Source organism: Desulfosoma sp. (assembly GCF_052743555.1).
The window spans coordinates 1-184,455 of record NZ_JBRAHS010000004.1; the positions used below are offsets into that span (position 1 = coordinate 1).

150 protein-coding genes, 5 tRNA genes, 1 other RNA gene, 8 pseudogenes and 1 riboswitch are annotated in these 184,455 nt (G+C 57.0%); of the genes and pseudogenes, 84 read left to right on the plus strand and 80 right to left on the minus strand.

Features of this window, described 5'->3' with window-relative positions:
• Window positions 1-169: 169 nt before the first annotated feature.
• From tyrS to ACUVSA_RS03410, 16 genes are all read right to left on the minus strand, one after another.
• Complete coding sequence (gene tyrS, locus ACUVSA_RS03335; RefSeq protein ID WP_445893787.1) at window positions 170-1,456, minus strand: tyrosine--tRNA ligase; 1,287 nt, start codon at window positions 1,454-1,456, stop codon at window positions 170-172.
• A gap of 37 nt (window positions 1,457-1,493) precedes the next feature.
• The gene (rny, locus tag ACUVSA_RS03340) at window positions 1,494-3,056 is read right to left on the minus strand and encodes a ribonuclease Y (protein ID WP_445893788.1); all 1,563 of its coding nucleotides are present in this window, start codon (window positions 3,054-3,056) and stop codon (window positions 1,494-1,496) included.
• Window positions 3,057-3,286: 230 nt separating this feature from the next.
• Window positions 3,287-3,465: non-coding RNA, 6S RNA (ssrS, locus tag ACUVSA_RS03345), on the minus strand.
• Between the two features lie 407 nt (window positions 3,466-3,872).
• A complete protein-coding gene (glmS, locus tag ACUVSA_RS03350) occupies window positions 3,873-5,705 on the minus strand; it encodes a glutamine--fructose-6-phosphate transaminase (isomerizing) (protein ID WP_445893789.1) in 1,833 nt (610 codons plus the stop codon).
• 134 nt (window positions 5,706-5,839) lie between these two features.
• Window positions 5,840-6,244: a F0F1 ATP synthase subunit epsilon gene (locus ACUVSA_RS03355; protein WP_445893790.1), complete on the minus strand. Its 405-nt coding sequence runs from the start codon at window positions 6,242-6,244 to the stop codon at window positions 5,840-5,842.
• Between the two features lie 25 nt (window positions 6,245-6,269).
• Window positions 6,270-7,679, minus strand: coding sequence for a F0F1 ATP synthase subunit beta (atpD, locus tag ACUVSA_RS03360; RefSeq protein ID WP_445892892.1), 1,410 nt, complete (start codon window positions 7,677-7,679; stop codon window positions 6,270-6,272).
• A 39-nt stretch (window positions 7,680-7,718) separates the two neighbouring features.
• The gene (gene atpG, locus ACUVSA_RS03365) at window positions 7,719-8,588 is read right to left on the minus strand and encodes an ATP synthase F1 subunit gamma (protein WP_445892891.1); all 870 of its coding nucleotides are present in this window, start codon (window positions 8,586-8,588) and stop codon (window positions 7,719-7,721) included.
• A 34-nt stretch (window positions 8,589-8,622) separates the two neighbouring features.
• Complete coding sequence (atpA, locus tag ACUVSA_RS03370; RefSeq protein ID WP_445893791.1) at window positions 8,623-10,140, minus strand: F0F1 ATP synthase subunit alpha; 1,518 nt, start codon at window positions 10,138-10,140, stop codon at window positions 8,623-8,625.
• Window positions 10,140-10,691 (minus strand): ATP synthase F1 subunit delta, encoded by a 552-nt coding sequence (gene atpH / locus ACUVSA_RS03375; RefSeq protein WP_445892889.1) that lies wholly within the window; start codon window positions 10,689-10,691, stop codon window positions 10,140-10,142. The genes atpA and atpH overlap by 1 nt, the downstream gene beginning before the upstream one ends.
• Window positions 10,688-11,266, minus strand: a complete 579-nt coding sequence (atpF, locus tag ACUVSA_RS03380; RefSeq protein ID WP_445893792.1) for a F0F1 ATP synthase subunit B — start codon at window positions 11,264-11,266, stop codon at window positions 10,688-10,690. Before atpF ends, atpH begins: the two co-directional genes overlap by 4 nt.
• A gap of 44 nt (window positions 11,267-11,310) precedes the next feature.
• Entirely contained in the window at window positions 11,311-11,736 is a 426-nt protein-coding gene (locus ACUVSA_RS03385) for an ATP synthase F0 subunit B (protein ID WP_445892887.1), read from the minus strand.
• Window positions 11,737-11,975: 239 nt separating this feature from the next.
• Complete coding sequence (gene rodA, locus ACUVSA_RS03390) at window positions 11,976-13,091, minus strand: rod shape-determining protein RodA (protein ID WP_445892886.1); 1,116 nt, start codon at window positions 13,089-13,091, stop codon at window positions 11,976-11,978.
• A gap of 4 nt (window positions 13,092-13,095) precedes the next feature.
• On the minus strand, window positions 13,096-15,063 hold the full coding sequence (gene mrdA, locus ACUVSA_RS03395) for a penicillin-binding protein 2 (RefSeq protein WP_445893793.1): 1,968 nt from the start codon (window positions 15,061-15,063) through the stop codon (window positions 13,096-13,098).
• Window positions 15,064-15,088: 25 nt separating this feature from the next.
• Window positions 15,089-15,529, minus strand: a complete 441-nt coding sequence (locus ACUVSA_RS03400) for a hypothetical protein (RefSeq protein WP_445893794.1) — start codon at window positions 15,527-15,529, stop codon at window positions 15,089-15,091.
• A gap of 81 nt (window positions 15,530-15,610) precedes the next feature.
• On the minus strand, window positions 15,611-16,468 hold the full coding sequence (mreC, locus tag ACUVSA_RS03405; RefSeq protein ID WP_445893795.1) for a rod shape-determining protein MreC: 858 nt from the start codon (window positions 16,466-16,468) through the stop codon (window positions 15,611-15,613).
• A gap of 96 nt (window positions 16,469-16,564) precedes the next feature.
• Window positions 16,565-17,596 carry a rod shape-determining protein gene (locus ACUVSA_RS03410; RefSeq protein WP_445892882.1) on the minus strand — a complete coding sequence of 344 codons (1,032 nt, stop codon included), beginning with the start codon at window positions 17,594-17,596 and terminating at the stop codon, window positions 16,565-16,567.
• Window positions 17,597-17,696: 100 nt separating this feature from the next.
• Here ACUVSA_RS03410 and ACUVSA_RS03415 point away from each other — a divergent pair, with 100 nt between their 5' ends.
• A complete protein-coding gene (locus tag ACUVSA_RS03415) occupies window positions 17,697-19,601 on the plus strand; it encodes a B12-binding domain-containing radical SAM protein (RefSeq protein ID WP_445893796.1) in 1,905 nt (634 codons plus the stop codon).
• Window positions 19,602-19,774: 173 nt separating this feature from the next.
• Here ACUVSA_RS03415 and ACUVSA_RS03420 read toward each other — a convergent pair whose 3' ends face one another.
• The 6 genes from ACUVSA_RS03420 to ACUVSA_RS03445 all read right to left on the minus strand — a co-directional run bounded on the left by ACUVSA_RS03420 (window position 19,775) and on the right by ACUVSA_RS03445 (window position 26,042).
• Complete coding sequence (locus tag ACUVSA_RS03420) at window positions 19,775-20,572, minus strand: sulfide-dependent adenosine diphosphate thiazole synthase (protein ID WP_445892880.1); 798 nt, start codon at window positions 20,570-20,572, stop codon at window positions 19,775-19,777.
• A gap of 26 nt (window positions 20,573-20,598) precedes the next feature.
• Window positions 20,599-21,876 carry a phosphomethylpyrimidine synthase ThiC gene (gene thiC, locus ACUVSA_RS03425; RefSeq protein ID WP_445893797.1) on the minus strand — a complete coding sequence of 426 codons (1,278 nt, stop codon included), beginning with the start codon at window positions 21,874-21,876 and terminating at the stop codon, window positions 20,599-20,601.
• Window positions 21,877-21,985: 109 nt separating this feature from the next.
• Window positions 21,986-22,087, minus strand: a riboswitch (TPP riboswitch).
• 30 nt (window positions 22,088-22,117) lie between these two features.
• Entirely contained in the window at window positions 22,118-22,810 is a 693-nt protein-coding gene (gene dfsP, locus ACUVSA_RS03430) for a DUF166 family (seleno)protein DfsP (protein WP_445893798.1), read from the minus strand.
• The gene (locus ACUVSA_RS03435; protein WP_445893799.1) at window positions 22,807-24,528 is read right to left on the minus strand and encodes a glutamine--tRNA ligase/YqeY domain fusion protein; all 1,722 of its coding nucleotides are present in this window, start codon (window positions 24,526-24,528) and stop codon (window positions 22,807-22,809) included. Before ACUVSA_RS03435 ends, dfsP begins: the two co-directional genes overlap by 4 nt.
• A gap of 9 nt (window positions 24,529-24,537) precedes the next feature.
• Entirely contained in the window at window positions 24,538-25,110 is a 573-nt protein-coding gene (locus ACUVSA_RS03440; protein WP_445893800.1) for an NUDIX hydrolase, read from the minus strand.
• 287 nt (window positions 25,111-25,397) lie between these two features.
• Window positions 25,398-26,042 (minus strand): DnaJ domain-containing protein, encoded by a 645-nt coding sequence (locus ACUVSA_RS03445; RefSeq protein ID WP_445892875.1) that lies wholly within the window; start codon window positions 26,040-26,042, stop codon window positions 25,398-25,400.
• 138 nt (window positions 26,043-26,180) lie between these two features.
• On the opposite strand from ACUVSA_RS03445, the gene ACUVSA_RS03450 reads away from it, so the two are divergent.
• From ACUVSA_RS03450 to ACUVSA_RS03485, 8 genes and pseudogenes are all read left to right on the plus strand, one after another.
• Window positions 26,181-27,710, plus strand: coding sequence for a YifB family Mg chelatase-like AAA ATPase (locus ACUVSA_RS03450; RefSeq protein ID WP_445892874.1), 1,530 nt, complete (start codon window positions 26,181-26,183; stop codon window positions 27,708-27,710).
• Window positions 27,711-27,810: 100 nt separating this feature from the next.
• Window positions 27,811-30,219: a penicillin-binding protein 1A gene (locus ACUVSA_RS03455; RefSeq protein WP_445893801.1), complete on the plus strand. Its 2,409-nt coding sequence runs from the start codon at window positions 27,811-27,813 to the stop codon at window positions 30,217-30,219.
• Window positions 30,220-30,320: 101 nt separating this feature from the next.
• Window positions 30,321-32,210: an ATP-dependent DNA helicase gene (locus ACUVSA_RS03460; protein WP_445893802.1), complete on the plus strand. Its 1,890-nt coding sequence runs from the start codon at window positions 30,321-30,323 to the stop codon at window positions 32,208-32,210.
• Between the two features lie 155 nt (window positions 32,211-32,365).
• Entirely contained in the window at window positions 32,366-33,337 is a 972-nt protein-coding gene (locus ACUVSA_RS03465) for a universal stress protein (protein WP_445893803.1), read from the plus strand.
• 90 nt (window positions 33,338-33,427) lie between these two features.
• Window positions 33,428-33,887: pseudogene (locus ACUVSA_RS03470) on the plus strand (DUF4442 domain-containing protein); the annotation flags it as partial.
• 157 nt (window positions 33,888-34,044) lie between these two features.
• Window positions 34,045-35,022 (plus strand): annotated as a pseudogene (locus tag ACUVSA_RS03475) (CoA transferase subunit A).
• Window positions 35,023-35,035: 13 nt separating this feature from the next.
• A pseudogene (locus tag ACUVSA_RS03480) lies at window positions 35,036-35,862 on the plus strand (CoA-transferase subunit beta).
• 446 nt (window positions 35,863-36,308) lie between these two features.
• Window positions 36,309-37,277 carry a beta-1,6-N-acetylglucosaminyltransferase gene (locus ACUVSA_RS03485; RefSeq protein WP_445893804.1) on the plus strand — a complete coding sequence of 323 codons (969 nt, stop codon included), beginning with the start codon at window positions 36,309-36,311 and terminating at the stop codon, window positions 37,275-37,277.
• A 310-nt stretch (window positions 37,278-37,587) separates the two neighbouring features.
• Here the strand turns inward: ACUVSA_RS03485 and ACUVSA_RS03490 are convergent, their stop codons facing one another.
• A complete protein-coding gene (locus tag ACUVSA_RS03490) occupies window positions 37,588-38,082 on the minus strand; it encodes a rubrerythrin family protein (protein ID WP_445891982.1) in 495 nt (164 codons plus the stop codon).
• A gap of 777 nt (window positions 38,083-38,859) precedes the next feature.
• On the opposite strand from ACUVSA_RS03490, the gene ACUVSA_RS03495 reads away from it, so the two are divergent.
• Both ACUVSA_RS03495 and ACUVSA_RS03500 read left to right on the plus strand, forming a co-directional pair.
• Window positions 38,860-39,270 carry a thioesterase family protein gene (locus ACUVSA_RS03495; RefSeq protein WP_445893805.1) on the plus strand — a complete coding sequence of 137 codons (411 nt, stop codon included), beginning with the start codon at window positions 38,860-38,862 and terminating at the stop codon, window positions 39,268-39,270.
• Between the two features lie 16 nt (window positions 39,271-39,286).
• Window positions 39,287-41,302 (plus strand): acetate--CoA ligase family protein, encoded by a 2,016-nt coding sequence (locus ACUVSA_RS03500; RefSeq protein ID WP_445893806.1) that lies wholly within the window; start codon window positions 39,287-39,289, stop codon window positions 41,300-41,302.
• Here ACUVSA_RS03500 and ACUVSA_RS03505 read toward each other — a convergent pair.
• Window positions 41,297-41,935, minus strand: a complete 639-nt coding sequence (locus ACUVSA_RS03505) for a class II aldolase/adducin family protein (protein WP_445893807.1) — start codon at window positions 41,933-41,935, stop codon at window positions 41,297-41,299. The genes ACUVSA_RS03500 and ACUVSA_RS03505 overlap by 6 nt on opposite strands.
• A 161-nt stretch (window positions 41,936-42,096) precedes the next feature.
• Here ACUVSA_RS03505 and ftsY point away from each other — a divergent pair, with 161 nt between their 5' ends.
• Window positions 42,097-43,134, plus strand: a complete 1,038-nt coding sequence (ftsY, locus tag ACUVSA_RS03510; RefSeq protein ID WP_445893808.1) for a signal recognition particle-docking protein FtsY — start codon at window positions 42,097-42,099, stop codon at window positions 43,132-43,134.
• 284 nt (window positions 43,135-43,418) lie between these two features.
• A complete protein-coding gene (locus ACUVSA_RS03515; RefSeq protein WP_445891977.1) occupies window positions 43,419-44,597 on the plus strand; it encodes a CaiB/BaiF CoA transferase family protein in 1,179 nt (392 codons plus the stop codon).
• A gap of 46 nt (window positions 44,598-44,643) precedes the next feature.
• Here ACUVSA_RS03515 and ACUVSA_RS03520 read toward each other — a convergent pair whose 3' ends face one another.
• On the minus strand, window positions 44,644-44,895 hold the full coding sequence (locus tag ACUVSA_RS03520) for an FmdB family zinc ribbon protein (RefSeq protein ID WP_445891976.1): 252 nt from the start codon (window positions 44,893-44,895) through the stop codon (window positions 44,644-44,646).
• 235 nt (window positions 44,896-45,130) lie between these two features.
• Here ACUVSA_RS03520 and ACUVSA_RS03525 point away from each other — a divergent pair, with 235 nt between their 5' ends.
• Window positions 45,131-45,898 (plus strand): hypothetical protein, encoded by a 768-nt coding sequence (locus tag ACUVSA_RS03525; RefSeq protein ID WP_445891975.1) that lies wholly within the window; start codon window positions 45,131-45,133, stop codon window positions 45,896-45,898.
• Window positions 45,899-46,001: 103 nt separating this feature from the next.
• On the opposite strand, the gene ACUVSA_RS03530 is transcribed toward ACUVSA_RS03525, so the two are convergent.
• Entirely contained in the window at window positions 46,002-46,892 is an 891-nt protein-coding gene (locus ACUVSA_RS03530; RefSeq protein ID WP_445893809.1) for a DUF3786 domain-containing protein, read from the minus strand.
• Between the two features lie 254 nt (window positions 46,893-47,146).
• On the opposite strand from ACUVSA_RS03530, the gene ACUVSA_RS03535 reads away from it, so the two are divergent.
• The 13 genes and pseudogenes from ACUVSA_RS03535 to ACUVSA_RS03595 all read left to right on the plus strand — a co-directional run bounded on the left by ACUVSA_RS03535 (window position 47,147) and on the right by ACUVSA_RS03595 (window position 60,261).
• The gene (locus ACUVSA_RS03535) at window positions 47,147-47,596 is read left to right on the plus strand and encodes an Hsp20/alpha crystallin family protein (protein ID WP_445891973.1); all 450 of its coding nucleotides are present in this window, start codon (window positions 47,147-47,149) and stop codon (window positions 47,594-47,596) included.
• A gap of 25 nt (window positions 47,597-47,621) precedes the next feature.
• A complete protein-coding gene (gene htpX / locus ACUVSA_RS03540) occupies window positions 47,622-48,479 on the plus strand; it encodes a zinc metalloprotease HtpX (RefSeq protein WP_445893810.1) in 858 nt (285 codons plus the stop codon).
• A 194-nt stretch (window positions 48,480-48,673) separates the two neighbouring features.
• On the plus strand, window positions 48,674-49,993 hold the full coding sequence (locus tag ACUVSA_RS03545) for an adenylosuccinate synthase (RefSeq protein ID WP_445893811.1): 1,320 nt from the start codon (window positions 48,674-48,676) through the stop codon (window positions 49,991-49,993).
• 581 nt (window positions 49,994-50,574) lie between these two features.
• Window positions 50,575-53,658 (plus strand): annotated as a pseudogene (fdnG, locus tag ACUVSA_RS03550) (formate dehydrogenase-N subunit alpha).
• Window positions 53,659-53,661: 3 nt separating this feature from the next.
• On the plus strand, window positions 53,662-54,393 hold the full coding sequence (locus ACUVSA_RS03555; RefSeq protein WP_445893812.1) for a 4Fe-4S dicluster domain-containing protein: 732 nt from the start codon (window positions 53,662-53,664) through the stop codon (window positions 54,391-54,393).
• Between the two features lie 98 nt (window positions 54,394-54,491).
• The gene (locus ACUVSA_RS03560; RefSeq protein ID WP_445893813.1) at window positions 54,492-54,698 is read left to right on the plus strand and encodes a hypothetical protein; all 207 of its coding nucleotides are present in this window, start codon (window positions 54,492-54,494) and stop codon (window positions 54,696-54,698) included.
• Window positions 54,699-54,746: 48 nt separating this feature from the next.
• Entirely contained in the window at window positions 54,747-55,397 is a 651-nt protein-coding gene (locus tag ACUVSA_RS03565; protein WP_445893814.1) for a formate dehydrogenase accessory protein FdhE, read from the plus strand.
• A 94-nt stretch (window positions 55,398-55,491) separates the two neighbouring features.
• Window positions 55,492-57,423, plus strand: a complete 1,932-nt coding sequence (locus ACUVSA_RS03570) for a GNAT family N-acetyltransferase (RefSeq protein WP_445893815.1) — start codon at window positions 55,492-55,494, stop codon at window positions 57,421-57,423.
• Window positions 57,420-58,115, plus strand: coding sequence for a 5' nucleotidase, NT5C type (locus tag ACUVSA_RS03575; protein ID WP_445891966.1), 696 nt, complete (start codon window positions 57,420-57,422; stop codon window positions 58,113-58,115). Before ACUVSA_RS03570 ends, ACUVSA_RS03575 begins: the two co-directional genes overlap by 4 nt.
• Window positions 58,116-58,120: 5 nt before the next feature.
• On the plus strand, window positions 58,121-58,843 hold the full coding sequence (minC, locus tag ACUVSA_RS03580; RefSeq protein ID WP_445893816.1) for a septum site-determining protein MinC: 723 nt from the start codon (window positions 58,121-58,123) through the stop codon (window positions 58,841-58,843).
• 34 nt (window positions 58,844-58,877) lie between these two features.
• Complete coding sequence (gene minD / locus ACUVSA_RS03585) at window positions 58,878-59,669, plus strand: septum site-determining protein MinD (protein ID WP_445891964.1); 792 nt, start codon at window positions 58,878-58,880, stop codon at window positions 59,667-59,669.
• 14 nt (window positions 59,670-59,683) lie between these two features.
• A complete protein-coding gene (gene minE, locus ACUVSA_RS03590) occupies window positions 59,684-59,953 on the plus strand; it encodes a cell division topological specificity factor MinE (RefSeq protein ID WP_445893817.1) in 270 nt (89 codons plus the stop codon).
• Between the two features lie 68 nt (window positions 59,954-60,021).
• Window positions 60,022-60,261, plus strand: a complete 240-nt coding sequence (locus ACUVSA_RS03595; RefSeq protein ID WP_445891962.1) for a MoaD/ThiS family protein — start codon at window positions 60,022-60,024, stop codon at window positions 60,259-60,261.
• Here ACUVSA_RS03595 and ACUVSA_RS03600 read toward each other — a convergent pair.
• The 3 genes from ACUVSA_RS03600 to ACUVSA_RS03610 are packed head-to-tail and all read right to left on the minus strand — an operon-like array spanning window position 60,213 to window position 67,919.
• On the minus strand, window positions 60,213-61,115 hold the full coding sequence (locus ACUVSA_RS03600; protein ID WP_445893818.1) for an ATP-grasp domain-containing protein: 903 nt from the start codon (window positions 61,113-61,115) through the stop codon (window positions 60,213-60,215). The genes ACUVSA_RS03595 and ACUVSA_RS03600 overlap by 49 nt on opposite strands.
• A complete protein-coding gene (gene uvrA, locus ACUVSA_RS03605) occupies window positions 61,108-66,468 on the minus strand; it encodes an excinuclease ABC subunit UvrA (RefSeq protein WP_445893819.1) in 5,361 nt (1,786 codons plus the stop codon). The genes ACUVSA_RS03600 and uvrA overlap by 8 nt, the downstream gene beginning before the upstream one ends.
• A gap of 26 nt (window positions 66,469-66,494) precedes the next feature.
• On the minus strand, window positions 66,495-67,919 hold the full coding sequence (locus ACUVSA_RS03610; RefSeq protein ID WP_445893820.1) for a CDP-archaeol synthase: 1,425 nt from the start codon (window positions 67,917-67,919) through the stop codon (window positions 66,495-66,497).
• A gap of 14 nt (window positions 67,920-67,933) precedes the next feature.
• Here ACUVSA_RS03610 and ACUVSA_RS03615 point away from each other — a divergent pair, with 14 nt between their 5' ends.
• The 5 genes and pseudogenes from ACUVSA_RS03615 (at window position 67,934) to ACUVSA_RS03635 (ending at window position 73,038) form a co-directional block, all read left to right on the plus strand.
• Window positions 67,934-69,289 (plus strand): TIGR04013 family B12-binding domain/radical SAM domain-containing protein, encoded by a 1,356-nt coding sequence (locus ACUVSA_RS03615; RefSeq protein WP_445893821.1) that lies wholly within the window; start codon window positions 67,934-67,936, stop codon window positions 69,287-69,289.
• Between the two features lie 395 nt (window positions 69,290-69,684).
• The gene (locus ACUVSA_RS03620) at window positions 69,685-70,434 is read left to right on the plus strand and encodes a PAS domain-containing protein (protein WP_445893822.1); all 750 of its coding nucleotides are present in this window, start codon (window positions 69,685-69,687) and stop codon (window positions 70,432-70,434) included.
• A gap of 194 nt (window positions 70,435-70,628) precedes the next feature.
• Window positions 70,629-71,660, plus strand: a complete 1,032-nt coding sequence (locus ACUVSA_RS03625; protein WP_445893823.1) for a peptidoglycan-binding protein — start codon at window positions 70,629-70,631, stop codon at window positions 71,658-71,660.
• 149 nt (window positions 71,661-71,809) lie between these two features.
• A pseudogene (locus ACUVSA_RS03630) lies at window positions 71,810-72,526 on the plus strand (phosphorylase family protein).
• A 23-nt stretch (window positions 72,527-72,549) separates the two neighbouring features.
• Window positions 72,550-73,038, plus strand: coding sequence for a flavodoxin family protein (locus ACUVSA_RS03635; protein ID WP_445891954.1), 489 nt, complete (start codon window positions 72,550-72,552; stop codon window positions 73,036-73,038).
• Between the two features lie 26 nt (window positions 73,039-73,064).
• On the opposite strand, the gene yhbY is transcribed toward ACUVSA_RS03635, so the two are convergent.
• The 9 genes from yhbY to lon all read right to left on the minus strand — a co-directional run bounded on the left by yhbY (window position 73,065) and on the right by lon (window position 85,878).
• Window positions 73,065-73,502, minus strand: coding sequence for a ribosome assembly RNA-binding protein YhbY (gene yhbY, locus ACUVSA_RS03640; RefSeq protein WP_445891953.1), 438 nt, complete (start codon window positions 73,500-73,502; stop codon window positions 73,065-73,067).
• Between the two features lie 77 nt (window positions 73,503-73,579).
• On the minus strand, window positions 73,580-74,905 hold the full coding sequence (locus tag ACUVSA_RS03645) for a sigma-70 family RNA polymerase sigma factor (protein WP_445893824.1): 1,326 nt from the start codon (window positions 74,903-74,905) through the stop codon (window positions 73,580-73,582).
• 451 nt (window positions 74,906-75,356) lie between these two features.
• Window positions 75,357-76,343 carry a GTPase gene (locus ACUVSA_RS03650; protein WP_445891951.1) on the minus strand — a complete coding sequence of 329 codons (987 nt, stop codon included), beginning with the start codon at window positions 76,341-76,343 and terminating at the stop codon, window positions 75,357-75,359.
• Window positions 76,344-76,722: 379 nt separating this feature from the next.
• Window positions 76,723-79,389, minus strand: a complete 2,667-nt coding sequence (gene alaS, locus ACUVSA_RS03655) for an alanine--tRNA ligase (protein WP_445893825.1) — start codon at window positions 79,387-79,389, stop codon at window positions 76,723-76,725.
• Between the two features lie 42 nt (window positions 79,390-79,431).
• On the minus strand, window positions 79,432-80,466 hold the full coding sequence (gene recA, locus ACUVSA_RS03660) for a recombinase RecA (protein WP_445893826.1): 1,035 nt from the start codon (window positions 80,464-80,466) through the stop codon (window positions 79,432-79,434).
• Window positions 80,467-80,496: 30 nt separating this feature from the next.
• Complete coding sequence (thpR, locus tag ACUVSA_RS03665) at window positions 80,497-81,078, minus strand: RNA 2',3'-cyclic phosphodiesterase (RefSeq protein ID WP_445891910.1); 582 nt, start codon at window positions 81,076-81,078, stop codon at window positions 80,497-80,499.
• A complete protein-coding gene (locus tag ACUVSA_RS03670) occupies window positions 81,075-82,337 on the minus strand; it encodes a CinA family nicotinamide mononucleotide deamidase-related protein (RefSeq protein ID WP_445891911.1) in 1,263 nt (420 codons plus the stop codon). The genes thpR and ACUVSA_RS03670 overlap by 4 nt, the downstream gene beginning before the upstream one ends.
• Window positions 82,337-83,533: a nickel pincer cofactor biosynthesis protein LarC gene (gene larC, locus ACUVSA_RS03675; RefSeq protein WP_445891912.1), complete on the minus strand. Its 1,197-nt coding sequence runs from the start codon at window positions 83,531-83,533 to the stop codon at window positions 82,337-82,339. Before larC ends, ACUVSA_RS03670 begins: the two co-directional genes overlap by 1 nt.
• Window positions 83,524-85,878 carry an endopeptidase La gene (lon, locus tag ACUVSA_RS03680; RefSeq protein ID WP_445893827.1) on the minus strand — a complete coding sequence of 785 codons (2,355 nt, stop codon included), beginning with the start codon at window positions 85,876-85,878 and terminating at the stop codon, window positions 83,524-83,526. Before lon ends, larC begins: the two co-directional genes overlap by 10 nt.
• 163 nt (window positions 85,879-86,041) lie before the next feature.
• On the opposite strand from lon, the gene ACUVSA_RS03685 reads away from it, so the two are divergent.
• The 4 genes from ACUVSA_RS03685 to dksA all read left to right on the plus strand — a co-directional run bounded on the left by ACUVSA_RS03685 (window position 86,042) and on the right by dksA (window position 87,719).
• Window positions 86,042-86,134, plus strand: a tRNA-Ser gene (locus tag ACUVSA_RS03685).
• A 15-nt stretch (window positions 86,135-86,149) separates the two neighbouring features.
• Window positions 86,150-86,243 (plus strand) — tRNA-Ser (locus ACUVSA_RS03690).
• 362 nt (window positions 86,244-86,605) lie between these two features.
• Window positions 86,606-87,115 (plus strand): cyclic pyranopterin monophosphate synthase MoaC, encoded by a 510-nt coding sequence (gene moaC, locus ACUVSA_RS03695; protein ID WP_445893828.1) that lies wholly within the window; start codon window positions 86,606-86,608, stop codon window positions 87,113-87,115.
• Between the two features lie 241 nt (window positions 87,116-87,356).
• Entirely contained in the window at window positions 87,357-87,719 is a 363-nt protein-coding gene (gene dksA, locus ACUVSA_RS03700; protein ID WP_445893829.1) for an RNA polymerase-binding protein DksA, read from the plus strand.
• Here dksA and ACUVSA_RS03705 read toward each other — a convergent pair.
• From ACUVSA_RS03705 to ACUVSA_RS03730, 6 genes are read right to left on the minus strand one after another with little or no spacing between them, the layout of a single operon-like run.
• Window positions 87,716-88,771 (minus strand): biotin--[acetyl-CoA-carboxylase] ligase, encoded by a 1,056-nt coding sequence (locus tag ACUVSA_RS03705; RefSeq protein ID WP_445893830.1) that lies wholly within the window; start codon window positions 88,769-88,771, stop codon window positions 87,716-87,718. The genes dksA and ACUVSA_RS03705 overlap by 4 nt on opposite strands.
• Window positions 88,771-89,532, minus strand: coding sequence for an adenosylcobinamide-GDP ribazoletransferase (cobS, locus tag ACUVSA_RS03710; protein WP_445893831.1), 762 nt, complete (start codon window positions 89,530-89,532; stop codon window positions 88,771-88,773). The genes ACUVSA_RS03705 and cobS overlap by 1 nt, the downstream gene beginning before the upstream one ends.
• A 12-nt stretch (window positions 89,533-89,544) precedes the next feature.
• Entirely contained in the window at window positions 89,545-90,075 is a 531-nt protein-coding gene (gene cobU / locus ACUVSA_RS03715; protein ID WP_445893832.1) for a bifunctional adenosylcobinamide kinase/adenosylcobinamide-phosphate guanylyltransferase, read from the minus strand.
• Window positions 90,072-90,959 (minus strand): ParB/RepB/Spo0J family partition protein, encoded by an 888-nt coding sequence (locus ACUVSA_RS03720; RefSeq protein WP_445893833.1) that lies wholly within the window; start codon window positions 90,957-90,959, stop codon window positions 90,072-90,074. Before ACUVSA_RS03720 ends, cobU begins: the two co-directional genes overlap by 4 nt.
• Window positions 90,952-91,722, minus strand: a complete 771-nt coding sequence (locus tag ACUVSA_RS03725; RefSeq protein ID WP_445893834.1) for a ParA family protein — start codon at window positions 91,720-91,722, stop codon at window positions 90,952-90,954. The genes ACUVSA_RS03720 and ACUVSA_RS03725 overlap by 8 nt, the downstream gene beginning before the upstream one ends.
• Window positions 91,719-91,982, minus strand: a complete 264-nt coding sequence (locus tag ACUVSA_RS03730; protein ID WP_445893835.1) for a hypothetical protein — start codon at window positions 91,980-91,982, stop codon at window positions 91,719-91,721. The genes ACUVSA_RS03725 and ACUVSA_RS03730 overlap by 4 nt, the downstream gene beginning before the upstream one ends.
• Before the next feature lie 95 nt (window positions 91,983-92,077).
• Between ACUVSA_RS03730 and ACUVSA_RS03735 the strand changes: the two genes are divergently transcribed.
• Window positions 92,078-92,599, plus strand: coding sequence for a cysteine hydrolase family protein (locus tag ACUVSA_RS03735; protein ID WP_445891922.1), 522 nt, complete (start codon window positions 92,078-92,080; stop codon window positions 92,597-92,599).
• 33 nt (window positions 92,600-92,632) lie between these two features.
• Window positions 92,633-94,000: a nicotinate phosphoribosyltransferase gene (locus ACUVSA_RS03740; RefSeq protein ID WP_445893836.1), complete on the plus strand. Its 1,368-nt coding sequence runs from the start codon at window positions 92,633-92,635 to the stop codon at window positions 93,998-94,000.
• Here the strand turns inward: ACUVSA_RS03740 and ACUVSA_RS03745 are convergent.
• The 8 genes from ACUVSA_RS03745 to ACUVSA_RS03780 form a co-directional block, all read right to left on the minus strand.
• Window positions 93,995-94,816, minus strand: coding sequence for a 16S rRNA (guanine(527)-N(7))-methyltransferase RsmG (locus tag ACUVSA_RS03745; protein ID WP_445893837.1), 822 nt, complete (start codon window positions 94,814-94,816; stop codon window positions 93,995-93,997). The two genes, ACUVSA_RS03740 and ACUVSA_RS03745, sit on opposite strands and share 6 nt — an antisense overlap.
• Before the next feature lie 21 nt (window positions 94,817-94,837).
• A complete protein-coding gene (gene mnmE / locus ACUVSA_RS03750) occupies window positions 94,838-96,241 on the minus strand; it encodes a tRNA uridine-5-carboxymethylaminomethyl(34) synthesis GTPase MnmE (RefSeq protein WP_445893838.1) in 1,404 nt (467 codons plus the stop codon).
• Between the two features lie 22 nt (window positions 96,242-96,263).
• Window positions 96,264-96,947: an RNA-binding cell elongation regulator Jag/EloR gene (gene jag / locus ACUVSA_RS03755; RefSeq protein WP_445891926.1), complete on the minus strand. Its 684-nt coding sequence runs from the start codon at window positions 96,945-96,947 to the stop codon at window positions 96,264-96,266.
• A gap of 66 nt (window positions 96,948-97,013) precedes the next feature.
• Window positions 97,014-98,693: a membrane protein insertase YidC gene (yidC, locus tag ACUVSA_RS03760; RefSeq protein ID WP_445893839.1), complete on the minus strand. Its 1,680-nt coding sequence runs from the start codon at window positions 98,691-98,693 to the stop codon at window positions 97,014-97,016.
• Between the two features lie 5 nt (window positions 98,694-98,698).
• Window positions 98,699-98,935 carry a membrane protein insertion efficiency factor YidD gene (yidD, locus tag ACUVSA_RS03765; RefSeq protein ID WP_445891928.1) on the minus strand — a complete coding sequence of 79 codons (237 nt, stop codon included), beginning with the start codon at window positions 98,933-98,935 and terminating at the stop codon, window positions 98,699-98,701.
• Window positions 98,932-99,330, minus strand: a complete 399-nt coding sequence (gene rnpA, locus ACUVSA_RS03770; protein ID WP_445891949.1) for a ribonuclease P protein component — start codon at window positions 99,328-99,330, stop codon at window positions 98,932-98,934. Before rnpA ends, yidD begins: the two co-directional genes overlap by 4 nt.
• On the minus strand, window positions 99,330-99,464 hold the full coding sequence (gene rpmH, locus ACUVSA_RS03775) for a 50S ribosomal protein L34 (protein ID WP_445891929.1): 135 nt from the start codon (window positions 99,462-99,464) through the stop codon (window positions 99,330-99,332). The genes rnpA and rpmH overlap by 1 nt, the downstream gene beginning before the upstream one ends.
• Before the next feature lie 190 nt (window positions 99,465-99,654).
• On the minus strand, window positions 99,655-100,506 hold the full coding sequence (locus ACUVSA_RS03780) for an SDR family NAD(P)-dependent oxidoreductase (protein ID WP_445893840.1): 852 nt from the start codon (window positions 100,504-100,506) through the stop codon (window positions 99,655-99,657).
• A 308-nt stretch (window positions 100,507-100,814) separates the two neighbouring features.
• Between ACUVSA_RS03780 and ACUVSA_RS03785 the strand changes: the two are divergent.
• A pseudogene (locus ACUVSA_RS03785) lies at window positions 100,815-101,206 on the plus strand (secondary thiamine-phosphate synthase enzyme YjbQ).
• 72 nt (window positions 101,207-101,278) lie between these two features.
• Here ACUVSA_RS03785 and ACUVSA_RS03790 read toward each other — a convergent pair.
• The 9 genes from ACUVSA_RS03790 to ACUVSA_RS03830 all read right to left on the minus strand — a co-directional run bounded on the left by ACUVSA_RS03790 (window position 101,279) and on the right by ACUVSA_RS03830 (window position 111,622).
• On the minus strand, window positions 101,279-102,052 hold the full coding sequence (locus ACUVSA_RS03790) for a hypothetical protein (protein WP_445893841.1): 774 nt from the start codon (window positions 102,050-102,052) through the stop codon (window positions 101,279-101,281).
• A gap of 42 nt (window positions 102,053-102,094) precedes the next feature.
• Window positions 102,095-103,198: an AAA family ATPase gene (locus tag ACUVSA_RS03795; RefSeq protein WP_445893842.1), complete on the minus strand. Its 1,104-nt coding sequence runs from the start codon at window positions 103,196-103,198 to the stop codon at window positions 102,095-102,097.
• Window positions 103,176-103,436, minus strand: a complete 261-nt coding sequence (locus tag ACUVSA_RS03800; protein WP_445893843.1) for a hypothetical protein — start codon at window positions 103,434-103,436, stop codon at window positions 103,176-103,178. The genes ACUVSA_RS03795 and ACUVSA_RS03800 overlap by 23 nt, the downstream gene beginning before the upstream one ends.
• A 200-nt stretch (window positions 103,437-103,636) precedes the next feature.
• The gene (locus ACUVSA_RS03805; protein WP_445893844.1) at window positions 103,637-104,500 is read right to left on the minus strand and encodes a hypothetical protein; all 864 of its coding nucleotides are present in this window, start codon (window positions 104,498-104,500) and stop codon (window positions 103,637-103,639) included.
• Window positions 104,501-104,633: 133 nt separating this feature from the next.
• Window positions 104,634-105,215: a hypothetical protein gene (locus ACUVSA_RS03810; RefSeq protein ID WP_445893845.1), complete on the minus strand. Its 582-nt coding sequence runs from the start codon at window positions 105,213-105,215 to the stop codon at window positions 104,634-104,636.
• Window positions 105,216-105,515: 300 nt separating this feature from the next.
• Window positions 105,516-107,702: a 4-alpha-glucanotransferase gene (gene malQ / locus ACUVSA_RS03815; protein ID WP_445893889.1), complete on the minus strand. Its 2,187-nt coding sequence runs from the start codon at window positions 107,700-107,702 to the stop codon at window positions 105,516-105,518.
• Between the two features lie 100 nt (window positions 107,703-107,802).
• Window positions 107,803-109,461 (minus strand): 2,3-bisphosphoglycerate-independent phosphoglycerate mutase, encoded by a 1,659-nt coding sequence (gene gpmI, locus ACUVSA_RS03820; protein WP_445893846.1) that lies wholly within the window; start codon window positions 109,459-109,461, stop codon window positions 107,803-107,805.
• A gap of 168 nt (window positions 109,462-109,629) precedes the next feature.
• On the minus strand, window positions 109,630-110,409 hold the full coding sequence (locus ACUVSA_RS03825) for an enoyl-CoA hydratase/isomerase family protein (RefSeq protein WP_445893847.1): 780 nt from the start codon (window positions 110,407-110,409) through the stop codon (window positions 109,630-109,632).
• Window positions 110,410-110,536: 127 nt separating this feature from the next.
• Entirely contained in the window at window positions 110,537-111,622 is a 1,086-nt protein-coding gene (locus ACUVSA_RS03830) for a S1C family serine protease (RefSeq protein WP_445893848.1), read from the minus strand.
• Between the two features lie 403 nt (window positions 111,623-112,025).
• Here ACUVSA_RS03830 and ACUVSA_RS03835 point away from each other — a divergent pair, with 403 nt between their 5' ends.
• Complete coding sequence (locus tag ACUVSA_RS03835) at window positions 112,026-112,505, plus strand: hypothetical protein (RefSeq protein WP_445893890.1); 480 nt, start codon at window positions 112,026-112,028, stop codon at window positions 112,503-112,505.
• Window positions 112,387-112,695, plus strand: coding sequence for a VanZ family protein (locus ACUVSA_RS03840; protein ID WP_445893849.1), 309 nt, complete (start codon window positions 112,387-112,389; stop codon window positions 112,693-112,695). Before ACUVSA_RS03835 ends, ACUVSA_RS03840 begins: the two co-directional genes overlap by 119 nt.
• On the opposite strand, the gene ACUVSA_RS03845 is transcribed toward ACUVSA_RS03840, so the two are convergent.
• Window positions 112,653-113,081, minus strand: coding sequence for a phosphatidylglycerophosphatase A family protein (locus ACUVSA_RS03845; protein ID WP_445893850.1), 429 nt, complete (start codon window positions 113,079-113,081; stop codon window positions 112,653-112,655). The two genes, ACUVSA_RS03840 and ACUVSA_RS03845, sit on opposite strands and share 43 nt — an antisense overlap.
• A 163-nt stretch (window positions 113,082-113,244) precedes the next feature.
• Between ACUVSA_RS03845 and ACUVSA_RS03850 the strand changes: the two genes are divergently transcribed.
• The 5 genes from ACUVSA_RS03850 (at window position 113,245) to ACUVSA_RS03870 (ending at window position 117,949) form a co-directional block, all read left to right on the plus strand.
• Window positions 113,245-114,501: a hypothetical protein gene (locus tag ACUVSA_RS03850; RefSeq protein ID WP_445893851.1), complete on the plus strand. Its 1,257-nt coding sequence runs from the start codon at window positions 113,245-113,247 to the stop codon at window positions 114,499-114,501.
• Window positions 114,498-115,430 (plus strand): hypothetical protein, encoded by a 933-nt coding sequence (locus tag ACUVSA_RS03855; RefSeq protein WP_445893852.1) that lies wholly within the window; start codon window positions 114,498-114,500, stop codon window positions 115,428-115,430. Before ACUVSA_RS03850 ends, ACUVSA_RS03855 begins: the two co-directional genes overlap by 4 nt.
• An 11-nt stretch (window positions 115,431-115,441) precedes the next feature.
• Complete coding sequence (locus tag ACUVSA_RS03860; RefSeq protein ID WP_445893853.1) at window positions 115,442-116,305, plus strand: hypothetical protein; 864 nt, start codon at window positions 115,442-115,444, stop codon at window positions 116,303-116,305.
• Complete coding sequence (locus ACUVSA_RS03865; RefSeq protein WP_445893854.1) at window positions 116,203-116,991, plus strand: hypothetical protein; 789 nt, start codon at window positions 116,203-116,205, stop codon at window positions 116,989-116,991. Before ACUVSA_RS03860 ends, ACUVSA_RS03865 begins: the two co-directional genes overlap by 103 nt.
• 115 nt (window positions 116,992-117,106) lie before the next feature.
• Entirely contained in the window at window positions 117,107-117,949 is an 843-nt protein-coding gene (locus ACUVSA_RS03870) for a hypothetical protein (RefSeq protein ID WP_445893855.1), read from the plus strand.
• A gap of 131 nt (window positions 117,950-118,080) precedes the next feature.
• On the opposite strand, the gene ACUVSA_RS03875 is transcribed toward ACUVSA_RS03870, so the two are convergent.
• The 5 genes from ACUVSA_RS03875 to dnaN all read right to left on the minus strand — a co-directional run bounded on the left by ACUVSA_RS03875 (window position 118,081) and on the right by dnaN (window position 127,085).
• A complete protein-coding gene (locus ACUVSA_RS03875; protein ID WP_445893856.1) occupies window positions 118,081-119,478 on the minus strand; it encodes a sensor histidine kinase in 1,398 nt (465 codons plus the stop codon).
• A gap of 37 nt (window positions 119,479-119,515) precedes the next feature.
• Complete coding sequence (locus tag ACUVSA_RS03880) at window positions 119,516-120,544, minus strand: NAD(P)H-dependent glycerol-3-phosphate dehydrogenase (protein WP_445893857.1); 1,029 nt, start codon at window positions 120,542-120,544, stop codon at window positions 119,516-119,518.
• A complete protein-coding gene (gene gyrA / locus ACUVSA_RS03885) occupies window positions 120,541-122,964 on the minus strand; it encodes a DNA gyrase subunit A (RefSeq protein ID WP_445893858.1) in 2,424 nt (807 codons plus the stop codon). The genes ACUVSA_RS03880 and gyrA overlap by 4 nt, the downstream gene beginning before the upstream one ends.
• Window positions 122,965-123,220: 256 nt before the next feature.
• On the minus strand, window positions 123,221-125,665 hold the full coding sequence (gene gyrB, locus ACUVSA_RS03890; RefSeq protein ID WP_445893859.1) for a DNA topoisomerase (ATP-hydrolyzing) subunit B: 2,445 nt from the start codon (window positions 125,663-125,665) through the stop codon (window positions 123,221-123,223).
• Between the two features lie 307 nt (window positions 125,666-125,972).
• Window positions 125,973-127,085 (minus strand): DNA polymerase III subunit beta, encoded by a 1,113-nt coding sequence (dnaN, locus tag ACUVSA_RS03895; protein ID WP_445893860.1) that lies wholly within the window; start codon window positions 127,083-127,085, stop codon window positions 125,973-125,975.
• A 560-nt stretch (window positions 127,086-127,645) separates the two neighbouring features.
• On the opposite strand from dnaN, the gene ACUVSA_RS03900 reads away from it, so the two are divergent.
• Window positions 127,646-129,409 carry a formate--tetrahydrofolate ligase gene (locus ACUVSA_RS03900; RefSeq protein WP_445893861.1) on the plus strand — a complete coding sequence of 588 codons (1,764 nt, stop codon included), beginning with the start codon at window positions 127,646-127,648 and terminating at the stop codon, window positions 129,407-129,409.
• Between the two features lie 73 nt (window positions 129,410-129,482).
• Window positions 129,483-130,373, plus strand: coding sequence for a bifunctional 5,10-methylenetetrahydrofolate dehydrogenase/5,10-methenyltetrahydrofolate cyclohydrolase (locus tag ACUVSA_RS03905; protein WP_445892544.1), 891 nt, complete (start codon window positions 129,483-129,485; stop codon window positions 130,371-130,373).
• Window positions 130,374-130,696: 323 nt separating this feature from the next.
• Here ACUVSA_RS03905 and ACUVSA_RS03910 read toward each other — a convergent pair whose 3' ends face one another.
• From ACUVSA_RS03910 to ACUVSA_RS03935, 6 genes are all read right to left on the minus strand, one after another.
• The gene (locus tag ACUVSA_RS03910) at window positions 130,697-131,107 is read right to left on the minus strand and encodes a hydrogenase iron-sulfur subunit (RefSeq protein ID WP_445893862.1); all 411 of its coding nucleotides are present in this window, start codon (window positions 131,105-131,107) and stop codon (window positions 130,697-130,699) included.
• Between the two features lie 45 nt (window positions 131,108-131,152).
• Window positions 131,153-133,852, minus strand: coding sequence for an FAD-dependent oxidoreductase (locus ACUVSA_RS03915; protein WP_445893863.1), 2,700 nt, complete (start codon window positions 133,850-133,852; stop codon window positions 131,153-131,155).
• 322 nt (window positions 133,853-134,174) lie between these two features.
• Window positions 134,175-138,677 carry an NAD(P)-binding protein gene (locus ACUVSA_RS03920; protein WP_445893864.1) on the minus strand — a complete coding sequence of 1,501 codons (4,503 nt, stop codon included), beginning with the start codon at window positions 138,675-138,677 and terminating at the stop codon, window positions 134,175-134,177.
• A gap of 62 nt (window positions 138,678-138,739) precedes the next feature.
• Complete coding sequence (locus ACUVSA_RS03925; RefSeq protein WP_445892540.1) at window positions 138,740-139,594, minus strand: CoB--CoM heterodisulfide reductase iron-sulfur subunit B family protein; 855 nt, start codon at window positions 139,592-139,594, stop codon at window positions 138,740-138,742.
• A gap of 2 nt (window positions 139,595-139,596) precedes the next feature.
• Window positions 139,597-140,235 (minus strand): 4Fe-4S dicluster domain-containing protein, encoded by a 639-nt coding sequence (locus ACUVSA_RS03930; protein ID WP_445893865.1) that lies wholly within the window; start codon window positions 140,233-140,235, stop codon window positions 139,597-139,599.
• A 105-nt stretch (window positions 140,236-140,340) separates the two neighbouring features.
• Window positions 140,341-141,249 carry a glycine cleavage system protein H gene (locus ACUVSA_RS03935; RefSeq protein WP_445893866.1) on the minus strand — a complete coding sequence of 303 codons (909 nt, stop codon included), beginning with the start codon at window positions 141,247-141,249 and terminating at the stop codon, window positions 140,341-140,343.
• A 227-nt stretch (window positions 141,250-141,476) separates the two neighbouring features.
• Between ACUVSA_RS03935 and ACUVSA_RS03940 the strand changes: the two genes are divergently transcribed.
• From ACUVSA_RS03940 to mraY, 13 genes and pseudogenes are all read left to right on the plus strand, one after another.
• Complete coding sequence (locus ACUVSA_RS03940) at window positions 141,477-143,012, plus strand: ATP-binding protein (RefSeq protein ID WP_445893867.1); 1,536 nt, start codon at window positions 141,477-141,479, stop codon at window positions 143,010-143,012.
• Window positions 143,012-144,361, plus strand: coding sequence for a sigma-54-dependent transcriptional regulator (locus ACUVSA_RS03945; protein WP_445892536.1), 1,350 nt, complete (start codon window positions 143,012-143,014; stop codon window positions 144,359-144,361). The genes ACUVSA_RS03940 and ACUVSA_RS03945 overlap by 1 nt, the downstream gene beginning before the upstream one ends.
• Window positions 144,358-144,993: an archaemetzincin family Zn-dependent metalloprotease gene (locus ACUVSA_RS03950; RefSeq protein ID WP_445892535.1), complete on the plus strand. Its 636-nt coding sequence runs from the start codon at window positions 144,358-144,360 to the stop codon at window positions 144,991-144,993. Before ACUVSA_RS03945 ends, ACUVSA_RS03950 begins: the two co-directional genes overlap by 4 nt.
• 123 nt (window positions 144,994-145,116) lie before the next feature.
• Entirely contained in the window at window positions 145,117-145,527 is a 411-nt protein-coding gene (locus ACUVSA_RS03955) for a hydrogenase iron-sulfur subunit (RefSeq protein WP_445893868.1), read from the plus strand.
• Between the two features lie 163 nt (window positions 145,528-145,690).
• Window positions 145,691-146,362, plus strand: a complete 672-nt coding sequence (locus tag ACUVSA_RS03960; protein ID WP_445892533.1) for a methylenetetrahydrofolate reductase C-terminal domain-containing protein — start codon at window positions 145,691-145,693, stop codon at window positions 146,360-146,362.
• Window positions 146,359-147,285 carry a methylenetetrahydrofolate reductase gene (locus tag ACUVSA_RS03965; RefSeq protein WP_445892532.1) on the plus strand — a complete coding sequence of 309 codons (927 nt, stop codon included), beginning with the start codon at window positions 146,359-146,361 and terminating at the stop codon, window positions 147,283-147,285. Before ACUVSA_RS03960 ends, ACUVSA_RS03965 begins: the two co-directional genes overlap by 4 nt.
• A gap of 203 nt (window positions 147,286-147,488) precedes the next feature.
• Window positions 147,489-148,247: an ATP-binding protein gene (locus ACUVSA_RS03970; protein WP_445892531.1), complete on the plus strand. Its 759-nt coding sequence runs from the start codon at window positions 147,489-147,491 to the stop codon at window positions 148,245-148,247.
• A gap of 87 nt (window positions 148,248-148,334) precedes the next feature.
• Window positions 148,335-148,922, plus strand: a pseudogene (locus tag ACUVSA_RS03975) (IMP cyclohydrolase); the annotation flags it as partial.
• A 92-nt stretch (window positions 148,923-149,014) separates the two neighbouring features.
• The gene (purD, locus tag ACUVSA_RS03980; RefSeq protein ID WP_445893869.1) at window positions 149,015-150,310 is read left to right on the plus strand and encodes a phosphoribosylamine--glycine ligase; all 1,296 of its coding nucleotides are present in this window, start codon (window positions 149,015-149,017) and stop codon (window positions 150,308-150,310) included.
• A 153-nt stretch (window positions 150,311-150,463) separates the two neighbouring features.
• Entirely contained in the window at window positions 150,464-150,985 is a 522-nt protein-coding gene (gene purE, locus ACUVSA_RS03985; RefSeq protein WP_445892529.1) for a 5-(carboxyamino)imidazole ribonucleotide mutase, read from the plus strand.
• Between the two features lie 38 nt (window positions 150,986-151,023).
• Window positions 151,024-151,656: an L-threonylcarbamoyladenylate synthase gene (locus ACUVSA_RS03990; RefSeq protein WP_445893870.1), complete on the plus strand. Its 633-nt coding sequence runs from the start codon at window positions 151,024-151,026 to the stop codon at window positions 151,654-151,656.
• Window positions 151,653-153,773, plus strand: a complete 2,121-nt coding sequence (locus ACUVSA_RS03995) for a glycosyltransferase (protein WP_445893871.1) — start codon at window positions 151,653-151,655, stop codon at window positions 153,771-153,773. Before ACUVSA_RS03990 ends, ACUVSA_RS03995 begins: the two co-directional genes overlap by 4 nt.
• 42 nt (window positions 153,774-153,815) lie before the next feature.
• Window positions 153,816-154,922, plus strand: a complete 1,107-nt coding sequence (gene mraY, locus ACUVSA_RS04000) for a phospho-N-acetylmuramoyl-pentapeptide-transferase (RefSeq protein WP_445892526.1) — start codon at window positions 153,816-153,818, stop codon at window positions 154,920-154,922.
• 26 nt (window positions 154,923-154,948) lie between these two features.
• Here the strand turns inward: mraY and ACUVSA_RS04005 are convergent, their stop codons facing one another.
• Window positions 154,949-156,280, minus strand: a complete 1,332-nt coding sequence (locus ACUVSA_RS04005) for a UDP-glucose dehydrogenase family protein (protein WP_445892525.1) — start codon at window positions 156,278-156,280, stop codon at window positions 154,949-154,951.
• Between the two features lie 117 nt (window positions 156,281-156,397).
• Between ACUVSA_RS04005 and ACUVSA_RS04010 the strand changes: the two genes are divergently transcribed.
• From ACUVSA_RS04010 to ACUVSA_RS04065, 12 genes and pseudogenes are all read left to right on the plus strand, one after another.
• Window positions 156,398-158,977: a PAS domain S-box protein gene (locus ACUVSA_RS04010; protein ID WP_445893872.1), complete on the plus strand. Its 2,580-nt coding sequence runs from the start codon at window positions 156,398-156,400 to the stop codon at window positions 158,975-158,977.
• A 123-nt stretch (window positions 158,978-159,100) separates the two neighbouring features.
• On the plus strand, window positions 159,101-159,619 hold the full coding sequence (locus ACUVSA_RS04015; RefSeq protein ID WP_445893873.1) for a cob(I)yrinic acid a,c-diamide adenosyltransferase: 519 nt from the start codon (window positions 159,101-159,103) through the stop codon (window positions 159,617-159,619).
• A gap of 522 nt (window positions 159,620-160,141) precedes the next feature.
• Window positions 160,142-160,429, plus strand: coding sequence for a co-chaperone GroES (gene groES, locus ACUVSA_RS04020; protein WP_445892678.1), 288 nt, complete (start codon window positions 160,142-160,144; stop codon window positions 160,427-160,429).
• Window positions 160,430-160,453: 24 nt separating this feature from the next.
• On the plus strand, window positions 160,454-162,073 hold the full coding sequence (gene groL, locus ACUVSA_RS04025) for a chaperonin GroEL (protein WP_445893874.1): 1,620 nt from the start codon (window positions 160,454-160,456) through the stop codon (window positions 162,071-162,073).
• A 139-nt stretch (window positions 162,074-162,212) separates the two neighbouring features.
• Window positions 162,213-162,401: pseudogene (rpoZ, locus tag ACUVSA_RS04030) on the plus strand (DNA-directed RNA polymerase subunit omega); the annotation flags it as partial.
• Between the two features lie 233 nt (window positions 162,402-162,634).
• Window positions 162,635-162,952 (plus strand): hypothetical protein, encoded by a 318-nt coding sequence (locus tag ACUVSA_RS04035; protein WP_445893875.1) that lies wholly within the window; start codon window positions 162,635-162,637, stop codon window positions 162,950-162,952.
• A gap of 93 nt (window positions 162,953-163,045) precedes the next feature.
• Window positions 163,046-164,191, plus strand: a complete 1,146-nt coding sequence (gene dnaJ, locus ACUVSA_RS04040) for a molecular chaperone DnaJ (protein ID WP_445893876.1) — start codon at window positions 163,046-163,048, stop codon at window positions 164,189-164,191.
• A gap of 148 nt (window positions 164,192-164,339) precedes the next feature.
• A complete protein-coding gene (locus ACUVSA_RS04045) occupies window positions 164,340-164,555 on the plus strand; it encodes a cytoplasmic protein (RefSeq protein ID WP_445892682.1) in 216 nt (71 codons plus the stop codon).
• A 61-nt stretch (window positions 164,556-164,616) separates the two neighbouring features.
• On the plus strand, window positions 164,617-165,570 hold the full coding sequence (locus ACUVSA_RS04050; RefSeq protein ID WP_445893877.1) for an ABC transporter ATP-binding protein: 954 nt from the start codon (window positions 164,617-164,619) through the stop codon (window positions 165,568-165,570).
• Complete coding sequence (locus ACUVSA_RS04055; RefSeq protein WP_445893878.1) at window positions 165,567-166,337, plus strand: ABC transporter permease; 771 nt, start codon at window positions 165,567-165,569, stop codon at window positions 166,335-166,337. Before ACUVSA_RS04050 ends, ACUVSA_RS04055 begins: the two co-directional genes overlap by 4 nt.
• Window positions 166,338-166,368: 31 nt before the next feature.
• Complete coding sequence (locus ACUVSA_RS04060) at window positions 166,369-167,829, plus strand: GldG family protein (protein WP_445892685.1); 1,461 nt, start codon at window positions 166,369-166,371, stop codon at window positions 167,827-167,829.
• Window positions 167,826-169,184, plus strand: coding sequence for a DUF4340 domain-containing protein (locus ACUVSA_RS04065; RefSeq protein WP_445893879.1), 1,359 nt, complete (start codon window positions 167,826-167,828; stop codon window positions 169,182-169,184). Before ACUVSA_RS04060 ends, ACUVSA_RS04065 begins: the two co-directional genes overlap by 4 nt.
• A gap of 82 nt (window positions 169,185-169,266) precedes the next feature.
• Here ACUVSA_RS04065 and queF read toward each other — a convergent pair whose 3' ends face one another.
• The 6 genes from queF to ACUVSA_RS04095 form a co-directional block, all read right to left on the minus strand.
• A complete protein-coding gene (gene queF / locus ACUVSA_RS04070; RefSeq protein ID WP_445893880.1) occupies window positions 169,267-169,734 on the minus strand; it encodes a preQ(1) synthase in 468 nt (155 codons plus the stop codon).
• Window positions 169,735-169,916: 182 nt separating this feature from the next.
• Window positions 169,917-170,630, minus strand: coding sequence for a hypothetical protein (locus tag ACUVSA_RS04075; protein WP_445893881.1), 714 nt, complete (start codon window positions 170,628-170,630; stop codon window positions 169,917-169,919).
• A 99-nt stretch (window positions 170,631-170,729) separates the two neighbouring features.
• Complete coding sequence (locus ACUVSA_RS04080) at window positions 170,730-171,467, minus strand: hypothetical protein (RefSeq protein WP_445893882.1); 738 nt, start codon at window positions 171,465-171,467, stop codon at window positions 170,730-170,732.
• A gap of 115 nt (window positions 171,468-171,582) precedes the next feature.
• Window positions 171,583-173,664 (minus strand): elongation factor G, encoded by a 2,082-nt coding sequence (fusA, locus tag ACUVSA_RS04085; protein WP_445893883.1) that lies wholly within the window; start codon window positions 173,662-173,664, stop codon window positions 171,583-171,585.
• A 136-nt stretch (window positions 173,665-173,800) separates the two neighbouring features.
• A complete protein-coding gene (locus ACUVSA_RS04090; protein WP_445893884.1) occupies window positions 173,801-175,543 on the minus strand; it encodes a penicillin-insensitive murein endopeptidase in 1,743 nt (580 codons plus the stop codon).
• A gap of 365 nt (window positions 175,544-175,908) precedes the next feature.
• A complete protein-coding gene (locus ACUVSA_RS04095) occupies window positions 175,909-176,166 on the minus strand; it encodes a hypothetical protein (protein ID WP_445893885.1) in 258 nt (85 codons plus the stop codon).
• Between the two features lie 268 nt (window positions 176,167-176,434).
• Between ACUVSA_RS04095 and tadA the strand changes: the two genes are divergently transcribed.
• From tadA to ACUVSA_RS04150, 11 genes are all read left to right on the plus strand, one after another.
• Window positions 176,435-176,938, plus strand: a complete 504-nt coding sequence (tadA, locus tag ACUVSA_RS04100; protein ID WP_445892692.1) for a tRNA adenosine(34) deaminase TadA — start codon at window positions 176,435-176,437, stop codon at window positions 176,936-176,938.
• A tRNA-Ser gene (locus ACUVSA_RS04105) sits at window positions 176,915-177,010 on the plus strand. Before tadA ends, ACUVSA_RS04105 begins: the two co-directional genes overlap by 24 nt.
• A 243-nt stretch (window positions 177,011-177,253) precedes the next feature.
• A tRNA-Ser gene (locus ACUVSA_RS04110) sits at window positions 177,254-177,347 on the plus strand.
• 37 nt (window positions 177,348-177,384) lie between these two features.
• Window positions 177,385-179,169, plus strand: a complete 1,785-nt coding sequence (gene dnaX / locus ACUVSA_RS04115) for a DNA polymerase III subunit gamma/tau (RefSeq protein ID WP_445893886.1) — start codon at window positions 177,385-177,387, stop codon at window positions 179,167-179,169.
• Between the two features lie 16 nt (window positions 179,170-179,185).
• Complete coding sequence (locus ACUVSA_RS04120; RefSeq protein ID WP_445892694.1) at window positions 179,186-179,512, plus strand: YbaB/EbfC family nucleoid-associated protein; 327 nt, start codon at window positions 179,186-179,188, stop codon at window positions 179,510-179,512.
• Between the two features lie 31 nt (window positions 179,513-179,543).
• Window positions 179,544-180,152 (plus strand): recombination mediator RecR, encoded by a 609-nt coding sequence (recR, locus tag ACUVSA_RS04125; RefSeq protein WP_445892695.1) that lies wholly within the window; start codon window positions 179,544-179,546, stop codon window positions 180,150-180,152.
• Window positions 180,153-180,317: 165 nt separating this feature from the next.
• Window positions 180,318-180,866 (plus strand): 2-oxoacid:acceptor oxidoreductase family protein, encoded by a 549-nt coding sequence (locus tag ACUVSA_RS04130; RefSeq protein ID WP_445893887.1) that lies wholly within the window; start codon window positions 180,318-180,320, stop codon window positions 180,864-180,866.
• Between the two features lie 3 nt (window positions 180,867-180,869).
• Window positions 180,870-181,163 carry a 4Fe-4S binding protein gene (locus ACUVSA_RS04135; protein WP_445893888.1) on the plus strand — a complete coding sequence of 98 codons (294 nt, stop codon included), beginning with the start codon at window positions 180,870-180,872 and terminating at the stop codon, window positions 181,161-181,163.
• Between the two features lies 1 nt (window position 181,164).
• A complete protein-coding gene (locus tag ACUVSA_RS04140; protein WP_445892698.1) occupies window positions 181,165-182,340 on the plus strand; it encodes a transketolase C-terminal domain-containing protein in 1,176 nt (391 codons plus the stop codon).
• Window positions 182,341-183,330 carry a pyruvate synthase subunit PorB gene (gene porB / locus ACUVSA_RS04145; protein WP_445892699.1) on the plus strand — a complete coding sequence of 330 codons (990 nt, stop codon included), beginning with the start codon at window positions 182,341-182,343 and terminating at the stop codon, window positions 183,328-183,330. It begins immediately after the preceding gene.
• Between the two features lie 591 nt (window positions 183,331-183,921).
• Window positions 183,922-183,997: transfer RNA gene (locus ACUVSA_RS04150), tRNA-Asn, on the plus strand.
• Window positions 183,998-184,455 lie beyond the last annotated feature (458 nt).

Here is a 184,455-nt window from a genome sequence, read left to right on the forward strand (position 1 = left end):
GCGCGGTCCCTTTCTTCAAGGCCCAGCACGCTACTCACTATTTAGTTTTCAAAGAGCAGAGTTTTTTTCTTTTATATCCTCTTGCCTTTGGAGAGTCAAGGACTTTTTTGCTCCCCCCGAAAGGCTCGGCCTATGTAGCAAAAGCCTGATGGCGGGTCAAGGGAAAAAATCACGGGCCCACACAAACGCGGCTCATTTTTTTCTTCCCCGCCCGCAACAGCATCGCTCCGTTCTCAAACCAGTCCATGGAAATGAGCGCATCAAAGCGATCCACGCGCCGACCATTGATGTAAGCGCCCCCTTGCTGAATGAGCCGCCGCGCAGCGCTTCGGCTTTCGCTGAGACCCGCATCGGCAAACAGCTCATAGGCTGGCACACCCGCTTCGAGCCGTGAACGCTCCACATAAAAGGTCGGCACCGTCCCTTCCTCGCGATGTCTGTCTCTGGAAACCGCGCTGGACGGCAAAAGATCCTTAGAAATGCGGCGCCGTCCGAAAAGCTGAGATGCCGCTCGATGGGCGTCCTCAGCCGCCTGCCGGCCATGCACAAGGCCCGTAACCTCATAGGCCAGCACCGATTTGGCCGCGTTCAGCTCTTGTCCTTCAAGGCGCGAAACGTCCTCGATTTCTTCCACGGGCAACAGGGTATAGAGCTTGAGAAACCGCACCACATCCCGATCGTCCACATTGACCCAGTATTGATAAAAGTCGTAAGGGGACGTTCGCTGAGCACTCAACCACACGGCGCCCGCCGCCGTTTTTCCCATTTTGGCGCCGGTGGCTGTGGTCAAGAGGGGAAAGGTGAGGCCAAAGGCTTCCTGGTGCAGTTTCTTGCGAATGAGATCGATCCCCGCCAGAATGTTGCCCCACTGGTCGTTGCCGCCCATCTGCAGAATACACCCATAGGCCTTGGACAGATGATAGAAATCGTACGCCTGCAAAAGCATATAGTTGAATTCGATGAAATTGAGCCCGGTTTCCAGTCGAACACGGTAGCTTTCCGCGGCAAGCATTCGATTGACACTGAAATGCCGACCGATGTCTCGAAGGAACTCGATGTATTTCAAATCTAAAAGCCAGTCGGCGTTGTTTAAAATGAGTGCCTTGCCTTCACTGAAGTCCAGGAATCGAGACAGCTGGGTCTTGAGAGCCTGCACATTGTGCTCGATTTCTTCCCTGGTGAGCATCTGGCGCATTTCCGTTCGGCCGCTGGGATCTCCCACCATGCCCGTGCCTCCCCCCACCAGCACAATAGGACGGTGGCCCGCCCTCTGCATGTGGACCAAGGCCATAATGGGTACAAGACTTCCCACGTGCAGACTGTCCGCCGTCGGATCAAACCCGATATAGCACGTGACGGGCTGGCCAAGCCGTTGCCGCAAAGCCTCCGGGTCGGTGACCTGTTCCACAAAACCCCGTTCCGTCAGCACATCCAGTGCATTGTTTGCCCCTGTCACGGTCTTTCCCCTTCCTTATGCCCGGCTGTTGTCACCCCTACTTGGCGTACTCTACCGCGCGGGTCTCTCGAATGACCGTCACCTTGATCTGACCCGGATACGTCAGTTCGCTTTCAATGCGCTTGGCAATATCCTTACTCAAGAGCACCGTATCCGCATCCCCCACAGATTCGTTTTCCACTATGATCCGCAATTCTCGGCCGGCTTGAATGGCATAGGCCTTGGAGACGCCTTTGAAGGACATGGCAATCTTTTCTAAATTTTCCAGCCGGCGCACATAGGACTCCAAAAGTTCCTTTCGGGCTCCCGGGCGGGCTCCGGAAAGCGCATCCGCAGCCTGGACCAGAATGGCCAAGACACTCTCCGCCGGCACATCCTCGTGGTGCGCGGCAATGGCATTGACAATCTCTGCCGATTCGCCGTACTTTTTGGCCAGATCCGCTCCAATCAGAGCGTGAGGCCCTTCCACTTCATGATCCACGGCCTTGCCGATGTCATGCAAAAGACCTGCTCGCTTGGCCTGCTTTTCGTTCAGTCCAAGTTCCGCCGCCATGACGCCGCACAAAAAGGCCACCTCTCGGGAATGCTGCAGCACGTTTTGCGCATAGCTGGTGCGATACTTCAGTTTGCCCACCAGCTTGATGAGTTCCGCATCGATGCCGTGAACGCCCACGTCAAAGGCCGCCTGTTCTCCGGCATCCCGGATGGCCATGTCGATCTCCTGGCCCACCTTTTCCACGATTTCCTCAATGCGGGCCGGATGGATGCGCCCATCGGAAATGAGCCGCTCCAAGGAAAGGCGTGCCACTTCCCGCCGAATGGGGTTAAATCCAGACAAGATCACCGCCTCCGGCGTGTCGTCGATGATGAGATCAATCCCCGTGGTAGCCTCCAACGCTCGAATGTTGCGCCCTTCACGGCCGATGATGCGCCCCTTCATTTCGTCGTTGGGCAGATTGACCACAGAGACCGTCTTCTCCACCACATAATCCCCGGCGTACCTCTGAATGGCCAGCGCGATGATTTCCTTGGCCTTCTTGTCCGCCTGTTCCCGGGCCTCCGCCTCCAAGCGCTTGACCGTCAAGGCCGCCTCATGTCGCGCCTCCTCCTCGATGCTCTTGATGAGCATCTCCTTGGCTTCCTGCACGGAAATTCCCGACAAGGACTCTAGCTTGGCCCTCTGCGCGTCAATAAGATCCTCAAGCTCTCTGGATCGATGCTCCAGATCCTTTTCCTTGTCCTGAAGCTGCTTTTCCTTCTTGGCAATAGCACTTTCGCGCTTGTCCAAAGCCTCGGATTTCTTGTCCAGGTTTTCCTCTTTTTGCAGCAACCGCTTTTCGAGGCTTTGCAGCTCCTTTCGCGTCTCCTTGGTTTCTTTCTCGAAATCTGCCTTTAGCCGAAAAATATTGTCCTTGGCTTGTAGGATCGCCTCCTTTTTGAGGGTTTCGGCCTCCTTGCGAGCCTCCTCCAGCAGGAGTTCGCTCTCCCGCCTCTCCTTTTGGGTCTTGCGTTGGAGCAGCAAACGCCAGCCCAGGACGCCTGCGCCCATACCGACCAAGAGAGCCACAAAGGCCACGATCACGGTTCCCAACTGTCCCATAGGGCTCCTTTCTCTTTACATGCTTCAAGGCCTCAGCGCCTTGGAGCTTTCAAGACATGAACAACTCCGTTAGCGCCGCGCGCAGAGGTGCACACCACACGGACACGGACGGTGAAATGCGCACGTCATAGGGGATTTTGACTGAGGGAAGACCCGCGGGCTTGAACGAAACCCCCAGGCACTCGTGGGCAGGCAGTCGGCAGGCTGGCCTTTGAGGATCAAATGAAGAGGATGCCCCCGCTTTGTGCCGTGTCGGCAGTCGGTCTTGAACCGATTCAGCGAAGTGGGTGTTCCTTCATTCCTTTAGGCGCGTCGACCAAGCGACGCGCACACCGGAAAGAGAGGGAACTCCCTGTTTGTTGGTGTTGGCTCAGAAACGCTCTACCAATCACGCGCACCGCAGGGGCTCATGGAAAACTATCTCCCGGGCTGGATCCTTCGAAGCCCCGCATCATGATGTTTGGAACTCCAACTCGTTTGGCTCCGCACGGTCCCTCCGCTGTCTTTTGTACCCGGACACCGGACCCTACCCTTGTTCCTCATATCTTGATTTGCCCATACAGTGCCTTTCGCAAAGTCTCGTGCGAAGGCTCGGCATGGCAAAAACATCGAAAAAATCTCGGCTTTGCCGCCCGTCGGTCCGCTCTTCTGCCCTCTTGGGGCCGCCTTGGGTCACACCCTCAGATCCATCGATGCTCCGGCGCAACGCCTTCTTTTTTAAGCCGCTCACATTCCACTACATTTCCCGCTTCTGAAAAATTTTATGCGTAGGACCCGGCGAAAGTCAAGTTTAAACTCGAGAAAGCTTCCGCCTCGCTATTCAACAGTGACACTCTTGGCAAGATTCCTCGGCTGGTCCACGTCGGTACCGCGAAGGTCGGCCATATGATAAGCCAGCAGTTGCAAAGGTACGGTGAAGACAATGGGAGCCAGCCATGGTGTAGTCTGGGGCACGGGAAACTGAAGAACATCGTGGCCCAGTCTCGCATCGCAACCACCTTCCACAAAAGCCAAAATCCTGCCTGCTCGAGCCTTCACCTCCTGCACATTGGAAAGCATCTTCTCGTAGAGGGGTCCCTTTTGCACGAGAACCACCACAGGCATCTTTTCATCAATGAGCGCGATGGGTCCGTGTTTCATCTCGCCGGCGGCATAGCCTTCCGCGTGAATGTACGAGATTTCTTTCATTTTGAGCGCCCCTTCCAGGGCAATGGGGTAAAGGGGACCTCGACCCAAGTAGAGAAAATGTTCTCGGTCCATGAACAGCCGTGCCCATTCCCGCAGTGTCTGTTCACCGCTCAGGACCTCCTCCAGTTTCCCCGGAAGCTCGCGAAGCCCTTGAATGTGCTCAGAGAGTTCTCCCGGGCGAAGCTTGCCCGACAAATTGGCCCAATGCAGTGCAAAAAGGTATAAGGCCACAAGTTGGGTTGTAAAGGCCTTGGTGGACGCCACGCCAATCTCAGGCCCGGCGTGCGTGTAGAGGACGCCTTGGGCCATGCGCGCCAGGCTGCTTCCCACGACATTGACCAACGCCCGGCAATGGGCTCCTCTTTCAAGACCTTCTTTCAAAGCCGCTCGAGTGTCCGCCGTCTCTCCCGACTGGCTCACCACCATGAGTAGGCTTGATCCATTGAGCAGGGGGCCGCGGTAATGGAATTCCGAGCCCAGATCCACATCCACGGGCAAGCGGCACATTTGCTCCAGCAGATACTTGGCCACAAGGCATGCATGAAAGGATGTGCCGCAGGCGACCAAATGGATCCGCGTGACCGTCTTCACTAAGGATTCGGAAATATTGAGGTCCGCAAATCGAAGGCGTTCCCGGTTCAGATCGACGACGCTGCGTAAAGTGTCGATGATGGCCCGAGGCTGTTCAAAAATTTCTTTGTGCATGAAGTGCTTGTATCCGGCCTTTTCCGCAGCCACTGGATTCCAGTCCACGGTCTGGACTGTATAAGGGCGGCGCTTTCCCTCCAGCGTCTCGATGTGAAAGCCATCTCGGCGAAGCACCACAAGATCGTCGTCTTCTAAAAGAATGATAGATCGGGTTTGATGCAAAATAGCCGGAATATCCGAGGCAAAATAGTAGGCGCCTTCGCCCAGGCCAAGAATGAGGGGGCTCTCCCGCCGTGCCCCCACGAGAAGGTCGGGAGCCTCTTCGTTGAGAAAAACCACCGCGAAACTCCCCCGCAATTGCCGAAGTGTGGCCCGCACACTCTCCACATAGTCCCCGCGGCGGCGCCATTCATCCTCCAAAAGTTTCACGATCACCTCTGTGTCCGTCTCCGAGGTGAACTCGTACCCTTTGGCCAACAGACGGTCCTTAAGCTCACCATGGTTTTCAATGATCCCGTTATGCACCACGGCGAAAGGACCGGAGCGATGGGGATGCGCATTTTCATCGCTTGGTGCGCCGTGCGTCGCCCACCTGGTGTGGCCGATGCCAACCGTTCCACGTACAGGATTTTCGGCCAACCGCTTCTCCAACCGCCTGATTTTTCCCACGCATCGGACGGTTTGGATTTTGCCGCCTTCATCCACAACGGCGATGCCGGCGCTGTCGTATCCTCGGTACTCCAAACGTCTCAACCCCTCGACAATCATCTCCACGCCGTCTTCTTGGCCGATATATCCGATGATCCCACACATCCTCCATCTCCTTTGTGTTCGATCCCACAGATTGCGGCGCTACTATATAATCGGCATCGCCATATGTCAGCCTCAACGCAAAAACCCCGTCGCTGGGCGACGGGGTTTTTGCCTCCATACGGTACCTATGGAATCTAGCGGCGCTCCGCAACCTTCAGTCGGGCCAGAGCTCGCTGCAGCGCCGCCTGAGCCCTGGCAAACTCCACTCGGTCCTTGGCCTCGCGCAACCGCCGTTCCGCTCGCTCCTTGGCCGCCTGAGCGCGAATGACATCAATGTCGTTGGCCTCTTCCGCCGCCGTCGCCAAAATGGTCACCTTATCGGGCAAGACCTCAGCGTAGCCGCCCATGATGGCCACATACCGGGTGCTGGCTCCCACCTTGAACCGCAGCTCGCCGATCTTCAACTTGCTCAAGAAGGGGATATGGTTCACCAAAACGCCGAATTCGCCCAATTCCCCAGGAGCCACCACCATGTCCACTTCTTCGCTCAATACCTTGCGGACCGGCGTGACGATCTCCAACAACAGTTTTCCCGCCATGATTGCCCACCGTTCCCTCAGAAGGTTACACTGCAGCCATCTGTTTGGCTTTTTCGATGGCCTCTTCGATCGTCCCGACCATGTAGAACGCCTGTTCCGGGAGATCGTCGTGCTTGCCTTCCACGATTTCCTTGAAGCCTCGAATGGTGTCTTCCAGCTTCACGTATTTGCCTTCTACACCGGTAAATTGCGCCGCCACGTGGAACGGCTGGGACAAGAACCGCTGGATCTTTCGAGCGCGCCCCACGATAATCTTGTCCTCGTCGGACAATTCGTCCATACCCAGAATGGCAATGATGTCCTGCAGGTCTTTATATTTTTGCAGTATTTGTTGAACGTTTCGGGCCGTCTGGTAGTGCTCTTGCCCAAGCACGTTGGGGTCCAGAATGCGCGACGTAGAATCCAAAGGGTCCACAGCCGGGTAGATGCCCAGCTCGGCGATCTGCCGGGAAAGCACCACCGTCCCATCCAAGTGCGCAAAGGTCGTGGCTGGCGCCGGGTCGGTCAAGTCGTCTGCGGGCACGTACACGCACTGCACCGAGGTGATGGAACCCTTGGTCGTCGAGGTGATCCGTTCCTGCAGCTCGCCCAGGTCCGTGCCCAGAGTTGGTTGGTAACCCACGGCGGACGGCATGCGGCCAAGCAGTGCCGAAACCTCGGCACCAGCCTGCGTGAATCGGAAAATATTATCGATGAAAAGCAGCACGTCCTGGCCTTCCACATCACGGAAGTACTCTGCCACAGTAAGGGCCGACAAGGCCACGCGCGCCCGAGCTCCCGGAGGCTCCGTCATCTGCCCGTACACCAGGCCTGCACGCGGAAGAACGCCGGATTCCTTCATTTCCAGGTACAGGTCGTTGCCTTCACGGGTCCGCTCGCCCACACCAGCAAACACGGAAATACCGCCGTGCTGCATGGCGATGTTGTGAATCATTTCCATCATGACGACGGTCTTACCCACGCCTGCACCGCCAAACATCCCCATCTTTCCACCACGAGGAAACGGCACCAGGAGGTCGATGACCTTGACGCCCGTTTCCAGCACGTTCACAGACGTGTCCTGTTCCGTGAAGGTAGGTGCCGGACGGTGAATGGGCATGAATTCATCTGCGTCCACAGGTCCTAGACCGTCCACGGGACGTCCCACCACATTGAGCACTCGACCCAAAACCTTCTTGCCCACCGGCATCTGAATAGGTTTGCCCGTGTCTTTCACAGGCATGCCGCGGACGAGCCCGTCCGTCAGGTCCATGGCAATGGTGCGCACCACATTGTCACCGAGATGCTGGGCGACTTCCAAGACCAAGTTGTCCTCTTCGTCGCTGAGTCCGGGGTTGCTTACCAAAAGCGCGGTCAGGATCGCCGGCAGCTTCCCTTCTTCGAACTCAACGTCGACCACGTTCCCAATGACTTGGACAATCTTTCCAATATTCATGTGGGCCGATACCTCCTTTTTGATTTTTAGAACCATCGGCTACTTCTTGAGAGCTTCCGCGCCACCGACGATGTCCATAAGTTCCTTGGTGATGGATGCCTGGCGTGCCTTGTTATACGTCAAGGTCAGGCTGCGAACCATTTCCTTACAGTTGTTGGTGGCGTTTTCCATCGCCGTCATCCGGGCCGCATGTTCACTGACCGCTGTCAGGTAAAAGCAGTCCAGGAGTTGGTTGTAAACATAATTTGGCAGTAAGTCGTTCAGAAGCTCTTGGTGCGACGGTTCAAAAAGATACTCCCGCACTTCCCCTTCGGCTTGGGTTTCGGGAACGATGGGTAAAAGCCGAATAAGACGAGGCTCCTGTTTCACCATGCTACGGAAATGGCTGTAGATGATGTACACTTCGTCGGCCTCGCCGTCCAAAAAAAGCTCGATGATGTCCCGCCCCAATCGAAAGGCGTCGTCGTAGTTAGGCTTGTTCAGCAAGCCGGTCAGTTCGGCGCGCATGGCATAGCGGCGACGGCGAAAGTAATCGCGTCCCTTGCGTCCGGCGGCCGTCAAGGACACTTCAACGCCTTCAGCGCGCTTCTTGGTGATGAACCGCTCGCCTGTCGCGATCAAGTTGTTGTTGAAACTTCCGCACAGCCCGCGGTCTGCAGTCAGAAGCACCAATTCGATCTTTTTAACCTCTTCCCGAGGGGTCATGAGCTGAAAGGTTCCATCTGGCTCCACCCCTGCCGCGAGCCTGCCGATGACCTCCCGAAACTTTTCCGCATAGTTTCGGAAGCGCTCCATGTTTTCCTGAGCCCCTCGCAGTTTGGCCGCCGCCACCATGTTCATGGCTTTGGTGATCTGCGAGGTTTTTTTGACTGCATCAATCTTACGCTTGATATCCCGAAGGGTCGCCATACCCGCCTCTTTTCAGCAAGGCCTCGGCCTCGAATTATCCCTGAAAGACTCCAGCAAATTCTTCGAGCGCGCTAGCCATTTTCTTGTCCAGTTCCTCGCTGATGACCTTCTTTTCCTTAATCTCTTGAAGGATCTCCGGGTATTTTCTTTCTACGAAGGCGAGCATCTGGCTTTCGTAGGCTCCTACCTTCTCCACCGGGATTTTATCCAAGTAGCCTCTGGTGCCCGCGTACAAGGCCATAACCTGCCGTTCCGCCGGCATCGGTTGATACTGGGGTTGTTTCAGCAGCTCCACCAGGCGCATGCCGCGGTTCAGTTGTTGTTGCGTGGCCTTGTCCAAATCGCTTCCAAACTTGGCAAAGGCCTCCAGTTCCCGGTATTGGGCCAGATCCAGACGCAGACGCCCGGCCACCTGTTTCATAGCTTTCGTCTGTGCAGCGCCGCCCACGCGGGATACGGAAAGACCGACGTTGATGGCCGGGCGCACACCCGCGAAGAAGAGGCCCGGTTCCAGGTAGATCTGCCCGTCGGTAATAGAGATCACGTTGGTGGGGATGTAGGCGGACACGTCGCCGGCCTGCGTTTCGATAATCGGCAAGGCCGTGAGGGATCCTCCACCTAGCTTATCGTTGAGCTTGGCCGCACGTTCCAGTAGTCGCGAGTGGTTGTAGAAGATGTCGCCGGGATACGCCTCGCGTGCCGGGGGCCGCCTGAGCAGCAGGGACACCTGGCGATAGGCGGCCGCCTGCTTGGACAAGTCATCGTAGATAATCAGCGCGTGACGTCCCGTATCGCGGTAGTATTCGCCCATGGCACATCCGGCGTAGGGGGCGATGTATTGAAGCGGTGCCGGGTCGCTGGCGCACGCCGCCACCACAACGGTGTATTCCATGGCCCCATGGCGGCGCAGCGTCTCGACCACCTGGGCCACCGTGGACTTTTTCTGCCCGATGGCCACGTAAATACAAATGATGCCGCTGTCCTTTTGGTTGATGATGGCATCCACTGCGATGGCCGTCTTGCCGATCTGGCGGTCACCGATGATCAATTCGCGCTGGCCGCGGCCGACGGGCGTCATGGCGTCAATGGCCTTGAGCCCGGTGTACATGGGCTCATTCACCGGCTGACGTGCGATAACACCCGGAGCAATGCGTTCAATACGCGAGAATTCCTTCGCCTCGATGGGGCCCTTGCCGTCCAAAGGGTTCCCCACAGGGTCGACAATGCGCCCGATGACCGCATCGCCCACCGGCACTTCAGCAATGCGCCCGGTGCGACGCACTTCAGCGCCCTCTTTGATGTGAATGTCTTCGCCCAAGATGGCGACACCCACGTTGTCTTCTTCCAGGTTCAAGGCCAGCCCGTAGATGGGTCCGTGATCGGTAGGGAACTCAAGCAATTCCATGGACATGCACTTCTCGACGCCGTAGACGCGCGCGATACCGTCGCCGACGGAGAGGACACGCCCGGTTTCGCTGAGCTCAACCTTCTTCTCGTAGTCCTTGATCTGCTCGCGAATAATTTGGCTGATTTCTTCGGCTCTGATTTCCATTAACCCAGCTCACCCCTTTTCAAAGATTCTTTGATTGCCTGCAACTGCGTTCGCACGCTGCCATCTATGACCAGATCGCCGATACGAGCCACAGCCCCCCCAATCAGATCCGGGTCCTGCTGGAACTCCACGACGATCTTTTTACCTGTCAGCCGGCTCAGGGTTTCTGCAATCTTGTTTATGGCTGCCTCGTCCAGCTTTACGGCAGCACTGAGCTTAGCGCGGGCAACGTTGAAATGCTCATCCATCAACCGCTGAAAGTACTGAGCGATTTCCGGCAAATGCCGTATCCTTCGTTTCTCCACCAACAGGGTGCCGAAGCTGCGCAGCACGGGACTCATCTCAGCCTTTTGCGCCAGGGTGCGAAAGACGGATTTCTTCACATCCTCTGGGTAGAGCGGGTTCGCCAGAGCATCCATGATCTGCGGCTGCTGGTCGAGGAGCTGCACCAGCCCTTGCAGCTCTTGTCCATACTCGCTCAGCTTCCCGTCCTCTAAGGCGAGATTGAACAGGGCCTTGGCGTATCGTTTGGCGACAATTAGGTTTTTCACTTTGCCTCCACCGCCTTTGTGATGAATTCATCAATCAAGCGATCCTGATCCTCGGGCCTAATATGCTTTTTGAGAAGATCCTCCGCTGCGCTCACCGAAAGCTCAGCGATCTCCTCTTGCAGGCTTTCCTTGGCCGCTTTGATCTCCTGCTGAATGGCCAACCGGGCCTGTTCCTTGATATATTGGGCTTGCTTTTCCGCCGCCTGAATGATCTTTTGCTTCTCGGTCTCGCCTTCCTGAATATACTCGGCCAAAATCTGTTCGGTTTCTTTATCCAGGGCCGCCAACTTCGCTTGGTACTCGGCCGCCTTGGCCTCCACTTCCTTCTTCTTTTCTTCCAAATCCGTCAGAAGCTGCTGAATGTTTTCCCGCCGCGAGGAGAAGAAATTGGCCACGGGTTTTTTGAGCAGCTTGATGAGAATGGCCAACATGATGGCGAAATTCATCAATCGCAAAAAGAAATCTTTCCAGGGCAACCCCGCCTCATGCCCTCCACCCGCCGAAGCGAAGGCTGCGGTCGCCACACCAAGACTCACTGCTACCAGTGCCGCCGACGTTGTTTTCCATCCCTTCATCGATCGCCCCTTACCTTGAAGATGCCCCGGCTCGTTTCACTACATCAGAGACTGCGGCCAAGAATCCGTTGGGCCATGTCCTTGGAAAAAACCTGAATCTGGGCCTGAAGCTGAGCCCGAACCTGGCCGATTTCCTTCTGAATCCGCTCGCGCACCACCTGCACCTCCCGGGCCGCCTCTTCTGCGGCTTGACTCAGGAGGTCTTTTTCCACACGGTACGCGGCTTCCTTCATCTCCTGAACCTTCTCGCGGCCTGCGGCACGCGCCGCCTTGAGGCGCTCTTCAAATTGTCGAATCGCCCTCTGCGCTTCGCTCTCCGCCTTGTCGATGCCCGCCCTCTGCTTGCTGACCAATTCGTTTCTCTGGGCCACCAGCCGCCGAATCGGTCTGTAGAGCACCAGATTCATGAGCACCAGCAGCAAAAGGAAGTTGGCCATTTGAATAAACAGTGTCACATCGACGTTGATCATGATCTGCCCACCCTCACTCTTAGTGTTCCTTTGCCGACGGCCGCGTGAAGCTCTCCCCTCGGCCGCCACGACCTTGCTGTCACAAACGCTTCGCAGTGGGTTTTGCCATTTATTCCGACCGGATCTAAGTCCGGAGCCTTCTCATGGCGCAGTGCATAGCACACCTGGACGGCGATGGCAAGCGAAAAAGTAAAAAAAATCACAATGCCTCCGACAGGGGCTTGTCATCGTGGAACGGCTCACTTGGGTCGATAGGCATAGCGGCGCATGGCCACGTTTTCAATGAGCCCCACAGCGGCACACAGGCTCAACAGCGACGAGCCCCCGTAGCTGACAAAGGGCAGGGGAATGCCCACCACGGGAAGCAGACCGATGACCATGCCGATGTTGAATAATGCCTGCCACATGATCAGGGCGGTCAGGCCCACGACGACAATCATTCCAAACCGGTCCCTGGCGCGAACGGCCACCCGAAACGCAGCGCAGATAAGCAGAAAAACCAAGCCGATCATGACACAGCATCCCCAGAACCCCCATTCTTCGGCCCACACGGAAAAAATAAAATCCGTGTGCTTTTCCGGAAGGAATCCAAGCTTATTTTGTGTCCCCTTGAGAAAGCCTTTACCCCAGAGCATTCCGGAGCCCACGGCCACCTTGGATTGAATGGTATGGTACCCGGTGCCCATGGGGTCCCTTTCCGGCGCCAGCACGGTGCGAATGCGATCCTTTTGATATTCTTTCAGGCCGTAATGCCACAGAGGATACACGCTGAGCACGCCGGCCAGGGCCACCGCAATGAGGTATCTCCAGCGAATCCCGAGCACAAACACCATAGTGAAGGCGACGGCGAGCAGGCACAAGGTGGTCCCTAGGTCCGGTTCCACCACGATGAGAAGAGCGGGGGGAAGCACCAAGCCCACGGCCCGCAGCAATTGTTTGAGTGACGGGTAGGGTTCGATGTCCTGGGCGGAGAAGGTTCGAGCCAATTGGAGCACCAGGGCCAACTTCATGAATTCTGACGGCTGCAGATTGAACCCGGCGATGGTCAGCCACCTTCTGGATCCTTTAATGCCCTCTCCCACCAGAAGCACCACGGCCAGGGCCGCCAAGGTGCCGAGGTAAAGCCAAGGAGTCAATTTTTTGAGTTTTTGATAATCCACTAAAAGAGCGCTTATAAAAACAAGGCATCCCAACCCAAACCAAATCAGCTGCTTGACGAAGAGGTTTCGTGAAGGATTCACTTGAATTTGCGTGTACAGGGCACTGTACAGGGAAGCCAGCCCCAAGCAGGAAATGGCAAAAAACAAGAACACAACACTCCAATCGAAATATTCCACCAACCTTCGATCCATCATGGCTTCAGTCTCCGTCGTCCTCGACGGTCGACACTCCTGCGTCCTCACGGCCTCGAAGCTCGGGATGGGTCTTTTCCAAATATTTGCGCATGACCTTTTGGGCCAACGGAGCGGCTCCCGAAGATCCATGGCCACCGTGTTCCACAATGACCGCGACCACAATTTCCGGCTTCTGCGCCGGGCCGTAGCCCACAAACCATGCGTGGTCTTTTTGGTGTTCGGGCAGGGCCCGCTGGTGAGCCTTTCGGTTGACATTTTCACCCATCTTCACAACCTGCGCCGTACCCGTCTTCCCGCCCAAGGCCACTTCTTTGAGGGCAATGCCGTGGGCGGTGCCACGGGCTTCGTTGACGACACCCACGAGCCCCCCCTTGACAATTTCCAAGGTCTCCTTGCGCACAGGAAGCCTTCGACGCACCTTGGCTTTAACCACGTCTTGCTCCCCGTCATCCGCCGCTTCAAGGCGGTGGACGAGTTTTGGCGTCCACAGGGTCCCTCCGTTGACCAGTGCCGCATAGGCCATGGCCGCCTGCAAGGGCGTGACTTGATTAAAGCCTTGCCCGATGGAAATAGATAAGGTCTCCCCCTTTTGCCAGGGAATGCCCGTGGCCTTGAGTTTCCAGTCTCTTGTGGGAATAATCCCCGGCCGCTCCGACGGAAGTTCAATGCCACTCAGCTCCCCAAGCCCAAACATCTTGGCATAGGTAGCAATGGTATCTACTCCTAGCTTCATCCCCACGGTGTAGAAATAGACATCACACGATTCCACGATGGCCCGATGCACATCGACCGACCCGTGCCCCGTATCCTTCCAGCATCGATACCGGCGTCCTGCGTAGAGATAGTATCCTGGGCAGGAGATGACACTCGTCGGGCTCACCACGCCTTCCTCCAAAGCCGCCACCGCCACAAAGGGTTTATATATGGATCCGGGAGGATAGGCTGAAGACACGGCGCGATTGAGCAGCGGATGGCTGGGATCAGCAATGATCCTTTTCCATTCCTCGGACGTCATGCCACGAACGAAACGCTCTTGGTCAAAGGTGGGGCTGCTAGCCATGGCCAGAATCTCACCCGAATTGGGATCCACCGCCACAATGCTTCCCATTTTGCCTTTCAAGCATTCTTCGGCGGTTCTTTGCACGTCCAAGTCAATGGTCAACCATAGGTCCCTTCCAGGGATCGGCAGCCTTTCCTGGAGGGAGCGAATGTGACGGCCCAAAGCGTCCACTTCCACCTGCCGCCAGCCACTTTCTCCTCGAAGAAACGCCTCAAGAGATTTCTCAACGCCTCCCTTTCCGATAAATTCCCCCGGCTGATACCCTTGATAAGCCGCCTTCTTCAGCTCTTCTTCTGAAATCTCTCCCAGGTAGCCCACCAAGTGCGCGGCCGTTCCGCTGAACTTGTAGCCACGGCGCGGCACCACTTCCACGTAAACGCCGGGCAGGCGCAAACGTCTCGCTTCAACCTTTGCCAGGGTATCTCGGTCAATATCGGCAATGAGCCGAATGGGCTCAAAACGCCTCTTGCTCTTGTTGGCCTCCAGGACCATTTCCAATTCTTCCAAGCTTTTGCCGCTCAAGGCACTGACAGTTTGGAGAACACTGTGCAGGGTCTCAGTGTCTTTAACATCTTCGCGCACCAGCATCAGATGAAAAGCCGGGCGGTTTTCCACGAGAGGAACGCCGTGGCGGTCAAAGACGATGCCGCGAGGCGACTGAATGGTTTCGGTACGAATGCGGTTGTTTTCGGAACGGTTTCGGTAGTAGGGCCCTTTGGCTACCTGCAGATACCAGAGCTGAAAAATGTACACAACGAAGACGGCCAAGGCAAAAAGCACCACAAGGCGGATTTGGCGTTCAAAGACGGCGCCTTCGTTAACTTCCCACGGGATGAGTTGAAGGTTATGGGTATCGGGTTGAACCATGGGCTGAGTCTTGCCCGAATTGTTTCGGCTTTTGGCTTGGTTCATTTAAAGGGACCCATCTACGCTGTCTCTAGCGATCTCTCTCCGTCATGATCCATTGGACGGGAAGCATGATCAGAGGAGCGGCCATCATGGAAAAGACGGTCTGAGCCGCCGCGGCCGTCAAGCCGCTCGCCGCCTTGGACACGCCGCCCACAATCAAGGCGGAAAAAAGGCTCTGCACCAGGACACCCACACTCACCAACAGCACTCGGTAGACCATAGAGCCCGTGTCCATTTGCGTGCTCCACAAGCGATGCAAAAAAAGCACGAGCAGATACGATGCTGTGTGGACGCCCCACAGGCGCCCTTGAAAGACCTCGCTCACATAGCCCCAGAGAAAACTCCAGCCGACGGCCCCCCACAAAGGGAATCGCCCTGCAATCTCAACGCACACGGCTACCATGAGATCCGCCCGTGTCCCCGTCCACGGCAAGCTGGTTATGAAAACCGACTCCACCACAAAAATCATCAGGGAATATCCAAAAAAAACGAGGACCATCGCCCCCCACGGCCCTGGCTCCCGTTGATGAAATCCCCCCATCCCCATCTTTTATTCTTTCGCCGTCCCTTCCAGCCATGGCGCCGGAAAATTCGCCAAGGACTTAAGAATCAGGACTTCCTGAAGCATACCGAATTGCACCGTCGGAACCACGAGGATTTGTTGAAAGAGCGCTGAGGGGTCCTTTTTCACCTGCTTGACTATCCCTAGACGCACTCCAGCCGGAAAGAGCCCGTCCTTTCCAGAGGTGACCAAAAGATCTCCAGGCCGCACCTCCTGATTGCTTCGAACGTAGCGCAGTTCGCACGTCTCGATGTCCAAGCCTCCGAGAACGCCTCGAACCCTGTTGCGTTGTACTAAGGCGTCCACCGCGCTGTCTCGATCGATCAGCAAAAGCACTCGAGCGTAGTGATCCGAAACATCCAGCACATAGCCCACCACCCCTTCATCGCTCACCACGGGCATGTCGGTGCGCACGCCCTCCCGCAGTCCCTTATTGACGATGAGGGTTCTCGACCATCCCGTGCTGTTTTGGACCACCACCTGGGCCGCCACAGATTCCACCTGAAGGCTGTCGCGAAAGTCCAGAAGGCGTCGCAACCTTTGGTTTTCCACAAAGGCTTCCTGGTATCGCACCAGCTCGTTTTCCAGGAAGGCGCGTTGCTTTTTCAGCACCTCATTTTCTTCCTGCACATGGCGTAGGGCCACATAGCGGTGCACCCATGCTTCGACGGTTTGTCTGCCTTTTCGAGCGGCGAGCAGGAGTGGGGCAAGGGTTTCCACAACCGCTCTTTGCACCATGTCCATTGGGGCCGGGGGCCGAAAATTAAGCGACAGGACATAGAGCATTGCTCCTCCCGTCACCACAAACACGGCCAGCCACCGCATTCGGCGCAGCCATTCCGGCATAAATCATTCACTCACAGGCCAAGAACGCATGGATTGGTGAATCGCGCAAAATCTCCGCCATGGGCCGCTTCAGCCCTACGGCGATTCAGATGCCCTTCAACTGAGAACTTCTTTGAGGATTTCGATATCTTCCAAAGCCTTTCCGGATCCCAACACAACGGTCGCCAAGGGATCCTCGGTCAGCACCACAGGCAGGCCGGTTTCCAGCCGAATCAGATGATCCAAGTTGCGCAAGAGAGCGCCTCCCCCTGTCAGCACGATCCCTCGGTCCACAATGTCCGCCGCCAGTTCGGGTGGCGTTTGTTCCAGGGCTGTTTTGACCGTCTCCACGATAGTGTCGATCTGTTCCTGAATCGATTCCCTGACCTCGTCCGAGTTGATCTCGATGGTTTTGGGAATACCGCTCACCAAGTCTCGGCCCTTGATGGCCATGGTTTCTATTTGCCCCGTGGGGTACGCATTGCCCAGGGTGGTTTTGATGAGCTCGGCCGTTCGCTCCCCGATAAGCAGGTTATATTTGCGTTTGATGTGTTGCAGAATGGCCAAATCCATCTTGTCTCCGCCTACGCGCACCGAACGGCTGTAAACGATTCCGGCAAGGGAAATCACGGCCACTTCGGTGGTTCCACCACCGATATCCACAATCATGTTGCACACGGGCTCCGTGATGGGTAACCCGGCTCCGATGGCCGCCGCCATGGGTTCTTCGATGAGATACACCTCCCGCGCTCCCGCCGATTCGGCGGACTCCCGCACCGCACGCCGTTCCACCTGCGTCACGCCGGAAGGCACGGCCACGATGATTCTCGGGCGCACCAGGCTGCGCCGATTATGGACCTTGCGAATAAAATAGCGCAGCATAGCTTCGGCCACTTCGAAATCGGCAATGACGCCGTCTTTCATCGGCCGAATGGCTTCAATGGTCCACGGTGTTTTTCCCAACATGAGCTTGGCGTCTTTGCCCACAGCCACCACCTGCGTGCTCTGGCCCGCGCTGCGCTTGACGGCCACGACGGAAGGTTCACAGAGCACGATCCCTTTGCCTTTCACGTAAACGAGGGTGTTGGCCGTGCCCAAATCGATGGCCAAGTCGTTGGAAAACCATCCCAAAATACGATTTAAGAACATGCAATCGCCCTCTCTGTGTTAGGATCCGCTTGAACCGCCGACCTGTATCACTTTGGCGATTTTTCCGCAATCACTTCCTGCAGGAGGTCTCGACCGGTCCGTGAACGTCGTTTTACTGCAACTGCCCGTCCAATCCCACGATTATGCCTATCCCATGGAGAACATGACCTTGGGCGCCGGATACCTGAAAGCCTACGCGGAATCCGTGGTCTCCGACGTACGCATTGTGCTCGGCCCCAAAGACCTTGTCAATTACGGCGGTGACGCAGCGCTAGAAGCCTGGATCGTGGCGCAGCAGCCGGACCTGGTTGGGTTCAGTTGCTACGTATGGAACGTGGAACGATCCCTGGCCTTGGCACAACGCCTTCGAGCCCGGTGTCCCCATGTCCGCATCCTCGTTGGAGGTCCGGAAGTCACTCCGGAGAATGACTTTTTGATGGCATTCGGCGGCTTTGACGTGGGCATCATCGGCGAAGGAGAACAGACCTTTGCCACCCTGCTTTCGGCGCTGTCCAAGGGCTTTTCCACCCTGAAAAGTATTCCTGGACTTCTGGTTCCCTCTTCCACCGGATGGCACGTCACTCAACCCCGCCCTCCCATCCATTCACTGGACGCCGTGCCCTCGCCGTACTTGTCCGGCGCCCTGTTCCCTTCAGATGCCGGAACCATGCTCCTGGAAACCGTGCGAGGCTGCCCCAATCGCTGCACTTACTGTTACTACCACAAGCGGTTTCCACGAGTACGGCATTTTTCCTTAAACCGTCTTCGACAGGAGCTTCTCTGGGCGGCACATCATGGCGTTTCGGAAATTTATTTTGTGGATCCTTGCTTCACACGCAGAAAGGACCTTGCCGCCCTCTTAAAAGCCATTGAAGAGGCCCGCCGCCTTCACGATTTCACGTTCCAGTGCGAAGCCACCGCCGAAGACGTCTCTCCAGCTCTTGCTCAGGCCCTGGCTCGTGCCGGTCTGAGCCAGGTCGAAGTCGGCTTGCAGACCATCAACCCAAAGGCTTTGGCAAGAATTCGCCGCCCGTTTGATCGAAACCGGTTCGTGGCTGGGATTCGGGCGCTTCGGGATGTCGGAATCCGCGTCATGGTGGACATCATGGTCGCCCTTCCCGAAGATTCCTTCGACGATGTCAAAAGAAGCCTGGATTTTGTCGTTGATCAGGCTCTGTACGACGAACTGAGTGTTTACACTTTGAGCCTTCTTCCCGGCACAGAACTGCGCCGACAAGCCGCGTCTCTTGGTCTGCTTTACGACGCGAAACCTCCCTACCACGTGATTCGAACGCCCCACATGCGTCCCGATGATATTCGGCGCGCCTATGAATATGCACAAGCCGCAAGCGGAGTGGATTTTTTCCCACCGGAACCGCCTTTGTTCTTGGATCCACCCCAGGTGCGGCACCACGGATCTCTTGTCGTGGCGTTTCCTGTGGAAAAAACTCTCGATCTTTTTTCCGGGCATTGCGCTGCAACCGAGGACTCCACCCGCAACGGGGATGCTTCGGTGGGTCAAGCCCTTACGGTCTATGTGTCCCAGGACACGGTCCACCACTTGGAAAACCCCGCAGTCATGAGTGTCTTATTGAAAATCTTTGAAAAAAACCCGTGGAGTCTTCTGAGCCTTGTCATCACGTTAAGAGACCGCCATTTCCCGTGGCCCGCAGTGTTTAAAGCGGCTCAGCGGGTGTTGGCCGCCCGCGATCACGTGATGGATCGTGAGGTCTTTTCCACCTTAGACCCGGTAAGGTCTGTCCAGATCCTCGCGCTCTTGCCCGTCCGTGGTTCTCAGAGGCTCCTTGCACGCTTTCCGGTGATTGATGCCGCAAAGCTTGAGGAGCCGCCGGCTCTTTCACCGTCGACGGCTCATCAGGCGTGGGTAGGCCTTCCCATGCAGGCCTCTCTCCACGAGGAAGCTTTGTGGATGGAAGCCCTATGGGCGTTGTTCCCCCCGCACATTGTGCACGTGCGCCTGGGTGACGGAGAAATCTTTTCCTGAGCCGAGCGTTCCACAATCGGCTTCAAAGGATTCTGGGGCCGAGAGTGAAGAAGCTGGACGGACGCACCGTTGAAAGCACGGCCTTTTGGCCGCCTTCCAAGGTGCAGACCGAAAGAGCGCTGTCCCTTCAAGGGGACACCTGCAGATCGTTGGGGTAAAAATTCGTGGAGCCTTCACGCATTTTCTTTGGGCAGGGATTCAAGAAAGGCAAAAACCAGTTCCGCCACCTTCTTTCCCGAAAGCAGCATCCCCCCAAAGATCGGCCCCATGCGAGGTCCCCCGAAGGTGGCGTTGGCGGCCATGCCCGCAACAAAAAGACCGGGAAACACCTCACGCGTGTTTTCCAGGGTGAGCCGTTCCGCCTCATCGGACCACATGGACTTTTCCCCCTCCAGCGATCCGCTGGGCGTTTTCAGCCTTCCCGGCACCTTTTTTTGCACAACTCTGACCACTTCCGCGTCATGCCCAGTAGCGTCGATCACGGCGCGCGCACGTATGGCTAGGGGGTCCACGTGCAAGCCGGCCATGTCCACCGCCGTCCAATTGACCACGAGCCCCACGATCCCGTCTGGCCGCATCACCACGTCTTCCACACTGACCGCGTTGAAGATGGGGGCGCCGGCTTTCACGCACCGTGACGTGAGGGTGGAGGCCGTTTCCACGGCATCCGCCGTGTAATAGCCTTCCTGATAAAGCCGCTTGCTTACCCCGAGTTCCTCCAACACGTGGCAAGCTTCCTCCTGCACCACGATTTCATTAAACAGCATCCCGCCTCCCCACATGCCACCTCCGACACTGAGCTTTCTCTCAAAGACCGCCACCTTCTTTCCGGCGGACGCCAAACAATAGCCAGCCACAAGTCCCGCAGGGCCCGCGCCCACAATGGCGGCGTCCAGGTTCAAAATGCCGTTGATCTTTTCGAAATACCGATCGATGATGGCTTTGGTGATGATTCTCTCTTCCAAAGGCATGGCGCATTCCTCCTCGTACGTGAGTGTCACTCTGCTGCTGAAACAGACAATTTGACGGCGCACAGTTTGCCGCACATGGTGCACCCTTGACGATCCTCTGTCACCTGCAGCCGACGCCGGACCAGCTCGGGGTCCAACGCTGCCGTGACCACGCCCTCCCAATCCAGGGTTCGGCGACACTGAGACATGGTTTTATCCCGCTCCAGCGCTAGGGGAATGCCCTTAGCGAGGTCGGCCACATGCGCGGCGATGCGGGCCGCCATCACCCCTTGATACACATCGTCTTCATCGGGAAGCCCCAAATGCTCCGCCGGCGTGACATAGCACAGAAAGTCGGCCCCCGCCGCTCCGGCCAAGGCGCCGCCGATCGCCGCCGTGATATGATCGTAGCCTGCGGCAATGTCCGTCGGAAGTGGCCCAAGGACATAAAAGGGTGCGCCGTCACATAGCTTTTTTTCCAAATACACGTGGGACTGAATGTGTTCCAGGGGAACGTGGCCCGGTCCTTCAATCATGACCTGCACGCCTTTGTCTCGAGCCCTTCGGGCCAGCTCGGCCAGAATGAGAAGCTCTTCAATTTGCGGCCCATCGATGGCATCCGCGATGGCTCCCGGGCGGAACCCATCGCCCAGGCTCAGGGTCACATCGTGCGCATGGGCAATGTCCAGCAGGGTATCAAAATCCTCATAGAGCGGGTTTTCCTTGTGGTTGGCACGCATCCACGACAACAGTATGGACCCTCCACGACTCACACAGGGCATGATCCTTTGAAAGGACTCTAACTTTTTTGCGGATGCCCGCGTCACGCCGCAATGCACCGTGATGTAGTCCACCCCCTGACGGCATTGGGTTTCTATGCCGGAAAAGAGATCGTCGGGATCCATTCTTTCCAGCGGAACACCCCGCCGAACCATGTCTGTAGCCACCGCATAAATGGGCACGGTGCCGACCATAGTGCCTGCCTCGTGCAGATACATGGCGCGAAGCGCCTCCAAATCCCCCCCTGTAGAAAGGTCCATGACGGAATCCGCCCCGGCCCGAATGGCCGCCGCCAACTTGCGCCGCTCCAAGGCCATGTCGGCACATTCGCCGCTGGCACCAAGGTTCGCGTTGACCTTTGTGCGCAGCCCTCGGCCGATGGCCCGCAACGCCGCGAATTCGTGGTGCCTGTTTTTGGGCAAGACAGCGTGCCCCTTCGCGATCAGGTCCCGCAGTTGTTCCGCCGTCACGGGCTCACCGTCCGCGGCACGGCGCATGGCATCCGTCACGATGCCGGCTTTCGCCTCATCGAGTTGTGTGCGCATATTCTCCTCCTGTGGAATGTGGAGGAGGGGAGGCAGCACTTCGGAGACCCTTAAGGTGTGCCACAGGATGAAAAAGGCCGCCTGGAAGGCGGCCGGCGGGATTCCGATCAGGAGCTCCGTTCGCCAATCCCTCCGCCAGCATGACCTGGATCAGGTTCAAGGGGTACCTTCTCAGCCCTCACCTTTCTAGAGGGCGCCCCCTGGCGATTGTTTGTCTATGTATCACACAATGGGCTGGGAATCAAACACAATCCTGCCCGACCAACTGGACCTCGTCCGGATTCTCGTGAACCGAAGGGGTCACGCCCACAGCTTTTAAAGCTCGAAGCATGGCCTTTTTATGCACGTGTCCCGCAAAATGTACGGGGCTTTTTCCATACAAAGGATCCCATCCTGAAGGGTCGGCTACGCAAAAATACTGGACCTCCAAGCCATACCGTACCGCCGCCTCCTTCACAGGCCACCCTTCCATTTTTTCGGCAGCCTTCCAGGTGGCGCCGCACGGCGCGCCTCGCCGCACCATCACCTTTTGGATGTGCCCGTTTTCCACTTGGACCTCAATTTCCGGAGCCCCGAAAAGCTCCTCGTACAGCCCCAGGCGCCCCGGCCGAGACAGGCCGCAACAGGTGGGAGGTGTATAGACGCCGGATACCTTGACCTTTTTACCCGAGGCCACCACGGGAATCTTCAATGCCGCGCATCTTCTGGCCAAATCCTCGGAAAGATCAGGGTGTCTCAGATAATCCAACACCAGATCCGCGCTGATGACCTTGGGCAAATGGGGTTGCGTGTCATCCAAAACCGCAGGCAGCGGCTCGTCGATGTGGACAATCTCGATGGCATACAACCCATGGCCATACTTTCGAACACCAGCGATCTTCGGCTCTCCACTACCTCTTTGTTGAAAGACCAATATTTTTTGCGGGCGCGTCATTTCAATTCCCCGGTATGTCCTTGGTTCAAGGATTTTTGGATCTTGGCCCAGGTATCTTTGAGGGACACGATGCGATTGAAAACCAACCGGTCTGGCGAACTGTTCCTAGAGTCCACGCAAAAATATCCAAGGCGCTCGAACTGGTACTGACGCCCCAAAGGAGCGTCACGCAGGCTGGGTTCCACGCGACATTCGTCCAGGACCTGAAGGGACTTAGGATTCAGGTAGTCCAAAAAGGTTTTTCCTGGCTCCGTGTCATTGGGGTTTTCCTTGATGAAAAGACGGTCGTAAAGGCGCACTTGAGCCTTCAACGCGTGGCGTGCGGAAACCCAGTGAATCGTTCCCTTGACCTTGCGACCGTCGGGAGACCATCCGCCACGGGTGGCCGGGTCGTAAGTGCAGTGAATCTCCTGAATTTCACCCGTGTGCGGATCTTTGACCACGTCCACGCACGTCACATAGTACCCATAGCGCAAACGCACCTCTCGACCGGGAGCCAAGCGGAAATACTGTTTCGGAGGATCTTCCAGAAAATCGTCACGTTCGATGTACAATTCCCGGCTGAAAGGCACGGTTCGAACGCCCATGGACGGGTCTTCCGGGTTGTTGATGGCTTCCAACTCCTCTGTTTGATCTTCCGGGTAATTCACGAGAACCATCTTGACAGGGCGCAGCACAGCCATGACGCGAGGAGCTCTCTTGTTGAGATCCTCACGCACACAATGTTCCAAAAGAGCCATGTCGACCACGCTGTCCTTTTTCGCCACGCCGATGAGTTCGCAAAACCTTCGAATGGCTTCGGGTGTGTAGCCTCGACGGCGCAGGCCCGAAATGGTCGGCATGCGGGGATCATTCCAACCGTCCACCACGCCTTCCTGCACCAATTGGATCAGTTTGCGTTTACTCAACACCGTGTAGCTCAGGTTCAATCGCGCAAACTCTATCTGCTGAGGATGGTAAACGCCCAAAACGTCCAGGAACCAATCGTAGAGGGGACGATGATCCTCAAATTCCAAGGTACAGATGGAATGGGTGATGCCTTCAAGGGAATCGCACAAACAGTGGGCAAAGTCGTACATAGGGTAAATACACCAGGTATCCCCCGTCCTGTGATGGGACGCTTTCTTGATGCGGTAGATCACCGGATCGCGCATGTTGAGGTTCGGCGAAGCCATGTCGATTTTGGCTCGCAGGACGTGTTCTCCTTCCTCGAACTCTCCGGCACGCATACGCCGAAAAAGATCCAAATTTTCCTCCACCGACCGGTCCCTGTACGGACTGTTGCGTCCCGGTTCGGTGAGGGTTCCTCGATACCGGCGAATCTCTTCTGTGCTCAAACTATCTACATAAGCTTTTCCCAAACGAACGAGCTGCTCAGCATAATCATAGAGTTGCTCGAAATAATCCGATGCGTAATACAGCCGATCCCCCCAGTCAAAACCCAACCAGTGCACATCTTCCTTGATGGATTCGACGTATTCCACATCCTCTTTGGCCGGGTTGGTGTCGTCAAAGCGAAGATTGCACAACCCTTTGTATTCCTCGGCCAAGCCGAAATTCAAGCAGATGGCTTTGGCATGCCCGATGTGCAGGTATCCATTGGGTTCGGGAGGAAACCGCGTATGGACCCGCCCGCCGTATTTGCCCGTTTTCAGGTCTTCTTCGATAATCTCCTTAATGAAATTGGAAGCCGTTGTGAGCTCTTTTTCCGTGCCCATACCCCCCCCTCATAAGGACAAAGCCTTCGAGGCCTCGGAGCCTCGAGTCCAAAGAAAAAACTTCCAAAAGGCTGCAATAATTAAGGCATGAGAAATCTTGCCCTGCGCGACGAAGTCGGGAACCTCATCCAGGGAATAGGTCACCACTTCAATGTCTTCCATGGCATCGGGTTGTGGATCCTTGTACGGTAAGGCGTTCAGAGCGGCAAAGGTATAGCAGCGGTTATCTTGAATGGCCGGATTGGGAAACGTGTAGCCAAGGCACAGGAAAGAATCGGCCGTATAGCCGGTTTCTTCCAACAACTCGCGCCGGGCCGCCTCTTCCGGGCTGTCGCCCCTTTCCACCACGCCTCCAGGAATTTCCAAGGTCTCTTCTCGAATGCCATGGCGCCACTGACGGACGAAAACCACGTCTCGTCGGGCCGTGACGGCAATGACGTTCACCCAGTCAGGGGCTTCCAGCACATACACGTCATGTTCCTTGCCGGTCCTCGGGGAAACCACACGGTCCCGACGAAAACCGAAAAGGGTTGTCCCGTTGAGGCGTTCACTGCCCAAGATCTGCCATGCACAGACGCTCATGAAACACCTCCATCCCAACATCGCTGCATAGACATAGCCGGCCAGGCCGTGCATGAACAGGATCTAAGGACTATCGGTGCTTGTTGAAGAACGCCATCCCTTGGCGTTCGGATCCGCATATCTCTGCAGAGGGAACGGATCCAGCCCGAAAAGAAGCGGACGTTTAGGATCCTGTTCGAGATTGGCTTTTGGGGGCCGTTTTCGTTGCATTCTCGAAGAGCGCCGCAAGGCACAATCAGATGTCGCGGCTTGCGGCGCTCCTACTGAACGAGTTCTCAGACAGGCTCCTAGCCTTCTTCCACATAACACACCACCACCAAGTCACCCGGCGGGACTCCCGGCCGGGGTCGATCTCCCGCCGCGGGAATTCTCAGGCGCATTCCATGGACACATCCAGCCGGAATCGTCACGGTGACGGTGCACGATTCCAAGATTTCCCCGCTCCCTCCGCAGCGTCCGCATGCCCGAGTCCCGGTCCTATGGCCGTTATGGGTGCATTCCGGGCAGAAGACACTCCGCTCATAGGAGATTTGTTCCTGAGCTCCCGAAACGGCCTTGTTTCGCGGAATCTCCAAGTCAAAACGCAGGTCCACGCGGGGTTGAGAGATTTCATGGCGCGGCACGGTCCCCAAGATGTCATGGAGCACCTCTGAGACAGCGGCACCCATGCTCCACGACCATTGAAACACGTCAGATCGTTTCCCGTTGCTTCGATCGGCATAGCCGCACTGCAAGTCATACAGACGCCTTTTTTCCGGGTCTGAAAGCACTTCGTAGGCATGGCGAAGGCGCCGAAACTTTTCAACAACTTCGGCGCATCCAGGATTCACGTCCGGATGCCATCGCAGCGCTTGACGGCGAAAGGCTCCCTTGATCTCTTCCTGGGACGCCTTGGTCGACACACCCAAAATGGTATAATAGCAACGTTCCATACGTCGCATTTCCTCGGTCGCAGCTATGACGAAACGCTTTCAAACCCTGCAGAAGTCTATCCTGACCAACGCAAGGGATCATAGTGCGACCGCCCCTCGAAAACAAGCCACAACTAGGGGAAAGGACTCTTCAGCTTCATGGTGGCCAAGACGTTTGCCTTAGGAGTTCTAGGAATACAAGCTTTTTTGGTGGAAGTGGAAGTGCATGTGGCCTCGGGGCTTCCTTCCTTTACCGTGGTCGGGCTTCCTGACAACATTGTTCGAGAGAGCAAAGAACGGGTCAAGAGCGCCCTGGTCAACTGCGGCTATCCCTTTCCCATGGACCGGGTCACGGTGAATCTCGCCCCGGCCTATGTGCGCAAGGAAGGAGCGGCCTTTGACTTACCCATCGCCATAGGGGTTTTGGCCGCGTGCGGATTTTTGGACGCTCCGGCCGTGGCTCGGCCTATCTTGGTGGGAGAACTTTCCCTGGACGGCCGCATCAAGGCCGTGGCGGGGTGCCTTTCCATGGCCATACGCGCCCGGGAGTTGCGTCGAGGGATGATGATCGTTCCCGCGGACAATGCACTGGAAGCGGCCATTGTGGATGGAACAGAGGTTTTCCCCGTCCGCCACTTGGCGGAAGTGGTGGAGCATTTTCGCAACGGGCGGCCCTTGGCTCGGCTGGACACCCCTCGCACCGACCTGATTTCCATGCAAGAGCAAGATCCACTCGACCTGGCGGATGTGAAAGGCCAGGAGCATGCCAAGAGGGCTCTGGAGGTAGCGGCGGCGGGATCCCATAACCTTTTGTTGATCGGCCCGCCGGGATCCGGGAAAACGATGCTGGCGCAGCGCCTGCCCACGATTCTGCCTCCCCTGAGCCTGGAAGAATCCTTGGAAACATCCCAAATCTACAGTGTGGCCGGCCTTCTTCGCGATCAGCCGCTCTTGGCGCGCCGTCCCTATCGCCATCCTCACCACACCATCTCCGAGGCAGGGCTCATCGGTGGAGGCCATGTGCCTCGACCAGGCGAAGTGAGCCTCGCCCACCATGGCGTGCTTTTTCTTGATGAATTTCCGGAATTCCGGCGAAACATTTTGGACCTTTTGCGCCAGCCCCTTGAAGACGGCCAAGTGACCATCGCCCGATCGGCCATGACCCTGACCTATCCGGCCCGATTTACGTTGGTGGCCGCCATGAACCCTTGTCCATGCGGGTTCGCGGGAGATGCTCGAAAACCCTGTCGGTGCTCGTCCATGGAAATACAACGCTATCGAAGCCGCATTTCCGGACCGATTCTGGATCGCATCGACCTGCATGTGGATGTTCCGGCCCTGTCGGTGGAAGATCTGCAAGGGGCGCATGGCTCGGAGTCGTCTCATGAGGTCCGCCGGCGCGTCATGGCGGCGCGAGAACGCCAAAGAGCCCGGTTTCACCGAACCGGCCTCCATGCCAATGCGGCCATGGGGCCCAAAGAAGTGGAGCGCTACTGCACCCTGGATTCCCAAGGAAAACGCCTGCTTCAGGAAGCCATCACCACCCTGCATCTCAGTGCTCGAGCCTACCACAGGATTCTCAAGGTGGCTCGAACCATCGCGGATCTGGAAGGATGCGAGACCATCGCCCATCACCATCTGCTGGAGGCCGTGCAGTACCGAACCCTGGACCGAACCTTTTGGTCGTAAAATCGAAGATTCCTGCTTTCCTTGGTCCCGAATCTTCGCTAGCATGGGTTTCTTGGGCAAAGTCATTCACAACACGAAGATGATCGAAAGCAATGCCACGATGGAGTATCGAAAAACGAGCCCGTCCCATCGGGGTTTTCCTCCTTTGAAGCGCACACTGCAGGTGGGAAAACTTGTGGCCGCTGTGGCCGTCTTGCTGGTTCTGGGAGCTTTGACCCTTTTGGCGGGAGCCGCGGCCTACTTTCAGTTGGAACGATCTCTGCCCAGCATGCAATCCTTGCGCGATTACCGGCCGTCGATTGTCAGCACGATGTATGCCGCGGACGGCACGGTAATCGGAGAACTTGCTGCCGAACGCCGATACGTCAGGCCTCTTGAAGAATTTCCCCGGCACGTGATCCTGGCCTTTCTTGCGGCCGAAGACGCCAACTTTTACGAACACAAGGGGTTGGATTTTGGGAGTATTGTTCGTGCGATGATCAAGAACATCGAGGCGGGAGGCATCGTTCAGGGTGGAAGCACCATCACACAGCAGGTCGTCAAAACTTTGCTATTATCCCCGGAACGCACCTGGGTGCGCAAGCTCAAGGAAGCCATTTTGGCCTACCGCATCGACCGTTCCATGACCAAAGAAGAAATCCTCTACCTGTATCTCAATCAAATTTACTTGGGCGCCGGCGCTTACGGGGTGGAAGCCGCGGCGCGCACCTATTTCGGCGTGGGCGCTCATGATTTGAGCCTCGCTCAGGCCGCCCTTCTTGCCGGTCTGCCCAAAGCCCCCAGTCGATACAGCCCTTTTCATAACATGGAAAAGGCGCTGGAACGACAGCATTATGTTCTGGACCGCATGGTGGAGGTGGGGTTCCTGTCCCAGGAAGAAGCCTTGCGGGCTCGTCAGGAGCCCTTGCATCTCCTGGAATCCCTCGAAGGAACCACGTATCCTTTAAATAGTTTTACTGAAGAAGTGCGGCGCCTCATGGAACAAAAGTACGGGGCTCGCATGCTCTACCGTGAAGGTTTATCCATTCACACCACCCTCGACGTACACGCTCAACACCTGGCCGAAAGAGCCGTTTTGGAAGGACTTCGCGAGCTGGACAAGAGACACGGGTATCGAGGCCCGCACGGGCACGTGGAGGACTCACAAACCGCCGATTTTTCCCAGGCCTTGGCAAAGAAATATGCCAGTCCGAACCCGGGTGATGTGGTGGAAGCTGTGGTGATAAGTTGTGAGGCTCAAGAACGTCGGTGCCGCGTAGATCTTGGAGCGAAACGGACCGCTGTGCTGAACCTCAAGACCGCTCCATGGGCCGCCGGCTATTTCGCGTCAAGACGCCACCTCTTTTCCAAAGGGGATCTTGTGTGGGTGCGGGTGGAAGCGCAAGGATCCGACACCACCCCGTGGGTGGTTTCATTGGAACAAGAACCGCAAGCCGAAGGCGCCCTTCTAGCCATAAACCCTCAGACGGGACGTGTCCTGTGCATGGTGGGCGGCAAGGATTTTTCCAAGAGTCAGTTCAACCGAGCGACCCAAGCCTATCGGCAGCCCGGTTCCGCCTTTAAACCCATCATCTACGCCACGGCTTTGGAAAAAGGCTACACTGAGGCTTCCGTGCTCGTCGATTCGCCGATCGTCAAAGAAGACCCGAGCCTGGTGGGTTCATGGAAACCCGCCAACTACGACAACGCTTTCTGGGGCCCTATCACCCTGCGAGACGCCTTGATTCATTCACGCAACGTGGTGGCCATTAAGCTTTTGGAAAGCGTGGGCATTCAGGAAGTGCATGAGATGGCGCGGCGCCTGGGGATTCGATCCCCCCTCACGCCGACCCTGTCCTTGGCCTTGGGCGCCTCAGGCGTCAGCTTGTGGGAATTGGTCAGCGCCTACTCGGCTTTTGCCGCCCAAGGTCTGCGCGTGGAGCCCTACATGGTGGAAGCCGTCTATGACCGAAACGGACGGCTTCTGGAAAAACACCAGGTTCGGCAAGAAAGAGCCCTGTCCCCTCAAACGGCTTACATTCTTACGGATATTCTGCAGGGTGTCATCCGCGAAGGCACGGGACGCTCGGTGCGAAGCATCAACAGACCTGCTTCGGGAAAGACGGGAACCACCAATGAACTGAAAGATGCCTGGTTTGTGGGCTATACACCGGATCTGCTCACCGGGGTCTGGGTCGGCCATGATGACCATCGCCTCTCCTTGGGACCCAAGGAGACGGGAGGCAAAGCCGCCGCACCCATTTGGTTGAGCTTTATGCGGGAATATCTGCGTGAGAGTCCGGTGGAAAACTTTCCCGTTCCGGAAAACATCGTCTTTGCCAAAATCCCGAAAAAATCTGTTGAATCTCCGGCGGAAGGGGGGCGGGAAACCTTTGCGGCTTTCGTAGAAGGCACGCAACCTAAGGGGCCTCAAGACACAACGACCTTGACAGGGTCCTCGACCGAAAGCGCCGCCGAAACCACATCGGGGTCTTTCTTCAAATCCGATCTCTTTTGGGGCAACGATTGAAACCGACGATGCCTGCACTTTCCCTAGATTCTTTTTTTGGTTCGAGCAGCCTCCTTTCCGGTTTGTTGGCTCGGTTTGAACACAGACCGTCACAGGCGGCCATGGCCAGGGCGGTATGGCAAAGCTATGAGGACGGTGTGCCCCTCCTTGTGGAAGCTGGCACGGGCACGGGCAAGACCTTTGCCTACCTCATTCCGGCTCTCTTGAGCGGCCGCAAAACCGTGGTGTCCACAGCCACCAAGGCGCTTCAGGACCAGATTTTGGACCAGGATATTCCTTTTCTGACTCGCCATTTTTTCCCAAAAGTCCGCGTGAGCTCCCTCAAGGGGCGTCGGAATTACTTGTGTCTCCGACGATTCAAGGAATTTGCCTACCAGCCGTCCTTTTTAAACCCTCACGAAGCCAAAATCTTTGGCGCGCTGCACCAATGGGCCGCTCATACAAAAACCGGAGACCGCTCGGAACTGGACTGGCTTCCCGATCACTTTCAAGCCTGGAACGAGATCACCTCATGGGGAGAACAGTGCCTGAACCAGCAATGCCCACATTATGGGCAATGTTTTGTTCAAAAAAGCCGCTTGCAGGCCGCCAAAGCCGACCTGCTCATCGTCAACCATCACTTGTTTTTCGCCACTCTCACCCTGGAGGACCGTGGACCGGGCGATTTCCTGTCAGCGTTTCCTGCAATCATCTTTGATGAAGCCCACCATCTGGAGGATGTGGCCGGATTGTTTTTTGGCCATGAATTTTCAAGCTGGTCCGTCACTGAAACCACTCGAGACATTCTTCGAGCGTCGGCCCAGACAAAAGTGGCAACCGATTTTCGAAAGACCATCGCCTCGGCCCTTGAGCATCTCGAGCGGCAGACCAAGGAGACGGCCAAATGTCTTAGCACGGCTTCCGGAACTTTGAACACGCGACAGCGCCTGGAAATCGGGACGGCTTCCTCACCGTTTCACGCACGGGCAACAGCCCTTCGCGAAGCCCTGAAAAGCCTCGGCCAGCTTGTGCAACAGCAAGCCGGCGCATCACCCCTCTGGGAATCCTTAGAAGCGCGATGCCATGCTCTGGAGTTGAAACTGGACCAGTTTCTCGGCCAGGAAGATCCGCTGCTGACTTACTGGTATGAAGTCTACGCTCACCCTGTGGGATTTACATTGCGGGCCACACCTCTGGATGTCGCGCCCATCCTTTTGGAAAAAGTCTTCCATCAAAAGGAAACGGTCATTCTCACGTCCGCCACACTGGCAACCGTGGAAGGCCAACGCCCAAGCTTTCACTACGTTCGGGAACGACTGGGTGTTCCCGACGAGGGGCGCGACCTTGTTGTGCCTTCGCCCTTTGCCTTTGAAAACCAGGCCGTCCTTTACATCCCCAAGCCCTTTCCTCTTCCCCATGAGCCGTCTTTTTGTCAAGCCATGGCCCAGGAGGCGCTCAAAATCATGGACATGACCCGAGGACGGGCTCTGTTTCTTTTTACAAGCTACCGTCACATGCATGAAACTTACAGTTTCCTTGCCGACCAGCTGCCTTTTCCGCTGTTGTGTCAGGGAGAAAAACCCAAAAGAAAACTGCTATCCCAGTTCAAGAAGGATACGCACTCGGTGCTCTTGGCCACCTATGCCTTCTGGGAAGGCATCGACGTGCCGGGCCAGAGCCTCAGTTGCGTGCTCATCGACAAGCTGCCCTTTGAAGTTCCCCATGATCCCATCACCGCCTCACGAGTGGAAAAGCTGACACAGGCCGGGCACAATGCTTTCTATCGCTATCAGGTGCCTCGTGCCGTTCTGCAGCTCAAACAGGGCTTTGGCCGTCTGATTCGATCTCGGCAGGACAAGGGCGTGCTGGTGCTCTTTGACACACGGGTTTTGACCAAGCCCTACGGGCGCATCTTTCTGGAAAGCCTTCCTTCCATGCCCATCGTCCATCGCCTGGACGCCATACCGAAGCATCTGTTGTCCTCAAAGGATGCCAACGCTTCGGCTGCATAAGCCCTTGTTCTTGGGCCGTACGCTGAAAAAAGCGGCCGCCTGGACTTTGCACCTCCAGATTTGTTATATTTGATCAAGACCGGATTTAAGCATTCATTTTGGAATTTCGTGGCTTGATGACGGCAAGGTAACCATGGGTGAAAGGGAGGGGGGCCATGGCGCGATCCAATCACAAATGCTTCCTTGTGGCCGCGGACGGCTCCGAGCGCTGTCTTGGAGCGGCCAAGCGGTTCGGGCAATTTTTCAAGGACCGCGGGGACTGCCATTGGACCATTCTTCACTGCGTGCAACAGCACCTCATGTTGTATCCGGGCGAAATTTGGGATGCAGAGACGTCCCTCCGCCTCGCCAAGGCAACTCAGCAAAAAATCTGCCAAAGCATCACCAACCGTTACCGTGAAGCCCTTCTGCAACTGGGCTTTGAGGAAGACGCCATCGACACCGTGTGCCGGTTGGATTCCTGGGATCCCGGCCAAGAAATCCTCAAGGTGGCGGAGGAACGCAAGATCCCTTCTATCGCCGTCGGGCGTCGGGGCCTGTCCCCCGCGGAAAACATTCTCATTGGCAGCGTCTCATCGCGCGTCGTGCAGTACGAACAATATCGAACGGTATGGATCATGGACCCGGAGGCGCCACCCACAGGCCACGTGCTCATTGCGGTGGAATCCCATCCCGAGTGCCGCGCCCTGACCTATTACGTCAACGAATGGATTGGCCCAACGCCTGGAAAACGCTACACCTTTCTGCATATTTTACCCCCTTTTCCACCGGCTCTGTGGGATGACGGCCATATTCTGGACGAACAAGAGCGAACAGCCAGGCACTCCTGGAAACGCCATTGGGAGGAGGAGAAGCGGCGCCAGGTGGATCAGTTCATGGATGAGGCTCGAGAAGTACTGCGCTCACACGGCATTCCGGACAGCGCCATTGAATGCCGTATCCTTCCCATGCAAAAAGGGGTGGCTTGGGACCTTCTGGCGCACATGGAAAGCGGCCACTACGAAGCGGTGGTCATGGGCAAACGCAGTCTTCGCGAAAAGAAACCCTTTCTATTGGGCAGCCATGCCAACAAGGTGTTGCAGCATGCCCGCAAAGTGCACCTGTGCTTGGTGGGCAGAGCCTGCTGAATTTTTGGGATCGATCCTTGACAACAAGGCTTCCACCACCATAATGCCCTCGACTTCCCAACCGCTCACGCTCACGTTGGAGGCTTTGGTATGAATCATCGCATGTTCCGCTGGCTGCTCAATCTCTACCCCCCCATACCTGGGAGCCGGCATCCGCGTGCGCCGCGTCTCGCCGGATTTTCGGGAAATCCTAGTGGAAATGCCGCTTCGGTTCTTCAATCGCAATTACGTGGGCACGCATTTCGGCGGCAGCCTTTACGCCATGGTCGATCCCTTTTACATGCTTATGCTCATCAAAAATCTCGGCCCCGATTATCTCGTCTGGGATAAAGCCGCCACCATCGACTTCGTCAAGCCGGGCAAAGGAACCGTGAGGGCTCATTTTCAGCTCCAAGAAAAGGTGCTCCAAGAGATTAAGCAAAGAGTCAAAGACGGTGGCAAGTTTTTACCCACCTTTACCGTGGAAGTTCAGGACAGGCAAGGTGAGGTGGTGGCTCGAGTGGAAAAGGTTTTGTACGTCAGGAAAAAAGTGAACCACGGCAAGGCGGCGTTCCACACACGGCTTGCCATGCTGCTGGTCAACGAAAGGAGGGCAAAGCGTCGGGTAGTCCCTTTCAGTACAGGCTCATGAGGAAACAGCGATTCCTTCTCTCAGCGGGAGCAGCCTCCCGTGCGACAGCTCACGCGCGAAATGGAGTGGATCATTCATGACAAGCCCAACCAAAAGAATCCGTCTCAGCGAAGCCGCCGAGATCATCAAGGACGGCACCCTCTTGACCTTTTCCGGATTTACCATTTGGCGTCGCCCCTGCGCACTGGTCTATGAACTCATTCGACAAAAGCGTCGGCATCTTCACTTGATTGAAGTCAACAGCGGCCCTCACTCGGAATTCCTCATCGGCGCAGGGTGCGTGGATGTGTGGGAATCGTGCTGGATCGGTCACGAACTTTACGGCAAGTACGGGGCCAACCTGGCTAGGCGCGTGCGGCAAAAAGAAATTATTTACGAAGATTACAGCCACGCCGAAATGGCTTTTCGATTTCAGGCGGCCGCTGCCGGCATGCCCTTCATGGCCACCCAGACCTCATTGGGAACAGATATCCACAATCCGGCCTACGACATGCTCGAGCGAGCCGGTCTGAGAAACGGCAAAAACCCCAAGATTCCCCGCAAAGAGTATCACGTCATTGACGACCCCTTTTTCGGCGACGGCCGACAAATTCTCGTCCCTGCGGCCAAGGTGGATGTGGCCGTGCTGGCCGTTCAACAGGTATGAGATGAGGGTACAGTGCGCATTGCAGGACAATTCTTTATGGACCCCGAGGTGGCCCGCGCGGCGGACATCACCATTGCCATCGCCGAGGAAATCGTTGCGGAGGAGTACCTGCGTCATGAATCGCATCTGAACAAGATCCCCAGTTTTCAGGTGGACTACATTGTGGAATGCCCTTGGTGTGCCCATTCCACGGGCATGTTTCGCTTCTACGATGTGGACGGCGAGTTTTTGCGCAACTTCTACGCCCAGACGCGAGGCCAGGAAGGGTTCAACGAATTTGCCAAGGAATGGATCTTTGGCATGAACCACGACGGATACCTCAACAAACTTGGCGTGCCTCGCCTTGCCCGCCTGAAAGCCAACACGGTCTTGAACTACAGCACGCGCGTCGAACGGGGACGCAAATAAGGGGGAATCCACCATGAAAGAGATGAACCAGCCTGCCCGGCCTGGCGAATACACCCTCGGAGATCTCATGACGGTGGCCGCGGCACGCGAAGTGCGCGACAATGAAGTGGTTTTTGCCGGCACCGGCATGCCCATGATCCCCATCATGTTGGCGCAAAGGACCCATGCGCCGCGCCTAAAGCTTATCTTTGAGGCCGGAACTCTGGACGGACGGCCCAAAGAACTGCCCACCTCCGGGGGGGTCCGCGCTGCGAAGTCGGGGCTTCCGTGGCTTCGGGCCTTTACGAAGCCTTTAGCATCGCCCAGCGGGGCTACGTGGACTTGGGGTTTCTGGGTGGTGCGGAAATCGATGAATACGGCAACGTGAACACCACCGCCATCGGCGATTACTTGAACCCGCTGCTTCGCCTCACTGGCAGCGGCGGCAATCCGGACATCAACTCCTTTGCCAAGCGCACCGTCTATATCATGGTGCACAAAAGGCGCCGCTTTCCTAAAAATGTCAGTTACATCACCAGCCCGGGATGGCGCGTCAAGAACTGGCCTTCAGGGGAATGGATTCACCGGCGAGAACTCTACGGAGGGGCTTTTCGAGGCGGCCCCAGCGCCGTCATCAGCACAGCGGGCGTCTTTCGCTTTGATGAAGAAACGGGGCGCATGTACCTGGACACGTACCATCCGGGCATGAGCCCCGAAAAGATTCAAGAGATGTGCGAGTTTGAGCTGGACATTTCTCGGGTGAGCGGGGAGACGGTGCCGCCGACCTATGAAGAAATTCACCTCATCCATGAGGTTCTGGATCCCGACGAAATTTTTCTTGCCAAACCTCGAAAGGACTAAACTGCAGCACACCGATAAGACGCCGAAAAAAAAATTGGAAAAGGCGAGGGACTTTCGGCACACGTCACGGAAGGTCCCCTCGCTTTTTCGTCGAAAGACCCTTTTCACGGCCCTTCCTTTTCGCGCAAACCAAGCGCTTGTCCGAGGTTGCTCTTTCCACAGCATTTTGTCTTTCCTTTGCAGAAGCTTTCCAAGGCCCGATGAGGCGTCCCGGTTTACGCCGCCCACTCAAGAAAAATTCTTGACAGGTCCGCGGGAGCCTCTTTCAGGATGGCTTGGCGGCACCTTTTTCATTGGATTCTGTAAGAGCGCCGCACGGCGCGATAGGAAATCGCGGCTTGCGGCGCTCCGACGGAAGGTGGTCTCGAACAGGCCCCGGATCCATGTATGGCGAGGTTTCTTGAGTCCGATGCCGGATTATGGATAATGAGTCTGAAGGCAAGGACATGAGGGAACAAGGTGGGGAAAACGCACCCTTCGTGCAACAAGGGAAGGCCGCCATGAAAATCGCCTACCTGATCGTGGCCTACAACAATCCGCGCCATTTTCCTCGTCTCATTAAAGCCCTGGAGACGCCGAACTGCGCTTTTTTCGTGCACATAGACAAGAAATACGACTTGTCTCCCTACACCGCGGTGGCGCGGCCCAATATCTTCTTCTCTCGCCGACGTGTTCCTGTGTATTGGGGGGATTTTAGTACCGTAGAGGCCATTCTGATCGTTCTCCGCGAAGCTCTTCAGAGTCCCGAAGGATTTCAAAGGTTCGTGCTTCTGAGCGGCTCCGATTACCCCATTCACTCGGCTTCCTGGATCGAGAGGTTTTTTGCCGAGCATCCGGACACGGAATACATGAATCTGGTGCCAATGCCTTCCAAGTCGTATGGTAAGCCTTTGACACGACTGACGTATTATCGGCCAAGCCCCACGAATCCGTCGTGGGTGCTCTTTACGGCCAAGGCGCTCATGAAACTCGGCCTGTGGCCACGGCGAAACTACAGAAAAATCCTAGGAAACATGCAACCCTACGGCGGTTCCATGTTTTGGGCTTTGACACGCCAGGCCGCTGATTTTCTGATCCATTTCTGTGATAGGCGTCCGGACTTCTTGGCCTTTTACAGACACAGCTATTGCCCGGACGAGATGATGTTACAGACCATCTTGGGCAATTCGCCCTTGGCGCCCAGAATTCAAAGAAACCTGACCTATGCGGACTGGAGCGCTCGACAACGCAGCCCTGAATGGATACAGCGAAAGCACATCGAACTTTTCAAAACCACGACCCGGTTTCCGCCGGATGATCCCTACGGCCCCGGTGAAATCCTTTTTGCACGCAAGTTTTCCGAGGATGCGGACGAACTGGTGAGGGAGCTGGACCGAATCATCGCGGAAAGAGAAGCGGTGCAGACGGCACCGTGATGCCTTTACAAACACTGTGTCCGTTATGGCCACGCGTACCCTCGGCTTGTGCCCCAAACCTTAGAGCCCTTTGGCGTGCTTCCACAAGGTCAGGAAAGGCACTTTTTTGAAAACCAGCCGAGAAAACAACTTCGCCCGGGAACGAGTCCGAGAACATTTTCAGCAGGCGCGGCACAAGCCGCGACGCCTGATCGCGCCTGCGCCGCGCCTACAGCCTTAAACCGTAAGGATGCGTCTCATCCTTGGTCGCACGAGCTTCCAGAACAGGTTCCCGGAAGTTCGACCTCGAGTGATCCCAGGAGACCACTCTTTATTCCACTTTGAAGAAGTTTTTCTGGTTGGCGCCGCAAACGGGGCATTTTTCCGGTGGTGCATCGGCAATAGTGTAGCCGCAAATACGGCAGATAAACCAGTCCTTGACCGGGAAGTTTTCCGGATCCTTTAGAGCCTCTTCGTAAAGCTGCGCATGAATCTTTTCCACCTCGTTGGCGTAGGTGAAGCTTATTTCCGCCTGGCGCTCCCCTTCGGCCTTGGCGTCTTGAATCATTTGTGGATACATGCTTTTGAATTCGTGTGTTTCGCCGGCGATGGCTTCTTGAAGATTTTCCCGAGTGCTTCGAATGCCTTTGAGAACCCTCAGGTGTTTGTGGGCATGAACGGTTTCAGCCGCAGCCGCCGCTTCAAAAAGCTTGGCCACTCCCGGGTAACCTTCTTCGCGAGCCTTTTCGGCAAAAGCCAAATATTTTCGGTTCGCTTGGGATTCGCCGGCAAAAGCTTCCTTAAGATGCATTGCAGTCTTCGACATAACGGCCTCCTTCAAGGTTTTGCTGGAATTGGCTCATGGACGAATGCGCGCTCACGATTAAAAATCACCATTCCATTTAAGAACCGTTCCTGATTCTGTCAATCCGCAACGGAAAATGCTTGAAATCCCTTCCCAGCCAAAGGGCTCTTGGTGCTATCACTCGAGGGCCGTTCCAAATGCCGCCCGAGGATTCGTGCACCCGGATAGAATAGTTGCAGGTTCGAAGCTTCTGGAGGAACGGTCCTCCGCCGTCCGTGAACCAGCGAGGCCCACCCCGTCCCTTGAGACATGCGGGCCCATGCGAACCCCAAGAGAAGGCATTCTCGGACATCTTCTCGGAGCTCGTCCGAGAAGGCCTGTGGTAGGAGCGGCGCAAGCCGCGATGCCTTATCGCGCCTTGCAGCGCTCTTCCAGCGTTGAGCCAAAAAGGACGTGGCAGAGGCACTGTCGAACAAGCTTTTCGACCAAGAAGTTGGATCCTGGCTTGGCACACCGAGAGAATGGAAAACGATGATCGCTTAATGAAAAGATTCCCCTGTGGCACACCGTGCTCGGAGCTGACGGCACTCTGAGCTTTCTTGACAGAAGCTCGGAGATCTGGAAATATCTTTACGTTCCCTTTTCCAACGCCGATGCTCTACCGATCTCACACGATGACCCATTCCAGCGAATGTCTCTTTGGCGACATCATCCTTACGCCGTGCGGTGGCGCAGCGTTCGTTCCGCCAAACGCTGCCAGAGAAAAAACGTTCATATCCACAAGGGGAGGAGGAATCCATGGGCGAGGGGCTGACCGTTGGTATGAAAAAGGAATTGACGTTGAAAACACTTCCGGAACATTCCGCGCAACGCTTCTTTCATAACCTCCCGAATGTTTTCGCCACCCCTTTTTTGGGAGGGCTCATGGAACAAGTCTGTGCCGCGCTGATCGATGAACACCTGGAGCCGGGCATGCAATCTGTGGGAATGTCCATGGATCTTAAACACCTGGCCCCGACCCCACTGGGTATGGAAATCAAGGTGGTGTGTGAGGTGACGGCCATAGAAGGCCGCAAAGTGATCTTCAAGGTGGAAGCCTTTGATGAGGTGGAAAAAATCGGCGAAGCCACCCACGGACGATTCCTCATCAAAGCCGATAAGTTCAACGCCCGCGTCATGGAAAAAGCCCGGAAGAACTTCCCTTCATGAAAAAACGGAGGGCGCCATGGAATTCCACCAAATGGACGCGTTTTTTCGGCCGCGCAGTGTGGCGGTTATTGGAGCTTCGGAGAGCCCCGAAAAGTACGGGAACATCATTTTGCGCAACATCCTTGACGGTGGCTTCCGTGGGGCCGTGTATCCCATCAACCCGAAGAGCGAAACCATCTTGGGGCTGCGGTGTTTTCGCAGCGTCAAAGAAATTCCCGATGCGGTGGATTTGGCTGTGGTCATCATTCCGGCCCGTCTGGTGCCTCAAGCCATCGCCGAGTGTGTGGAAAAGGCTGTCAAGGGGGCGGTAATCATCACGGGGGGGTTCAGTGAAGCGGGTCCCGAGGGAGAAGCGCTGCAGCGGCAGGTGGCCGAGATAGCTCGAAACGGCAACCTGCGCCTTATTGGTCCCAACTGCCAAGGGGTGAACAATCCGTACCACCCCCTGTGCGCCTCCTGGCCCTTGTTGCGAAAGCAAGGGCACGTGGCCGTGATTAGTCAAAGCGGGACGGTGGGCGCCGCCATGATGGACTGGTTTTCCGATGAAGAACTGGGCGTTTCGTGCTTCGTGAGCCTTGGAAACCGAGCCGACGTGGATGAAACGGATTTGCTCAGCTATTTCGAAAACGACGAACACACGCGGGTCATCGCACTATATGTGGAAGGGATCAAGAGGCCGCAAGAATTTCGACAGGCGCTGCGGGCCGCCACAAAACCGATTGTGGTTTTAAAGGCGGGACGGACGCCCAAGGGAAAAGTGGCCGCGGAGTCGCACACCAAGTCTTTGGCCGGAGCCGATGCGGTCTATGGCGCCCTTTTTCAAAGCCATGGTGTGGTTCGAGCGGAAACGATCGAAGAATTTTACGATGTGGCCAAGGCCTTTGCCTATCTGAAGGAACCGCCGGGGAACCGCATTCTCTTTATCACCACCTCGGGAGGTGCGGGAATTCTAGCAACGGATTGGGCGGAAAAAGAAGGGCTCGATGTGGCGCCGCTACCCCCGGCGCTGGCCGAAGCCCTTGAAGGGGTGATTCCGGCCCATGCCATTCGTGCCAATCCTTTGGACCTCACGGGGGATGCCACCGCCGCCATGTACCAGGCGGTGATGGAGCGGGCAAGGCCGTATTATGACGTTCTAGGCGTTATCTTCGGGGATCCCGTGGAAAAAGCCGCTGAGGTGGTCACGCCGCAGGCGAACGAGCTGGTCATTTTCCTGGGAGGTGCGGACGTGGAAAAAGTGGAACGCCGAAAGATGCATCAGAAGGGTGTTCCGGTTTTTCCCACGCCGGAAAGAGGAGTGCGAGCCCTTGCGCAACGCCTTCCCAAAGCCAAGCGCATCAAGCCGGCTCGAACCACATTTGTGGAGGGCCATCGACAGGGCAGAGCTGCCAGCCTCAGTGAATGCCTGGCCTTTCTGGAACGCCAAGGGTTTGAATGCATTTGTCACCGTTTTGCGGAAAGTCCCGGCAAAGCCGTTCACGTGGCGCACCAATTGGGTTTTCCCGTGGCGCTAAAAATTGATTCTCCGGATATTTTACACAAGTCGGACGTCGGTGGCGTGCGGTTGAACCTTCGATCGGGACAGGATGTGCGCGCCGCCTACGAAACCATGATGCGGCAAGCCCGCCAAGCGATGCCTCAGGCCGACATTCGCGGCGTGGTCGTCACCAGCATGGCGGCTTCGGGGTTGGAGCTCATTCTGGGCATGAATCGAGATCCTCAGTTCGGCCCCATTCTCCTGTTCGGTTTAGGTGGCGTGACGGTGGAACTGTTTCGAGACGTCGCCGTGAGAATACTTCCCGTGGGCCGGGATGACGCCTTGGCCTTGTTGGAAGAAATTCAGGCGGCCCCGCTTCTCAACGGCTATCGAGGCACACCTCCCGTGGACAAGAACGCCTTGGTGGACGCCATTTTGAAACTGGCCCATTTAGCTCAAGCTTATGAAAACATTCTTGAAATCGATCTGAATCCCGTGTTTGCCTATTCGGAAGGTGTGCTGGTCGCCGACGCGCGCATCATCTGGAGATCATGAAAACAGACGCGTCAGCTGTTCCAATTGGACAGCCGACAAGGGATCGGGCAAGCGCCCTCCCAGAACACACGCCGCCAGCAAACTTCGGGCGGCGTGTTCCAGTTTTTCCAACCGGTAATAAGCTTGGCGCACATCACGGCCCATGGTGAGGGATCCGTGACGGGCGAGCAAAACCGCGTGGTGAGCCTCCACAAAGGGCATGATGGAAAGGGGGACTTCTTCCGTGGAAGGGATGGCGTAGGAAGCCATGGGCACAGGCCCGACGGTGATCCACACTTCCGGAAACACCTCGGAAGAAAACGGCACACCGGCCAAGGTCATGGCGGTGAGCAAAGGTGGATGGGCATGAACCACCGCACCCACATCGGCTCGCTTTTCGTAAACGAGAAGATGCAGCCGCCATTCACTGGAGGGTTTTCCTGTGCCGGAAAGCACGGATCCCGCAGCATCGATAACCAGCAAGTCCTTGGCCTTGACCTCTCCCTTGGGAAGACCGCTCGGGGTGATGAGGTACGCCCCCGGGCCCAGGCGACAACTCACGTTGCCGTCTCCGGCGGCAATAAGCCCTGCTGCGGCCAGCTTTTGACATGCCCAGACGATCTCCTCCCGCGCTGTCACTTCCCTTGGCTCCATGATGCGCCTCCTTCTCGGACCGTGCCGCATATCCTTCAAATTCTCCAGCACCTATGCTACGGTGCTACGGCGCTTAGGGCAACATTGAAGGAAAGTTCACGGGCTTCCGCTGTGTTTCGGGCGATGAAATCCATCCTTATCGGTACAGGGAAAGGCACCCTATGTTGAAGTGGTTTCGCAAAAAAGACGCTGAAACAACCCCATCGAACACGGCTGCGGCTGAAGCCGGTCTGCCACCGCCCTTACAAGGCGATGCAGAAGTCGTGGCGGAGGAGCCTCAAGAAGATCAAGGAGGCTTCCTGGCTCGCCTTAGGCATCGGCTGGCCAAGAGCCGCGAACGCCTGGCGGACCGTGTGGATCGACTGGTGTTGGGCAAGAGACACATCGATGCTGAACTGCTGGAAGATCTGGAAGAAATCCTCATTACGGCCGATCTGGGAGTCCACACAACGGAGCTTCTTCTGGACCGTGTGCGCGAAAGGGTCAAGAGAAAGGAACTTCAAGATCCCGAAAGGCTTCGCGAAGCACTTCGTGAGGAAATGGAAGCAATCCTTTCGGTGGACGCCCCGCCCCTGGATCCTCACCGAGCCAAGCCTTTTGTGGTCATGATGATCGGCGTCAACGGGGTCGGCAAGACGACCACCATCGGCAAACTGGCCCATCGCTTCCGCCAAGACGGCCTCACCCCCATGCTGGTCGCGGCCGACACTTTTCGAGCCGCCGCCGCTGAACAGCTGGAACGGTGGGCGGAGCGAATCCAGGTGCCCATCATTCGTCAACAAAGCGGCGCGGATCCCAGCGCCGTTGTCTTTGACGCTCTGGATGCCGCCGTGGCGCGCCAGGTGGACGTGGTCTTGATCGACACGGCGGGACGCATGCACACCAAAATGAATCTCATGGAGGAGCTGAAAAAGCTGCACCGCGTCATTCAGAGAAAACTGCCCGAAGCACCCCATGAAATTCTTCTCGTGCTGGACGCCACCACGGGTCAAAACGCCGTGAGTCAAGCCCGTCTTTTTCAAGAGGCCTTGGGGGTCACGGGTTTGATTTTGACCAAACTGGATGGAACCGCTAAAGGGGGCGTGATCGTCCCCATTTGCCAGGAATTGCGGTTGCCCGTGCGGTACATCGGCCTAGGGGAAGCCCTGGACGATCTTCGGCCCTTTGATGCGGCAGCGTTCGCTCGAGCCGTTCTTTAGGAGCAAGACCGAGAATGGCTTTTGGATCCGGTTTCGTTACATTCTGTAGGAGCGCCGCAAGGCGCGATCAGGTGTCGCGGTGTCCACCGCTCCTACTGAAACGGGATCTCGGACAAGCTCTAGCGGCGCGTTGGAAAGGCCCGCCTGCACGGAAGCGACGCGGGGTGTAAAAATCCATCCCGCGGTGTAGCGCTCCGACACAATGAAGCCCAAAGACCGTCTTCCCGCAGCTTTAAAAAGACGCTGAAAAGTCTTTTTGTGCACGATAAGTTGAGGAGAGGATTATGGCGGGGCTTTTTGATGGTGTGAGGATTCTAGACCTTTCGCGGCTCCTTCCCGGACCCTTTTGTTCCATGCTCTTGGCCGATCTCGGTGCCGACGTCATCAAGATCGAGGATCCCAAGATCGGCGACTATATTCGATGGTGGCCACCTCGCATCGGACGCAACAGCGGCTTTCACGTGGTTCTGAACCGCAACAAACGGTCCGTGAGCCTCAACCTCAAAGACCCCCAGGGCCAGGACATCTTCCGCCGGCTGGTGAAAACGGCGGACGTGGTGCTGGAAGGGTTTCGTCCCGGCGTCATGGATCGGCTGGGGCTGGGTTACGCCGCACTTCAAAGAATTCGCCCGGAGATCATCTACTGCGCCATCACGGGCTACGGACAGGATGGAGAACGGGCGCTGCGGGCCGGGCACGACATCAATTACTTGGCTTTGAGCGGCGTCTTGTCCTATTGCGGGCAGGGGCCGGTGCCTTCTTTGCCCGGTGTCCAAATTGGGGATCTCGGCGGTGGAGCCCTCATGGCGGCTTTCAGTATCGCGGCGGCCCTTTTCGCTCGAGAGCGTACAGGTCTCGGGCAAATGATCGACATCTCCATGACCGACGGCGCCGCCATGTGGAACTGCCTGCGCTGGGGAAAGTTCCTGGCCGACGGCCAAGTTCCCCATCCCGGCGACGATCTCCTGAACCACGGCCTCGCCTGCTACAACATCTACCGCACCAAGGACGGGCGATTCATGAGCTTGGGGGCTCTGGAACCGCAATTCTGGAAGGCCTTTTGCCTGGCCATGAACCGACCCGACTGGGATCAGCCCAGCTACTTCGAGCCGGGTCCTCACCAACGCCGACTGGTCGAAGACATCGCGCGAGCTTTTGAAGAAAAAACCCAAGCGGAATGGATCGCCTTTTTTGCAAAAACGGATTGTTGCTGCGAACCGGTGTTGAATTTGGCGGAAGTCATGACTGACCCGTCCATGAAGGCTCGGCAGATGGTGGTGGAACTGCACCACGAAGTCTGGGGAACCTATCGTCAGATGGGCTGCGCTCCCAAATTTTCCGCAAGCCGCCCGAGCCTGCACCGCCACGCTCCGGAACTGGGGGAGCACACCCTGGACGTGCTGACGGAGATGGGCTATACGCTGGAGACGATTCGGCAACTCCAGTCCCAGGGCGTGGTGTGACGAATCGGCTTCGGTTGCCCTCAAGGCCCGCCGGACGTCGCTAAGGTCAGCGCGTGTGCCCGGGAAGCTCTATGGTCGAACAGCTGCTTCCCGGAGCGCAGCTCTTGGACGTGACGCGCGGTCCACTGCGGCCGCCAGAGGAAGAATGGCCCATGACGTAGCTCACCCGGCTCAGCACCCGCTCCATGGCCTCACCCTGGCATTGTTCACAAACAAGGGCCACCTCGCTTTGGGATCCGGTCGTCAGCACTTCTTGAATATGCCCACAGCGAACGCAGCGAAATTCATAAATCGGCATTTTTTTCCTCATGCCAAAAAGGTAATGGTGAACCGTTCGAGAACCCTAGCAAAGCTTCAAAGGCAAGTCAATGCATCCCTCGAACGTGCTGCTTCCTCGAATCGACGCTGAGAAAACACCGGTCGACGTCGACCTTCCTGTTTTCTCAAAGGCCCCATGGAGCCTGTGTGCACCCGACGCCGAGCGAAGCTGTTTTGGCTGTTGCCCTCCGATCCGTCCCCAGGGCTATGATCCCTTGGACTGGGTGGCCTCCTTGAAGCGGGAATTTCAGGAACATCGAAAGGGCTTTTCCCACAACGCGCTTTCTCCTAAACCCATTATAGGATTCTCTTGCTGGGCCTTGGGATACCTGGACGAGCACGGGCGCCTCATCGGTTGTTTGCTGCACCCCGCGCGACATGCGGGCCGCGATCTTCGGTATCTCACGGGCTATGAAGAAAAATGCTCCAGGGAGTTCTGCTTGCCCGCAAGACAGTTCCACAGCCTTAAACCACCCTTTCAAGCCTTTTGGTTGGGTCTCACGGCGGGATTGGGTTCGTTCTACTATGCCAGCCCTCGAGCAAACCCGCTCTTTCACGTGCTTTTGTGGGGTGCGATGGTTTTGGAAAAACTGGCGACATTCGCCTTGGCTCAAGGCTATTCCGTGACGGAGATCGCCTATGCCTATCCCTTTTTGACCCGTGAAGGTTTATCCCCTCGAGGGCACCGATTTCTGATGGAAGCGGTGCTGGCTCATGCTCATGAGCCGGAGCTTTGGAACAATGCCGAGATCGAAGCGATGGCCCAAAAAATCCATGAAACGGTCTGTGCCGAACTCAGCCGAGTTCGCGTCGGCCTTCACGGCTCTGACGGGCTTTATGTCCACCGAATGGGTTTGGGAGAAGCTTTTGCGGACTATCTTCGCCTCATGCACGGCCTTTGTCAGGGTAACCCCCAAGTGCTGAAACACATCAAGGCAAAAGCCGTCCAAAGGGCAGAAAGCCTTGCAGGCGTTGCTGCATGAGATCGCGCACGCGTGTAGGCGGAAAAACGGAACAGCGCCGCAGCACCTATCCATGCGGTGGTGCTGAAGGCTTTCGGTGCGTGCCTTCCTGCGGAAAAGTCTCTTATGGGGTTGAGGAGGCGTTTGTCTTCGTGCGGGAAAGCGCCTCCCGCTGGGCCTTCAGGATGCGTTCCGTAATATGTTCACAGGCGAAAAGCAAGGATTCCAAATCCAGGACTTCCAGAACACGTGCGTCAAAGAGAAATTTCACTCGAGGGGCAAAGCCTTCTTCCTCATCTCCCGGCCACCACAACAGCCGAAGGCGGACCCTGGGCAACAGCCGACATTCACCGGCCCAGCCGACATGGTCCATGTGGGAGGATAATTCCTCAAAGAGCGGGCTTGCACAACGGCGCAACAATTCCCTATCTTGAGGGAAGGCCTTGGCCAAGGGTTCCTCGCAATGAACCCGAAGGCTCTTGATCTTGGAGACCGAATTGGGCAGGCTTTCCATGCCGACCCACCGCCCGGACGGCTCCACAGCGCCACCTATGACGTAATTGTAGAGGAAAATTTTTTCCCAAGGACTCAATGCACGACCCTTGATTGAATGCACATCGTCTTGGAAAACCACCACCTCGTCATCCAGATAAGGAAATCGCACGGCAGGTTTCCCTTCAGCCTCCAAGGTCCATGAAGCTCCCAAAGCGGCCGCGTTGTTGGGGTTGAGCCACAATGTCAGCGATTCGCGCAGAAATTCCAAAGTCTTTTCAAAACTCTCCCGTTTCCGTCCAATCCCCTGATCCAGCTGGCGGGCCAACCGCTGTTGCAGTTCCCGCCGCACCCCTTCCTCCATGTGCGAACAGGCCGACAGAGGCACTTCACCAACAACGGCCTGAGTGGCAAAGGCCAAACAGGAGGGTTGCCCGCATTCTCCGCAATTGGTCTTGGGGGTCGCTTTGTAGATGTCCAAAGGGACAAGGCGGTTCTTGAGAAGGTCTCTTTTCCCTTGCATGATGCGTCCTTTCTGTGCGGCATGCCGGTTTGCCTTGACGGACTTTTCGGGCTTTTTTAACTTTATTGTGCATGGAAGACCAGGATCCTGTCCGAGAATGGTTTGGTTGCGTCCTTGGGGCTTGAGGTTGTAGGAGCGCTGCACGGCGCGATCAGCCGCCTCGGCGTGCGCTGCTCCCATTGAAAGTGTGATCGGACACGTTCCCGGCCGTAAGGTGCGCTTCGACGACGCTCCCCTATAGGAGGCGAAATCTGGTGAGTCTAGGAAGTGAAACAGTGCTCAGCGAGCTTCTTTCCATGAAAGAGCGCATGGACGTTTTGTATCGGGAAACCTTCCAGATGGTGCATTCAAATCCCGAGGTGGAAAACCCCTCGGCCGAGTGGAACCCGGCAGCAGATGTTTTCGAAAATGAGCAAGAATGGAAGGCGGTTGTGGATCTTCCCGGCGTCTCCAAGGCGGACCTGTCGGTGGAACTTGTGCAGAACACCCTGATTCTGTCCGGCACGAGGCCGAACGGGGCATCCCGGAACGAGGAGGCTGTCCTTCGCGAAAGGCCTTGGGGACCTTTCAAGAGGCAGTGGACACTTCCCGAAAACATCGTGCCGGAAAAGGTCGAGGCGGATTACCGTCACGGTGTGCTGACCATCGTGGTTCCCAAGAACCCCGTGGCCTCACGCAAAGTGCCTGTGCGCGCCGAAACTTGACGCCATCTCAAAGGAGGATCTCCCAATGGGAAACCAGTTTCGTACCTTGATGCTTCTCACAGCCCTGACCCTGCTCATCGTCTTCTTGGGAAAACTCTTAGGCGGCAGCCAAGGTATGCTCATCGCCCTCATCTTTGCCCTGGCGATGAATCTCGGCACCTACTGGTTTTCAGACAAAATCGTCTTGGCCATGTACCGAGCGCAAACCGTCTCGGAGCATGAAGCGCCGGAGCTGTACCGCATAGTGCGCGAACTGGCCTTGCAGGCGGGTCTTCCCATGCCGAAGGTGGCTATTATTCCGTCGGAAACCCCCAATGCCTTTGCCACGGGCCGCAACCCCAACAAGGCAGTCGTGGCCGTTACGGAGGGGATACTGCGCCTGCTGACCACCCAAGAGCTGCGGGGTGTTCTGGCGCATGAATTGGCCCATATCAAGAATCGCGACATTCTCGTGGGCACCATTGCCGCCTCTCTTGCCGGCGCCATCATGTTCATTGCGGACATGCTCCGATGGGGCGCCCTGTTTGGCGGCTTTCGAGGCAGCGATGATGAGGACGGCGGAGGTGTGGGCATTTTGGGGGCCATGATGCTGTCCATCGTGGCGCCTTTGGCGGCCATGTTGATTCAGTTGGCCATTTCCAGGTCCCGTGAATACTTGGCCGATGAAACCGGAGCCATGATTTCTCGAAATCCTTTAGGGCTTGCCGCTGCCTTGGAAAAATTGGCCATCGCCTCCCACCGTCTTCCCATGGTCGAAGCCAAACCCGCCACGGCCCATCTTTTTATTGTCAATCCCTTGTCCGGAGGGGCCTTGGTCAACCTGTTCAGCACACACCCGCCCATTGAGGAGCGTATTCGGCGACTCCGCGCCATGGCTCGATAATGGGTGAAATCCCTCTTTCCCGAAGGCACCCCCTCGTCCGCCTTCGGGAAAGAGTTTCCTACCGGGTTCTATTTTTCATTTTGACAGAACCGATCGTTTTCAATAAAGTTCTCGTTTGGTGTGTGCCAAGTTTCACATCTTCTACGAGCAAGACAGCGTCTCGTTTTGAAAGGGCGTTGTCCAAGGACATGGCCATGAGCACTGTCGTGGTGATCGGAACCCAGTGGGGGGACGAAGGCAAAGGCAAAGTGGTGGATCTTCTGACGGCGCGTGCCGATTGTGTGGTGCGCTTTCAGGGGGGGAACAATGCAGGCCACACCCTTGTGGTGGGTGGGCGAAAGATCATTTTGCATTTGACCCCTTCAGGGATTTTGCACCCCGGCACCGTCTGCATGATCGGCAACGGCGTGGTGGTGGACCCTAAGGTGCTTCTGGAGGAACTGGAGCGCTTGAAAGATTTCGGCGTGCTCATCACGCCTGAACGGTTGGTGGTCAGCGCCTACGCTCACGTGATCATGCCTTACCATCGCCTGTTGGATGTGGCGCGGGAGAACCGTAAAGGCCGGGGCCGAATCGGCACCACGGGGCGCGGCATCGGCCCGTGTTACGAGGACAAAGTGGCGCGGACGGGCGTGCGCATGCACCATCTTCTGAACGAGAAGACCTTGCGGCATCGCCTGGAAGAGACCTTGGAGGAAAAGAACTTTATGCTGAGCCACTACTACGGGCAAGCCCCTGTGATCCTGGAAAATGTCCTGAAAGAGTACTTGGACTACGGCCGACGATTGGCTCCTTTTGTGGCCGATGTTTCCACGCGATTGCACGAGGCGCTTCAATCCCAAAAGGCGATCCTTTTTGAGGGGGCTCAAGGCACGCACTTGGACGTGGATCACGGCACGTATCCTTTTGTCACTTCGTCCAACACGGTGGCGGGCAACGCCTGTTGCGGTGCAGGTCTCGGCCCGACGGCCATCCATCACGTACTTGGCATCATGAAGGCTTACACGACCCGGGTGGGTGGAGGTCCCTTTCCCACGGAACTTACGGACCAGATCGGGGAACACATGCGCACTTGCGGCGGCGAATTCGGTTCCACCACAGGACGCCCTCGGCGATGCGGCTGGCTGGATTTGTCCGTGGTCAAAGATGCCGTGCGTTTGAATGGTTTGGCCAGTCTGGCCGTAACCAAGCTGGATGTGCTCACAGGCCTTCCGCGACTGCGCATAGCTGTCCAATACCGCTGCCAGGGCAACGTTTTGGATCGATTGCCGCCGGAATTGGATCGTTTGGAACAATGCGATCCGGTGTATGAAGATTTTGACGGGTGGGAGCAGGATTTACGCCAGGTGCGCCGCTTTGAAGATCTTCCTTCGGCGGCTCGACGATACCTGGAGGCCGTTCAAGACCACCTGGGAATTCCCTTTTCCATCATTTCCGTAGGGCCGGGGCGGGAACAAACCATCGTGCTGCAGGACCCTTTCAGGTTGGCATCCGAAAGAGGCTTTTCGAACTGAGGGAATGGCATGAGTCACATAAAATAAGGCGTTGGCCACGTGCCTACAGAAAACCTTCGAAAACGAGGAAAAGCCCGTTTCGAACAGCCGGAACCCGGGTGCGGGGCGCAAAGGCGGCACGCTGAGGGGAGGGTTGACAGGATCCGAATGCATTCGTTAAGGTAAATTCAATCACAAAGTTATGGGTCCGTGCCTTGTGCCGGAAACACGGCGGGGGAGGAAGCTGGTGGAGGGGCTCACCGAAGGGGAAAGGGGGTATCGTCTTTTCCAAAAGTCCGTCCAAAACGCCTCAGTTCTGTGTCTTCGCACGCGCCATCCCCACGGTTATACATCTCACATTCAAGGCTTAAAGATCCCTTCACCTCTTTGTGCATCTCCGCAAGGCTTTTGAGTGAACCACGAAAATCCGTAAACCCCAAAGGCCGCGAAAGGGGGTGATCGTCCATGGAAGTGTGGTAAGGGATCTCTGATCGGCCTCGTCCGTCCAGGGATTCGTGGTCAAGGTCCCCGAGGCTGCACAGAGATCGCGGAAAGCCATGGGCCGTTCCGTGCCATGTTTCTTTTACCAGAGGGGGTCAAGGATGAAGCTGTCGCGTCGAGATTTTTTGAAGATCTCAGGAGCGGCGACGGCGGGTTTGGCTCTGAGTGGCTGCACGACCATGGGATTTCAAAAGAAACCCGTGGAGGAGTAGGCCTGGAAGCTCAGGACCAAAGACGCCAAAGAAACGCCTTCCATCTGCTGCTATTGCGGCGTTGGTTGCCGCATTATTGGCCACACCGATCGACAAACGGGAAAAATCATTTACACGGAAGGCGATGCCGACCATCCCATCAATCAGGGTTCCCTGTGTGCCAAGGGTGCGTCGTCCTATCAACTGGCCATCAACGACAAAAGGATCAGCAAGGTCCTTTACCGAGCACCGTACAGCCACAAATGGGAAGAAAAATCGTGGGATTGGGCGTTAAAGGAAATCGCCGCTCGAGTCAAGGCGAGCCGGGATAAATCTTTTACACTCAAGAACGCCAAGGGCGAAGTGGTGAATCGCTGTGAGGGCATCGCTTCGGTGGGCAGCGCGGCCTTGGACAATGAAGAATGCTGGGCGTATCAGGCCATGCTGCGTGCCCTTGGACTGGTATACATCGAACACCAGGCCCGAATTTGACACAGCGCCACGGTAGCGGCTCTGGCAGAGTCGTTCGGACGCGGCGCGATGACGAATCATTGGATCGACCTCAAGAACAGCGACTGCATTCTCATCATGGGAAGCAACGCAGCGGAAAATCACCCCATTTCTTTCCGCTGGATCATGAAAGCCAGGGATCGAGGCGCCACGCTCATCCATGTAGACCCCCGCTTTACGCGAACCTCCGCCAAAGCGGATTTCTATGCGGGTCTGCGTTCCGGTACGGACATTGCCTTTTTGGGCGGCATGATCAATTATATTCTTTCCAAAGATCTCTACTTCAAGGACTATGTCGTTCATTACACCAATGCGAGCTTCATCGTCGGTCCCAAGTATCGGTTCAAGGACGGTTTGTTTTCAGGATTTGATCCCGCAACACGCAAGTATGACAAAAGCACGTGGGCCTTTGAAGTGGACGAAAACGGCGTACCCAAAAAAGACCCCTCTTTGAAACATCCTCGCTGTGTCTTCCAACTTTTAAAAAAACATTACTCTCGATACACCTTGGATAAGGTTTCAAAGGTCACCGGCACACCCAAAGAGGACTTGATCAAGGTTTATGAGCTTTACAGTGCGACGGGAAAACCGGACAAGGCCGGAACGATCATGTACGCCATGGGCTGGACGCAGCACACCGTGGGGGTGCAAAACATTCGCGCCATGGCCATAATTCAGCTTTTACTGGGCAACATCGGCATCGCCGGCGGCGGCGTAAATGCGCTGCGCGGCGAATCCAACGTGCAGGGTTCCACGGACCACGCTTTGCTCTTTCACATCTTGCCCGGTTACAACCCCGTCCCCAGTGGTTCGCTTCCGACCCTTGCCGATTACTTGAAGTAATTCACCCCCGTTTCTAAAGATCCTTTGAGCGCCAATTGGTGGCAAAACCGCCCCAAATATATGGTCAGTTTCCTCAAGGCCATGTTCGGGGATGCCGCGGAGGCTTCAAACGAGTTTGGTTACGCGTGGCTGCCCAAATTGGATGACGGCAAGGCATACAGCTGGCTGGATCTTTTCGATGCCATGTATCGTGGCCAATTCAGCGGCTTCTTTGCCTGGGGGCAAAACCCGGCGTGCAGCGGCGCCAATGCGGGCAAAAACCGGGAAGCCTTGAGCAAGCTGGACTGGTTGGTCAATGTCAACCTTTTTCAAAACGAGACGGCTTCTTTTTGGCAAGGACCCGGCATGGATCCCAAAAAGGTCAAAACGGAAGTCTTTCTCTTGCCATGTGCCGCTTTTATGGAAAAGGAAGGCTCCATCACCAATTCCGGCCGATGGGCGCAGTGGCGCTTCAAAGCCCAAGATCCTCCGGGTGAAGCCAAGCCGGACGGGGATATCATGGTTGAGCTCTTTGATGAAATCCGAAAGCTTTACGCCAAGGATGGAGGAGCTTTTCCCGATCCCATTCTTAAGCTCAAGTGGGATTACACCACCAACGGCCGTTTCGACGCTCACAAGGTGGCTCGCGCTATTAACGGGGAATTCACTAAGGACGTGACCATCGGGGACAAAACGTACAAAAAGGGCCAACTGGTCCCCTCTTTTGCGCTCCTCCAAGCAGATGGGTCCACCGCAAGCGGCAACTGGCTCTATTGCCAAAGCTACACGGATGCCGGCAACAACATGGCTCGGCGGGACAACAAGGATGCCAGCGGCATCGGCCTCTATGCCAACTGGGCGTGGTGCTGGCCACTCAATCGACGCATTTTGTACAATCGGGCTTCCGTGGATCTCATGGGCCGTCCTTGGAATCCTCAACGGCCCGTGATCAGTTTTGCCGGAGAAGTCAAAGAAGGCAAATATGTGTCGTCTAAATGGGTTGGCGATGTTCCCGACGGCGCCTGGTATCCCATGATGAACCCGGACGGCACCCCCCGGTCGGACACCAAGTATCCCTTCATCATGAAACCCGACGGATTTGCGGCCATCTTTGGACCGGGGCTTGCGGACGGTCCCTTCCCGGAGCATTATGAGGCCATTGAGTGCCCTGTGGAGAAGAACCTGTTCAGCGCCCAGTTCACCAACCCCGTCGCGCCGATTTATGGAACGGAAAAGGACATCTACAAGACGTGCGATCCTCTGTATCCTTTTGTGGCTACCACCTACCGTGTGACGGAACATTGGCAAACAGGGGTGCTCACTCGATGGTTGCCGTGGCTTTTGGAAGCGGAACCGCAGGTTTTTGTGGAAATAAGCGAACAGCTGGCCAAGCTTCGAGGGATCAAGAACGGCGAGACGGTCATTGTGGAATCCGCCCGAGGTTCCGTGGAGGCGGTGGCGATGGTGACCAAGCGTTTTCGGCCGTTCCTTGTCCATGGTCAGAAAATTCACCAGGTGGGGCTGCCGTGGCATTACGGATGGGTCTGGCCGCCGCAGGGAGGTGAGAGCGCCAACTTGCTCACGCCGTCCACAGGGGATCCCAACACCCGGATTCCGGAAACCAAGGCGTTTATGGTCAACGTCCGCAAGAAGGGAGCCTAGGCCATGGCAGGAATGAGCTTTTTCATCGACACGACCCGATGTACGGCCTGCCGTGGGTGCCAGATTGCGTGCAAGAACTGGAACCAAAACGGCGCCAGCATGACAAAGAACCTGGGAAGCCACCAGAATCCTCCAGACTTGGACGGGAACACCTTCAAACTGGTTCGGTTCAGTGAATCGGAGGTCAACGGCAAACCGGTCTGGTATTTCTTTGCCGATCAATGCCGCCACTGCCTGGAACCTCCATGTAAGGACGCCATAGCCGGGCATGTGGACGGCGGCGTGATTCATGACGAGGAAACCGGGGCGGTGGTTTATACGGACAAGAGCAAGGAAGCGCCCATCGATGATGTGCGGGGAGCTTGCCCGTATGATATTCCGCGGGCTCGGGAAGACGGTCGCATCGTCAAATGCACTATGTGTCTGGATCGAGTCAAAAACGGCTTGATTCCTGCGTGCGTCAAGATTTGTCCGACTGGAGCCATGAACTTCGGGGCACGGGAAAGCATGCTGGATCTGGCCCAAAAGCGCCTTGCGGATCTAAAAGCCAAATACCCCAAGGCGCAGCTTCTCAATCCCGAAGAAGTGCGTGTGATCTACCTGGTAGTGGATGATCCGGCCAAGTATCATAGCCATGCTGTGGCCAGTCTGGGCATGGGCATCGACCGCAAGTTGGCTCTGCGGCGGTTGTTCCGCCCGGCCAAGGTCATGGCGCGCGCGCTGACACTGGGTTAAAAGACCCACATGACGCCGCTCTTCAGCTTTTCCACATGAACCCTTGCCAGAGGGACGGGGCAGCCTGTCCCTCTTTTTTCCATGCAAAGGATGGTTGCATGCTTGCGGATGCGGAAACTCTCATGCGAAAGGCTGTAGCCCTTGCCCGCACTTCGAAGCCGGCCTACCAGGAGCTGTACGATTTTCTGGAAAGCCTTTACGCTGCGCAACTGAAGGTCAAACCCCGATGCAGGCTTTCCCTCAACCCTCTGGACAACGAAGCCGTTCGCCGTCAGTGGCAGGCGGGCCGCCCTTTGATGCGCTGATGGGAATTCCCTCTGGACATCGAAGCGGCGCAGGAGCTCTTAGAAGCAGTGGCACGGGCGGTGCCGGCGCACAATCAAGAACTGAGTGGCGCCTGTTCGGCCATTTCACAAGCTTTGGCCCGAAATCCTTCGACCAAAGACGCCGTTTGGGAAAGCTTTCTGCACCACGAATGGAACCCTTGGGAGGAATGGCTGGATATAACCGGGGTGGATCTTCCTTCCTTGCTTTTTGTGGCGCGCAGTTGTCTTCGGCCGAGCATCGAACGCGTGGCCGAAGAACAGCTTCAGACGGCCTGCCCCGATGATCATTGGAAAGCAGGGTACTGTCCGGTCTGTGGTTCCCTGCCTTCACTCATCAGCCTCGACGGAGATGGACGGCGACGGGCCCACTGTTCTTGGTGCGGAACACCGTGGCTGCTGGCCCGGTTTCAATGCCCCATCTGTGACAATCGCCACCATGAATCTTTGGGGTACCTCTACGCGGAACAAGAGCCGGGCTACCGGATCGACTACTGCATGAAGTGTCGCTACTACTTCAAAACCATCGACGCTCGAGAAAGGCTCTGGCCTCCTTGGATTCCCCTGGAAGAATGGACTACGCTTCACCTGGATTTGGTGGCCCAGCGCCAGGGCTGGAAAACTCCCCCTTCGCCGGCACCGGCTGTCTACGATGCCGATACAAGCGCCGTTCCGTCTTGACTCATCGGAACCTTGCCTTCATTATGAGCTAATAGGTGTTTTTGTCGAGGCGAGGAACACATGGTGAGCGCATAGCTCAAGGGACGACGATCTGATGGTCTGGTCGCGCCAATGGCTGACCCTGTACCGCCAAAAAGTCGGGCACGCTGCAAACATTCTTTCTCAAGTCCTTCAGGACGGCTGCCGCATCTTTGTGGGATCGGCGGCCGCCGAACCCCAGCATTTGGTCCGGACCTTGGTGGAAATGTTGCCCCGGTATCGCGATGTGGAAATCTTTCAGGCTCTTTCCATGGGGGCTTTGCCAGAAGAATGGTCCGATCTTTCCAAGCACGCTCGATTACGTACCTTTTTCCTTGGCCCGAAAAGCCGTAAGGCGGCCAATTCGGGACTGGCGGACTACATCCCCCTTTATTTCAGCCAAGTGCCCAAGCTGCTTCGGGAAGAGAGCGCTCTGGGCCGGGATGTCAGCCTCGTGCAGGTGTCTCCCCCCGACGATCATGGTTTCTGCTCCTTAGGAATCGGTGTGGATATTGCCAAAATCGCCGCCGAACATTCCCAGGTGGTCATCGCCCAAGTGAATCCTCGCATGCCTCGAACCTTGGGGGACAGCTTTTTGCATGTGAATCGTATTCAACACTTCGTGGAATACGAGGAACCCCTTTTGGAAATGACCTTTGGAGAAAAGAGCGCCATGGCGGAACGCATGGCCCGCTATGTCTCCAGCCTGATCGAAGACGGCGCCACTCTTCAGGTGGGCTTGGGACGCATCACCAATGCGGTGCTTCGGCACCTTGTGGACAAGAACGACTTGGGCGTGCATTCGGAAATGATCACCGACGCCCATATGGAACTCATCCACAAAGGCATTCTTACAGGGCGTCGAAAATCCCTTCACCGCGGCAAAATCATCACCAGCTTTTGTGTGGGATCGCGGCGACTCTACGATTTCGTGCACAATAACCCTCAGGTGGAATTCCACCCCATTGACTATGTCAACGACAGCCGCGTGATCAGCCAGAATGAGCGCATGACGGCCATCAATTCCGCCCTGGAAATCGATCTCACAGGACAGGTCTGCGCCGATTCCATCGGCCAAAGAATCTACAGCGGCATCGGAGGCTACGTGGATTTCATGCTGGGCGCCTCAAGAGCGCCGCGGGGAAAGACCATCATTGTTTTGCCCTCCACCAGTCCGGACGGGAGAAAGTCGCGCATCGTCAGTCGCCTGACCGACGGGGCCGGCGTGGTGAGTTCGCGCAGTGCGGTTCAATATGTGGTCACCGAATTCGGCATCGCTTCCCTTCACGGAAAAACCATTCGAGAAAGAGCGCTGGCGCTCATCAATATTGCTCATCCCAAATTCCGGGAAAGGCTCTTGGAAGAGGCCAAGCAGCTTCGCTACGTGTATCAGGATCAAATTCTGCCGCCCATCTTTGAACCCCTTTATCCCGGGCAGTGGGAAACGCACCAAATTTTTCCGGAAAACCAAAAAGTCTTTTTCAGACCTATCAAGCCCACCGATGAGCGGGCTCTTCAAGAATTTTTCTATTCCCTTCCGGACCAGGATATTTATTACCGGTTTCTTTCGGCCATGCGCGTCTTTCCCCATCGAGACACGCAGGCCATGTGCAATATCGATTACGAACAGGAAATGGCCATCGTGGGGGTCATCGGAGAAATCGGCGCCGAGACGATCATCGGCATGGGCCGTTATATTCTGGACCAAAGGACCAACGTGGCCGAAGTGGACTTTGCCGTGCGCGCGGAATGGCAGCGCAAAGGTATCGGCACCTTTCTGCTTCACTATTTGTGTGAAATTGCCAAGGCCAAAGGCATTACCGGTTTAACAGCCTACGTGTTGGCGTCCAACAGAAAGATGCTTTCGGTTTTTCATAAAGTCGGCTATGTGGTGCACAGCTCTCTGGAAGACGGTATTTATGAAATTTCCTTCCGCTTTGACCAGCCGTCCCAGGTCTGCTTGACGGAAAGCAGTGAGTCCCCATCGGAGGAATCCTCAGTTCCATGAGTTGGTTGCGTACCGCCCCGGGATCATCCAGACTGCCGCCCTCGAACCATTCCGCAACCCTGAGAGGCCCCGTGGACCCTCGACATCTCGCCTTTGACATCGACGGCGTGGTCGCGGACACGATGCAGGTCTTTGTGGACTTGGCTCGAGAACGCTTCGGACTGTCTGATCTCACCAAGGAGCATCTCACCTGCTACGATCTGCGCCGCTGCGTGGCAGCTCCTACTCATGTCATTGACGAACTCATCTGCCTGACGCTGGACGACGAACACACCGCCAAGATCCCCGCCATGGACGGTGCCGCTGAAGTGCTGGAGCAACTGGCCCAGTGGGGCCCCTTGCGCTTCGTCACGGCCCGCGTGTGGCCCGAGTCCATCGAACGCTGGTTACACGCTCTGCTTCCCCGCATTGATCGTCGCGCCATCACTGTGATTGCCACGGGAGATCCCGAACGCAAACACGCCATTTTGCATGAGCTCAAGGTGCACCATTTCGTGGAAGACCGCCTGGAAACCTGCCACCTTCTGGCTCAAAACGGCATTCAGCCCATCCTTTTTGACCAGCCGTGGAATCGAATGCCGGCTCCCTTTCCAAGGGTCTTCACATGGAAGGAACTGAGCAACCTTTTGCATCTCAATCCCATCGAACCCCGAGTCTTTGACGCATCGCCTGCAAGCCTGCTCGAAGGGTGAATGCCATGCTCAAACGCGTCCCTCACCAGCCCTCTTTGCAGATCAAGGCAGACCGAGAGGGTTTTGTGCTCGTCGTGCCTGCCGAAGTGTCCCTGGAGGATTTGCTGGCCGAATTGCGAAAAAGGGTGATGGAATCCCGGGGCTTTTTTCAAAAAGCTCGAATGACTTTGGACCTAAGTGTGCGCGATTTTCATGTGGACGAGGTGCAGGTCATTCGAACCCTGTTGGAGGATGTGGGAGGCATCCAGCTACATGGAATCCGCTTGGGGAAGAACCTGCAACCCTTTCTCTCATGGGTGTCGGGGCTGCTGGGCATTTCCGTCAAGGTGATGGAGAGCAATGAGGAAAGGGGAGAGCTTTGGAGGGAAAAGGAGGGGAAGCTTCGGGAGGAGACCGATGCAGGGGACGCGCCTTTGGTCGTGCGTCAGACGTGTCGGTCGGGAACGCGCATCGAATCACCCGCCGAACTGATCATCCTGGGCGACGTCAATCCAGGAGCCGAAATCCTGGCCGTACGGGACATCATTGTCTTCGGCACTTTGCGGGGCATTGCCCATGCCGGAATTTACGGGGATCGATCCGCCAAGATCTGGGGGCTGGACATTGAACCTCAGCAGTTGCGCATCGCCGATGTCGTGGCGCTCCCTCCTCGAGAACGAACCATGAAACCCAAGCGCTACGAAGTGGCGGAAATTCAGGGGGACCGTATTCAGGTGACCCGTTTTTAGTCTCGTCATCAGCACGGTCAAGGAAGGATAAACCATGGCAGGACAAACACTGGTTGTCACATCAGGAAAAGGAGGCGTCGGCAAGACCACGACCGTCGCCAATCTGGGGACGGCCCTGGCGAAAAAGGGCTACAAGGTGGTGCTCATCGATGCGGACATCGGTCTGCGCAACCTGGACGTGGTCATGGGGTTGGAAAACCGCATCGTCTACAACCTCGTGGACATTGTGGAAGGCAAATGCCGCATCGAGCAGGCCATGATTCGAGACCGTAAACTAAAGACTCTCTACATTATTCCCGCGGCGCAGACTCGGGAAAAAGACGCCGTCACCCCGGATCAGATGAAAGCCTTGTGTGAACAGTTGGCCGCAGAAAATGACTACGTCATCATCGACTGTCCCGCAGGGATCGAACGCGGTTTCAAGAACGCGGTGGCCGGAGCCCAAAAGGCCTTGGTGGTGACCACGCCTGAAGTGTCCGCCATTCGAGATGCCGATCGCGTCATCGGCCTTCTGGAAGCCCATATGCTCAAAGACATTCATCTGATCATCAATCGCTTGAACCCAAAGATGGTGAAAAAAGGGGACATGATGTCCACGGCGGATATCGTCTCCTTGCTGTCCATTCCGCTCATCGGCGTCGTACCCGAAAGCAGCGAAGTGGTCGTTTCCACCAACAGGGGTGTGCCGCTGGTGCATGAACGAGGCAGCCGAGCCGGGCAGGCTTTTCAAAAGATTGCTGCACGGCTAAACGGCGAAAACATTCCCCTGGATGACGAAGAGGAGAACGGTTTTTTGAGCCGATTCAAGCGGATTTTCGGCAGCTGAAAGGAGTTGTTGTCATGCTCAAAGCAATCCAGAATTTCTTCCAGCAAAGAGGAAGTGCCGACACGGCCAAGAAACGCCTGGGCGTGGTCCTCATGCACGACAGGCTCGACATTTCTCCGCAACTCATGGAAGCCATCAAGAACGACATCATCGATGTCCTGTCACGATACATGGAAATCGACCGTGGAACCATCAAGGTGGATTTTGAAAAGGGCAAGGACTATACGGCGCTCATTTCCAATGTGCATATCAAACGCGTTTATCGCAATGCGGCCGCCATGTGAACCGTAAGGTTCAGGAACGTCGTGGCACACCGCTCTTTTAAGGCTTCACACGCTAAGGATAAAAACTCATGCCTTTGCTCGTGCTCTTGGCAGCCACACTGCGACACCATGTTCCCGACTACGATCCCATGACGGGCCTGAGCGTGACCGTGCCGGCGGGAACCACCGTGAAAGGCCTGGTGGAGCTGTTGCGGCTGCCTGCGGAAGATGTCAAGTTGATCATGGTCAACGGTGTCGCGGCCTCTTGGACCACGGTCCTTCAGGGAGACGAGCGGGTGGCCTTATTCCCGTCCGTGGGCGGCGGCTGAGCGTCGAACAGCCCCAAGGCCTGAAGCCATGCGCGGGCTTCCCGTTCCAGAAGCGCGTAAAACCTTTCGCTCCCGCCAAGGCCTTTGCGGCCGAAGTAGTAGTTGATCTCCAAGAACAGAGGTGGGGGTCCGGGGTGAAGTGTTCTGTCCGGAAACAAAAGATCTAAGCCGGCCAGGTTGATTCCCGTGCGCCGGCACAGGAAGCGCACCCATGCACGGCCTTCCTCCTGCATATCCGGATCGCTTTTCCCATCGATGACGGCCCCACGGGAAGTATTATGTAAGAAATTTGTCGGGTCCCTTTGAACCTTCCAGTAACTGATCACCGTGCCTCCGATCACGACAACCCGCAGGTCTCGGCCGTCGTTTTCCACAAACGGCTGCACCACAAAGCCGCCAAACCCACTGCGCTCCATACCCTCAAAGATCGTCAACGGTTTGCATACTTCTTGGGCGCTTTCGACCTTGAAAACCAAGGAACCTTCCCCGCCGTAGGCACTCTTGAGGACCACAGGATAGCGAAGGTCGTTCCAAAAAGAGGCCGGACAGTGCTTGACGGAATGGAAAACGTGACTCACGGGATGGGGAAGCCCAAGAGCGCGAAAGAGGCGAATATCCCCGATTTTTCCGGGATACAAGAACCGCATGCGATAATTCGGAAAGACATGGCGGCAATGTCTCACCGCCATGCGGTACAGGGATTCCGAACATCCCTGAGGCAGAAGGATAGCGGCGGCACGTTGCATCCATCGCCGATCTTCCTCATCGGGTTCACGACCGGCACACAACCGATTCACATCCCCTGGAATCACTGGATGATACGAAAGGATCATGCCTGTGGCCTTTTCATGCATCGCTTTCCTTGTCGTCCTGCCTTATGTGACGCCGAAGGGCTTCCGCGGTCAGGGAATCCCGGGCGTCGTGCAGCATCTGCTCGGGTGTTCCGCTGAACACCACGCGCCCTCCATGGTCTCCGCTGCCCGGTCCCAGATCCACCACATAATCGCACGCCGCCACCACATCCATATTGTGTTCGATGACCACGACGGTGTGGCCCTGCACGGTGAGGGCTCGAAGCACGCCCAGGAGCTTGCCGATGTCGGCCCGATGTAGCCCGGTGGTGGGCTCATCCAACAGATAGAGCGTGTGGACGCGGTGATTGGTCAATTCCGCCGCCAGTTTGATACGCTGGGCTTCCCCTCCGGAAAGGGTCGGACTGGGTTGTCCCAAGGTCAAATACCCCAGACCCAGATCGTCCAGCACCACCAGCGGTCGCACAATGGAAGGCACCGAAGAAAAAAAATGACGGGCCTCGGCAATGGTCATGTGCAACACGTCGGCAATGGAAGCTCCGCGATACGCTATGCCAAGAGTTTCCCGATTGAAACGCTTTCCACCACAGGCCTCACAGGGCACGGTCACGTCTGGAAGAAAACTCATGGCCACACGAACGCGCCCCTGCCCTCGGCACACTTCACAGCGCCCTCCTTTGACATTGAACGAAAACCGCCCCGGCCCAAATCCCCGCACCCGGCTTTCCGGCACGGTGGCAAAGAGCTTGCGGATCTCATCCCATATGCCCACATAGGTGGCGGGCGTGGAGCGGGGTGTTCTGCCAATAGGCGTATGGTCCACCTCCACGAGGCGGCGCACCGGAGCACAACCTTCCAGATCGTTTAAGGGCACTGTGGCGTCAAGGTGTCCCTTGAGGCGCACGGCTTGGAGCGCCTCTTTGAGCACGTCATAGACGAGGGAGCTCTTGCCCGAGCCGGAAACCCCGGTCACGCACACAAAGGCTCCCAACGGGATTTGCACGTCGATGCTTTTGAGGTTGTTGGCACGGGCTCCTCGAAGCACAAGCCAGCCGTCGGGCCCAGGGATCGGGCGTTTGGGTTGCGAAAACCACTCGGCACAGGTGCGGCCGAACCACGTGCCGGTCAGCGTGTCCGGCCGGCGCACCAGATCCTGGAACGACCCTTGAGCCACCACTCGCCCCCCGCCGCTGCCCGCTTCGGGGCCCAATTCTACCACATGGTCCGCAGCCCGCAGCGTGTCCTCGTCATGTTCCACCACGAGGACCGTGTTCCCCTTGTCGGTTAAGGCTCGAAGATTTTTCAACAGCTTGCGATGATCCGCGGGATGCAACCCGATGGTGGGTTCATCGAGAATATAGCAGACGCCGCGAAGGTTGGATCCCAGCTGGGCGGCCAACCGAATGCGCTGAGCTTCCCCTCCGGAAAGGGTCTCACCGGATCGGTTGAGTGTCAGATAATCCAAGCCCACGTTCATGAGAAAGCCCACTCTTTCGATCATCTCCCTGGATATCGGTTCAGCAACGGCCCGTTCGGCGCCTTCAAAGGGCAGCCGGCTCCATGTTTCTTGAAAGGCCCACAGAGGCAGCTCGGCGAGTTCGGTGATGGAATAGCCTTTGAGGCGCACCGCCCGCGCTTGCGCGCTGAGGCGTGCGCCATGGCATTCCGGGCATGGTCGCCCGCCGTCGAGGCCGGTGCCGTCGCATTGCAGACACATGCCGTGACGGCTGTTAAAAGAGAAAAGACGAGGATCCAAAGGGGCATAACTCTTTTCGCATCGGGGGCACATCACATGCTGGCTGAAGAACAGATCCTCGGTTCCCGAAACGACCACCGTGCCTCCCCCCAGTTTGAGCGCTTGGTGAATCTGTCTTTGCCAAGAACGTTCGTGCAACGCGCCCCCGGCCTCTGTATCCAATACCACAACCTCAATGTCGTGCTCTCGATGTCGCGCCACAGATGGTAGAGGCACCAGAGAATGCAACACGCCGTCGATACGGACACGATCAAAGCCCATGGAGCTCAATCGAAGAAAGAGGTCCTTGTAAATCCCCTTGCGCCCCCGCACTAAAGGGGCCAACAGGCGCCCGCCCCTTTCGCGCAAAGCGCTGTCCACCAGATGCACGATGGTTTCAGGATTCATGGCCTTGAGAGGCATGCCGCACTGAGGACAGTGTTGGTGCCCCAAGCGCGCAAAGGCCAGTCGAAGGAAATGGTAAATTTCCGTGATGGTCCCCACGGTGGATTTTCGCCCTAATTGAGACGCTCTCTGCTCAATAGCCACCGTGGGGGGAAGCCCAAAAATCTGATCCACGTCGGGTTTTTCCAGAATCTTGAAATATTGACGCACAAAGGTGGACAAACACTCCAGGTACCGCCTCTGCCCCTCGGCAAAGAGAATGTCAAAAGCCAAGGATGATTTTCCAGAACCGCTGAGTCCGGTAAAGGCGGTCATGTGCTGTAGGGGCAGATGCAGCTCTTGGATGTTGAGATTATGCTCCCGGGCGCCTCGAAGGATAATGTGCGAGGGCTTTTCCACGAGTCGCGGCGTGGGGTTCGAGCGATTTTCGTCACAAGCCGCTCGGAGCGTGGGGACGTCGCTGTGCGCGAAATATCGGTTTTTCAGATACCGCCCGGTATGACTGCCGTGATGCGCCGCCACCTCTTCCGGCGTCCCGCAAACCACCAAGCGTCCCCCTTCATCCCCACCTTCGGGCCCCAAGTCGATAATCCAGTCACAGGCGCCCAACAACTCCAGGTTGTGCTCCACAACCAACACCGTATGCCCTTCATCCACCAACCGGTTTAATATGGCGATGAGTTTTTGCAGATCATGGGGATGGAGGCCCACCGTGGGCTCATCCAGGATAAAAAAGATGCCCTTGTGTCCCACCATGGACCGCTGTGGTCCCAGGTAGCGGAGCAGTTTCACGCGTTGCGCTTCGCCTCCCGACAACATGGTCAAGGGTTGGCCAAGCCTTAGGTAGTCCAAACCGATGGCCACCACCGGCTCCAAAGCCTTTCGAACAGGCTCGACATCGCCAAAGACCTCCAGGATTTCGCGAGCTGTTTTTTCCAGGATATCGGCGATGGACAAGCCCCTCAGCCGCACGTGCAACACCTCGGGGCGGAAACGTCGCCCGTCACAGGCCGGACAACGCACGTAGACATCGGCGAGGAATTGCATCTCGATCTTGACAAACCCTTCGCCTTTACAGTGATCGCAGCGCCCTCCGGGAACGTTGAAAGAAAAATGGCCTTCCCCGAATCCTCGAAGACGGGCTTCAGGCGTGGCCGCAAACAGCTTTCTCAAGGAATCCAAGACCCTGGTGTAAGTGAGCAGATTGGCCCGCGGCGTCCGCCCGACAGGGCGTTGATCCACAAGAACCATGTCGGCAATGGCGTCGATCCCCTCGATGGTCTCCATGCGGCCCGGGGGGTCTCCGGGCAGACCTCGAAGGCGGCGCCAGCCGTTGTAGAGTGTGGTTTCAACGAGCGTGCTCTTGCCGGAACCGGATACCCCGCTCACGCCGATCAGGCATCCCAGAGGAAAGGACACGGTGAGGTCCTTCAGGTTGTTTTCCCTTGCGCCCCTGACTGTGATCGCCCTGAAAAGCCTTGGCCGGGGGCGCCGCTTGGCACGGCTATTGGCGGCTGTCGGTGTCCGATAAAGATAGTGTCCGGTCAGGCTTTGGGGTACGTGAGCGAGGCCTTGAGGAGGGCCCATGTAGAGCACTTGGCCGCCCTGATCCCCTCCCAGTGGCCCCATGTCAATGACCACATCGGCCATGCGCAGGATGTCCGGATCGTGTTCCACCAGGACCACCGTGTTGCCCAGGGAAACAAGTCGGCGCAACGGACCCATCAGCCGCTCTTGATCCCGAGCGTGCAGTCCGACACTGGGCTCGTCCAGCACATACAGGACGTGGGTCAGGGCGGAACCTAAGGCTCGCGTCAAATGGACCCTTTGCACCTCGCCGCCCGAAAGGGTGCGGGACTGGCGGTCCAGGGTGAGGTAGTCCAGGCCCACATCCACAAGGAACTGCAGCCGGTTGCGGATTTCCTGGACAAGCAGGGCTTCCGCGGAGTCTTTTCGGCACGTGTTTTCCAAGGCCTGAAAAAAGGACAGACTGCGTTTCACAGGCCAGGCGCACAGTTCATGAATGGCCACGCCACGAAGCCGATACAACCGCGCGGCTTCTCCATACCGAGTTCCACCGCATCGAGGGCAGGGCACGTAGGCCCGGTACCGAGACAGAAACACCCGCACGTGCATCTTGTAGGTTTTCGATTCCAGCCATTGAAAAAATCCTCGAATGCCATAGAAGTCCTTATGGCCTTCAATGATCTTGCGACGATCGAGCTCGCGCAGATCCTGAAAAGGGACGTCGACGGGAATGTTCTCTTTGTGGCAAAATTCCAAAAGTTCTGCGTATTCCATGCGGTCCGGCGTCCACGGACGAATGGCTCCCTGCCGCAAGGAAAGCCGTGGATTTGGAATCACCAGATCCATATCCACATCAATGATGCGCCCAAAGCCTCGACATTGCGGACACGCCCCTAAAGGGCTGTTGAATGAAAAAAGATTCGGCGACGGCGCTTCCACGCTCACGCCGCACCGAGCACACTTCAGATCTTGGGAGAATCGCCACGTTTCGCCGTCCAACACCCCGACGACGGCTTCCCCGCGGCCCATCATAAAGGCGGTGCGAAGGGAATCTTTCACACGGGCCGGTTCCGCTTTGGACCAGGCCAGGCGGTCCACGACCACCAAAATCTCTTGTGCACTGCGTCGGGCGATCTCTTCCCGGGACAAAGCCTCAAGGTCCAGCACTTTGCCTGAGTCAAAGAGGCGTAGAAACCCCTGAGACACCAGCTCCTGAACCCACTTTTTCCCCGCCGGGCGATAGGGAAAAGCCACAAGCACGCGTGCATGGGGCGGGAGATGCTCCAGCCGTTGAAAAACCGTTTCGGAATCCGCTGGATGAATCTCGGCGCCGCATGTAGGACAGTTGGGGACGGCCATCAAGGCGTAAAGGTACTTCAAATGATCGGTGATTTCCGTCATGGTGCCGACGGAAGAGCGGGAACTGCGCACGGTGACGGCCGATTCGATGGCAATGGATGGCGGAATGCCATCAATGACATCCGCGTCGGGCCGATCCATCCTTTCCAGAAATTGCCTTGCGTAAGGGCAAAAGGTTTCCACATACCGCCGCTGTCCTTCGGCATACAACGTGTGCAGGGCAAGGCTGGATTTCCCCGATCCGCTCACGCCGCTCACGGCAATGAGACGGTACAAAGGAATATCAAGATGCACATTTTTAAGGTTGTGCTGGCGCACGCCGCGCAAGCGAATGGCAGCGGTTTCTTCAGCTAACGGTTTCTTGTTCATGGGTCTTTCTGTGCCGAATCTCACCCTCACGCGGGGGTGTCGCTCGGTTGTCCGAACGCCTTTCTGAGGGTGATGCGAACGATTTCGCCATGGGTTTGAAATCGCACGGGAGAACCGGAAACACCCACGCCCGCACTCGTATAACCGACCATGCCTTGATATTTCCAGAGCCCCTGGACCAGGGAGCGCGGGGAGCGGCTGTGGGTGAACAGAGGGCCGATGCGAGGAATCTGAATCTGGCCGGCGTGGGTATGGCCGCACAGATATAAACGAACGCCATAACGAGCAGCCTGATGGGCGATTTCCGGAGAATGCACCAAAAGAATGACAAAGGAGTTGGAAGGGACGTCACTCAAGGCTTCCGGCAGATCGTCGGCGCGATAATAATGGGGGTCATCAACGCCGACAACGCACAGACAACTCGAACCCCGCTGCAGACAGTGGGCTTCGTTGACGAGGAAACGTATCCCATCGTCTTTGAGGGCGGTCACCATTTCCGGACAGTCGTGATTGCCCAGAACCGCCAGCACCCCATCGCGAGCGCGAATGTGCGGTACGAGGCGCTTCAGGCGCCGAACGGCTTCGTCGCTCGGCCCGTAATTTTCCATGCGGTAATCCCCACCTAAAAGGCAGAGGTCCACAGGCTCATCAGCCAACAGCCCCTGAAGCCGCTCCAGCAGGCCGTCCAAGCCATCCAGGTGCAGATCGGTCATGAGTAGCACTTCATAGCCCTCAAAGGCCTCGGGAAGATTCGAAAACGTCAAGGTCAGGCGCCGTGTTTGTATGTTCAAGGCATTGCCTTTACCGGGTTCCAGGAGCCCCAGCCAGTGAAACACCCTGTTCATGATCAGGCGGTACAGGACCACGTCTTCAAAATGAAACATGTCCGCCCAGGGTGCGGACCGAATCTGGCAACTGGTGAGTTCTCGAAAGCGAACACGCGTCTTCACCGGTCTGGGATAGCCTTCAAAAGGTTGCTGCAAGAAAATCTTTTTGAAAAAATGGGATCCTGCGTAAGCGCCAACACAAAAAATGACAAGGAGGCTCAGCAGCACGGCCGGATGGGTGCCCACGCGGGAAGAGAGCACCACGAGGGGAAACGCCCCTTCGAACACCTGGTCCAGGACGGGCACCGCACTGCCGCTGGGCAGATCCAACCGCCGCTTGATGAAGCTGGAAAAAAGATCCCCGGCCATGCTCAAAAGGGCGGCGGCGGCACCCACGAGCCAGGGAAAGCCCAGGAGCGGAGCAACCGCGCAGCCGGTGACCACGGCGCTCACCATGCCACGGATGGTCTTGTGCGGCCCAAAAAGAGGCTTACCATCCCAAAAGGGGCGGCCATGGTCCAGGGGTGTCGACCATCGCTGGTCCAAAAGAAACGCCAGCAATGGAGGTGCAAAGTTGACAAGCCACAAGAGCAGCAGAGCGCTCAAGAAAATCTGCATGGGCATGGCACGTGTCCTTGATGACAATGAAAATGGGAAAATATCATTCCAGGTATGATGCGATGTGTTCCAGGTCCGAGCGCGCGCCGCACGCCGTCGTCTTTCGCTGTCAGCCCTGGAACCGTTACAGTTTTCTGGCCCTGTTGGCTTGCTTGGAAGCCCAACCACAAAATCATCTTACACCGATTCTCTGGCTCAACACCAGGACGAAGGCCGAGGCCGTCAGCACGTTGCACAGATGGCTGGAAACCCACGATCGGCTCATGGTGGTCTATTCCTTCATGTCGCCCCAATGGCCGGAAACGGCTCAGGAAGTGCGCGCGCTTCAGCCCTTGAGGAAAGGGGGTCGCCTGATGCTGGCCGCCGGAGGGCCTCACCCTTCCGCGAGTCCGCGCTCAGTGCTTCGAGCCGGATTTGATGTGGTGTGCCGCGGCGATGGAGAACCGATTTTTCCGCAACTCGTCGGGCAATGGGCTCGTAAGGCTTCCCTGCACTTTATTCCCGGTCTGTATCTGGACACGCCCACCGGAGTGGTGTTTACAGGACAACCTTTGAAAGCGTTCCTGGAAGATGTTCCGGCACTACCTGTGGCTCACGGGAAGTTCGGGCCTATCGAAATTACCCGCGGTTGCCCCTATGGGTGCCGCTACTGTCAGACGCCCCGCCTCAAGGGGCGCAGCATACGCCACCGAAGCCCAAAGGCGATCTTTCGTGCCGTGGAAGCCATGGTCGAAGCGGGCCGCATGGATCTTCGCTTCATCTCCCCCAATGCCTTGGCATACGGTTCCCCCGATGGACGACGTCCCAACGCGGCGGCCCTGCAGGAGCTGCTCTCGGGCTTACGCCATCGTGTGTCCCATGCCGGACGTATCTTTTTCGGCACCTTTCCTTCGGAAGTCCGCCCCGAATGGGTTCAGCCGCACCTCATGGAATTGCTCGTTCGCTACGCCGACAACCGCCAAATCGTCATGGGAGCGCAAAGCGGAGATCCTCACATGCTCCAGCGGATGAATCGAGGCCACAGTGTGGAAGATGTGCGAAGAGCCTGCGCTGTGGCCAAGAGCTTCGGCATTCGGCCCGTGGTGGACTTCATTCTGGGTTTGCCCGACGAAACCTACGAGCAGATGTCCCGGTCGGTGGACTTTATGGAAGAACTGGCCGAAACGGGCGCAAGAATCCATGCGCACACCTTTATGCCTTTGCCCGGCTCTCCATGGGGAGTACGAAAACCCGAACCCATTCCGGACACCATTCAAGCCCGCATGGAAAGGCTGATCTCTCAAGGAAAACTCTTCGGCCAATGGAAAGCCCAGGCGCGGCTGGCCCTCCAAGCGCTTCGGGAAGCCAAGCGTTTTTTCCCTGGTCACAGCTTTTAGATTTTGATACTCATTCGGCTGACCTGAGGGTAATTCGGCTGACCTGAGGGTAGAGCCATGCTTCCCGCCCTGTTTTCTTGCACGTCCTCAACCCATGGAGGCCATCATGTGGGGCCTACCTACATGTTCATCCCCCTCGGCTTCTTCGAGCCCTGCTCTGCACGCCCCTTGCGCTGAGCCTCCTTGTGCTGACGCGCCCGTTCCCGATGCCGCGGACTCTTTCTCCTCTATGGCCTGTGACCAAATCATCAGCTAGCTTCAGGAAGCGCAAGGGGCCTCTCAGGAGATGCGCCGATACTTGGAGCACACGGCCGCCACAGGCCACCTGGTGGGCCCACCTGGCGCCTGGGGGAAGACTGGATCTGGACGTGAACATGGCTTCCGAAAAAGACGCCATGGGAAAAGCTTTGCAAAAGATGCTCACGAGTTTACGCGAGGCCGAGGAGGAAGTCATGAAGTATCGGCAGTCTCTTGAAAAACAAGTGCAGGAAAGAACCAGGGAGCTGGAGGAAAATCGGCATATGCTTCGGACCCTTCTTGGCAACCTTCAAGGGATGGCCTACCGCTGTCGCAACGACCCCTCCTGGACCATGGAATTTGTCAGCGAGGGAGTGATCGCCCTCACGGGGTATCATCCTGAAGATCTTATCGGCAATCAGACGTTAAGCTACGGCGACCTCATTCACCCCGATGACCGTGATGCCGTCTATGAAGCAGTGCAGGATTCTTTGTCACAGCGGGATCCCTTTATTTTGCATTATCGAATCCGCACCAAAGACAATGAAGAAAAATGGGTGTGGGAAAAAAGCTGTGGCATATGGTCCGAAGATGGAACCCTGGTGGCCCTGGAAGGTTTCATCACCGACATCACCGCCTTGAAGCGATTGCAACAAGAAAGGGAGCAGCTCATTGAAGAGCTTCAAAAAGCCCTTTCCGAGGTGAAAATCCTGAGCGGGCTTCTTCCCATCTGTAGTTCGTGCAAGAAGATTCGTAACGACCAGGGTTATTGGGAAAAGCTGGAAAACTATTTTCGAAAGCATAGCGACATTCTATTCACCCATGGCATATGCCCCGAATGCATGAAAAAATTGTACCCGGACGTTTATGAAAAGATGCAGAGGGAAAAGGCCTTAAGCGACACGTAAAAGGACCGAACCACGGCGGATTTCTGTCGACCCATCAAGCCCCGTGAAGAATCCAGGAGAAAAATCGGACTGGAAGGGAGGTGATGCGCTTCGGGCTGCACCCTCGGCTCGAGATTTCACAGCCATCGAGACCATCCAGAGTGGACAGAACGAAGAAAATGACGGCTTGTTCACGCAAAAGAAGGAGGAAATCCATGTTCAGGAAATCTTGGACGCTGATGCTTGGTTTGTTTATTGGCGCGGCATTTTTGAGCGCATGCGGCAGTATGCCCGTCCAGGTCGGGGATTCATCAGCCAAGACGGTGGCCACGGGAAGCGCCGGTGGAGCGACCAGCGCCAATGTGAACGCTTCCCTGGAGCGCTGTGGCCAGCCCCTGGGCACCATCGCGGTGGAGGAAGACCAAAACTCCGACTGGTACCACTACCTCACAGGCCAATACAAACTGACCTCCACGGTCCCTGTTCTCAGACTCTTGATTCAGCAATCCAATTGCTTCATCGTGGTGGATCGAGGCCGTGCCATGAAGACCATGATGGGAGAAAGAGCGCTGCAGCAGACGGGTGAACTGCGGGCCGGCAGCAATTTCGGTAAGGGCCAGATGGTGAGCGCGGACTATTCGCTGATCCCTGAAGTGATGATCAGCCAGAAAGGAACCGGCGGGGCCGGTGCCGCCCTAGGTGGCTTCGGCATTGGAGGCGCCGTTGCTGGGGCGATTTTAGGGGGTCTCAAGGCCAATGAGGCCGCTGTCATGCTCATGCTCGTGGACAACCGATCCGGCGTCCAGGTGGGGGCGGCCGAAGGCAGTTCCAAGAATTTCGATTGGGACTTAGGGGGAGCCATCTTTGGCGGCAGTGCCGGCGGCGCCTTGGGCGGCTATACGAATACGCCTCAAGGAAAGGTTATTGCCGGGGCCTTTATGGATGCCTACAACCAGTTGGTGCGCGTGGCCAAGGCTTACACGCCCCAAACCATGGGTGATCGCCAATTGGGCACGGGCGGCCGCCTGGGCGTGGAAGGAAGCAGCCAACCCGGCGGCTATCAAGGGGCCACACTGACCCTTAAGGAAGCCCAAAGAAAGCTTAATGCGTTGGGCTATGAAGCCGGAACACCGGATGGAAAAATGGGTCAGGCCACTCGGCAGGCTTTGATGAACTTTCAGGCCGACAAAGGCCTTCCTGTCACGGGACGCCTAGATGCCGCCACGGCGGCCGAATTGGCCAAGTGAGGAGATTTGCCGGAAACCCCTTTCATCAAACCGCCTGTCGTTTCTGCGGGTGCGGGAAGCGGCTGTAAGGTACGAAGGCCATGGGATTGAAAGAACACGAGTATGTTCGACAGACTTTGGAGCGCTACACGGGTTTCCCGTTGGATCGAATGTGTGAGCATTTCCTGATTACGAATTTCAAGAAGTACGCCGACTGGTTTCAGCAAAAGACAGGCGGGGAAAGAAGCGAAGGCAATTTTCGGCTGGTCAACGCGCCGGATCTCAACTGCACGCTGATCGACTTTGGCATCGGCAGCCCACAGGCGGCCTTACTTATTCACTGCCTGGCCTACCTGGATCGACTCAAATCGGTCATCATGCTGGGCATGTGCGGCGGCATTGACGATACTCTGGAACTCGGCCATTTCGTGGTTCCTTCCGCCGCCATTCGAGGTGAAGGCACCAGCCGCCACTATCTTCCGCCGGAATTTCCCGCCATTCCGGCTTCGTCGGTCAATCTTTTTTGTATCGGCGCCGTCAAAAGGGTAGGAATTCAGCCCAAATGCGGCATCGTCTACACCACCGATCGGCGCTTGTGAGAATACGATGAGGAATTCGTCTCGTACCTGAGAAGGCAACGGATTCTGGCCATTGAAATGGAACTGGCCACGCTCTTTTCCGTGTCTTATCACTACGAAGTGCCCATCGGGTCGATCATGCTGGTCTCCGACATGCCCTTGCAGCGCAAAGGGATCAAGAGCAAGGAGCTGCACCAGATGATCTATGCGGAATATATGCCCACCCACCTGGAACTGGGCCTCGAGGCGGTGAAATCCCTCGAAGCCAACTGGGCGGATGTGTCCCGCCGTCTGAGCAGTGAATGGTAAGCGATGTGAAAGGGGAAAAGGCTATGGAAGTGCTTGTCTTGTATTATTCGCGAAGCGGCAACACGAAAAAGCTCGCCGCGTTTGTGGCCGAAGGCGTGCAATCCGTGGATGGTGTCACCGCCGTATTGCGATCCACGCAGGACGTCACCCGGGACGATTTTGTCAATGCGGCGGGCATCATCGCAGGCTCCCCGGTCTATTTCGGCGTCATGGCCACGGATCTCAAGCGGGTCTTTGACGAGTTCGTTGGTGTGCGCAAGAAAATGGAAAACAAGGTGGGAGCCGCTTTTGCCACGTCGGGAGATCCCACGGGCGGCAAGGAAACCACCATCTTGTCCATTCTGCAGTGCTTTCTGATCTACGGCATGATCGTGGTGGGCGATCCCCTGTCCGCCACCGGGCATTACGGTGTGGCGTGCGTCGGCGCACCCGATGAAAAAACAGCGGAAAACGCGCGCAAGCTGGGTCGCCGCGTGGCGGAACTGTGCCTGAAACTGCACGGGGCTTCCTGAAGTGCATAAGGCCGGGGCTACTCGATTCAAGAGCTTTCTTTGGCAGAGGTATGCGTCGGGTTCCGGGGTAAACGGATCTTGGGCGAACGGCCCTCCTCGAGAGCGCCGGCATCGGGTGCCCGGTACAGCACCACCACCTGGCCGACCAGTTGGATGAAATGAGCCCCTACGGTGCGGGCCAAATCTGCAGCTTGTTCCCTCTTGGGGCTGTCCTCTCCCGACAGCCCCAGCCATTTGACCTTGATCAATTCGTGGTGAAGGAGTTGCTTGCGGATCTCGGCAATCACCGCCGCGCTCACTCCTTCCTGGCCGATGCGTACCACAGGGCTCAATTTGTGCGCCAATGATTTCAAATAGCCGCGCTGCTTGCCCGTGAGCACTTCCCGCGGCACAGGGTCCCACGCCAAAAGGGAAAGGTCCGTATTCTGGTGCCACCACGGTCCCTTGTTGTTGCCTTTGTCCATGCCTTGCCTCCATGAAACAAAAATGATCCGGCCTGCTGTCATGGGCCGGATCCTGCATCTTTGTGGTCAACCAAACCTTAGTCCAAGTAAGGCTTTAAGAGTTCCTGCTTACTGGGATGACGCAGCTTGCGCAAAGCCTTTTTTTCGATTTGGCGAATCCTTTCCTTGGAAACCTTGAAACTCTTGCCGATCTTTTCCAAAGTCTCGCCGGGCCGCCCCCCCAAACCAAACCGCAACCGCAGAATTTTCTCCTCCCTGGGCTGCAGGCTGGCCAAAATTTCCCGCGTAACTTCACTCAATTCATTGGTTTCACACCCTTGAGCCGGCGAAGCACACGCCACATCTTCGATAAAATCGCTCAGCCGCTGCTCGTCATCCCCCACGGGCATCTCCAACGACAAGGGCTGGCTGATCAAACTGAGCACCATTTCCACTTTATCCGGTGGAATGTTGGCTCGATGACTGATTTCTTCCGCCGTGGGTTCACGGCCCAATTCCTTCACCAATTCGTGAAAGACTTTGAAAAAAAGATTCTTCAACTCAATGAAATGCACCGGTAAGCGAATGGTGCGCGTCTTATCGTAAATCCCTCGAATAATACTCTGCCGAACCCACCATGTGGCATAGGTACTGAACCGGTTGCCTTTCGTGTGATCATACCGCCCGACGGCCTTGAGCAACCCCAGGTTGCCTTCCTGAATGAGATCGTCAAAACTCATGCCGCGGCCGCGATACCGTTTGGCGATACTTAACACCAGGCGCAAGTTCGCCTTGACCATGGCATGCTTGGCTTCATCAATCTCAGCGATGGTTCGATCACACGTCTCTTTCATGGACAACAAGATCGGATTCTGCGGTTCATACGCCACCGCCTGATGCAGGGTTCGAGAAATGACTTTCAGCACTTTGTCTCGAACGCCGGGAAATGTTTTCGCCTGGCCCAGAAGGTTCCGAACCTTGCCATGCAGGTCCTTGACCACCGGATGATCCTCTTTGTGAGACTCCACCAATTGCACCAGGCGGTCTTGGCCATCCCGGATCCTTTTGGCCAGCTCAATTTCCATCTCCGGAGTCAGCAGTGGAAACGAAGAAACCTCGCGAAGATAGCACGTGACATGATCTTCGTCGAATTCCACGGCCGCATCCCCCTCCAACTCCGTCTCCTCCGCAGCCACAGAGGGGGCGAACGGAAACCGCTCATGCCGAAGATCCCTTTGTTCATCATGAAGCAACCCGTTGCGCTTGTCCTCCACGGATTCTTCCTCTTCTAGCGGTTCAGGAAACAGATCTTCTTCGGATCCCAGGATTCCCATCTCCAGGAGGCGTTCATCGTCGTCCTCCGCTTCGCGGCTCAACCACAAGCGGTACAGAGGATCCAATCGTTCCCCATACAAACTTTTCATGGCGATCCTCCTTCCCTCGGGACACCCTAGGTCACTCTTCATTGACCCTTCGTGATTATGCTGTGCGCGCACCTCCTTCTGCCCGAACGTGTCCGATCCTGTCTCATCGGGCCTCTGGTGAATTTCTACCGTGGTCATTCCTGCAGGGGCCTGCCCGCGCTGCAGCAGGTCACCACGAGCCCCTACAAGGCGACCTGAGATGGACTCCCGCGTACACGTGACCGACACCTCACCCTCTTGTCCAACAAGCTCCTCGAGTTTACGAAACACGAACTCGGTCTTTTGGCGCGATAGTCCAGTTAAACGGTAAGCTCGAGTGCATGTCGAGTCAATGGAATCCGTCACGATTGCGCCAAAAGCACAGTATTTCCATGAGTGTTCAATGGGATAGGCAAGGTCGTTTTCCGCGGAGGCTGGCTGCTCAGAACGTCTTCAAGGGAACCGCGCGGCTTCAGATCCGAAACTCCACCACGTCGCCGTCCTGCAGTTCATAGTCTTTCTGAACCATTTGGCCGTCAAAGACGGCCTTACCCCATATTTTAGCAAACTTGAGCTTTTCCACAAAGTCCTTGTGAATCTTTTCTGCAAGGTCCTGAAGCGTGCTTTTTTTTGGAAGCACGAAGGGGGCGGATTTGTCGGGTTCTTTGCCCGGCGCTTTGGTGTAGACGCGAATAACGTCGGAAAGGGCAAAAAGGGTGTCCAGCAGGGTGTGCAACCCTCGGCCCGAGGCCGTGGACACCGCCACACACGGCATGCGGCATTGGCTCAGCTCATGAAACGCGTCAAAATCCTCCAAATCCGATTCCGTATCCACCTTGTTGACCACCACAATCATTTTTTTCAAAAAAGGTTTTTTCGGCAGATCGGGCGGCAGGGGCTGGCCTTCCGGAAAGACTCTCAACTCTTGAAGAACCGCCACAGTATCCTCCATTTGCTGCAGCGGATCGGCTTTCAAGTCCACCAGGATCATCACAATATCGGCTCTTCGAATCAGGTCCGCCATCCAGGAATCCACATAGCTTGTGCTGATGGGAGGTGTGTCGATCAGCTGAAATTGAATATTTTCATAGGGCACCATGCCCGGTGTGGGTTTCCATGTGGTATGGGGAAATTCAGCCACCTCCGGAGACGCGTTGCTCAAAACACCCACCAGAGAAGACTTTCCCACGTTCGGGGCGCCGACCACCACCACTTGGGCGGCGCCTTCTTTTTCGATAGCGTAAGCGAAGCCCTTGCGGCCTGCGCCCTTTTTTTGCCGCGCCTCGGACTTGAACTTGGCGATCTTGCGGCGCAGGTCGGCACGCAGCTTGTCCGTGCCCTTGTGCTTGGGCATGATGGTGAGCATTTCTTCCAGCGCTTCGATCTTGGCTTCGGGAGTCTTCGCTTCGCGATAGCGTTTTTCAGCTTCGAAATAGGGCGGGGGGAGATTTGCCGGCATGCCTCGCGCCTCCTCGCGGAATCGCGATTGTTCCTTCAATTATAATCTTATACCCTCGCACTTCTCGACCCTTCTTGTCAATGGCGTCCCCAGAGGGTATGAAGGTGGCGTCAGATTCCAACAAGAAAGGCGTCTTCATGCTCTCGTGTCCGCATTGTGGTCAACCGCTGCAGTGGATGCGCCAGTGACGGCGTCAAATCTGGCGTTGCACGGAGTGCCGCCTGAATTTCACTTTGGAATCTCTTGCCGCCTTCTTGGATGACGACCTCGAAAAGCTTTTGGAAAACCTTCGCGTGGATCGGCTGTAACCGCAAACCCCGGCGAAGGGTTTGCGGCCATGAGGAAAAACCGAAGGGATGGAATCCCGCTCAGAAACGCTTCAGGAAGCGACCAGGGTGGCTTCTAGCAAGGATTCGGCCAGTTTCAAGGCTTCAGGAAGTTTCTCGGGCCGGTTGCCGCCCGCCTGGGCCATGTCCGGGCGCCCTCCGCCGCTTCCCCCCACCACTTGCGCCACTTCCTTGATGAGGTTGCCCGCGTGAATGCGATGGGTCAGATCCTTGGTCACACCCACCAGCAGCAGCACCTTGCCGTCGTGAACGGCCCCGAGGACCATCACGCCGGAACCAATACGTTCTTTGAAGCGGTCGTTCATCTCCCGTAACGCTTTGGGGTCTACTACTTCCACACGCCGCACCAACACTTTGACCCCGGCCATCTCCTTGGCTTCCTCAAAGAGGTCCAAAGACTTTCTCGCCGTCACGGAACTTTTCACCGCTTCCAAGGTCTTTTCCAATTCTTTGATCTGGCTGAAGAGCTTATCCACGCGATCCGGCACGTCTTCTGTCGGCACTTTCAAGCGGCGGGCCGCCGTATCCAATAAACGGCGCTGTTCCTGCCAAAAGCGCAGAGCGTGACGGCCTGTGAGGGCTTCGATGCGCCGCACGCCCGCGGCCACACTGGATTCCTGCACGATGACGAAGGAGCCGATATCGCCACTGCGTTCCGTGTGGGTGCCGCCGCACAGTTCCTTGCTAAAGTCGGCGATTTCAACAAGTCGAACTGTTTCCCCATATTTTTCTTCGAACAGAGCGACCGCTCCTGTGCTTATGGCTTCATCAAAGGCCATCACGTGCACGTGCACCGGTCGATTGTCCAGAATGGCCAGATTGACCCGCTGTTCGATCTCCAAGAGCTCTTCCGGACTCAACGCTGCAAAGTGCGTAAAATCGAACCGCAGTCTTTCAGGAGCCACCAAGGAACCAGCCTGTTTGACATGGTCGCCCAGCACATCGCGAAGGACGCGATGTAAAAGGTGCGTGGCCGTGTGATTGCGCGCGGTGTCTCTTCGACGGATCTCATCCACCTTTAGGGTCACACGATCCCCAGGGCGCAACTTGCCGTTTTCGATGCGCACCACGTGGACCCAGATGTCTCCCGGCAGCCGCAGGGTATCCTCCACGGCAGCGCTCACGCCAGGGCCTGTCAAACGGCCTTGATCGCCCACCTGTCCTCCGGCTTCTCCGTAAAAGGGCGTTTGTTCCACCACCACTTCCACGCGGCTTTCCGGACCCGCCGCTTCTATGAAAAGGCCTTCTGAAATCAATGCGATAACCTGACTTTCCGTCTCCAGCCGATGGTAGCCGACGAATTCGGTGCGCACGCCTTGGGCCGCCAGCTTGCGGTAGGCTTCGGAAATCTCTCGTTCGCCACTGCCCTTCCAATGGCGGCGGGATTGTTCTCTTTGCCGTACCATGAGGGCGTCAAACCCGGCTTGATCCACCTGCATGCCCGTTTTTTTGGCCATATCCGTGACAATATCGATGGGAAACCCGTAGGTGTCGTAGAGTTTGAACACGAGGGATCCCGGAACGGTGCGGGCGCCTTCGTCTTGAAGGCGCGCCATTTCATTGTGCAGCAGTTTCAGACCGTGGTCCAGGGTCTCACTGAACCGTTCTTCTTCATGCAGAATGACCCGAGCAATATAAGAGCGGTGGTCGAGAAGTTCGGGATAGACATCGGCCATGGAATGCATGACGGCTTCCACAACGCTGTGCAGAAAGGGTCGGTTGAGACCGAGAAAGCGTCCGTGGCGCAGCGCACGGCGAATCACCCGCCGCAGCACGTAGCCGCGGCCCTCGTTGCTGGGCAGCACGCCATCCCCGATGAGAAAGGCCGCCGCTCGGCCGTGGTCGGCGATGACCTTGAAGGAAACATCTTTTTCCGCATTGTCCCCGTAACGTAGTCCCGCCTGCGTGCCGATAGCCTTCATCATCGGAGCAAACAGGTCCGTGTCGTAATTGGACGGGACCTTTTGAATGACGGCCGCAATGCGTTCCAAACCCATGCCCGTATCGATGCTGGGCTTGGGCAGCGGCTCCAGCGTTCCGTCTTCCCGACGGTTGAACTGCATAAAAACCAGGTTCCACAGTTCCAAGTAACGATCGCAATCGCATCCCGGCCGGCATTCGGGTCGGCCGCATCCCATGGCTTCCCCCTGGTCAATGAGGATTTCCGAACAAGGTCCGCATGGGCCCGTATCTCCCATGGCCCAAAAGTTGTCCTTGGTGGAAAAGGCCAAAATCCTTTCTTCGGGTAGGTAGCGTTTCCAGTACTGGCGAGCCTCTTCATCGGGCCCCAGGGACATGCCGGCATCGCCTTCGTGAATGGTGGCGTAGAGTTTGTCTTTGGGCAAGCCCATGTGGTCCGTAAGAAATTCCCAGGCAAACTCGATGGCTTCCTTCTTGAAATAATCGCCGAAGGAAAAGTTGCCCAGCATTTCAAAAAACGTGTGATGCCGCGCCGTATAGCCCACGTTTTCCAAGTCATTGTGCTTGCCGCCCGCCCGCATGCACTTTTGGCTCGAGGCCGCTCGGCTGTACTCGCGTTTTTCCTCCCCAAGAAAACAGCGCTTGAACTGGTTCATGCCCGCGTTGGTGAAAAGCAAGGTGGGGTCATCATGGGGAATGAGCGAGGAACTCTTGACGATGGTGTGACCTTTATGGCGGAAAAATTCCAAGAACTTTTGACGAATTTCGCTGGCCCTCATGAAAAGTCTCCTATGTTGCCCACCCTGGGCGCCATGTCCGTGCTACACCTCGGCGGCTTCCGCAGGGCTCAACGCGGGCAGCACGTGCCGTTCCCGCACCTTGTTTTCTATTTCCAGAAGCAGATCCGGGTTTTCTCGAAGGAAATTCTTGACGTTTTCCCTTCCTTGCCCTAAGCGCTCACCATTGTAGGCGTACCAAGTTCCCGAGCGCTCCACGATATTGGTCGCCACCGCCAAATCCAACACGTCGCCTTCTCGAGAAATCCCCCGCCCGTAAACGATATCGAATTCCACTTCTCGAAAGGGCGGAGCGATCTTGTTCTTGACCACCTTGACACGGGTGCGGTTGCCCACCACGTCCTGCCCTTCCTTGATGGGGCCCGTTCGGCGGATCTCAAGGCGCATGGTGGCGTAAAACTTGAGCGCATTGCCGCCTGTGGTCGTTTCCGGTGAACCGTACATGACACCGATTTTCATGCGGATCTGATTGATGAAAATCACCGAGGTCTGGGACTTGCTGATCGCGGCCGTCAGCTTGCGCAAGGCTTGGCTCATGAGACGCGCCTGGAGCCCCACGTGCGGATCCCCCATTTCACCGTCAATTTCCGCCTTAGGCACCAAGGCCGCCACGGAATCGATGACAATGACGTCGATGGCATTGCTGCGCACCAGAATCTCGGCGATTTCTAAGGCCTGTTCACCGTAGTCCGGCTGACTGATCAGCAGATCGTCCACCTTGACGCCCAGTTTGCGGGCATAGTGCACGTCCAGGGCGTGCTCGGCATCGATGAAAGCCGCCAAGCCTCCCTTCTTTTGGGCTTCGGCGATCACATGCAAAGCCAGGGTGGTCTTGCCCGACGATTCCGGTCCATAGATCTCAACAATGCGGCCTCGAGGAATACCCCCGATGCCCAAAGCCAAATCCAAAGAAAGACACCCTGTAGAGATCACGGGAACCTCCACCCCCTGCGCCCCCTCGCCCAGGCGCATGATGGATCCCTTGCCGCACTGGCGCTCAATTTGCGCCACGGCCATGTCGATAGCCTTTTGGCGATCATTGCCTGCCTGTGCCGTCATGGCACGGTCCTCCTTGTGATCAAAAGACCCTTACTCCAAAAGTTTGGCTCCCCCCTGCAAGGGCCATCTTTGCAAAGGGGTGTACTGGGCACCGTCGGGCTTAAGATCGCTCTTATACAACACGAGTTCCGAGACGTCAAAAACAACCCCTTGATAGTTTTGACGAGCCGCCAACGTGTCTTGAAGGGCCTTCAGGTGACGCCGCCCCTTGACTCGACCGATGGTCAAATGGGCGCGAAAAGGCCGATGCTCCTTAGGAAAACCCAAAGGCTGCAGCGCATCTTCCACGCTTTGCTGCAGGGCTGTGAGCGGTCCCAAATCGCCTTGAACACCGATCCAGACAACCCGCATCTCGCGCAGGGAAGGGAAGGCACCACACCCTGCGGGCCGCAAGGAAAATGGACGGGTATTTTCCGCCACAGGACGCAAGGCGTCGCCGATGGCCTGCATGAGCGAAGGGGCAACATTGCCGAGAAATTTTAAGGTCAAGTGCACGCGATGGGGACGAATCCAGCTGACCGGCACATCCAATTGTTGCAAGGGCGCGCAAAACGCACCGAGATCCTCTTGAACCTTTGGAGGAAGATCCAAGGCCACGAACGTGCGTATCATGATCGCAACATCCTCCACAAAAGAGCCAGGGCGTGCTGCACGGACTGTTCTTGCACGAAGGGCCGACTGCCCTGAAAATGGTGCTGTTCCACCACCGTGCGCTTTCCAACCGCACCCCCGATAAAGACGGTGCCCACGGGTTTTTCCGTCGACCCACCCGTAGGGCCCGCAATACCCGTCACCGCCAAGGCCGCCTGCACCTTAGATCGTTCCAGCACCCCTTGCACCATCGCCTCACACACAGGGCGACTCACCGCCCCATGAGTCTGCAACAGCTCTTGCGGCACGCCCAGCAGCTCGCTCTTCGCTTGATTGCTGTAAGTCACTAAACCTCTGTCAAAATAGTCGGAAGCACCGGGGAGGGCTGTCAGACGTGCCGCCAAAAGCCCCCCTGTGCAAGATTCGGCCACGGCCAGTTTCCATGCCCTTTGGCGCAGCAGCGTTCCCACGACCTTTTCCAAGGATTCGTCATCTCGGCCGATCACATAGTCTAGGCCCAAAAGGGAAACCAGCTCCTTTTCCGCCCCGTTCAGGCGCCGCTGGGCTTCTGCGGTGTCTGTGGCCGAAGCCAAGAGGGTCACCCAATTTTCCGCCGTCTGCGGCAGGTATCCCACCTTGACGCCATAAGAGACGGCATCAAAGGCGCTCAGCCGCTCGTTAATCTCCGTTTCCATCAGACCGTAAATGCGAAGCACGCGTTGAGCGCACGCGGGTCTTTCAGGAAACCGGCGCATGAGATCGGGCAGGACCACTTCCTGCAGCAGGGTTTCCATCTCGTGAGGAACCCCCGGCAGAAAATAACAGGGCACTCCGCGATGCTCCAGGGAAAAGCCGGCCATGGGACGTCCCGGGGCCAGCCGAACGGCCCCTTGAGGCAACTGGGCGAGGCGCCCCAACCGATCACTCCATTGACCGCCTCGAGCCTTCACTCGGGCCATCAAGCCCTTGAGATCCGCTTCGTCCACCGCCATGGGAAGGGCAAAGGCCCGCGTCACCGCCGATTTGGTCCGGTCGTCGTCCGTCGGCCCCAAGCCACCCGTGACAATCACAAATCGGCTCTGTGCCGTCAGCTGTTCCAGCTGCAGGGCGATGGCTTCCTCGGCATCTTCCACGACCACCACCCTTTGCAATCGAAATCCGTGCGCTCTCAAAACGCCGGCAATGTGATGCGCGTTGGTGTTGAGAATATCTCCCAGGAGAATTTCATCCCCGATGGTGAGAAGCGAACCTCGAATTTCGGAACATCTTTCTTGATCCATCACCTTGACGACTCACCACTTTTCTTGGCCGCCTTTTCCTGACTCCGTCGCCGGACCTCCTCGTAGATCTGCGGCAGAGGAAGGCCGCTGCGCAGAGCGGCTTCCCGGCATGGCTCGTATTCCGGCTGACATCGCACCGATCCATCAGGAAGAGCGGCCGTTTTGACCCGTATCACGCCCCAGGGCGTGTCCACGTCCATGAAGGCCCGAGGCAGTTCCACTCGGTCCACCTCGTAAAACCGCACGCCCAGCGTGCTGCTTTCACAAAAAACCCGGGCCGCCATGCGATCCTTGAGGGAAGGATCCAGGAGGATGCGGACCAAGGTCCCGGGGCGATTCTTTTTCATGTACACAGGAACAAGCACCACATCCAAAGCGCCTTCGGCAAAGCACGAAGCCATAAGGTGTTCGTAGAATTCCGGGTTCATGTCGTCGATCTGGGTTTCCATCATCAGGAGCCGTCGCCGAGCGAACACAGCCTGGGGTTCTCCCACCATGAGTCGCAACACGTTGGGTGGATTGTCGGCCGGATGGGCCCCCACACCGTATCCTACCGCGCTGAGAACCATGTCGGGAAGAGGTCCAAACCCTTCGCACAAGCCGGTCAAGATGGCCGCACCAGTGGGTGTCACCAATTCCCGGTCCACGCCCCCATCCCGAACGGGCACGCCTTCCAGCAAGGCCACCGTGGCCGGAGCCGGCACGGGCAGCATGCCATGGCTCGACATAATGCGACCTCGCCCCAAGGGCAAAGGGGACGCATAAAGCCGCTGAACACCCAATAGATCCAGACCAACCACCACGCCCACCACATCCACCACAGTGTCCACGGCACCGATTTCATGAAAATGCACCTCCTCCAGTGCCATGCCGTGCACTCTGGCTTCCGCCCGCGCCAGCCGGTCAAAGATCCGCAGCGCTGTTTCTCTAATGGTATCGGGCAGGGAAGAGGTTGAGATAAGGTGGTGAATGTCCCGAAAGCGGCGAAGAGGCGGTGAGCCCATTTCGCGCACCTCAGCCCGGGTGCCCGTGATGGCTCCTCGAGACTCCCGGCGCACATCCAAGCACCATCCTGGAAGTTCAAGAGCCTCCAAGGCCTCCGTCAAGGCGGCCGTCGAAACCCCGGCATCAATCAGCGCACCCAGCATCATGTCTCCGCTGGCTCCGGAAAAGGCATCCACGTAGGCTAGACGCATGCCGCCCCCCTGTCTGGGCCAAAGAGGTGCCCCAAGACCTGATCCATGTGGGTGGCGGCCTTAAAGTGGACAGTGCGTGTCACATAGGCTGGCAACTGGGCCACATCGTCCATGTTTCCTTGAGGAATCAAAACCAGATCGAGTCCCGAACGGGCAGCCGCCAAGGCTTTTTCTCGAAAACCACCCACCGGCAGCACGTCACCCAAGAGGGAAATCTCACCCGTCATGGCGCACGGTTGTCTCAGGGGTTTTTGCAGCAGAGCGGAAACAAGGGCTACGCACAAAGCCATGCCGGCAGAAGGTCCATCCTTGGGCACGGCGCCCGCCGGCACATGAATGTGGACGTCCGTCTTTTCATGAAAATCCGAGGACAACCCCCAACGGCCCGCTCGCGTGCGAATGAAACTCAAGGCCGCTTGCGCCGATTCTTTCATGATCGTCCCCAAATGTCCTGTGAGCACCACGGCCCCTTTGCCCGGCATGACGGCTGCTTCGATGCGCAGCACTTCACCCCCGTGGGGCGTCCAGGCCAAGGCCAAAGCGACGCCGGGTATACCGGGAAACTGCTGCAGTGAAGGATCCTTCAAGGAAGGACCCAAAAGGCGCTCCAGGCGGTTTGTGAAAACTCGAAAGGGAGAACACCCTCCTTCGGCACGATGCCTGGCGGCCTTTCGGCACAAGGTGCCCAGGACCCGCTCCAACTGCCGCACCCCCGATTCCCGTGTATACCGGCGCACCAAAGCGGTGAGGGTCGAATCGCTGAGGGCGAGGTCGCCCGGTTGCAAGCCGTGCTGTTCCATCTGGCGAGGAAGCAAATAGGATCTGGCAATCACCAGCTTGTCCCTATCCGTGTACCCCGAAAGGGTCAGGACTTCCATGCGGTCCGCCAGAGCCAGCGGAACATGCTCCAGGCTGTTGGCCGTCGCAATAAAAAGCACCTGGGACAGATCAAACGCCACGCTGAGATAATGATCCGAAAAAGCCTTGTTTTGCTCGGGATCCAGGACTTCCAGGAGTGCCGCTGCGGGGTCTCCACGAGCATCGGTGCCGATTTTGTCAATTTCATCCAACATGAACACCGGATTTTTCGTCCCGGCATGGCGCAGCCCTTGAATAATGCGTCCAGGCAAAGCGCCCAGGTAGGTGCGTCGGTGTCCGCGAATTTCCGCCTCGTCGCGAACCCCTCCCAGGGAAAGGCGCACGAATCGGCGTCCCATGGCCTTGGCGATGGATCGGCCAAGAGACGTCTTGCCGACTCCCGGCGGCCCCACCAGGCATAGAATGGATCCTTTGACGCTGCCTTTCAGGCTGCAGGCGCCGAGAAAATCCAAAATGCGCTCTTTGACGGTTTCCATGTCGTGGTGGTCCGCGTCCAGAACTCGAGCCGCTTCCCCAAGATCCAGGCGGTCTTCGGTGGTGCGCTGCCACGGCATTTCAATGAGCCAGTCCAGGTAGGTGCGCACCAGGGACGCTTCGGCCGAATCGCTTTGCATCAGCACGAGGCGATCCAATTCCCGCATGGCCACCTGATAAGCTTCAGCACTCATGCCCGCCGCCTGAATCTTTTCCCTGTAGGCCCACTCCTCCTTGTCCTCGTCCCATTCGCCCAGTTCCCGGCGGATGGCTTTGAGCTGCTCCCGCAGGTACCGTTCCCTCTGACGGCGCCGAAGGGCCGTTTCGGCTTCGGATGCAATCTCCTGCTGCACTTCAGCCTTTTGCAACTCCTCCGCCAGGGCTTCGGCCACAGCACGCAGGCGCTCCGAAGGGTCCACCACGGCCATCAACCGACAGCACTGATGGGGATCCAGGTGCAAATTCATGGCCAGAAAATCGGCTAGGCGGCCTGCGGACGAGATGCCTTGAAGCACCGCTTCGGCGTCGGCGGCGTGCATGCCCCGCAGCGTGAAAAGCTTCAAGCCCATTTGGCGCACTTTAGACACGAGCGGGAGAAGGCTTTTTTCAAGGGGCATGTCCGTTTCCACCAAAGGCTCGACGCGGACCATCAGTCCCGATGAACGCGCCATCACTCGGCGGACCCGGGCCTTGGCAATACCTTGAACCAGGATTTTGACCCTGCCGTCTTCCATCGGGGTGTTCTTGAGAATCAGGGCCACACAGCCCAGAGCTCCCTTCCACGACGGCTGGTCAGGTTCTTCACGGGCACATGTCGTATCCTCTCCGCACCATGCCCCCAAAAAAACATATCGTCCGGTTTTTTCGGCTTCGGCCAGCACCGCCTTTTCGTTGGCATCGGAGAGAAACAAAGGGAGAATCATGGCAGGAAAGAGCATGGTGTGGCGAAGAGGCAATACCGGCAAATCGGTGGGCCATGAAGGTTTGGTCATGGTGCGGTGTCTTCCTCCCGCATCCCCCTTAACAGTGCGCTCCTCTCCTTGTCAACACACGAACGGGGTCTTGTTCACGGAGGTGGAGGTCTCTGCATGTTTCGCCTTCTCTTGACACTGCAAAGGGTGAATGGTAGACAGACGCAACTCAGATTCACCCCGTGGAGGGATGGCCGAGTGGTTTAAGGCGGCGGTCTTGAAAACCGTTGGTCGGTGATGAGCTGGCCCGTGGGTTCGAATCCTACTCCCTCCGCCACAACGTGCGTCGGCTGGAGAGATGGCCGAGTCGGCTGAAGGCGCTCGCCTGCTAAGCGAGTGTACTCCGAAAAGGGGTACCGAGGGTTCGAATCCCTCTCTCTCCGCCATTCCAAAAAAAGAGCCCGTCCGGAAAGGACGGGCTTTATGCTTCCTGAGCCCGGATTCCAGAATGAAAGGCCCTGATTTGCCAACAATTGACATCTTCGCCCTTACGAGGCACTTAAAAAAATGATGTGGTGCGTCACGATCCGGATCCCCTCACGATTGGGGCTGAAAGGCACGGCGCGACATGGATCGGCGGCCTGTGTCGCTCCCCCATGGTGCCGCTTATTGGAGAGCAGTCCCAGAGGGGACTTTTCCGGAAACCTGAACACTTGGCTTGCGAATGAAGCGGGCGAGGCTTCTGCGCTTTCGGGAAAAAGGGATTCCAGGGCGAGCTTCGAGAGACTCCGCAAAAACAGGAGGGCGCATGACCGAAGAAGCCAAACAGTGGACGCACTTGGACAGCCAAGGCCAGGCCAAAATGGTGGACGTGAGCGAGAAGGTTCCCACCTGGAGGGAAGCTCGCGCGCAAGGCCAGGTCCGCATGGCCATAGAAACCCTTGAGCGCATCCTGGAAGGAACGGTCGCCAAGGGCAACGTGTTCAACACGGCCCGCTTGGCAGGCATTATGGCAGCCAAGAGAACGTGGGAGTTGATTCCCCTCTGCCACCCTCTACCCTTGACGTCCGTTGAGGTCTTTTTGCAACCGGACCCCAAACTACCCGGTGTGCGCGTGGAGGCTCGAACGAAAACCTTTGACCGCACCGGTGTGGAGATGGAGGCTCTAGTCGCCGTCACGCACGCCGCTTTGACCATTTACGACATGTGCAAGGCGCTGGATCGGTCCATGATTTTGGAGAACATACGGCTGACCTACAAGTCCGGAGGGCGAAGCGGCACCTTTACAGCCGATAAGACTTCAAATACCCAGGGTTAAGAGCTTGTCTGAGAACAGCTACCGCAGGAGCAGCGCAAGGCAAGATGCCTAGCGCGCCTCGCGCCGCTCCTACGGCATCGAGCCGAAAAGGCATTGCCAAACCTATGGTCGGAAGGCTCCTGAACGCCAGCAGAGATGGAGGAGGGCTGCAAAGCCTCAAAGCCAATGATTTTAGGCTTTACAAGACGGCATGCCTTGTGCTAGCGATCAGGCCTTTATGACAGGGCGCGGAGGACTTGCCATGGATCAAGAGACACTGGCATACTTCAAAGAAATACTCGAACAGCGACTGCGCGAGCTTATCGAGGAAGCGGAAAAGACGGTGACGGGCATGGCCGACGAAGGCGAAACGTTTCCAGATCCCACCGACAGGGCATCTCTGGAATCGGACCGCAACTTCATGCTGCGGATCCGCGATCGGGAACGCAAGCTCATCACCAAAATACGCGAAGCGCTGCAACGGATCGAAGATGGTTCCTTTGGCATCTGCGAGGCCTGCGGCGACGATATCGGCATCGAGCGCCTCAAGGCCCGCCCTGTGACGACCTTGTGCATCGAATGCAAGCGCCGCCAAGAGGCCATGGAAAAGATTCGAGAAGCCTAAGACGAAAACGGTTCCGGCGCATCCTGCCCGGTTTCCCGCAGGTGCAGGATGTCGCCGACCCAAACCGTCGCGCGCTCTCCTGCCTGATTTTCCAGGACCAAGGCGCCATCGTCTGTCAGATCGCGCGCAATGCCCCTTAGAAGACCTTCCGAAACCTGCACGCACACCGTTTTACCTAAAACAGCCGATACCTTGATGAGGTCCTCTCGTAGCGCTTTGAGGCCCTGAGCCATGTGGGTCTCATAGAGTTCTTCCCAGCTATTGAGAAACCCCGCCAGCACATGGGGCCGGCTCCACGGCCACGACTCCTCACGGCTCGGCAGAGCGACAACTTTTTCCCGCTCAAGAGCCAAAGACGTCGCGGGGTAAAGGGTGTCAGCCGGAAGATCCTCAGAGCCGTGAAGGACATTGACCCCCACACCCACCACCAAGAACTGAATACGGTCCGGGTCCGAGTGCATTTCCGTGAGAATGCCGGCCACTTTTTTTCCCGAAATCAAAACGTCGTTGGGCCACTTGATGCGGGCGTTCAAGGCATAGAGATCCCTGAGGGATCGAGCCAAAGCCAAAGCAGCCACAAGGGTTGTTTCGGGACCATGGCGCGGCGGCAGTTCGGGTCTCAGAATCACGGAAACGTAAAGCCCCAAACCCCTGGGGGAAGCCCAAGGCCGTCGAAGCCGGCCTCGACCTGCCGTCTGCTCCTCGGTCACTATCGTTGTTCCATGAGGCGCACCGGTGCGAGCCAAATCCATGGCACGATCATTGGTGGATCCGATCGTTTCGTGGTACTCGTAAGAGCGGCCGAAGCATCGCGTGCGCAACAAAGGAATCACTTCCTCCGGTCTCAGGGAATGGCTCCACGCCCTCAATCGATAGCCTTTCTTGGCGCAGCTTTCGATGTGGTAGCCTCGAGATCGGAGTGTGCGGATATGTTTCCAGATGGCCGTGCGCGAAATGCCCAAGGCTGCGGCCAGCTCGTTGCCGGAGACAGTTTCATCGGGGCGCCGTTTGAGTTCCGCCAACACGGCAAGACATGTCTTTGAGCGATCCACTATGACCCCACCCCTTTGGCAATCACCAGCGCCGCGTGATACAAAAGGATCTCGGTCGCTTCGTTCACTGCGCCCAACATATCCCCCGTCATGCCTCCGAGCCATCGTTTGGCCGCGCTTCGAAGGACCATCGCTGAAGCCGTGGCGACCGCCAGCATGAGCACAGCCCACAGCTGCACCAAGGCCATCGCGATGAGAACGGCCCACACCGAGGCCCAAAACACTTCACGACGCCCCAAGCCCTCCACAAAGGCTTTGCCCAGCCCGCCTTCCGCACGAGCGTACACCGCTTTGTACATGGACAGCACCATGGCGTAGCGGCTCAGGGCAGGCACCAAAAGGAGCGGGGACCAGCAATGCGCCGCTAGAAGACCCGAGACCGAAAACACTTTGAGGCCGACTCCCATGATCAAGGCAAGCACGCCAAAGGATCCCACACGACTGTCTTTCATGATGGCCAGCCGCCGCTCGGGCTCATAAGCCCCACCCATGCCGTCGGCCACATCCGCCAGACCGTCCAGATGCAAGCCTCGAGTCAACCAAACCCCCAGTCCCACCACCCACCAGGCGCTGAGCTCCGAAGAGAAGCAAAACCCAAGACTCCATCCCAGCGCCGCCTGCACGGTGCCGACGAAGAGCCCGACGACCGGAAACGCCATAAGGGATCTCACCAGGTCCGCATTGCCAGAGATCGTGGCGCCTTGCCCCCGAAGGCGAAGCCGCGTGAGAAATCCAAGGGCGAAAACGAGAGGCTTCCACATGAAGCTGGCTCCTTATCGCGGCTTCAAGAGCACGGGGATGCCGGCAATGACATAGGTGACCGCACGGCATGCTGCGGCCACTCGCTGATTGGCCCAGCCGGCCAGATCCCGATAGGACCGCGCCAATGCATTGTCGGGCACAATGCCGCACCCCACCTCGTTGGAGACCAAAAACATCGGGGATCGCGCGGAATGGAGCACGTCACACACAGAGGAAATATGAGCCTTGACCGCGCGGTCCTCCAGAGACAGGAGAAGGTTGGAGTACCACAGGGTGAGACAGTCCACCAGAATTGGAGCGGGTTCCTGATCCAAGGCCAGCAAAGTGTCCGCAAGATGCACGGGGCATTCGATGGTTCGCCACATGGTCCCGCGCCGCTCTCGATGTTCCAGTACACGACGGGCCATTTCTTCGTCAAGGACCTGCGCCGTGGCCACATACCGATGGGGTGGGGCCATGGACATCACCAGCGCTTCGGCATAGGTGCTCTTGCCGCTCCTCGCCCCCCCCAAAATAAGATGCGGGTTTTCAAGCCGGCTCATGAGCCCCCATCATCCGCGTCGCCTGCATCGGGTACACCCAAGTAACGCAAAAGTTTTTGGAGTTGTTGCGTATCGCGGTAGGCAATGGTCACGGTCCCAGCCTCCCCTCGCCGCCGCACCGTAACGGGCAAATCCAAATGGCGGCGCAGGCGCTTTTCCATTTCCTGCCATCGGGAACGTGAAAGGGGAGCCTCAGCGGCCTTTTTCCCTTGCAGCAAAAGGTGAATCCGCTTTTCAGTTTGGCGCACAGAAAGATCGCTGTGCAGAATGGCATCGCGCATCGCCAGTCGAGCTTTATCGTCGGGCAAGGCCAAAAGCGCTCGAGCATGCCCCATGGTCAATCGACCGTCCAAGAGATCTTGCTGCACCACCTGGGGGAGTTGGGTCAGGCGCAGGATGTTGGCGACCGTTGAACGATCCTTACCCACACGCTGAGCGATAGCAGCCTGGGTGAGGCCGAACTCTTCGTGTAAGCGCCGATAGGCCGCCGCTTGTTCGATGCAGTTGAGATCCTGGCGCTGCAGGTTTTCCACTAGAGCCAGTTCCAAGGCTTCCCGAGGCGTCGCTTCCCGCACCACCACAGGCACTTCGCTCAACCCCGCCGCTCGAGCCGCCTGCCAGCGCCGTTCTCCCGCAATAATGGTGTAGGTCCCCTGTTCCGGGCCGCGTGAAACCAGGACGGGCTGCAGGATGCCGTTTTCTCGAACGGAATCCACCAGCTCTCGAAACGCCTCGTCTTCCACCCTTTGTCGAGGCTGAAAGGGGTTGGGGCTCAACCGATCCACAGGGCAGTAGAACACTTGCACCTCTTCCCTTTTCAGCCAGTCGGTGGACGGCAGCAGGTCTTGAAGTCCCCGTCCCAATCCTTTTTTCTTTTCAGCCACCACAGTGTTCCGTTTCCAACAATTCGTCGGCCAGGGCCATGTACGCTCGAGCGCCCGCGGAATGCTTGTCGTAGACGGTGATCGGCAGCCCGTGACTGGGGCATTCGCTCAAGCGCACGTTCCGCGGAATCATGGTCTTAAGCACTCGCCCGCCCAAGTGTCGGCGCACTTCCATAGCCACCTGGTGGCATAGGTTGTTGCGTCGATCGAACATGGTCAGCACAATGCCTTGAACGCGCAATTCCGGGTTCCATCGCATTCGGATCTTGCGTATGGTTTCCAGCAGCAGGGTCAGACCTTCCATAGCAAAGTATTCGCATTGCAAGGGAATCAGCACGCTTTGTGCGGCACATAGGCTGTTAAGCGTCAGAAGCCCCAACGATGGCGGGCAGTCCAGGAGGACGACGTCAAAATCCTGCCGAATGCCGTTCATCTTGTGGGCCAGGACCGTCTCGCCCCCGCTTTGCACCGCCAATTCCCATTCGGCGGCTGCCAAGGTCGGGTTTGAGGGAAGAACCCACAAGGGCAAGCTGTCCATAGGTTGTTGCAAAGGAGCAGGCACATCGTGGCGCAGGAAACCGTACAAGGTGGCGTCGGCATTGGCGAGACGAACACCCAGGCCGCTGGAGGCGTTACCCTGGGCATCACAATCCACGAGAAGCACCCGCTTGCCCTTGGCCGCCAAAGCCGCCCCCAGATTGATGGCTGTGGTGGTCTTGCCCACACCGCCTTTCTGGTTTGCAATGGCCATGACGCACGTCATGGAGCGGATTCCTTCTGCGGCAAAACCACTAGACTCCAGGTGTCAAAAAGTTCGTGGTAGCGCACCAAAAAACGTTCCCCCGTGTCCACCAGCACGCGATAGTAACGCATGGGCACTCGATGGGCAGCACCAAAGCCCTCATGCCAACGATCTTCCACGGCAACCACCCGATAACACCGCCCCCGCCATTGAAGCTCCACGGGTTCCTGGGCCCCGGTGTAATGGTTCCGCGTGGTTACCACGATGCGCTCCAACCGCATGCTCTTCCCTCAGCCATAAGGGTAAAGAGTGCTTAATATACTGAGAGCGTTTATGTTACAATATTTTTAAAGAAGTGTGAAAGGGAGGTTTCGCTATGGCACGCAACACCCTTTTGGTCATCGACATGCTCAACGATTTCGTCGATCCTCGTGGCGCCCTTTACTGCGGCGAAGCAGCCAGAGCCATCATTCCCGCCGTGGAACAGCTCATGGAGGCATTTGCCAAGGACGGACACCTGGTGGTGATGGTTCAGGACGCGCATGCCCAGAATGATCCCGAATTCCGCATGTTTCCCCGTCATGCCGTGCGCGGCACTTGGGGTGCGGCCGTGATTCCCGAACTCCCCCTTTTGCCCCAGGCGATCACAGTGCCCAAGACCCGCTACAGCGCCTTTTTCGGCACCGACCTGGAGCGAATCCTCAAAGAGTATACTCCCGAGGAGGTCTGGGTGGTGGGCGTGTGCACATCCATCTGCGTCATGGATACCGTAGGGGATCTACGCAACCGGGATTACGCGGTGGTGGTGCCGTCTCAAGCCGTCGCTGACTTTGACCCTGAGTTTCATGCCTTTGCCCTGAAACGCATGGAACGCGTGTACGGCGCGTCCGTGCGTTGACCATTGTCTCCACCCGGCAAGGAGGCCTTGCTCATGCCGCTCTGGCACGGCTATCGACCGGAACTGCTCACCGACCTTTACCAATTCACCATGGCGGCAAGTTACTGGAAAGAAGGCATGCACGGACGGGCCGCCTTCAGCCTGTTTATTCGCGACCTGCCGCCTCAGCGAGCCTATCTCGTTTGCGCAGGACTCCAAAGCATTCTTGCCCTCATCGACGATTTCCATTTTGATGCAAGCTCCATCGACTATCTGCGCTCTCTGGGCCGGTTTCCCGAAGGGTTTCTTGAGTATCTGCAGAACGTGCGTTTCACGGGATCTGTGCGGGCCATTCCCGAAGGGCGCATCTTCTTTCCCAATGAACCCATTCTGGAAGTCACGGCGCCCATCGTGGAAGGGCAGCTCTTGGAAACCCTCATCATCAACACCCTGCACCTAGAGATTCTGGTTGCCACCAAAGCCTCGCGGTGCATGCACGCCGCCCGCGGCCGATCTCTGATCGATTTTTCCCCGCGGCGCACGCACGGCGTCGACGCCGCGCTGAAAACGGCGCGTTCCAGCTATCTGACAGGATTCATCGGCACGAGCAATGTTCTTGCCGGGCAGATGTACGGCATTCCCGTTTTCGGTACCATGGCTCATTCCTACATCACCAGTTTTCTTCATGAAATGGACGCCTTTCGAGCCTATGCCGCTGCGTTTCCCGACAATACGGTGTTGCTGCTGGATACCTATGACACTTTGAGCGCTGCGGAAAAAGCCGTAGTCATCGCTCGAGAGCTGCAAGCTCAGGGAAAGAAATTGAGAGGTGTACGGCTGGACAGTGGTGACCTCACTCGATTGAGCTTTCAGGTAAGGGAATTTTTTTGTCGCCACGGCTTTTCCGACGTGGCCATCATGGCCAGCGGGAATCTGGATGAATATCGCGTGGAGGAGTTGCTGCAATCCGGAGCGCATATCGATCTTTTTGGCATCGGCACGCGATTGGGAGTTTCCGCCGACGCTCCTTATTTGGATATGGCTTACAAACTCGTGGAATACGACGGCCGCCCGGTGCTGAAACTGAGCCCGGGAAAGATGACGTGGGTCGGAGAAAAACAGGTGTTTCGCTCCTACGATCCCTCCGGCTTCATGGAACATGACGTGCTTGGACTCAAGCAGGAAAACCACCCGGGAGCCGAACCGCTCCTTGTGCCCGTCGTGGTCCAAGGCCGGCGCACCGTTGCGGAGGAATCTCTGAGCGAAATCCGTGCGCGTTTTCAAGCCGACTGGGAACGGTTGCCCGAGGACTATAAGAAGCTCAGGCCGGAAAAGGTCTACCCGGTGCGCATCAGCGAGCCACTTCAGGCCTTGCAGGATCGTGTGAGTCGAAGCCGCGTGGTTCAAGAAATTCGATCATGAGGTGCGACGTCTCCAGCGCAAAAGCCGCCTGGATTCATCCAGGCCGGGAAGCCTGTACACCCGGTCCTCTAGGCGTTCCAAGAAACCTTCGATTTTCACCCCGGCCACACCTTCATCCATAGACAAGGTCTTTCCACCCTTTTTGGGAAGCTGCACCCGGCGTCCCTCGGCGAGGGACGCGTCGGGTAGTATTTTCAAAGGCACGTGGTGCGGCACGCTGGCCGGCGGCATAAACCCGGACCAGTACGCTACGATGGCATCGGGTTTCACCAAGGCACCCAGCCGGTACAGCATGGGTTCGTCAAGGCGCACGGCTCGAATGGTGATCAGGTCAAAGTCCCCAGACGGCATCCCGGGGGTGTGCCTCGTGTTGCAGGCCTGAGTGTCACCGCTCACCTTCGGCTTCCAGGGCCACTGCTCCAGGCGACCTTCGACCACGCTCACGTTCCGCAGGCCTAACTCGGCGGCGCACACCTTGAGGAAACTGGCCTTTTTACGGTCTGCATCCAAAAGAACCATATGAAGATGCGGACACGTCACCGCCAAGGGAATGCCCGGAAACCCTGCGCCACTGCCCATGTCCAAGGCCATGCCATGCTGGGGCAGCCAGGGGCGGGGCATCAGGCTGTCCAGAACGTGTTGCACGACGGCCTTCACGCCGACGATGCGGGTGAGATTCACACGTCGGTTCCAAAACGCCACCAATTCCAAATGGCGGCAGCACTGGGCGGCCTCATCGGCCGATACATGCAGCCCGCACTCGGCCGCAAGGCGGACCAGGAGTTCCCCACAGGTGCGATCCTTTGCCGCGCTCACCGTCTCAAGATCCCGAGAGGTTTACTTGCCGATGCAGAATCGTGCGAAGATGCGGTCCAAAACCGCATCGTCCACGTGAAGGCCCAGAATCTCTTCCAAGGCAGCTCGAGCCGCGCGCACGTCCTCGGACACCAACTCCGGCAGCCCCTGCGTGCGAGCCGCCTGGACGGCTCGCTCAAGCGCCGTCACGGCGCGCTCCAGACACTCCTTATGCCGCGCATTCACAGCAAAAGCCGGCTCCAGCCCTAAAAAAATGTCTTCAAGCACCTCCGTTTCCAGAAATCGCTTCCATCGCTCGATATCATCGGGATCGTGCGCACACAAGGGAACGATGGCATCTCGAAGGCCATAGCGTGCCCTCAAGTCCTCCGCGTTGGTTTCCATGGGACAGTCCCTTTTATTCAGGACCACCAATCGCCTTTTGTGACGTGTCTTTTCCTCAATGCGATCGTCATCGGCATCCAGGGGTCGGCTTTGGTCCACGATCCATACCACCACGTCGGCTTCCTCCACCGAACGCAAGGTCCTTTCGATGCCCAAGGATTCGATCATGTCCGGTTTTTCCCGAATGCCTGCCGTATCCAAAACGCGGACCCACACCCCCCCAACAAGAAAGCCATCCTCGATGACATCTCGCGTGGTGCCCGCGATGGGGGTGACGATGGCGCGTTCTTGCCCCACCAAGGCATTGAGAAGGGAGGACTTGCCCACGTTGGGCTTTCCCACCAGAACCATGGAAAGGCCCTCGCGAAGCACCCGGGCTTGCTCATACCGATCCACAATTCGCCGTAAGGCGGGAAGGACATTCCGTTCCACGTGGTGTGCCACGGCCTCAAGCGCAGAGGCGTCCTCGGCTTCCAGATCCTCAGAAAAATCCATGAAGGCCTCCAACTGGGCCTCAAGCTCCAGCACGTCCTCACGCCACCGCAAGACCTGCTCCCCAAAACCCTTGCGAAGCTGTTTTCCCGCGGCTTCCAGAGCCTTATCCGATCGAGCGTGAATCAGATCGAGGACGGCTTCGGCCTGGGACAAGTCCAGACGGCCGTGCCAAAAAGCTCGCAGGGTGAACTCTCCGGGACGAGCCAACCTGGCTCCGTGGGCCAGCACCAGGTCTAGAATGCGCCGCAGCACGGCGTAACCACTGTGGCAGTTGATCTCTACCACATCTTCGCCGGTGTAGGATCGAGGTCGGGCCATGTAACTGGCCAGGACCTCGTCAATGAGATTTCCCGTTTTGGGGTCGACGATCCAGCCGTAGATCAGTTTGTGGGACGGGGGTGGTATAGACGTGGCGCGGGCGGGCCGAAAGATCTTTTGGAGAAGGATGAGGGCATCGGGCCCACTGATTTTGATGATCCCGATGCCCCCGATGCCGATGGGAGTCGCAATGGCGCAAATTGTCTCGGATCGGCAGGCATTGTCCATCGTGCGCGGATGCAGCCTCCGCTCACTGTGCGTTGGATTTCGCTTCGGTCATGGAGTCTGGAATGTTTTTCGTTTTCTTAGCCGGGTAGATAACCACCCGACGCAGGTTGCCTTCGCCCTTGCTCTTGGTGCGAACACCCTGGTCTTCTTTCAAAGCCATGTGAATGATGCGTCGGTCTTGAGCGTTCATGGGGCCCGTGGTCACAGGACGTCGATATTTCTTGACCCGCTCACTCAGCTGTAAGGCCATTTCGGTCAGGTTGCTTTCCCGTTTGGAGCGGTAGTTTTCGGTGTCCACGATCACAGGCACATTGTCGCCCACCTCTCGGCTGACAATCTTGCTCACCACATACTGCAAAGCATTGAGGGTCTTGCCCCTCTTGCCGATGAGCAGCCCCGAGCCATTGCTCACGATGTTCAGATAGACGCTCTCTTGCCGCACTTCGCTTTCCACAACGGTGGGAACGTCCACATATTTGAGGATTTCCGTGAGCACCTGCTTGGCCCGGTCGCACGCCTTGCCGAGAGGCGTTTCCTTGGGGGTGACGCGAATGCGCGCCTTGCGGGCCCCGACAATGCCAAAGATGCCTGAAGAGCCTTTGGACAGGACTTCGATGTCTAGCTTTTCCTGAGGCAGCTGGAACGCCTCGCAGGCCAACTGAATGGCATCGTCAAGGGTTTTCCCTTCAAATTCCTGCGCTGGCATACTCTCCTCCGTTTGTCGTCCCGAAGCGCACGCGCGATCGCCAATTTGAAGCGGAGAGGCGCCTGGTTATGCCTGACGGTTGATCCAGTACTGCTGCACGATGGACAGGACATTGTTCACAAACCAATATAGCACGAGACCCGACGGAAAGTTGATAAAGAATACAGTAAAAATCACAGGCATCATCAACATGAGTTTTTCCTGTCGGGGATCCCCAGCCGAAGGCGTCATCTTTTGCTGAATGAACATGCTCGCGCCCATGAGCAGGGTCAGAACGGGAAGCCCTCCGATGTACGGCAACTCAAAACCCACAGACAATCGATCCGGTGCCGTCAAGTCGTTGATCCAGAGCCAAAAGGGTTGATGGCGCAATTCGATGGCGCCATAGAGCATGCGGTAGAGGGCAAAAAACACCGGAATCTGCAGCACCATGGGGAGGCAGCCACCCAGAGGGTTCACCTTGTAGGTGCGGTAAAGCATCATGAGTTCCTGGTTAAGCTTTTCGCGGTCGTCTTTGTACTTTTCTCGAATCTGAGCCATCTTGGGCTGAATTTTTTTCATGACCTGCATGGACTTGAAGCTCTTGTGGGTGAGCGGCCAAAAGAGAATTTTGATGATGACGGTCAAAATGATGATGGCCACTCCGTAGTTGTGCGTGTAGTGGTTTAACCATCTGAGGAACACCAGCAAGGGCTTCGCCAAAATACTGAACCAACCGAAATCCAAGGCGCGTTCCAACCTCGGGTCGCCCCGCTTCAGGGCTTCCAATTCCTTTGGGCCCCAGTAATAGGTGTTCGAAACTGTCACGGCGGCCCCGGGAGCCACTGTAAAAGGATCGGTCAAATACACCAATTGGATCAAGCCGGACGCCGGATCCAGCAGCCGTGTCGCCACTTGAAAGTGCTGCTCGGCACCAGGAATCAGAGCCTGTAGGAAGTAATTGTTCTCAAAACCTGCCCAGCGCAAAGGCGGTTTGAGAACGGGGGTTTCCTTTTTCAGGTCCTTTTGGTTGAAGTGTTCCAAGCGGCCGTTTTTCAATACGGTGACCTTGAACTGATTGTAGGACGATTGCATTTCGTCAAAGGGCATGGCGTAGGAACTGAGACCCAGTTGGTCTGTGAGCGGCGTCTCGGAGAGGTTGGTCAGGGAGACCTCCACCTTCACGGTGTAGGTGTCCTCCGAAAAATGCATGACCTTTCGCACACGCACGGCCCCTGGAATTTCGGCGGAAAGAATCAGTGCCTTTTCCCCATCGCCCGGGCTCAAACGAATTTCTTCAGGCGCATCAGCCTCGTAGGCCATGGTGGCCAGGGGCCACTGACCATGCTGCAGCAGATCCACCGCCAGAGGATAATATCCCGATCCCTTGGACGGAATGAGGTCCATAAGGGGGGAAGCCGGGTCGACGTGTTGTCGATGTTTTTTCAGTGTCAAGCTTTCAATACGCCCTCCCGCAGCCGCAATGCGGGCGGTGTAAAGGGGGGTGTCCACGACCCAGGTCTTGGACGTAGGCGCCACGGCGGCGGCGTGTTGCTGCGGAACATTGGACCAATCGACACCCTTGGAAGCCTCCGACGGGACAAAAGGAGCCGCAGGAGCTGTAGAGGTCTCGGGCTTGGCCGGGTTTGCAGTCTGGGAAACGGCAGTGGATTCGGGCTTGCGGGCCGGTTGAGGAGAAAGGAACATTTCCCAGAGAAACAAGACGGCCATGGAGAGGGCAAACGCCAATAAGGCTCTTTTTTCCATGAAAATCACTCCGTAGACTTCCCCAAAGTGTGCGGCACGGGATCGAAGCCGCCGGGATGCCAGGGATGACACTTGAGAAGCCTACGGCCTCCCAGCACCACGCCGGCCACAAGGCCGTGCCTTTCAATGGCCTGATACATGTAAGCGGAACAAGACGGGTAAAATCGGCAGTGGGCTCCAAGGAAGGGCGACAGGCACACTTGATAGACCCTTAGAGCATACAAGACCAGGCGTTTCATCATGCCATTCGTAAACCGCCTTTTTTCAAGCATTCCCTGAAAAGGTCGGCCATGCGCGCTGGGGTCACCGTTTCGGCGCCGGGGCGGGCGATGACCACAATGTCCAGGTTCGGCAGCGGCAGGGTGTGCTTGGCATGCCGAAACCATTCTCGAAGGCGTCGCTTGATGCGATTCCTCGTGACCGCTTTCCAGTATCTTTTCTGGATCACAAGCCCCAGGCGATGGTGCAGCAGTCTGTTGGGCGCCACATTGAGCACAAAGGCACCGCACGAAAGTCTCCGCCCCTCGCTTTTCACCCTCAAAAATTCCGAACGCTTTCTCAGGCGCTCCTCAGGACGAAAGGATAGGGGACGACATCTCTTTGTGGCCGGCACGACCGCCCCGTGTCCAGAACGCATCACACGGACAGACGTTTGCGTCCCTTAGCCCGTCTCCGGTTGATGACGGCTCGGCCCGACTTGGTGGCCATGCGGACGAGAAACCCGTGCGTGCGTTTGCGACGCAAATTGTGAGGCTGAAATGTGCGTTTCATCGACCTTTCCTTCCCCTTTTTTTCTATGAGTCAACCCGGAGGCGCTTGCTTCAACAGACCATGGCGCTTCAGGTTTCTTCTCGGCGCGCATTCCGGACGCGAATTGTTGCTTATAGTCAAGCCCCCGATGCCTTGTCAAGCGCCCCGTCATAGGGTTGGCAACGGAAGGGTTCGCCAGGAGTCGGCGTTTTCAGGGCAGGGTACCGCGAGGGGGGAACAATGAGAGCCCGAGGTCTAAAGCCATGCGCCGGCGCACCTCATTATCATCCAAAGCGGCCACTCGGCCATGATAATCCCAAGCAAAGGGGGTGGCGAGCCACCAGATCAAAGCCGCTGGTTCTTCCACAGGCCGTAGGAGGCCGAGACGCTGATAAGCCCGAAATTTTTCTACGTCCGGGAAACGTTCTGGAGGCATGAGGCGTATCCGTTCTTGCATGGCCGTATCCACAATGCCGGGGTAGAGCAGATGCACGCGAAGATTCGGGCAGGCTCTGTGGGTTTCCTCGGCAAGGGTTTTGCCAAAGTGGACCAGGCCGGCCTTGGCGGCGCAGTAAGCGCTCCACCCGGCCACAGGGTGTGCGGCGGCGCCGCTGGAAGTCATGATCAACACCCCTCGGCCGGCCTCGACCATGCCCGGCAGGAACGCTCGAACCATGTGAAAGACTCCTGTGAGGTTGACGGCAAGGTTTTTTGCCCATTCTTCGGGGGAAACGGTCCATGTGTCGCCCACAGGGTCAATGACGCCCGCGTTGGCCACCACAATGTGCGGCGGGCCGGCCATGGAAACGACCTGGTCCGCCAGTCGCGCCACATCGCTCCACACAGAAACATCCCCCACCATGGCCTCCGCCTGCCCACCGCCCGCGCGAATGGCCTCACACGCCGCCTCAATGTGCGCCGATGTTCGAGCCACAAGAATGGTTCGTGCTCCGGCACGCGCCAGGCATAGAGCGGCGGCGCGGCCGATGCCTCGACCGGCCCCGGAAACAACCGCCACCTGCCCGTCCAAACGGGCACTTTTCGGCATCATGGCCTCTTGCATAGGCGAACTCCTCGTGATAGGCACCCCCGTCCATCCGCGGCGGATTCGAAAGGAACGCAGGCTCGCCAGACCAGGTGCGGCAACAGGATGCTGTTCTGCCGCCATTTCATGGTTTTCGGCAGAACGGGACGCCCGGTGGGCACTCCGCCACTGTTCCACGTGGAACACCCATAGGTCATAATACGCGCCCCTTTTCTCCCTTCGGGTTCCATGCTAGCGTCTTGGGGATGCGATGAGCCCCATCCGTCCTCGACAACCCATTGCCCAGGAGGGTCCATACCATGAAGAGCCATCGCCAGGAACTCTGGATGCACGTCCCGTCCCGAAGAGGTTTTGTGAACATTACACCCCAAGTGGAAGAGGCTGTTCGGGCCAGCGGCGTTCAGGAAGGTTTGGCACTGGTCAACGCCATGCATATCACCGCCTCGGTCTTCATCAACAACGACGAGCCCGGCCTGCACCAGGACTACGAGCAATGGCTGGAACAACTCGCTCCCCATGAACCCGTGAGTCGCTACCGACACAACCGCACCGGCGAAGACAACGGCACGCCCACCTCAAGCGCCAGATCATGGGCCGAGAAGTGCTGGTGGCCATCACCGGCCGTCGTCTGGACTTGGACCCATGGGAACAAATCTTTTACGGCGAATTTGACGGACGCCGGCGTAAGCGCGTCCTTATCAAGATCCTCGGCATTTGACAGCGCCCATGGACCCCGAACGTGGCCTTTCCGGCGCGCTATTTTTTTCAGCCCAGGGTCCTCACCAACCCATCAGAGCCTTTCCAGGTGCTCGGGAGGATCTGAGCCGGCCGGGCGAATCTTTCGTTGCACCTCTTGCCTCAGGTTGTCCCTTTCGAGGGCCGTGAGCTCTCGCATGGGTTCCAGCACTTCAAGCGGTGCTTCTGTGTTTCCGTACAGCGTCAGTCCCGTCAGAATCCCGCGCCTCTTGGTCACGATTCGAGACTGCATCCATCCCCCATCGCCGATGACCACGGCAAAACAAAAGGAGCCGTACACCGTCTCAAGGATGCGGGCTCTCCTCGCAGGACCGTCGGTCAACACCGTCACCTGCCCTTCCTTGAGCTGCTCCGGGTCCCAGACTGTATCCTCGAGGACCGTGAGGCCTTCAATGCGGATTTCCCTTTTCACCACGGGGCGCCGCACCCTTAAGGCCACATATTCAAGTACCGTGCGATGATTGGCTTCGTCCACGGGAGAAAATCCATGGTATTGAAGGTCTCCGTGGGAATGAATCCAACCGTTGATGAGCCGGCCCGCGCCCAGCTCTTCCTGAAAAGCGAGCAGATCCCCCGTCTCCAAACGCGTGTACTGCAGCAGATTGGCGGCATTGCGAGGCAGCCCGATGTCCGTGATGACTTCGGGACGTGCTTCTTCACCCAAGGTCAACCCGTACCATTCATAACTTTCCCCGAAAAGTTCCCGCACCACTGCGGAAACGGCGAAAGCCTTGTCTCGCGCATACCCGGTCATGTGCACGCAATCCGGCAGGCTGCCCAACGGCACTTCCAGTAAGGCAGACCTCATGAGATTGGAGAGCTTCTTGAGGCGCATCCCCCCGGTCCTTCCTCAAGTCAAGGCTGCCTTGACGTGCATGGCGTTCACCTCGTAGTCCCCCGTGTGTGTTCCCGGCAAGGAAAACAAAGGATCCAGAAGCACTCGATGCAAAATGCTGGTGAGTCCCCGTGCTCCCACCCCTTCCTGCTCGGCGCGTCGCGCCACTTCTAGTACCGCTTCATCCGTCAATCGCAACCGAATCCCCCACGCTTCAAAATCCTGTACAAAAGCCTGCAGGGGACTGTCCTCGCTTTTCATGAGAATATCCTTTAAGTTCGACGTGGTCAGCGAATTGAACACCACGCGCACAGGCAATCGGGCCATGAGCTGCCTCTCCATGCCGTAGCGAACCAAATCGTCCGGCAATAAATACTCGCGCCACAAACCCTTCAGCCCCTGTCGTTCCATGCGTTGCCGCACGATCTCTTCCAAACCCTCAAAAGCTCCACCGGCAATGAACAGCACATGGCGCGTGGACAAAGTCAGGCGGTCTCTGCCCCATTCAATGGTGTTTTCCATGCCTTCAAGAATCTTGAGGAGGCCCTTTTGCACGCCCTTACCCGAAACATCCTTTGTCAGCGTCTTTTCTGAGGCGATTTTGTCGATCTCGTCCAGGTACACCATCCCGGTTTGCGCCGTCAAAGTGTGCCCACCTCCCGAAACCAAAAGGTCCACCAAAATGTCCGAGGCGCTTTGCCCCACATAGCCGGTCTCGCTGAATTTGGTGAGGTCTTCCACCACAAAGGGCACACCCACCAATCGAGACGCCACTTCACACGAGTAGGTCTTGCCGCAGCCGGTCGGGCCCACAATCAAAATGTTGGCTTTGGGCGTTTTGACCCTTTGCAGGGCCTTTTCCACATCACCACCCTCCTGGCTCGCCGCGTCCCGAAGGGCCGTGCCCAGTCGCCGGTAGTGATAAGCGATGGCCGTGGCCAGAATCTTCTTGCCCCGCTCCTGTCCGATGACAAAGCGATCCATTTCCGCCTTTAATTGCGACGGCGTCTTGTCAAAGCGGGTGATGTGCTCCACGGTTTGCAAAGTCTTGCGGTCCCGCACACCATCCATCTTTTCCTGGATTTTCCATCGACTTTCAGGAGCCAGGGGTTCCGCCATCACGCATCTCCTTGCCTCGGCACTTCCCGGCATAGTAGCGGTAAAGGAACGCAAAACTGTGTCGAGAAAGTCTTGCCGTCGGTATGGTGGATTTCAGGGCATAAAGCGGACGGCTCAGCAGAAGGTCCGCGCGCGAGGCTGCCCATGGAAGGTATGGGCTGTCGATGCGCTTCAGCAGTTCCATGACACAAAGAAAGCTGTGCGGATCCACAAGGGCAAACAGCGCACCGTCCGCCATGTTTTTTCGTATCTCGCCCTGCCTAAAAGCCTGGGCCACCGTGTGATCCACGGGTTCTTAATCCAGCGCGAGCAAAAGATCTTTCCGGGCGCAGGTGGTCGCGTTCCAGGATCCTCACCAGCCTTGTGAAGCTGTTCGGTTCAAAGGCCGTCGGCCCTGTCTCCCGAGCCCTGTGTTGCTTGATCCGATCTCTCTTGTGCCTAGGCCCAGGCGTTGGTGACGGGAATGTTTTCCAAGAGCCGTGCATCTTGCGCAGAAACCCTCAGATCGTCGAAATGAATCTCGCGCTCCATGCCGCTCAGCCGATCCAGACTGTGATAGCCGTTTCTTTTTCTGGCGTCGTAGCCGTGATACAGGGCGTTGAGTCCGTCCTCGATGGACCGAAAGATGTCTGGTGCGCTGAACGTTCGTCCCCGCGGCGAACGCCCGAGGCAAATCCTCTGCCACGGCTGATGGCGCGGAAGTAGCGGATGCTTGTATTTTTCCACCACGACAGGCCACAAGTCCATGGTGGACACCGCCACGCGGCAGTCCGCAAAAAGGTAGAGCCGCTGGTAATAATCCATGAGGGCGTAGCGGCCCGTCCTTTGGTAGACCACTAATGCTCCATCAAAGGGTCTATGAAAAAAACCAAATCCTTGGACTTCCAGCGCCCCCTGAGTCAACACATACAAGATCAAAGCCCGCGCCGGCACAGGCAAATGGGCAAACAAACGCATGCTCTCTCGAATCCGGCTGTGCTGGGCAAGGACCATTTCTTCCCACTGCCTGGTCAATGCCGCCTCCACAGCTTCCATCAATTCATGCACTGAAACCCTTTGCCCTGAGTCCTCCTCCATGACGTTTTCGGGGGCCCACGTCGTCCGCGCCTTCACAACTTCATGGAGAGCCCCCATCTCCTCGGCCCACCGAAAGTATCGCGTCGGCACGGGCACCTTTTGCGCCAACCAGGCCGCCAGGGCCGCCGCCCTGTTTCGCGCCGACTTGATGTTGGACGGGACCCGCACGAACCGGGGAAGCACTTCAAAAAGGAGCATCTGCATATGCTGGGCATCGAAACTCAAGACCCCTGGCCTTTGAGTCGTGCGCAGGTCTCGAAACCATGCCCTACGTCGCTTTCAGGCCAAGTGAGGAAAAAGCTCAAGAGCGTGTCGCACCACATCCGCCTAGGGCACAGTCTCCACGTAGACGGTGCCTTCATGCCAGATCATCCGCGGCCCGAAGGCAAGGTCGCCCCCCCTGTTCGGCAGCCCCGGAGGATGGCTCAAACGCGGTCAGCTCTTCAAAAATCTGTGGATCCATGGGACAGGGAAGGAACATCCGTTCCCGGTCCAAGAGAGCAACCTCAATGTTGTCGAAAAAGCGCGCCCCTCGAGTGGTCCGCCGGCGGCCATTCCCGGTCGCTTCACCCTTTGGGGCTCCCCCTTCTTGAGGCCTCAGGGCCCTTACGGCCACGTAATAATATTTTTCGCCTTCCTCCGTCTCCTCCACTCGCGCTCTTTCCAAGGGATCACCTTCCGCAGGCCGCCCGGCGCACAACAGCACACCGTTTTCCATCTGAAACACGATTTCCTCCAGAATTTCTCGTTCCTCCACCGAAAGATCCTGACGCGACAGCACGGCATGCACAAGCTCTTGCAAGGTTCGGCCTTCGTAGGTTCCCGGCTCAAACAGTTCCAAAAGGCCTTCGGCCGCCTGACCCGGAAGCACCTCCACCACCAGCGGCACCGGAAGTTTGCGCGATGCCCTATCCTTGTCTTCCTCCAGGTGAAGCTTCATAACGCACCTCAAGTTTGTGGGAATTTTTTAATATTGAGACATGGATTTTTCAGAAGTCAAAAGGCCGAGCCGTCCGAAACACTCTCTGGAGGCTCTCTGGAAGCTCGTCCAAAAACACCTTCAGTAGGAACGCCGCAAGCCGCCATGCCTTATCGTGCCGTGCGCCGCTCCTGCTGAATGCAACAAGAAGAGCCCCAAAAAGCCATTCTCCGACAAGCTCTCAAGCTGCGCTTCAGAAAAAAGGGACAAGACGGCCGCATCCGAACGGAGTGTTCGTAGAGCGCCCAGGTTTTTAAGCGCTCACGGTCTGTGCTCGTCAACGGCCGAGACAATAGCTCGAACCCGCGGGTGATTTTGCAGGGTTTTCATCGGGAAAGGCAATTTTCGACGCCAGTTGGGGTGTTCATGGACCGTTCCCGGCACATTGACCTGCTCGGTCATGCCGGAGAGATCTTCCAAAGACACGGCCAAGAGTTTTGATCCGCAGGCTGCCAGATAACGATAAAGCGCCGCCGCTCGTGAATGAGCACGGCAGTGTTCCTTCGCCGCCCTTTCCTTTGACATGCAAAGAGGTTCTTCCTGATGTCCCCAGGAACGCAAAAGAACACGCAACGCCTTTTTATCCGCGACCCGTCGTCGCGCCAACCCCTTGCGAACCTGAGGACTAGGGTAGAGCTGAAGACGCCTTCGAAGCCGTAAGTCCGTTCCCTGCCAAAAGCCTTCCAAAGTGGGAAGATCATGGGTGGCAAAAGAGACCATGGAATATAAAGGGTAGTCCTGCGGTGAAGGAAACGATCCGTCTTCGCTTCTTTCAAACAAACACAGCCGACAACCAAAAAGACCACGCTCGGCCATGGCCTCTCGAATCCGTTGCGGCACGGTTCCCAGATCCTCACCCACAATGAGGCACTGATTTCTCTCGCTCTCCAAAAGCACAATGCCCAGCAGATCTTCCAATGGATAGCGCACATAGGCTCCGAAGCGCGCGTCTTTTCCTGCCGGAATCCAAAACTGCCGCATCAGCCCCATGACATGATCTATGCGCAGAGCGCCGAATTCCCTCATGTTGGCGCGCACCATGGCCACAAAGGGTTCATAAGCCTCGTCCCTGAGCCTTTGCGGCACCATGGGGCAAACGCCCCATTCTTGTCCTACGGGGTTGAAGGCGTCCGGCGGCGCTCCCAGACGCACATTCAGGGCATACACGTGAGGATCCAGCCAGGTGTCCAGCCCGGCCGGGTCCACACCCACGGGCAGATCTCCATAAATCCCAACGGCCAAACCCCTCTCCCATGACCGATGCCCGCAGGCTGCCAGCTGCTCTCGAGCGATCCACGCCACGTATTGATGAAGGGTTACGGCGTCTCGGTGTTCCAACGCAAACCGTCGCACCGCCGTGCTTGTCTTGTCTTGATATGCCTTCGGCCAAAGAGTCCATCCCCACACGGCGGCGTTGATCCTTCGAAAATGGGCGTCCAGAGCGTGAAAGACGCCGTAGTCTTCCAGATCCTGCCCTCCCTGGCTCACAAAGCCCTGAAAACTTCGGGCCCGCTCAGATCCCCTTCTCAGATGATGCTCACAAAAATGTTGAAAGAGCCTCTGCAAAGCTTCGCGTTGCAAAGCCCACACACGCCCGTAGTCCACCAGCGACGAGTCCCGGGCCGCACGGCACGCCTCCTGAAAGTCCCTTTGCCCGCACCAGCGGCGCACCTCTTCGCATTCCGCAAATTCCGGAACGGCTTCTACGTCGATATACCAAGGCTGCAGGTATCGGCGGCTGGACGGCCCGTAAGGACTCACCTTGGACGGATCTTCCGGAAACAAGAGGCACAGAGGATTGATGCCCACAAAGGAGGCACCAAGGTCGGCCGCCCAATCGATAAGCGTCTTCAGATCGGAAAAGGAACCAATTCCCCAGTTTCTTGCTGAGCGCACACTGTAAAGCTGCCCAGTAATGCCCCACACCTTTCCGTCCCCTCGCAAGGCTTCCGGCAGGTAGGCCCGGCGCGGGACGATGATCAGGCGCTGCCGCGCCGTTACCTCCCCACGAGGCCCATGCAGGTGCACCTCCAGGTCATGATACCCGCAGGCCACGGGTTCCCAAAGATACAGAAGGCGCCGAAGACATGGCTTTCCCAAGAATCCCCGGTCCTCCACGCTGGACACTGCCGAAAGGAATCCCTCCCCCTGAGCTTCCGATCCATCTTCACGCCGAAGGTGCCATCGATATCGACCATAAGCCAAGGATTCCGGAACAGTGAGGCCAACGACCACGGGGTGTATTCCCTCGGATACAACCTGCACGGGATCCACCACGGCCCGGCAGGCCCTTTCACAAAGGTCATCCAAGACGTCCAGCAGGTCATTTGGGCTCTGCGCCGGATAGCCAAGAGCTGCAAGGAGGGCCTCGAGCGTCTCCTCATTCACGTCATGGCGCTGGCCCCACCCGTCTTCATAGCGCGGTTCAATCCCGCACAGCGCGGCCACGCGTCTCAAGAGCGCTCGATCGCCCCTCAGCGTCTTTTCCAAAAGCTCCTCCGTTCGCCATGTCCATGGGACCACTGTCTCGTCCTACGGGTCTTGCGCATCAAGACTCACAGAGCAGCAGCGGTGGATCGTACAAATCCGGAGGGTTCACTCCCAGAAGCTGCATCAGTGTGGCTGCGATATTGGTGAGTCCTGGGTCTTTCACGTTGGGGTCAAACCGCATCTTCACCCCTGGAGACCCACTGTAGACGATGAACCAGACAGGGTTCAGAGTATGCGCCGTTTTGGCTTTGGGTTCCCCATTGAGATGGCGCTTGACTCGGCCCGTCTTCTTATCGATTTCATACATCTCGTCGGCATTGCCGTGATCAGCTGTGACCAAAAGAAGGCCTTGAGCCTCCTGCACTGCCTTGATGATCCTACCGAGACAGAGGTCCACCGTTTCTACGGCCACGATTGCCGCTTGATACACGCCCGTATGGCCCACCATGTCGCCGTTGGCAAAGTTCAGGCGCAGGAAATCATAGCTTTTGGACGCGATGTCCTGGACCACTCGGTCGGTGATCTCCGCCGCCTTCATCCAGGGTCTCTGTTCAAAAGGCACGCGTTCTGAGGGAATTTCCACATACGTTTCCAAGGCTTCATTGAACTTTCCCGAACGGTTTCCATTCCAAAAATAGGTCACATGCCCGAATTTTTGTGTTTCACTGATCGCCAGCTGCTTGAACCCCTCGGCGCAGAGAAATTCACTGACCGTTTGCTCAATGTGCGGCGGTTCTACGAGATAACTCTTGGGAATATGTAAGTCTCCATCGTATTCCATCATGCCCGCGTAGGCCACCATGGGGTAAGGCTCTCGAGGAAACTTGTCAAAATCCCCTTCTTCAAAGGCCCTGCTGATTTCAATGGCCCTGTCCCCTCGAAAATTGAAGAAAATCACCGCATCGCCGTCCCTTATGGGTCCGATGGGCCCATGGGCATCCGCAATAACGAAAGGCGGTAGGTCCTGGTCGATGACGCCGGGGATTTCCTTGCGATAGGTTTCGATGGCTTCCACGGCCGAGGCAAAAAAACGGCCTTCCCCGGCCACATGGGTCTTCCAGCCTCGAGCCACCATGTCCCAGTTGGCCTCATATCGGTCCATGGTGATCACCATGCGACCGCCCCCGCTGGCGATACGGTAGTCCACACCGGCTTCTCGGCGCAAGGCCTCAAGAAAGGCCTCAAAAGGCACCACATATTCCAGCGCCGAGGTTTCACCGACATCACGTCCGTCCAGAAGAATGTGCAACCGGCTGCGGGGAATCTTTTCCACAAAGGCGGCCTGTTCCAGCATTCTTTTTAAATGGTCCAAATGACTGTGCACGTTGCCGTCGGAAAAGAGCCCGATAAAGTGAAGCGTGCCATGGTTTTCTCGACAATAATTCATCAGCCTTTGCCAGGTCTTGCCCTGAAACAGCCGTCCTGTGGCCAGAGCTTCATTCACCAACCGAGCCCCCTGAGCATAAACTCTGCCCGCCCCCATGGCATTATGGCCCACTTCCGAATTGCCCATGTCCTCGTCACTGGGCAGTCCCACGGCGGTTCCATGGGCTTTGAGCAACGTGTAAGGACAGTGGGCCAAAAGCCAGTCCAGGTGAGGGGTATAAGCATTGGCCACAGCGTTGCCTTCTGTGTGGGACGCGCAGGCGATGCCGTCCATAATGACCAACACCAGAGGGCGAGGACCGTTCCTCGGCAAAAGATGCTTCGCTTTCATGGGCTCCTTCCTCACGTTGGGTGCCTCACGGCACCCCATTCCCAGCAACTTTACGGCCCTTACGACTTTACGGTGCGGCCTGACCTTGCTCACTCTGGTCGAGCCCCGTGGACGCAGAACGCTTACGCGGCTGGCGACGCTTCCTCACGCCGCCTCCCCGGATCGCCGCTACCGCTCCTTCCACACCGGCGCGCGCTTTTCCAAAAAGGCCTTGACGCCTTCTTTGGTATCTTCCGTGGTGCACAACCGAGCAAACACCTCGTTCATGTACTCAAATGCTTTGTGGTATTCCATGTCTGCGGCCGTGTAAAAACCTCTCTTGGCAATCTGCACCGCAATGGGACTTTTTTGCGCCAATACAGCCGCCCAATCGTGGGCGGCCTTATCCAACTCCTCCGGGGGCACAACTCGATTGACGAGCCCTCGCGCCAGGGCTTCCCTGGCATCCAGCAGCTCTCCATAGAGGAGCATTTCCAGCGCCGTTTTCCTCCCGACGGATTTGGACACAGGAATCACGGGGCCCACACAGTTCAAACCCACGTTGATGGCCGTCAGCCCTAATCGAGCCGTTTCCGCAGCTATGGCCAAGTCACACGCCGCGACAAGGCCCGCGCCGTTGGCCGCGGCCACGCCGTGCACTTGCGCGATCACAGGCTTGTTCATCTCGCTGATGGTCACCAAAGGGGTCTCCATACGCTGAATCCATGCCCGCAGTTCCATGGGCGACTTGCCGCTCAACTCACTGACATCAATGCCGGCGCAAAAGTGCTTGCCCGCACCCTTGATCACCACCACACGCACCGCGGGGTCAGCGTCCAATGTCTTCAAAGACCGGGTCAACTCTTCGGCCAGCGGTGTCGTGAAAGTATTTAGTTGATTGGGTCGATTTAGGGTGATGGTCGCCACGTAATCCGAACGGATGTCCACCACTAGGGTCTCGTAGGTCATGGTCGTCTCCTCCCTCTTGCGTTGAACAATGCTCTCAAAACCCCTGAGCATTCCTTCGCCTTCAGTGGGTGCCCGGTGTCGACCGTTGTCCACCCATCCGCTTTTTCTAGACCGCAGCCGAGACCCCCTACCTCATCCCATACCCTCGAGGTCTTTCTCCCAGCACCACGGTGACGCGGTCTCGGTCGCCTTCCCAATGGACCACATCCAAGGCCACCTTGTCCCCTGGCCGATAGCGCCGCAAAATCCTCATGAAATCTTCCGTGCTTTCCACCGCTTGCCCCTCTATGCTCACAATGATGTCGCCACCAACAACAATAATGGTATTCCCCACCTGGACTCGAGTCTTTCCGCCCCGCAGACCTGCCTTATCCGCCGGACCGCCGGACACCAGCTCCACAATCATGGCCCCCCGGAACACCCTGAGCTTTAGGGCTTCGGCGAAATCGGGAAAGAGTGTCATGAGGGTGGCTCCAATCCACGGGTAACTGTAGTAGCCCTTGTCGATGAGTTCTCGAACCACCTGTTTCACCGTATCGATGGGGATGGCGAAACCTATTCCCACATTAGCGCCTATGGGGCTGAAGATCGCCGTATTCACACCGATCATGAATCCCGAAGAGTCGATGAGCGGGCCACCCGAATTCCCGGGATTGATGGAGGCGTCCGTTTGAATGATGTCCTCCACCAGTGCACCGCCTGGCGCCCTCAGGGTTCTTCCAACGGAACTGACAACCCCCGTAGTGAGGGTTTGCCCCAACCCAAAGGGGTTCCCGATAGCCAAGACTTTCTGTCCCACCTTTAGATCCTTGGAAGTGCCCATGGGAATGACGGTCAAATCCTTCTTGGGCGCATCGATTTTCAAGACGGCGACGTCGCTGTTGGGGTCGGACCCGATGAATTTGGCGGCGTATTTCTTGCCGCTATAAAGAGTGACTTCCAGCTTTCTCGCATCCTCAATGACATGATGGTTGGTAAGAATATAGCCTTTTTCATCGATCACCGAGCCGGACCCTGCCCCTTGGCGGGGCACGATATTGAAAAAAAAGTCCCGTTCGAGTACGGTGCTCGTGATGTTCACCACACCTCGAGAAAGCCTTTCATACAGTTCGATGTTGTTCTTTTCGTCTTCTGTAAGGCTCCAAGCCATGTGAGGGATCACCACCATCACGCTCAGCCCCACAACCCACGCCTTCCAAAGTCGCTGTCGCATCCCTGTCCACCTCCAGTGCCTGGGGCGCTTTAGCTTTCATTGTCCCAGCGGAAGCCTGCCCCTTCGCAAATTCGCTTCTCAAAGCCCTCGAGCACTCCGAAGTTCACGCTCCATGGAATCCCTCGACTGCATTCTAAGAGCCTGTCCGAGAATAGCTTTTGGGGGTCGTTTTGCTGCATTCTGTAGGAGCGCCGCAAGGCGCGATCAGGCATCGCCGCTTGCGGCGCTCCTCCTGCAGGTGTTCTCGTACGGGCTTCTTGAGGCCGTCATAAAACCCTTTGCTCCCTTGTGCCGAGAAAGGTATTCTTTGGAGTGTGCAGTTTGTAAGGGAGACTGTCCTGTGCCACGAATTCTCTTGCAAGCTAACAAAAACCCCGCTCTTAAGCAAACGGCAAAGGGTTGCATGTTCCGATCCGCCTCAAGGGTCGCCATCCATTTTTTCCGCGCAGCAATGCGCTGGATGCAAACCGCCTGTCCATGGAACCTCATGGCCGCCGTCTTCGCCCTGCATCTTGCGGCAGGGATGCTGATCAAAGGGTTTTTCGATCCGCATCATTTGGAGCGGCTAGTGCCCTTGTCGGCCCTGGCTCTGGGGCTGGGATTTTGTCTTTGGGCACACACCCACAACCAGAAAGCTCATCAAACGTATTGGATGCGCCTCGTTCCAGACGTTCTTTACGCCTTCTTTATCGCCGCCATGTCTCATCAACCATTGACCGGCGTTCGACTTCCCGTCTCGGCGAATCTCTTTCATCCCGTGGAATATGCCTGTTTGGCCATGTTGTGGGGTTGGTTTTGCCTTCCGGTGCGTGCACGGCGCGGTTCCTTGGCCTTTGGAGGGTGGGTTTTTTTTGCCCGGCATTCTTTTTGCCCTGAGCGATGAATGGCATCAGAGCTGGGTTCCTGGAAGGTTCTGCAGCGTGTGGGATGTGGTTCTCGATGCCATCGGGCTTTGTGCCGGTATGGCTGCCGTGACGGCCTTGTCCCATTGGGCGCCCTTGTGGCATCCCGCCCGCCGACACGAACCCGATCAGGATTGGACAAAGGCTAGTGTCACCGCGAGAAGCCCATGAGCATAGAGTCCGGCGGCCACATCATCGGCCACAATGCCCAAGCCCCCCTTCAGTTGCCGATCCAAGGCACAGACCGGCCAGGGCTTAAGGATATCCATGGCGCGAAAGTACAAGACGGCATAAGCCATTGTCAGGGCTGTGACCGGCATACCCAGCGTGGTGAACAGGAACCCGATCAGCTCATCGATCACCACTTCTCGAGGATCCTTGCGGCCCAGGCTCTTTTCCGCTTCTTCGGCAACCCAGCAGGCCCCGAGAAACAAGAGCCCAAGCAGCAGGCTCGCCCACGCGTGCGGCAACATGGACAAAACCCATGCCCCAGGAATTCCTGCACCTACGGTGGCTACGGTGCCTGGAGCCAAAGGGGCCTCGCCCAAGCAACCCAAACGAGCGATCCTCAGGGCGAAGGACGTCTTCGAAAGTTGCGTGTCTGCCAAACACCTTGCCAAAATCTTCCAGCCCCCTATTCCAAACCGCCACGATCGGCCTTGGGGCACGTTCTAAAAAGAGATGTCGTGCGCCAAGGGCTTTTTCATTTCGAGGTCTTTCATGAACGAGAACCGGCACCCTGAGGCAAAGACCCCTGAATCCACTTTTCAAATCATTCATCCCAGCGAGTATGCCTCTTACGGCATCAACCCGCAAGACATTCCCATGGGAACCTTTGCCGCCCATGATCACCCGTCATTTCTTATGAGCCGCTATGGCGGCAACGCCTACGGCTTTGGCCTGGTGGAACAAAACAAGCTTAGTGGCGACGACTACGACTTTCTCGAACGCATCGACTTGAACGATCGTCAGAGCATCATTCGCCACGCGGATCGGCTGAACAATATATACAAAAAGCTGGGCCTTCTCATGCGCTTTTCCAACCAGGGCACACGCTACTACCTTATTCCCATCAACCTTGTGGCCCAATCCGTTCAGGACGTGCGCGTCAAGGCTGAAGCGGTGGAAAGGGTGATCGCCGACCACGCGCGGGCCACAAGGTCGGAACGCCTGGATGTCGCCCTTTTTACGACCGGCAAAGACCTGATTGCCCATGATCTGGCGGCTCGACTTTCCAATCACAGGCTTGCGATTCTTGATGACATTCGAAAATTGCGGGCGTGGCGCAGCTCTTTCGATGTGGCTGTCTTTCCTCGCGACCCCTACGAATACCTCATCGGGCAACCCCTTCCCAAGCCGCAACAATCGGCGCGTAAAAAGAGACGCCTGTTCCGGTACGCCGGCTATGTGGCGGGAAAAATTTACGACCTTTTGGAACCCGGCGGAAGGATTCTGGTGCTTGCGGACTGCCCACGGTGTATGGCCGACGCCGGTCATTACCCTGTGGAATTCCTCTCGGAGGAAGAATTTAAGAAATTTTTGCTCTTTGCCCACATTTTCAAGACGCATCAACGCTATAGTTCACGGGAGCATCCCGTTTCCGTCCATCCCCTGGATTTTCATTTCTATGTGCACCATGATCCCATCACCGTCGACTTCGCCCAGGAAACGCTCGGCGTGCCGCACCCCCTTGATCTTTCCTTAACGGACATCGACCGCTTGCCGCACCTGAGTCACCCCCTGCCGTTCCCCTATCGAAAGGGGGGGGCATGCCCTGGGAAAAAGCCTTCGCCCCCTATTTTGACATGCGCCTCCTGGATGCCATCACCACCTGGATGCCTTCCCCAGGTTGGCTCAACCGGTTGCGCGTGCATGAAGAGGCCTGGCCGAAGAATGTCGGCGTGTTCACCGGCATGCCGCGTCCCCTTTCCGTGTCTCGCCAGGAAGTCGAAGAAAGTGCCAAGAAAAGCGGCATGATGGGATGCCATGCCACATTGACGGCATCCTATCGCAATTCCTTTCGTTATGTGGCCGACGTTTTGCGAGCGCTCATTCAGATTCGCGACGGCCAGCTTGACCAGGTGGGGGAGGTGGAACGGGACCGCTTGATCAACCCTTTTCGGCGCAAGGAATTGAGTGAGCAGGCTTTCTTGCCCGTTCGACAACTAATGCGGCAGCTGGACAAACTGTTGGCCGTGGAAGAAACCCTTAACCCGGACCACCTTGAAGGCCCTTCGACACCTCTATTGGAAAATCTGGAAAAGCTCTCGCTGCACGGGTTCACGCCCGCCCAACTCACAGAGATGGTTCTTATCGTCACGGGGCACAGCGCCATGAGCCGCATCGTGCTCGGCAAAATGCCCGCCAGCAACCTCAAACCCCTCACCGATGCGGCCGTCGACGCCCAAGTGGACACCGTCGTGGACAAACTGCGCATCTGCCGGCTGATGAGCGTCGCCGAGATTGCCGCTTCCTTCGGGCATCCTCTGACCCCCGTCCAGATCGACGAGGTGTTTCGCATCTATCACGATGCCGTGCGCGTGGCCACGAACCCGCAGATGGACTGGGACACCCTGGAAGACCAACGCATCAGTGAAATGGGCGGTGTGCAATACAAGGCCCTGCGGGAAATGCTCAAATTCTTTAACCTCTTCGACTTCCTCAATACCTGGCATGAATTTCTGGACAAAGGTTCCTTTGAACGGGAAGTGCTCTGCGACTACGATCCGGACAAGATCCGTCAGGTTGACCAGGTGCTGCAACTGGCCCACATGGTCGATCGCTTTCGATCCCGCCTTCACGACAGTTCTATACCCCGGCAACCTTTTTCTTTCGCCAGTTTCAGCAAACGGAATTTCACGGCACAGGCCATCTCTTTCCTTCCCTGGGCCCGGAATGCGGCTTGAAACTCCTTTGGGTGACGGTACAAGTGAGCCCCCATCGCATCATCAATTTCAATCCACTGCTGGCCGCCGTGGCCCCTGAAAAAAAGGCCCTTCGCCTGGAAAAGATTCGACAAGCTTTGGAAAACCTGCCCGTGGAAACCATGCCTTGGAAAGAATTGGACGACCTTAGAAAAACCCTGCTCAAAGGAAACCCGATTTTGCACAACTCGGGCCTACGACTGACCTACAACGCCGCCACCAAGTCCATCGACGTTTCCTATGTGGACGTGCAGGAGAACCTGGAACTCATCGAAAAGCTCTTGACGAAGTTTGAGTCCTGCAACCTTAAGGAGATGAGTCTGCAGGAGGTCACTCAGCTAGAACAGCTCTTTTCGGACATCTCCAGTTACAAGCAATACCTTTATGAGGAAGGGGGAAGTGGAGCCGATGTGCACCAGGAAGGGCCTCCCAGCCCGTCCCTCATGGGGTTGCGGCTCTCCAGCGTGGAAAACCGCATTCGGCACGTTTTTCTATCTCAAATCCTCGTCCCGAAGGAAATCTTCGATACGGTCCGTCTGCTGGTGGAACACTGCCCCAATGTGCTGCGGTTTGTCATGCCCGACTTGCATCGCCTGGGGCAACTCATCGAAAACCGACCCTCCCGAAAGCGCCAGTCGGTAGGCTCGTACATCATGCGCTGCCTTGAAAAATTTCAAGCCCTGATTCTCAAAGACAGAGAAAATTTTCAGGATCTCACCATCTATTACCAATGGCCACGCACGAATTCGGTCCCTTGGCGGCGGATGACATCGGGGCCAAACATCACCAGCTGGAAATCCTCGAACACTTTCTGGAACGCATCGACCAGGAACGGCCGGCTCTCACCCAAGCCTTGACGCTGGCCTTGCTTTTTCAGGATCTCGGTAAACTGGAAACCTTCACAGAAGAATCGAAAATTTTCGAACGCATCTGGACCCACGCCGAGCGCAGCGCCCGCATTCTGCAACAGAGCCGGACTCTAAGCCAATACGGCCTTTCCAAGGACCTGCAAGACCTCACACTGGAACTCATTCGCCACCACGGCCTCATCGGCCATGTCATTCAATGCTCGGAACCCATCACCGCCATTGAGCCTCTGACCCGAGCCAACGATCAGGATCTGCTGGACACCTTTGTCTTGCACGCCATCTTGGCGGCCGCTTCCGTGGAAGAGGGGCTCATGACGGAAGATCTTTTGGACCTTTTCTTGGAATACCGCCACGGATGCCTCCATGTGATCAAGACGGCTGGTTCCTGGCGTGCGTACTGTCGCGAGAAAATGCGCCACCTGGGGCAGGCGTCTTTCCAAGGATCGGATCCCGCTCTGCAACTGTTGCCTTTGACGCCCCCGGCTCAAGACCTTGCCCGAATCTATCCACAGGAAAGCGATGCAGACGACGCGCTGCTGTGGCGCGGACGCCAGATCGAAGCTTTTGAGCGGCTCTTGCGCCTCATGGGCATTCCGTGGGTGGATTTTCACGACCTGCAGCTGGCTTCCATGAACGTGCCCGTCGCTTTCATTCACCACCAAAAGGGACTATGAAGCGTCGGGTTACAACACTTCAACCACAACGTGACGAAAGCCATGGAGATCCTTCGGGTGGTCCAAGGCATGGATTCATCCCTTCGAACCTACCTTCTCTATAGCCTGGACCCTTTTGGGGGGTGCTCTTCGCATCTACGACTTTCAAAATTTTCCTCCATTTCTTTCCATCCAAGCCTGCCTAAAGCTGCTGGCCCTGGGCCTCATCGCCTACCATCGCCACTTGGCCGGTGTGCCTCGGAATGGTCTCGTGAGTTTTCGCCCCTTGAGCCGTATTGTCCGCCATCGCCACGAAATCCTGGAAGAGGTCCTGCACGATCTTGCCCTGCACGACCCGTTTTCCTGGATCTTCGGCCAGGAACCCTGGGGCACCGTCCAGAGCTTTCTCATGGTCGAAACCAGCCCCTTTGGGCCCGGGGTTCGATTGCGCCTCCGAGAAAACCTGCAGATTGAAGCTGTTCTACACGCCATCTCGGCAGCCGAAACCCATGAAGACCTGCGCCAAGTTAACCGGGAACAAATCAAGAAACTTCACCTCCTTCCCTTCGTGACGCCGGAACTGATGGAACACATTAAAGTCGTCTACCACCGGCGTATGGAAGAAATCAGCCGTGAACTGCTTCACGGCATTCAAAACGCTCTGGCCCGCCTCAGATTCTTCGACGAACTGGACCTCTTTCGTACACGCTTGTCCGAATCCCTCTCCCGGGCCGTTCTGTCCGAAGAGGATCATTCCCTCATTGAAGACCTGCTGGATCACCATCGAAGCCGGCTTCGTGACGAATTTCTCACGAATGTGGCGGAAAAAGTTTACGCACTTAAAGACCGAGAAGCGCTAATGGCTTACTGGAATTCGGTCAAAACGCAACTTTTTCGATTCCGTCACTACGTGGGCAAAGAATACGAAGCCATGATCGCTTCGTACGTCGATACCCAACTGCAGGGTTCCTCGCTCTAGCCCCGTCTTCCCCGACGGTCCCCCATCTTCCTGCCGTTATGGCGGCACAGGAAAGGACTCATCATTTGCATGGGGTCCTCAACGCTTGCGTGCGCGGCCGTCCAGGGCTGATTTCTTCTCGGCCATGCGGCTTACCGGCTCTCAGGTGCAGAAACGTGCTGGGGTTCCTTGATGGGAAGAATAAAATAGATGATGTTACCGTACTTTTTGGGTTCGCACCCCACTTCGCCACCATGGATTTCCACCACGTTTTTGACAAAATGCAAACCGTGGCCGGTGCCTTTTTCTCGACCCACATTGGCAGCGCGAAACCCTTCATCAAAAAGCCTTTGGGCCTCTTCCGTGGAGAGGGGTTGCCCGGTGGTAAAAATGTTGAATTGAACCCCATGCACCCCCTCTCCGAAGTAATTCTTCAGAATCTTGCGATGATACGAAATAAATTTGATCTTCTGCCCCCGCGCATCTTCCACCTCACGCGTGTACTTGACGGCGTTGGAAAAAAGATTGTCAAAGACTTGCGAAATCAGCCCTTTGTCCACGAAAAGCGTCACTTCTTCGTCCGGTATATCCTCCAGCCGATTGTCCACCTGAATGCCCGCCTTGGCCAACACAGGCTTATAGCGCTCCAAAATGGGCTGAATGATCTCCGTTCGAAAATTGCAAGACTGACGCCGCAAAACATACGTGCCTTTTTCAAAATGATCGCGCCGCAACAAGGTTTCCAAAAAAAGGCTGGTGTGCTCGTAATGCTTCTTTAGGGACTGATAATCCTCTTCCATCGCGTCGTTGCGGGTGGCCAAGTGGTGATACAACTCGCATAACTCTCGACAGAGGTTACTGTCCTGAGTCTGCGTGAACATGATGAGATCGCTAAGTTCTTCCTGAATTTTTTTGTAGTCATCAATACTTTTCTTAAGCCGAATCAAGAACAGCTTGTAATATAGATTAGGAGATATAACGTTATGTTCTATATCGGCAACCAGTTGATTGATAAACTTGATGTGTTGAATATTTTGTTGAAGCAGAAGTTTTTGATGGAGATTATACCCGATGCGGTTGCTGAATTTTTCCAGAAAAAAAAGACTTTTTTCATCGACCAGTTCTTTGGGGTAGATTTCAAAGAGTCCCAGAATGGGGCTCTGGCTGGCAAAGGGAAGCCACTGGGTCAGCGCGACGTTGCCTCGTATGGGAAGAATATAGGAATGGGCTGTTTCCGTAATTTTTTCGGACAGCACCGGCAGAGTTTGGGACGCATCGTGGGCGCGCACCACACCGTCCGTGCTGGTACAGACCTGTTCCGGCCGACCCGTCTTATGGTCCAGGACGTAGAGACGGCTCTCGAGGCCAAAGAACTCTTTAGGCACCGTGACGCAGATGAGGTAGAGGTTTTCCAGGCTGGTGTATTCTTGGGCCAGGTCAAAAAAGGTGGCAAAGGCCTCTTCCTGAAGCCGTTCAAAGTTGTAGCGCTCATAGGCCGCCTTTTTTTCGCGAACCCGAGCCGCCATGTGCTCAAGGGCTTCCCTGTCCATTGTTTTTGCCGCTCCCTTTTTGTGCCGCCGCCGTTGGTCAGGGCAAAGGAAATTCCAGCTCCGATTTGAGATCTCTTTCCATAAGGTCCCAAACGGCCTGGCGGGGATCTTTGTTTTCATGGAGAATCTTGTACATCTGCTCGCAGATGGGCATGTCCACATTCATCTTCTTGGCCAATTCATAGACGGAGGTGCACGTGCGAACCCCTTCGGCCACCATTCTCATATCGGCCAGAATCTCTTGCAGCCTTTCGCCGCGCCCAAGGCGAAAACCGACGGTGCGATTACGGCTCAAATCTCCGGTGCAGGTCAGCAAAAGGTCACCAATACCTGAAAGCCCGGCAAAAGTCAGGGGATGGGCTCCCAAGCGCACACCCAATCGGGTGATTTCCGCAAGGCCTCGGGTGATGAGGGCCGCTCGTGTGTTGAGGCCGTAGCCCAGGCCGTCGCAGACGCCCGCCGCAATGGCGATCACGTTTTTCAAAGCTCCCGCCAGTTCTACGCCCACCTTGTCCGGGCTCGTGTACACTCGAAAATAGGGTGTATGAAAAACTTGCTGCACCTCGCGAGCTGTGTCCAGATCTTCGGCGGCCACGGTGACCGCCGTCGGCGTCCTTTGCATCACTTCTCGCGCAAAGGAAGGCCCGGCCAAGGCGACCACACGAACACCCAAGGATTCGGGCAGAATGTCTCTCCAGATTCCGGACATGGTGAGCAAGGTTTGATTTTCGATGCCTTTGGTGGCGGAAACAATGACGGCGTTTTTTTGAAGGTGAGGGACCATTTGAAGGGCCACTGAGCGGTAGACGTGGGAAGGCACCACCATCACCAGCAGGCGCCGATTTCCCACCACCTCCTCGATGTTCGCTGACGGCGTGATTCGTTCGCTTAGAGAAAAACCTGGAAGGTAGAGTGTATTTTCCCTTGTCTTTTGAATAATTTCGCACAACTCCTTTTCAAAGACCCATAAAGAAACCGGGAAGCTCTTTTCCGCAAGAAGATGCGCCAGAGTGGTCCCCCAGCTGCCGGCACCGATCACACCAATGCTTTCCTGTGCGTGCCTCACTGACCCGATTCCTCCTCATCCGATTCCGCCACCACAGCCACGTCGACAATCTCTTCCGCGGCGTCCAGATCCATGAGCTTGACGCCTTGCGTGGATCGTCCCATTTCGCGAATGTCTTGCACTTTGAGACGAATGAGTCGCCCTGTATTGGTGATCAGAAGCACTTCATCGTCATGGCGAACCTGGCGAAAAGCCACCACTTCTCCGTTCTTTTCCGTGATGCGCAAGTTCAGAACGCCTTGGCCGCCACGGCCTTGAACCCGGTACTCCGAAGATGCGGTTCTTTTGCCGAATCCCTTCCGAGTCACCACCAACATGGACGAGCCTTCCTCAATGGTGTCCATCCCCACAAGCGTGCTGCCCGCCAGCTCCATGGCCTTGACGCCTCGAGCTTCCCTGCCCATGGGGCGCACGGTCTCTTCGCGGATGCGAATGCACTTGCCCGCTCGCGTCATGAAAAACAAGTCCTTGGAGCCGTCGGTCATACAGGCCGCAATGAGTTCATCGCCTTCATCGATGCCGATGGCCCGAATGCCCGTGCTGCGCGGATTGCCAAAGGCTCTCAGCTCCGTTTTCTTGACCACGCCGTTTTTCGTGGCCATGACCACAAAACCATCTTGGTCGAAATCTTTCACCGGCATCACCGTGGCAACCTTTTCCCCGTCTTGCAAAGGCAGCAGGTTCACGATGGCTTTGCCCATGGAGGCTGGGCCCACTTCGGGAATGGCATAGACCTTGATCCAATAGACGCGGCCCTGGGATGTGAACACCAACAGGTAGTCGTGGGTGGATGCCGTGAAAAGGGCCCGCACAAAGTCTTGTTCTCGAATACTCATGCCGGTTCGTCCCTTGCCGCCCCGCCTTTGACTGCGATAGGTGTCCACGGGTGTCCTTTTCACGTAGCCCGCATGGGAAATGGTCACCACCACCTCTTTGTCGTCGATGAGGTCTTCCAAGGAAACATCGCGGCTCTCGGAAAGGATCACTGTGCGTCGCGCGTCGCCGTAAGTTTCGATGATCTCCTGAAGTTCCTGATGGATCAGTTCATCCACCAAGGCCGGAGACGCCAAAATGGCTCGATAGCGTTCGATGGCTTCTAAAAGCTCTTCGTATTCACTGAGAATCTTTTCCCTTTCCAGAGCCGTGAGCCGCTGCAGCCGCATGTCCAGAATAGCCTGCGCCTGCACCTCGCTCAGCTCCAGAAAATGCATCAACCTTTCCTTGGCCACCGCCGGGTTGGGCGCGGTGCGAATCCATTGAATGACATCATCCAGGTGTTCCAGGGCCTTTTTCAGGCCTTCCAGAATGTGGGCCCTTTTTTCGGCCTGCTGCAATTCGTAGCGCGTGCGCCGCTCCACCACCTGGCGGCGAAAGTCCAAAAAATGCTGTAAAAGGGCTTTGAAGTCCAGGAGTTCCGGCCGGTTATTGACCACCGCCAACAGGGTGACACCAAAAGTCGTTTCCACGGCCGTGAATTTGTAAAGCTGGTTTTCGACCACCTGAGGGTTTTCTCCGGCCTTAAGCGACAGCACGATGCGCATCCCTTCCCGGCTGGATTCGTCACGAATGTCCTGAATCCCTTGAATTCTTTTTTCCTTCACCAATTCGGCGATTCGCTCCAGAAGCCTGGCCTTGTTGACCTGAAAGGGCAGCTCCGTGATGAGGATCTGACGGCGCTTTGCTGTCTCTTCGATTTCCACGCGGCCCCGCACGCGGATGAGCCCTCGACCCGTGGCATAGGCTTCCTGAATCCCATCCGTACCCACAATGAAGCCGCCCGTGGGGAAATCGGGCCCAGGAATGTAACGCATGAGTTCCCTGAGGCTGATTTCCGGATTTCGCAGAAGCCATTGAAGGCCCAGGCATAGTTCTTTGATGTTGTGGGGTGGAATGTTGGTGGCCATGCCCACGGCAATGCCGGAAGCCCCGTTCAACAGCAGGTTGGGCACTCGAGTCGGAAGAACGGAGGGTTCCTTGAGGGAGTTGTCATAGTTGGGCACAAAATCCACGGTTTCTTTTTCAATGTCTTGCAGAAACTCGTGGGCCAGCCGCGCCATGCGGATTTCCGTGTAACGCATGGCCGCCGGGGGGTCGCCGTCAATGGAACCGAAGTTGCCTTGTCCGTCCACCAAGGGATAACGCATGGAAAAGTCCTGAGCCATGCGCACGATGGTGTCATAGACGGCGGCATCGCCGTGAGGGTGATACTTACCGATGACATCCCCCACGATACGGGCGGACTTTTTGTACGCTTTGTTATAATCGTTTTTCAGTTCATACATGGCGTAAAGCACGCGCCGATGCACGGGCTTTAGGCCGTCACGCACATCGGGCAATGCCCGCCCGATAATGACGCTCATGGCGTAGTCGAGGTACGAGAGCTTGATTTCATCCTCAATATTGACAGTGGGTAAACTCATGAAAACCCTCTTTTCCCATCCTTGGCGCCTCGTCTGACCAGGCCCCTACAAGCTTGTCCTGGTCCCACAAGGGTTTGGCCGCATCCTCTCGGCTTGAGGCTGTAGGGGCGCCGCACGGCGCAATAGGGAATCGCGGCTTGCGCCGCTCCTACTGAAGGTGTTCTCGGACAAGCCCGAGGCCTTACCCTGTGGAAGCACCGTGACCCGAAGTGAAATACTTAAAGGCCTGGCTGCAACCTTTCAATGCCATCAGTGATCAAATGTCCAGTTCTCGAAAGTCCAAGGCATTCACCTGGATGAATTCCCGACGCGGCTCCACACGATCCCCCATGAGGGTCGTGAACAGTTCGTCGGCCATGTACTCATCGTCAATGCGCACGCGAAGCAGGGTGCGGGTCTCGGGGTTCATGGTCGTTTCCCAAAGCTGTTCAGGGTTCATTTCCCCCAGACCTTTGTAGCGCTGCACGGTGAGGCCCTTGGTCGCTTCGTTTTTGAGATATTGAAAGAGCGTCTCCGCGTCCTGTACGGCCATTTCGGCACCGGTACTCACCACTCGATAGGGCCGCTGATCCAACACGGCCAGTTCTTTGGAAAGCTCCAAGAGCTTTCGAAACTCCACAGATTTCAAAAACCCGTAACTCAACCGAAACTTTTCCTGACCATTGGTGGGCTGCCAAATCTCCACGTCATAGCCCCGATGTTCCTCTTCCATCTCAATCTGGGAGACGGCGTAGCCGGAGGCCTTCAGGGCTTCCCGCAGCCTCTCCATGCTGGAATGGTCTTCCGGAACAAAATCTTCGCAAGCCAAAACGCGGGCAAGAAATCGCAGCAGCTCGCGGCGAATCCCCTTGCGTGTCAGCCGCTCCACCCAGTCTTCATACTGTGCATAGGTCTTTCGAAGTTTGACGAGCTCATCCGCGCGCAGGGGCTCCTCCCGCTGGCCCAAATACACCTGGTGTTTTTCCGCCGCACGGGCCATCAAGAAGGCTTCCAGTTCCACGTCGTCTTTCAAGTAGAGCTCCTTCTTGCCCACGGCGACGCGGTACAGGGGTGGTTGAGCGATGTAGAGGTGGCCTCGCTCGATGAGGTCCGGCATCATGCGGAAAAAGAAGGTAAGCAACAACGTGCGAATGTGAGCGCCGTCCACATCGGCGTCGGTCATGATGATAATCTTGTGGTAACGCAGCCTTGCCGGATCGAATTCATCCCGGCCGATACCGGTTCCCAGGGCCGAAATCATGGTGCGGATCTCCTGGTTTTCCAGCATCTTGTCAAACCGGGCTTTTTCCACGTTGAGAATCTTGCCGCGCAAGGGAAGCACCGCTTGAAACCGTCGATCGCGGCCCTGCTTTGCCGAGCCTCCGGCGGAATCCCCCTCCACGATGAAAATCTCACTCTTTTCCGGGTCCCTTTCCTGACAGTCGGCCAACTTTCCCGGAAGCGAATGATCGCTAAGAACGCCCTTGCGCCGAGTCAGCTCCTTGGCCCTTCGAGCCGCTTCCCGGGCGCGCATGGCCTCCAGCACCTTGTCCAAAATCGCCCGAATAATCCTGGGGTTTTCCTCAAAGCAGGCACTCAGCTTTTCGTAGGTCAGGGTTTCCACCGTGCCTTTGATATCACTGTTGCCCAGCTTAGTTTTGGTCTGGCCTTCAAACTGCGGGTCTCGAAGCTTGACACTCACCACCGCCGAAAGCCCTTCTCGAACGTCATCGCCCGTTAGGCGCTCCACATCCGCCTTGGGCACCTTATTTTGCACGGCGTACTGCTTGATGCTGCGGGTCAGACCCGCCTTGAATCCCACAAGGTGAGAGCCGCCTTCCCGGGTGTTAATATTGTTGGCAAAGGTGAAGATTTTTTCATTGTAGGTGCGGTTGTACTGCAGAGCAATTTCAATGATCACGTCCTGGCGCTTGCCCTCAATGAAGACCACCTCCGGGTGCAAGGGCTCCTTGTTGCGGTTCAGATACTCCACAAACTGAATGAGACCGCCCTCGTAGTGGAATTTTTTTTCCTTGGACGTGCGCTCATCCATGAGATCGATGCGAAGTCCCTTGTTGAGAAAGGCCAACTCCCGCATTCTTTGGGAAAGAATGTCAAAGCTCAGATCTGTATCGGTGAAAATTTCCGGATCGGGCTTGAAGGTCACCCTCGTGCCCCGACGGCGCGTCTCCCCGATCTGTTCCAAAGGGGTCTTGGTCTGACCTCGTTCATAGCGCTGAAAATAGACACGTCCTCCCCGGCGGATCTCCACTTCCAGGAATTCACTGAGGGCGTTGACCACGGAAACCCCTACCCCATGAAGGCCTCCGGAAACCTTGTAGACCGCATCATCGAATTTGCCTCCCGCATGCAACCGGGTCATGACCACTTCCACCGCAGGCAAGCCTTCCTTTTCGTGAATGTCCACAGGAATGCCCCGCCCGTTGTCTTCCACCGTCACACTGCCATCCAGATGCACCGTCACCTGAATGTGATCGCAATAGCCGGCCAAGGCTTCGTCAATGCTGTTGTCCACCACCTCGTAGACCAACTGATGAAGGCCTTCCGTCGAAACATTACCGATGTACATGGAAGGGCGCTTGCGCACAGGCTCCAACCCTTCCAACACCGTGATGCGGTCTCCCGTGTAGTCTTCGGCCACTGCGCCATCCATCGTGTTCTGAGGCACGTCCACCAGCCACCGATCCGAATTCTGCTCCATAGCGAGCCTCTTCCTCACCGCGTCAAATGTCCTTTGAGCCCAAGCCGCCCTTGTGGCCTTTCGGGCTTAAAGGCAAAAGTTTAAAACATTTTTTTATACTCTTTTTTGGTTCCCGTTGCAATGAAAGGTTGGCTTAAGGAAAAGAAATTCTTGGTGGAATTCTAAATTGTTAGAAAATCTTGACCCCCAGGGTGTTTGTTCCGTAAAAGCTTCAGGATGAGTTATGAATTGGCGACCTCATGGCGCCTTGCGGCGCTTCAACAGCCTCAAGCTGAAAGGACGCGGCAGATCAATGTCGGAGACCCTCTTAGACCATGATGGGCATAATGAGGGCGAAAATTCCTGGATCGTCCCGGTCTCGAAAGATGCCTCCGTGGTATTCGTCCACCCATTCCAAGCGCACCATAGGTCCTGTGAAACTTTGCACCACATCCAAGACGTAACGAATGTTAAAGGCAATGGAGAAGTTTTCTCCGGCGTACTCCACAGGAATCTCTTCATGAGCCGTCCCATATTCTTCGCTCCCGGCATCCAAACCCAGCCGGTCCTGTGAAATTATGAAGCGGACATGATTGGATGAGGCATCACTGACGACGGCCATCCGGCGCAAAGCGGCTTGCAGTTCGGCCCGAGGCACTTCCAGGGACCCCACCACAGCCCTGGGAATGATCACTTCATATTTGGGAAACGTCTCTTCCAGAAGAAGCACCATAAGGTGCGTGTCCGGTGTCCGGATAATGAGGCGGTTTTCATGGAGCGCGCCGAGAGCGGTGTCCGTTTTTTCCAGAAGCCGAATAATTTCCTGAACCCCCTTGCGAGGCACCACCACTCCGTGAACGTCTGCGAAGAAGGCCTTTGAGGGAAAGGGAACCTCGTTCATGGCGAGCCGATGCCCGTCGGAACTGACCACACGCAGGCGGTCCTCCGCCACGGGATGCCAAAACATGCCCGAAACACTGATGGCATCCTCGTCCTCAGGAACCGCATACAAGGTGCTTTCCAAACCTCGACGCAGGCTTTCTACATTCAAGGGGCACGTCTGCTCCGGCGTGATGGTTTCAAAATAGGGAAAGTCCGCCGCAGGGATCGTGGCCAAAGTATAATTTACCGCGCCCGCCGTCACGCTCAAACGTTCATTCTCCAGCAGCTCACAGTGCAGCACATCGTGACGGACTTCTTTGACACTTTCCAGTAACTTTCGTGCAGAAACCGTGGTCTGCCCGGGACATTCCACCTGCGCTGCAATGTTGGTGCGCACGCTCAAACTCAGATCCGTGGCGGAAAGAGAAAACCGGTTGGTGTCCGTAGCTTCCAGCAAAACGTGGGACAACACCTGCATGCTGGCGCGTCTTTGTTCCGCAATACCGACCACCTTCTGCAAGGCTGCCTGCAGTATGTCCCGCTTCACCGTCCACTTCATGGCCATCACTCACAACGGTTATTGGTTTTGTGTTTATTAGGCTTTCTAAAAAACGTCACGACAATAATCAAGCCTTGTGCAATTGTCAAAAAGATCCCTAAGGCCTTGACGCTCTTTAAAAAACTTCTACACAGGTTTTCGAATTTTTGCGGTGCTCTTTGCACGTCCTTCCATGGCCTTTGGCACATCATGCAGAATTTTGAACAGTTTTTCGACCATGCCCGCGCTTTTTTCCACACCCTTTCTTCCGATCCCTGAACCAGTGCCTTCGAAGGCCAAATGACCTGTAGGCCAAGACTTCTCATGACTTTTCCGCTTGACAACCGTTCTCGGGTTCAGTACCGTGCCGTGGAATGTGAAAAATAGTTCTTATGGTGAAGACCATTCCCCCTACTCGTTCTTCTCTTAGCCTGAATTCGAATAGGCCCATTGCCGGAGCCGTGTCAACAGGGATGTTTCCTGTGTGGCCCGTGATGAAAGGGGGGCTCCTGGATGGGCGCGCAAGCCTGCGAGGGCAAGCCCAATATTAAAATTTTAACGCCCAACTGTAGGAGGTAGCTATGCCGTACGATCCGACCAAAATGGCAGATTGGCAGATTTCCGAAGCAGCGGAAAAGAACATGCCCACACCGGACCAATGGCGGGAAAAGCTGGGCTTGCAAAAAGACGAGGTGATTCCCGTTGGGCGGCTGTGCCGGCTTAACTTCATGAAGATCATGGAACGACTCAAAGACAGGCCGGACGGCAAGTACATCGAGGTTACGGCCATCACCCCCACACCCTTGGGGGAAGGCAAGAGCACCACTTCCATAGGTCTCATGGAGGGCCTGGGAAAGCGCGGTAAGAATGTGGGCGGTTGTCTGCGGCAACCCTCCGGCGGTCCCACCATGAACATCAAAGGAACAGCGGCCGGCGGCGGCAATGCGTTGCTCATTCCCATGACGGAATTTTCCATGGGTCTGACGGGCGACATCAACAACATCATGAATGCCCATAATCTGGCCATGGTGGCGTTGACAGCGCGCATGCAGCATGAGCGCAACTACACCGATGAGCAGTTGCAGCGGCTGACCCGCATGCGCCGATTGGACATCGACCCCACGCGCGTGGAAATGGGCTGGGTCATTGACTTTTGTGCCCAGTCGCTGCGCAACATCGTCATTGGTCTGGGCGGCCGCTATGACGGCTACACCATGCAGTCCAAGTTTGGGATTGCCGTGAGTTCGGAAATCATGGCCATTTTGTCCATTGTGAGGGACTTGGCCGACCTGCGCGACAAAATGAGCAAGATCACGGTGGCCTTTGACAAGCGCGGCAATCCGGTGACCACCGGCGATTTGGAAGTGGCCGGGGCCATGACGGCCTTCATGGTGGAATCCATCAACCCGACCCTGTGCAGCACAGCCGAGTACCAGCCGTGTATGGTGCACGCCGGTCCCTTCGCCAACATTGCTGTGGGCCAATCCTCCATCATCGGGGACCGCGTGGGCTTGAAGCTTTTCGACTACCATGTGACGGAAAGCGGGTTCGCTGCGGATATCGGCTTTGAAAAGTTCTGGAACGTCAAGTGTCGTTTCAGCGGGTTGAAGCCGCATGTGTCCGTCTTGACCACGACCGTGCGCGCGTTGAAGATGCATGGGGGCGGCCCGAAGGTCGTGGCAGGGCTTCCGCTGCCCGAAGAGTACACCAAGGAAAACGTGGCCTTGGTGGAAAAGGGCGTTGCCAATATGGTGCACCACATCAACACCATTCGCAAATCGGGCATGAATCCTGTGGTGTGCATCAATGCCTTCCACACCGACACCAAAGACGAGATCGCTGTCGTGCGCAAAGCGGCGGAAGCGGCTGGTGCGCGCTGCGCGCTTTCCGAGCATTGGCTCAAGGGTGGCGAAGGTGCCTTGGAACTGGCCGATGCGGTCATCGAAGCCTGCGAACAACCCAGTGAGTTCAAGTTCCTCTATCCGCTGGAGATGAAGCTGCGTGACCGTGTGGAACTGATCGCCAAGGAGGTGTACGGCGCCGACGGTGTGGCTTGGCAGCCGGAAGCGGAAGCCAAGGCCAAGATGTTGGAAGCTGATCCCAAGTATGCCGACTATGCCACCATGATGGTGAAGACCCACCTGAGCCTCTCCCACGATCCGAGCCTCAAGGGGGTGCCCAAGGGCTGGATCCTGCCGATCCGCGACGTTTTGATCTACTCTGGCGCCAAGTTCCTCTGCCCGTGCGCCGGCACCATCAGCCTTATGCCTGGAACCTCGTCCGATCCGGCTTTCCGCCGTATTGACGTAGACGTCAAGACGGGCAAAGTAATGGGCTTGTTCTAAACCAGGTGAATAGGCGCAGCGGGGGGTTGGAAAGCCCCCCGCTGTCCTTTTTACAGCGTCAAAGGAGAACACCATGTCGGCAAAATTGATTAAAGGGGCGGAAGTCGCCAAACAGATTCGAGAGGAATTGGCCCAGGAGGTTAAACACATCAAGGAAAAATACGGGGTCGAACCCGGCCTTGTGACCATTTTGGTGGGGGAAAACCCGGCATCCCAGAGCTATGTCCGGGCCAAGCAGAAAGCCGCCCATGAACTGGGTTTCTATTCCGTGCAGGATAATCAGCCGGCGGATATTTCCGAAGACAACCTCTTGGCCCTAATCGACAAATACAACAAGGACCCCAAGATTGACGGCATTTTGGTCCAGTTGCCTTTGCCCAAGCACATCAATGAAAACAAGGTGCTCTACGCCATCGATCCGGGCAAGGATGTGGATGCCTTTCATCCCTTTAACGTAGGCAAGCTCATGATCGGCCAGCCGGATTATCTGCCCTGCACACCCGCAGGCATTCAAGAACTCTTGATCCGCTCGGGCACGGAAACCTCTGGGGCTGAAGTGGTGGTGGTGGGCCGCTCCAACATCGTGGGTAAGCCCATTGCGGTCATGCTGATGCAAAAGGGCAAAGGCGCCAACGCCACCGTCACGGTCTGCCATACGCGCACCAAGGATGTGCAATTCCACACAAAGCGAGCCGACATTCTCATTGTGGCCGCCGGTGTCACGGAATACGTCAAAGGCGATTGGATCAAACCCGGTGCTGTGGTCATAGATGTGGGTGTCAACGAAGTGGGACAGACCCCCGACGGCAAGAGAATCCTCAAAGGCGATGTGGCGTTTGATGAAGCCAAAGAGGTCGCCAGCGCCATCACGCCGGTTCCTGGTGGTGTGGGCCCCATGACCATTACCATGCTCATGAAGAATACAGTGAGGGCCTGTAAAGTGCATCACAACATCAAGGACTAGGAGCTCGGAGAAGGCCTTTCGCCCTTTCTCGGGCTACCCATTTCATCGGCTAAAGGGGTCGACCGAATAAAATCGGCGTTCTCGAGCGAGCTCTGGAAGCCTGTTCGAAAACACCTTCGGGAGGAGCAGCGCGAGCTGCGACTCCTTATCGAGCCGTGCGGCGCTCCTACAGAATGAAAGGCACGCCCTCGAAAAGCCATTCTCGGGCAAGCTTCAAGGGCACAATCACCGTAGATCCAAAAGAAAGGGGCGATGCATGGCGCATCGCCCCTTTTTCTTTGGTGGGATCAGCTTGCCCAGGAATGTTGGAAAAAGCCGGCTGCTTAATCCTTCAGCGGGCTAGGACCCAGAGCGCGAACCTTTTCCACCATGTCCTTGGCGGCGTCCACAAATCCTTGGCCTTTGCCCGCCATCATGTGAAACAGCGCCACACGGTCGGCTTCCACCCCGAGCGCCCCCAGCAATTCCTGGACATATTTGACCTTCTTCTGTGCCTTTTTCACACCGTGTTTGTATTGGCAACTGTCGATCTGGCAGCCGGCCACATACACGCCGTCGGCGCCCGCTTCCAAGGCTTTCAACAGGTGCAGACTGTCCAGGCGACCCGTACACGGCAATTGAATCACCTTGACGTTTTCCGGAAGGTTCAACCCCATCTTCTCGGAAACCTGTGCGGCCGACGAGGCGCAATTGGCGCAGCAGTAAGCGATGATTTGCGGTTCAAAGGTGCTCATTGGACCACTCCTTCTCTCGAGTCTCTTTGAGCCGTGCCATAGGCCTCATTGCACGGCGGATCGCAGTAGGCTTTGGGCCATGGCGGCGATGTGGTCATCACTCAGCCGTCGATAGGAAATGGCCTTGCCGGGGCATTCACTCACGCACATGCCGCATCCCTGGCACAATCCCGGGTCGATAAACGCATGGCCTTGCTGGCTGTCGATAAAGGGGATGTGGAACGGGCAGGTGCGCACGCACGTGAGGCATACGGCACACTTGTCGGGGTCCACCTCCGCCACAGCACCGCCCACGAGCATGACATCTTGGCTGAGAAGACGCATGGCACGGCCCGCTACGGCCCACCCTTCAGCCAGGCTCTCTTCCACCGGTTTTGGAGCCAGCGCCAGACCAGCAAAGAAGACGCCCTCGGTTTCGCCATCCACGGGACGCATCTTGGCGGGAGATTCGGCAAAAAAGCCGTCTTCGTCCAACGAGACTTTGTAATAGGCGGCCAAATCCGTCACCTGGGCAGGAAGAATGGCCGTCTGCAAAGAAATGAAGTCCGGCGTCAAGGCAAGAGGACGGCCCAGAATGGGATCCGTGACCACCACCTTTAAACGGCCGTTTTCCACGGAGACTTCGGGCTTGGAATCCAGATCGTATCGAATAAAGACGACGCCTTTTTCTCGAGCTTCCTTATAGATGCGTTCTCTTTCGCCAAAGGTGCGCATCTCTCGGTACAGCACGAACACATCCATGTCCGGGTTCATGGCTTTTAAATCGATGGCGGAACGTACCGCAAACGTGCAGCACAATCGGCTGCAATACGGACGCTGAGGTTCTCGACTGCCCACGCACTGAATGAAGACGCCGCACTGTGCGGAACGAAAGGCGTTGGGATCGTCGATCATTTTCTTGGTGAAATCGCTCCAGCGATAAACCTCCGGATGTTGACCGTAAGCGTATTCCTGAGGCTTCAAGGAATGGGCTCCCGTGGCCAGCACCACGACGCCGTGTTCCACTTCTTTCTTTTGGCCCCCCTGAAGCACCGTACTGATGTAATTGCCTGCAAAGCCTCGAGCCCCCACCACTTCAGCCGAGGTCATGACCGTGATCTTGGGGTTTTGCGTGACCTTGTCGATGGTGCTTTTAAGGAGATCTTGGACCGATTCCCCTTTCCAGGCGGAGCGCACCTTGTGGGCGTGCCCTCCTAGCCGATCTTTCTTTTCCACCAGAGTCACGGGCACGTCCAGTTCGGCGAAAGCCAAGGCCGCTTGCATTCCGGCCAAGCCACCGCCGATGACCAAAGCGGACTTCTTGACGGGAACTTTCGCGTAGGTCAAAGGCTCCAGCATGCGGGCCTTGAGCACGGCCGTGCGGAAAAGATTTTGCAAACGGGGCAATTCCACCGGTGTGGTTCCCAAGGTGCGCAGGTCCACGAATTCGTAAAGGCTGGGATTCAAGCCCGCCTCTTTCATGGCGCTTTCAATGAGTTCCTGGTGCATGATGGGTGTGCAGCTGGCATAGACGAGGCGGTTGACAGCCCCCGTCTTCATGCGCTCGGCAAGTCGACCCAAGGAGCTGCCGTCGTGAAGATCCAGCCGCTCCACAAAGGAGACTCCGGGAAGGCCCTTGATAAAGTCCGCTAAAGGATTCAATAAGGCTTCAAACTCTGGCAGCTTGGACGGACAGAGGCTCAGCACCACACCGACAGCGGGAGTCTCCCCGCTCACATCGCGAAACGACGCACCAGCCCCGTTTCCGGATACGCCTTTGACCATGGCCGCCACTTTACCCACCGAGGCGGCCGCTTCCACGACACTTTGATGGACGTCTCGAGGCCCTGCCGCACCGCCGCAAACGAAAACTCCGGGCACGTTGGTTTCACAAGGCTTGAAGGTCTCCGAAGCCACATAGTGATCCTCTGAAAGGACCACGCCCAACATCTCAGCCAGTTGTTGCAGTTCGGCGGAAGGCCTGAGGCCCACGGAAAGCACGACCAAGTCAAAGGTTTCAGCCTGCTTGGTCCCGTTTTCATCCACATATTCCAGAACCAGATCTTCGGTTCCAGCCGCCTTTTCAATGCTGTGAATACGGCTGCGCACCAGGCGCACACCCTTTTCCTTGGCCTGGTCGAAATACCTTTCGTACCCTTTGCCATGGGTGCGCATGTCCATGTAGAAGATGGTGGTTTCGGCTTCAGGCAGCGCGTCCTTAAGCTGCACGGCTTCCTTCAAGGCATACATGCAGCAAACGGCAGAGCAGTAAGGGGCGTCGCATTTGTTGATCTCACGGGATCCCACACACTGGAGCCATGCCACCTTTTTGGGCGGCTGGCCGTCGGACGGCCGTTTGGGCACGCCCTGAAAGGGGCCCACGGGTTTTTGAAGCCATTCCAACTCAATGCTGGTCACAACGTTTTCAAAAGCTGCGTAGGCGTAAGTGTCGTAGGCCTGTGGAGAAAAAGGTTCCACACCCAAGGCCAAAATGACAGCCTGGGCGTCCACAGAAGTCTCACCCGCCGGCCCCGCGATAACGGCCTGAAAAGCTCCCGCTGAGCCGAAAATTCGAACCACGCTGGATTCGGTCCAGGCGCGAATATTGGGATGCAATTTGCAAAGGGTCGCCCGGTTGGCAGCCTTGCAACAACTGCACAGAGGATAAAGCCGATGGAGCTTGGCGACCGTTCCACCCAGTTCGCTTTCCTTTTCCACCAGGTCCACATGATAGCCTTGGGCCGCCAAATCCAATGCGGCGTTCATCCCAGCGACACCCCCTCCAACGACTAAGACATTGCCTTTGTTCTTCTTTTCCTGTGATTGCGTCATAGGATTCCCTCAACTCTTTGATGGCTCAACGGACAAAAAAGCAGCCCCACTTCGTGGCGGCAAACCCCTGCGAGGCCCATCACCTTGAAACGGCTTTTGAGGAAAAGGCTCTTGTACCGGCCTATGGTTGAAGGTTCGGTGCTCTTTACCGTGGGTGGATAATCCACAAGACACCTTCCCTGTATGTGAAAAAAAAAGCAACGTCAAGGTGCAATTGGATCGTCCACTCTAAGCCCTAGTCCGGTTTTCAGGGACATCACGGCGCTTTTTCGGTCTTTGAGCTCTGCGTGAGATCCAGGCACACGGCGGCGGCCGTCTTGTGCAGGAGTTGAACGTCCGTGAAGTGTTGCAGCTGAATGGCCTTTCCGGGGCATTCGGCAACGCAGGCGCCGCAACCCTGGCATTTGGCCGGGTCAATGTAGGCGGAGCGGCGAACGGATTGGGTAGCGGTCACGACCACGGGAACTTCATAGGGGCAGGTGCGCACACAGGTGAGGCACACGGCGCATTTGGCCGGATCCACCACGGCGACGCGCCCGCCCACAAACAGCTGTTCTCGACTCAGCACGGTGGCGGCTCGAGCCGCCGCCCCCTTAGCCTGAGCGATGGATTCTTCCAGAAACTTGGGGCTGTGCGCCAGGCCGCACAGGTAAAGGCCGGGGCTGGCAAAGTCGAGAGGCCGAAGTTTCACGTGGGCCTCCATGAAAAACCCGTCCGCATCAGTGCTCAGCTTGAACAAGCCGGCCAGCTCTCCATGGGAAGCTCGAGGCACGATAGCGGCGCTGAGGACCACCAGGTCGCATCGCAGGCGGAGTTTTTCTTTCAGGTTTTGATCGAGCACATCAACAAGAACCCTATCTTGCAGAAAACTCACCGTGGGCTTTTCCTCGGGCCGATACCGAAGGAACCGAACACCCACTGCCCGCGCTTGGCGGTAATATAGCTCACGGGTACCAAAGGTGCGAATGTCTCGATAAAGGATGGTAACATGTGCCTTAGGATATTTTTCCTTGATGCGGAGAGCGTTGACCACGGCGGCTGTGCAACAGACGCGGCTGCAGTAGGGCCGTTCCTCGTCTCGAGACCCCACGCACTGAATCATAACCACATGGGCGAGCTTGTCTATGCCGTGGGCGTCCTCCGCAAGCTTCTTTTGCAGCTGCAGTTGGGTGATCACGCGTGGGTCTTCCCCGTAACCATACTCTTTGGGCTGATATTCTTCACCGCCCGTGGCCACCACCAAGGCGCCGTATTCAAGGATTCTTTCGCCATGAGGCGTCTTGGCGCGGCTGAGGAAATGCCCCGTATGGCCTTCAAAAGAAAGGATTTCCGATGCCGTGAGTACCTCAATGTTGGGGTGGTTCAGCACCGTTTCCATGGTCTGGAAAACCACTTTGGTCACATCCAGGCCGCTGGCATGAAAACGCATCCATGCCCGTGCTTGACCGCCAAGCTCTGCCTCCCGTTCCACCAAGTAGGTGAAAAACCCTTGATCCGCCAGATAGCGGGCCGCCGTCATGCCGGCCATGCCGCCCCCAACCACCAGTGCTTTTGGTATCACAGAAACGGGCATCTCATGGAGCGGCTCCAGAAAGAGGGCCTTGGCCACAGCCATGCGCACCAGGTCTTTAGATTTGTTTGTCGCCTCCTCAGGAGTCGTTCCATGCACCCAGGAACATTGGTCTCGAATATTGGCCATCTCAAACAGATATTTGTTGACGCCGGCTTCGCGCAGGCATTCCTGAAAAAGGGGTTCGTGGGTTCTAGGTGAGCAAGACGCCACCACGACACGATTCAGGTTCTTTTCCTGAATGATTTTTTTGATTTTTTCCGTGGAATCTGTGGAACAGGTAAAAAGCAGATTTTCGGCATGGGCCACGTTGGGCAGCGTGGCGGCGTAGTCGGCCACAGCCTTCACGTCCACCACGCCGGCAATGTTGATGCCGCAATGGCACACGAAAACCCCAATGCGGGGAATATCCCCCGGCATGGTACGTTCCCCAACGCTCATGGGCGGTGTCGTGCAGGTGTGCCGGGCTGAAGCGAGCAGGCACTGGGCCGATGCCGCCGCCGCGCTGGCCTGGGCCACAGTTTCCGGAATGTCCTTAGGATCGGTGCTCACACCACAGGAAAACACGCCCGGCTGGGATGTCTGAACAGGATCCATGGGGTCGGCGACGATAAAGCCGAACCGATCCAGCGCCACTCCAAGGGCGTGCGCGGTTTCTTTGGAAGCTTGCGTTGCGCCGAGTCCCACGGACAGCACCACCATGTCAAAGGTTTCTCTTTGCAGCGTATTGTTTTCGTCCACGTAGGATATTTCCAGGCCATGGCCGTCCACGGTCGGGACCACCCGGCTGACCTGGGACCGCACGTAGCGCACCCCGTGCTGGGATTCGGCTCTTTGCCAATACCTTTCAAAACCCTTTCCCATAGCTCTCAGATCGATGTAGAAAATGGTGGTTTCCACATCGGGTTCATGATCTTTGGTGACAATGGCCTGTTTGGTGGCGTACATGCAGCAGACGCTGGAGCAGTAATCCCGCCCGATGGATGCGTCCCGGGATCCCACGCATTGAATCCAGGCGATCCTTTTAGGCACCGCCCCGTCGCTGGGTCGCTGCACATGCCCTTTGGTGGGACCCGAAGCGGCGAGAATCCGTTCGTATTCCAAGCTGGTGATGACATTGGGATAGCGGCCGTAGCCGTATTCGGGTTTTTGCACGGCATCGAAAGGCCTGTAGCCGCAAGCGTAAAGAATAGCGCCCACCTCCACGGTGTCTTCTCGAGGCATCATTTGATGATCGATGGCCTGGGGCAGGCAGGCCTCCACGCACCGGTAACACTCGCTGCACACGCCGCACTGCAAGCACCTTTGCGCCTCAGCGCGAGCCGTTTCCTCATCAAAGCCCAGCTGCACCTCTTGAAACGAGCGAATGCGTTCCGCGGCGTCCAGGCGCGGCATAACGGCCCGGGGCGCTCTAGGAACAGGCTTGTCCGGGCGTGGCGCTGTCCGGCTGGGGACAAACCGCCCTTCCCGCAGATCTACGCCCCGCAGATAGCGATCGATGGAGATGGCCACTTCCTTGCCGGCGGCGATGGCTTGCACCACGCTGGCCGGCCCTGAAGTCACGTCCCCGCCAGCAAAAACGCCCGGTCGATGCGTTTCATAGGTCACCGGATCCACGACGAAAGTGCCCCAGCGACTGACCACAGGGCGGCTTTCCGGGTCCATGGCGTCAAGCACCAAGGGATCGGTCATCAGGCCCACAGCGGCGATGACACTGTCGGTGGGCACGCGGTATTCGGATCCCACCACAGGAATGGGACGGCGGCGTCCGCTTTCGTCGGCTTCTCCCAATTCCATGCGAATGCATTCGACGGCCGTCACGTGCCCTTCGTCGTTGCCGTGAATGGCCACGGGCGCCGCCAAAAAGTGCATCTGAACCCCTTCCTGCAGCGCCTCTTCGAATTCTTCCGGGTTGGCCGGCATTTCCTCTCGACTTCTGCGATAAAAGAGGTGCACCTCGTCGAGCCCCAGGCGCACGCAGGATCGGGCCACGTCCATGGCGATGTTGCCGCCGCCGATCACCGCCACCTTGCGGCCGAGTGGAGGTCTATGACCGCTGTTCAATAGTTTAAGAAAGCTGGTTCCCGTGTAGACTTCTTTCAGGTTTTCGCCGGGAATATTGAGTTTGAGGTCCGTCTGGGTGCCGATGGCCAGGAAAAAGGCTTCGTAGCCTTCTCGGCGAAGGTCTTCCAATTGAAAATCCTTGCCCAAAGCGGTGTTGGTGCGAATTTCCACGCCAAGCCTTTGAATGTAGTCGATTTCGGCCTTGAGCACTTGGCGTGGCAGGCGGTACTCAGGAATGCCGTAGCGCAGCCATCCGCCCGGCTCCGGCATGGCTTCAAAGATGGTCACACTGTAACCTTCCAGAGCCAGATAGTAGGCGGCGGTCAAGCCGGCCGGGCCCGCTCCCACGATGGCCACTCGCCGACCGTTGGCCTCCTTTTTGGCTGGCAGCGGCCCAGGGCCGTTCTGAGCTTCCCAATCGCAGACAAACCTTTTCAAGAAATCAATGGCCACCGGTTCGTCCACCGCGCCTCGGCTGCAGACCTTCTCACAGGGATGGTGGCACACGCGTCCGCACACGGCCGGCAAAGGATTGTCCTTGCGAATGAGGTCCAGGGCTTCCCGGTACCGACCCTGGGCGATCAAAGCAATATAGCCCTGAACACTGATGCCCGCAGGACACGCCGCCTTGCACGGGGCCATGCCTTTTTTGTCAATGGCAAAGGTCGAGGGAATGGCCTGAGGAAAGTGACGGTAGATGGCCTTACGGGTGTCGAGACCCTGGTTGAAATCGGCGGGAATGTCTATAGGGCACACGCGCACACATTCGCCGCATGCCGTGCAGCGGTCTTCCAGCACATAGCGCGGTTCGCGGCGCAGTGTCACCTGAAATCGGCCCGGCTCGCCGGCCAACTGCGTCACCGTCGTGCGCGTCAGAATCTCAATGTTGGGGTGGCTCGCCACCTCGATGAGTTTAGGCGAAATCATGCAAGTGGAACAGTCGTTGGTTGGAAAGGTCTTGTCCAGCTTGGCCATGTTGCCGCCGATGCTGATGTCCCTTTCCACCAGCAGGACGCGAAAGCCGCTGTTGGCCAAATCTAAGCTTGCCTGCATTCCGGCAATGCCGCCCCCTATGACCATAACCGAACCATTCACAGATCCTGGGGATGCCGATTGCGCGCTCATGACGCCTCCCTCTCGTCTTTTCCGATGCCGTTTTTCGGATGGAACCGATGGCTGTGATGGCGTTACCGACCCATGGTGGCCAGCAGGGGCTCGCCATCTACCATATGCCGTTTGATCCAGTCTCGTGCCTTAGTTTCTCCAAGAGCGAAGCCGATAAGGTCGGTGAAGTAAAAGACGGGAATGGATGAGACGAGTCCCTGTTCCCGAACGATGCGGTTTTGGTACAGATCCAGATTGGCATGGCACATCTGGCAAGAGACCACGATGCAGTGGGCCCCCTGGTCCAAGGCTCTTTTCAGAAGCTTGCCCACCAGAGCTGATACCAGGTCCGGACGGGCGACGGCATGACTGGCCCCACAACAGTCGGTTTTGAACGGCCAGTCCAGAACCTCCGCACCCACCGTTTCCATAAGGCGATCCATGGCGGTGGGGTTTTCCCAGGACGGGGCATCGGTGATTTTGGGGGGCCGGTTGACCATGCATCCATAGTAGCACACCGCCCGAAGGCCGTGGAGAGGCCGCACAACGCGTTGTTGGATTACCCGCATTATGGAGGGCTGACTGAAATAATCCACGAGATCCCAGACGCGCACCTGGGGGTCCTCTTCGGCCGAGGGCTCCTGGGTGGCCTTTTTCTTCAGGACCTTTTGCGCTGTTTTCAATCGATTGTAACAAAGGGCGCAGGGCGCCGTCAGGTCTTTCAGGCCCTGCTGACGGGCAAGAAAAAGGTTTCGAGCCGGCAAGGCCACGGAAAGATCATGGTCCAGACTGTGCGCGGCCGTTGCCCCGCAACAGTTCCAGTCTTCCAGTTCCACGAGCTCAATGTTCAGCAACCGGCAGACCCCTTCGATGGACGCTGCATAATCGCGCGCCGTCCCTTCCAACGAACATCCGGGATAATATCCGAGCGCCAACATACCTACTCCTTTGTCAGCCCTGAGGAAGACGTCGACGAGCCCGTTTTTCCATTGGATTCCGTGGGCTTTGTAAAAAGGCCCCGCACCTCGGCAAAGTGGCGAACGCCACGGGGTCTCAAAGGCAGTCGGCCTCGATGCCACAACGCCACTCCGAGGCGAATCTCATCCCAGAGGGTTCCATCGGCGAGCTTGGCTTTCCAGGCGCCGCTGGAAAGCATGTAGCGCTGCATGAGGCCGGTTTCAAACACACGGCCTCGCCGAGCGATATCGTCGAGAAAAGCCTTGTGAAAGGCGTAACTCAGATTGCGCCGCGCATCTACAAAGCCTTTGGCATGGGCTTGTTGTTTAAGGTAATCCATAAGGCCCGCAATGTCGATCTCATTGGGGCATCGCGTGGTGCACGTTTCACAGGACGAACAGACCCATATTGTGGAGCTGGAAAGCACCTTTTCCTCAAGGCCCAAGAGAAGGTAGCGCACAATCTGGTCAGGGTAATGGTCCATGGCAAAGGTTAAAGGACAGCCATTGGTGCATTTGCGGCACTGGTAGCACAGCTCTGGCTGAATGCCGCTCAGGGCCAAGACCCGTTCTGTGGCATCGTAATTCGGTTCCAAGACAACCCCATCCATAAGCTCTTCCATAGCCACCTCCAGGCAAAAAAAAAGAGAACGAGACAACAGTCCCGCTCTCTATGAAGGAAAAGGGCGCCGTCTTCCACAGCGCCTTGGCGCGACAAGGCACCCCTTTTAGGGCGCAAGAAACTCTGCCACCAGCTGATCCCACTTGAGGTGTGACACATTTCCATAGATGTCCTCAATGACTTCGCCACCGGTTGCTGCCAGGGGGACTTCGCTCTCTGGAGCCACCAAGGCCTCCAACCGGTGCACCTCAGCGCCAAGCCAGGTTCGAGCGGCCTGGTCGGTGTACAGTTCCGCCAGATCCTTTTTGAGATGGCGTGGCTCCACCACCACGAGCCATCCGTTCCCGTAGGGATCTTCCTTGATAATCTGAGGGTTCTCCACGGCTTTGTGGTTCAAGGCCACGACCACGCCGTTCACAGGGGCCACGAGCGGGGCGATTTTCTCTTCGCGTCGAAAGGTCCATGCCGGAGCGCTCCTTTCCAGGTGAACACCCAACTTGGGTAGCCGAACGTGAGTGACATATCCTAACAAGCGCATGGTGAAATCATCAACCCCAAAACGCACCAATCCGCCATGGTCCACGCGGGCCCAGGTGTGCCGTGGATGGTAATAGTAGCCGTCCGCCAGCAAGAATCCCGAAACGTTATGCAACTCAGCCGTTCCAAGGACCTCACTCATCGAACGGTGCTCCAGCTCCTGATCAAATTCGCAGGAGGCGCAATCATAAGCGTTGCCGCAGTGGCGCACGGGCACGCGCCCCGTGATCATGTGGCGGCATTCCTTTTGGTTGTAGGTTTTTTCTTGATACACAGACCGCCATGCTTGAAAATGGGCGTCACCGGTTTCCAGCCTTTGGGACATGGCCTTGTCAAAGGCGCAGGTGAGGCAATCGTAGGCATTGTCGCATAACTTGAAGTTGATGACACCGGCCTTCATCCACACACAGGGATGGTTTCCCTCAAGACCGAAAACGCGAACCCTAGCCTTTTTGCTGTGAATGGATTGCACCTTCATGATGATAACCTCCTTGTTGAGGGTCTTCGCTTACCCAGATAAGGAGCACAGAGCATGCCAAAGACGCCTTGCCCCATGGGCTCAAGACCCTGCGGGCTCTTAGGTCTCGGCGCATTTGCGGTTATGGTGAAAGTATCAACACCCTGTGGTTTTGTTCGACACAAGGCTGGGGCTGCTCCATGGCCTTGGCGACGATGAGTTGTGAGCGGGGCAGAGGAGGGACCAGGATGACTGGCCGTGGCAAGGATCGGCCGATGCGCATTGCCGTCATCGGCGGTGGCCGCCGGTGTAAGGCGCTTCTAGAAATGATGGACGAGCGGCGCTTTCCGGGTCTCAGAGCGCAGATTGTTGCCGTGGCCGATCCCGATCAGGACGCGGTGGGGGTGCAGCGGGCCAGGGCCATGGGCATCATGGTCACGGCGGATTACAAGGATTTTTACAAGATTCCCGACCTGGATCTGGTCATTCAGCTGACGGGCAAGGAAGAGGTGCTGGAGGATTTCGTCAAGCACAGCCCGGCCAAGGTGCGCGTGTTGGAGTCGGCCATTTCAAGGCTTTTTGGAGACATCATTCGGTGTCAGGAAGAATGCCTTTTGCGCGAACGCCAGCTGGAATTGGTGGAAGGCATTGTGGAAAGCATGTTTTCCAGTATTCGAGACCGAGTGGTGATCCTGCAACCGGACCGAAAGATCGTCGATGCCAATGAAGCCTTTCTCGAATGGGTGGGTCTCAGCAAGGAAGAGATTCTCGGCAAGTTTTGCCACCAGATCTCCCATCGATCCTTGCAACCCTGCCCCCATCCCTCCCCTCACTGCCCTCTGGAAGAATGCCTGCAGACGGGCAGTGCCGGCCATGCCATTCATGAGCATTACAATCGAAACGATGAGGTGCGCTACTGCGAGATTACCACCATGCCGCTCAAGAGCCGGAGCGGGGCTGTGGAACTGGTCTTGGAGGTGCAAAGGGACATCACGGACGAGCTGGAACAGAAGCTGGAACAAAAAACGCAAGCCCTCAAAAGGGACTTGGCCCGGCTCATTCACGAAGACAAGATGATCGCCCTTGGAAAAATGGTGGCCAGCGCCGTGCACGAAATCAACAATCCTCTGTCGGGAATCCATGCCCTGGCGAAGCTCATGCGGCGCCAGTTGGACGAGGGCCTATCGCCGGGCGATCTGGAACAGTTTAAGTACTATCTGCAACTCATCGACACGGAATCGGAACGGTGCAGCACCATTGTTTCCAATTTGCTCTCCTTTTCCAGGCAACACAAACTGGAACGACGCCTTTTTGATGTGAACCAAGTGATTGAAAACGTGGTCTTGCTGAGCCGTCATCGCATGGAGTTGCAGCACGTGACGCTGATATTGGAACTGGAGCATGCGTTGCCGGAAATCGAAGGCGATGCGGGCCAAATTCAACAGTGTTTCATCAACCTCATTTTCAATGCCCTGGAAGCCATGCCCGAGGGAGGGCGGTTGACGGTGCGCACGGCCTTGAATGCCAAGCACCGGGAGGTGCGCGTGGAAGTGGAAGATACGGGTGTGGGGATACCCAAGGAACTATTGTCCCAGATTTTTGAACCCTTCTTCAGCACAAAGAGCCAGGACAAGGGCGTAGGGCTGGGGCTTTCGGTGGTGTACGGTATCGTGAAGGAGCATCGCGGCACCATTTACGTCAAAAGTGACGTGGGAAAAGGTTCATGTTTCATTCTTCGATTTCCCATTCCATCGAAAACCTCGTGTGAAGGACGGGAACCGTAATGACGGGGCGCTTCAAGATCCTCGTGGTGGACGACGAGCTTATCGTGCGGGAATCCTTGGTGGGCTGGCTCAAAAAGGGGGGCTACATGGTGGGGGCTGTCTCGGGGGGCCGAGAAGCCCTGGAGAGCCTGGAACGAGCCGGCTATGATTTGGTGTTTCTCGACATCAAAATGCCGGACATGAACGGCATCGATGTGCTCAAGGAAATCAAGCAACGATATCCCGGTACCATGGTGGTCATGATCACCGCCTACGGCTCTGTGGAAAGCGCCGTGGAAGCCATGAAGCTAGGCGCCAACGATTACTTGATGAAGCCTTTTGAGCCGGACCAATTGAGCCTTTTGGTGGAAAAACTGCTGCAGCACAAAAAACTCATCGACGAAAACATTCTCCTTCGAGAACAGATCGCCACGGCGGCAGTGGAACGCTACCAGGACATGATCGGCGTGTCCCCGGCCATGCAGGCCCTTTTTGAGATGGTGGAGCGAGTGGCCGCCGTGGATTCTCCAGTCCTGATCAAGGGAGAGACGGGCACAGGCAAGGAACTGGTGGCCAAGGCCATTCATGCGCGAAGCCCTCGCCGCTATGGTCCGTTTATTGCCATCAACTGCGGCGCCTTTACGGAAAGCCTTTTGGAAAGTGAACTCTTTGGCCATGAAGTGGGCTCCTTTACGGGGGCTGTCAAGGCCAAGAAGGGGCGATTGGAACTGGTGCGCGGAGGCACCCTTTTTCTCGACGAAGTGGGCGAGATTCCCATGAAGATGCAGGTGGACCTGTTGCGCGTTCTGGAAGAGCACAAGATGCATCGGGTGGGAGGGACCCGCGACATTACCGTGGATTTTCGACTCATTTCCGCCACGCATCGCGACCTGAGCAAAGCCATGGAAGAAGGCTATTTTCGCCGAGATTTCTACTTCAGACTCAATGTGGTGGAACTGGAAGTGCCGCCGCTGCGAGCCCGTCGGGAAGATATTCCGCTGCTGGCTGACTTTTTCCTGCGTCGGTTTCGAAAGGAGACCAACAAGCCGGTGGAAGGCTTGGACAAAAAAGCCGTGGAGCTCCTGTGCGCGTACGACTGGCCGGGCAATGTGCGGGAACTGGAAAACGCTGTAGAGAGGGCCGTGGTGCTGGCTCAGGGGAGAATCTTGACCGAGGACGATTTCGCCTTCTTGCGGAAAACCTATGGAGCGGTGGAACCCCAGTCCCTGGAAGACATGGAAAGGCTGCATATTCAGCGTATTCTCAAACAGTGCCGCGGAAACATCAGCCAGACGGCACGCGTGCTGAAGATCAACCGCACAACGCTGCATCATAAGATCAAAAAATACGGATTGCAGGGGAGCTCGTGAGGGCCGCCGAAGACGCTGAGGGCTTGGCCGAAGGACGGCTGCACGCCGCCATCGCCGTGGTGCCTATGGGTGATGTGGGGGAAGCGGCCGTGCGCATTGTGGCCGCCAATATACAGGCGGTGTTGGGCCTGCCGACGGACAGATTGCCGCGGATTGCTGTTCCTGAAGCATGCTACGTTCCGGAAAGGCGCCAATACGACGCGGCGGGACTTATCGGCCATCTTCAGGCCTGGAGTGCGGGGCTACCGTACTTAAAAGTTCTGGCCCTGCTCGCCGCAGACATGGGTGTTCCCATTTTGCGCTTCGTTTTCGGAGAAGCGCAACTGGGGGGGCGCTGCGCCGTGGTTTCGGCCTTTCGACTGCGCCGCAACCCGGACGGCACGGACGTGGGATTGGAACACTCTTACGAAAGATTGGCTAAAGTGGCCCTGCACGAAACGGGACACACTTTTTCGCTTTTTCATTGCGACGATCCGGGATGTCTGATGCATTTTGCCCCCAGCGTGGAGCACCTGGACCGCATCCGCCTCTTTTTCTGTTCCCGATGTGATTTTTTGTGGAAAGAAACCCGTAAGAGCCTGGCCATGGAGCGTGCCTTGGGAAAACGCTCCACGAGCCGTCAGGCGCCTTGACAAGAAAAACCCATTGGATATAGATTGGTCTGTGAAAATTGTCCCATTATCCGCACCGCGCACGCCATGGGCACCGGCCGGAAGATGCACAGAGCCCGTGGCCACATCCCGCAGGAGTGATCGATGAGCGATTTTGAACCCAGAATCGTGGCCTTTTGTTGTATGTATTGAGCCTACACGGCCGCGGACCTGGCAGGTTCCATGAGGCTCACCTATCCACCTAATGTGCGCATTGTCAATGTGCCTTGCACGGGTCGAGTGGACATGATGCACTTGTTGAAGGCCATAGAGACGGGAGCGGACGGGGTGTATGTGGCTGGCTGCATGGAGGGGGAATGCCATTTTCGCAATGGCAACATCAAGGCTAAGCGGCGGGTCATGGCTGTCAAGAAGATTTTGCAGGACGTGGGGCTGGAGCCGGAGCGTGTGGAAATGTTCCATGTGTCGGCATCCGACGGCCCTCGATTTGCGGCCATCGCGCGGGAAATGACGGAGCGGATTCGAGCCCTCGGTCCCAGCCCTTTGCGGGGATAGAGGAATGTGTTTCGTGGATGGAGGCCGGTTGATCGGCTGAAGTTTCGAGACGGCGGTGAGCCAACGCGCAGTGGGAGTGCGGACGTATTTGGCCCGCATCACGGGTGACGGACCAGTCTGCGGGTGTGCGCACCCGAGGACGCGCTAAGGGAGGGAAGGATTTATGGTTGTTGCCGAAAGGAAACCCATCGAGGAAATCCTTGCGATGGTGGCCGACTTTAAGAAGGTGTTGTTGGTCGGCTGCAAGGGGTGCGTGACGGTCTGTTGTGCCGGCGGCACCAAGGAAGTGGGCATTTTGGGTTCCGCGCTCCGCATCGCCAGGAAAAAGCAGGGCAACCCGTTGGAGGTCGTGGAGCACACGCTGGAACGCCAGTGCGATCCCGAATATGTGGATCAATTGGCTCCCATGCTCAAGGACAACGGCTTTGATGCGGTCTTGTCCATGGCCTGCAGTGTCGGCCCCCAGTTCATCGCCAAGAGGTACACTATACCCGTGTACCCCATGCTGAACACGACATTCATCGGCGGTGCCTTGGAACACGGCGTGTGGGCCGAATTCTGCCAGTCCTGCGGCAATTGTATCATTCACAACTTCGGTGGCTTATGCCCCATCGCGCGCTGTTCCAAAAGCCTCATGAATGGGCCGTGCGGCGGGTCCGCCAACAAGAAGTGTGAGGTCAGCCCGGAAATCGACTGCATCTGGCATCTCATTTATGACCGTATGGTGGAACTGGGGCAATTGGAAAAGTTGCGCCCCGTGTTTCCCATCAAGGATTGGTCCACGAGCCGCGATGGTGGTCCTCGAAAGATCGTCAGGGAGGATTTGAAGCTATGAAAGCCGGAAGCAACCTGGAGAAAGTTTTTACTCAAGGGCATTTCGCCGTCACTGGTGAGTTGGGTCCTCCCCGCGGCGCCTCCGTGGAAGTCATCCAAAAGAAGGCGGGATACTTGCGCGGTGTGGTGGATTCCATCAACGTGACGGATAACCAAACCTCGGTGGTGCGCATGTCCAGCGTGGCCGTGTGCAAGCTCCTGTTGGACATGGGCTTGGAGCCCAACCTTCAGATGGTGTGTCGGGACCGCAACCGCATAGCCATGCAGAGCGATCTCCTCGGTGCTTATGCTCTTGGCATTCGCAACGTGCTGTGTCTTTCCGGAGACCACAACCGCTTTGGAGACCACCCGCAGGCCAAGAACGTCTATGACGTGGATTCCATGCAGCTACTCAGTATCGTGAAAAAGCTCCGCGACGAAGGCAAGATGTTGAGCGGGCAGGAACTGGAAGGGGTGCCAAAGTTCTTCATCGGAGCGGCCGCCAATCCCTTTGGAGATCCCTTTGAATTCCGCGTGACACGACTGGCCAAGAAGATTGATGCGGGGGCGGACTTCATTCAGACCCAGTGCATCTACAACATGGAAAAATTCAAAAAATACATGCACATTGCCCATGAAGAGGGGTTGACCGAAAAGTGTTACATCATGGCGGGCATCACACCCCTGAAATCCGTGGGCATGGCCCGATACATGGCCAATTTTGTGCCGGGTTTGGACGTGCCGGACTATTACATCAATCGCCTCAAAGGCGTGGACAAGAAGAAACAAGCCGACGAGGGGATCAAGATCGCCGTGGAGCAGATTCAAGAGGTTCGGGAAATACCCGGCGTCAAGGGTGTGCACCTGATGGCCATTGAATGGGAGCACAAGGTGCCGGAGATTTTGGAAGCGGCAGGATTGCTGCCGCGGCCCTCCGTGAACTGATCCCGACCGAAAGGGCGACATACCGAGAGGTGGAACGAAAGTTCCGCCTCTTTTTTTATTGTTGCGGCGGCCCCACGACATGGAAGGGGTAGGCCTGTGGAGGGTTCCTCGGGAGGTGTGGTTGACAGGAAGGCCTGGTGGCGCATAAGATGACGCGCCTTTGGCACAGAGGGCGAAGCGGCGCGCATAAGGAGGATTTCTCCATGGGTTTGACGGTGGCTTTTGGAGGCAAGGGCGGCACGGGCAAAACGACCCTTGCTGGCCTTTTGATTCGCTACCTGATTGAAAAGGGCATGAGGCCCGTTTTGGCGGTGGATGCCGATTCCAACGCGAATCTCAATGAGGTTCTGGGTGTTCCCTTGGAGGAAACCCTTTCCCAGGCTCGAGAGATGATGAAAAAAGACGTGCCCACGGGGATGACCAAGGACATCTTCATGGAATTGAAGATGGAACAGGCCCTGGTGGAAGGGGACGGTTTCGATCTGATCGCCATGGGCCAGCCCGAAGGGCCGGGGTGTTATTGTGCGGCCAACAATCTGTTGGCGAGCCTTTTGGACCGATTGATGAAAAATTATGAATATTTGGTCATTGACAACGAAGCCGGCATGGAACACTTCAGCCGCCTGACGCAAAAGGATGTGGATGTGCTCGTGCTGGTTTCCGACCCCAGCCGTCGAGGTTTGATGGCTGCCTGCCGCATTTCGGAACTGGTGGATTCTTTGCCCATGCGGGTGGGCAAGAAGATCTTGGTGGTGAATCAGGTCCAGGGGCCTTTGTCCTATCCTGAAGAGGTGGTCAAGGTGTTTTCCAACGGCCATATCTACACCATGCCTGCGGATCCCCTTTTGGCGCAGTTCGACATGGAGGGCAAACCCACGAGTCAGCTGCCCAGGGATGCCCAAGTGGTGCAGGCGGCCTGGACCCTCTTTGACACAATGCTGCAAGACATCAAGAAGGCATGAGAGAAACAGGGCCGGCCTGCGGGCCGGCCGCAGACGAGGTCGAATCGCTGTTGCGTGAAGGAAAGGCGCTCACAAGGAGGGGAAGCCATGGTGGCCGTTGGACAGGCTTTGCTCAGCGTCACGGACAAAACGGGGCTGGTGTCTTTCGCGCAAGGCTTGGTGCGGCACGGGGTTCGGCTGCTGTCCACGGGCGGCACGGCCAGAGTGCTCAAAGAAGCCGGAATCCCTCTTCGAGAAGTCTCGGATTACACAGGGTTTCCAGAGATGCTGGACGGTCGGGTGAAGACGTTGCAGCCCAAGATTCATGGGGGCATCTTGGCTGTGAGGGATCGGCCCGAGCACATGGCGACGTTGGCGGCGCACGGCATCGAACCCATCGACATGGTGGTGGTAAATCTGTACGCCTTTGAGAAGACCGTCGCGGATCCTCGGTGTCGCTTTGAAGAGGCCATTGAAAACATTGACATCGGAGGTCCTGCGCTCATTCGCGCCGCCGCAAAGAACCATGCCCATGTGGTGGTGGTCACGGATCCTGAGGACTACGCGGCGGTGCTTCAAGAGATGGATGCCCAGGGGGGAAAGGTTTCGGCGCCGACGCGGCTGCGTTTGGCCGCCAAGGCTTTTTGCCTAACCCATCGATACGACGGAGCCATCTGCCGTTATCTGGAAGCCCGGTAGGGGGATCGCAGCAGCACAACCATGGGGTGACAAAGCGGGGATTTCCCCGCTTTCGTGTTCTTGGTGCCTTGGCCTGTGAGGAAGCATTCATGAAGATTCTTGTCGTGGGTAGCGGCGGTAGGGATCATGCCATTGCATGGAAATTTGCGCAAAGTGATCGTGTGAAGAAGGTTTATGTGGCCCATGGCAACGCGGGCATTTCGCAAATCGCCCAGTGTGTCCCTGCACAAACGCCGGAAGAAATCGTGGACTTTGCCGAAAGGGAAAGGATCGATCTAACCTTTGTGGGACCGGAAAAACCTCTTTCGGCAGGCATTGTGGATCTCTTTGAACGGCGCGGTCTGGCCATCATTGGGCCCGATCGCCAAGCCAGTCGGCTGGAATCGAGCAAATGCGACACCAAGGTGATGCTGCAGGCTCTGGGGATTCCGGTGCCGGAATTTGCCGTTTTTTCGGACCCCGAGGCCGCCCGAGCCTATGTGCGCTCGGTGGGATACCCCGTGGTGGTCAAGGCCGACGGGTTGGCGGCGGGCAAGGGGTCTTTGGTGTGCGACACTGTGGCCGAAGCGGAAGCCGCTGTTCACGAGATTATGGAAGAGAGAATTTTCGGTGACGCCGGATCCCGTGTGGACGTTGAAAAACGCCTTTACGGCCGCGAACTGTCCTTTTTTTGTTTTTCCGACGGTTACACCCTTGTGCCCATGGTGGCCGCCCAGGACTACAAGCGCGCCGGCGACAACGATGAAGGCAAAAACACCGGTGGCATGGGATCCTATTCTCCTCATCCCTGGCTGGATGAAGCCCTGGTGGAAACCATCATGAACCGGGTGGCCAGGCCTTTGATTCACGGCATTCGTGAAAAGCACGGCATTTTGTACCGCGGTGTCCTCTACCTCGGCTTGATGCTCGTGCAGGAACCCTCAGGCATCACGCCCTACGTGCTGGAGATCAACATTCGCTTGGGGGACCCGGAGGCTCAGGTCATTCTGCCTCGATTGAAAACCGATCTGGTGGACATCTGCGAAGCCATACTGGCCGGTCGCCTTCTGGACGTGCCCTTGGAATGGGATTCTCGGTACCGCTTGTGTTTAATCGCCGTTAGTGGTCGGACCAAGGGGAAAAAAGGCTGGTACAAAGGCTATCCGGATCGCTACAAGATCGGCGTGGCCATTCGAGGCCTGGAGAGCGTCGATCCCCAGTGTTTGGTGTTCCATTCAGGCACGGGCTGGGGTGATGACGGATCACTGGTGACCACGGGAGGACGAGTGTTTGGGATTGTGAGTTCGGGCGAGACCTTGGCTGAAGCCCGAGGCGTGGCCTATCGAGAGATGGAAAAAGTCTCCTTTGAGGGCATGTATTACCGCAAAGATATCGGCAAGGATTGAGAAAGCTCGCCCATCGAGTGGAAAAAAGGCGGCCGGGTGCATCGAGCCTTTGCCGGCTACGCTGCGTCTCCATCATGCATGGGGACAAGACGACCCCAAGGCGTGCTTTACGAACGGAAAAAAAGGATCAGATGACCTGGGATTGTGGATACGATGACGCTCAAAAAACCTTTGGTCGGCGTTTTAATGGGAAGCGACTCCGATCTTCCGGTCATGGAAGGGGCTTTTGAGGTGCTTCGACAATTTGGGGTTCCTTTTGAAGCGGCCGTGCTTTCGGCGCATCGAACACCGGAACGGGTGGTGCACTATGCCGACACGGCGGCGGACAGGGGCCTCAAAGTGATCATCGCCGCTGCGGGCTGGGCGGCTCATCTGGCCGGCGTGGTGGCCTCCAAGACCATTCTTCCCGTGATCGGAGTCCCTGTGGATTCCTCGCCTCTGCACGGCATGGACGCTCTGTTGTCCACGGTCCAGATGCCACCGGGCGTTCCTGTGGCCACCATGGCCATCGGTAAAGGGGGCGCGCGCAATGCCGCTCTGTTGGCCACGCAGATTTTGGCCCTTTTCCATGACGAGCTAGCGGAAGCTTTGAAGCGGCACAGGGCGGACATGGCCGCAGATGTTTTGGCGAAGAACGTCAAGATTGACGCGTCCGTGAGGGTTGAGGGACTGTGATGGCCTCCTTTCGGCGATGGAGAGCTCCCTTTCACCGAATGCCGAAGGATTTGGAGCAGGTGCTGGGCCGAGGCGGCGTGGTGATTTATCCCACGGAAACCGTCTACGGCGTGGGTGGGGACCCTCGAAATGCCGCCGTGATCGAGAGAATTGTCACCCTCAAGGGTCGCCCTGGGCACAAACCCTTTCCCCTTATCGCGGCGGATCTGGACTCGGTGCGGCACTGGGTGCGGTGGCGCTCCGATCCTCTGGACCGCCTTGCCAAACGCTTTTGGCCCGGCCCTTTGACTTTGGTGCTGCAAGCCGCCTCCAACGTTCCGAAAAGCCTGCAGTCAGCGGAAGGAACGGTGGCCGTTCGAGTGAGTGCGCATCCTGTGGCAACCCTGATGGCTAAAGCCTGCGGCGGCGCCCTGGTGGCCACCAGTGCGAATCTTTCCGGACAACCTCCTGTTTCCAACCCCGCGGCACTGTCCCGCGCCTTGCTGGATGCGGTGGATGGGCTGGTGGATGGCGGCCCCCTGCCGCCCTCCCTTCCTTCCACATTGGTGGCCGTGATATTTGAGAAGGAAGGCTTTTCCTGGAAAGTGTTGCGCAAAGGGGCGGTTTTGGAGGAAGATCTCAGAGCGTTTTTTCATGAGGAAACCGTGGCCGCGTCAACGGAGGACCTTTGATTTATTGGTTGATTCCAGTTTTGGGGCTCGGTGCGGGGCTTTGCGTGTCGGGCTGGTGGTGTTCTCGACAGTGGCGAAAAACCTTGCAAGGACCCAGGCGGGTGGTGCTCACAGGCGGAGGCACGGGAGGGCACGTGAACCCGGCCTTGGCCATTGCGGAAGCCATCAAGAAGCGGGAACCGGAAACGCGGTTTCTTTATGTGGGGGTGGCTGGCAAGGCGGAAGCCGTCATTGTAAAAAAGGCGGGTTTACCCTTGCGGTTCGTGTCTTCTCGGGGACTTCCGGGATTTCGACCGTCCCTGGATCTGGTGCGCTTTGGTGTCGCCGTCACGTGGGGCCTGCTGCAATCTATGGGGATTTTGGTGCGGTTTCGGCCCCATTGGATCATCGCCACGGGAGGCTACGTGAGTGCTCCCATTGTCATGGCCGGCTTTGTGCTCAGAGCCCTTGGCATCGGCCCGGTGAAAATCTTTCTTCATGAACAAAACAGCGTTCCCGGCCAGATGAATCTCCTTTTGGGGCGCTACGCCCACCGGGTGCTGCTCACCTTTCCCCAAACCCTCAGCTACTTTCGCAAGAACGGTTCCGTTGTGGGTTATCCCGTGCGCCACTCCATTCTGGATATCCCCAGGGAGGAAGCTCGCCAAAGGCTGCCTTTCCCCCTTCCCGAAGGACGGCGCGTGGTCTTTATCTTCGGCGGCTCCCAAGGGGCTCGAACGATTAACCGGGCTGTGGTGGAGGCCCTGTCCGTGCTGGCAGCGCATCGCGACAAGCTTTTTGTCATTCACGGCATGGGGTTGGCCGTCTCGCAAGACTATCATGCCGTCCATGACACCGAAGCCTTGCTCAAAGCCCGTTACGGCGAAGAAACCGTGGCCTCCTTCAGCGACTTCTACTACCGCCAAGACTATTTTCATCAGATCGCGGAAATCTACGCGGTCAGCGACCTGGTCGTGTGCCGCAGCGGCGCCGGCACTCTCAACGAACTGGCCCGACTGGGGAAGCCGTCTTTGCTTATTCCTAAAGCCAACCTGCCCGGCGACCACCAGGTCATGAACGCGAGGGCCATGAAACGGGCGGGAGCGGCCGAGGTGCTTTTTGAAGACACAGTGATTGAGAAGGGAGAACTTCGAGATCATTTGGACGGGGAGGTTTTGGCGGCCAAAATTTTGGAACTCCTGGCCGAAGAAGCCAGACTCCAGGAAATGTCCGAACGATGCCGCCAGCTTTTCAGAAAACAAGCGGCGGCCAGAATTTTGAGCGAGTTGTACGGCGATCGCTCTTTTGACAATGGTTGGCATTATCCGACCCTGCAATCCTTTTCCCCGCTCCTTACCAATCAGCGGCTGCTGCACCGCCTGCAAAAGGCCTACAATGCGGACCCATTGCGTTACGATCCCGAACAGATTCAAGGCATTTCAGAAGATTTGCCCTATTACCGATACAGAGCCGCGGCCCTTTTGGTGCATCCCTCATGGACCATGCGAAACCTGGGCGTCAAACTCATTGGCCTGACACGATACCAGGAAAAGACGGCCACACTCTTGCACATGCTTCTGGATCGCACGCCCGCTTCACGGCTCGAGCGCTGGTTTGGCGGAGACTTTCGGCAGGTGGGCTTCATTCGTCGCAACGTCATTTCTGCTCTAATGGTCATGAACCGCATGGACCCTTTGGTGGAAGAAGCGCTCATGGCCGCCATGGACGACCCATATTACGAGGTGAGGGCGCAGGCATGCCGCGCTGTTTCGCACTTCGGCCGTTATCTGGCGGGCAAGGAACCGTGGCTAAAGGTCCTTTTGAAAAAACTTGAGGACCGGTGTTTCGAGGTCAAAGTGGAGGCGGCACGGGCCCTTGGGGAAGTGGGGACCGACGGCCGAGCCCTGGAAGCCCTCCTCAATCTCGGCGAAGCCTTTCACTGGCAGGTGCGCAATGCGGCGCTCGTGGGTGTGCGCCGACTCTTGGAGAGGCAGGTGATTTGGCCGTGCGAAGAACTCTCGCACAAACTGCCCCGGTTTATTCTGACCGCTCCCGACTTTCGTCCCCACTTCGTCATTCGAGAAAACTACAATGCGGTGACGCGCCTGTGTCAACGTGCCGAATCGGGGGAGTTTTAACGCCGTGCCGGCGGAACCGGACGTTGCGGTGGGGAGAAAGATATGATTTACGAGCTGGCGAATTTGATCCTGGACGCATGGCCGGCCTTTTCGTTTCTCAGGCTGATCAATTACCTGACCTTTCGAGCCATCATGGCGGCGCTGAGCGCTGCGGCTTTTGTGTTTATTTTCAGCAGACCCTTTATCTTGTACATGCACCGAAGGGGTTTTCAGGATCAGAGTCGAGAGACGGGTCTTTCCACCCATGACAAGAGCGGCACCCCCACCATGGGCGGGGTTTTGATTGTCAGCGCTGTGATGTTTTCCATGGGGCTATGGGGCAATTGGCACAATCCCTTTTTGCAATGGCCCGTGCTCGCCATGCTCTGGCATGCTCTTATGGGTTTTGCGGATGATTACCGCAAGGTTGCTCGAAAGAGCGGCAACAAGGGGCTGTCGGAGAGAACAAAACTGGCCCTGCAAAGCCTCTTCAGTGCCGGTTTTGCCTGGGTCATGGTGGGCCCCCTTTCTCCACTGGGTCCCGATATGGCCGTGCGCCTCTATGTGCCGTTTGTCAAGGTTCCCCTCTTCACCCTCCATCCCCTTCTCTATGCCCTTTTCATCTTCCTTTTCGTCATCTTTGTTTCCAATGCCGTCAACATCACCGATGGACTGGATGGGTTGGCCATCACACCGTCTTTGTTCGTCATGAGCGTGCTGGGGGTGTTTGCCTACGTGCAGGGCAACACCATCTATTCGGCCTACCTGTTCTACCCTTATCTCAAAGGGGCGGGGGAATTGACCGTTTTTGGAGCGGCTGTTGTGGGGGCCGGATTGGGGTTTCTCTGGTACAACGCCTACCCGGCGCAGATTTTCATGGGGGATACAGGGTCCTTGGCCATCGGTGGCACCGTCGCAGTCATTTCCGTTCTTCTGAAACAGGAATTTCTCTTTCCCATCCTTGGAGGACTTTTTGTGGCCGAAGCCTTGAGCAGCCAGATTCAGGATAAAATCGGCGTTCGTTGGTTGGGACGGCGCCTTTTTTACCGGGCTCCTCTGCACCATGACTTGCAGCATCGAGGCATCGCGGAAACCAAGGTGGTCATCCGCCTGTGGATCATCTCCGGTCTGCTGGCGCTCGTAGCCCTGGCGACCCTCAAGATTCGATAAAGGAACCTGCCGCCGTTTATTGGAAATCAACCGGGAATGTTCTTGTCCGGAACCCTTCGGCCGACGCAGTCATAATGAAATCCCAGGGCCTTCATCTGCTGCGGTTCATACACATTGCGCAGATCCACGAAAACGGGTTCAGCCAAAAGGGCTTTGAGGCGCGAAAGATCCAAGGCTCGGTATTCGTTCCATTCGGTAACCAGCACCACACAGTGCGCGCCCTGGCACGCTTCATAGGGGGACGAGCAGTACTGGACTTCCGGAAGCAGCTTGGCGGCTTCTTTCATGGCCTGGGGATCGTGAGCGCGCACAACGGCCCCGTGTTCCATGAGGGCCGGAATGATGGTCAAGGCGGGGGCCTCTCGCATGTCATCGGTTTCAGGCTTAAAAGCTAGGCCAAGCACCGCGATGATCTTTCCCGCTTCCGTGCCGCCGAGGGCGGCGCGAATTTTTCGAATCATGCGAGCTTTTTGGGCGGCGTTGACTTCCACAACCGCTTCTACGATTCTGCAGGCGACCCCGTGTTCCTGAGCGATTCTCAACAAGGCCAGGGTGTCTTTGGGAAAGCAGGATCCCCCGTAGCCCGGACCCGGATGCAGGAACTTTCGCCCAATGCGCCCATCCAACCCCATGCCTTTGGCGACGGCGTGCACGTCGGCCCCCACTTCTTCACAGAGGTTCGCCATTTCGTTGATGAAGCTGATCTTGGTGGCCAGAAAGGCATTGGAGGCGTACTTGATCAGTTCCGCCGTTTCAATGGTGGTGATCACAAAGGGGGTTTCAATGAGGTACAGAGGCCGATAGATGGCTCGAAGCCGCTCTTCCGCTTGAGGGCTTTCCACACCGAGAACAACCCGATCAGGGCGCATAAAATCGGCAATAGCCGCACCTTCCCGCAAGAACTCGGGGTTGCTGGCCACGTCGAAACGGGCTTGAGGATTTTCCTGGGCAATGATGCGTGCCACTTGCCTGGCTGTGCCCACCGGCACGGTGCTCTTATTGACCACTACAGTGTAGTCCCTCAGGCGCGGCGCAATGGCGCGAGCCGCCTCAAACACGTAGGTGAGGTCCGCATAGCCGTCGCCGCGGCGTGAAGCCGGCGTGCCCACGGCGATAAAAACCACGTCGGCCTCCGCGATGAAAGGGTCGAACTCGGAAGAAAACGATAACCTACCAGCGGCGCAGTTCTTTTCCACCATGGGCTGAAGCCCGGGTTCGTAAATGGGAACGTGGCCTTCCCGCAGCCGCCGAATCTTTTGAGTATCGATATCGATGCAGGCGACCTGGTGGCCGAATTCCGCAAAACAGGTCCCGCTGACCAAGCCCACGTAGCCTGTGCCGATCACCGCTATTTTCATTGTCTCCCCGTCTTTGAATGCTGTAAGCTTAATATTGCTAAAAAAACAATCCTTAGCGCACGCCACTTTAGCACAGCCGTTCAAGAAGTGAAGAGCGAAGCCATGCTCCGGTCATCCTTGGGGACAAAAATCTTTGCAGCCATTGTGAGCGTCAGCGTTGTTACGCTGGCCATCACGGGCGGCTTTCTTTTCTGGCACGGAACCGCCCTGCTTCGGCTCAAGAGCACCGAAGAGCTCTTCACGGCATCCAATGCCATCGCCCACTACGTGGAGCACAGCCTGGAGGAGGCGCTGCGTTGGCTGGACGCTTGCCAGATTCCCATGGCGCAACAGATCGACAGTACCCACGGGGACTCATGGCAGGAAAATGAGGCCTCGATCAAGCACACCTTTTCGGAATATTCCCGCCATCTTTTCCAAAGCTTTTCATGGATTGTGGCGTTGGCTTTTCGAGATACCTTCGGAAAAATTCTTTTGAGTCACGGTAAAGAAAGCCTGCTCATCCCATCCCTCGGCACCTGTGATCCCCTTGCGCTGCTTCCGAAAGCGTGTTTAGTTCGAGGTCCTGAATCCACGAACACGCAAAAAGTTTATATGGAGTTGGGGCTGAGCCGAACCTCTGCGGGTCAACCCTGGCCCTGCTCATGGACCTTTGTGGTGGACCTGTCCGCATTGGTCGCCTCGGCTCCCGTGCCCGCGAGACTCTTGAACGAGATCATGGTGGTTCTGGGTCGACCTGGTCGGGCCGAGGCCGCCGTCCTCAAAGGGGTTCCCTGGGCGGAGTTGCATCTTCAGGACCAACTTACCTCGAAACTGGGTCAGATATTTCTCGGCGCTCGAGGCGTGGAGCCGGGCCCCATAGAAGTGGAAAGCCAGAGGGTCCTGGTGGCTTCCAGTCCCTTGCCGAATTTGCGCTGGCCCCTGGCTGTGATCGTGCCGGTGAAAAGGGCCTGCATGTCGCCCTCGGCCCTTGTTAAGACCCTTGCCTGGGTCTGCATCTTGAGTGTGGTCCTGTCCTTGGTGGCCGCCCGGTTTGCCGCGTCGCGCCTGGTCCGCCCTCTTCGACGCCTTCAGGAAGCATTTCGACAATTCAGCCAAGGGCAATGGAATGTACAAGTGCCGGTGACCTCAAACGACGAAGTCGCCGAATTGACCGATGGCTTCAACAAGGGTGTGGTGTTTCTCACGACCCAGCACCGAAAACTCAAACGATTTCAAACGCTGGTACAGCAGGCTCAAGACGCCGTCGTGCTGTGCTCCCCCAAAGGCAACTTGGTCTATGTCAATCCGTCGGCCTACAGCTTCTTCGGCTTTCATCGCCGGGAGGATGCGCTGCTTAAGCGGCTTCACGATCGGGTGTGTGCGGCGGATCGAGAACGCTTTGACCACGCTGTCTGGCCGCGCATGCTTGAAGGGCCATGGGAAGGGGAAATCCGTTTCTGCCGCCGGGATGGCAAGATTCAAGTCGGGTGGCTTCGTGCCGGCACCGTCCCCGATGAAACGGGGGACACCCCCTTCGTTTACGCCATCATTCGCGATATGACCGATCGCAAGGCGGCGGAAGAGGCGTTGCAGAATGCGGAGGAATACTATCGCACGCTGTTTCGCACGAGCCCGGACGCCATTGTGGTGACCGATCCTTCGGAAGTCATTGTGGACATTAACGAACCGGGCTTTTCCACTGTTTTCGGTTATGAACGCCTCGAAATTCTCGGCCGCCCCATCGCCGATCTTCTGGCGGAAGGACCTCAAGGCAGCTCGGTGTCCGCTCTCTCGGCGATCCAAGGATCCGAACGCATCACCGTCAAATGGCGCCGCAAGGACGGCTCCGTTTTTCTGGGCGAAGCCACGCAGGGCGTCCTCAAGGACGCCAAGGACCTATGGCGCGGCTCTGTTCGCGTCATTCGCGACGTAAGCGAACGCGAAGCTTTCTTGGAAAGATTGGAAAAAACCTATCACGAACTCAAGAGCTTGGATGAGCTCAAGGACAAATTCCTGGCCGGGGTCAGTCACGACCTGCGCACGCCGCTCATTCCCGTGAGGGCCTTTTTGGAAAAACTGCTTCAGGGCAAATGGGGGCCTCTGACGGCAAGGCAGGAGGAATTTCTTCGCTATTGCCTGATCGGCGTGAGCCGAGAAATGATCCTTGTGGAAGAGCTGCTGGATTATACGCGCCTGAAATCGGGAAACCTGACCCTACGCAGGGAAAACGTGGACCTTCAGGACGTGCTTCGCGCCAGCCTCTTTCTTCTCAGAATCCTGGCCGAAACCAACCGACTCACCGTTGCCGTGGACCTGCCTTTGGATCCTGTGCCCATTGTCGGCGACTATAACAAGCTGCTTCGCATCTTTCACAACCTCTTTTCCAATGCTGTCAAATACAACCGACCCGGAGGCCACGTGACGGTTCGAGGGGCATGGGAAAGCCCTCGACGATTTCGCGTGGCCGTGGAAGATTCCGGCATCGGTATTCCGCAGGAAGACTTGCGGCGCATTTTTGACGATTTCTACCGTGTAGGGATGAGCGGAACTGTGGTGCGAGGATCCGGCATCGGGCTGGCGGTCGTGAGGGAACTGGTGCACCTGCACGGCGCCGAGCTGGATGTGCAAAGTACTTTAGGTGTGGGAAGCGTCTTTGCCATCACTTTTCCCGTCATGGGCGATGCCCGGAACGAGGAAACGTCGTCCATAGGGTAAGGCTTGGGATGAGGAAGGGACAGCAAGACTTGCCCGCCTTTGGGCGCCAAAAGAGCGTGGGGGTCGTGGTCGACCAAGGCTTACGGGGCCCATGTCGGGCTTCAGAAAGGAAGGGAACGGCAGGTGGAGGTTTTCACGTTTTCCAAAAAAGGAGACGGTGGTGAAACGAGCTTGTTGACCGGGGAAAGGGTTTCCAAAGCCAGTTTGAGGCCGGAGACCTACGGCACCCTGGATGAGGCCAGTTCCGTTCTGGGACTGGCCAAGGCGTTCTGCAGCAACGACACGGTGCGCCGAATGGTGCACTCCATACAGGAAGATCTTCTCCTTCTGGGAGCCCAACTGGCCTGCAACGCCCAAAAACGCTTTCAATGGAAGGTGGAAGGCCATCACGTGCAACGCCTGGAACAATGGATCGAAGAGCTTCAACGGGAAGTGCCGCTGCCTCGCCATTTCGTGCTTCCCGGAACCAACCCCGTCAGCGCCTCGCTGGATGTGGCGCGGACCGTGGTGCGACGTGCCGAACGCCGCGCTGCGGGCTTGAAAGAAGGCGGGATGCTGGAGGACCCGTGGGTTCTGGCCTACCTCAACCGCCTGGCCGATCTCTTGTTTACCCTGGCCCGGTACGCGGAAAAATACCCTTAAGCGCATCTCCAAGAAGGCCGATGCCGGTCGAATGTGGCCTTGAAAAGAGCTGACCGTGGCCCGCGTTTCGGTGAGGAACGGTTTCCGCTGGGGCTCGATGACCCGATAAAGCCGGCATGGCGCCCTGGGGGCTCCTGTGGAAAAGACGCCTGACGTTCATGGCCCTCAAGACCGCCACGACGCGCCCCTTGCGGCCGTCCGTCCCAGCAGCCCGATAGCGAAGGGAAGCGCTTTGCGGTGATGTCCCAAAGAGCTTGTCGTGCCCGTGGGGGACGAGGCGGGGAGGTTTTTTGTGAGACATTAGGGTTGTGGCCCATGGAAAAAAGAAGAAAAAAAGAAAAAAATGAAAAGAGGCAGAAAGATCGTTGGGTCATCCCGTGACATTCCGCCAAAACAGCTCCACTTTCATTGAGTCTTTTCATTTTCAGACTTGCCATGGGGCCCAAAGACCTTTAGAAAGTGTTAGCACTCAATGAGATTGAGTGCTAACACCATACCACGAGCTACAAGGAGTGAGAGGCCATGAAGTTACGTCCACTGCATGACCGAGTGATTGTCAAACGGTTGGAAGAGGAAGAGCGGACCCAGGGCGGCATCATCATTCCCGACACCGCCAAGGAAAAGCCGCAACAGGGAAAGGTTTTGGCGGTGGGCAAAGGCAAGCTCTTGGACAAGGGCGATGTGGTCCCCTTGATGGTCAAGGAGGGGGACCGGGTGCTCTTTTCCAAGTATGCCGGCACGGAAGTCAAGGTGGAGGGCGAAGAGCTTCTCATTATGCGTGAAGACGACATTCTGGCCGTTCTCGACTGATCGTATAGGTGAGGAGGAAGCGTCATGGCAGCCAAGGAAATCAAATATTACAGTGAAGCCCGTTCCAAGATTCTAAAGGGTGTGGACATCTTGGCCGATGCGGTCAAGGTGACTTTGGGGCCCAAGGGTCGCAATGTGGTCATTGAAAAAACCTTCGGTTCCCCCACGGTGACCAAAGACGGCGTGACGGTGGCCAAGGAAATCGAGCTGGAGGACAAGTTCCTCAACATGGGCGCTCAGATGGTCAAGGAAGTGGCCAGCAAGACCAGCGATGTGGCCGGAGACGGCACCACCACGGCCACCATTTTGGCTCAGGCCATTGCCCATGAGGGCTTCAAGCTGGTGGCGGCGGGCCACAATCCCATGGCTTTAAAGCGGGGCATTGAAAAGGCGGTGGCCAAAACCGTGGAAGCCCTCAAGGCCATGAGCAAGCCCACCAAGGATCAAAAAGAGATCGCCCAGGTGGGGACCATTTCCGCCAACAATGACGCCACCATTGGAGACATCATTGCCGAGGCCATGAACAAGGTGGGCAAGGAAGGTGTCATCACGGTGGAAGAGGCCAAGGGGATGGAGACCACCCTGGATGTGGTCGAAGGCATGCAGTTTGACCGGGGCTACATTTCCCCTTACTTCGTCACTGACCCGGAAAAGATGGAGGTAGTCCTGGAAGATGCCTACATCCTGTGCCATGAAAAAAAGATCAGCGGCATGAAGGACCTGTTGCCGCTTCTGGAGCAGATCGCCAAGATGGGCAAACCGTTGCTCATCATTGCCGAGGATGTGGAAGGGGAAGCCCTGGCCACGCTGGTGGTCAACAAGTTGCGGGGCACCTTGAAGGTCTGTGCCGTGAAGGCCCCGGGCTTCGGTGACCGTCGCAAGGCCATGTTGCAGGATATTGCCATCTTGACCGGTGGTCAGGTGGTGTCGGAAGACCTGGGTGTCAAGCTGGAAAATGTGAGCTTGAAGGATCTGGGGTCCGCTAAGCGCGTGGTGGTGGACAAGGACAACACCACCATTGTGGATGGGGCCGGATCCAAAGAAGCCATTGAAGGGCGGGTCAAGCAGATTCGCGTGCAGATTGAAGAAACCACCAGCGATTATGATCGAGAGAAACTCCAGGAACGGTTGGCGAAGCTGGTGGGCGGTGTGGCCGTGATTCGCGTGGGAGCGGCCACGGAAACGGAAATGAAGGAAAAGAAGGCACGCGTGGAAGACGCTTTGAATGCCACCCGGGCCGCTGTGGAAGAGGGGATCGTGCCCGGTGGCGGCGTAGCCCTGTTGCGCTGCCAAAAGGCTTTGGACGACCTGAAACTGGAAGGTGAGGAAAAGTTCGGCCTGGACATTGTGCGTAAGGCGTTGGAGGCGCCGTTGCGTCAAATTGCCGACAATGCGGGTCATGAAGGGTCCGTGGTGGTGGAAAAGGTGCGCCAAGGCGATGGCTCCTTTGGGTTCAACGCCGACAAGGAAGTCTATGAGGACTTGATTGCCGCCGGCGTCATCGATCCCACCAAAGTGGTGCGCTTTGCCGTGCAAAACGCCGCCAGTGTGGCGTCCCTGTTGCTAACCACCGAAGCGATGATTGCCGAAAAACCCAAGGAAAAGAAAGAAAGCCCGACCCCGCCCATGGAGGATATGTATTAATCCTAGGGCATGTGATGGCCGCAGCAAGAACCCGGACCCCGTCCGGGTTCTTTTTTGTTGCACCTTCGGCCCCGTTTTTGCTAAGCACGAACGGTTTCACAAAAACGCCGTGCGTCCATAGGGAAAAGGAGAAGCCATTATGGCTCGCGTCACAGTGGAAGACTGCCTCAGGCAGGTGGAAAATCGGTTCGCCCTGGTCCATTTGGCGGTCCGTCGGGTTCTTCAGTTACGAAAAGGCGCCACACCGCTCATCGATGCGCCCAAAAACAAGGAAGTGGTGGTGGCCTTGCGGGAGATTGCGGCGGGTAAGGTGACCCCGGAAAACCTCTTGGAATTGGAGGCTCGAGAGGACCACAACGGCGACTGGTCTCGGCGTCGCCGCATCGGGTCCAGTTCTGAAGAGATTCAGGAAGTGTTGGAGGAATCGGCCCAAAGCGGCACATTGGAAGAGTCCATGGAAGAGGCGGTGGTGGAGCAACAGGGGCAAAAGGACGAAGTGCTGGATTGAGGGGCCGTTGTTGAGGCCTGCCGCGTGAGGGAAGCATGGGAAACCGGACCGGCATGTCGTGTCTGGAAAAGCGCCAATGGCTCAATCGTCCGGCCGTGGCCGTGGACGAGCTCACCGCCCGGGGCCGTGCTCTGGAAGAAGCGGGCTTGATTCATGATGCCGTGGACTTTTACGAAAAGGCAAAGGCTCACGGCGAACTGGAGCGGTTGGTGTCCCTGGCCGTGGAGGAAGGCGACGCCTTTCTTTTTGTTCGGCTGCACCGGCTCCTTCAAAAGGAGCCTTCCGCAGAACAGTGGAAAAATTTGGCCCAACGAGCCGAGGCTCTCGGCAAGACCCTTTACGCGCAGCGGGCGCTGCAGCACCTTTCTTGACAAGCCGCCTTAGCATGCTTATGAGACCTTCGGCTTTTCCGTCCTGAAAAAAGGAATCCTTGAAGAGCATCTCAAGCACAGGTGATAAGCGCTATGGCATCAACCCGGGACTACTACGAAATCCTTGGTGTTTCTCGCAATGCCAGCGAGGAAGAAATCAAGAGGGCCTATCGCAAGCTGGCCCTTCAGTACCATCCCGATCGAAATCCGGGGGATAAGGTAGCCGAGGAGCGTTTTAAGGAGGCGGCGGAGGCCTACGAGGTGCTTCGGGATCCTCAAAAGCGCCAGCTCTATGATCAGTTTGGCCACGAAGGGCTTCGAGGGTCCGGCTTTCAAGGTTTTCAAGGGTTTGAAGATATTTTTAGTTCCTTTGGGGATATTTTTCAGGAATTTTTTTCCTTCAACTTTGGAACGTCCCACAGGCCGAGAACCAGTGCACGTCCGGGAAACGATCTGCTGTACGAGCTGGAAATTTCCTTTGAAGAAGCCATCTTCGGCACCGAAAAGGACTTGGATATCGACACGTACCGGTCGTGCGAACGCTGTGGAGGCAGTGGGTCGGAACCGGGGTCTTCGGAGAGCACCTGCCCTTTGTGCCGAGGTCGTGGGCAAGTGGTGCAGAGCCAGGGCTTTTTCCGCATCGCCACCACCTGCACGCGGTGCCATGGCGCTGGTCGCGTCATCACGACCCCGTGCCGGGATTGCGGGGGACAGGGCCGGCAGCGGCGTGTCAAGAAAGTCCATGTGAAGGTGCCACCGGGGGTGGATTCCGGAACACGGCTCCGCTTGCACGGGGAAGGTGAGAGCGGGTACCGCGGGGGTATGGCGGGGGATTTGTACGTGAAGCTGAAGGTGCGGCCTCACGAGATCTTTGAACGGGACGGCAACGACCTCTATGCCAAAATCTCCGTTTCTTTCGCTCAAGCCATCCTGGGTGACGAGGTCCTTTTGAACACTTTGGACGGTGAAAAGATCATTAAGATTGCCCCGGGCACGCAGCCCGGCACGGTGCTCAAGTTTCATGGAGAAGGGGTCCCCTCGCTGCGCGGTTACGGGCGAGGCGACCTCTTTGTGCAAGTCGATGTGACCATCCCTTCCAAAATTACGCCCCGCCAAAAAGAGCTTCTAGAGGAGTTTCTGGCTATTGAGGAGGAAAAATCGGAAAAAAAGGGGCGCAAGTGGCCTTGGAGCAAACGGCATCAGGACAAGAAACGGGTCGTGGGGGAGGCTGCCCGCTGAAGGTGTGGCAGGACGGATCCGCGACGCAGGAAAACGGATGAGCCGAGAGAACACGCCTTCCAAAGCTGAGCCCGTTTTGGCACGGCGCCTTCTTTCGATGGGCCGTTGACGGGGTTTTCGCGACACGCTCCATGGGCAAGGAGAATCGATGGTGAAGGTTGACCGCTACGCCGGCCAGTACCAAGATTTTCATGCCACCGCACTGTATTGTCCGCGCTGTCGGCAGGCTATGCCGGTTCGCTGCCGGCTTTTGCTGGTTTTGCCGGACGGTGAACTTCACGAGTATCTGTGTGCCGTGTGTGGCACATCTGTCGGCACCAAAACAGTCAGACAAGAGCGCGAAGCCCGCATTCTCATCCCGTAGGGCATGGGAAAAAGCGTGGCCAGTGGGGCGTGCGCCTGAGGTTGAACAGAGGTGAGCAGGGATGATCGAAGCACAGGGTCTGACCAAGTGGTATGGAACGGTTCCAGCCATTCAGGATGTGAGCTTTGAGATTGCCAAGGGAGAAGTGGTGGGGTTCCTTGGACCAAATGGGGCCGGAAAATCCACCACCATTCGTATTCTCACCTGTTTTATGCCGCCGACGGCCGGATTCGCCAAGGTGGATGGTTTGGATTGCCTGGAAAATTCTTTGGAAGTGCGCCGCCGCATCGGCTATCTTCCAGAAAATGTTCCTTTATACAATGAGATGACCGTGCGGCGCTTTTTGTCCTTTGTGGCGCAGGTCAAGGATGTTCCCTGGAAAGAAATAGGCAGGGAAGTGGATCGCGTCATCGAGGTCTGCGGCCTGGGCGGGGTTCGCCACCGCATTATTGGAAACCTTTCCAAAGGCTATCGCCAAAGGGTGGGCTTGGCGCAGGCTCTGGTGGGCAATCCGCCGGTGCTCATCTTGGATGAACCCACCATCGGGCTGGATCCCACACAGATTGTGGAAATTCGCAAGCTCATCGGGGAGTTGCGGCAAGACCACACGGTGCTGCTGAGCAGTCACATTTTGCCCGAAGTGGCGCAAATCTGCCAAAGGGTGCTCATTATCAACAAGGGTCGCATCGTGGCCACGGATGCGCCGCACACCTTGACAGCCCAGCTGCAACAGTCGGCGAAGATTCATGTGAGCGTTTCCGGAGATGGGTCGGGGTTGGCCGAGTCTCTGCGGCACCTGGACGGGGTTTTGAACGTGCTTGTGGAAAGCGGCGAGCCTTGTCGGCTCATCGTGGAAACGGATCGCCACGCCGACCTCAGGCCTGCCCTGGCCCGCGCGGTGGTCCAGCACGGAGCGGACCTTTTGGAGTTGAAGACCTTGGATTTGAGCTTGGAAGACATCTTCATGCATTTGGTGACGGAAGAGCCGAACCACCGGGAGGGGATGAAGTCATGAGAGGTTTTTGGGCGGTGTATCGCAAGGAGCTGTATGCGCTTTTTGCCTCCCCGATCTTTTACGTGGTGGCTTTGATCTTTGTGGTGTTGCACGGCTACTTTTTTTATACAGCCTTGGCCTATTACAGCATGGTGAGCTTTCAAGCCTCGCAAAATCCCTTTATGGCCCAGCAGGTCAATCTGATGGACATGGTGGTGCGCCCAGTGCTCATGGACGTCGCCGTGGTGCTTCTGCTCACGGCCCCTCTGCTCACCATGAGAACCTACGCCGAGGAGCGGCGTTCGGGTATGATGGAACTGCTCTTTACCCTGCCCGTAACCGACAAGGCCGTGCTTGCGGCCAAGTTTGCCGGGGTGCTGACCACTTTGACGCTTCTTTTGGCCGGAACCCTGCCCTCCATGGCCATTCTCGAAGCTTTCGCCGATCCCAACTGGAAGGCCATGCTCTGTGCCTACGCCGGTCTGTTTCTCATGGGTGCGTCTTTCTTGTCATTGGGCATGTTTTCCTCGGCTTTGACCCGAAACCAGATCGTGGCTGCGGTTCTGTCCTTTGGCGCCCTTTTGCTCTTTTGGGTGATCGGGTGGTTGAGTTCCATTATGGGGCCGACGTCCGTGCGCCTGGCCGAATATTTTTCCATCATTCGTCACTTTGACAATTTTTCCAAGGGCGTCCTCGATTCTAGAGACGTGATCTATTACCTGATCTTCATGGGCTTTTTTCTCTTCGTGACCGTGCGCCAGATCGAATCCTATCGATGGCGCGGCTGACCTTGAAAAGATCCAATGGAGGCCTTGGACGATGGCAAAGACCCTGAAATCGCGACGGCTGCATTACGGATCCAGCGCGGTTTTTTCCACTGTGGTTTTTCTGGCCATTCTGGTGCTGGTGGCCCTTATCGCCGAACGACACCCTCTGCGAGCGGATTTGACGGAAAGCGGGCAGTTCAGTTTGTCGGAACAGAGCCGAAAGGTGGTGGCGTCCATTGAAGAGCCCATTACCATCAAGGCGTTTTTTGCCGCAGGTGCCCCGGAAGCCTCACGTGCCAAGGACCTTTTGGAGACGTACCGTTACCACAACAAGAACCTTCGTTACGAATTCATTGACCCGGACAGGGAACCGCAGCTGGCGCGCCAATATGAAATCCGTGACTATGGTGTCTTGGTGATCGAAGGCTTGGGCCGCAAGGAGACCGTGCCGCGTGCCGACGAAGAGGCTTTGACCAACGCCCTTTTCAAGCTCAGCCGCAAAGATGACAAGACCGTGTATTTCCTTACGGGTCATGGGGAGCGTTCTTTTGAGGACATGAGCAAAGGGGGGTATTCATCGGCCAGATCGGCCTTGGTCAAGGAAAACAATCAGGTCAAGTCTCTCAATTTGATGCAGCAGACCGAGGTGCCGCAGGATGCGGCGGTGCTGATTGTGGCTGGTCCTCAAAAACCCTTGTTCGCCGAAGAAGTGGCGTCGCTGGAAAGGTATCTGCTGCGCGGCGGCAAGGTGGTGTTTTTCCTTGATCCCGAAAAGGACGGCGGGGTTCGCTCCTTGCTGGAAAAATACGGCATTGCGCTTGGCGACGACATGATCATCGACAAGTTGAGCCGTGTTTTTGGAGGCAGCTACCTCATGCCCGTGGTGACCCAATACGGGTCCCACAAGATCACCCAAGGGTTCAATGTGGCCACCTTTTACTCAGAAGCGCGTTCCGTAACCCCATCCGATGCGCCCCCCGACGGCGTGACCCTGGTGCCCCTGGCCTCCACATCGGAAAATGCCTGGGCGGAAACGGATCTGGATCGGCTCTATCGCGGCGAGGCGAGTTTTGAAGAAGGCAAGGACAAAGCCGGCCCTATATCAGTCGGCGTTCTGGCGGCCGTGAACACCGAAAAGTTTTCTTTCACGAAGCCTCCGGCCTCAGAGGCGTCGCCGGGGGCTCAAGAGTCCAATTCGGAAGCGCACGATACGGAAAAGGCCGACACCAGCAAGCCGACGATGGGCTACCTTGTGGTTTTCGGTGATTCGGATTTCGCGGACAACACCCATTTCGGTGTTTCCGGCAACAGTGATCTTTTCCTCAATATGGTTCATTTTCTGGCTGAAGAAGAAAGCCTCATCAGCATTGAACCCAGAAAGCAAAAAGCTCAGACCTTGATGCTCACGGCAACCCAAGCCCGCGTGGCTTTCTGGACGTCCATGGTCGGTGTTCCCTTGATCGTTGTGCTTGCTGGATTCGGAGTTTACCGTATTCGGAGGTCGCAGCGATGAAGTGGCGTCACGCGTTGGTTTACCTCGTCGTTTTGGGGCTTCTTGGAGCCTATTACTATTACTTTGAAGTCGTGGCGAAACGGCAGAAAGACGAAGCGGAACGGGCCCAGAAGCGCGTCTTCCCGGTGAGCGCGGAGGCGGTGGAGGAGGTATTCCTGGAGGAGGAGGGCAAACCGACGGTGCATCTCGTCAAAAAAGAAGGGGCATGGGTTTTGGACCAGCCTGTGGCGGCACAGGCCGATCAAGGGGCCGTGAACACCTTGGTCTATTCCCTGGTGGAGCTGGAAAAGAGCCGTGATGTGGACTCGACCGCCAAGGAGACTTTCCTCTATGGCCTGGAAAAGCCCAGCCGCGTGGTGCGCTTTCGCACGCAAAACTCATGGCACCGACTGCGCGTGGGATCCAAGAATCCCACAGGGGAAAGCCACTACGCGGCCAAGGAAGATGAAGGCGCCGTGTTTCTCGTGCCTTCCGGTCAGGTGCAGGCTTTGAGCAAAGCCCCTGAGGATCTTCGGCGTCGGGATCTTGTGATCTTTGAGAACGAGAGCATTCAAAACCTTATGGTGTCGTGGGCCGACGGGCGGCAAGTGGAGCTGGTGCGCCAGGAGCGGAACAAGGACGCGTGGCGCTGCACCCAAGAACCCGAAAAGCGCATAAAAAACATTAAGGTGGACCATGTTTTGAACCAGATGCGCTGGTTGCGTGCGCAAAGTTTTTTAGAAAGTGCCGGGGACGTTTCGGCGTTTTGGGAAGGAGGAATTCCGGAAACCCAAGTGATGGTGCGGGCCTTCGATGGTTCCGAGATTTCGGTGCGCTTCGGTCGTAAGAATGGCGAGCCCGAAAAGTACGTGGCGTGGAGCTCCCAGCTGCAGACGCCGGTAACGGTGGACGCGGCGATCCTGAAAGAGCTGCCGAAGTCCGTGCGCGACGTAGAAGATCGATCTGTGGCGACGTTCAATTCCAAGGACATCAGCCGCGTGGAATACGCCATGGGCGCGGAAAAGGGCGAGTTGATCCTTCAGGACGACGGTTCGTGGGTGCAGGTGAAAGCCGACGGGACTCGCCGCGTGTTCAAGGAGTCCTGGCGCATTCGACCCCTGTTTTGGGAATGGGAGGATCTGGAATACGAAGCAGTGGGTGCCGAAGACGACTGCGGGCAGAAGGCGCAGTGGCATCGCATGAGCTTGCACCCCAAGGATGGAGACACTCTGGTTTTCTCATGGCCCAGCACAATGGAAGGGAAAACAGCCGACAACTTCCCTCTATGCACGGGTTCCGGTCAAGCCTACCTCGTGAAAGCGGAAAAACTGCAGGAAATTGAAAACAAATTCAAGGAAGTCTTAAAAGGTCCGTGATCCAGGCTTGCTAGCAAAGATGCCCTGTGAGCTCCTCGGGTCGGTGCTTTTGCGACCGCTTCTTTGGCATGCCGGCAAAGCGCTACTCCCGCCCTCCCCTGTAGCTGGTCTTTCCCAGCGGCAGAGGACGGCATCCGGGGGGCAGCTCCCCCGTCTCCACCACCACGTCGATGGGAATGCCGCCACGGGCGTACCACAGTCCCACCACCCGCAAATACTTGGGGTCCATGGCTTGTTGCAGCCGTTTGAGAATACTGACCGTGCAAGCTTCGTGAAACGTTCCGCAGTTGCGAAAACTTCCAAGAAAAAGCTTATACGACTTGCTTTCCACGAGCCGTGCCCTGGGCACATAATCAACGATAATGACCGCAAAGTCCGGTTGTCCCGTGATAGGGCACAGGGTCGTAAATTCGGGAGCTGTGAGCCGCACCACATAGTCCACATCGGGATGAGGGTTGGCAAAAGTTTCTAAAACGGCTTCATCCGGATGCGGGGGAAGGGGCGAGGGGCGTCCCAAAAGGCTCAAGTGTTCCAAATCTTCGTGCGGCATGTGCGTTCTTCCCCGTTCTTGCGTGTCAAGGCGGATGAGGGTCAAGGGGTCCGAGAACACCTTCCGTCGGAGCGTTAGCCGTGATCTTTGTCGCGCCTTGCGGCGCTGGACGCGGGCCAACCTTTGTCGGGCCACGCTCCTTAGTCGTTGTTCGCAGGCAGCCCCGTGAGGCATTGCCCGCCTCATCGCATCAAGTGTTTGATTTGATTGTGGTGCTTTCGAAATACCTCTTCGGCCAGTTTTCCCAAAACCTTCTGAACCGACGCCGGTGCGGGAAGATCCAAGGGAGGCGGCAGCCGAAATCGTTCGAATTTCTGAGGACGTATGTAGAGTTTCTTTTCAACGGACATGATTTCTTCCGCCGTGAAGTTGCTCCCGAGAAAATGTTTGTGTTCCAGGCCGCACACATCGAGACTTTTCAGAAAGTTCAGAATGGTCAGAAGGTCGAAGTTGGATTGAAAAGCTTGAATGTTGATGTTCAGCGCGCGAACTTCCAATTCCAAGTCCTCGAAGGTATTCTTGTACTTGGTCATCCAGGTGAGCAATCGGTTGTAGGATTCAAGGTAAAGTTTTCGGAATTTGCCTTTGTGCGTCAGGGCCGTGACCTTGATTAAGCGCACGCCTCGGCTAAAGGGCTTCTCCAGACATTCGTGCCAGAAGGAGTCGCGGGGAATTTCCAAAACAGCGGTCAGGCGCTCCAGCATTTCCGGAGCCATGGTCAAGTAGCCGAGGCGAGTGAAGCGCTTGCCAACTTCGTGGGCCAAGGCGCGCACGGCTTCCGCTTGAGCCTCTACCTCCTCGGTTTCCAGCTCGATCAAGCGTCTTTGCGTCAAGTAGTTTTGGCGAACTTCCTCTTTGACCTGTCGCGTGAGACACGTGATGAGATCGTCTTCCACAAAGCCACCTCCTCGTGGGAACGCACCAGCGGCGCCCTCGAATTCCCGACCTGTCCAGAGCCGAAAGAGTTCGAGGGTTCGCCTGGAGGCTTTTGGGGCTTACAGGGAGCGCTGGGCTGCCATTTGGTCCTGCGGTTGGGTCACGAGAAAAGTGCGAGGATTAAGCGCCAAAGCCGCGTGCGCCGGATGGTACGCGTCCCCGTGTTTTAAGACCACCATGGAAATAGTGTGCGCTTCGGGTTCCAAAAGAACAATGGCGTGAAAAAGGTCATCTACTTGATGGCATGGGTATGGCACGCCCTTAACGTTGGTGATGTCGATATGGCGATGAATGCGGCATGAAAACCAGACCGCAGCGCCGTGTCGTTGCACCGTCTGCTGAATGGCTTCCAGTTGTTTGCGCGAAACCCTCTCAAAGTCCAAACCGTCCAAGACGATCAGGGTCGGGTCGAATCGTACCTGCTCTCGCAAGTTCTGCAGACACTCTTCGAATTTGCCCGGACTGAACGTGTGGTGCAGGTAGGACATGATGAATCGCGAGGACGCCATGTTTTCCTTGAGGCTTTTGAGAATCGTTTCGTCCTTCACCGCGTCCTTGAAGTTCCGGTACAGTTCCTCGTACCAAATCTTGATCTTGTCGGGCAGTTCGTCGATGCAGACGTGAAGGACTTTTTCATTGCGGGCGAGCCCTTCCAGGGCGATGAGGGTGAGACAGGCCGTTTTGCCGACGCCGGCACGGGCCAGAAGGACTCCCATTTCCCCGGAACCCAAGGGCTTTCCCAGGCAGGAGTCAATAATACTTGTTGGAATGGGCGATGAGCCGTCAAAAGCTGTCATGAAAAACTCTCCTTTGAAATGGTCTGAGGAGACGGTTTGGTGTCCATGCAAGCCGGTTGCAACACCAGTATACAATACCTCATCACCCCGCCCAAGGGGTAGTCGAGAAAGCCGGCTAGTTCTTGGAACCTGATTCCTCTCTTCGTGCCCGTATGATGTCCTCGGCGATCCCCTTGGGCACAGGACTGTAGCGCGCAAATTCCATGGTGAATTCCGCCTTGCCCTGGGTGGCGGACCGCAGGACGGTGGAATAGCCGAACATTTCCGAAAGGGGCACCTCGGCTTCGATGCTGGAAAAGGTTCCGTCTTCCGCCGTGCTGATAATGATGCCTCGACGTTGGTTTAACGTGCCCAGCACGGCGCCCTGAAATTCCGAGGGCGTTTCCACCACCACGCGCATCAGGGGTTCCATAAGTTGCGGCTTGGCTTTTTCAAAGGCCTGTCGAAAAGCGCCGATGGCGGCTTGTTGAAAGGCCAAATCGGAGGAATCCACGGGATGGGTGTTGCCGTCATGAATGGTGACCCGCACCCCTGTAATGGGGAAGCCGCCAAGAGAGCCCTTCTTGAGGCAGGCGCGAAATCCCTTGTCGCACGATGGAATGAATTCCTGAGGAATGACCCCGCCGGTGATGCGGTTGACGAATTCGTAGTCCCCTTCTTCCATGGGCTCGATGAACCCTGCCACTCGGCCGTATTGACCCGCCCCGCCGGTTTGCTTCTTGTGTGTGTAATCGAAATCGGCCCTTTGGGTGATGGTTTCTCGATAAGCCACCTTGGGCTGGCCGGTGAAGACGTCCACCCCATACTCTCTTCTCATGCGCTCCACATAAACGTCCAGGTGCAGCTCGCCCATGCCGCAGATGAGCGTTTCTCCGGTCTCTTCGTCCAGGAACGAGCGAAAGGTGGGGTCTTCCTTAGTGAAACGCGCCAGAGCCTTGCTCAGGTTCATTTCCGCCTTTTTGTCCTTCGGCTTGATGGCCAAGGAAATCACGGGATCCGGCACGTAAATGGAGGTCATGGTCAAGCGTCGAGTGCCGTCGGTAAATGTGTCCCCCGAAGCGCAATCGATGCCGAAAAGGACCACGATGTCCCCGGCGGCGGCGGATTCGATGTCTTCCATTTCATCGGCATGCATGCGGCCGAGCCGCCCGACTTTAGAAACTTTGCCGGTGCGCGAGTTGACAATGGTGGATCCCTTCTCGATGGATCCCTGATAAATACGCACATAGGTCAATTGCCCATACCGGGTGACTTCAAGCTTAAAGGCCAACATGACCAACGGGAGATCGGGGCTGGACTTCAAGGGGACTTCCTCATTGTCCCGATCTGCGTCAAGGGCCGTGTTGACCACATCGGCCGGGCTGGGCAAATAGCGCAGCACTGCGTCTAAAAGGGGTTGCACGCCCTTGTTTTTGTAGGCGGAACCCATAAGCACGGGAGTGACTCGAAGGTTCAACGTCGCCTGCCGAACGGCTTGGTCAATGATCTCTTCGGTGACCTTTTCTTCCAAAATGGCCTCGGTGAGTTCATCGGAAAAAAGCGAGAGCGTATCCAGCATTTCCTCGCGCTTTTCCTGGGCCAGAGCCCGAAGCTCTTGCGGAATGTCGTGCTCCTGAACATCTTCGCCATTGGGGCCTTCAAAGGTCAGCGCCTTCATGCGAATGAGGTCCACAACACCTCGATGGTCGGCTTCCAGGCCCAAAGGGATTTGCAAAAGCACAGGCACATGGCCCAACTTTTCCCGAAGCTGGTCGGCCACTTTCAACGGATTGGCTCCGGAGCGGTCGCACTTGTTGATAAAGGCGATCCTCGGCACATTGTATCTTTTCATTTGTCGGTCCACGGTGACCGATTGACTCTGCACACCCCCGACGCCGCACAGCACCAAAACGGCACCATCCAATACCCTCAAGGCCCGTTCCACCTCAATGGTGAAATCCACATGGCCGGGCGTATCGATGATGTTGATGGCATGGTCTTTCCACTGACAGTGGGTGGCGGCGGACTGAATGGTGATGCCGCGCTCCTTTTCCAATTCCATGGAATCCATGGTGGCCCCCACGCCGTCTTTACCCTTGACTTCGTGGATCGCATGGATTTTGCGCGTGTAAAAAAGGATGCGCTCCGTCAAGGTGGTTTTCCCTGAATCGATGTGAGCGCTGATGCCGATGTTTCTAAGCGTCGTCAAATTTCTCATCTTACGTTTCTCCAAACAAGCTGCCGAAAGGTTTCCTGCCCCAGACAAAATAAAACGGGCACTTAAAGCTTAGTGCCCGTCGGGGAAAGCAGTGCTTATCAGAAATTTATCGGAAAAGGAAGAAAAAAGTCCCGCCTTAGGACTGTGCAGGAATTTTGATGCGCAGTCCCGGTTTGATCTTTTGGGTGTTGTTCATCTTGTTGGCCGAAAGGATTTTCTGAACCTCCACATTGTATTTCCGCCCGATGGCCGACAAGGTTTCACCCGGAGCCACTGTATGGATTGTCGGCTGAGTGCTTTTGGATTCCTGTGCTTTGGGCGAAGATTTCTTCACGGTGTTGTTCTGAGGTGCCAGCGTCGAAGCCGTCTTGTCGCGGCGTGCGCTGGAGCTCTGCTGTGAAGAGGCGGCTTGCGACTTTTTTGAGGATGCCTCTGGGGAGTTCTGGCCGGGGGGCGACACGATCAGAGTGGATCCGGGGCAAAGCATGCTCTTGGCAGGTAAATTGTTCCATGCCATGAGATTGCTCAGTGGCACTTTGTATTTTCTGGCGACAGATGAGAGGGTGTCACCCTTTTGCACCACATGGTTCCGAGCATTTGTCTGATCTCGCTTGTCGAGCCATGAAGCGCGGCCGGGCATCGAGGCATTGGTCCGTGCTGAAAGTTCCTTGGCGTGGTCCGCGGTCAAAGCATTCCGAGACGGGCCTTCCACAATGAGTGTGGATCCCACACGAAGCGGTTTCTTTTCGTTGATATGATTCATTTGAGCCAGCTGCGTAGTGGTGAGTCCATAGGTGCGGGCCACGGAGTAGATGGTATCGCCACGGCGTACGGTGTGCATTTTCGTCACAACTTTTCGAGGTTCCGAATGGACCCACGAGCTCACATCTACAGGAGGAAGGGAAGCCGCCACCGAGGCGACTTGCGCAGGTTCCAGAGGAATAAGGTTTCGTAGTCTAAGGCTTTCAGCCAGATGGACGGGTTCCAGTTCAAAGGCTCGCCGATAATAGACGACCGATGTTCCCGGGGGCAAGGGCGCATGCGGACTGAGATGGTTCCAGCGCACAAGGTCGTCCACGCGGACACCAAAGCTTTGGGCCAGAGCTGCAAGATCGGTTTGGCGTTTATCCACATAGTAGATAACCTTTTTGGGAAGAAACCCTGCCTGCGCCAATTCAATAAGGGCTCTTTTATCGGTGTCGTAAGGGTCGATTCGGGCCGCCAGCGTGGACCAGGGGGCGTCGAAACGCACGTGAATATGATCGTCGTGGAGTGGCTCGTGGCGGATAGCTGCCTCGGCTGCCTTTTCTCCCACCGCCTTTTCTCCCACGTCGTTGAAAAGCCGGTTTAACAGCGCCTCGTCAAACCCTCGAGACAGGGCAAATTCAAAAAGCATCTTTTGGATTTTCCGGTCCACGAAAAGGTATTGAACCCGCCCCGTGCGGATCAGGGCTTCAATGAGCGTCCAGGTCTTGGGCACGTCCAAATTGCGCGCATTCATGGGTGTGAAGCAGTCCAGAGGCTGATTACCAATGGCGTACATGCCCAGGTCGACGTCACGGCCGTTTTGATGGGACTTGTGCCCCTTGAGGGGGCCGCCGAAGGGCCCGGAAATATCCCCGATAAATAGGTCCACCGTATTGGGATATTTTTCCCGCACCGCCTCAATGGCTTCCAAAACACTGCCGATCAGTTCTGGTGTGGCATAAGCCAGGTTAGGATTCCGGACCGTATAGCCCCCCATGTGCGTGGGAAAGGGAATGCCGTTGACCAAGCGTCCATTATAAGGCTCTCCAATGGAAAGGGTCAGGGCGTGTGCTAAAGAAGGCCATGTCAGGCAGGTGCACAACGTGGCTACAGTACCTAAAAGGTTCATCATTCGCTGCCGGCGCGCCCGAAGACGGTGTTGGCCGGTGCATCTTCCGTCGCTGCCGTAAAAGTAGCTCGACCGTTCCAGGATGTCCCTCCTTTGCTCAAGGTTTACCATCTACGAGTCGATTCGTCTCTTATCGTATGGCGAGCCCATGCCCGCCACGGTGAAACCTCGATAGGCGCACCTCTCTCTGGAACATCCTGCGGCGCGCCGAGCATGTGAAACTATTCCTAATTAAAGAAGTGAGAAAGATCTGTCAAACAAAAAATGCAAGTCCGCTCTATGACATGGAAAAAGTAAGCCGGATCTAACTTTTGAGGCCCCTTTGGAGTTGCAGAATATCTGTGGCGGATTCCGCGTGGCGTGCTGATTCAGCAGGGGCTTTTGGAGTGATCCCGAGCATTCAGGCTTTCGTAGAGGGCGATTTGTTCGGCAAAGCTTAAACGCCTGCCCCGGCACGCGGTGCGGCGGCAGGCCTGGCATCGAGCCTCTGAGCATTGCTGGCAAAAGTGGCAGTCAGGACACGGATTTTTCTTGGGAGTTTTCCGAGGCCGCGCTGGAGCATACACGCGGGCCATACCGCAACGTTCAATGAAAAACGTGGTCTCGCCGCTGTCTTTGTGGGCCATGGCAGCCTCCCCTCTTGTGGTTGCAGCTTTTACAAAGCTAAATTTAGAAACATGGCACATTGAAGCAACGGGGCCGAAAAAGGGCGACGCCCCGGCGTCCGAGGAGCGCGTTCGAGAATGGCTTTGGGGGGCCGTTTTTGTTTTCGTTTGTAGGAGCGCCGCAAGGCGCGAGAAGGCCTCGCGGCTCGCGCCGCTCCTACGGAAGGTGTTTCCAAACAGACGCCTAAAGGTGGTGCAGCGGCCTCAATGAAAGAGAGGCTTTGAAGGCGTGTTGCATACGTTGGAACATGAGTATTTTATGGGACTGAGTCTTTGTGAGGCGGATCGGGCCTTGGCGTGTGACGAGGTACCCGTGGGGGCGGTTTTGGTGGGCCTGGATGGCGTGGTCTGGGCTCGAGGCCACAACCTGACAGTGACGCAACGGGATGCCACCGCCCATGCGGAAATGGTAGCGCTTCGGCGCGCCTCGGCGCTCTTGCGCAATGGCCGACTTTCCGGCACGGTACTCTATGTGACCTTGGAGCCCTGTCCCATGTGCTTGGGCGCTTTGATTCAAGCCAGAGTCGACGGCGTTGTTTTCGGAGCTTTGGATCCCAAGGCGGGGGCGGCCGGTAGTGTTGTGGACTTGACAAGGCCCCGGCGTTTCCATCATAGTGTCGAGGTTCTGGGCGGGGTTCGAAGCGAGGAATGCGCGCAACGGCTCGCCCGGTTTTTTCAACAACGGCGAAAGCCCAGGTGCCGAAAGAGCGGAGAGGTACCGAAGTGGCCGTAACGGGGTCGACTCGAAATCGACTTGTCCTGTGAAGAGCAGGGCACGTGGGTTCGAATCCCACCCTCTCCGCCAGTTGAGCCCTATCGTCTCTGGCCGCGTTCATAAGCCATGAAGCTGTAGGCGTGGTGCTCGCCGAGCAAAGGGGCGAAAAGGTGCCAAGTGCCCGGCCGCTCGAAGGGATGTGAGCAAGCCTCAGGCGCTGGAACAGCTCGACCGGCGCATCGCGGCTGCCACAGGCTGGGCGGAGGCGCCGAAAAGCTTCGCCCCAAATAAGGTTTCCATGTTCTTTGCCCTCGGTGTGATGGAGTGCGCTGCGGAGAGATGCCCGAGCTGGCCGAAGGGGCACGACTGGAAATCGTGTGTTCCGTCAAAAGCGGAACCGAGGGTTCGAATCCCTCTCTCTCCGCCACTTTTATGTGTCACGAACCCATGTCCTCGACACCCCCATGTCCTATCTGGTCCTGGCCCGCAAATGGCGACCTCAAACCTTTGAGGAAGTGGTCGGGCAGCCTCATGTGACCCGAACCCTTAAAAATGCGGTGCAATCCGGCCGCATCGCTCATGCCTACCTCTTTACGGGTGCGCGCGGTGTGGGCAAGACTTCCGTAGCCCGTATTCTGGCCAAGGCCCTAAATTGCGAAACGGGCGTGACCCCTGTGCCCTGTAATCGATGTTCCAATTGCGTGGAAATCGGACAAGGCCGGGCCGTGGACGTGCTGGAAATCGATGGGGCCAGCAACCGAGGCATCGACAGTATTCGCGAATTGCGCGAAACCGTTCGATATCGGCCGGCCAAGAGCGCCTACAAGGTGTACATCATCGACGAAGTCCACATGCTCACCACGGAGGCCTTCAACGCCCTTTTGAAAACCCTGGAGGAACCTCCGGCCCACGTGGTGTTCATCTTTGCCACCACCGAGCCGCACAAGATTCCCGCGACCATTCTGAGCCGTTGTCAGCGCTATGACTTTCGAAGAATTCCCATGGAAGAGATCCACGGGCAGCTTCAGCGTATCGCCCAACAGGAAGGGCTGAGCTTATCGGCATCGGTTCTGGACGCCGTGGCTCGCGAGGCCGACGGGAGCATGCGCGATGCCCAGAGCCTCATGGAGCAACTTTTGGCCTTGCGGGGCGACGACCAGGAAGACCGCGAACTTCTGGATCTTTTGGGAATCGTAGACCGAGAAAGTGTACTGGAAGCGGCCGAGGCCGTGGTGCGCCGGGATCCCGCGGCCTGTCTGGACGTGGTGGAACGCATCGATCGACGGGGCATGGACAGCCGTCGCTTTTGTCAAAGACTTTGCGAACTTTTTCGGGATCTTATGGTCATCGCGTTTCGCTCGCCTTCTGGGAAAACGCCGGCCCATGACCTGGGCGAAGAAAAGGAACGATTGCAGCGCTTGGTGGATCAGACCACGGTTGAGGATCTGTTCCAGTATTTTCAAATCCTTGTGTCGGGTGAGGAAGACATTCGACGATCTTCGCTGCCTCGAGTGACGTTGGAAATGCTGCTGCTTCGCTTGGCCTGCCTGCCTCGAGCCGAATCCCTCGAAAGGATTCTGGAACGATTGGAAAATTGCGGTGAAGGGCCATGGACGGAAAGGCGGGAACGGGACTGGACACCCCTGGCTTTGGCAGAGCCTTTGCGAACGGAGCCGGCGCAGGGTTCGCCGGCGGCGGCCGCCGAGGAGGCTTTTTCTTTGAAAGGCCGTTTCGGAGATGCTTTCGAGGGGGAAGGCGTACCTGAGGAGCCCCCGGACGTGCCCGGCACGGGCGTGGAGACCGGGCAGGGTCCGGCGCCGGAAGAGGCAGTGCAGTACTGGGAAAATTTCTGCCGCTGGCTCTCGGAACGGGATCCCGTGGTCGCCGCCAAGCTGGCTCAGAGCACGGCGTCGGTGGCGGCGCCCAACGAGGTGAAGGTGGAACTTTTGGAAATCTATGAAGAAAGTGTGAAGAACGGAGCCATGGAACAGGGGCTTTTGGACCATCTGACACAATACTTTCACGGCAGGCGGCCCGACTGGCGGATTCGCTTTTCCGTCAGAAAGATCGAATCCCGGCCGGCGCGGCGGACTCGAAAAGACCCCGACCGTTCCACGAGTGCCGTTCTGCGCCACCCGTCGGTCCAGATGGCCTTGGAAATTCTCGGAGGAGAACTTGTGGAAATACGGCCGGTTCGGCCGGAAAAACCCGCACGGCGCCGCACGGGGCCGGCTGACGATGCCACATGAGGAGGCGACACAGAGCATGAAAGGATTCAACCCACTGCAGCAGCTCAAGAATTTTCAGAAACGCTTGGCCGAAGTCCAAGAGGAATTGTCCCATCGCACGGTGGAGGCGTCTTCGGGCGGTGGTATGGTGACGGCGGTGGCCAACGGGCGTCAGGAAATCCTCAAGATCATCATCGATCCTCAGGTGGTGGACCCGGCCGATGTGGAGATGCTGCAGGACCTGGTCACGGCGGCGGTGAATGAAGCCTTGAAGAGGTCGCAGCAGATGATGGCCGAAGAGATCGGCAAACTGGCCGGGGGCGTCCATCTTCCGCCGGGAATGAATATTCCCGGCCTGTTTTGAGGGGGTGCGCGGCGAAAAAGGTGGCAAGGCTATGGTGACCAAAGCCCATCCGCCCGTGTTGCGGGAACTCGTGCAGAGGCTGACTAAATTACCGGGCATCGGGGAAAAGAGTGCCACGAGGATGGCGATGTTTCTTTTGAAGGCTTCGGACGACTATGTGCACGGGTTGGCGGAAAATCTTGAACGTTTGAAGAGGGAGATTCGCACCTGTCCGGTGTGTTTTCATTTTACGGACGGATCCCTGTGCGGTATCTGTGCCGATCCGTCCCGCCGGACCGGAGAACTGTGCGTGGTGGAAACCAGCGCCGACCTTTTGGCCATCGAAGAATCGGGCGCCTTTCGAGGACGTTACCATGTGCTGCAGGGCGCCTTGGCCCCTCTGGATGGGGTTGGTCCCGACGATCTGCGCATTCCCGAATTGCTCAAACGGCTGGAACAGGAAGAGGTGGGTGAAGTCATTCTGGCGACCAATCCCACCGGCGAAGGGGAAGCCACGGCCCATTATCTTGCCAAGCTTCTGGAAAAACGCCCCGTTCGCGTTTCCCGCATTGCTTCCGGCATTCCCATGGGCGGCGATGTGAAGTACGCCGACAAAGTGACCTTGGAAAGAGCTCTGCAAGGGCGCCGACACGTGCAATGAGGCGCAAAATGGCTTGACCCTTGGGGAAGCAAATCGATATAAAAGCCAGAGTGATCGTGGGGTCTCATTGGGGCCGGAAGAGACGACATGAAGGGCACCGCCCCGCTCGACCCCGCCGCGCAAGCGGTCCTGCCCTGAACCAGCGAACAATGATGGAGTCGGTCTATGGTGGAGATTCGGTTTCACGGTCGAGGCGGACAGGGAGGGGTGACCTCGGCGGAGCTGACGGCCCTGGCTGCCATCGAGCAGGGCAAATTCGCCCAGGCTTTTCCCAGTTTCGGTCCGGAACGGCGGGGTGCTCCCGTCACGGCTTTTGTGCGCGTGAGTGATCGGCAGATTCGAACGCGGGAAAAGGTCTACAGCCCCAATATTGTGGTGGTGTTGGACCCGACCCTTTTGCAGATAGTCAATGTGGAAGCGGGGGTTCCGGAAGACGGTATCGTCGTGGTCAATACGCGGCTGGGCCCCGGCGACTTGCGAAAGACCCTGGGATTGACGCGGCGCCTGGCCGTGGTGGATGCCGCTGCGATTGCCCTGGAAACCCTTCGAGTGCCCATCACGAACACGACCATGCTGGGTGCGCTCATCAAGGCCACAGGCGTCATCAGCATCGACGCCCTGCGCGTCCCCGTAGAGAAGCGTTTCGGCCCCATTGCGGAAAGGAACCTCAAGGCGTGCCAACGAGCTTACGAAGAAACGGTAGTGGAGGAATAAACGGTGGCCAAGGAAACGGGAATTGTACGGTGGAAGGACCTGGCCCTCGGGTGCACCTTGACGGAACCGGGGACGGCGGCGCAGCTGCGAACGGGCGACTGGCGCTCCATGCGCCCCGTGACCAACTATGAGCTCTGCATCAAGTGTGGCCAGTGCTACATCTTTTGCCCGGACATGGTCTATTCGCGGACGGCCGAGGGATACTACAAGGCTAATTATTACTATTGCAAAGGCTGCGGCATTTGCGCTCGAGAATGTCCTAAGGACGCCATCCAAATGGTACAGGAGGAGAAGTGAGATGGGCAAGAGAGTGGGAATGGAAGTCTCCATCGCCGCAGCCGAAGTGGTGGGGCTGTGCGATGTGGACGTGATCGCGGCGTACCCCATCACGCCGCAGACGCACATTGTGGAGCATTTGTCGGAACTGGTGGCGGACGGACATTTGGATGCGGAATTCGTGCCGGTAGAATCGGAACACAGCGCCATGAGCGCGTGCGTGGGGGCGGCCGCGGCCGGCGCGCGCACCTTCACGTCCACAAGTTCCCAAGGCTACGCCCTCATGGCGGAAATCTGCTACATCGCCTCCAGCCTTCGGCTCCCCATCGTCATGGCGGTGGCCAACCGTGCGCTGAGCGCGCCCATCAACATTTGGAACGATCATGCCGACATGATGATGGCCAGGGACACGGGTTGGATTCAAACGGTGGCCGAAAACGGACAGGAAGTGGTGGATCTTTTGCTGCACGCCTATCGTGTGGCCGAAGACCCTCGCGTGCTGTTGCCCGTGATGGTGAATTTGGACGGCTTTACCCTGAGCCACATGATCGAGCCCATTTGGATGCCGGACAAAGATGAAGTGAACCGGTATCTGCCGCCTTATAAGCCGAAGCTTCGCCTGGATCCTCGTCAGCCCATGACCTTTGGTCCCGTGGGCATGCCGGAAGTGTACACCGAAGCCAAAAAGGCACAGGACGAGGCCATGAACGGGGCCTTGCCCGTCATTGTAGAAGCCTGGCAGGAATTTGAAAAGCAGTTCGGCCGTGCCTATCGTCCCGTGGAAACCTACAAGACAGATGGCGCGCAAATTCTTCTTTTGACCATGGGCAGCATTTCCGAAACGGCCATGACGGCTGTGGACAAGATGCGGGCCGAAGGCAAGGAAGTGGGTCTGGTGCGTCTGCGGTTGTGGCGGCCTTTTCCGGCCAAAGAACTGGTGGACGTCATGAAAACGGCCAAGGCTGTGGCGGTGGTGGACCGGGCCATGCCTTTGAGCACGCGAAGCGGTCCTCTGTGCCTGGAAGTCAAGGCCGCCCTGTACGACCACGGGGTTTCGCCCTACGTCCAGAACTTCATTGCCGGTTTAGGCGGCCGGGATGTGACGGTGGAAGATTTTGAGATGATGGCGGCCAAGACGAGCGACGGACTCGCCAAGGGCCTTCCCATGACCTATGAAATCGTGAATGCGAGGGAATAAATGGGCATCGCAGCGGAAGCACTCAAGGATTTCAAGGGCTTTAACCTCAAGAAGCTTCCCGAGGTGGAACCGCTTTCTCCCGGTCATCGCGCATGCCAAGGGTGCGGAGAGATACTGGCTTTGCGCCAGGTGCTCAAGGCCCTGGGGGAAAACATCATTGTGGCCAGTGCCACCGGTTGCATGGAAATTGTCACCTCCCCGTTTCCTCAGACGGCGTGGCGGGTGCCCTGGATTCATGTGGCCTTTGAAAACGCCGCGGCGGTCATCAGCGGCGTGGAATCGGCTTACAAGGCCCTCAATCGCAAGGGAAAGATTCAGCAGCCCGATGTCGTGTTTCTCGCCTACGGCGGTGACGGCGGCACGGCGGACATCGGTTTGCAGGCGCTGAGCGGCGCCCTGGAACGGGGGCACAATTTCGTCTACGTGTGTTTGGACAACGAAGCCTACATGAACACCGGCATTCAGCGTTCCTCCTCGACCCCATACGGCGCCATGACCACCACGTCGCCTCCAGGCAAAAAGAGCATCGGGCAGCGTACCTGGAAGAAGAATGTGGCCTACATTGCGGCGGCCCACGGCATTCCCTATGTGGCCACCGCATCGCCCGCCTTCGCCCTGGACCTGATGAACAAGGTCAAAAAGGCGGCCATGATTCCTGGACCCGCTTATCTTCACATCCACTCGCCCTGCCCGACGGGATGGCGCCACGAAACGGATATGGCCATTGAAGTGGCCCGGTTGGCGGTGCAGACCAAGGTCTTTCCGCTCTATGAAGTGATCGACGGAAAGTGGATTTTATCCCGCAAGGTGGCCAAACCCAAGCCGGTGAGCGAATATTTCAAGGTGCAGCGCCGGTTTCGACACCTGACGGAAAAGGACATTGAAGAGATTCAGCGGCGCGTGGACGAAGAATATGAGGAATTGCTCCGTCGGTGCGCCATGAGCGGCGAGCCGGAAAAGAAAGAAAGCGAAGAATCGGCGGGCGAGTGAAAATCTTGTGATGTGCCGACCGACAGGGACTTTCGCCCCTTAGGCGCACACGGCGCGCCCCGGACCATTCATCCGCGCTGCGGCGGCTCACGGAGCCAGGAAAAGCCCGGGCAGCCTTATGCCCAAAAGAATCCTGCACCCTCGCGGTAGGCACCCATGAGAATGGGGAGATGCCGATCCGGTGAAAAAAGGCGCGTTCGTCCATTTCCGGTCTAGTCCAGCGGCAGCGGCGCAAGCCGCGACGGCATATCGCGCCTTGCGGCGCTCCTACAGCCTCAAGCCGAAAGGACGCGGCCACGCCGAAGTCGAAAAGCTCCGTTGAAGCTTGTCTGAAAATGCCTTTTCGCTCAGGGCTGATTTGGCCATTTCAGCGAATGACGAGGCCCATTCGGGCTGAAATGTGCACTCTCCAATGGGCCGCCTTTAGGCTTTGGCAAAGCAGCTTGGTTTGAAAGGGGGCATGGCGCCCCGGCGGCGCTTTCAAAAAGGACGCTTCAAGGGGATAGACGGTTTCCCGCTTGACAAAGGTTTTCAGCTTTGCTACTGAAACGCGGCGCTTCGCGGAAACCTATCCCAGGGAAGCCCGTGTGTTCCCCGGTAGCTCAATCGGCAGAGCGGGTGGCTGTTAACCACTAGGTTGGCGGTTCGAGTCCGTCCCGGGGAGCCAAAAAATCCATCCGCTGATTTCAGCGGTTCTTGTTTAACGCAAGACCCCGTAGGGTGATCCCCTCGGGGTCTCGTTGTCTCTGGCGTGTTCACGCCGGCTTATCTGTCTGCCACGCTGGGTACGTGACAGGCAGGCGCCCGCACATTCACCCTGATTCCCTGCCTGCCGAAGCCTCGGCGCAGGCCGGTCCATTTCGAAGCCAGGGGGCTGGGTGCAACCCTGGGGGTTATAGGCGCTCACCGAAAATGTCCCTTCCGAATTCTCCCGTTCGCCGTTTTTCGAGTCTCCTTGTTTAACAGCCCGGTTGCATCAGGACACCCGCATCGACATTTCGAATTCCCCTCCAGTAGGTATCTGCCGAAAGCCGGACCGGTGGGTCCGGCGCAAGCGGATGACCAGACAGCGGAAACAGCCGTGAGATCGGAGACCGTTGCGGGTGCCGGCGACATCGCCTTCAG

Bases quoted from the DNA above. Each gene is read 5' to 3' on its own strand.
- uvrA (WP_445893819.1), bottom strand. From the start codon at position 66,468: ATGAACAAGAAACCGTTAGCTGAAGAAACCGCTGCCATTCGCTTGCGC.
- ACUVSA_RS04005 (WP_445892525.1), bottom strand. From the start codon at position 156,280: ATGAAAATAGCGGTGATCGGCACAGGCTACGTGGGCTTGGTCAGCGGG.
- mrdA (WP_445893793.1), bottom strand. From the start codon at position 15,063: ATGAACCAAGCCAAAAGCCGAAACAATTCGGGCAAGACTCAGCCCATG.
- ACUVSA_RS03545 (WP_445893811.1), top strand. From the start codon at position 48,674: ATGAGCACTGTCGTGGTGATCGGAACCCAGTGGGGGGACGAAGGCAAA.
- dnaJ (WP_445893876.1), top strand. From the start codon at position 163,046: ATGGCATCAACCCGGGACTACTACGAAATCCTTGGTGTTTCTCGCAAT.
- mnmE (WP_445893838.1), bottom strand. From the start codon at position 96,241: ATGGACAATGCCTGCCGATCCGAGACAATTTGCGCCATTGCGACTCCC.
- ACUVSA_RS03490 (WP_445891982.1), bottom strand. From the start codon at position 38,082: ATGTCGAAGACTGCAATGCATCTTAAGGAAGCTTTTGCCGGCGAATCC.
- ACUVSA_RS03835 (WP_445893890.1), top strand. From the start codon at position 112,026: ATGTTCCGATCCGCCTCAAGGGTCGCCATCCATTTTTTCCGCGCAGCA.
- ACUVSA_RS03930 (WP_445893865.1), bottom strand. From the start codon at position 140,235: ATGGAAGAGCTTATGGATGGGGTTGTCTTGGAACCGAATTACGATGCC.
- yidC (WP_445893839.1), bottom strand. From the start codon at position 98,693: ATGGAAAAAAGAGCCTTATTGGCGTTTGCCCTCTCCATGGCCGTCTTG.
- queF (WP_445893880.1), bottom strand. From the start codon at position 169,734: ATGCCGCACGAAGATTTGGAACACTTGAGCCTTTTGGGACGCCCCTCG.
- purE (WP_445892529.1), top strand. From the start codon at position 150,464: ATGACGCTCAAAAAACCTTTGGTCGGCGTTTTAATGGGAAGCGACTCC.
- ACUVSA_RS03600 (WP_445893818.1), bottom strand. From the start codon at position 61,115: ATGCATGAAAAGGCCACAGGCATGATCCTTTCGTATCATCCAGTGATT.
- minD (WP_445891964.1), top strand. From the start codon at position 58,878: ATGGCAGGACAAACACTGGTTGTCACATCAGGAAAAGGAGGCGTCGGC.
- minE (WP_445893817.1), top strand. From the start codon at position 59,684: ATGCTCAAAGCAATCCAGAATTTCTTCCAGCAAAGAGGAAGTGCCGAC.
- cobU (WP_445893832.1), bottom strand. From the start codon at position 90,075: ATGAGCCGGCTTGAAAACCCGCATCTTATTTTGGGGGGGGCGAGGAGC.
- yidD (WP_445891928.1), bottom strand. From the start codon at position 98,935: ATGATGAAACGCCTGGTCTTGTATGCTCTAAGGGTCTATCAAGTGTGC.
- thiC (WP_445893797.1), bottom strand. From the start codon at position 21,876: ATGCGCACACAACTCGATGAGGCGAAAGCCGGCATCGTGACGGATGCC.
- groES (WP_445892678.1), top strand. From the start codon at position 160,142: ATGAAGTTACGTCCACTGCATGACCGAGTGATTGTCAAACGGTTGGAA.
- dfsP (WP_445893798.1), bottom strand. From the start codon at position 22,810: ATGACGCGCCCGCAAAAAATATTGGTCTTTCAACAAAGAGGTAGTGGA.
- ACUVSA_RS03460 (WP_445893802.1), top strand. From the start codon at position 30,321: ATGGCCAGGGCGGTATGGCAAAGCTATGAGGACGGTGTGCCCCTCCTT.
- ACUVSA_RS04050 (WP_445893877.1), top strand. From the start codon at position 164,617: ATGATCGAAGCACAGGGTCTGACCAAGTGGTATGGAACGGTTCCAGCC.
- cobS (WP_445893831.1), bottom strand. From the start codon at position 89,532: ATGTGGAAGCCTCTCGTTTTCGCCCTTGGATTTCTCACGCGGCTTCGC.
- mraY (WP_445892526.1), top strand. From the start codon at position 153,816: ATGATTTACGAGCTGGCGAATTTGATCCTGGACGCATGGCCGGCCTTT.
- rodA (WP_445892886.1), bottom strand. From the start codon at position 13,091: ATGATGGATCGAAGGTTGGTGGAATATTTCGATTGGAGTGTTGTGTTC.
- ACUVSA_RS03560 (WP_445893813.1), top strand. From the start codon at position 54,492: ATGCTTGCGGATGCGGAAACTCTCATGCGAAAGGCTGTAGCCCTTGCC.
- ACUVSA_RS03465 (WP_445893803.1), top strand. From the start codon at position 32,366: ATGGCGCGATCCAATCACAAATGCTTCCTTGTGGCCGCGGACGGCTCC.
- rpmH (WP_445891929.1), bottom strand. From the start codon at position 99,464: ATGAAACGCACATTTCAGCCTCACAATTTGCGTCGCAAACGCACGCAC.
- recR (WP_445892695.1), top strand. From the start codon at position 179,544: ATGGTGACCAAAGCCCATCCGCCCGTGTTGCGGGAACTCGTGCAGAGG.
- ACUVSA_RS03385 (WP_445892887.1), bottom strand. From the start codon at position 11,736: ATGATCAACGTCGATGTGACACTGTTTATTCAAATGGCCAACTTCCTT.
- ACUVSA_RS03645 (WP_445893824.1), bottom strand. From the start codon at position 74,905: ATGAAAAGTTTGTATGGGGAACGATTGGATCCTCTGTACCGCTTGTGG.
- atpD (WP_445892892.1), bottom strand. From the start codon at position 7,679: ATGAATATTGGAAAGATTGTCCAAGTCATTGGGAACGTGGTCGACGTT.
- ACUVSA_RS03920 (WP_445893864.1), bottom strand. From the start codon at position 138,677: ATGAGCGCGCAATCGGCATCCCCAGGATCTGTGAATGGTTCGGTTATG.
- ACUVSA_RS03945 (WP_445892536.1), top strand. From the start codon at position 143,012: ATGACGGGGCGCTTCAAGATCCTCGTGGTGGACGACGAGCTTATCGTG.
- fusA (WP_445893883.1), bottom strand. From the start codon at position 173,664: ATGAGAAATTTGACGACGCTTAGAAACATCGGCATCAGCGCTCACATC.
- ACUVSA_RS03725 (WP_445893834.1), bottom strand. From the start codon at position 91,722: ATGACGTGCGTCATGGCCATTGCAAACCAGAAAGGCGGTGTGGGCAAG.
- ACUVSA_RS03515 (WP_445891977.1), top strand. From the start codon at position 43,419: ATGGCGGGGCTTTTTGATGGTGTGAGGATTCTAGACCTTTCGCGGCTC.
- minC (WP_445893816.1), top strand. From the start codon at position 58,121: ATGCTCAAACGCGTCCCTCACCAGCCCTCTTTGCAGATCAAGGCAGAC.
- ACUVSA_RS03410 (WP_445892882.1), bottom strand. From the start codon at position 17,596: ATGTTCTTAAATCGTATTTTGGGATGGTTTTCCAACGACTTGGCCATC.
- moaC (WP_445893828.1), top strand. From the start codon at position 86,606: ATGACCGAAGAAGCCAAACAGTGGACGCACTTGGACAGCCAAGGCCAG.
- atpF (WP_445893792.1), bottom strand. From the start codon at position 11,266: ATGAAGGGATGGAAAACAACGTCGGCGGCACTGGTAGCAGTGAGTCTT.
- ACUVSA_RS03650 (WP_445891951.1), bottom strand. From the start codon at position 76,343: ATGCCGGCAAATCTCCCCCCGCCCTATTTCGAAGCTGAAAAACGCTAT.
- ACUVSA_RS03625 (WP_445893823.1), top strand. From the start codon at position 70,629: ATGTTCAGGAAATCTTGGACGCTGATGCTTGGTTTGTTTATTGGCGCG.
- ACUVSA_RS03450 (WP_445892874.1), top strand. From the start codon at position 26,181: ATGGTGGCCAAGACGTTTGCCTTAGGAGTTCTAGGAATACAAGCTTTT.
- ACUVSA_RS03575 (WP_445891966.1), top strand. From the start codon at position 57,420: ATGAGTTGGTTGCGTACCGCCCCGGGATCATCCAGACTGCCGCCCTCG.
- glmS (WP_445893789.1), bottom strand. From the start codon at position 5,705: ATGTGTGGGATCATCGGATATATCGGCCAAGAAGACGGCGTGGAGATG.
- jag (WP_445891926.1), bottom strand. From the start codon at position 96,947: ATGCCAGCGCAGGAATTTGAAGGGAAAACCCTTGACGATGCCATTCAG.
- gpmI (WP_445893846.1), bottom strand. From the start codon at position 109,461: ATGAAAGCGAAGCATCTTTTGCCGAGGAACGGTCCTCGCCCTCTGGTG.
- htpX (WP_445893810.1), top strand. From the start codon at position 47,622: ATGGGAAACCAGTTTCGTACCTTGATGCTTCTCACAGCCCTGACCCTG.
- ACUVSA_RS03595 (WP_445891962.1), top strand. From the start codon at position 60,022: ATGCCTTTGCTCGTGCTCTTGGCAGCCACACTGCGACACCATGTTCCC.
- ACUVSA_RS04095 (WP_445893885.1), bottom strand. From the start codon at position 176,166: ATGGCCCACAAAGACAGCGGCGAGACCACGTTTTTCATTGAACGTTGC.
- gyrA (WP_445893858.1), bottom strand. From the start codon at position 122,964: ATGAGTTTACCCACTGTCAATATTGAGGATGAAATCAAGCTCTCGTAC.
- ACUVSA_RS04130 (WP_445893887.1), top strand. From the start codon at position 180,318: ATGGTGGAGATTCGGTTTCACGGTCGAGGCGGACAGGGAGGGGTGACC.
- ACUVSA_RS03520 (WP_445891976.1), bottom strand. From the start codon at position 44,895: ATGCCGATTTATGAATTTCGCTGCGTTCGCTGTGGGCATATTCAAGAA.
- ACUVSA_RS03555 (WP_445893812.1), top strand. From the start codon at position 53,662: ATGGCAGGAATGAGCTTTTTCATCGACACGACCCGATGTACGGCCTGC.
- gyrB (WP_445893859.1), bottom strand. From the start codon at position 125,665: ATGGAGCAGAATTCGGATCGGTGGCTGGTGGACGTGCCTCAGAACACG.
- ACUVSA_RS03850 (WP_445893851.1), top strand. From the start codon at position 113,245: ATGAACGAGAACCGGCACCCTGAGGCAAAGACCCCTGAATCCACTTTT.
- ACUVSA_RS03730 (WP_445893835.1), bottom strand. From the start codon at position 91,982: ATGCGGTTGGAGCGCATCGTGGTAACCACGCGGAACCATTACACCGGG.
- ACUVSA_RS03530 (WP_445893809.1), bottom strand. From the start codon at position 46,892: ATGCAAGGGAAAAGAGACCTTCTCAAGAACCGCCTTGTCCCTTTGGAC.
- ACUVSA_RS04080 (WP_445893882.1), bottom strand. From the start codon at position 171,467: ATGACAGCTTTTGACGGCTCATCGCCCATTCCAACAAGTATTATTGAC.
- ACUVSA_RS04090 (WP_445893884.1), bottom strand. From the start codon at position 175,543: ATGATGAACCTTTTAGGTACTGTAGCCACGTTGTGCACCTGCCTGACA.
- ACUVSA_RS03960 (WP_445892533.1), top strand. From the start codon at position 145,691: ATGGTTGTTGCCGAAAGGAAACCCATCGAGGAAATCCTTGCGATGGTG.
- dnaN (WP_445893860.1), bottom strand. From the start codon at position 127,085: ATGAAGTGGACGGTGAAGCGGGACATACTGCAGGCAGCCTTGCAGAAG.
- ACUVSA_RS03780 (WP_445893840.1), bottom strand. From the start codon at position 100,506: ATGCAAGAGGCCATGATGCCGAAAAGTGCCCGTTTGGACGGGCAGGTG.
- ACUVSA_RS03790 (WP_445893841.1), bottom strand. From the start codon at position 102,052: ATGAGGTCTGCCTTACTGGAAGTGCCGTTGGGCAGCCTGCCGGATTGC.
- rnpA (WP_445891949.1), bottom strand. From the start codon at position 99,330: ATGCGTTCTGGACACGGGGCGGTCGTGCCGGCCACAAAGAGATGTCGT.
- alaS (WP_445893825.1), bottom strand. From the start codon at position 79,389: ATGAGGGCCAGCGAAATTCGTCAAAAGTTCTTGGAATTTTTCCGCCAT.
- ftsY (WP_445893808.1), top strand. From the start codon at position 42,097: ATGTTGAAGTGGTTTCGCAAAAAAGACGCTGAAACAACCCCATCGAAC.
- ACUVSA_RS03635 (WP_445891954.1), top strand. From the start codon at position 72,550: ATGGAAGTGCTTGTCTTGTATTATTCGCGAAGCGGCAACACGAAAAAG.
- ACUVSA_RS03810 (WP_445893845.1), bottom strand. From the start codon at position 105,215: ATGAAGCTTCACCTGGAGGAAGACAAGGATAGGGCATCGCGCAAACTT.
- ACUVSA_RS03825 (WP_445893847.1), bottom strand. From the start codon at position 110,409: ATGACCTACGAGACCCTAGTGGTGGACATCCGTTCGGATTACGTGGCG.
- purD (WP_445893869.1), top strand. From the start codon at position 149,015: ATGAAGATTCTTGTCGTGGGTAGCGGCGGTAGGGATCATGCCATTGCA.
- ACUVSA_RS03855 (WP_445893852.1), top strand. From the start codon at position 114,498: ATGATGGGATGCCATGCCACATTGACGGCATCCTATCGCAATTCCTTT.
- mreC (WP_445893795.1), bottom strand. From the start codon at position 16,468: ATGCCGGAATGGCTGCGCCGAATGCGGTGGCTGGCCGTGTTTGTGGTG.
- larC (WP_445891912.1), bottom strand. From the start codon at position 83,533: ATGCGTCTAGCCTACGTGGATGCCTTTTCCGGAGCCAGCGGAGACATG.
- ACUVSA_RS03445 (WP_445892875.1), bottom strand. From the start codon at position 26,042: ATGGAACGTTGCTATTATACCATTTTGGGTGTGTCGACCAAGGCGTCC.
- ACUVSA_RS04060 (WP_445892685.1), top strand. From the start codon at position 166,369: ATGGCAAAGACCCTGAAATCGCGACGGCTGCATTACGGATCCAGCGCG.
- ACUVSA_RS04065 (WP_445893879.1), top strand. From the start codon at position 167,826: ATGAAGTGGCGTCACGCGTTGGTTTACCTCGTCGTTTTGGGGCTTCTT.
- ACUVSA_RS04045 (WP_445892682.1), top strand. From the start codon at position 164,340: ATGGTGAAGGTTGACCGCTACGCCGGCCAGTACCAAGATTTTCATGCC.
- ACUVSA_RS03935 (WP_445893866.1), bottom strand. From the start codon at position 141,249: ATGAAGGTGCAATCCATTCACAGCAAAAAGGCTAGGGTTCGCGTTTTC.
- ACUVSA_RS03615 (WP_445893821.1), top strand. From the start codon at position 67,934: ATGACAATGAAAATGGGAAAATATCATTCCAGGTATGATGCGATGTGT.
- ACUVSA_RS03905 (WP_445892544.1), top strand. From the start codon at position 129,483: ATGTCGGCAAAATTGATTAAAGGGGCGGAAGTCGCCAAACAGATTCGA.
- ACUVSA_RS03620 (WP_445893822.1), top strand. From the start codon at position 69,685: ATGGGAAAAGCTTTGCAAAAGATGCTCACGAGTTTACGCGAGGCCGAG.
- ACUVSA_RS03830 (WP_445893848.1), bottom strand. From the start codon at position 111,622: ATGCGACAGCGACTTTGGAAGGCGTGGGTTGTGGGGCTGAGCGTGATG.
- recA (WP_445893826.1), bottom strand. From the start codon at position 80,466: ATGACGGCACAGGCAGGCAATGATCGCCAAAAGGCTATCGACATGGCC.
- ACUVSA_RS03840 (WP_445893849.1), top strand. From the start codon at position 112,387: ATGCCTGTTTGGCCATGTTGTGGGGTTGGTTTTGCCTTCCGGTGCGTG.
- dnaX (WP_445893886.1), top strand. From the start codon at position 177,385: ATGTCCTATCTGGTCCTGGCCCGCAAATGGCGACCTCAAACCTTTGAG.
- porB (WP_445892699.1), top strand. From the start codon at position 182,341: ATGGGCATCGCAGCGGAAGCACTCAAGGATTTCAAGGGCTTTAACCTC.
- ACUVSA_RS04120 (WP_445892694.1), top strand. From the start codon at position 179,186: ATGAAAGGATTCAACCCACTGCAGCAGCTCAAGAATTTTCAGAAACGC.
- ACUVSA_RS03900 (WP_445893861.1), top strand. From the start codon at position 127,646: ATGCCGTACGATCCGACCAAAATGGCAGATTGGCAGATTTCCGAAGCA.
- ACUVSA_RS03435 (WP_445893799.1), bottom strand. From the start codon at position 24,528: ATGGGCACGGAAAAAGAGCTCACAACGGCTTCCAATTTCATTAAGGAG.
- ACUVSA_RS03800 (WP_445893843.1), bottom strand. From the start codon at position 103,436: ATGGCGGACGGTGCGCTGTTTGCCCTTGTGGATCCGCACAGCTTTCTT.
- ACUVSA_RS03970 (WP_445892531.1), top strand. From the start codon at position 147,489: ATGGGTTTGACGGTGGCTTTTGGAGGCAAGGGCGGCACGGGCAAAACG.
- ACUVSA_RS03795 (WP_445893842.1), bottom strand. From the start codon at position 103,198: ATGGCGGAACCCCTGGCTCCTGAAAGTCGATGGAAAATCCAGGAAAAG.
- ACUVSA_RS04035 (WP_445893875.1), top strand. From the start codon at position 162,635: ATGTCGTGTCTGGAAAAGCGCCAATGGCTCAATCGTCCGGCCGTGGCC.
- atpA (WP_445893791.1), bottom strand. From the start codon at position 10,140: ATGGAAATCAGAGCCGAAGAAATCAGCCAAATTATTCGCGAGCAGATC.
- ACUVSA_RS03875 (WP_445893856.1), bottom strand. From the start codon at position 119,478: ATGGACAGGGAAGCCCTTGAGCACATGGCGGCTCGGGTTCGCGAAAAA.
- rny (WP_445893788.1), bottom strand. From the start codon at position 3,056: ATGGGACAGTTGGGAACCGTGATCGTGGCCTTTGTGGCTCTCTTGGTC.
- ACUVSA_RS03940 (WP_445893867.1), top strand. From the start codon at position 141,477: ATGACTGGCCGTGGCAAGGATCGGCCGATGCGCATTGCCGTCATCGGC.
- ACUVSA_RS03500 (WP_445893806.1), top strand. From the start codon at position 39,287: ATGGAATTCCACCAAATGGACGCGTTTTTTCGGCCGCGCAGTGTGGCG.
- ACUVSA_RS03420 (WP_445892880.1), bottom strand. From the start codon at position 20,572: ATGCCTTTGGAAGAGAGAATCATCACCAAAGCCATCATCGATCGGTAT.
- ACUVSA_RS03400 (WP_445893794.1), bottom strand. From the start codon at position 15,529: ATGATTTTTGTGGTGGAGTCGGTTTTCATAACCAGCTTGCCGTGGACG.
- ACUVSA_RS03915 (WP_445893863.1), bottom strand. From the start codon at position 133,852: ATGAACGCCGCATTGGATTTGGCGGCCCAAGGCTATCATGTGGACCTG.
- lon (WP_445893827.1), bottom strand. From the start codon at position 85,878: ATGACCAAACCTTCATGGCCCACCGATTTGCCGGTATTGCCTCTTCGC.
- ACUVSA_RS04140 (WP_445892698.1), top strand. From the start codon at position 181,165: ATGGGCAAGAGAGTGGGAATGGAAGTCTCCATCGCCGCAGCCGAAGTG.
- ACUVSA_RS03925 (WP_445892540.1), bottom strand. From the start codon at position 139,594: ATGTTGGCGCTCGGATATTATCCCGGATGTTCGTTGGAAGGGACGGCG.
- ACUVSA_RS03670 (WP_445891911.1), bottom strand. From the start codon at position 82,337: ATGGATCAAGAAAGATGTTCCGAAATTCGAGGTTCGCTTCTCACCATC.
- atpG (WP_445892891.1), bottom strand. From the start codon at position 8,588: ATGGCGACCCTTCGGGATATCAAGCGTAAGATTGATGCAGTCAAAAAA.
- thpR (WP_445891910.1), bottom strand. From the start codon at position 81,078: ATGATACGCACGTTCGTGGCCTTGGATCTTCCTCCAAAGGTTCAAGAG.
- ACUVSA_RS03570 (WP_445893815.1), top strand. From the start codon at position 55,492: ATGGTCTGGTCGCGCCAATGGCTGACCCTGTACCGCCAAAAAGTCGGG.
- ACUVSA_RS03355 (WP_445893790.1), bottom strand. From the start codon at position 6,244: ATGGCGGGAAAACTGTTGTTGGAGATCGTCACGCCGGTCCGCAAGGTA.
- groL (WP_445893874.1), top strand. From the start codon at position 160,454: ATGGCAGCCAAGGAAATCAAATATTACAGTGAAGCCCGTTCCAAGATT.
- ACUVSA_RS03495 (WP_445893805.1), top strand. From the start codon at position 38,860: ATGGGCGAGGGGCTGACCGTTGGTATGAAAAAGGAATTGACGTTGAAA.
- ACUVSA_RS03485 (WP_445893804.1), top strand. From the start codon at position 36,309: ATGAGGGAACAAGGTGGGGAAAACGCACCCTTCGTGCAACAAGGGAAG.
- yhbY (WP_445891953.1), bottom strand. From the start codon at position 73,502: ATGGACAAAGGCAACAACAAGGGACCGTGGTGGCACCAGAATACGGAC.
- ACUVSA_RS03990 (WP_445893870.1), top strand. From the start codon at position 151,024: ATGCCGAAGGATTTGGAGCAGGTGCTGGGCCGAGGCGGCGTGGTGATT.
- ACUVSA_RS03735 (WP_445891922.1), top strand. From the start codon at position 92,078: ATGGCACGCAACACCCTTTTGGTCATCGACATGCTCAACGATTTCGTC.
- ACUVSA_RS03610 (WP_445893820.1), bottom strand. From the start codon at position 67,919: ATGCCCATGCAGATTTTCTTGAGCGCTCTGCTGCTCTTGTGGCTTGTC.
- ACUVSA_RS03910 (WP_445893862.1), bottom strand. From the start codon at position 131,107: ATGAGCACCTTTGAACCGCAAATCATCGCTTACTGCTGCGCCAATTGC.
- ACUVSA_RS03440 (WP_445893800.1), bottom strand. From the start codon at position 25,110: ATGAGCGTCTGTGCATGGCAGATCTTGGGCAGTGAACGCCTCAACGGG.
- ACUVSA_RS03505 (WP_445893807.1), bottom strand. From the start codon at position 41,935: ATGGAGCCAAGGGAAGTGACAGCGCGGGAGGAGATCGTCTGGGCATGT.
- ACUVSA_RS03965 (WP_445892532.1), top strand. From the start codon at position 146,359: ATGAAAGCCGGAAGCAACCTGGAGAAAGTTTTTACTCAAGGGCATTTC.
- ACUVSA_RS03455 (WP_445893801.1), top strand. From the start codon at position 27,811: ATGGAGTATCGAAAAACGAGCCCGTCCCATCGGGGTTTTCCTCCTTTG.
- ACUVSA_RS04055 (WP_445893878.1), top strand. From the start codon at position 165,567: ATGAGAGGTTTTTGGGCGGTGTATCGCAAGGAGCTGTATGCGCTTTTT.
- dksA (WP_445893829.1), top strand. From the start codon at position 87,357: ATGGATCAAGAGACACTGGCATACTTCAAAGAAATACTCGAACAGCGA.
- ACUVSA_RS03740 (WP_445893836.1), top strand. From the start codon at position 92,633: ATGCCGCTCTGGCACGGCTATCGACCGGAACTGCTCACCGACCTTTAC.